Origin of the sequence: Streptomyces rimosus subsp. rimosus (assembly GCF_000720725.1) — a bacterium.
GTDB classification, from domain to species: Bacteria; Actinomycetota; Actinomycetes; order Streptomycetales; family Streptomycetaceae; genus Streptomyces; species Streptomyces rimosus_A.
In genome coordinates this window covers 54718-222810 of sequence record NZ_JOCQ01000001.1, presented here as the reverse complement: position 1 = coordinate 222810, position 168093 = coordinate 54718, and the positions used below count along the sequence as shown (strand labels likewise).

Here is a 168093-nt window from a genome sequence, read left to right as displayed (position 1 = left end):
CGCGCGGCAGGCCATCCCGCCCGTGCAGGAGTTCTCGGTGGGCGGGTGGCCGATCTACCGGCTCCGCCACTGGATGAAGGAGTGCCTCGAAGAGGAGGGTCACAGCGACACCGCCATCGAAACCCGCATGGGGCACGAGATCGCCGGGGTCAAGGGCCTGTACGGCAACCTGACCCTCAAGATGGAGCAGAACATCGTGGAAGCCCAGCAAGAACGGTGGGACCGCTTTTTACCGGGCAGCAGAGGGCCTCTGGGTGCCTGCGCGCCGTCACCGACGAGATCATGTACGAGATCCTGCAACTCTCCGGCCAGGAGTACGTGGACGAGTACGCGAACGAGGCCAAAGCACGGCAGCAGGCGCAGCGGGGGCTGGTACGGCGGTTCCGGTGAGCGTGCGGCTGGGTGGGACGTTCCGCGGCCGGCCTCATCAGCCCGCACCCGCCCCGATGACCGGCGAATGGCCGACGGACGGCCGGCAGATGACCGGCGATCAACACGGTCAGCGCAAGGAGCGGATCGCCGGGCTTGTGGCGACCAGGCCGGCGCACGTCAGGACGGCGCTGCCACAGACCAGGAACAGCGCCGTCGTGCCGTACGGGAGCAGGACCCCGGCGATCACGTAGGAGAACGGGTCGAACGCCACCGTGGCCAGAACGACGAGGCTGAGCACTCGGCCCTGCAGTCGCGTCGGCACGCGCTCCTGCAGTGTGGCCACGATGACCACGCCGAGGAACGCGGATCCGACGCCGATGAGTGAGACGACCGCCGTCGCGGCGGCGACATGGGTGACGGCGGCGAGTGCGGCCATGCCCGCGCCGATCGCCGCGACCCCGCCGACCACGGTCCAGCCGCGCCGGGCGGGCGGCCGCCACCCGGCCGTCAGTGAGCCGGCCAGTGAGCCGGCACCGAAGCCGGAGAGCACGATGCCCAGCGATCCCGCGCCACCGAGGCGCTGGTCGGCGAGCACCGCGCCGCCCACGAGGACGGGGCCCACGACCGCGATGTTGATCAGGGCGACAGCTGCCAGCATCGCTCGTACCAGCGGTTCACGCCAGGCGTATCCCAAGCCCGCGCCGAGGGCACGCACACTGTTGATCTGTTCACCGTCGGTGGCGTCCGGGCCGGTGCCGTCCCCGGCGCCTTCACCACGTCGTACCACGCGGATGAGCGTGCTGAGGGCGACGGCCGCCAACGCGGCCATCGCCACGATTCCAGCGAGCGTCGCTTCGAAGCCGACTGCGGCGATGGCTCCGGCGGCCACCGCCGGGCCGACCAGGTCGCCCCCCGACTCCGCGCCCTGCACCAGCCCGTTGACCCGGGTGAGCTTTCCGGTCGGTACGACGGCGGGCAGCAGCGCCAGGGCCGCCGGGAAGTAGGCGGCGTCGGCGGCGCCGAGCAGCCCGGCGAGCAGCGCGACCGTCGTCACCGATGGCGAGGTGAAAGCGACCAGGGCGCCGAGGGCGAGCAGGACGGCGACCCGGAGCCAGCAGGCGCCGGCCGTGACACGGGCGGGGCCGAGGCGGTCGACCAGTACTCCCGCGGGAAGCAGAAGCACCGCTCGCGGCAGCGCCACGGCCACGAGCACGAGCCCTGTGGCGATTCCGGGTTCCGACAGTTCGAGCACGAAGAGCGTGAGCCATATCAGGAACAGCGCGTCGACCACGGCCGCCAGCCCCTGGCCCACGACCAGTCGGCGCAGGTGCGGATCGCCGAGCGGTGCGCGTGGAAGCGGTCGGGCGGTCGGCTCCGTCGTCATGGCCGGCTCCCCTGGCCGTTGGGTGGGGTGGTTCCTCGCGAAAGGCTCGCCGGGTTCAATCCCAACTCCGTACCGGGTAGCGGGACTGGCGCGCGTTCGCGTCGATGTCGCGTCCCTGCTCGGATCGCCCGGTGGTCTTCGTATCGGGCGCACCCGGTTGCGCCGCACCGGACCTGGCCGCCTCGCTCACTGATCGACAACATGTACACATCCACTCGCAGATTCCGGTGGGACGCGCTCCTCGGCCGACGGCGGCGCACCGGCGCGGCCGCCGGGGTCCACGCTGCGCGTCACTACGCGATGTGCGTGCCCCCATCGACCGTCAGGGTGGAGCCGGTGACGTAGGACGCCGCGTCGGAGACGAGGAAGACCAACGCCGCAGCGAGTTCCTCGGGCTGCCCGATGCGGCCGGAGAGGACCCGCGGCATCATCGCGTCGAGGTAGCCCTCGGCGTAGCCGTCGGCCATCGGGGACGTGAAGAGGCCCGGTGCGAGGGCGTTCACGCGGATGCCCTTGCCGGGGGTCCACTGCTGGGCGAGATCGCGGGTGAGCCCGAGGAGCCCGGCCTTCGACGCCGAGTAGGCGGCCTGTGGCAGGCCGCCGGTGACCAGCGCGAGGATGCTCGATACGTTGACGATGGCGCTGCCGGGCAGCATCACGGCGCCCGCGGCCTGGGCCATCCAATAAGAGCCGTTGAGATTGATGTCGATGACCTCGCGGAATTGCTCCGGTGTCTCCTCCGTCGCGGGCTGTTCACTGCTGATCCCGGCGTTGTTGACGAGAATGTCCAGCCGCCCGAATGCGTGCATGGCCGCGTCGACCAGCGCGCGGCAGTCCTCCGGCCTGGCGACGTCGGTACGCACGGCGACGGCCCGGCGGCCGAGCCTCTCGACGGCTGTACGCGTGGCCTCCAGCATCTCGGTCCGCCGCGCCCCGAGCACGACATCGGCGCCGGCCTCGGCCAGCGCGGTGGCGAAGGCGATGCCCAGTCCGGAGGAAGCGCCGGTGACCACGGCGACACGCCCGTCGAGCCGGAAGCGGTCGAGGACGCTCATGGCTGCCTGACCCTAGGGGGAACCATTTTGTGCACGGCACATCTCCCGGAGTGAGTCTTGTTCGGTGCGGGCCATTCGGCAGCGGTGGCCACCTCGTACCTGTCCTCGGCTTGCGCGGTGGTCTCCACGGGTGGCACGTCAGATCCCGAGGCGCCGCCGGTAGGTGAGGAGGGTGCGCAGGAAGCCTTCCATCTGCTCCTCGGTGTGGCCCGCGTGCGGGAACAGGCGCAGGAGCGCCTGGTTGCGTGCGACGGCCGGGTAGGAGAAGACGGGTACGAGGTAGCCGTCCTCGACGAACCACTCCCGCATCTGCAGGGCGGCGGCGTCGTTCCCGATCGGCACCGAGAGCATGTACGACTCGGTGGGCAGCGTCGGCGAGCCGGCCTCGTGCATCTGCCGGCGAAGTCGGGCGGCGTGCGCCAGGTAGTCGTCGACGATCTCCGGTGTGCCGGCGAGGACCTCGATCGTGCGCTCGGCGGTGTACGCGGTGGGCGGCTGGATGGCGGCCGTGAACATCGAGGTGCCGGAGAGCAGTTCGAAGGCGTCGATGGCCGCCGCAGGACCGGCGATCGCGCCGCCTTCCAGACCGATGGCTTTCGACAGTGACACCATGACGAAGTCGGCCCGCTCCCGGATCGCGGCCGCCTCGCGGGCGTACGGACGGTTCTCGGGCCCGTACACCATGAAGCCGTTCGCATCGTCGATCATGCTGATGGCGCCGTGCCGGTCGCACGCGTCGAGGATCTCCACGATCGGCCCCATGGTGCCGTCGGCCGAATAGAGGCTCTCGGCGATCACCACGGTCTTGCCGGGCCGGACGCGGCCCAGGATGCGTGCCAGGTCGGCGACGTCGTTGTGCCGGAACGCGTGGACGTTGCGGCCGTAGCCCAGCCCTTCGACGCCCTTCCAGATGCTCCAGTGGACGTCACGGTCGACGACGAAAACGGTGTCGTGATTACGCACCTCGATCCCGGCGTCGAAATGCGCGGAACTGCTCATGGCGTGGACGAACCCGATATTGGCCAGCAGCCCCGTGGCGAAGCTGATGGCCCGCTCCTTGCCGGTGTGGCGGGCGATCGTCTCCTCAAGAATGCGGTGTGGGCGGCAGATCCCCTGGGTCATCCTGGATCCGCTGGTGCTCAGGCCGTGGGCGAGCGCCCCCTCGGCGAAATACCGCCGTACCGGGACGTGGCGTTCCAGATCGAGGAAGCTGATACTGGCGAAATTCACCAGCTCGCGCCCGTTGCGGATGATGGTCGGGCCGACGGGGCCGTCCACCACCGGCGGTCGGTACGCCGTCTCGTGCGTGTTCGCCTCGACGAAGGCGGCGAAGGCCCACGGGGCCAGGCGGTCCACGGATGGCGCGGGGGTGCGGGACGCGGTCATGGTGAGGTGTCTCCTCCACGCTGGGCGCGGGACGGTAAGGGTTCCAGGGCTGCGGCAAGGTGACCGAGCGAGGCCGTTCCGGCCAGCTCGTCCGACGCGATCCCGGTGAAGCCGGACCGGTGGAGCAGCGCCAGTAGACGGGGGACGGCGACCAGGGTGATTCCGTGGTCGGCGAGGCAGCGGTTCATGTCCACGGTGTCCGGGCGGTCGAAGGAGCCGGCCGGCGGACCGTTGGGGGCGACGGCGGCCACGGCGGCGGCCAGAGCGCGTTCGGCGTCCGTCGTGGGCGGGCGCGATGGGACCCGTAGGGTTTCCGTGCCGCCGGTGGCGGTGTGCGGCCGGTCGGGGTGACGGTCGGATCCGGGGTCGGCCGGGGTCAGGACGTAGCGGCCCGGGGCCAGGATGCCGGGCACTTCGCCGAGGTGGTTCAGGACGTGGCGGTGCAGGTCGCCGGGGGTGACGTCAGGGGCGGTGCGGGCGTGCGCGACGAGGTGCGGTCCGTCGCCTTCCCGCACCACGGCCCCCTCCCCCGCGGCGTCGCCTTCCCCTGCCGCGTCCCCGCTGGGCGCTACCCTCACGTCGAGCACTCCGGGATGGCCGCGTATCACGTCCTCGACCTTGGTCAAGCACACCCAGCCCTGCGGGGCGCGCCACCACCCGGAGGCGGCCGGTGTCAGCGAGCGTGCCGGAACCGGGCACTCCGCACCGTCGGCGAGCGCGCGCAGCAGACCGCACAATCGGGCGGGCAACGCCACGGCCTGTCCGGCGTCGAGCAGCTGGTCCCCAACGGTGACATCGAGGGTGACGAACCCCGCGTCGCGGCTGAAGTCGACGTAGAGCGTCTCGCAGGGTTCGTCAGGCGCGCTGTTGATCCAGGTGGCGGCCCCGTCCGGTGGAGTGTTCGGCACGGGGACCAGGTAGTCGCGTGGCCACGCGTAGCAGTTGTACTCGATGGCGGGTACGGTCACGATGCCGCGGCGACGGTCCATGCGGGCCTGGGCGGCGACCAGTTCAGCGGGGCGCCACTGGCCGTGCCGGTAGGCCGCGGCGGAGGCGGCGACGACCGAGGCCACCACCTCGCCGAACGCCGCGCCCGGGCGGAGATCGATCTGTACCGGAACCGTCAGGGCCCGCACGCCGATGCTGTGCCGCAGAGCGGCCCGGGCCCGGTTGGAGACCACCACCGATGCGAGGAACCGGTGTTCGCCGGTGCGGGTGGCGACGTCGTGGGCCAGCGCCGCGAGCACCATGGCCTCCGGGCTGGCCTGATATCGCCGGGCGAGACTTTCGAGGTCGTCGTACGCGCGCACCGAGCGGTGCTGGAGGCGGTGCCGCCCGTTGCCGTCGGCGGTGCCGCCGAACGGGGCCAGTACGCCGGTCGGGTTGCCCGCGAAACGCCTGAGCCACTCACGTTCCGCTGCGCGGGCGCGTTCCGGGTGCTGGGTGGCGACCGTGTCGAGCGGGTGCGTGAACGCCTCCGCCGGTGTGTCGTCTGTGTCGTCGCCGCGCAGTCGGTCGTGCAGCTGGTTGATCAGTACGGCCAGCCCCCATCCGTCGATCACGACGTGATGGACGGCCACCAGGACCGCACAAGGCTTCCCTGCCTCCAGCAGCACCCTGGCGAGCCAGGGCGGATTTCGTTCGGGATCGATCGGGCGGGCAGCCAGCGCCGCCGTGGCGGCCTCCAGGGTGTCGGCATCGACGGTGGGGACGTCGATGTGGTCGACCGGCAGCGGGGCCCAGTCCGCGCGGTGGACGTGTTGTACCGGGCGGAGCGGGTCGATGGTGGTGCGCAGCGCTTCGTGGCGGGCGGTGAGGGACGCGAGCGCCGCGTGGACATCGGCGACGGTCGCCGAGGGCGGGACGTGGCAATGGTCGGCGAGCGGCGTCGGGTTCACCCGCCGTGGCGAAGGAATGGTGCGCTCGAACCAGTGCCACTGCTGCACCCAGGACAGCGGCCCGCTGCGGGTGACGGTGGCGGGGCTCGGGCCCGGTTCCGGAAGGTGGTTCACGGCCGGGACCTCATACTGCCCGGACCACGAGAGCGGCATGGTGGCCGCCGAAGCCGAACGAGTTGTCGGGGGCAATTCGGATCCGCCCGTGGTGCTGCGTGCGGTGCGGCACGGAGTTGGTGTCCGGGTCGATCGGCTGGTCGCAGTTGATCGGCGGCCGGACGTCGACCGTGCGGATTCCTGCGTCTGTCACTGGGGAACCACCTCGGCGTCGCGGAGCGGCGGGGGGATGTCGTCGGGAGCGACCGGCACCATGAGCACGGCGGTGCCGCCCTGTGCGCAGAACCGTCGCGCGGCACGGATCTCCTCGGTCAGTGCGGCCTTGTCGCGCAGCACTCGGTGGTGGATGTCCGGCGCATCCACCGCGGGCGGTGGCGCGCCCGGGCGGGTGAAGGAGTGGCGTTCGGCGTCGAGGCCGAGGCGGGCGCGTTGGGCGTCCAGCCAGCCGTAGCCGCCGTTGCACAGCACCATGTACAGGACGCCGCCGTGGGCCGGAGCGGTGACGGCGATGTCCGCGCGGGCCGCGAGGAACGCTCCGTCCCCGATGAACGCGGTGACCTCGTGGTCCGGGGCGGCCCGCTTGACCCCGATGGCCGCGGCCGCTCCAAAGCCCAAGGGCGTCTGCTCCGACGGGACGACGGACCCGCCACCGACGTGGAAGGGGAAGCAGTAGGACCACATGTCCTGCAGGCCGTTCTCCTGGACCAGTACGCGGGGTTCGGCGGAGGTGGCATCGAGTGCGGCGAGCAGTTCGGCGATACGGATCCCCGGCAGCGTCGCCGCGCGGGCCAACTCCGCCTCCGCGTCGAGTGACATGGCCTTACGGGCGGCGGCGATCTCGTCCGCCCACACCCCTGTCGCCTCCGCGTGCCCGGCCTTGCCGTCTTCGTCCAGCGCCCGCGACCAGCCGAGTACGGCGTGCCGGGCGTCGCCGAGCACGCGGGGGCCCGGGAACTCGGCCGACAGCCCGCCCGGATCGATGTTGACCTGCACCACCGCGACCGGGGGCCACGGCGTTCCGCCTTCGACGGCGGTCTCCTCAAGGCGTCCGGCGAGCGAGATCACCAGGTCGCAGGACGACCACAGCTCACGGGCGGGGGCCGCGGCGTACAGGCCCGCCACACCGCAGAACAGCGGGTGGCGCTCGTCGACGGCGCCGCGGCCGGACGCGGTGGTGAAGAGCGCCGCGCCGAGGCGTTCGGTGAAGCGCTCGACCACTCCGTCGTCGTTGCGGTGCCGCATTCCGCCGCCCACCAGCACCACCGGACGCCGGCTCGCGCGGACCGCCGCCAGTGCCGGTCCCGGCGTTACGGGCCCGGCCTCGAAGGTCAGTGGTTCGGGCAGTGTTGGCTGTGGTCCGGTGACGCGGATCTCCGACGTGCGGACGTCATCGGGTACTTCCAGGTATACGGGTCCGGGCGGTGGCCCCACCGCTCGGGTCAGCGCCGTCACCGTGGCGGGGACGACCCGGTCGGGGTGGCCCACCCGGTGTGCCCACCGCACGAGGGGCGTTACCGCGGCGACCTGGTCGAGTTCCTGGAATCCGCCGCTGCCCCGGCGCCGTTCGGGCGCGCCGGCGGCGAGGACGAGGACCGGCGCACCGGACTCCCGCGCTTCGAGCAGCCCCGTGGCCGCGTGCGTGACAGCGGGGCCTTTGCCCAGTGCGCAGACGGCGGGCCTGCCTGACTGCAACGCGTAGCCGGTCGCCATGTACATCGCGTTGCGTTGGTCGCGGCACGGTACGAGGTCCAGGCCGGCGGCGTCGAGGGCGCGCAGCAACTCCAGGTCGTCGCCGGGCAGCCCGAAGCAGGTGTCCACCTTGTTCGCCACCAGCAGGTCGACGATCGCGGACCACGCGTCGGCGTACCGTTTGCCCACCTGGGTCATGTCCCACGCACCGCGACAGGGGCAGCCGTCGGGAGGTTCTGCGCCACGGCCTGCGACATGAGCAGGGGTTCGGCGTGCCGCTCGCCGCCGTAAGCGAGGTAGTTCGCCCGCATCCCGAACCCGCCGAACGGGCGGTTGCCGTCCTCGGCGTCCAGCAGCGTGTGATCGACACAGGTGAGGTGGCGCCGGGACAGGACTTCCACCGTCTCCGGATCGTTTCCGTAGACCATCGCTCCCAGCGCGCGTTCGCCGAAGTAGGAGCTTGCCAACCGTTCACGCAACCGCCGTGCGCTCGGATATGCCACGACGTTGAACACCGGGGCGAACATCTCGTCGAGGGGAATTTTGTCGTCGAAGTCCCACAGCAGCACGGTCGGCTCGATCCTGCGGGACGGCAGATCGATGCGCCCGCCGTGCCGGATGCGACTCACCTGGCGCACCAGGTAGTCCGAGCAATGCACCAGCGCCGATTCGTAGGAGATCGGGCCGTAGTCGGCGGCAGGGTCGCTGTTCTGTCCAAAACGCAGCGCGGCCAGTTCGGCGGTCAGCAGATCGAGGAATTCCTCGGTACGGCCCTGCGGCGCGAACACGACGTCGGGCCCGAAACAGTCCTGGCCCGAGTTGTAGAGCCGGATGGTCGTGAGGTCGTGCACGGCGCGTTTGAGGTCGGCGTCGGGTGCGATCACGAAGGGGTTGATGCCGCGGCCGAAGAAGAGGAAGAGCTGGTCTTCCGCCAGCCCTTCGCGGATGGTCTCGGCATTGGAGTAATTGCCGGTGAAGACGATGAGGTCCGCCTCGCGCGCCGGTCCCGTCACGAACTTGCGCTGGCTGAGTTCGAAAAGCTCGATGGGTAAGCCGTGCACCGGCGCCAGCAGCTCGTGGAGGCGTCGCAGCTGGCTTTTGATTTCGGAGGACGGCCGGAAGGTGATGCGGTCGGTGTAAAGGGAGGCCACGAGCAGGTACAGCGCGTAGGAGTAGAGCGGAATGTTGGAGGGCATGAACACCGCGGCCCGCGGCACGCAGCCGGGCCGGACCCGCCGGATCTCCTCCTCCGCTCCGTCGAGGGTGGCGAGGAACGAACGGATCTCCGCGCCGGCGGTGCGGTGGGGCGAGATCTCGGTGAGGATCCCCAGCACCGCGTCTTGATGGCCGGCCACGTACCGGCGCACCGCGCGCAGCGCATCGGCACGGTCGGCGAAGGGGATGCGGTAGTCGGCCGCACCGACGGCCGAGCCGGACGCGATCGCGTCGGTGGCCTTGTGGTGCGGCGCGGGCAGCGAGGTCATGGCGATCTTCTCCAGTACGGCCAGGTCGGGCTTTCCCGTACGCGTGAGAGGCAACGCGGGAAGCACGACGATGTGGTCGGGCTGCTCGTAGCGGGCGAGCACCGGGCGCAGCACCCGTTTCCAGTGCGCGGGCTCGTGACCGTCCGGGTCCACGATCACGAACACCAGACGACAGCCCAGACGCTCGTCGGGGACGGCGACGACCTCCGTCCGTGCGCCGGCCGACTCGGCCCGCTCGGCGAGGTGGTCGGGGTAGAGCGTGTGGCCGTCACGGTGCACGGCGTGCTTGCGCCCGACCGGGAAGACGCGGCCGGCGTCGTCGAGCCGGCCGACGTCGCCGGTACGGTGCACGGGACCCGCAACCGGAACGATCTCCCCGTCATCGCCCAGCCGGCCGGTCATCAGGCCCTCACTGCGTACGACGAGTTCACCGAGCCGGCCGTGGGGAAGCGGCCTGCCGTACTCGTCGTGGACCTCGACGACCACGCCGGGCAGCGGTGTGCCGCACCCGACCGGATCGGCGAGGGTCGCCAGCGCGATGTTCCCCACTTCGGTCGCCCCGTAGCCGTCGAGCAGAGGCCGGCCGGTGCGGGCGTGGAACCGGGCCGCCAGGCTGCGCCCCAGCGGCGCGCCGCCCACGCACCAGGCCCGTACGCTCTGCAGCGCGGTCGCGAGAGCGGGACGGCGGTCGAGCAGGTTGAGCAGGCTGTAGTAGGTGGACGGGGCCGCGTCGACGATGGAGAGGCCGTGGTCCACACCGACCGCAAGCGCCCGGTCCAGGCGCGAGGCCGGCCCGTAGACCACCAGCGTGCCTCCGCTCAGCCACCAGCAGAGGACCAGCGACAGACCGTATTGGTGGGAGTACGGCAGGACGGGCAGGAAGACGTCGTCGGGCCGGTATCCCATGCGTTCCGCGCTGAGCGCGAGGTTGTCCAGAATCGAGCGGCCGGAACGGACAATGCCTTTGGGGCTGCCTGTCGTTCCCGACGACCACGAGATCGCGGCGTCCTGGCGCCGCGCCCAGCTCGCGACATCGGGCACGGCCGTCGTGTCCGACGCGGGCCGTGGCATCGCGATAGCGCCCGTACCGTCGCTGATTTCGAGCGCCACGCGCGCCTGGGCACGGATCCGCGACCGCTGGGACGGGGTGGCTCGGTGGTCGGCCAGGACCACCGATGCGTCGAGGTGAATGAGCGCGAGCAGCTCGACGACCCATTCCGGGGAATTGGCCCCGCTCAGCATCACCCGCGAACCGGGTTCGATGCCGCGGCGTGCAAGAAGTTCGGTGGCGCCGCATACACGGTCCACTATTTCGGCTGTCTCCCAGTTGCGTCCCCCGGGCGAGATCAAGCGCCTTGAAACGGGCAACTCCTACTCCTCGAAGCTTATTCGCGGGCCTGCCCGGACGCGCTTCGGAAGGGCTGCGGCCTGCCACGATGCGGGACGAAGGGAGTCGCGAACTGGCCACCTCGGCGAAAAGGGGTGTGTTCGGCTTTTCGGACGTACACGTTCGTCAACCCATAAGCCCGCGATAACATTTGCTTCTGTTCAAGAAGAACCATCTTGAACTATCGCATACCTGTAAGCCGGTGTCGAGATGGGTCCGTTCACGGCCGATGAGGCAAATTGAGCCGAAACGCCGCGCGTTCAGGTGTGCTGGTGGTGTGTCAGTGTCTTGGTGGGAGACGTGCGGGCCTGGCCTCCGAATGCAGGGAAAGCCGTTCGGTCGCCGATGGTGTCCACGCTGGTGGAGGAGCGGGACCGGGCGGAGTTTGCGCGCCGGTGCAGGATGCCGGTCAGGCCTGTGGGCAACAGGCGGGCGAGGTGGCGGGCGGGTGGCCGGGACGTGTTGCTGTACGACGCGACGTGGAGAACGCGGAAGGGCCCCCTGCGGATGCTCTGGCCCTGACCGAGCGGATCAGGCGGTGCGACGCGTTCGCCATCTCCTCCCCCGCGCCCACGAGGGCTTCACCGAGGACGGCCGGCTCGCCCACCGCGCCGAGGACTGCCGCGGCGGTACCGGCGTGGCCAGGCGGAGCCGTGACGCGGAGCATCGGCCAGGCATACGCGTGGCCCAGGACGCGCAGCAGCGTGCTGATCATCGGGGTTCGTCTCCTTGCCGTACGGCTCGTGGGTCTTCAGGTCTTCAGGTCTTCACGAAGATGTGGGTACCGAGTCCGTGCGGGATCGTCGTCCGCTCGTCGCCGGTCACCCTCACTCCGCCCTCGGTGGCCACGGCCGTGACCCGGTGGCCGGGCCGTATCCCGGCGCGTTTCAGGCGCAGCAGGACCGAGGGGTCGTTCTGCGGCAGTTCGCCGATCCGGATGACCGTCACCACGCTCTCCATGGCGGTGGCCGCATCCGCCAGGGTGAGGAGGGAGGCAGGGGCGGTGCCGCTCTGCCCGGCAGTGGGGATGGGGCTGCCGTGCGGGCACGTCGCGGGGTGGCCGAGGAGTTCCGTCAGCCGGCTCTCCACCGCGTCGGACATCACGTGCTGCCATCGGGACGCCTCGACGTGGATGTCCTCCCATCGCAGGCCGATCACGTCCGCCAGCAGGCACTCGGCCAGGCGGTGCTTGCGCATGACCCGTACGGCCCGGCGGCGGCCCGGCTCCGTCATCACCAGACGCCGGTCGTCGGCCACCCGCACCAGGCCGTCGCGCTGCATGCGGGCCACGGTCTCCGAGACGGTCGGCCCGCTCTGCCGGACCCTCTCGGCGATCCGGGCCCGCAGCGGCACCACCCCCTCCTCCTCCAGCTCGAAGATGGTGCGCAGATACATCTCCGTCGGATCGACCAGGCCGTGTGTCCTCATTGCCGTTCCTCCCCCGGGGTCCGTGGTCAAGCCGGCAGCCGCAGCCCCCGACGGCCCACCGACGGTGCCGATCGGCAGATGGCCGCTCGGCACCGTCGATGAACGACAGGCCCTACGGCCTCATGCGGCCAGGGCGCGGCGCAGGACAGCGGCGATCGAGGCGAGTTGCCGCTGCGACACGTCGGCGGACTGGAGCGCCATCGAGCCGTGGAAGGTGCCGGGCCACTGGCGCAGTTCGACCGACACGCCCGCCTGGAGCAGGCGCAGCGCGTAGTCGATGCCCTCGTCGCGGTTCGGGTCGAACTCGGCGGTGGCGACGTAGGCCGGAGGGAGACCGGCCAGGTCGGTGGCGCGCGCCGGCGCGGCGTACGGGGTGGCGGGCCGGTCGCCCAGGTAGTGGCCCAACGCCGCGGCCCGTACGGCACGGTTGTTCCAGGGCGTATCGGTGAAGTTCCGCGCCGACCACGTCTGCTGCCGGTCGTCGAGGATGGCCTCGTTGAGCAGTTGGAAGCGGATCGGCGGCCCCTGCTCGTCACGCGAGCGCAGCGTCATCGCGGCGGCGAGGTTCGCGCCGGCGCTGTGGCCTCCGACCGCGATCCGGTCCGGGGCGACGCCGAGTTCCGCCGCGTGTTCGTGTGCCCAGGCCAGTACGGCGTAGGCATCGTCCAGGGCGGCCGGGAACCGGTTCTCGGGCGCCAGGCGGTAGTCGACGGTGATCACGACCGCGCCGGAGAGGCGGGCTATCGGGGCGGCCCAGTGGGCCTCGGTGTCGAGGTTGCCGACGACCCAGCCGCCGCCGTGCATCCAGATGACGGCGCCCTGGGCCTGCTCCGGGCGGTAGATCCGCACCGGCACGTCCGGTTCGGCGGGCACCGTGCGGTCCTGGACCTCCAGCGCCGAGGTGTCCGCTGCCGGCCTGGCGGTGGCCAGCTCGGTGTAGATCTTGCGGTAGGCGGCCGGGTCACCGGGATCGGCCTTGGGCAGCAACGGGATGAATGCTTCGAGTTCGGGATCCATGCCGGTCATCCTCACCGCCGCCGGACCCGGGATCATCCGCCACCCGTCGGGTATCCGGCTCCGTTCACGCGCCGCTCGGCGCTCACCCGCCGTCCGCGGAGGCCATATCCTCCTGGCATGGAGGCACTGGCCGTACGGCTGTCGGGGTTCGATTCGCAGGTCGAAGGCGCGATCCGCATCGTCATGTTCTACGACACGCTGATGCGCCGGCGGGTGGATCTCCCGGCCCTCGCCCGGGCCTCGGCGGGCCTGGCCGAATGCGTGGCCGGGATCCGGCTCCACGGCACGGGGCGGACGATCCGCATGGCGCCCGACGGCAGGCAGGCGTCCGCCCCGCCACCACCGGCGTCCAGCACGGTGCCGGTCATCCTCGACGGGGAGGAGATCGGCGCGGTGTGGCTGGAGCGCCCCGGCCCGCCCGGCGCGCTCGACGAGGCGCTTCTCGACCGGCTCGCCATCGTCGCCGCCGCGGTCGCCGAGCGGTACGGTCCGGCCCGCACCACCATGGCCGACCCCGCCCTCGTCGAACTGGTCATCAGCTCCGACAGCGACGAGGCGGCCCGGGCCCGCGCGCTGCGGCTCCTGGGGTTCGCCGCCGACCTGCCGGTCCATGTCGTCGCCGTACGCTCGCGGCTCCCGCTCGACCGGATCGGCGGCCTGATCTGCCCGGCCCGGCCCGTGAAGGCGGCTCTGCTCACCGACGTGGGCGTCCTCCTGGCCACCACCGTGGACCCGGCCCTGTTTCCGGCAGACGTACGCGCGGGCATCGGCGCCGCCGAAAGCCCCGACCGGTCCTGGCGGCAGGCCCGCACCGCCCTCCGCTTCACCACCCCGGGCCGGCCCGTCGTCCATTACCGCGACCTCGGGGCGTTGGCGCTGCTTGCGCACGTGCCGGAGGAGTTGGCGCGGGACAACACCGACGTGGCCGCGATCGCCCGGCTCGCCGCCGACCCGGAGGTCCTGGAGACTCTGGACGCCTACTGCGCCACCGGTGCCTTGCGCCGGGCCGCCGACCTGCTCCACCTGCATCACAGCAGCGTCGCCCGCCGACTCGAACAGATCGGCAAGGCCCTGGGCATCGAACTCACCGAGCCCGCCGGGCTGATGCGGGCACGGCTCGCCCTCGCCACGTGGCGGCTGCTCGACGGCTGAGCCGCCCCTCGGCTGACGGAGTCTCCCCGCGGTCATAAAATTGCGCACCACGCATATTTGCGTGACGCGCAACTTCGGCTACTGTCCTTCCATGGGACTGCGGGAACGGAAGAAGGCCGGGACGCGCGCCGCGCTCAGCTGGGCGGCGCTACGCCTGGCGGCCGAACGCGGCCTCGACAACGTCAAGGTCGAGGACATCGCCGAGGCCGCCGGCGTCTCGCCGCGCACGTTCAACAACTACTTCTCCAGCAAGGGCGAGGCGATCGCCACCCACCACCTGGACCGTTGCCTGCGCATCGCCGAGGCGCTGCGCGAGCGGCCGGCGGAGCCGCTGTGGGACGCGATCACCCATGCGGTGCTTCCGCAGTTCGAGCCCGGCACAGCAGTGGCCGATCAGCCCGCTCCCGACCCGGCGAAGTGGACAGCGGGCGTGCGCACGGTGCTCGACGAACCGGCTGTGCAAGGCGAGTTGCTGCGGGCCGGGGCCCGTGCCGAGGCGGAGATCGCCGCGGCCGTCGCCGACCGCACCGGTACGGATCCGGAACAGGATCTGTATCCGCACCTCGTCGCATCCGCGGTCATGGCCGCGATCAACACCGCCATGGCACACCACCTCCGCACCGATCCGCCGGTCCCGGCAAGCCGCCTGCTCACCGACGCTCTCGCTTGCATCGCGGCGGGCCTGCCCGCCCCCTGACATCCGACCACGGACAGAGAGCCCGGCGGGCCGCCGGGCCGATGCCCCCTGCGCGGAAGAGGAACCCGCCCATGATCGACGTCGTCATCGCAGGCGCCGGGCCCAACGGCTTGATGCTGGCCTGCGAACTCGCCCTGGCCGGCGCGCGCCCGCTCGTCGTGGAACGCCGCACCGAACCGACCACCGAGCAACGCGCGAACGGCCTGGTCGGCCAGGTCGTCCGGATGCTCGACCGGCGCGGACTGTACGAGCGCCTCACCACGCCGGGCGCCACGCCCGAACCGACGCCGCGCTTCGTATTCGGCGCGTTCCCGCTCGACCTGCACGATCTGCCGGACAACCCGCTGCACACGCTGATGGTGCCGCAGCGCCGGATCCAGCGCATGCTCGCCGAGCGCGCCGCCGAACTGGGCGTCGAGATCCGCCACGGGCACGAGGTCACCGGCCTGGCGCAGGACGGGAAGTCGGTGACGGTCGAGCTGCGCGGACGGGCGCCCGTCGAAGCGGCGTTCCTGGTCGGCGCCGACGGCGGGCACAGTACGGTACGCAAGCTCGCCGGGATCGGGTTCCCCGGCGTGACCGCGGACGACTCCGTATCGCGCGCCGGTCACGTGAGCGTGCCCGCGGACATGGTCGGTGCCGAGGGCAGCCTGACCGTACCCGGTTTCGGTGTCGTACCGCCGTTCCACCACCTGCGCACCGCACACGGACTGATCACCTGGGGGCCGTTCCCGGACGGCGCTCCGCTGATCACCACGGTGGAGTGGGGGCGGCCGGCCGAGGGCGAGGCCTCGCTCGACGATCTCCGGGCCAGCGCTTCCCGCGTACTCGGCGTGGACGTACCGCTCGGCCCGCCCGCCGGACCGGGGCCGCACCTGATGAGGCGGTTGTCCGGCGGCAACACCAGGATCGCCGCGCGGTACCGGGCGGGCCGCGTGTTCCTGCTCGGGGACGCCGCGCACGTGCACTCGGCGATCGGCGGCCCGGGGCTCAACATGGGCCTGCAGGACGCGGTGAATCTCGGCTGGAAGCTGGCCGCGGCACTGCGCGGCCACGCGCCGGAAGGGCTGCTGGACACCTACGAGCCGGAGCGGGCCCCGGTGGCGCGGCGGGTCGCCATGCACACCCAGGCCCAATCGCTGCTCACCCGCCCGGGCGGCGATGTGACGGCGTTGCGCGAGCTGTTCGGGGAACTGCTCGTCCAGCCCGCGACCCGGCAGCACCTCGCGGATCTGCTCTCCGGTGCGGACATCACCTACGACATGGGGCCGGCGACCGGCCCGCTCGTCGGCCGGTGGGCACCGGACCTGCCGGGCCTGCGCGCACTGACCCGCACCGGCCGCCCGCTCCTCCTGGACCCCACCGGCACCCTCGATACGGGCGCTTACGCGTCTCAGGTCGACACCGTGACCGTCCCGGAACTCGACACCGCGCTGCTCCTCCGGCCCGACTGCTATGTCGCCTGGCAAGGCACAACCGACGATGGCCTGTACGACGCGCTGGGGACCTGGTTCAAGGCGGCCTGAACAGCATGACCGCAAGAGGGCATACCTGGTCAGACTGGACCGGTCGCCGCACCATCAGGCACGCTGGCACCATGGAGACCTTGCACCTGGTGCCCGGCGATTCCGCGGCCGAATCCCTGCGGGCCGCTCTGGGAGCCGACACCTCCGACGATCCCGTCGGCCCGGTCCAGGCGTACCCCGATGACCTCGGCATGGGGCCGCTGCGGCCGGACGATCCGGCGACCCGCGCCCAGTGGTGGCAGACCGTACTTCCGCACCGCCGGCTGGAAGGCATCCCGTCGGACGGACTGACACTGACGCAGTCCCTGACGCCGACGGCGTTCTGGGAGCGGGCCGACGCCGCCGGTCATCTGGTGGTGTGGTTCAGCACCGCGGCCCAGCACGAACTCGCCTTCTTCCACGCGATCTGCGACCGTCTCCAGGACCGGCCCTTCGACATGGTCCAGGTGCCCGGCCCGGTCGGGGCCCGCCACCCGGAAGAGTTCGTACCCCTGCTGGCCGATGCGCGCCCGGTCGCGGACATCGAGCGGCGCGCCGCCCGCGCGGCATGGCAGCGGCTGAAGCAGGAGAACGCCACCTTTCGCGTCGCCACCCCCGCCGGCCTCGTCTCCGCGCCGGAGGACCACTACGACGCCGCCCTCCTCGACACCGCCGGACCCGGGGGAACCGCCCTCGCCGTCGTCGTCGGCACCGTCATGGCCACCATGAACGTCCCCGACTCGCCCCTGTACTGGCGGATCGCGGCACTTGTGAAATCCGGCGCGCTCATCGCCGACGGGCCCCTGGTCAGCAACGGTGAACACGCGATCCGCACGAAGATCAAACGGGCTTGACCGGGGCTCCGGCGCCTTCGTGGCGGCGCGGGCGGGCGTTGCCCCGTACGGCCGTCAGGCGCTCCTCGCACCGGGCGGCCGTACGGGACTCAGCCGGCCTCGCGTCCCGCGCTCATGTCCTCGGATTGAGCTTCAGGCCGAAGTGGTTGAAGATGTCCGTCGCCTCGGTCCAGTACATGTAGCTGCCGGCGTTGGTCTCGTACGGGCTCGCCAGTGCCGAGACGATGCCGCGCGCCTGGCGTGCGGAACCGTTCGCCGTGTAGACCATGGAGCCGCTGTCGCCGTGCGCCACCGTCCAGCGGTTGCCGGGCAGCCGGGTCCCCTCGACGCCCCGGACCTTCCAGCCGGTGTCCAGGGTGTAGGTGATGTCGTCGTTGACGACCTTGATGCCGCAGACGGTTTCCTGCTTCATGAAGAAGGACGCGGCGCCGTTCTGGCAGACGAAGTCGCCGTTGTGCGAGTAGGCGACGCCGGTGACGGGCTTGTAGCCGCTCGTCTCGCTCACATCGGCGTTGTTGTCGGCGCCGATGAGCTGCTCGGCGTCCCAGTTGGTGGATACGCCGTTGACCGTACCGACGTAATTGCCGAGCTGGCCGTTCAGCCCGTCGTAGAACTTGCCGAAGGTGGGGGTGGCGCCCGCTCCGGTGTATATCTTCGCGCCGTTCGCGAAACAGTGGGCGGCGGTCACCATGACCGGCTTGTTGTCGCTCTTGCGTACGGCCGGGAGTCCGGCCGAGCAGTACTGCGAACCGTCGGTGAGCACGTCACCGGCGATGAACGGCGTGCCGTCCTTCCACCGCACATCGGCCCAGGTCCGGGCGGCGGGAGAGATGCGCTGCCCCTGCTTGAAGGCCACCGGGACATCGTTCGCCGGAGCGAGGCTCCGCGCGTTGGGATTCCGTCGCGCCGCGGCCGCCGTCCTGGCCGCCACGTCCGGCTTGTCCACCGCTACTTCCAATGCCGAAGCGTCGGCCGCGACCGCCACCTTGTGGATTTTGTAGGGCAGGTCGCCGGCCTTTTCCTGGGCGAGCAGCCGGTCCCGGGCTTCGTGCATCGCCTGCCGGGTGTGACCGGCTTTCTCGATGGTGATTCTGCCGGTGTCGATCCTGCGGTCGAGGGCCGACGCGGCTTTGATGAACTTCGCGGCCCGGGACAGGTCGGTCAGATACACGTGGACGGTATTCCGGGGAGCGTCGATGCGTACCCCCGCATAGCTGGCCGCCTGGCTGCCCGAGCCCGCGCGGTCGGCCGCGTCGGCTATCGCGCGCAGGGGCGCGAGCAGTTGCGCCTGCTTTTCCGGGGCCATCGCGGCTATTTGGGCCTCGGTGTAGCGCGTGTGCGGCGACGCCGGGGCGGCGTGGGCGGCGGGCGCCATGGTGGCGAACAGCGCGATACCTGCCGTGCCCAGCGTCAAAGCGGTCTTCATGGGTCTCTTCACTGGCCCCCCAGCTCGATGACGTGACCGACTCACCTCATGTCCCGGCGCCGTGCTGCGTCACGGCGGGGACGGAAGCGGTCGCGTGGTGACAGCGGGAGCATATAGCAATAAAAGAACTCACGTTCGAGCATTTCCGGGGGTGCCGGGAACGGCCGAACAGCCGCCCCGGGAATGGGGCGGCTGTTCATGGTGAGGTGGTCAGCAGTTGTGTTGTTGTTCCGATGCCGTAGAAGCTGTGCAGCGTTGGGACGGTTAACCCGTAGAAGCCGTATCGGGTTTGTTGTGCGCGCGGTGGTGCGTAGTCCCGGCTCGCAGTCGGCAGTCGGCGCATCGGCGTACGCCGTCGCATCGGCCGCTACGGAGTGGGCGGCTTCGGCCCGTCCTGCTCGGTCACGGTGATGGCCGCGACGGGGCACAGCCAGGCTGCCTCCCGGGCGGCGGCCCGGTGCTCGTGGGGCGGCCGCGGGCTCAGGAGCCGTGTCCGGCCGTCCTCGGCGTCCTGCTCGAAGACCTCGGGAGCGGTCAGGACGCACATCCCGGCACCGTAACAACGCTCACGGTCGACGCTCAGTTCCATGAACTCAGCCCTCTCCACGGTCCTGGCCGTCCTCGTCCCAGGTGACGAGGAGCTGATGCACCCCGTAGATGTTGGAGTTGGCGCGCAGCGGTACCTCCTCCGCCGGTACGGCCAGGCGCAGCGACGGGAAGCGGGAAACGAGCGCGGGGAACGCCACGCGCATTTCGACGCGGGCCAGCTGCTGCCCCAGGCACTGGTGGGCGCCGTGGCCGAAGGCCAGGTGTCCGGTGGCCTTGCGGTGCACGTCGAGCGTGTCGGGGTCGGGGAACCGGGCCGGGTCGCGGTTGGCGGCGTGCGCGGAGAAGGTGACCGTTTCGCCTGCCTTGATCACCTGACCGTGCAGCTCGATGTCCTCCAGCGCGGACCGGATGCCCACGTCCGCGATGGTGAGGTAGCGCATCAGTTCCTCCACGGCCTGGTCGGCGAGGCCCGGGTCGGCGCGCAGTGCGGCGAGCTGGTCCGGGTTGGTGAGCAGGGCGAACGTGCCGAGCGCCAGCATGTTCGCGGTGGTGTCGAGGCCCGCGCCGAGCAGCAAGGTCCCGATGCCGGCCAGTTCTTCGTCCGTGAGGTCGCTGGTGGTGAGGTCGCTGAGCACGTCGTCGGTGGGGGCCGCGCGCTTGGTGAGCACCAGCTGGTGCAGGAATTCCTGAACCGCGGCGTATGCCGCCATGCGGTCGTCCTCGGCGACGTCCCGGTCCGTGATGCTGAGCACGTGGCGCTGGAAGGTGTCCCGGTCGGTATAGGGCACGCCCAGCAGCTCGCAGATCATCAGCGCCGGTATGGGCTGCGCGTACGCCTCCACGAGGTCCAGCGGCCCCCCTCGGCGCGCCATGGCGTCGAGATGGTCGGCGGCGACCTGCTCGACGCGTTCGGTGAGCAGGCGCATCCGGCGGACGGTGAACTTGCCGGCGAGCAGCCGCCGGTAGCGGGTGTGCTCGGGGGCGTCGAGCCCGGTGAGGTCGCCGATCGGCGCCGGCGGCACCTCGGTGGAGCCGCCCGGGATCGGGTAGTGCATCAGCTCGTACCGGGAGCTGAACCGCGGGTCGGCCAGGATCGCGCGGATCACGGAGTGGCCGGTGGCCAGCCAGCCGAGGTGCCCGTCGGGGTAGCGCATCCGGCGCAGCGGGCTCTCCTCGCGCAGCCGCGCCATCCCCTCGTACGGGTCGAAGGGGCGGCCGGCGGTGCGGGTCATGGGCAGTTCGGTGACGAGGGCGGGGTGCTGAGAGCCGGGCTCCGGCTGTTCTGGCTGCTCCGGCCGTACGGAAGCGGGCGGGACGGAGGCGGCCGAGGCGGACGTGGGCGGTACGGACGTGAACGGGCAGGAGTCCGTAGGCGGTTCGTTGTGCATGGTGTCCTCCGGTAACGAGTGGGGTGCGGTGAACAGTGCGGTGACCAGTGATGTGGCGTACGACGGCAGGTGGTGGACGGTGCCGGTCACCTGGTGACGTCGCGGGTGAAGGTTTTGCGGGCCCAGAGGTAGCCGATCACGGTGAGGCCGAGGCACCAGGCGAGGGCGATGAGACCGCTGTTGCCGATCTCCGTGCCCATCAGCAGCCCGCGCAGCGTCTCGATGACCGGCGTGAAGGGCTGGTACTCGGCGAACCAGCGCAGTCCGGCCGGCATGGACTCCGGCGGCACGATCGCGCTGCCGAGGAACGGCAGCAGCGTGAACGGCATGGGCAGGTTGCTGGCGGTCTCCGGCGTCTTGGCCATCAGGCCCATCGCCGCCGAGAGCCAGGACAGCGACAGGGTGAGCAGGGCCAGGAGCCCGGCGGCTGCGAGCCATTCGACGGGCGTGGCATTGGGCCGGAAGCCCATGAGCAGCGCCGTGCCGGTGATGAGCGCGATGCTGCCCATCGTCTGGATGACGGTTCCCAGGACATGTCCGGTCAGGAACGATCCGCGGGAGATCGCCATCGTGCGGAAGCGGTTGACGATGCCCTCGGTCTTGTCGACGCAGACGCTGATCGCGGTGGCCAGGGAGCCGGAGGTCGCGGTCATCAGGATGAGGCCGGGTGCGATGTAGTCGATGTACTCGCCGCTGCCGGTGGGCATGCCGCCGATGCCGTTGCCCAGGGCGCCGCCGAAGACGTAATTGAAGAGCAGCAGCATCACGAGGGGCATCGCGATGAGGGAGATCGTCATGCTGGGGTAGCGCTGTGCGTGCTTCAGACTGCGGCGCAGCATCGTCATGGAGTCGCTGACGGCATAGGAAAGCGTGGCCATCGGGCTTGGCCCTTCTGGGAGTCGACCGAACGGTCGTGGGTGTGGAGGTCGCCCTGGCGCCGGGACAGGGTGGTTCTCGCGGCGCGGGGCATACGTATGGCGCTTCGGCGCGAGACGTATCGTGTGGCGTTTCGACACGAGGCGTACCGTGTGGCGTTTCGGCGCGGGCCGTACGGCGGCGCCGGCGGCGCGGGTCGTACGGCGGCGCCGGCGGCGCGGGTCGTACGACGGTGTCCACGGCGCGATGCGGGTGCTGTTCCCGGCGCGTCACTTGCGCCGGTCGCGGGTGGGGCGCTCAAGGCGCCGCTCGGAGGTGTTCTTCAGGCCCGGTACGGGCGGTGCTCACACCGGTGGCCCGGGTGGTGCCCCGGTACCGGCCGAGCCGGTGTTCGTGTCGGCCGAGCCGGGACTCAGGCCGCGGCCGCGGTACGCACGTCGCTTCCGGCGCCACCGTGTCCGGTGAGGGTGAGGAAGACGTCGTCCAGGTCGGGCGTGTGCACGGTCAGCGTCTCCGCCGTGATCGACGCGTTGTCCAGGACGTCCAGGACGGCGCGCAGGGTGGGGATGCCGCCGTCGCCGGGCACGTGCAGGGTGAGCGCTTCACTGTCGCGCGTACCGGTTGTGAAGAGGGCGGCGGCCGCGTCGAGACGGGTCTCGTCGGCGAACCGGACGCGGATGTGGCTGCCCGGTACGAGGCGCTTCAGCTCCTCCGCGGTGCCCTCGGCGACCAGCTTCCCGTGGTCCAGGACGGCGATGCGGTCGGCGAGCTGGTCGGCCTCCTCCAGGTACTGCGTGGTCAGGAAGATCGTGACACCCTCGTCGGCGACCAGTGAGCGGATGATCTCCCACATGGTGCGGCGGCTGCGCGGGTCGAGGCCGGTGGTCGGTTCGTCGAGGAAGATGATGCGCGGCGCGCCGACCAGGGTCATCGCGAGGTCCAGCTTGCGGCGCATACCGCCGGAGAACGTGGCGACGGGCTTCCTGGCCGCCTCGGTCAGCTCGAAGCGGCGCAGCAGTTCGGCGGCGCGCCGGCGGCCCTCGCGGCGGTCGAGGTGCCGCAGGTCGGACATGAGCAGCAGGTTCTCGCGGGCGGTCAGCAGGTTGTCCACGGCCGCGAACTGGCCGGTGACGCCGATCGAGCCCCGTACGGCGTCGATGTCCCGCGCCAGGTCGTGGCCCGCGACGCGCGCCTCGCCGGAGTCCGCGGAGATCAGCGTGGAGAGGATTTCGACAGTGGTGGTCTTGCCCGCACCGTTCGGCCCGAGCAGCGCGAAGACGGAGCCTTCGGGAATCCGCAGGTCGATGCCGTCGAGCACCACCTTGTCGCCGTAGGACTTGGTGAGGCCGCGGGCCGAGATGGCCAGCGGCGTGTCTGCCAGGGGCGGCGCGGCCGTGGCCGTCGGGGCCGGTGCGAGACGCGCGCCGCTCGCGGGCGAGCCGGGGCGCGTGGTGTGCGCGGCAGTCGTACTGCGGGCGGCGGTCATGGGATCGTGCCTCTTCTCGTCGATAAGCGGTCGATGGGTGGTACGTGGGCAGGCAGCGGCGCCTGGTGGGCTCGGATGCGGGTCCGGGCCGGTGAGGGCGCACGGCCGGGGCCGGCGTACGGGTGAGGAGAGTGGCGCATGGCGGGTACAGGGTGCGGCGAACGGACCGGCCGCTGCGGGCAGTTCAGGACCGGCGGGTGGTAAGCGCCCGGCGAACGGTTCAGGATCGGCGGGCGGTACGCACCCGGCGAACGGTTCAGGATCGGCGGGCGGTTCAGGGTCGGCGGGCAGTACGGGCTCCGTGAGCCGTTCAGGCGCGGCGGATCACGATGTCGCCGAACCCGGTACGGGCCCGCACCTCCACGGTTTCGTCGTCGGCCCCGGGGCCCTCGGCCGGACCGAGTTCGCTGTGCACGCCTCCGAGGCTGTTCAGGTCGAGCCACGCGGCGGTGGATTCCCGGATGCCGATCTCCACGTCACCGGCGGCGGTCAGCACCGTGGTCCGGCCGCGGGCCACTTCTCCGATCCGGACACCGCCGTTGGCGGACTTGACGTCGACACCGGCGTGCGCCACGTCCACCGAGATCTGCCCGTTGGACGAGGTGACCCGCAGGTCGCCGACGGCCTCGCCGACGATGGTGTCGCCGTTGGCGTTCTTGACGGTACCGACGCCGGCGATCCTGCCGAGCTCGATCCGGCCCGCGGCGACGACCTCGGCATCGCCGTCCACCCGGTCCACGCGGATGTCGCCGTAGTCCGTGCGCAGGTCCACCGTCCCCGCCGCGTCGATCTGGATGTCACCGGCCGAGGTCTTGATCCGGCAGTCGCCGAGGACGCCCTCGCAGATGAAGTCCGCCATCGGCGAAGCGCCCCGGAGGTGCGATCCGGCCGGCAGCTCGACGCTCACGTCCAGCGACCCGCTCCTGCCGAACAGCGAACGCTTTCTGGGGCCTTTGACGAGCAGCTTGCCGCCCGCGCAGGTGACGCTGGTCTGCTGTGCGGCCCGTACGTCCGTCTCGTTGGCCGCGTTGGCCGGCCGTACCTCGACCACCGTGTCCATGCGCTTGCTCGCGGTGATCCGTACCGACGCGATGTCGAATTCGAGGGTGGCGGAAATCGGTTCCGGGGTGTCGAAGAATGGCATGGCTGTCCCGTCCTCATGGCTCTGGGGTGCGTTCCCGCTGGTGAGGCGGGTGGTGGCGGAAAGGGGCGATGAAGTGGCGGGGTGGTGCCCGGGACTAGCGGACCCAACCCGTGTAGCTCTGCTGTCCCGCGCGGCGCCGCTGACCGGACGGGCGGCCGCGTTCGCCGGGGTCCAGGGCCGCGGCGACGGCCCGTACGAGCCAGGCGTTGACGGACATCCCCTCCTGCCCCGCGGCCTCCTCGGCGCGCGCCTTGAGGTGGGCGGGCAGCCGGAGGTTGACCCGCGCCGTGCCACCCTCGCCGCCGTCCGAGGGGGCGCCCGGCGCGGACGCCCACGCGCCGCTCGGTGCGCTCTCGCGCTCCTCGGCCTGCTCGTACGACTGCGGGGCCGGCGGCGGTGTCACCACGAACTCGGGGTCGAGCCCGCGCAGCCGTACGTCGACCGATCCCGGCGCCAGGTCGCGGGTGACCTCCCCCATGGCGGCGGACAGCGCGTTCAGCAGGGTCAGACGGGTGGCCGACTCCAGCGGGGCGGTGAGCCGCTCCGCCAGAGCGCGGGCTTCGTCTCCTCCCGCGTCCGCTGCCACCGCGAGTTCGTGCCGGAGGTTGTCGACGTAGGGCGTGAGGTCCATGACGCCATCATGGCACACATTTGGCACCACGGCGAGCCATCGAGGGGCCGGACCGGCGCCACCCCGTCCGACCGGGGCGCACATCAGCCCGCCCACACCCCTCACCACCTGCGAAAACATCGCCGATTCAGGACGACACCCGAATGACGCCACTCGCGCGCCACACCCTGACATCACCTGGCGCCACAGTGGCGCCACCACGGCAGCACCCCCTCGCAGGAAGGACGCCGCCGGTTGCCCGCAGCCCGGGCAAGCACACTTGAGGCGCCCAGTAGCATGATCGCCTCGGAACCGGGAGGGGATGCTCTGGTGCGACCTGTGCTGTTGGTGGATGTGGACGGGCCGTTGAACCCGTACGCCGCGAAGCCGCACCGGCGGCCCGAGGGCTACGAGACGCACCGGCTGCTGACGCCCCGTTGGGAGGCTGCCGAGCGGCGCCGGCTCACCGCGGCGGGGCTGCCGGGCAGGCCGGTGAAGCCGCTGCGGGTGTGGCTCGATCCCGGCCACGGGCCGGCGCTGGCCGCACTCCCCTTCGATCTGGTCTGGGCGACGACGTGGCAGGAAGAAGCCAATGCCTTCATCGCGCCGGTCCTGGGGCTGCCCGCCCTGCCGTTCATACGGTGGCTCTCGCCACGGCCCGAACCCGAGCCCGGCAGCGGCGTGTTCTGGAAGACGCCGGAGATCGTGGCGTGGGCGAAGGGCCGTGCGTTCGCCTGGATCGACGACGAGATCACCGACGCGGACCGCGCCTGGGTGGCGGAGCACCACGCCGGCCCCGCCCTCCTGCACCGGGTCGATGCCCGGCGCGGCCTGACGCCCGACGATTTCGGCGTACTGGAGCGCTGGGCGGCGGGGGTACCGGGGTAGGTCGCGGGCGCGGGAGGCCGGGCGGAGCGGCAGCGGGCCCCGCGCCCCCTTCAGCCTCAGCTGATCACGGGGGCACGGGGCCCGGTGTGCCGTAGGTGCCGGCTATGCCGCGGTGCGGCTGCCGACTACGCCTTGCTCGGCTGCGGGGTGGCGTGCGGGGCGCACGTCACGTCCTTGGCGTCGGTCTTCCCGGTGAGGAAGTAGGTGTCGACCCGGTCGTTGATGCAGGGGTTGACCAGGCTGGTGACACCGTGCGAACCGGCGTCCTTCTCGACGATCAGGCGCGAGCCCTTGAGGCGCTTGTGCAGCTCGACGGCGCCCTCGAACGGGGTGGCCGCGTCACGGGTGCTCTGCACGATCAGCACGCTGGGCAGGCCCTTGCCGGTCTTGACGTCGACCGGGGTCAGCTGCTTCTCCGGCCAGGTGGCGCAGGGCAGGTTCATCCAGGCGTTGGCCCAGGTCATGAACGGGGCCTTCTGGTGAACGCGGGTGTTGTCCCGGTCCCACTTGCGCCAGCTGGTGGGCCACTTCGCGTCGTTGCACTCGACGGCCGTGTAGACCGCGTTGCTGTTCTCGGAGGCGATGTTGCCCGCGATGTCGCTCATGTCCGGGCCGGCGCCCTGGATCAGCGGCTTCTCGTCACCCTTCAGGTACGCGCTCCACGCCTGGGCGGTCGGGGCCCAGGAGGAGTCGTAGTAGGGCGCCTTCTGGAAGAAGTTGGTCAGCTCGGCCGGGCCGACGACGCCACCGATCGGGTTCTTCTTGGCGGTGGCGCGCAGCTGCTCCCACTTCGCCTGGACCTTGGCCTCGGTGTTGCCGATGTGGTAGACGGCGTCGTTCTTGGCGACCCACTTCTTCCAGTCGCCCCAGCGCGTCTCGAAGGCGAGGTCCTGGTCCAGGTTGGCCTGGTACCAGATGCTCTCGCGCGAGGGGTTGACGACGGAGTCGACCAGCATCCGGCGGACGTGGTCCGGGAAGAGGGTCGCGTACACGGCGCCGAGGTAGGTGCCGTAGGAGACGCCGAGGTAGTTGAGCTTCTTCTCGCCCAGGCCGGCGCGGATTACGTCCAGGTCACGGGCCGTGTTCGGCGTCGTCATGTGCCGCAGCAGGGCGCCGCTGCGCTCCTTGCAGCCGAGCGCGTACTCCTTGGCCAGCTTGCGCTGGGCGCGCTTGTCGGCCTCGCTGTCCGGCACCGGGTCGGCCTTGGGCGCCTTGGCGTACTCCTGCGGGTCGGCGCAGGAGATCGGGGCGGAGTGGCCGACACCGCGCGGGTCGAACCCGACGAAGTCGTACGCCTTGGCCATCTTGGCGTACAGGGGGTTCTTGCCGGTGACGCGGGTCGGGAACTTCATGCCCGAACCGCCGGGGCCACCGGGGTTGTAGATGAGGGAGCCCTGACGCTCCTTCTTGCCGCCGGTGTTGCCGACACGGTCCACGGCGATCTTGATGGTGGGGCCGTTGGGCTTGGCGTAGTCGACCGGGACGGTGACGTAGCCGCACTGGATCGGGTCCTTCAGACCCCAGTCGGCGGGGCAGGCCTGCCAGTCGATGCCCTTGTCGGCCGCGCGGGCGGCGGCGATCTGCACGCCGCGGTCCTCGGCCGACCCGCGGTGGTGCTGCTGGCCCGCGCTGGCGGGCGTGGCGGCGATGGCTCCGGCTATGAGCGTGCCGGTCACCAGGGTGCCGGCAGCGCCGAGCGCTGCTGTTCTTCTCACGTGGGGGTCCCCCTGCATAAAGCGCCGCGCGACGGCGGCGGTGATCACAGAGCTGCACGGGGGATCCTGTCTGCTCCCACCCCACTCTGAACAGGCCTCTCAGCCTTTTCTTTACCAAACCGCAGGATTCGTTCAGCGATCTGCGGTAGCGGCGGGCGCACCATGGCGTACGACTCGGCATTTGCCCTGAAGTGCGGCATGACACATGGAACGTCCGGGTCACGCGCCTTGGTCGGTTGATGTGGGTCGGGAAGGTTGCGCGGCTTGTCCCGGGTCCGCGGGAGAGGGGATGAGACGGTGCACGTCTGGTACGTGTCCTACGGCTCCAACATGCATGCCGCACGGCTGCGGCACTATCTGACGGGCGGGCGTCCGCCGGGCGGCATGCGGACCTGTCCGGGCTGCCGCGATCCCCGGCCGCCGGCCCGGTCCGTGCCGGTCGTGCTGCCGGGAGTCATGTACTTCGCGCTGGAGTCCCTGAACTGGACGGGCGGCGTCGCGTTCTACGACCCGGACGGGCCCGGCGAGGTGTGGGCCCGCGCCCATCTGCTGACGCGCGGACAGTTCTCCGACATCGCGGCCCAGGAGATGAACCGGGCCCCGGCGGGCGACCTGGACCTGTCCGAGGTGCTGGACCGGGGCCGGGCGCGGCTCGGGCCCGGCCGTTACGAGACGCTGGTGCACGCGGGCACGCTGGAAGGGCTGCCGCTGCTCACCTTCACCGCGCCGTGGCGCGTGGACGAGGTCCCGCGCACCCAGCCGACCGACGCCTATCTCGCGCACTTGTGGACGGGGCTGCGGGAGGCGGGCGGGTGGGACGACGAGGAGATCACGGACTATCTGGACCGGTGCCGGGCGGGGCTGCCGGTACGCCCCGGTACGGGCCGTCGGCGACGCCGTCACCGGGGTGCCGCACCCGGGCTCCGGGCCCTGGAGCCGGACGGCCGGGGCCGGGACACCAGCCCACGGAACTCCGCGCAACCCCGGGTTCACGGCCTGTAACACATTCCGCGGCGCACGTCAGCTGTCCTTACGGGTCCCGAACACACCCAGCCGCGCTAATCAGACATTCACTCGACGGCCGAAAATATGGTCGCGCGGTGAACATTTGGTGAGGGCGTAGCAGGTCACCCCATCACCGGGTGGACCGGAGAGAACGGACGGTTTACGACAAAACTTGCGAGCAGCGTCCGGAATGCGGAGGAAACTGTCCGGAAACTTTACGTTCGTTTTGACCTGTCCCCTCTTCATCACCAAATGTCAGCCATGTGACCACCTCACGAGCCTCCGGCCGCGGCGCCGGCGACGGGCTCCTCCGCCATCGCGACTTCCGGCTGCTGCTCGCCGGGGCCGCGGCCAGCCAGGCAGGTACCCAGGTCGCCCTGGTGGCCCTGCCCCTGGTGGCCGTCGTCGGGCTGCACGCCTCGGCCTTCGAAGTGGGCCTGCTGACCGCGGCCGAGACCGCCGCGTTCCTGCTGATCGGCCTGCCGGCGGGCGCCTGGGTGGACCGGGTCCGGCGGCTGCCGCTGCTGATCCGTACGGACGTGGTGCGCGCGGTGGCGATGGGCAGCGTGCCGCTCGCGGCGGTGTGCCACGTCCTGACGATGGCGCAGTTGTACGTGGTGGCCTTCGTCACCGGCGTCGCCACCGTGTTCTTCGACGTCGCCCACCAGAGCTACCTGCCGCGGGTACTGCCCGGCCGGCAGCTGGTGGCGGGCAACGGGGCGCTGGAGACGGCGCGTTCGGCCGCTCAGGTGGCCGGGCCCGGGCTCGGCGGCGGCATCGTCCAGCTGCTCGGCCCGCCGGTCGCCGTCCTTGCCAACGCGGCCGGATATCTCGCCTCGGCCCTGTTCCTGCGCGGCATCCGCGTCCGGGAACCGGAGCCGGAGGCGGCCGCGGGCGGGTCGCTGGGCGCCCAGGTCAAGGAAGGGCTGGCCTTCGTGCTGCGGCACCCCGTGCTGCGCATGATCGCGCTGACGACCGGGGTGGCGAACTTCTTCTCGGCGATGCTCGTCGCCGTACAGACCGTGTTCCTGACGCGGGAGCTGGGGCTGCCGCCCGGCGTGCTCGGCCTGATGCTGTCCGCGTCCGCCGTCGGCGGGCTGGCCGGGGCGCTGTGCGCCGGGCCGGTCGCGCGGCGGCTGGGGCAGGCCCGCATCATCTGGCTCGCCCCCGTGGCCACCGGGCCGTTCGCCCTGCTGTGGCCGCTGTCCGGCCATGGCGCGGCCGCCGGATGGTTCGCGCTGGGCTCCGGCGCTGTCTTCTTCGGTGCCGTGGTCTACAACGTCGCCCAGGTCAGCTTCCGCCAACTGCTGTGCCCCGATGCCCTGTTGGGGCGGGTGAACGCCACCCTGCGGTTCATGGTCTGGGGGACCATGCCGCTCGGCGCGCTGGCCGGCGGCGCCATCGCGGAGGCGGCCGGTTCGCGGGCCGCCGTGTGGGTGTGCGCGGCCGGGTTCCTGCTCGTACCCGCGCCCCTGCTGCTGTCTCCGCTACGCAAACTGCGGGACCTTCCTGCCGGAACGGCGCCCGCGGCGGCGGACGAAGCGGCTTCCGGGCCGGGCCCCGAGGCAGTTGATGCGCCCGGAGCCGCCGTCTGACCCCGGTTCACGGGCCGGAGAGCTGAGCTTCCGCCCGGCCCCGCCCACCCCGCTCCTCCGAGAAATCCCCGGTCACCGGCAGCGTCCGTGATCGCGGTCCGTGGCGCGCGCACGCACCACCGTGGCCGCGGTCCGCGAGCGCGCGCCCGTAAGTGATCCACCGTACTCAGCTCTGCTCGAACGTCTTCATCGGCGGCGCCCGTCCGCGGCGGCGCAAGGGAGGTCATCGTGGACCCCAGCACGACAGTCGGCATCGGTACCGGTACCGGCGCCAGCATCACGGAGCAGTACCTCGCCCGTTACGAGAAGGCCGCCGCCGGTGTGGACGACCCGGCCGGGCTGCTGCCCGTCACCGGGGCGCAGCGGCGGTTCCTGCTCGCCCGGCGGCTGGCGCCCGGCGGACGGCCCGACGTCGTCCCGCTCTTCTTCGCGTTCCCGCGCGGCACGGTCGACGTGGAGCGGCTGCGTGCCGCCGCAGGTCACCTGGCCGCCGTGCACCCGGCGCTCCGTATGCGCCCCGACGTGCTGCGCGGGGCGCCCGTACAGCGGCTCGGCTCCCCTGCGGCCCAGGTGGAGCGCGTCGTACCGCGCCCCGGCGAGAGCGCGACGGCCGCCCTGCGCCGCACACTGCTGGAGTGGACCGCCGAAGGCCCGCCGTTCCGGCTGTTCCTGGCCGACGCGCACAGCTCACTCGACCCGCAGGGCGGCGGCGTCCCCCTGTCCGGCGCCGCCGGAGCCGTCGAGATCCTCGCCCTCGCCCTGGACCACGCCGTGTGCGACGAGCAGTCGCTCGGCCGGATCTCCGCGGACCTCGCCGACGCGTATGAGCGGCGGCTCGGCCCCGGCGACGTACCGCCGCACCGCGCCGCCGAGGAAGCGGCCGGCTACCGCGAGGCCGTTCACCTGCAACTGGACGCCGAGAAGCGCGCGTCGCGGCCGGAATCGCTCGCGTACTGGGCGCGGCGGATCGCCCCGGCGTCGGCGACGGCGGGCGGCGCAGCGGCCACCGCCACCAGCACAACGCAGCGCCCCCGCCCCACCGGCGCCCTCCAGACCCGCCTGCCCATCCATGCCGACGACGGCCGGGCCACCGCCTTCCCCGTCATGCTCGGGGCGTGCGGCAGCGCCGCGCGCGCCCTGGCAGGGGCGAACGCGCCGGGGCATACGCCCTTGCTCGGCTACCCCTGGGGCGGCCGGCCCGCGGCGGCCCCCGATGTCCTCGGCTGCTTCCTCAACACCGTCGTCCACCCGGCCACCGCCCGCGGCCTCGACGACCTGACCACCACCTGGTGGGACGACCTCGACCACGCCGACACCCCGTTCGACGAGGTGGTCCGCGCGGCCCGGTCGGCCGCCGGGTCCTGGACGGGACGGCTGGACGGCCTGCTGACCTTCGAGGACCTGCACCGCCGGCCGCCGCTGCGGCTGGGCGGCGTAGCGGGCCGGGAGGTCCACATCGACGGGCGGCCGCTCCAGGCGCCGTTCGCGGTCTCCGTGTCGTACGGCACGGATCTGCTCGTACGGATGGCCTGGGACCGGGACGCCGTCCCGGACGACCGCGCGCACGACGCGTTCGCCCGGCTGACCGCCGAACTGGCCGGGGAACCGGCCGGTCACGCGCCCGTGGGCTGATCCCCGCCGCTCCGGCCGCCCGGCCGATCCCGGGCCCCTTACCGCAGTACCCCCGGTTCCCGCGTCCGACCGACAGCGGGCACCGGACCGAGCTCACCCCTCATCCACCACCCGAAGGATGGACCATGTTCGGATTGTCACCGTCACAGGACGTCGTCTGGCTGCACGAGCAGATGCTGCCGGGCAGCCGTGCCTACAACTTCACGGCCTCGATCGACCTCTGGGGCCGGCTCGACGCGGCCGCGCTGCGCGACGCGCTCGGCGACGCGCTCGGCCGGCACGCCGGTCTGCGCCTGGAACTCGTCGAGCAGCCGGGCGAGGTGCCGAAACAGCGGGTGCGCGAGCGATGTGAGCCACGCATGCGCACCGTGGACCTGTCCCGGGAGGCGGACCCGGAAGCCGCCTTCCAGGAGCTGCTGCGGGCCGAGGCCGAGACGCCGCTCGACACCACCGAGGCACCGCTGCTGCGCTGGTGCCTGGCCCGGCTGGGCGAGGGGCACCACCGCGTCGTGCACGTCGAGCACCATCTGATCCACGACGGGCACTCGTTCGCGATCCTGCTGCGCGATGTGTTCTCCGCGTACCGCTCCCGGGTGCTCGGCGAGCCAGTGCAGCTGTCCCCCGCCCGCTCGTACGAGGAGCACGCGCGGGCCGCGGCGGGCTCGGACCGGCAGGCGAGCCTCGCGCACTGGACGGCGGAGCTGGCCGACGCGACCTTCGACCTGCCGCTGCCGGGGCTGGCCCGGCCGGGTGCCCAGCGGCGGCACGCGGGCGGGCAGTTCCGGCAGGCGATCGGCGCCGACCTGGCCGAGCGGCTGCGGGAGAGCAGCCGTACGCAGGGGCACACGCCGTTCTCCACGCTGCTCAGCCTGTTCGCGGAGCTGCTGCGCCGGCACAGCGGCCGTACCGACATCGTTGTCGGCACCGCGGTGGGCAACCGTCCGGTGGGCTTCGAGGAGACCGTCGGCATGTTCGTCAACACCATTCCGCTGCGCCTGCGCCTGGACCCGGCGGCCGGTGCGGTCGACGCGGTGGACGAGGTCACCGACACGCTGATCCGGGCGTTGCCGCACCAGGAGGTGCCGGTGCAGGAGCTGACCCGGGCGCTCGGGCGGCACACCAGCGGCGCGGACAACCCGCTGTTCAGCGTGATGTTCAGCGCGCACGACGCGGCGCTGCCGGAGATCGAGGTGCCGGAGCTGGAGGTGGCGCTGTACGAGGGGTTCAACACCGGCACCACGCGCTTCGACCTGGACCTGGTGCTGATGCCGGACGACCGGCGCATGGTCGGCCCGCGGCAGGGCGCCGCCGGGATGACGCTGGTGTGGGACTACGACCGGGACCTGTTCGACGAGGACGTGGTCCGGCTGCTGGCGGAGCGTTTCCTCGGGGTGCTGCGCGCGTACCTGGAGACGCCGGACGCGCCGCTCGCCTCGCTGGGTGCCGCCCGGCAGGAGGCCGGTGACCAGGAGATCCGCGCGGACCTGCCCACCGACGAGGTACTGGACCCGACGGCCCGTCAGGACCCGGCCCGTCCGGCCCTCGTGGGCGGCACGAAGAGCCTCTCCTACGGTCAGCTCGACACCCTCGTGGACGACCTGGCGCGCAGGCTGCGCGCTGCCGGGGTGGCGCAGGGCCGCCCGGTCGCCGCCGTGCTCCCGCGCGGCACCGACTCCGTCGTCGCGCTGCTCGCCTGCCTGCGCACCGGCGCCGTCTACTGCCCGCTCTCCCCCAACGACCCGGCCGCACGCCTCAAGACGCTGCTGGAGCGGCTGGACCCCGCCCTGGTGCTGGCCACCCGCGAGAGCGCGCTGTCCCTCCCGGCGGAGGGCCTGCCGGTGGGGCTGCTGGACGGCCCCGCGTTCCCCGCGGCGGCCCCCGCCGGTCAGGAGACCGGCCCGGAGGCCTTCAAGGACGCCGCGTACGTGATCCACACCTCCGGCTCCACCGGTCTGCCCAAGCCGGTCGTGGTCAGCCGCGCGGCACTGGCGCAGCATGCCCGCGCGACGGCGGAGCGGTACGGCCTGACGGAGGCGGACCGGGTGCTGCTCTTCGCCCAGCCGTCCTTCGACGTGGCGCTGGAGGAGGTGCTGCCGTCGCTGCTGGCCGGTGCCTGCCTGGTGCTGCCGCAGCGCGAGGTGCCCACCCCGGACGAGCTGACCGCGGTGCTCGCGGCCCGGCGCGTCACCGTCGCCAACCTGCCGACCAGCTACTTTCTGGCCGTACGGGCGGAGCTGGGCGAGGCGCTGCGGGACGGCCGCTGGGCGCCGCGGCTGGTGGTGCTGGGCGGTGAGCGACTGCCGGTCGGCGCGCTGCGCGAGCTGTTCGACGCGGTGGACGCGGCTCCCGGCTCCCCGTCCGTGACCGTGGTCAACGCGTACGGCGTGACCGAGGCGGCGATCACCAGCACCGTCCACGAGGTGACCCGCGCGGACCTGCTGGACGGCGCCGAGGTGCCGCTCGGCACGGAGCTGCCGGGCACCCGGATGCACGTGCTCGACGCCGGGCTGCGGCCGCTGCCCGCGGGCGCGGTCGGTGAACTGGCCGTGGCGGGCGCCGGACTGGCCGACGGCTACCTCGGCAATCCGCAGGTCACCGCCGAGCGCTTCGTGACGCCCGACGCGCTGGGCGGCGAGCGGGTGTACCGCACGGGTGACCTCGGCTACCGCGACCGGTCCGGGCGGCTGTGCTTCCTCGGCCGCCGCGACAACCAGGTCAAGCTGCGCGGCTACCGCATCGAGCTGGAGGAGGTGGAGGCCGCGGCCTCGGCCGAGCTGGGCGGGCGGTCGTGTGCCGTGGTGCTCGACGCCGACGGTCCGGCCGGTCCGCGGTTGCTGGGATTCCTGGAGTCCCCCGGCGGTGCCGGCCTCGATGAACAGGCGCTGCACCAAGCCCTGTCCCGGCGGCTGCCCACCGCGCTCGTACCGGCGCGCTGGATACGGCTGGACGCCATGCCGACGCTGCCGGGCGGCAAGCCCGACCGCGCCGCCCTGAGCCGCCGGGTGGCGGAACTGCCGACCGAGGAGCCCGGGGAGACGGCCGGCGGCGCCGCGACCGAGCCCGCCGACCCGCAGGTGGCACTGCTCGCCGAGGGCTGGCGCGAGGTGCTGGGCCACGACGACTTCACCCCGGCGTCGCACTTCTTCCAGATCGGCGGGCACTCCCTGATGGCCGCGCAGCTCGCCGCCTGGCTGGAGCCCCGGCTCGGCGGCCGGCCGCCGCTGCGGCTGTTCTTCCAGAACCCGGTGCTGGCCGACCAGGCCCGTGCGGTGGCGGAGGTCGCGGCGTGAGCACCCGACCTTCGTCGGTCCTGGAGGCCGACCACCGTGAACTGGTGACCTCCTTCGAGTCGTTCATCCGCAAGGAGCTGGTGCCGCTGGCTGCGGACCTGCCGGAGGACGCCGACCTGCCCCCGGCCGAGCTGCGCGACTACGTACGCCGTCGCTCCGCGGCCCTCGGCTTCTACGCGGGCGACTATCCCGAGGAGCTGGGCGGCTCCGGCATGCCGTTCACGGCCGTGGTGCTGCTGCACCACGCGGCGGGCCGCAGCGGCTGCCCCCTCGCGCCGTACGCCCTGGCCGGTTCGGACGGTCCGAGCCCGCTGCTGCGGCACGGTACCGAGGAGCAGATCGAGCGGTATCTGAAGCCGCTGGTGCGCGGTGAGGCGGTGCGCTGCCTGGCGCTGACCGAGCCGCACGCCGGGTCGGACGCGTTCCAGCTGACCACCACCGCCGTGCGGGACGCGGCGACCGGCGAGTGGGTCCTCAAGGGCCGCAAGACCTTTGTGAGCAACGCCGACCGGGCGGACTTCACCCTGGTCGTCGCGTCGGCGGAGGGCGAGCCGACCGCCTTCGTGGTGGAGGCGGGCAACCCGGGGCTGCGGATCGGGCAGCGCTACGACGGCATGTCGGGCGAGCCGCTGTACGAACTCCTGCTGGAGGACGCCCGGGTGCCGGGCGACGCGGTGATCGGCGGTGCGGACGGCGTCGGTTCGGCGCTCGGCAACGGCATGGACAGCCTGTCCCGGGGGCGGCTGGTGGTGGCCGCGATGTGTGACGGCATCGCCGAGTACGCGCTGGAGCAGGGCATCGCGTACGCCCGTGAGCGGCGCGCCTTCGGTGAGCGCATCGGCGCGTACCAGCATGTGCAGGAGCACCTGGTGACCAGCCGCGCCGAGATCGAGGCGGCCAAGCTGCTGACGCTGGCGTGCGCGCGGCTGGTGGACAGCGGCACGGAGGCGCCGGAGAACGCCGCGCTGGCCAAGCTGACCTCGTCGGAAACGGCGGTACGCGTGGTGGACCGGTCCCTTCAGGTGCACGGCGCCACGGGGTGGGTGCGCGGGCATCCGCTGGAGTACCTGTACCGCTACGTCCGGTCGATGACGATCATCGAGGGCACCTCGGAGATCCAGAAGGTGATCGTCGCCCGGTCCATGGGTCTCGGCTGAGCCGACCGCCCTCCGGGGCCCGGGGCCGCGGCACGCCGCCCCGGCCCCGCCCCCATTCGATTGCGTGAACTTGCGAACCGCAGAGGAATCATGAGTACTTCAGCGCACGAGCGTCCCGGCAGCAGCCCGCAGGACGGCCGGCCCAGCATCGCGTACGGCACCGCCGCGGCCGAGGGGCCGGACCGCTCGGACATCCTGGCCCGGTACGAGCACTGGGTGCGCAGCACCCCCGACGCGCCCGCCGTCGAGGACGGTGAACTGTCGTGGAGCTACGCCGAGGTGGACGCCCTGGCGAGCGTCGTGGCCGACTCGCTGCGCGGCCGGGTCTCCTCCGGTGACCTGGTCGGCGTGTGCCTGGACCGCTCCGCCGCGCTGGTCGCGGTGGCGGTCGGGCTGGCCCGGCTGGGCGCCGTCTACCTGCCGCTGGGGCCGCGTCCCGGCGAGCGGCGGCTGGCCGCGGTGACCGAACGGCTGGGCGTGCCCTGCCTGGTCGGCGATCCGGCGCTGCTGCCCGCGGCGTACCGTACGGGCGACACGCTCTCCCTGCCGCTGCCCGCCGAGGGCGCCAACGCGGCCGGGAGCGTGGTGGCGGCGTTCCGCGCCACGCCCGCCGACGGCGCCGGGCAGGCCGCGCCGCCGGGCACCTTCTACGCCGTCCTGACCTCCGGTTCGACCGGCACCCCCAAGGCCGTGGCGGTGGGCGCCGCGTCGCTCGGCGCGCTGCTGGACTGGTACCACGCGTACACCGGCGCCGGGCCCGAGGACCGGCACAGTCTGCTGATCGGTGTCTCCTTCGACCCGCACATCAAGGAGCTGTGGGGGGCGCTCACCTCGGGCGGCGCGCTGAGTGTGCCGCCCGAGGAGGTGCGCTGGGACCCGGACGCGCTCACCGGCTGGTGGCGGCGCGCGAAGGTGTCCGTAGCCGTACTGCCCACGCCGCTCGCCGAGACCGTCCTCGAACGGCCCTGGCCCGAACTCCCCGACCTGCGGCACCTGCTGGTGGGCGGCGACAAGTTGCGGCGCCGACCCGCGCCGCAGGTCACGGCCCGGGTGCACAACGCGTACGGCCCCGCCGAGGCCACCGTCGTCACCACGACGCACCACGTCGAGGCCGACGACTGCGACACCGCGCCCCCGCCGATCGGCACGCCGGTCGACGGCGCGGTGGTCTGCGTCACCGACGAGGCGGGCCACGTGGTCCCGCGCGGTGAGGCCGGCGAGCTGCGCATCGGCGGCAGCGTGCTGTCGCTGGGCTATCTGGACGCCGGCTTGACGGCGGCCCGCTTCGTGCCCGCGCCGGACGGCGTGGACGGGACCGAGCGCGTCTACCGCACCGGCGACCGGGTACGGATGCGGCCCGACGGGGTGCTGGACTTCCTCGGGCGGCTGGACGACCAGGTCAAGGTGAGCGGTGTCCGTATCGAACTCGCCGAGGTGGAGGCCGCGTTCGAGCACCACCCGGGCGTACGGCGGGCCGCGGTCGCGGTCCGGTCGGCCGCGGGCGGCGTCAACCAGCTCGTCGCCTTCGTCCTGCCCGTGCCCGGACAGCCGGTGCCGACCGCGGACGAGCTGATACGCGAGGCGCGCGGCTGGCTGCCCGAGCAGGCGGTCCCGGCCGTCGTACGGTTCCTCGGCAGCTTCCCGCTGGACGCCAACGGAAAGGTCGACCGGGCTGCCCTCCTGGCGGCCGAGGAGGCGGAGACCGCCGAGGCCCCGGACGGTGCCGCGCCTCGGACACCCACCGAGGAACTGGTGCTCCGCCTGTGCCGCGACCTGCTCGGCAACCCGGCACTGGGCACGGACGACAACTTCGCGGCAGCGGGCGGCAATTCGCTGTCCACCGCCCGGCTGCTCACCGCCATCGAGGAGCACTGCGGCGTACGCCTGCGGGCGCCCCAGCTGCTGCGGCAGCCCGACCTGCGGGCGCTGGCGGCCCTGGTGGACACCCGGCGCGGCGCCGCCGACCTGGCGGGGGTGTGAGATGACCACCACTGAATCCGGTCTTACCGGCCTCGTATCCCATTACGCCCGCACCACCCCGGATGCCCTCGCCGTGACCGACGGCGAGACCTCGCTGACCTACGCCGGACTGACGGCAGCGGCCCGCGGCTTCGCGCGGGTGCTGCGAGATCGGGGCGTGCGCCCCGGCGACGCCGTCGGCGTCCTGCTGCCGCACTCGGTGCCCACCGTGGTCACCCAGCTCGCCGTCTGGTGGGCGGGCGGGCACTACGTACCGCTCGATCCCGACTATCCCCCGCCGCGTATCGCGACCATGCTGGACACGGCCGGTGCCGTCCTGACGGTCGGCGACAAGGACCTGGTGGAGGCGGCGGGCATCCCCGCGGACCGGGCGCTGCTGCCGCCTGCCGGGACGGAGCAGGCCGGGGACGACGCGCCGGCCGTGGACGCATACGATCCGGACGCCGTCGCGTACGTGATGTTCACCTCCGGCTCGACCGGGCAGCCCAAGGGCGTCGCCGTCACCCACCGGGGCATCGCGCGCCTGGCCCACCGGCCCGAGTACGTGACGGTCACACCGCGCGACCGGGTGCTGTTCCACTCCCCCGTCACCTTCGACGCCTCGGCCTTCGAGGTGTGGGGCGCGCTGGCGAACGGCGCGGCGGTGGCGGTCTCCACCGCCGACCGGCTCTCGCCGGCCGGCCTGGCCCGGGACGCGGAGCGCCTCGGCGCGACCGTCACCGTGCTGACCACGGCGCTCTTCCACCACCTGGCCGCCCGCCGGTCCCCTCTCTTCGGAGTGCTGCGCGGCGTACTGGTGGGCGGCGAAGCGCTGTCCGCGCAGCACGCGCGCTCCGTGCTGCGGGCGCACCCGTGGCTGGAGCTGGTCAACGGTTACGGGCCCACCGAGGCGACCACCTTCGCCACCGCGCACCGCGTCACGGACGCCGACTGCGACGGCCCGCCGCCCATCGGCCGGCCGGTCGCCAGGGCCACCGCGTACGTCATGGACGAGCACGGCGACCCGGTGGCGGCGGGCGTCCGCGGCGAGCTGTGGATCGGCGGGCCGCGGCTGGCGCTCGGTTACGTCGGGCAGCCGGACCGTACGGCGGAACGCTTCGTCGACCACCCGACGGCCGGGCGGCTCTACCACACCGGCGACGTGGTCTCGGAGCGCCCCGACGGCACGCTGGACTTCCACGGCCGGACCGACGACCAGATCAAGGTGCGCGGCTTCCGTATCGAGCCGGGCGAGATCGAGCACGCGCTGCGCGAGCACGCCGGGGTCGCCGACGCGGCCGTGGTCGTGCAGCGGCCGACGCCGGACGACGCGCGGCTGGTGGCCTTCGTCGCGCCGCGGGACGGCGCGGCGCCCGGGTCCGCCGCACTCCGCGCGCACCTGGAGGAGCGGCTGCCCGCGCACCTCGTACCCAACGGGTGGGGGTTCGTGGACGCGCTGCCGATGACGGGTGTGGGGAAGGTGGACCGGCGGGCGCTGGCCGCGCGGCCGGTGGACGGGGATGCCCCCGGGGGGCCCGAGGCCGGGGGCTCCCCGGCCTCTTCCGGCCCGCTCTCCCCTCTCCAGCAGGTCGTCGCCGACCTCTGGAGCCAGGCCCTCGGCCTTCCCGTGGACGATCCCGGAGCGGACTTCATCGCGCTCGGCGGGCACTCGCTGCTCGCGCTGTGCGTCGTGGAGGACCTGCGCGAGGACCTGGGGGTGGAGATGTCGCTCGCCGACTTCTTCGCCGCTCCCACGGTCGCCGCGCAGGCGGCCCACGTCGAACAGGCCTTGCTGAGCCTGCACGAGGGCCCCGGCACGTCCGACACCACCCCGCCCGCCATGGAGGACCCGCGATGACCACCGCTTCGGACACCGCACGCGAGGCGGCGCTGCTGCGGATCGCCCGGCAGCGGCAGGCCGCGAAGCGCGACGGCGCGGCGTGCGAGCCCGCCGCCGGCCCGGCCGCCGGCCCCGCCCCGCTGTCCGCCGCGCAGCGCCGGATGTGGCTGATGGACCGGCTCGGCGGCAGCGGCGCCGCGTATCACGTACCGTTCGCCACCCGGGTGCGCGGGGCGTTCGACCCGCAGGCTCTGGGCCGGGCGCTGACCGCTCTCGTACAGCGGCACGAGGTGCTGCGCACGCGGTACGGGCAGCGCGGCGACGAGCCGTACCAGGAGGTGACGGACGCGGCGCCGGTACCGGTCGAGGTGGTTCCGGCGGACGGTGACGTGGCGGGGCTGCTGCGCGAGGCCGCGGCGCGTCCCTTCGACCTGGCGGACGGCCCGGTGCTGCGCGCCCTCGTCGTACGGCATGCCGCCGAGGACCACACCGTACTACTGACGCTGCATCACATCGCCATCGACGGCGGGTCGTTGGCGGTCGCCGCGCACGAGCTGGGCACGCTGTACGGAGCTGCCGTCGGCGGCGACGAGGCACTGTCTGACGCGCTGCCCGGCCCGGCGCCCCAGTACGCGGACTTCGCCCGCCGCGAGCACGCGGCCACGGACGTGCTGGAGAGCGGGCTGGAGTACTGGCTCAGGCGCCTCGCGGGCGCCCGGCCGGTGCCGCTGCCCGCACCGGCGGCCGGTTCCGGCGCCGCGGCCCGGCGCGGAGAGGCGGCGCTGCTCGCCGAGCCGCTGTCGCCCGCCGTCCTCGAAGGACTGCGGGCGACGGGCCGGGAGCACCGGAGCACCCTGTTCACCGTCGTCCTGGCCGCCGCGTACGCCACCGTGCTGGCGGCGACGGGCTCGGCGGACCTGGTGCTCGGGTGCGCCAGCAGCCACCGCGACCGCGCGGACATGCGCGGCCTGGTCGGCCTGTGCGTCAACACCCTGCCCGTGCGGGTGGACGCGCAGGGCGCCGATGCCTTCGGCGAGCTGCTGGACCGGGTGCGGGACGCGCTGCTGGAGGCGCAGCAGCACCGCGATGTGCCGTTCGACCTGATCGTCGAGCGGCTCGGGGCGGCGGCCCGCGGGGCGGACGGCCACCCGCTGGTGGATGTCACGGCGGACGTACTGCGGGCGCCGGTCGCCCTGGATCTGCCCGGTTTGGTGAGCGAACCGGTCGAGGTCGATCTGGGCACGGCCAAGTTCGGTCTCGGCTTCTACGTGGAGGAGGACCGGAGCGACGGCGGGCCACCGCGCTGCCTGGTGCAGTACGACCGGGCGCGGCTGGACGAGCCGACGGCCCGGCAGCTGCTGCGCGGCTTCGCGGACCTGCTGGCGGCGGTGGCCGCGAACCCGGGCCACCCGCTGGCCCACCCGCAGCCCGGGGCCGGTACTCAAGCGGTCCACCCGGCCGAGCTGTTCCTCGGGGAACGGCCGGAGGTGGCGGAGTCCGTCCTGCTAAAGATCGACGGCGGACGGCCGCTCGCGTACGTCGTGCCGAGTGGTGTGGGCACGCTCGAACCGATGGGCCTGCGGGCCGCGCTGCGTTCGCGGCTGGCGCCGGAGCTGGTACCGGCCGCGGTGACGGTGCTGGACGCGCTGCCGCGTACGGCCGACGGCGCGGTGGACCACGGCCGGCTGCCGGGTGCGCCGGCGGCGGCCACGCCTTCGCGTGCCGGTGCCGAAGGCGGTGCCGACTCCGATACTGGCGCTGGTACCGGCGGAGCACGCGAGCAGGCCGTACTGGAGGCGTTCGCCGAACTGCTGGGCCGACGGCCCGCTCCGGACGCGGACTTCTTCCTGCTCGGCGGGCATTCGCTGCTGGCGGTGCAGCTGGCCGACCGGCTGCGCGAACGGCTGGGCCTGCCGCTGACCGGCCTCGACGTGATGGAGCACCGCAGCCCGCGGGCGATCGCCGCCCTGCTGGACGGACGGGACCGGGAACGCGCGGCGGCGCTGGACGCCGTCCGGACAGCGGCCCGGCCGACGGCTCCGGCGCACGGCGGCTCCCGGCCCGCGGCGGCCCGCACCGGAACGGTCCTGGTCACCGGTGCCACCGGCGGCGTGGGCTCGTTCGTGCTGCGGGAGCTGACGGCGCGCGGCATTCCCGTACGGGCCCTGGCGCGGCCCGAGTCGGCGCACCTCCTGGCGGCCGACGGAATCGAGGTGGCCGAAGGGGACCTGAGCGATCCGGACAGTCTGCGGGCGGCGGCGGCCGACGCGGACGCGGTGATCCATGCCGCCTGCACCTTCACCTCTCCCGAGGTGGACCTCGCGGCGATGCGGGCGGTGCTGGACGGCTGGCGGCGGGGCGCCTTCGTCTTCGTCAGCAGCGTGGACGCGTATGGGCAGCCGCCGGTCACCGACGTGACGGAGGAGACCCCGCCGGCGGGCCCGTTCACCGCGTACGGGCGGGCCAAGCTCGACTGCGAGCGGATGCTGCTGGAAGCTGCCGGGAGCGGCGGGCGGGGCGGGGCCACCGTCGCGCGGGTGCCGATCGTGTGGGGGCCGCACGCCCGGCTGCGCGACCAGCTGCGCTGGGGTTCGACCGGGCAGTTCTTCCAGGCGGCGCGCGGCGGTGAGCCGATCGAACTGCCCGCGCGGGAGCGCGGCTGGTACGGCGCGCCCTGGGTGCACGGTGCGGCGCTGGCCCGCGCGCTGGTCAGCTGCGTGGAACGGCCGTCCGGCGGTGTCGTGAACACGGTCGGCGGCCACGTCGACTGGCGGGACTTCGCCGCCGAGCTGATCCGGCTGCTCGGCAGCTCCAGCGAGATCCACGCCACGCACGCGGGCCCCGCGAGCGATCAGCACCAGGCGTCCGGACCGGACTTCCTCCTGCACCACCGCCGCCGCTACCGCCCCGCCCCCGCGCTCGCCGCCGAACTGGCGGGGCGTCCGGGCGAGGACTGGCGGTCGGTACTGGCGGCGATGCTGGAGGACTGACGGGCGAGGGTCGGCGGGCGATTCCGGATTTCCGTGAATTGCCCGCCACTGGACGGCACCGATTCCACCCGACAGCCGTCTTGCTGTACGCGGCGCCGCTCTTTCCCCCAGGAGCGGCGCCGTCTCGCGTTCGGGGGCGCCGCCCGACGCGGGACGGGGCACTCAGTGTCCGGGGCGGTCCCCTGCCCACACCGCGGGGGTCCGGCCCGACCACGGACTTGCCTGTTCAAGCTGTCCGGCGAGGCGGAAGAGCCGGCCTTCGAGCCCGTAACCGGCGGCGAACTGCATGCCCACCGGGAGCCCCGTCCCGGCGTCGGCCGTCACCGGTACGGACATGGCAGGGGTTCCCGCCACATTGAACGCCGCGGTGAACGGCGAGATGTCGAAGAGGCGGCGGAGCCAGCCCAGGCCGTCCAGGGCTTCGACGCCTTCGGCATGGGTGCCCAGGGGCACGGGCAGCTCCGGCAGGGTCGGGGTGAGCAGCACGTCGTAGGCGTCGAAGGAGCGTGCCAGGCTGCGGGCGACCCGGTTGCGCATCGCGAGGGCGGTGACGAACTGCGCGCCGCTGACCCGCTGCCCGTAGTGGTAGCCGGCGAGGATGGGCGGTTCGAGGGTCGAGGAGTCGATGGGCCGGCCGAAGGCGGCGGCCAGTTCGTCGATGGAGGCCGCGAGGTTCACCGTCCACTGGTGTGCGCTGGACAGCAGGAACTCCTCCCAGTCGACCCCGAGTTCGACCTCGGCCTCCTCCACCTGGTGGCCGAGGGATGCCAGCAGCCGCACGGTGCGGGAGAGCGCGTCGGCCACCGGTGCGGTGGTGCGGTGCCCGCCCCACGCCTGGGCGAGGACACCGATGCGCAGCGAGCCGGGGTGGCGGGTGACTTCCTCCGCGTAGGGCCGGGACGGCTCCGGGGCGACGTAGGGGTCGCCCGCTTCCGGGCCGCTGATCAGGTCGAGCAGCACCGCACTGTCGCGTACGGTGCGGCTGATGCTGCCCTGTACGGCCAGGCCGTTGAAGACCTCGTCGAAGGCGGGCCCTGCGGAGACCCGGCCGCGGGTGGGCTTGAGCCCGAAGAGGCCGTTGTAGGCGGCGGGTATGCGGATCGATCCGGCGGCGTCGGTGGCGTGGGCGATCGGTACGACCCCTGCGGCGACCGCCGCGCCCGCGCCCCCGCTGGATCCGCCCGCGCTGCGCGTGAGGTCCCACGGGTTGCGGGTCGCGCCGTACAGCACCGGTTCCGTCGTGTTGCTGTACGCCATCTCCGGTGTCGCGGTACGCCCGAACGTCACCAGGCCGGCGCGGCGGAAGCGCCGCATCAGAAAAGAGTCGGCGCTGGCGACATTGCCTGCCGCGAGGCGGCTGCCCAGCTCCGTGCGCCGCCCGGCCATGGTGACCCCGATGTCCTTGAGCAGGAAAGGCACCCCGGCCAGCGGGGCGCTGCCGGGGGCGGGCCGGTCGTCGGCCGGCCAGGTCTCCACGACGGCGTTGATCCGCGGATCGACCGCCTGCACGGCCTCACGTGCGGCTGCCTCCACTTCGGCCGGGGCCACCTCTCCCCCGGCCACCAGCTCCGCCAGCCCGACCGCGTCGAAGCCCACGTATTCGGAAACCTTCACTGTCACTCCCGGCAAGACGAACGATACCGATGAGTCTCTAACGATACCGATCGGTATCGCAAGGGACGGACTGGTACCGTAACAGCGGAAGAGAGGCCCCACAACGGACCACCCTCGGACCGGATACGGACGTCACGGAGCGGAAGTCATGGCATCGACCGTCAGCAGGCCGGGCAGGGTGGCGAAGCTGCCGCCCCGCGAGCGCATCCTCGACGCGGCGGAAGAGCTCTTCCAGAGCGAGGGCATCCAGCGGGTGGGCGTCCAGGCGATCGCCGAGCGGGCCGGGACCACCAAAATGGCGATCTACCGGCACTTCGAGACCAAGGACGCGCTGGTCGCCGAGTGGCTGCGGATCGTCGCCGCCGACTATCAGGCGGCCTTCGACCGGGCCGAGGCCGAACACCCCGACCGGCCGCGGGAGCAGATCCTGGCGCTGGCCCGCTTCATCGCCGAGGGGCTGCCGGCGATCTCGTACCGGGGCTGCCCGTTCATCAACTCCCTCGCCGAACTGCCCGACCGCTCCCACCCCGCGCGCCAGGTGATCGAGGAGCACAAGGCCCGCCAGACCCGCAGGCTGGTCGGCATGTGCGCCGGGGCCGGACTGCCCGACCCCGGACAGACCGCGGCCGAGATCACGTTCGTCCTCGAAGGCGCGCAGGTCAGCACACAGAACGGCAGTATCGATCAGGCCGGGGACCGGCTGATGCGCATCATCGAGGGGATCGTGGACCGGCACCGCCCCGCCCGGAACGCGTCCCGGGCGGCCGGCGACTGACCGCCCCTTACTCCGGGACGGCCCCCGCCTCCAGCAGGCGCCGCACCCGGAGCGCGTCCGGGGCGACGGCGGTGGTCAGCGCGGCGGGCCCGGCGAGCGGGGCGCGCACACCCTGGCCCTCGCCCGGCCCCGATCCCAGCACCCGGACTTGGGCGGGCTGGTCCTCGAACTCCGGGTCCACGATGAGCAGTTGGCCGACGGCGCGGTGGCCGCCGAGCACCGCGCCGGTGTCCCAGCCCGGGGCGCCCGGCCCGTACGCCGTGTCCTGGTCGAGCAGCGTGCGCCCGGCGCGGTGGACTGTGAGGCGGCTGCGCAGCCGCCCCGGCCGCTCGCCGCTGCGCCCCAGCACCTGCTCCTCGCGCAGGACCAGGCGCGCGGTGGGCGCGAGACGGACGGTCGTCGTCATCCGCAGATCGCTGCCCTCGGCGGAGATGAGCGGTTCGGGGAGCCATTCCAGCCGGGCGCCCTCGCCCACGGTCAGCTCCACGTCGTACGTGGCGTGCCCGGGGACACGCCCCGGCAGCGCGACGGTCGCCGCGGCCGCCGTGACGCGCAGGCCTGCGCCGTCCTCGGCGATCACCTCGATGCGCAGCCGGTCGCCGCCGAGCGGCGCGCTCATGGCACCGACGACGCATACCCCGGCCTGCGTTCCGTACGAGCGGACGCGGCGCAGCGCGATCGGGCCCTCGCCGTCCAGGACGGGCAGGCCGGTCATGCCGTTCGCGTCGGCCCGTGCGGTGATACGGGCCGTGGCGCGCAGACCGTGCGGCACCGGGCCGCCACCGGGCGTCGGCAGCGGTCCGGGGGCCGGAGGCCGGACCCGTTCGGGAGGCGCGAGGGTCATGCGGGGCCCGCGGTCCAGTCGGCGAGGCGCTCGCGTACCCAGTCCGAGACCGGCCGTACGCCGTGCTCGGCCTTGAGGGAGGTGAAGACGACGGGCAGGTCGCCGCGCTGCGCCTTGGCGTCGCGAGCCATGCCCTCCAGGTCGACGCCGACGTACGGAGCCAGATCGGTCTTGTTGATCACGAGGAGGTCGGCAGTGGTGACGCCGGGGCCGCCCTTGCGCGGGATGTCGTCGCCGCCCGCCACGTCGATGACGAAGATCTGGGCATCGACCAGGCCCTTGGAGAAGGTGGCGGTGAGGTTGTCGCCGCCGGATTCCACCAGGATCAGATCGAGCGGGCCGACCGCGTCCTCCAGATCCTCCACGGCTTCGAGGTTGGCGGAGATGTCGTCGCGGATGGCGGTGTGCGGGCACGCGCCGGTCTCCACCGCCGCGATGCGCTCGGGCGGCAGCACCGCCTCGCGCAGCAGGAACTCGGCGTCCTCGCGGGTGTAGATGTCGTTGGTCACCACCGCCAGGGACAGCTCGTCGCGCAGCGCCCGGCACAGGGCCGCGACGGTGGCGGTCTTGCCCGTGCCGACCGGCCCGCCCAGCCCGATGCGCAGCGCGCGGCGGGTGCCGTCGGCGCGCTTCGGGTCGGCGGCGCTGTAGGTGTGCCGGTGGGGGAAGCGTTCGTCGAGGTCGTGATCGAGATGCATGACTGCTCCGTGGTCGTGTCGGGGGCTGGGTGGGGGGAAACGGCGCCGTTCGGAATGCGAGTGCGGGCGGCGGGCGCGTGGGGCGGAAGGCGGACGCGGGCGGCGGACGCGCCGGGTGGCCGGGTACGGCCCGTAAGGCGGGGCGGGGGCCGGTGCTCACGACGCGAACAGCCGTACCGGCCAGGCCGCGTGCTGCTCGGCGGTGATGTCCAGCAGCGGCGCGGACGCCGCGGGCAGCGCGCCGGTCCCCTCCAGCGGGACGCGCCGCGCCGCTTCCACGGCCTGCCCGGCGACCTGGTCGAGCGGCGCGGCCAAGCGGGCCAGCACGGCAGTCGCGTCGAAGGGGTCCAGGCTGAGCAGCCGTACGGCGGCGGTGGCCGGGCCGCTGATGTTCTCGTACGCGGCCGCACAGGCGGCGTCCAGCGGCGCGAGCCCCGCCGACCTGGCCGCCAGGCCCAGGACGACGGGCTGGTGGACGCCGCGCGGCCGGGCCGCGGCCAGCGCGTCCAGCTCGGCCGAGGGCCAGGTGGCGCGGGCGGCGCGCATCATCTGCCGCCCGAGCCGGCGCGCCGTGAGCCGCAGTGCGGGCACCGGCGTACGGGCGTCGGCGGCCTCGTCCAGTGCCAGCGGATCGCACCCGGCCGCCGCGGCCGCGGCCAGGGCGGCCGCGACCAGGCCCGCGGTGTGCAGCCGCCCCCGGCAGAACTCCTCCAGACTCGCCGCGTCCCGGATTCGGCCCGCCTTCACGGCCGCCTCGGCGCCGCCGGAGTGGGCGTGCCCGCCCGCCGGGAACCGGCCGTCCGCCAGGACGAGCAGTGCCGCCCGGCTCATCGCCGCACCTCCTTCTTCGGCCTTGTGCACCTCTTCGGCCTCTCGCACATCGACCGTCCGCTCAGAAGAGGAAGTACCGCTGCGCCATGGGCAGTTCGGCGGCAGGTGCGGGCTCGACCACGTCGCCGTCGATGGTCACCGTGAAGGTGTCGGGATCGACGTGGACCCGCGGCAGCGCGTCGTTGTTGCGCATGTCCGCCTTGGTCACGCCGCGGGTGCTGCGGATGGCCCGGAAGGGCTTGGTGAGCCCGAGGCAGTCCGGCAGCCCGTCCTCGACGGCCTGCTGGGAGACGAAGTTGACCGAGTTGCGGCCCGGCGCCTGCCCGATGGCGCCGAACATCGGGCGGGGCAGCACGGGCTGCGGCGTGGGGATGGAGGCGTTGGCGTCGCCCATCTGCGCGTACGCGATCTGCCCGCCCTTGATGACGAGCTGCGGCTTGACGCCGAAGAACGCCGGGTCCCACAGCACCAGGTCGGCCAGCTTCCCTTCCTCCACCGAGCCGACCTCGTCGTCGATGCCCTGCGCGATGGCGGGGTTGATGGTGTATTTGGCGACGTAGCGACGGGCGCGCTCGTTGTCCGCGAGCAGGTCGCCGGGCAGCGCGCCGCGCCGCTTCTTCATCACGTGCGCGGTCTGCCACGTACGCAGCACCACCTCGCCGATGCGGCCCATGGCCTGGGCGTCCGAGGACATGATCGAGATGGCGCCGAGGTCGTGCAGGATGTCCTCGGCCGCGATGGTGGAGGGCCGGATGCGGGACTCGGCGAAGGCGAGATCTTCCGGCACGGCGGGGTTGAGATGGTGGCAGACCATCAGCATGTCGAGGTGTTCCTCGACGGTGTTGACGGTGTGCGGGCGCGTCGGGTTGGTCGAGGCGGGCAGCACATTCGGCTCGGACACCATGGCGATCATGTCGGGCGCGTGGCCGCCGCCGGCGCCCTCGACGTGGTATGCGTGGATGCCGCGGCCCGCGATGGCGGCCAGGGTGTCCTGGAGGAAGCCCGCCTCGTTCAGCGTGTCGGTGTGGATGGCCAGTTGCGCGCCGCTCTCCTCGCAGACGCGCAGGCACGCGTCGAGCACGGCGGGGGTGGCGCCCCAGTCCTCGTGGATCTTGAAGCCGAGAACGCCCGCGCGCAGCTGGTCGCGCATCGAGGCGGCGGACATGGTGTTGCCCTTGCCCAGCAGGCCCACGTTGACGGGCAGCCCGTCCATCGAGGCGAACATCCGGGACACGTGCCAGGCGCCGGGCGTGATGGTGGTGGCCTTGCTGCCCTCGGCCGGGCCCGTACCGCCGCCGACCAGGGTGGTCACGCCGGAGGCCAGCGCCTCGTCCACCTGCTGGGGGCAGATGAAGTGCACATGGGTGTCGATGGCGCCGGCGGTGAGGATCTTGCCGTTGCCCGCGATGATCTCGGTCTCCGGACCGATCACCAGGTCGGGGTGGACGCCGTCCATGGTGTCGGGATTGCCGGCCTTGCCGATCGCGGCGATCCGCCCGTCCCGGATACCGACGTCGGCCTTGACGACGCCCCAGTGGTCCAGAACGACCGCGCCGGTGATGACGGTGTCCGGCGCGCCCTCGGCACGGGTGGCGCGGGACTGGCCCATCGATTCGCGGATCACCTTGCCGCCGCCGAAGACCGCCTCGTCACCGGCGTGGCCCGGGCCGCCCGCCCGGTCCTCGGTGATCTCCACGAGGAGGTCGGTGTCGGCCAGCCGTACCCGGTCGCCCACCGTCGGGCCGTACAGATCGTTGTAGGCGGCGCGGGAGAGATCAGCCATCGAGGGAGCCTCCGGTCTCGCCGCGCAGGCCCGCGACGATCCGCTTGCCCGCCACGGGGACGAGTTCGACCTCGGTGGGGATGCCGGGCTCGAAGCGCACGGCGGAGCCGGCGGGGACGTTCAGGCGCTTGCCGTGCGCGGCCGCACGGTCGAAGTCGAGGCCGGGGTTGGCCTCGGCGAAGTGGTAGTGGGAGCCGACCTGGACGGGGCGGTCGGCGACGTTCAGGACGGTCAGGCGGGTGACGGGGAGCCCGGGGTTCAGGCGGACCGGTGTGTCGGCGTGCAGGATCTGGCCGGGGATCATGGTCGGCTCTCCCCCGGTCAGTTGATGGGTTCGTGGACGGTGACCAGCTTGGTGCCGTCCGGGAAGGTGGCTTCCACCTGCACGTCGTGGATCATCTCGGGCACGCCCTCCATGACGTCGTCACGGGTGAGGACCTTGCGCCCGGTCGACATCAGCTCGGCGACCGTACGGCCGTCCCGGGCCCCTTCGAGGATGTGCGAGGTCAGCAGCGCGACGGCCTCCGGGTGGTTGAGCCGCACCCCGCGCGCGCGGCGCTTTTCGGCCACGTCCGCCGCCACATGAATCATGAGGCGTTCCTGTTCATGCGGGGTCAGTTGCATACCTTCACCTCACAGTCTCCGCCCGGGCGCATAAGCCCAGGTCACGGGTGTCAATACACCCGCAAAGCAGATGTATCACACACTAATTAAAGGCGGAGCAAACTGCTCGCCAGCTCCGCTCCATCAATCACCCGGTGTCCGCAGGTTAGTTCGGCGCGATTTCGACGGCGTTAACTCGGCGGTGCGGGCGCGGAACTTCACCGGCCGGGCCGCGGCGCCGCATCCGGACGGCCCGTGGCGCCGCTTCCGCCCGATGTGTCTGCTGTGCGGACACCGGAGTCCGGTATCCGCTCTTGACGCGGTACGGATCACCCGTGATTCTCATGCGCACGTCAAGCGTGCAAGCGCTTCGGCGCCCCCACAGCGTCACCCCACGGCGCACCCCCCACATCAGCATCGGAGCCACCACCGTGAACAGCGCGCCCCCCACGCCCGCCACTCCCCACACCTCCCACCGGTCCCCTTCCTCCCGAATACGCCGCACCGCCCTGGCCGCCGGCGCCTGCACCGCCCTGGCCGCCGCCCTCCTGGGACCGGTCGCCGGGGCACAGGCCACCGCCTCCGCCGCACCCGCCGCGCCGGACATCCCCGTCGCCGGCGTCAAGGCCCATCTCGAAAAGCTGCAGGCCGTCGCGGACGCCCACGGCGGCAACCGCGCCCACGGCACGACGGGGTACCAGGCCTCCGTCGACTACATCAAGGAGAAGCTGGACGCGGCCGGTTTCACCACGACCGTCCAGGAGTTCACCCGCAACGGCAGGACGGGCCGCAACCTCATCGCCGACTGGCCCGGCGGCGGCGCGGACCGGACCGTGATGACCGGCGCCCACCTCGACTCGGTGACCGAAGGCCCCGGCATCAACGACAACGGATCCGCCGCCGCGGGCATCCTGGAGGTCGCGCTCGCCGTCTCCCGCACCCACCTGGAGCCCGCGAAGCACCTGCGGTTCGCCTGGTGGGGCGCCGAGGAGTACGGCATGGTCGGATCCCGGCACTACGTGGACCAGCTGTCCGCGGCGGACCGCGGGAAGATCGACGCGTACCTGAACTTCGACATGATCGGCTCGCCCAACCCGGGCTACTTCGTCTACGACGACGACGCGCGCCTGGAGAAGGTCTTCAAGGACCACTTCGCGGCGAAGAACATCGCCACCGAGGTCGAGACGGAGGGCGACGGGCGCTCGGACCACGCGCCGTTCAAGGACGCCGGCGTGCCGGTGGGCGGCCTGTTCTCCGGCGCGGACTACATCAAGACCGCCGAGCAGGCGAAGAAGTGGGGCGGCACGGCGGGCAAGGCGTTCGACGCCTGCTACCACGCGTCCTGCGACACCGTGAAGAACATCGACGACACGGCGCTGGGCAACCACACCGCCGCGATCGCCGACGCGGTGTGGAAGCTCGCTTCCTGACACCGCCCCATCCGGGCACGGCGCGTCCGGGCACGGCGCGTCCGGGCGGCGACGGCCGCCGGCGCGGGACCGGTCAGTGCTCCCCCGCGCCCGGACCGCCGTGCTCCGCGAACCCCCCGGGCACCCCGCGGTCGCCGGCCGCGCCCCGGTGCTCCGCCGCGATGCCGAAGCGGCGCCACTCGCCGGGCGCGGCCGGGAACGGCCGCACCGAGGAGACCGTGCTGATCACCTGCTCCTCCGCCGCGGCCTCCTCCGCCTCCCGGCACGCGTCCAGACGCTCCAGGTCGGCGGCGGACACCAGGCCGACCAGCGGCTTGCCGTGGCGCGTGACGACCACCCGCTCGCCGCCGTAGACGACGCGGTTGATCAGATCCGCCAGCTCCGCCCGAGCCTGTGTCACCGGAATTTCGTAAGCCATGCTCCTAGCTTAGGTCGCGTCCACGACATCCCGGCCAGGGCGGCGGCGGGCGGCCCGGCAGCGCTGCCGGGCCGCCCGCCGGGTGCGGTCAGGTGGTGGTCCGGTCGACGGTGTCGGTGGTGTCGGTGATGTCGCGGCTGCCGCACTTGGCCAGGCCGCGGCTGATCATGTAGCCGATGGTCAGCAGCGTGACATAGAGCCATGCCTGGCCGGCGGGGAAACGGTCTGTCTCGGCGGCGTTGGCGCCTACGACGGCGGAGGCGACCAGCACCGCGACGACCGCGGCGAGGTAGACGAAGAACTCGGTGCTCTTGAACGCGGGCTTGGTCTCCGCGCTCGTGGGCCGCTCGGTTCGGGCGGCCCGGGACCGGCCGGATTCCGGGTATCCGGCGGATGAAGCGGTAGCCATCGCGTCCCTCCTGGACTCGACTCGGCCCGATGGGCTTCGGGCCGCCCGGCGGGTACCCGGGCGGCCACAGCGGCAACGGGGGCAAGCGTAGGGCCGGATTCCGCAAGGGAGCCTTCGGCCAGGGGCCCGGGCGCCCGGTGTCGCCTCCGCGGGCCGGAGGGGTTCCCCGAGCGGCCGGCGGTGCACCAGAGGCAGTCCGGTGCGCCGCACGCCGGGCCGGTGACGGAGGGCACGGCAGACTTCGGCCGGAACATACCGCAGAGGAAACGCAGGGAGCTGCCCGGCTGCGCCGGTCCGTTCCTCAGCCGCCCGTCTGACGGATCACATGCCGGTCATGCCGCCCGCGCGCGACCAATAGTCGTCGACGCACCGCAGCGCGCGCTGCCGGTCGCCTGCCGCGCACGCTGCCAGCAGGCCGCTCCAGACATCCCCCGGCTCGTCGGCAGGCAGCGGGATTTCGAGATGCTGCGCCCGCTGCCATACGGAAGCGAGCTGGGTCACGGCGTCGTACAGGGGCCGGTTGCGGCAGGCGTGGACGAAGACGCTCCACAGCGCACGCTCGGCAGCGGCGGCTTCCACCGCGTTCCGGCGGGCGGCGGCGCGGGCGTACGCGTCAGCGGAGTTACGGAGACCGTCGAGGGCGTCCTCGGCGAGCGGCCATGGCGCGGTCAGCAGCGCGGTGCGGTACAGACCGTGCAGGACGGCCGCCGTGTGCCGGCGGGTGGTGGCGTCGTCCGTCGTCACCCGTACCGTCTCCGGCTCCGCGTACTCGACGAGCCGCTGCGCGGCGAGCTGGAGCAGCGCTTCCCGGAGCGGGGCGAGAGGAGCACCGAGCCGCGCGGCGAGCCGCGCCTCCTCGTACTCCTGGCCGGGCGCCAGAGTGCCGTTGACGAGTGCTTCGGCCAGCGCGCTGTGGATGCGCTCCCGCAGCGCGTGGCGGTCGTCGGTGGCGGCCTTCGGCGGCAGGGGCGTCAGGTGGGACAAGTCGGGCATCGGGCGTCCTCTGCGGGGTGTTACGGCGTACGGCGCCCATTGTGCACGCCATCACCCCGGGAGGGTCCCGGCCGGGCCCCTCGACCGGGCGTTGTCCGGCCAGGCGCCCCGGCCGCGGTGACAGGCCTTGCCACCTCACAGGCAGTCAGGTGCCGTGGTCTCAATCGCTGCTGACACCGCATGAGGCGTTTCGCTCTCAGCGAGCGTCCGGCACTCCACCCCCGAAAGCCATTGCCTTCCGTACCGGAAACGTGCTCCCATCAAGCCCTACGTACGTTCTGTACATTCTTTACAGATGAACAGCGAAGAGGAGTCCCCATGAACCGCCCCGAGGCCCGCTACGTCCTCCCGGAGTTCACCGAGCGCACCTCGTACGGGGCCCGGACCATGGACCCCTACTCCAAGCTGCTCAGCGAGCGGATCATCTTCCTCGGCACCCCGATCGACGACACCGCGGCCAACGACGTGATCGCGCAGCTCATGCACCTCGACCACGACGCGCCCGACCGGGACATCTCGCTCTACATCAACTCCCCCGGCGGCTCGTTCACCGCGATGACCGCGATCTACGACTCGATGCAGTTCGTGGGCTGCGACATCGAGACCATCTGCCTGGGCCAGGCGGCCTCCGCCGCCGCGGTGCTGCTGGCGGCCGGCACGCCGGGCAAGCGCCTCGCCCTGCCGGGCGCCCGGATCCTCATCCACCAGCCCTCGTTCGGCGAACCGGTCCAGGGCCAGGCCGACGACCTGCGGATCCAGGCCGATGAACTGCTGCGCACGCGCGCGCTGCTGGAGGAACTGCTGGCGAAGCACACCGGCCGGCCCGCCGAGCAGATCACCGAAGACCTCGAACGCGACAAGATCCTCGACGCCGCGGCCGCAGTCGAGTACGGGCTGATCGACGGACTCACCCGCAGCCGCAAGGCGCACTCCGCGGCGCCCGGCGCGAGGTGAGCCGGGATGCTGCCGCCCGAACTGCCGCCACTGCCCGCGCTGACCCGCGCCGAGGGTGAGTTCATCGACAGCTACTTGGCGGTCCTGGACCTGCTGGGCCGGATCAACCCGGCGCGCGGCACGGACACCTACGGCGGACTGCGGGCCGCACAGGCCCTGGTCGGCAAGTCCATCGCCCTGCGGGACGCATTGACGCTGATGCACGACCGGGGCGAACGCGAGGTGCACGCCGGGACGCTGGCGCAGGCCCTGCGCGTACTGGACGGCGAGCGCCGCGCGCGACTCGTCTCCGTACCCCCGGCGCGCAGCCGGCCCGCGCCGCCACCGTGAAGGCGACGCGCGAAGTTGACGTTCAGCCGCGCCCGCCGGGAGGGCGTCCGGACGGGGGTCGGACGCCCTCCCTCCTTCCCCCTGCCGCCCTTTGATGCCCATCCGCCTCAACAGGCACTTGCCGGACGGGAGCGACAGAGCCGGACAGGAGGTGCCGGAGCACCCCAAGAGCACAGGAACACGCCGACACGGAGCCCGATCGGGCTCGCCCGGACGGCGTAGTCACGGAGTCGGCCCCTGCGCCACACGGCTTGCGCGGTACGCGTACGTGTCGCCCGGAACGCCCGGTTCCGGGCCTGGTACGCGGGTCCTCACCCCTCCCGGCGCCCCGGCGAAACACCCACTGTCCACCCGAACGGCGCAGGCGTGACCAACCTCACATATCATCGTTTCTGCTCGGAATCCGGGCGCCGGTTGCGCAACGATCGCTCCGACGACAAGCCCCCGCCACAGCGGTGGGGCGGTCCGGACGGACGCCCAATCCTGCCGCCGCACCGGACGTCTGGTCGATGCGCCTGGATCGGCAGGAGCGGAGGACCCGAGCACGACGGGACCGGCGGCCACCGCGGCCGCACGGGCCCTTGGGGTGAAGTCGCCACCGCGACCGGGCATCTTCGCCTGCCCGAACCCGACAGGTACTCCTTCGTCGGCGGCTGACGAAGGGTTGCGCATGAGCGCGCGTACCACCGTTTCCCCCCTGCTGGTGCGAGCCGGGCTGGTCTCGGCCGTCGCACTCGCCACGGTCGGCGGAACATTGGTCGTACCTGGAGCCTCCGCGGACGCGGAAGCCGCGTCCACCTCGGCGGCGGCGCTGCGGATAGCCGCCTCCAAGAAGGGCTCGCCGTACAAGTACGGGGCCAGCGGACCGTACCGTTTCGACTGCTCAGGGCTGACGCTGTACTCGTTCAAACGGGCCGGCAAGCGGCTGCCACGCACCGCGGCGGCCCAGTACAACCGCACCCGGCACCTGTCCGCGTCCTCGCGCCGCCTCGGCGATCTGGTCTTCTTCCACTCGCGCCGGGGGATTTACCACGTGGGCATCTACGCGGGCAACGGCAAGATCTGGCACGCGCCCAAGCCGGGCACCGTGGTGCGCCTGGAACGCATCTGGTCGCGCAGCGTCTCGTACGGCCGGGTCCGCTGACGCGGCCGTCCCGAGTTGTCCTGTAGCCGGCCTGCAACTGTCCTGAAAGAGCGTGCGTACGGGACCGGGTGCGCCCCGGGGCCCCGTGCCCGGGTACGCACTCCGGCACCCGTACGCACGCGAGGGCGCCCGTACGTACATGAACGCGCCAGGAATGTTCAACGCGCCGGTGGATACCCGGCCACAATGGTCCCCTTCACCGACGACGACCGGAACGCGACGCCCGAACCGCACCAGCCGTCCGGGTCCGCCCGCTACACCGTGTGCGCGGACCGCAACGAGACGCCCCTGGAGCGCTACGACCGCAACTTCGGCGAACTGCTCCAGGAACTGCGCGTCCTGCAGACCGGTGTGCAGATCCTGTTCGCGTTCCTGCTGACGCTGGCCTTCACCCCGCGCTTCGTGTCCCTGGACACCACGCAACGCGGCTTCTACGTCGGTACGTTGCTGCTGGCCGTGCTGGCGACGCTGCTGCTCACGGCGCCGGCCGCGGTGCACCGGGTGCTGTTCCGGCGGCGCGCGAAGCGGCTGATCGTGGAGGTCTCGGCGCGACTGACGGCGGCCGGCATGGCGGTGCTCGCGCTGGCGCTGGCCGGTGCCGTCCTGCTCGTCGTCGATGTCGTCCTGGGGCGCGGCGCGGGTGTGACGGCGGGCTCCGTGACGCTGGTGACATGCGGCGGCCTGTGGGCGCTGCTGCCCCGCGTACTGGGGCACCGGAACGGGCACATCAAGCCCGCGGTCCGCGACTCGTCCTCCTGAGAGCCCTCCGCCCGGCCCGGCGAACCCCCGCGGTACCCCGGGAGGCCGGCGGACACCGCGCGGTGGAAATCTTTTGTGACCTGGTCGTCCTTGCTTTGGCGGCGGCGAACCGATGGAGTCTCCTTAGCACGTGAGGAGACCCATGCACACGCACCTGCCCCAGCCCCCGCACACCAGGACCGACTCGTGAACCTGCGCGGACTTCTGCGCCGCCGCTCCCCCGCCGCCCCCTGCCCGGCCTGCGGCAGCACGGACGTGCTGTGGGAGGACGAGGGGGTCTACGGCGCCGGCGAGCTCCTGTGGTGGTGCGCGTCCTGCCTGCATCAGTGGCATCCGGGCGATCTTGTGGGCGGAGTGTCCGCGGGCGGAGAGCCGGCAGGCGGAGAGCCGATGGGCGGAACCCCGGCGAACGGCGGTCGCGTGGCGGGCGGTCCCGCGCATGGCGGTTTCGCGCCGCCCCCGGCCCCATCCGTCCCTCCCGTAATCACCGCCCCTCCCGCAACCACGGCTTCGGCCGTCCCCCAAGCCACCCCGCCCCCAGCCATCCCTGGACCGGTCACCGCCCCCGGACCGGCCACCGTCGCCGAGCGCGTCATGTACGCCGCCGGGCTCACGCCGCTCGTCCCCTGCCCCGGCGCCTACGAGCCGTGGCCGTGCCGCTGTTCCCGCTGCGGCCGGGAGAGCAGTCCCACCTACCGGCAGGTGCGGGACGACGGCGTGGGCTGCGCATGCGGCGGAGGGCGCCGCCGCCGGCCGCGCTTCCTCACCAAGCCGTGAGATGCCGCGCCTTCGCTAGGGAAGAAACGATTTCCATGGCAGCGTGATGCACACCGTCTTGCCCCCGGTTTCCGTCGGCTCGACCGTCAGCTGCCCTCCGGACTCCGCCGTGAGGAAGCGGACGATCACCATCCCCCGCCCGTTGTCCTGCTGGACGGCCGCCGGCAGCCGCTTCGGCCAGCGCGGATGGTCGTCGGTGACACCGATCCGCAGCCGCTCGTCGCGGTCGAGCCGGACGTCGACGGTGAAGGCCGGGGACCGGCCGAAGGTGTGCTGCACGGCGTTGGTGGCCAGCTCCGAGACGATCAGACGCACGGTGTCGGCCGTCTCCGTCCGGTCCGGCAGGCCCCATTCGGCGAGCACGCCCGTGACGTACCTGCGAGCCTCGGCGACCGAAGCCGGTGTGCTGGGCAGAGTGAGTGAGGATTCCTGGTGGTCTGCCATCGCGACCCGTCCCTTTCCCACCGAGGCTCGACACCGGCCCGCCGGAGGAAGCCGCCGTCGCTTTCCGGTCTTTTCGGCACCCTCGTCTCCGGCCTCGGACCGCTGCTGTGCGCCAGACTGCCACTCATGCTGCGACTGTGACGGGTCATCCACCAAGATGTGCATATATCTGTCGCCCGAAGCAGTGAACTCTGCTACGCGAGACCGTATTTGCGCGGCACACTGTCGGATCGGAATCGGCCACCGGGGCCGGGTGCGCGCGCACGGGGATGGCCTCACGGACAGCAACGGAGGAATCGGCATGGGGCACGGGCCCGTGGTGCGCCGCCGCAAGCTGGGCGCCGAATTACGGCGTCAGCGGACGCTCGCCGGACTCACCAGCGACGAGGCGGCCCGCCGGGTCGGGTGGCACCAGTCCAAGGTCAGCCGCATCGAGACCGGTCGCAGCGGGGCGAAACCGGGCGATGTCGAACTGCTGCTGGACGCGTACGGCGTCCGGGACGCGGAGTTGCGCGCCCTGCTGGCGGCGCTGTGCGGGGGCGGCGCGCAGGACGGCAGCGGTCGGCAGGGCTGGTGGCACACGCACCGCGACCTGCTGCCGCCGGAGTACCGGGACTTCATCAGCCTGGAGTTCGGGGCGTCGCGGGCGCGCACGCTGGAGACGACGGTGGTGCCGGGGCTGCTCCAGACGCCGGACTACGCGCGGACGGTGACCCGCGCGACGCTGTCCGGCCTGCCCGCGCGGCAGGTCGACGAGCTGGTGGAGGTGCGCATGGCCCGCCAGGAGGTGCTGCGGGGCGAGCGGCCGCTGGAGCTGTGGGCGGTGCTGGACGAGGCGGTGCTGCGGCGGGAGATCGGCTCGCCCCGGGTGATGGCGGCCCAGCTCCGCCACATTCTGGACGTGGGGCAAAGGCCGCATGTGCGACTGCAGGTGCTGCCCTTCGCGTCCGGTGTGCACATCGGCATCACCGGCCCTTTCGTTATCTTCTCCTTTCCGCTCACTTCTGACTTGGATGTGGTTGTTCTCGACCACTTGACGAGTAGCCTCTACTTGGAGCGTAAAGAGGACCTCAGGGCGTACAGCGATGCGTTCGACACGCTGCGGGGGCGCGCCCTCTCCTGCGAGAAGTCAGCGGAATTCATCGCCCGGGCCGCCGATACCTCATGGGCCGGCACCGGCGTCTGAGGAGGCACCATGTCAGTCCCGTCCGGGCACGCCCGGCCCCGCACCGTTCCGCCCGGCGTCCGGTGGCGGCGCAGCAGCCGCAGCACCGGGATGAACAACTGCGTGGAGACGGCCCGTATCGGCCCCGGGCTGCTCGCGGTGCGCGACTCGAAGAACACCGCGGGCCCGGCCCTGCTGTTCACCTCCGCCGCCTGGACGACCTTCGTCGGCGGGCTGGCCAACCACGGCTTCGCCTTCGCCGAGGCGGGGTGAGCCGGTCCGCCGTACGAAAACCTCTCAGGCCCCGGGCGCGGTCCGCAGGATCGTGCGGACCGCTTCCCGTGTCTGCCGCGGGGTCAGGTCCGCGCGGGCGGTCAGCCGGAGCCGGGAGATGCCGTCGGGTACGGACGGCGGGCGGAAGCAGCCGACCAGGAGGCCCGCGTCGCGGCAGTCCGCGGCCCACCGGACGGCCTGTTCCGGCGAGGGCGCCCGTACGGACACCACGGCGGCGTCCGGGCGGGCGGCCGTCAGCCCGGCGGCGGTGAGCCGCTCGTGGAGTTCGTCCGCCACCTCGCGCGCCCGGCTCGCGCGCTCCGGCTCGCGGCGCAGCAGCCGCAGCGCCGTGCGGGCCCCGCCGGCCGCCGCGGGGGCGAGTCCGGTGTCGAAGATGAAGGTCCGCGCGGTGTTGACCAGGTGCTCGATGACCCGGGCCGGTCCGAGGACCACGCCCCCCTGGCTGCCGAGGGACTTCGACAGCGTCGCGGTGGCGACCACGTCCGCGTCCCCGGCCAGCCCGGCCGCGTACAGCGCGCCGCGCCCCCCGTCGCCGAGCACGCCCAGCCCGTGCGCGTCGTCGACGAGCAGGGCCGCGCCTTGTGCCCGGCAGACTTCGGCGAGGGACCGCAGCGGCGCGGCGTCGCCGTCCACCGAGAAAACGGCGTCGGTGACGGCGAGCGCCGGGCCGTCATGCCCGTCCAGTGACTTGCGTACCGCGTCGGGGTCGGCGTGCGGAGCCACGACGGTCCGGGCCCTGGCGAGCCGGCAGCCGTCGATGAGCGAGGCGTGGTTGCCCGCGTCCGAGACGATCAGGCTGCCGTGGCCGCCGAGGGCGGTGACGGCGGCGAGGTTGGCCGCGTAGCCGGAGGACAGCACGAGGGCGGCCTCGAAGCCGCAGAAATCGGCGAGTTCGGCCTCCAGGCGGGCGTGCAGCTCGGTGCTGCCGGACACCAGACGGGAGCCGGTGGCGCCCGCGCCCCAGCGGTGCGCGGCCTGCGCGGCGCCGCGGGTGACCTCGGGGTGCCGGGCCAGTCCGAGGTAGTCGTTGCTCGCCAGGTCCAGCAGCGGCGACTCGACCGGCCGCGGCCGGAGGGTACGGACGAGGCCCGCCCGGCGGCGCTGTTCGCGGGCCGTGTCGATCCAGCCGAAGGCGGCGGTCCGCGCGCCGGTGCCGCGGCGGGCCGCGACCGGCTCCACCGGCACGTCGTGAGGCGGTGGCGGCCCGCCGCGGGGCGCCGGCGGAACGGGATCGTCCTGGTGCATCGGTTTCCTTCGCGTTTGTGGGCTGTCGATAGACGTTAGCGGTCGTTACGCGGTCTTACGGTGTGGCCATGCACACACCCCGAAAGAGCGCCGTTGTTGGGTTCCTCCATGGTCGCGGGCAGTGGCCGTACGTCAGGATCAGCGCCATGGATCTGCTGACAACGCTGGTGGACAAGGGGCTGCGGCGCGAATCGCCGACCCGCGAAGAGGCGCTCGCCGTACTGGCGACGTCCGACGACGACCTGCTCGACGTGGTGGCCGCGGCCGGAAAGGTGCGCCGCCGGTGGTTCGGGCGGCGGGTGAAGCTGAACTACCTGGTCAACCTGAAGTCCGGGCTGTGCCCGGAGGACTGCTCGTACTGCTCCCAGCGGCTCGGGTCCAAGGCGGAGATCCTCAAGTACACCTGGCTGAAGCCGGAGGAGGCGTCCGAGGCCGCCGCGGCCGGGGTGGCCGGCGGCGCCAAGCGGGTGTGCATCGTGGCCAGCGGCCGGGGGCCGACGGACCGGGACGTGGACCGGGTGTCGCAGACCATCGCCGCCATCAAGGAGCAGAACGAGGGCGTCGAGGTGTGCGCGTGCCTGGGCCTGCTCTCGGAGGGGCAGGCGGCCCGGCTGCGGGCCGCGGGCGCGGACGCCTACAACCACAACCTCAACACCTCCGAGGCCACCTACGGGGACATCACCACCACCCACACCTACGCCGACCGGGTCGACACGGTGCACCAGGCGCAGGCGGCGGGCCTGTCCGCCTGCTCCGGCCTGATCGCGGGCATGGGCGAGAGCGACGCGGACCTGGTGGACGTGGTGTTCGCACTGCGCGAGCTGGACCCGGACTCGGTCCCGGTGAACTTCCTGATCCCGTTCGAGGGCACCCCTCTGGCCAAGGAGTGGAACCTCACGCCCCAGCGCGCGCTGCGCATCCTGGCGATGGTCCGCTTCGTCTGCCCCGACGTCGAGGTACGGCTCGCCGGCGGTCGCGAGGTGCACCTGCGCTCCCTGCAGCCGCTCGCCCTGCACCTGGCCAACTCCATCTTCCTGGGTGACTACCTGACCAGCGAGGGCCAGGCCGGCAAGGACGACCTGGCGATGATCGCCGACGCGGGCTTCGAGGTGGAGGGCACGGATACCACCACGCTGCCGGAGCACCGTGCGGACGCGCTCGCGGGCGGGGGCTGCGGCGGGCACGGGGGCGGTGGCTGTGGGCCGTGCGGGGACGGCGACGGCGCGGCGGAAGCGGTCGCAGGGGACGGCGCACGGGCTGACGCCGACGCGTCGGCCGCCGGTGAGGCCCGTACGGACCTGGTCGCCGTCCGCCGCCGGGGCGCGGGTACGGAGCTGCCGCCGAATGCCTGAGCCCGCCCAGCTGTCCGGCCCGCTGTCCGCCCCCGAACTGCGGGCGCTCGACCGGCAGCACGTCTGGCATCCGTACGGCCCGATGCCCGGCCGGACCGATCCGCTGGTCGTCGCGTCGGCATCCGGCGTACGACTGCGGTTGGCCGAACCCGTCGAGGGCCGGACCGAATTGGTGGACGGAATGTCCTCCTGGTGGTCGGCGGTGCACGGATACAACCACCCTGTGCTCAATGAGGCCGCCCGCGGCCAGCTGGACCGGATGAGCCATGTGATGTTCGGCGGGCTCACCCATGAGCCCGCCGTGCGGCTCGCCGCCCGGCTGGTGGAGATCACTCCGGACGGCCTGGAGCACGTCTTCCTCGCCGACTCCGGATCGGTGTCGGTCGAGGTCGCCGTGAAGATGTGCCTCCAGTACTGGCGCTCGGTCGGCCGGCCCCGCAAGCAGCGGCTGATGACCTGGCGCGGCGGCTACCACGGCGACACCTGGCAGCCGATGTCGGTGTGCGACCCGGAGGGCGGCATGCACGGGCTGTGGCAGGGCGCCCTGCCCCGGCAGCTGTTCGCGGACGCGCCACCGCCGGGCTTCGACGCCCCGCCGGACCCGGCCTACGAGGCGCAGCTGCGCGACCTGATCGCCCGGCACGCCGACGAGCTGGCGGCGGTCATCGTGGAGCCGGTGGTCCAGGGCGCGGGCGGTATGTCCTTCCACTCCCCCGGCTATCTGCGGGTGCTGCGCGAGGCCTGCGACGAACACGGCGTGCTGCTCGTTCTGGACGAGATCGCCACCGGCTTCGGCCGTACGGGTTCACTGTTCGCCGCCGGGCACGCGGGCGTCACGCCCGACGTGATGTGTGTGGGCAAGGCGCTGACCGGCGGATACCTCACCATGGCCGCGACGTTGTGCACCGCCGAGGTGGCGGACGGGATCTCCCGGGGCGAGGTGCCGGTGCTCGCGCACGGCCCGACCTTCATGGGCAACCCGCTGGCCGCCGCGGTCGCCAACGCCTCGGTGGACCTGCTGCTGTCCCAGGACTGGGCCCGTGAGGTCAAGCGGATCGAGGCCGGCCTGCGGGACGGGCTCGCCGGTGCCGCGGCCCTCGAAGGCGTACGGGATGTACGGGTGCTGGGCGCGATCGGCATCGTCCAGCTCGGCCACGAGGTGGACATGGCGTCCGCGACCCGGGCCGCGGCCCGGGAGGGCGTGTGGCTGCGCCCGTTCCGCGACCTGGTGTACACGATGCCGCCGTACATCACCGGGGACGAGGACATCGCACGGATCTGCGCGGCGGTGTGCGCGGTGGCCCGGGAGAGCTGAGAGGGCCGGGCGCGGGAATGCACGCGCGAGGACCGGCATTCCGGGCGCCCGGCACGGCGACAGCCGACCTCGACGAGACGACAGGAGAAAGAACACTCATGCCGGTGCTGTTCGTTACCGGAACCTGCACGGAGATCGGGAAGACCGTGACCACGGCGGCGCTCGCCGCCACGGCCCTCGGTCAGGGCCGTTCCGTGGCCGTGCTCAAACCCGCCCAGACGGGTGTCGCCGCGCACGAGCCCGGCGACACCGCGGACGTCGTACGGCTCGCGGGCCCGCGCGTCACCACGGCGGAACTGGCCCGCTACCCCGAACCGTTGGCCCCCGCGACCGCGGCCCGCCGCGCCGGGCTGCCGCCGGTGCGCCCCGAGGAGATCGCCGAGGCCGCGGCCAAACTGGCGGCCTCGCACGACCTCGTCCTGGTCGAGGGCGCGGGCGGCCTGCTCGTGCGGTTCGACGACGAGGGCTCGACCCTCGCCGACGCGGCGCGCCTGGCCGGGGCCCCTGTGCTGGTGGTGGCGCAGGCCGGTCTGGGGGCGCTCAACGCGGTGGCGCTGACCGCGCTCGCCCTGCGGTCGTACGGCATCGACTCGCCGGGAATCGTGGTCGGCAGCTGGCCCGCGCGGCCGGGTCTCGCCGCCCGCTGCAATCTCGACGACTTCCCCGAGGCGGCCGGCGCGCCGCTCCTGGGCCGTATCCCGGAGGGAGCGGGAAGCCTGGCGCCCGAGGAGTTCCGTACGCGGGCACCGGTCTGGCTGGCGCCCGCGCTCGGCGGCACCGCGTAACCCGCCGCACGGCGCTTCCCGGTCCCCGGCACCGCATCGCGCTCCCACGGTGGTACCGCGGCACGGCAAGGGCGGACACTCGAACCGGCGAACGTCGTCCGGTGAAGGGACCCAGCCATGCCAGACCGCAGGACAGTCGAGCGGGCCATCGTGCACCACCCGGTCTTCGCCCACTGGTACGCGTGTTTCGCGGACCACCGCGCCGGACTCGCGGGCGTGCGGCGCGAGATGCTGGCCGGGCTCTCGGGCCGGGTGATCGAGATCGGCGCCGGTACGGGCCCGAACTTCGCCCACTATCCCCGTACCGTGGCGGAAGTGGTCGCGGTCGAGCCCGAACGCACGTTACGGCGCCGGGCCCTGACCGAGGCGGCACGCGCCGGTATTCCGGTGGACGTCGTACCGGCCACCGCGGAAGCGCTGCCGGTCAAGAGCGAGGCGTTCGACGCCGCGGTGGTGTCGCTGGTGCTGTGCTCGGTGCGTGACATTCAGCGCTCGCTGTCGGAACTGCGGCGGGTGCTGCGGCCGGGCGGCGAACTCCGCTTCCTGGAACACGGGCGTTCCCGGCGGCACGGGCCCGCCACGGTGCAGCGGGCCCTGGACCGTACGGTGTGGCCGCTGCTCATGGGCAACTGCCACCTGGCGCGCGACCCGCTGGGCGAGATTCGGGCGGCGGGCTTCGAGATCGGACCGTACCGGCGCGGCCGTCTGCTGCGGCACGGACCCGGTCCCGCACTGCCGTGGACGGTGGTGGGGGTGGCTCGGCGGGCGGAGGAGTAGGCGGTGGGGCGGGCGCGGAGCGCCCGCCCCGAAGCGCGGTCTCAATACTGCAACCAGAAGCCTCAGCGCAACTACCGTTCGCCGTAAGCCTTGGTACGCCTTTCGGCCACCTGGGACCAACCCACAGGCTGACGCGCCGGGCCGGTACCGGCACCTACCGTCATTCACATGATCAGAGTTCCCCGGAGAGCCGGAGCCCTGGCTCTGGCCGTCGCACTCGGCCTCCCCCTGCCGCTCGCCGCCACGGCCGGTACGGCCTGGGCCGCACCGTCGGCCACCGTACCTGCCGCTGCGCCCGCCGCGGACACCAACGCCGCCACGCCGTTACAGCTCCCCGCGCCCACCGGGCCGTATGCGGTCGGCCGCACCACACTGCCGCTCACCGACCACAGCCGCCCCGACCCCTGGGTGCCGACGGCGAAGGCCCGGGAGTTGATGGTCGACATGTACTACCCGGCCCGCCGCGGTACGGGCGCGCCCGCGCGGTATGCCACCACCGAGGAGACCCGCTTGCTGCTCAAGCAGGCGGGCCTGGAGGGCAAGGTCGAGCCCGAAAGGCTGAGCGACACGGCCGTCCACAGCCGCACGGGCGCCCGCCCGGCGGCCGGGAAGTACCCGCTGCTCGTCCTCTCCCCCGGTTTCGGCGCCTCCCGCTACTCCCTCACCGGCCTCGCGGAAGACCTCGCCAGTCGCGGTTACGTCGTCGCCACCGTCGATCACGCCTACGAGAGCATCGGGACGACGTTCCCCGGCGGCCGGACGCTGACCTGCGCGGCCTGCGAGAAGGTGGCCGGCATGGAGGGCGGCACCCGGTACGCGACGCAAGGCCGGGCCAAGGACGTCGCGTTCATCCTTGACCGGCTCACCGGCCGGCACCCCTCCTGGCGGTACGCGCACATGATCGACGGCAAGCGCATCGGCATGGCAGGCCACTCGCTCGGCGGTGCGAGCGCCGCTTCCGCCATGGCGGGCGATCACCGTATACGGGCGGGCCTCAACCTGGACGGCGCGTTCGGGGACCCCGTACCGGCCGACGGCCTCGGCTCCCGCCCCTTCCTCATGCTGGGCGCCGACGACGGGATCCACCGCCCCGGCGGCAGGGACAAGACCTGGGACCTGACGTGGAGCCGTCTGGACGGGTGGAAGCGCTGGCTGACGGTCGCGGGCGCCGACCACTACAGCTTCAGCGACGCGCCCGTCCTCGGCGACCAGCTCGGCTTCCCGATCACCGGAGCGGACCCCACGGCCCCGCGGCCCGCCCTGTCCGGCAAGCGCTCGGCCGCCATCACCCGGTCCTACGTGGCCGCCTTCTTCGACCTGCACCTGCGCCACATACCGCAGCCGCTGCTCGACGGACCGAGCAGGACCTACCCGGAGGTGAAGTTCAACGATCCGGTGCCCACCCGTACCGCCCGAGCCGATCACACTGCCCGTACGGCTCTCAGCGCCGGGTGAAGCGGGTGATGGTGACGTCGTTGGCGAAGGAGGTGCGCTCGGCCACCGCGAAGTCCGTGGGCGTGAACCCACCGTCGAACACCGGGACCCCGGCCCCCGCGACCACGGGATAGCTCTTGATGATCAGTTCGTCGATCTCCGGCAACAGTTCCCCGGCGAGCCGCCCGCCCCCGCACAGCCAGATGTCCCGGCCCTCCTCCCGCTTGAGGCCGCGGACCAGCGCGAGCGGGTCCGCGCGGACCACGGTCACGGCCGGATCGACGTCCTGCGGGAGGGTGCTCGACACCACGTACTGGCGCAGGTGCGCGTACGGGCTGGTCAGGCCCGCGTCCAGCGCGGGGCGGTAGGTGCCGAGGCCCATCACCACCGTGTCGAAGCGGACGTTGGGCGCGTCGGCCAGGCCGTGGGCGGCGCGCATGGCGGTGGGGACGGTCTCGGGGTGGCGGGCGTTGACCCACGCGGAGTAGGCGGCGGCCTGCTCCGCGTCGCCCACGGGGTAGAAGTCGAATTCACCGCCGGGGCCCGCGATGCGGCCGTCGAGGGTGACGGCGACGTAGTAGACGAGCTTGCGCATAAGAATAACTCCACCCGTAGTACTCTGCTTACAGTGGTTTGAACTTAGTACTACGAATGGAGTGGTGTCAATGGCGCGCAGGAACGACGAGCGGAGGGCCGCCCTGGTCGACGCCGCGATCGAGGTGCTGGCCAAGGAGGGCGCGCGGGGGCTGACGTTCCGGGCGGTGGACACCGAAGCCGCCGTCCCCGCCGGCACGGCCTCCAACTACTTCGCCAACCGCGACGACCTGCTCACCCAGGCGGGCGCCCGGGTCTACGAACGGCTGCAGCCCGACGAGGCCACCATCGCCCGGCAGCGGGCGAGCACGCCGGACCGGGAGACGTACGCGCAGCTGATGCGGGAGCTGATCGGCCGGATCAGTTCCTTCCGCACCGGCTACCTGGCGCTGCTCGAACTGCGCCTCGAAGCCACCCGGCGCCCCGGCCTGCGTGCCGTGCTGACCGAGCGCGTCCGTGCCGACGTGGACGCGAACGTGGCCTACCACGAGGAATCCGGCCTGCCCGGCGACGCGACGGCTGTCCGGCTGCTGTACCTGGCGTTCAACTGGCTCATCGTCGAACAGCTCACGCTGCCGGGGGTCTTCTCGGAGGCCGAACGCGACCGGCTCGTCGAGGCCGCGGTGGAGCGCATCGTGACACCGTGAGGCGGGGCGAAGGGGCACTCCCGTACCCCTCGCCCCGGCCTCCCGCCCCGGCGCACACGCGGATCATCAGGGTTGCGCTCCTCCGGCGGAACGAGAGCCGGGGCCGGGGAGGTGGCCCGTAGAGGGATTCCGGGGCGATGGATGCTGCCCTACTGTCGGGGGCCACGCGGGAGTTGCCGCCCCGTGCCGGCACGGGGCCGACGTCGGGAGGCTGACGTGTCCACATCGGTCGCGGATACGGCGAAGGGCGCAGCGGGCGGCCACGAGACGGCCGCGCGGGCGGTGTCACTGGTCAAGACGTACGGGATGGGCGAGGCCCGGGTCGTGGCGCTGGACGGCGTCGACGTGTCGATCGGGCGGGGGCGGTTCACGGCGGTGATGGGGCCCTCCGGCTCGGGGAAGTCCACGCTGATGCACTGCCTGGCGGGCCTGGACACGGTGTCCGCGGGCCGGGTGTGGCTGGGCGAGCGGGAGATCACGGGCCTGAACGACCGGCAGCTGACCCGACTGCGCCGGGACCACGTCGGCTTCATGTTCCAGTCGTTCAACCTGCTGCCGACGCTGACCGCCGAGGAGAACATCACGCTGCCCATGGACATCGCGGGCCGCAAACCGGACCGGGAGTGGCTGCGCGAGGTCATCAGCACACTGCGGCTGGGCGACCGGTTGCGGCACCGGCCCTCCCAGCTCTCCGGCGGACAGCAGCAACGGGTGGCGTGCGCGCGGGCGTTGGCCGCCCGCCCCGACCTGATCTTCGCGGACGAGCCGACCGGCAACCTGGACTCGCGCTCCGGCCTGGAGGTGCTCCAGTTCCTGCGGGAGGCGGTGGACGGGCTCGGGCAGACGGTCGTGATGGTCACCCACGACCCGAACGCCGCGGCCCACGCCGACCGCGCGCTCTACCTGGCGGACGGCCGGATCGTGGACGAGATGGCGCGGCCCACGGCGGAATCCGTACTGGAACGGATGCAGATCTTTGCCACGGGCCCGAAGGCCGCCCAGCCCCTTCCTGCAACCGGTGCCGGCCCCAGCCCCAACGCCGACTCCAACCCCGCCCCCGACCCCGACCCCGACTCCGACTCCGACTCCGAACCACCCACCGCTCCCCGCCCCGCGACCGATCCGCCCACCGGCCCCGCCTCCTCCCCCGATGCACCGCGGAACGGCTGACCCGCCGTGTTACGCGCCACGCTCCGGAGCTTCTTCGCGCACAAAGGACGGCTGCTGCTCTCCGCCCTCGCCGTGGTGCTCTCGGTGGCGTTCGTGGTGGGCAGCCTGATCTTTTCCGACACGACGGGCGCCACCTTCGACCGGCTCTTCGCCTCGACCGCCTCGGACGTACGGATCGCGCCGCGGCAGGACTTCGACGCGCCGGGCGGCATCGGTTCGGCGGAGACCCCGACCGTACCGGCGGCCCTGCGGGCCCGGGTGGCCGGCGTGGAGGGGGTGGCGGGCGCGCACCTCGACGTCTCGCTGAACCGGACCACCGTCACCGACGCCCGCAACCAGCCGGTGGGGCCGACGCAGAACGCCTCGTCCATCGTCGCCGCCTGGTATCCGAGCGAGCACAGTCCGGTGCAGGTGACCAGCGGCCGGCCGCCGCGCGGTGCCGGCGAGGCGATGCTCGACCGCGACTCCGCCGACCGGAAGGGCATCCGGATCGGCGACACCCTGCACGTGATCGCCCCGCCGGGCACGTTCTCCGTACGCGTCGTCGGCATCGCCACCTTCACCACCACCAACCCGGGCGCCTCGCTGGTCTTCCTGGAGACCAGGGCCGCGCAGCGCGGCCTGCTGGGCAGTACGGCCAAGGCGACCGGAATCTCCGTGGACGCCGCGCCCGGCGTCCCGGACAGCGTGCTCAAGAGCCGGATCGGCGCCGCGCTGGGCTCCGGCGCCGCCGCGTACGACATCCGCACGCGCGACGAGCAGAAGAAGAGCCAGGCCGAGGAGCTGGGCGACTTCCTCAGCATCCTGAAGTACATGATGGTGGGCTTCGCGGGCGTCGCCGTCCTCGTCGGCGTCTTCCTCATCGTCAACACCTTCTCGATGCTGATCGCGCAGCGCACCCGGGAACTGGGCCTGCTGCGGGCGCTCGGCGCGGACCGCCGCCAGGTGCGCCGCTCGGTGCTGCTGGAGGCGCTGCTGCTGGGCGTCTTCGGTGCCACGGTGGGGCTCGCGGCGGGTGTCGGGCTCGCGGTGCTGCTGGTCGTCGCGCTGGGCTGGTTCGGGCTCCGGCTGAACACGGCGGACCTGGTGCTGAACTGGCCGACCGTGGTCGTCGCGTACATCGTCGGGGTGGGCGTGACCTTCGTCGCCGCCCTGCTCCCCGCGCTGCGGGCGGGCCGGGTCTCCCCGATGGCCGCCCTCGCCGACGCGGAAGTCCCGGGCGCCGGGCGGCCGTTGCGCGACCGCGCGATCGCGGGGTCCCTGGTGGGCGCCGCGGGCGCGGCCGCCCTCGTGGGCTGCGCGCTGAGCACCCGGACGGCGCTCGCCGGGACACTGCTGGCGCTCGGCGTGCTGCTGACGCTGGTGGCCGTGGTGGTCGCGGGGCCGCTGCTGGTGCGCCCGGTGATCCGGCTGCTCGGACGCGGACTGGAGCCCGCGTTCGGCGCGGTCGGCCGGATGGGCCGCCGCAACGCGCTGCGCAATCCCCGCCGTACGGGTGCGACGGCGGCGGCCCTGATGGTCGGGCTGGCGCTGGTGGCCGGGCTGTCGGTGGCCGGGGCGTCGGCCGCCGCGTCGGTCGACCGGCAGATCGACCGGACGCTGGGCGCGGACTTCGTCGTACAGAACACGTCGTTCGCGCCGTTCTCCGGGGAGGTCACCGACCGGGTGCGGGCGACACCGGGCGTGGGCACGGTCGTACGCCAGCGGATCGTCCCGCTGCGGCTGCACCTGCCCGACGGCCGGACGGTGACGACCGTGGCGGGCGCCTTCGACCGGGACTTCGACGCGGTGGGCAAGGTGACCTACGCGGCAGGCGGCACGGCGGCGGCACTGGCGCCCGGCCGGGTCGGTGTACAGGAGAAATTCGCGCGGGAGCACGGTCTGCGGGTGGGCAGCACGCTGGACGCGGTGCTGCCGTCGGGGCGGCCCGCCCGGTTCACCGTCGGCGCGCTCACCGCGGACTCCGGTTCCGGACCCGCGGCCCAAGGGGGCGTCTTCATGGGGATGGCCACTCTGGCGAAGTACGTGCCGCGCGGCCAGGACTCCGCGGTGTACGTGAACGCCGCGGACGGCGTCGATCCGCAGCGGCTGCGGGCGGACCTGGAGCGGACGCTCAAGCCGTTCCCGCAGGTCCAGGTCAACGACCGGGCCGACTACAAGCAGCTGGTCAGCGGACAGATCCAAGGGCTGCTGAATCTGCTGTACGGGCTGCTGGGGCTGGCCATCGTGATCGCGGTGCTGGGGGTGGTCAACACCCTGGCCCTGTCCGTCGTGGAGCGTACCCGTGAGATCGGGCTGCTGCGCGCCGTCGGCCTGTCCAGGAAGCAGCTGCGCCGGATGATCCGGCTGGAGTCGGTGGTGATCGCCGTGTTCGGCGCGCTGCTCGGCCTCGGGCTCGGCCTGGTCTGGGGAGCCGCCACGCAACGGGTGCTGGCGCTGGAGGGGCTGACGGCGTTCGCGATTCCGTGGTCCACGGTGGCCGCGGTGGTGATCGGATCCGTACTGGTCGGGCTGCTGGCGGCACTGCTGCCGGCGCTGCGGGCGTCCCGGCTCAACGTGCTGGCCGCCATCGCGCACGAGTGACCGTACGTACATGGGTGGCTGTACGTACATGGGTGACTGTACCTACATGGGTGGCCGCACGTTCATGAGGGACCGTACGCACATGAGGGACCGTACGTAGACTCACCGACTGTCCGGACCACGCGTCGACCGTGCACCCGCCCCGAGCCGGGTGCACGTATCCAAGGGGGCCTCATGGCACGTCCGTTCCGCTTCGGCGTCAACATGCTCACCATCGAGTCGGGGGCCGAGTGGCGGCAGAAGTGCCGCCGCGCCGAGGACCTGGGATACGACGTGGTGCTCGTACCGGACCACCTCGGGATGCCCGCGCCGTTCCCCGCCCTGATCGCCGCCGCCGAGGTGACCGAGCGCCCGCGCCTGGGCACCTTCGTCCTCAACGCGGGCTTCTGGAACCCGGCGCTGCTCGCCCGCGAGGTGGCCACCACCGACCTCCTCACCGACGGCCGGCTCGAACTCGGCCTGGGCACCGGTTACGTACGCGCCGAACACGACACGGCGGGCCTGCCCTGGGGATCGCCCCGCGAGCGGGTGGACCACCTGGTGCGTACGATCGAGGAGCTGGACCGCCTCCTGGGCGACCCGGAGCACGCGCCCAAGCCGGTCCAGCAGCCCCGCCCGCCACTGCTGATCGGCGGCAACGGCCCGCGCATGCTGCGGCTCGCCGCCCGGCACGCGGACATCGTGGCCTTCGCCGGCGGCCGGGCGGCCCCCGGCAAGCCGGACGGCACCCTCGAACTCCTGACGCCGGACGCGCTCGACGACACACTCGCCGTCTACCGCAAGGCCGCCGCGGACCGTACCCGGCCGGCCGAGCTGAACATCCTGGTCCAGCAGGTCAGGGGCACCGACGACCGGCGCGCCGTGGCGCGCGAGATCGCCGGGCACAACATCGGCGTGGACGAGGAACAGGCCCTGCACGTCCCGACGTTCCTGTTCGGCACGACCACGCAGATGGCCGAACAGCTCCGCGAACACCGCGAGCGCTACGGCTTCTCGTACATCACCGTGCTGGGCCCCTCGATGGAGGCGTTCGCGCCGGTGATCGAGGAGCTGAAGGGGAGCTAGGACCTGTCGTCGAATTCCCGTCGTGCGCCCGCAGAGCGGGCCGCGCGGCGCCTGGCCCGTCCGCGCGACGCATCGGCCTCCTATCCGTTACGGCTCCCGGCGGGGGGCCGGAGTGCGTCAACGACCAGGTCGAGGAGCTGACCGACTCTCTGGGGCGCGTCGCCCGCGGTCGTGGCGAGGAAGACGCCGAGGAGCATCAGCGTGACGTCCTCCGGCTCGATGTCCGCGCGCAGCGAGCCGGACCGCGCACCGCTGTCGAGGATTTCCGCGATGGCCGCCGTGATCCGTTCCCGCGTCGCGGGTGTGGCGATGCTGCCGGACGCCCAGCCTGCGCGGAGCGTGGCGGACATGCCGCGCTTGACCTCGAAGAACGCCGCGTACCGGTCCATCCATGCGCGGAGCGCGGCTTCGGGCGGCAGGTCGGCGAGCAGCGCGGGGGCGCTGGAGACGACCTCGTCCAGTTCCGCGGCGTACAGGGCTTCCACGAGCGCTTCGCGGGTCGGGAAGTGGCGGTAGAGCGTGCCGATGCCGACACCGGCCTCGCGGGCGATCGCGTCGAGGGGAACGGTTTCGGGTGTCGAGGCGAAGGCGGTACGGGCGACGGCGAGGATCCTGTCGCGGTTCCGCCGCGCGTCGGCGCGTACCGGGCGGCCGGATGCCGCGCCGCGGCCCGTGGCCGAGGATTCGGGCGCTGACAAAGCGGAGAACCTCCGGTTACTGCTAGGTTGGCTAAACGGAGCCACTCCGTTTAATCCATCGTCTCACGAGAACGGGACCGTCATGGCTGCTATCACCCGATCTCTGCGGCACACGGCCTGCGGCGCGCGCCGTGCCGGAGGGCCCGGACGGCTCGCGGGCCGCACCGTCTCCCGCATCGGCTTCGGCGCGATGCAGCTCGAACGCCTGCGGGACGACCGCGCGGCAGCCGTGGCGCTCCTGCGCCGCGGCGTCGAGCTGGGCATCGACCACATCGACACCGCCCAGTTCTACGGCCACGGCTTCGTCAACGACGTGATCCGCGAGGCCATTCGCCCCGAGGACGACGTCATGGTGGTCAGCAAGGTCGGCGCCGACCCCGACCCCGACGGCCCTCTTCCCCTGCGCCCCGCGCAGCGCCCTGAACAGCTTCGGGCCGGCGTCGAGGACAATCTGGCCGCTCTCGGGCTCGAACAGATCCCGCTCGTCAATCTGCGCCGCCTGGACACCGGCCCCGGGCTGCGCGCCGAAGGCGACCAGGTCGTCGGCCTCGATGACCAGCTCGCCACGCTGACCGCCCTGCGCGACGAAGGCAAGATCGGTGCGCTCGGTCTCAGCGGTGTCACCTCCGACGGACTGCGCCGAGCCCTGCCCGCGGGCATCGCCTGCGTACAGAACGCGTACAGCCTGCTCACCCGCGACGACGAGGACCTGCTCCGGCTGTGCCTGGCGGAGGACATCGCCTGGGTGCCGTTCTTCCCGCTCGGCAGCGCCTTCGCCGGTCTGCCGAAGGTGACCGACGAGCCCGCCGTGATCGCCGCCGCCCGCGACCTGGCGGCCACCCCCGCACAGATCGGCCTGGCCTGGCTGCTCCATCACGCCCCGAACCTGCTGCTGATCCCCGGCACGGCCGACCCCGGCCATCTGGAGGCGAATGTCGACGCGGGAGCGATCACCCTCGACGAGGCGAGCCTCGCCGCGCTCGACGCCGTCCCGCCGCGGTCCGGGGACATCGCGTTCGACTGAGGCAGGCGCTTGGGACCGGGAGAGCCTGCCGCCGGCGCGCCCCGGCCGACGCGGTGCCACGTCTCGGACTCCGAAAGCCCGTGGCGGCCCGCTGCCGTTCCGTGCTTGGCTCGCGGGCATGATCGACGTAGAGATACGCACGGCCGTACCGGACGACGCCGAGGACGTACTCGCCTTCTGGCGCGAGGCGGCGGAGGGCACCTCCATCACGGACGACGTGGACGGCGTGACCCGCCTCGTCCGACGCGATCCGCAGGCGCTCCTCCTCGCGGAGTCCGGCGGCCTCCTGGTGGGCTCGGTGATCGCCGGCTACGACGGCTGGCGGTGCTCGCTGTACCGGCTCGCGGTGCTCCCCTCGTACCGCCGCCGAGGGGTCGCGACGGCGCTGCTCGACGCGGCCGAGCGGCGCTTCCTGGCCGTGGACGGCCGGCGCGGCGACGCCATGGTGCTGGAGTCGAACGAACGGGCCCACCGGGCGTGGTCGGCGGCCGGGTACCGGCGCGAGGACCACTGGCGGCGGTGGGTGAAGCCGCTGACCCAGGCCTGAGCCGCCCCGCCCCCGCCCGGTCCGCTCGTCCGCCACCCGCTTTGCCCATCCTTTACTATGGATAGTTCCCACGTCTCCCAGCGAAAGGAGTGAGCGTCCAGCCATGGGCGAGCCTCCCAGTTGTCATCCCGCCTCCACCCGGAGCGCGAACCTCCCGGTCCTGTTCGAACATGGGACGGAGGTGACCCGATGACCGAGCTGCTCCTCCTGGCCGTGGCCCTGCTCCTGACCCTGGCCTGCGGTGTCTTCGTCGCGGCCGAGTTCTCGCTGACCACCGTCGAACGCAGCGACCTGGAACGCGCCGTGGAGCGCGGCGAGCGCGGCGCGGACAGTGCCCTCAAGGCCGTCCGCAGCCTGACCTTCCAGCTCTCCGGCGCCCAGCTCGGCATCACCGTGACCGGCCTGGTCATCGGCATGCTCGCCAAGCCGTCGATCTCCGCGCTGCTGGCCGGCCCGCTGGACGCCCTCGGCCTGCCGGGCTCCGCGGCGGACTCGGTGGCCCTGGTCCTCGGTACGGCGGTCTCCACCGTCGTCCTGATGGTCGTCGGCGAGCTGGTCCCCAAGAACTGGGCCATCTCCAGCCCGCTGCCCATCGCCCGGCGGGTCGCCACCGCGCAGCGCGGCTTCAGCGCCGCCTTCAAGCCGCTCATCGGGCACCTGAACAACACCGCGAACCGGATGATCCGCCGGATGGGCATGGAGCCCGCCGAGGAGCTGGCCTCCGCCCGCGGCCCGCAGGAGCTGGTCGCGCTGGCCCGGCACTCCGCCAAGGAAGGCGCCCTGGAACCGGACACCGCCGAGCTGTTCGTACGGACCCTCGCGCTCGCCGACCTGACCGCGGAGAACGTGATGACGCCGCGGGTGCAGGTCACCGCCCTGGACGTGCAGGCCACCGCCGAGGACGTGGCCACCGCGACGCGCGCCACCGGCCTGTCCCGCTTCCCCGTCTACCGCGGCAGCCTGGACGCCGTGGTGGGCGTCGCGCACATCAAGGACGTACTGGCCGTGCCCGCCGACCGGCGCCCCCGCCACCCCGTCTCCGAGCTGCTGCGCGAGCCGCTGCTCGTACCGGAGACGCTGACCGTGGACCGGCTGCTGGACCGGCTGTCCGGCAAGCAGACGATGGCGGTGGTCATCGACGAGTACGGCGGTACGGCGGGGGTCGTCACCCTGGAGGACATCGTCGAGGAGGTCGTCGGCGAGGTACGCGACGAGCACGACCCGATGGAGACGCCGGACCTGGCCCCGGCGGGCGAGGACGCGGACGGCCGGTCCCGCTACGAGGCGGACGGCGCCGTGCGCACCGACCAGCTGGAGCAGATCGGCCTGAAGCTGCCGGAAGGCCCGTACGAGACGCTGGCCGGCCTGATCGCCACCGAACTGGGCCGCATCCCGGCCGCCGGGGACGGCATCGAGGCCGCGGGGTGGCGGATGGACGTCCTGGACGCCTCCGGGCACCGCGCGGCGCGGGTGCTGCTGCACGCGCCGCTGCCGCAGAGCGCCGACGAGGCCGGGGAGGTCGCCCGATGACCGCGCTCCAGCTGTTCATCGGCCTGCTCACGCTGGTCGTCAACGCGTTCTTCGTGGGCGCCGAGTTCGCGATGATCTCGGTGCGCCGCAGTCAGATCGAGCCGCACGCGGAGGACGGCGACCGCCGTGCGGACCGGGTCCTGTGGGGGCTCCAGCACGTCTCCGCCGTGCTGGCGGCCGCACAGCTGGGCATCACCCTGTGCACCCTGGTGCTCGGCGCGGTCGCCGAACCCGCCATCGCCCACCTCCTGGAGCCGGTCTTCGACACGGTCGGCGTGCCGGACGTCCTGGTGCACCCGGTCTCCTTCGTCCTCGCGCTGGCCGTGGCGACGTACCTGCACATGCTCTTCGGCGAGATGGTGCCGAAGAACGTGGCGCTGGCCGAACCGGTGCGTACGGCCCTGCTGCTGGGGCCGCCGCTGGTCGCGCTGACCCGCGCGCTGCGCCCGGTGATCTTCGCGATCAACGCGTTCGCCAACGCGCTGCTGCGGCTGCTGCGGGTGGAGGCCAAGGACGAGGTGGCCGCGACCTTCTCCGACGACCAGCTCGCGAAGATGGTCGAGGACTCGCAGGCCGCCGGGCTGCTGGACGACCGGGCGAAGGAACGCCTGCGGGACGCCCTGGAGCTGGGGCGCCGTCCGGTCGCCGATGTGGTGGTGCCGGTGACGAAGGTGGTCACGGCCCGGCTCGGCATCACCCCCGAAGGCGTCGAGGAGCTGGCCGCGACCTCCGGCTTCTCCCGCTTCCCGGTCGTCGACAGCACCCAGCGCATCCTCGGATACCTGCACGTCAAGGACGCGCTCGACGCCTCACCGCGCGATCTGCCGTTCCCGTTGTCGACGCTGCGGCCGATCGCGCGCGTACGGGCCGAGACGCCGCTGGACGACGTCCTGACGGCGATGCGGGCCTCCCGTACGCACCTGGCGGCGGTGATCGGCGAGGACGGCCGGCTGGCGGGCCTGGTCACGATGGAGGACGTGCTGCGGGAGCTGGTGCTCCAGCAGCAGCCCCGGAAGGCCGGGCCGGTCGGGGGCACGTCCAGGCGGTAGGCGCGGGGCCCCGGGACGCATGCGGGCCCGGGGCTCCGGTTTCCGGCGGGTGGTGCGCCCGGGGCCCGGCTTTCGGCGAGTGGCGCGCCCGGGCCCCCGTTTCCGCCCCGGTAGGATGCCTCCCGCCATGGAGATCAATGCCACGTACACCAGTTTCGTCGCGGTGGGCGACAGCTTCACCGAGGGCATGTCCGACGCCCTGCCGGACGGCTCGTACCGGGGCTGGGCGGACCTGCTGGCCGCGCGCCTCGCGGCCCGCGCCCCCGGCTTCCGCTACGCCAACCTCGCGGTGCGCGGCAAGCTGATCGGGCAGATCGTCGCCGAGCAGACCGGACCCGCGGCCGCGATGGGCGCGGACCTGGTCACGCTGGTGGGCGGGCTGAACGACGTACTGCGGCCCAAGTGCGACGTGGACCGGGTCTGCGCTCTCCTGGAGGAGGCCGCGGGGCGGCTGGCCAAGGACTGCGGACAGCTCGTGCTGATGCGCAGCCCGGGGCGGCAGGGCCCGGTCCTGGAACGCTTCCGCCCGCGCATGGAACAGCTCTTCGCGCACATCGACATGCTGGCCGAGCGGCACGGCGCCATCGTGGTGGACCTCTTCTCCTCCCGCGCGCTGGCCGACCCGCGGATGTGGGCGGAGGACCGCCTCCACCTGAACAGCGCCGGTCACAAGCGGGTGGCCGAGGCCGTCTGGCAGGCCCTCGGCTTCCCGGCCGAGTCCGACTGGGACGCGCCGCTCCCCGCGTTCGTACGCCCACGGTGGGCGGCACGGCGCACCGCGGACGTACGCTTCGCGCGCCAGCACCTGATGCCGTGGATCGGCCGGCGCCTGACCGGCCGCTCCAGCGGGGACGGCCGCCCGCCGAAGCGCCCCGACCTGCTTCCGTACGAGGACTGAACTCGGCCCGGCCGCCCGCCGGATCACCGGACGAGTTCGTGGGCGGCCTGCCCATCGCGGGCGGCCGCTGTCCCCGATAATGGATCCGTCCGGGCACGGAGCCGACGACGGGAGTACGCACGTGGTGAGGGAGGCCGGCACACGGTGACCGCGCGGCGCTGTTCTCTGGTACGGCCGGTGATCGCGGCCCTCGTCCTGGCCGCGGCAGGCTCGGCCTGTACTCCGGTCGGTTCCGGCCGGGCACCGGATACGCCGACGCCGTCTGCCGCCACCGCCGCGCCGTCGGCCCAGGCGTACGACCCCGCCCATTTCGCACCACAGGTGGTCGCACACGCCCGCCAGGCCGGTGTGAACGCCCGTCTGCTGATGGCGATTCTGTACAACGAGTCGTACAAGCCGCACGACCCGGCGTGGGAGCGGGCCTGGCAGCGGACCAAGCCGGATGCCGCCTTCGGCATCGCCAACATGCACAAGGCCGCCTTCGACCAGACCAAGCGCGGGCGCGACTTCGCCGGCCGCGACTGGCACGAACTGCCCGACGACCGCGACCTCGCCGTCAAGGCCGCGGCGTGGTACCTGCACGACCTGGGCGGACAGCTGCCCGCCCAGCGCAGCGGATCGCTGTCCCGGGACGAGTTGCTGGCCCTGGGCTACAACACCGGGGCGGGAAACATGCGTGCCTTTGCAAAAGGCACAGCACCCGGCCCCCAGGCCCAGTCCTATCTGGACCGTCTGCACAACAATTGGGCGAGAGCCCAGCAAGCTCTCCAGCACACCTGATGCCGCATTCCCTCGACCATGCCACCAGTAATCAGGCCGGGGGCCGGGGCGTTTCCCGTGGGATCGCCTATGACGTCGGACCACCAGGCGCACTGATGCGCGCCAGCGGGTCGTGGTGGACGGCCGAAGCCGCCCGGACGCCATGCCGTCGGCGGCCGCCACGCGTACGGCGTAGAGCGAAGCGCGCCTATCCGGCGCTGCGGTCGGCGCCGTCCCCGTCCGGACCGGCCGCATCCCGTCCCAGGCCCCGGCGGATCGCGATCTCCACGGGTGAGTACGCGCCGTCGGCCCGCTCCAGTTCGTACGGCGCGGCCGGCATCAGCGGCGGCTGAGCCATGAAGCGCGGCCGCGTCCCGTGGTGCGGCTGCGCAGCGTGCACCAGGAACGGATGGCACAGGAATACGTCGCCCGGCGACCCGGTGGCCAGGGCGAGGGCCCGGTGATCGGACGCCGCCACCAATTCGGGCGCGAGGGCCAGCCCGCTGGCCCCGTCCTCGCCGTACCTCTCCAGGACCTTCGGCACGTCGAGGTGCGAGCCGACCCGGATCCGGGTCGGGGCGTCCTGCTCTCCGACCTCGCTGAAAAGGAACAGCATCAGCAGCGCCCGGTCCCGGGAGCGCAGATTGGTGAAGTACCAGCTCTCGCCCTCCGGCAGGTAGCTCCCCTCGATGTGCCAGCCCGCGTCGTCCGGCTCCTGCCCGTGCGGGAAGCGCAGCGGGAACGTGCCCAGCGAGTAGCGCGGCTCCCAGCGCCCCGCGCCGACGAGCAGGTCGTACGCGTGGTGCAGGGCCGGGGAGTTGGGCGCGGCGGCGAACGGCCCTTGCGCCATCCCGGGCACCCAGTGCACGGGCTGCGTCCACGTCGACGGATCATCCGGGTCGCAGCCCGTCTCCCGCCACAGCAGCCGCGCGCAGTCCGCGGCCACGCGCGGCGCGACGGCGCCCTCCAGCTTCACGAAGCCGTCGCGGAGGAAGCGGGATATCAAAGTCGTGTCATCCATGCCCTCATCGTGCGGCGACATCGGCCCCGGCCACCCGACATTTCCCGCACCGCCTTTGTCGGGCGTTGCACCGGCCCCTTCCTGCCGGGGAGGGTGCCGACGGTTTTGCCGGAGATCCCTGAGTCGGGAATTCGAAAACCTGGCGTGCCCTGACCGTCGCCCGCACACCGGGCCGGGGCGGCGGTCTGCGACGTGCAGGGGGATGCAGTTAGCGACGTGCAGGTGAATGCGGTTTGCGTTTGCGGTCCTCGGCGAGTGCTGCCTGACTTCCGCCGGACAGCGGGGGCCTCTGGAATGCCCCCTTTCCCGCTTCTCTCCCAGTTGATCAGGAGACAGGGTGGTTTGCGCAGGTCGGAGGGCTGGCCATAGGGGCTGCGCCGTGACCAGTAGACTCTCGTCACGTGACTGCCAAGCCCCGCATTCCGAATGTCCTGGCCGGCCGCTACGCCTCCGCGGAGCTCGCCGTCCTGTGGTCCCCCGAGTACAAGGTCAAGCTGGAGCGCAAGCTGTGGCTCGCGGTGCTCCGTGCGCAGAAGGACCTCGGGGTGGAGGTGCCGGAGCAGGCGCTCGCCGACTACGAGCGGGTGCTGGAGACCGTCGACCTGGCGTCGATCGCCGAGCGGGAGAAGGTCACCCGGCACGACGTGAAGGCCCGCATCGAGGAGTTCAACGCGCTCGCCGGGCACGAGCAGGTCCACAAGGGCATGACCTCGCGCGACCTGACCGAGAACGTCGAGCAGCTGCAGGTCCGGCTGTCGCTGGAGCTGATGCGGGACCGTACCGTCGCCGTCCTGGCGCGGCTGGGCCGGCTCGCCGGTGAGCACGCCGAGCTGGTCATGGCGGGGCGTTCGCACAATGTCGCGGCCCAGGCCACCACGCTGGGCAAGCGCTTCGCGACCGCCGCGGACGAGCTGCTGGTGGCGTACGGCCGGCTGACGGACCTGCTGTCCCGCTACCCGCTGCGCGGCATCAAGGGCCCGGTCGGCACCGCGCAGGACATGCTGGACCTGCTGGGCGGCGACGCCGCGAAGCTGGCCGAGCTGGAGCAGCGGATCGCCGGGCACCTCGGCTTCGGCCAGGCGTTCACCTCCGTCGGCCAGGTCTATCCGCGCTCGCTGGACTACGACGTGGTCACCGCCCTGGTGCAGCTGGCCGCGGCGCCGTCCTCGCTCGCCAAGACGATCCGGCTGATGGCCGGGCACGAGCTGGTCACCGAGGGCTTCAAGCCCGGCCAGGTGGGCTCGTCCGCGATGCCGCACAAGATGAACACCCGCTCCTGCGAGCGCGTCAACGGCCTGATGGTCATCCTGCGCGGCTACGCCTCGATGACCGGCGAGCTGTCCGGCGACCAGTGGAACGAGGGCGACGTGTCCTGCTCGGTGGTGCGCCGGGTCGCGCTGCCGGACGCCTTCTTCGCCCTGGACGGCCTGCTGGAGACGTTCCTGACCGTGCTGGACGAGTTCGGCGCGTTCCCCGCCGTCGTCGCGCGGGAGCTGGACCGCTATCTGCCCTTCCTCGCCACGACCAAGGTGCTCATGGGCGCCGTACGGGCCGGGGTGGGCCGCGAGGTGGCGCACGAGGCGATCAAGGAGAACGCGGTCGCCGCGGCGCTCGCCATGCGCGAGCAGGGCGTCGAGCGCAACGAACTGCTGGACAAGCTGGCGGCGGACGAGCGCATCCCGCTGGACCGGGCGCAGTTGGACGCGCTGATGGCCGACAAGCTGTCCTTCACCGGCGCCGCCGCCGACCAGGTGGCCACCGTCGTGTCCCGTATCGAGGAGATCGCGAAGCAGCACCCCGAAGCCGCGGCCTACGCGCCGGGCTCCATCCTGTGAGGCCCCGCTAAGATGGGATTCACTCCCGAGGAACTGCAGGCCGCGCGCGGCCGCCTCGTCCCCGACGTGGCGGCGCCCGGCCTGCGGGTGCTTTTCTGCGGCATCAACCCGGGGCTGATGTCGGCCGCCGCCGGCCACCACTTCGCCCGGCCCGGCAACCGCTTCTGGCCCACGCTGCACGCGGCCGGGTTCACCCCGCGCGTGCTCAGGCCCGCGGAGCAGGAGGAGCTGCTGGCGTACGGCCTCGGCATCACGAACGTCGTGGAGCGGGCCAGTGCCCGGGCCGACGAGCTGACCGCGGAGGAGTTCCGCGAGGGCGGGCGGCACCTGGTCGAGAAGGTGACGCGGCTGCGGCCGCGGTGGCTCGCCGTGGCCGGGGTGACGGCCTATCGGGTGGCTTTCGACGACAAGCGGGCACAGGTCGGCCCGCAGGAGCGGACGATCGGTGACACCCGGATCTGGGTGCTGCCCAACCCGAGCGGTCTCAACGCGCACTATCCGCCGGCCGCGCTGGCGGAGGCGTACGCACGGCTGCGAGCTGCGGCTTTCGACGAGGAAGCCGAGGAAGGTGACGTCCGGGACGTGTGAGTCCCGCGTTACGGGTAAGGCGTGCGTTGTGTGTAGGGCGCACGGGGTGGCGGGGCTGTGCGAGGCGTTTGGGCCATACGGCGGTGTTGCGCCGTACGGGTACGGCCAGTGAGCCGATAAGACATCAAACGCGGCGTTCGCCCCATTCGTGTCGTTCCTATGCTGGTTATGCCGATTTCGACCTTTGCGTTGATACTCGGAGTTACCGATGTGCCGCTCAGCCCCTAGCGACAGGACGAGATGACTACCGGTCAGCCTCAGCCGCCGCGTGTCCGGCGGAACAAGCGGTCGGACGGAGGAAGAAGCTCCGAAACCGACCGGCTGCTGCGCACCCTGCTGCGCCGCCGCAAACACCAGCTCAGTGTCGAGGAAGTCACCGTCACCGACAGACCGCAGGTGCGCCGCGCGGTCACGGCGGCCGCCCTCGGCAACATGATGGAGTGGTTCGACTTCGGGGTCTACGCCTATCTGGCGGCCACGATGGGCAAGGTCTTCTTCCCGTCCAGCTCCCCCGGCGCCCAGCTCGTCTCCACCTTCGCCACCTTCGCCGCGGCCTTCCTCGTGCGGCCGCTCGGCGGTCTGGTCTTCGGGCCGCTGGGCGACCGCATCGGACGGCAGCGGGTGCTCGCCGCCACGATGATCATGATGGCGATCAGCACCTTCGCGGTCGGCTTCCTGCCCGGCTACGACTCCATCGGCTTCGCCGCCCCCCTGCTGCTGCTCGTCTGCCGGCTGGTGCAGGGCTTCTCGACCGGTGGCGAGTACGCCGGCGCGACGACCTACATCGCCGAATACGCGCCGGACAAGCGCCGCGGCTTCCTCGGCAGCTGGCTCGACTTCGGCACCTTCGTCGGCTACTCCCTCGGCTCGGGCCTGGTCACCGTGCTCACCGCCGTACTGGGCACGGACGGCCTGGAGAGCTGGGGCTGGCGCATCCCCTTCATGGTGGCCGGGCCGCTCGGCCTGATCGGCCTCTATATGCGCATGAAGCTGGAGGAGACCCCGGCGTTCAAGCAGGAGGCGGAGGCGGCGCGGCAGCAGGCCGAGGCCGCCGGTCCGGACGACACGCCCATCGAGGAGGCGCGGCAGTCGGGCAAGGGCCGTTTGAAGGAGATCTTCACGCGGCACTGGGAAGCCGTGCTGATCTGCATGGGGCTGGTGCTGCTGTACAACGTCACCAACTACATGGTGACGTCCTATCTGCCCACCTTCATGACCGAGACGCTGGGCGAGGACCCCACGACCGCGCAGCTGCTGGTGCTGGGCACCATGGTCGTCGTCGCGCTGACGATCACGACCGTGGGCCGTACGTCCGACCGGTGGGGCCGTCGGCCGGTGTTCATGGCGTCCAGCGTCGCGCTGGTGGCGCTCTCCTATCCGGCGTTCCTGCTGATCCGGCAGGGCGGGATCCTCTTCCCGGCGTTCGGCTGCCTCGTGCTGGGCCTGCTGCTGGTCTGCTTCGCGGGCACCTCCGCCTCCACGCTGCCGGCGCTCTTCCCCACCCATCTGCGCTACGGGGCGCTGTCGATCGCGTTCAACATCTCCGTGTCGCTCTTCGGCGGCACGACTCCGCTGGTCGCCTCCGCGCTGGTGGAGTCCACCGGCAGCCACATGATTCCGGCGTACTACCTGATGGTGGCGGGTGTCATCGGCTTCATCGCGGCCTTCTTCCTGCACGAGACGGCGGGCAAGCCGCTGCGCGGGTCCGGGCCGATGGTCGAGACCCCGGAGCAGGCCCGCGAACTGGTGGCCCACAGCCGTACCGAGGCCGGGCGCCAGGCCCGGGACATCTGGATCCGGCTGCGCCACCCGTGGGCACACCACCGCGACAAGCAGAACGACGGGGACAAGTAGGGCGGGGGCCGGCAGACCGAGCAGGAACGACGGGACGGCCGCGCCCGTACGGTACGCGCGCGGCCCCCGCGCCCGACGGCCCCCGCACGGGTGGCGGCGGCAGTGCGGCCGGACCGCGGCGGGCGGGCGGCACCGGCGCCGCCACCCGTTGCGCGTACCCGGCGCGGCACACCCGGCCGTACCCGGCGCGACATGCCCGCCCGCACTCAGCGCACCGTGTCCGCCCGGCCCACCGCCGCCAGCAGCCGGAAGGCCGGCATCTCGGGCTCGCCCTCCCCCAGCCCGACCGCGATCCACCGGCCGTCGGCACGCCAGGCGTGCACCCGCGGCACCTGGCCGCACAGCACGTCGAGCGGCGGCCGTACGGGCATGCCCATCGCCACCCGCTCCAGGTGGTCCGCCAGGTCCAGCACCTCGGGCTCGCCCCAGCGTAAGCAGAGAGCCGATATGAGTCCCTCCAGCTCGGCGCGGTACTCCTGCGCCGTCTCCTCGACATCCGCGGGGTCGGCGTCCCAGAGCTGCTCGTCGGCGCGCAGCTGGGCGACGTGGAAACCGGGCCCGCTCTCGACCATGGCGGAGCCGACCGGCTCGGTGGGGAACGCGCGGCCGCGGAGGAGGTCGATGGCGGTGAGGTGCTGTGCTGTGGTCGCTTTCGTCATGCCGTCAGTAAACCGCCAGGGTCTGACAATTGGCTCCGCGTCAGGCCTCCGCCAGGCGCTCCCGAGGCGGACGATCACCGGGTACGGGACCGGCCCACGGCCCCCCACGCCACCTCCCGGCCCTCCCCCTTCCGCCGCCCGGGACTCGCCGCACACCGGCTGACCGGCTACGATCCGCCACACACGCAATGCGAGGGAGACGGACGTTGGGGCGGCTAACCGGCGGGGACCCCTCCCTGCTGCGACGGATCAACTCCGCGGTGGTGCTGCACGCGCTGCGCGCCGCCGACTCCCCGACGCTCACCCACCTCGTGGAGGTGACCGGTCTGTCCCGGCCCACCGTCGAGGGTGTCGTCGAGGGCCTGATCGAGACCGGCCTGGTGGTCGAGGCGCCCGCCGAGGAGGGCGCCGCCCGCCGCCAGGGCCGCCCGGCCCGCCGTTTCCGCTTCCGTACGGAGGCCGGTCACCTGCTGGGCATCGAGATCGGCCCGCACCGGGTGGCCGCGCTGCTGTCCGACCTCGGCGGGCGGGTCCTCGGCTCCGCGCAGCGCGCGGTCGAGGAGACCGCGCCCGCGGACGAACGGCTGGAGAAGGTGCGGGCCGCGGTGGCCGAGCTGCTGCGGCGGGCGGGCGTGGCCCGCAGTTCGCTGCGCGCGGTCGGGGTGGGCAGCCCCGGCATCGTGGAGGCGGACGGCACCGTACGGCTGGGTACGGCCCTGCCGGGCTGGACCGGGCTGCCGCTCGGCGACCGGCTGCGCCGCTCGTTCCGGTGCCCCGTCCTGGTGGAGAACGACGCGAACACCGCCGCCGTTGCCGAACACTGGAAGGGCGCGGCCGCCGGCTGCGACGACACCGTGTTCGTCCTCGCGGGCCTCAGCCCCGGGGCCGGGGCCCTGATCGGAGGGCGGTTGCACCGCGGTTTCGGCGGTGCCGCCGGGGAGATCGGCGCGCTGCACCTGCTGGGGCGCGAGGCCACTCCGGAGAAGCTGCTGTCCACGACCGGGCAGCCGCTGCACCCGCTGGATGAGGCGCAGGTGGCGCGGGTGTTCGCCCTCGCGCGCGACGGTGACGCGCGGGCCCGGGACGCGATGGACCGCTTCATCCGGCGGCTGGTCCACGATGTCGCGGCACTGGTGCTGGCCCTCGACCCGGAGCTGGTGGTGGTCGGCGGCTGGGCCGCCGGTCTGGACGACGTACTGGAGCCCCTGCGCGCCGAACTCGCCCGCTACTGCCTGCGCCCGCCCCAGGTGGCCCTGTCCGTACTCGGCGAGGCGGCGGTGGCCACGGGAGCCCTGCGGCTGGCACTGGATCATGTCGAGGGCGAACTGTTCGCGGTGGAGGGGACGGTCACGGCCCGGCGTTGAGGCGTACCCGCGACGTCCCTCCGCCGACATCCTCCTCTCCCACGGCGCGACGCGGGGGCGTTGTCACACCCCCCGGCTAATGTGCTGAGCAGTGGCCCCGGAGCCGAGCCGAGGAGGGCGCGGGGGCCCGGTGGTCAAGCGCGCCGCGAGCCATGGAGGCAGGGTTGAGCGAGGGACAAGACTCCACCACGTACCCGTCGTCCGCGGGGTACGCGCAGGTCAACGGGCTGGAGCTGTACTACGAGATCCACGGCACGGGACAGCCGCTGGTCCTGCTGCACGGCGGGCTGCTCACCATCGACCTGACCTTCGGCGGCATACTGCCCGCGCTCGCCGCCACGCGGCAGGTCGTCGCGGTCGAGCTGCAAGGGCACGGACACACCGGCGACATCGACCGCGAGCCGGCGCTCTCCTGTCTGGCCGACGATGTGGTGAGGCTGCTGGACCACCTCGGGATCGACCGGGCGGACGTCTTCGGCTTCAGCCTCGGCGGCCTGACCGCCCTCCAGCTGGCGGTCACCCGTCCCACACGGGTGAACCGCCTGGTGCTCGCCTCCACGCACTACCGCCGCGACGGCTACCACCCCGAGATCCTCGACCCGCACGCCCGGCCCGGCTCCCCGCGGATGCCCACCGAGAGCGACTTCCAGGAGATGTACGAGGCGTACGTCCAGGTCGCGCCCGACCCGGGCCGCTTCGAGGCGTTCGCCGAGAAGCTGCAACCGACGGTGCACGGCTTCGAGGGCTGGCCCGCCGAAACCCTGGCCGCCATGGAGGCGCCGGTGCTCCTGCTGGTCGGGGACACCGACTTCGTCCGCCTGGAACACGCCGTCGAGATGCACGGCCTGATCCCCGGCTCACAGCTCGGCGTACTGCCGGGCACGACGCACCGCAACCTGCCACGACGCGCCGACCTCGTCGTACCGATGGTGAAGGCGTTCCTCACACCGACGACGCCGGAACCGCCCGCCTCGTCAGCGGGCTGAACCACGCACGCCGGCGGCAGGAGCAGGAAGCGACGCCCCTCCTCAGCCGCGCGACGTGTCGATGACGCAGAACCGATTGCCCTCGGTGTCGGCAAGCACCACGAAATCGGGGTCATCCGGATAGAGATCCCAGTCGACCCGCCGGGCGCCCAAGGCAACCAGCCGCTCGACCTCGGCAGCCTGGCCGGCCGCGTCTTCGGCGTACAGGTCCAGGTGGACACGCGGGTGCTCCTGGACCGGCGTCCCGCTCAGCCCGATGGCGATCTGTACGCCGGACCCGTCCGCCGGCACCAGCACCACCCAGTCGTCCTCGATGTCCTCGCGCGGCACGTACCTCAGCGCGTCCATCCAGAAGGCAGCGGCCCGCCGCACATCCGAAGCGCCCAGTACCACCGATCCGATTTTCAGCATGCGCCGATTCTCGCGCGACGGCGGGGCGGTTTCCGCCATGCGGACACGTGGGGCCTGCTGAAGCCGGTGAACGGCGCCTCGTGCCGGTCCGCCCGCCGCTCCGTCAGGGCGAGCCCGGCGAGTCGGGCCATCAGGTCGAGTTCCGAAGGCCGTACGTAGCGGTGCGGTGACCGAAAGGCGGACGCTCGGCCCGCGAAGCCCGGAGCCGGGCCGCCGCCTTCCGTGCGGCGTTGCAGGAAGTCGACCGGGAGGCCCAGCACTTCGCGTGACAGAGGCCGGCCGAGGTGACGGCCTCAGGACATCGGTCCGCCCACAAGAGGGCCGGCTCGACGCCGGCACCGCCGAGCCCGTGCGGGAGAGCGCTGTCAGGACCCGACCGGCAGCAGCGGGCGCATGAAGGTGCGCTCGTAGCGCAGGACGCAGCCGCTCTCGTCCCTGATGCGGTCCGCCTCGATGAACTCGGGATCCCGGCCGAACAGCGTGCGGTACTCCTCGTACGCGGCGAGGCTGGGGAAGCTGAACAGGGCGAGCGCCTCGTCACTGGCGCCCTCGGCCGGCAGGAAGTACCCGTGGTGCGTGCCACCGTGCCGGTCGACCAGCTCCATCCAGCGGCGTCCGAAGCGCTCGAACGACTCGGTCTTCGTCGGATCGATCACATACCGGACCACACAAGTAATCATCCGCACGAGGGTAGTGGCGTGACCCGGCCACCGCTGACCCGACACACGATCCGCGGTGGCCGCTGCCCTCGGGCTGCATCCCGGCCGGCCGCGTCACCCACCTCCCCGGGCAGCACGCCTACCCGGCCAGAACCGCGACCCCCGCCCCCGTCTCGTTGTCGCCGAAGGTGAGCCGGCAGGTGTCGGCGCGGTACGTGGACAGGGCCACGGCGGCGGTGCGGCTGTTGGCGAAGTAGCGGGTGGTGACGACGAGGACGGGGGCGCCGGGCAGGCGGTCCAGTTCCCTGGCGTCGTCGGCGCGGGCCGAGCCCAGTTCCACGGCGCGGTCCTGGCCTTCCAGGTCGAGCTGCTGGAGCGCGCGGAGCACGGCGCGGGCGCGGGCCGGTGCGTCCGGGCCCGCGACGGCGGCGTCCGGCACCGTACGGACGGGTACGTACAGCTGCTCGGCGGCGACCGGCTGGCCGTGGGTGACGCGGCTGCGGTGCACGATGTGCACCCGCTCGCCGGGCGTCAGCTCCAGCAGTCGCGCCACGGCCGCCGGCACCTCGGGCGACTCGACGGCGTCGACGGGCTGCCAGTCGTCACCGGGGGCGCCCGGCCAGGTGTGGCGCGCCGGGTCGACGGCCACGCCCACGCGCGGGGGCGCGACGGTGGTGCCGACACCGCGGCGGCGCTGCAGGCGGCCTTCCAGTTCGAGCTGTTCCAGGGCCTGCCGCAGCGTGGCGCGGGCGACGCCGAACCGCGCCGCCAGTTCCCGCTCGTTGGGCAGGATCTCGCCGACCGCGAACTCCGAGTCGAGCGCCTCGCTGAGCACGGTCTTGAGGTGCCAGTACTTCGGCTCCGGAGCCGTTTCGAGCTGCGTGGTCCCCACCCTGTCCTCCGCCGTGGCCGTCTTCCCGACGGGGCTGGTCCCCGTCGGCCGCGGGCCTGTCCCTGGCCGCGCACGCGCTCTTCGGATATGAGCGCTTCTTTATTAAAGGTTGTTGCAGTATCCCTGTGACGATATGGCCGCCCCCACCCTTGGTCAAGACCAATGCGCCGATCCGTCGTCGGCCGCCGGCCGGCGGGCAGAGGCGGAGCGGAGGTACAGGACGCGCGGCGTGCGGTGGCCGGACAGGGCAGGGCAGTAACGGGGCAGTGGCAGGGCAGATACGGGAAGAGCCGCGGACGGCGTCGGGCGACGCCTGACCGCGGCTCTTGCCGTACCTCCTCAGCTACTCATCCCGCAGCGCCCAGCGCCCCCAGCTTGTCCGGATTGCGAATGATGTAAACGGTCTGGATCCGGCCGTCCACGACGTCGATCTGGAAGACCGAGTCCGGCTTGCCCGCGGAGAGCACGAGCAGCGCGACGCCGCCGTTGAGCTCCACGAAGACGAACTCCGCCGCCGGGATACCGCCCCGGGCCACGCCGAGCAGGAAGCGGCCGACCTTGTCGGCGGTCTCGATGACCCGCAGCGGCGCCTTGGCCTTGCCGCCGCTGTCGCCGACCAGCCGTACGTCCTCGGCCAGCAGGTGCAGCAGCCCGTCCAGGTCGTCGCCCGCGGCCGCCGCGAGGAAACGCTCGGTCAGGTCGCGCTGCCGGTCCGGGTCGACCTCGAAGCGCGGCCGGCGCTCCTCGACGTGGCGCCGGGCGCGGCCCGCGAGTTGGCGCACCGCCGCCTCGCCGCGCTCCAGTACCGTGGCGATCTCCGCGTACGGGTAGCCGAACGCCTCGCGCAGTACGAACACCGCGCGCTCCAGGGGCGAGAGCGACTCCAGGACCACCAGGACGGCGAGGGTGACGGACTCGGCGAGGACCGCGCGGTCGGCGGAGTCGGGGGCGGCCGTCACGAGGTCGGTGGCCAGCGGCTCGGGCAGCCAGGGGCCCACGTACGCCTCGCGGCGCGCCTGGACCTGCCGCAGGCGGTCGATCGCCAGCCGGGTCGTCACGCGCACCAGGTAGGCGCGCGGTTCGCGGACCTGTTCGCGGTCGGTGGACGACCAGCGCAGCCACGCCTCCTGGACCACGTCCTCGGCGTCGGCCACCCGGCCGAGCATGCGGTAGGCCACGCCCATCAGGACCGGGCGGTGTTCCTGGAAGACATCGGTTGCGGGGTCGGTCTGCACCCCTTCATCCCAGCGGGCCGACCGGTCGTTGTCCAGCGGAAACGATCGGAAAGAGACGCGTACGGACGTGGTGTGCGGCACAGGGCGCGCGGCAGGCGGAGCCGTACCGGCGCCGGATCGCCGGAGCCCCGCCCCGGCTCCCGGGCGCAGCCCCGCCCCGGCCCTCGAAGGAAACCGCTACCGCGCAGGCCGAACGGCGGTACGCCTTCGGGGTGCTGCGCGGCATGCGGGCCGGCGCGAAGGTGCTGCCACGGCCGGCGGTCGGGCTGCCGGCCCGTTCGGCGGCCGGACGGGCCTCGCTGACGAGCGCCATATAGGCGCACCCGGGCCGCCGTTCGGCGTCGGCGGTGATGGCCGAGACCGGGGCGTTGCGCAACGCGACCGGTTTCGCACCGACTCTGGCGGCGGGGCGCACCGTACTGTTCACCGATGACGTACCGGATGTACCGGTGACCATCGCCTGGGGCAGTCGCGACCGGCTGCTGCTGCGGCGGCAAAGCATACGGGCCAAGTACGCGATACCGGGCGCCCGGCTCGTACGGCTGCCGGGCTGTGGCCATGTGCCGATGAACGACGATCCGGCGCTGGTCGCCCGGGTGATCCTCGACACGGCGCGCTGAGGACGGGGCGGCCGGAGAACGCTCCGGGTCCCGGCCGGTCCGGGCCCGCCCCCTGGAGTTCACCACCCGTTCGGCCGCGCGGCACCGGGCCCCGGTACGAACGGAAGGTCACCAAGATCGGTCGTTTCACGGGAGGTTTCACATGGCGCAGGGACCCGGCAGAGCCGTCGACCGGCGGTCACTGCTGCACGGGGCGGCGGCCGGTACCGCGGCGCTCGCCCTGCCCGCCCTCGCCGGCGCCACGGAAGCCAGGGCCGCGTCCCGTGCGGCGGGCGCGCCCGCGCTGCTGCGGGCCGGGCGGCCGGGTGCCCCGTGGGGTGTGCAGGCCGGGGACGTGACGGCCTCGTCCGGGCTGGTGTGGGTGCGGTCCGACCGGCCGGCGCGGATGATCGTGCAGACCGCGGCGACCGAGTCGTTCCGGGGCGCCCGTACCTGGCACGGCCCGCTGCTCGGCCCCGGTACGGACTTCACCGGCACCACCGCGCTGCACGGTCTGCCGTCCGGTGAGCAGATCCACTACCGGGTGCTGCTCGCCGACCCGCACGACCACCGGCGTACGGGCCGGCCGGTGACCGGGACCTTCCGTACCGCCTCGGACCGGCGCCGGGACGGTGTGCGCTTCACCTGGTCGGGCGATCTGGCGGGGCAGGGCTGGGGCATCAACCCGGACCGCGGCGGCTACCGGATCTACGAGGAGATGCGCCGTCGGGACCCGGATTTCTTCCTGTGCAGCGGTGACAACATCTACGCCGACAGTCCGATCGAGGCCAGTGTGCGACTGCCCGACGGCCGGATCTGGCGGAATGTGACCACCGAGGAGAAGTCGAAGGTCGCCGAGACGCTGGCGGAGTACCGCGGCGCCTTCCGCTACAACCTGCTGGACGCCAATCTGCGCCGCTTCAACGCGCAGGTGCCCACCGTCATCCAGTGGGACGACCACGAGGTGCGCAACAACTGGTACCCGGGCCAGATCCTCGACGACGACCGGTACACGGAGAAGGACGTGGACGTGCTCGCGGCGCGTTCGCTGCGGGCGTTCCGGGAGTACTTCCCCATCCGTACGCTCCACTCGGACCGGGGCGGGCGCGTCTACCGGGTGCTGCGCCACGGGCCGCTGCTGGACGTGTTCGTGCTCGACATGCGGACGTACCGGAACGCCAACTCCCCCAACCGGCAGCCCGACGACCGGCAGGGCATCCTCGGCGCCGAGCAGCTGGCGTGGCTGAAGCGGTCGCTGGCGCGGTCCCGTGCGGTGTGGAAGGTGATCGCCGCCGACCTGCCGCTGGGGCTGGTGGTCGCGGACGGCAGGACGAACTTCGAGGCGGTGGCGCAGGGCGATCCGGGCGCGCCGCTGGGCCGGGAGCTGCAGATCGCGGAGCTGCTGCGGTTCATCAAGCACCGGCGCGTCACCGGCACGGTGTGGCTGACGACCGACGTGCACTACACCTCGGCGCAGCACTACGATCCCTCGCGCGCCGCGTTCAAGGACTTCGCGCCGTTCTGGGAGTTCGTGTCGGGGCCGCTGAACGCGGGCGGCTTCCCGGCCGTGCCGCTGGACGGTACGTTCGGGCCCGCGCAGCCCTTCGTCAAGGCGCCGCGGCGGGCGAACGTCTCCCCCGCCGAGAACCCGCAGTTCTTCGGCGAGGTGGACATCGACGGCGACAGCGGCGAGCTGACCGTACGGCTGCGGCAGGACGACGGGCAGGTGCTGTTCCGCAAGGTGCTGCAGCCCGGGCGGGTGGGGCAGCCCGGCAGCTAGGAGAGCCGAAAGGTACCGTCCCGGCGTGGGATGGACACAACGGTCGCTTTGTGCCTCGATTGCCTCCTTTACCCATCGGTCACAGAGCGTTCGCGATCAGGCAACACCGGTCGGTGAGGCTGGCCGTATGACTGACGCGACATCTGCCAAGAGTTCCCGCCGCCATCACTGGCGGCGGGAGCTGGTCGAGCTGGCGGCCCTGTTCACCGCCGTGGCGGTGGCGGACGCCGTCGCCAACACCATCGCGCACGGCCCGTCCGGCACGGTGCTGCTCTGCTGCTCGGCGGTCGCACTGATCGCCACGGCCGCGTTCCACGCGTGGTGGGCACGACGCCACGAGAACGCGCCGCCGCCGACCGATACCGGCGCCGCGGCGCCGGTGTCCCCCGCCGCCTCCCCCGAGGAGCGGCAGGAGACGGCGCTGTGGCGGATGCGCACGACCGTACGGGACGAGCCGGGCACCCTGGCCGCGCTGAGCACGGCGCTGGCCGGGCACCGGGTGGACATCCTGAGCCTGCAGACCCACCCGCTGTCGGACGGGACGGTGGACGAGTTCCTGCTGCGCGCCCCCGCCGCGCTGCTCCCCGCGGACCTGACCAGGACGGTCGCCGCCGCGGGCGGCGCGCACACCTGGCTGGAGCGGGCGGACGCGCACGACCTGGTGGACGCCCCCACCCGGATGCTGGGGATGGCCACCCGTACCGCCCTGGACTCCGCCGAACTGCCGCTCGCGCTACGCCAGTTGCTGGGCCGCTGCACCATCCATTCGGTGCCCGCGCGGACCTGGAACGGACAGCGGAACACCGAGCCGGTGCCGGAGGAGGGCATCCTCGAAGAGCACACCATGACGTTCCGTGATCCGTCCGGGGGCTCCGTCACCATCGAACGCCCGCACCTTCCCTTCACGCCCACCGAGTTCGCGCGGGTACGGGCGCTCGTCGAGCTGGACGCCCGGCTCGGTCAGCGGGTGCCGCCGCGCCGCGACGTGCTGACGCTGCCCGAGGGCAACCCCATCACGGTGCGCCGCGCGGACCCCTCCGACCTGGCGGCGGCCCGCGCCCTGCACGGCCGCTGCTCGGCCCGGACGCTGGCGATGCGCTACCAGGGCCCGGTCGCCGACGCCGAGCGTTATCTGGACCACCTGCTCAGCCCGCGCTTCGGCCGTACGCTCGCGGTCGAGACCGCGTCCGGGCGGCTGGTGGCGCTCGGCCATCTGCTGTGGGACGGCGAGGAGACCGAGGTGGCGCTGCTGGTGGAGGACGCGTGGCAGCGGCGCGGCATCGGCGCGGAACTGCTGCGCCGGCTGGTCGGGATGGCCGCGGACGCGGGCTGCACGAGCGTGTACGCGATCACTCAGGCGTCCAACACCGGGATGGTGGCCACCATGCGCGGCCTGGGCCTGCCGCTGGACTACCAGATCGAGGAGGGCACGCTGGTGATCACCGCCCGGCCGGCCGGGGTGCCCGTACGGCCGCAGAAGGCCCGGACCGCGCCGGACGCGGGTCCGCGGACGACGTGACGGTGTGACCACACGCTGACGCGGGAGTGGGGCCGGCCGGTACGCGAGCGCTCGTACCAGCCGGCCCCGGGCGGTACGGAGACCGGTGCGGATCGGTGCCGTACCTCAGTGGCCTGCGGTGGCCTCAGCCACCTTCACCTGTCGTGGCTCTCAGACCTGCTCCCACAGGGAGGGCGTGTTCGCCGGTTCCCAGCCGGGCTGGGCCTGGTGGCCCTGCAGGCAGCGGTAGGTGATCCCGTCGTACGTCACCTGGGCGCCCGCCTCGTAGACGGTGCCGGCGGCCCAGGTGGTCTCGCCCGGCTCGCTGGGGCCGGGCTCCTCGGAGCCGCCGGTGTTGGTCTTCAGGGTGAGGCCGTAGCCCTGGAGCAGCGGGTTGATGGGCTGGTAGAAGGTCGTGCCGCCGGAGCTGCAGTTGCCGGAGCCGCCGGAGGTGACGCCCTGGGCCTGGCTGCCGGAGATGAAGGAGCCGCCGGAGTCGCCCGGCTCGGCGCAGACCGAGGTCCGGGTCACACCGCTGACGGTGCCCTGCGGGTAGGTGACGCTGGTGTTGTGCTGCTGGATCGTGCCGCAGTGCCAGCCGGTGGTGGAGCCGGAGCGGCAGATCGAGGCGCCGACCGCCGCCTGGGTGGAGCCGGCGACCCGGACGTTCTGGCCGCCCTGGCCCTTCACGTACGGCGTGGAGGTCCAGTTGCCGTTGGCGGCGACCCAGGCGGTGTCCCGGCCCGGGAAGGTGGAGGCCTGGAAGCTGCCTTGGGCCACCTGGTTGTACCCGGTGGTGGAGGTGCCCGCGCGTCCGCAGTGGCCCGCGGTGGCGAAGCCCTGCTGGCTGCCGCGGGTGATCGCGAAGCCGACGGAGCAGCGGCCGCCGCCCATGTAGTAGGCGTCGCCGCCGCGGATGTCGTACAGCGGGCGCGGGCGCTCGGCGGTGGCGCTCACGCCGACGAGGGAGCGGTCGGCGCCGCTGGCGGCGACGAACGTCCGGGCAGCCGCGGGATCGGCGGCCCGCAGCTGCACCGTGTTCGTCCGGACGTCCACGGCCCACGAGGATGCCTCGGGAGCGGCACGGTGCTGTGCCGCGCGGTCCAACTTCGCTTTGGTGGATTCGAGTTGGGCGAGCGAGTGGGACGTGTGGACGGCGCGGGCACCGGCCGCCCGGACGGCTGCGAGGCGCGCGGTGTCGGTGGTGGCCACGGTCAGCGTGCCGGACTCGGTGCCGCTGACCCAGGCGCCGGCGAAGGACGTGCCCAGCGCGTTCCTCAGGTGTCCGGCCACGGCACCGGCTTCCGCCTCGTTGGCGAGCCGCCGCTCGGCCTGTGCCCGGTTCAGGCCGAGGTCACGCTGCATCGCCTGGTACACGGCGTCGGAGGTGGCACCGACGGACAGGGTCTCGGCGGCCGACCGGTGGGGGGTCTGCGCGGTCGTCGAGTCCGCCCGTATCCGGGCTGCCGCGGAGCCGGGCAGCGCGGTCAGGACAAGGGCGCCGACGGCGGTGATGACGGCACACGTACCCGCTCGGGCGTGTCTGTGGCGCATGGGGGAGGTCTCCTCGGTCTCGGGGGGGTGGAGGTGCGGAAACCGTAGGAGCCGGGCGGCGGCCCGTAGAAGATGTCAGTTGTCCTTCTGCGGAATGTTATGGATACCGCGGGGGAGTCCCGGGTAGCCGATGTCTTCCGATGGCCCCGGATCGGCCTTCGGGTAGCCGGTGTCTTCCGGTGGCCCCGGGTCGGCCTCCGGGTGGCCGATCGCCTGCGGACGGCCCGAATCCGGATGATCCGGATGAGCGGCGGCCCGTGGGCGGGCGGAATCCGGCAGCGGGCCGCCGCCGGTTCCCGGCGGCCCCGGATCGGCCGCCGTGCGGTGGTCGGCCAGCCATCGCGTATAGCTCTCGCTGCGCGCGGCGGCGTCGGCGTGGGCGGCACGGGCCTGGGCGACGACCTCGGGGGCGGAGTTCGCCGCGGGGGTCGCCGGGTGCCAGCCGACCAGGTGGCGCCAGGTCAGCGGCGTACCGGCGAGCGGTCTGGTCACCATCCCCGGAGTGGGCGGCAGGGTCGCCCGGCACAGCCCCGCGGCGCGGCTGACCTGCACGAGGTGGATGCAGGACGCGGTGTCCGTCTCGTACACGCGGGCCGGGGTGAAGCCGGCGCGGGCGCAGGCAAGGGTGAAGCAGTCCGCGAAACAGCCGTCGCCCGGCACGTCCGCCCAGGCCTCGGTGGCCAGTTCCGCCAGGCCGATCTCGCGCCGGCCGGCCAGCGGATGGCTGTCGGCGAGCATGACGAAGACCGGGTCCACCGCGATCTCCCGCCAGCTGAGCCGTTCCGGCTCGGGCGCCGGGGCCTCGCCGCAGGCGCCGATCAGGGCGAAGTCCAGGCGTCCGGCGGCGACCGCGGCGGCGATCTCACGCTCGGACCAGGTGGTGAAGGTGGTCACCGGCACGCCCGGGTGCGCGGTCGCGAGCCGGTCCACCAGGCCGCCCAGCAGCGGGCCGTGGGTGCCGCCGAGCCGGAAGCCGGTCATTCTGCTGCCCGCGCTGCCGAACCGTACGGCCTCCTGCTGGAGCTCGCTGATCGCGGGCAGCACCACGCGCGCCCGCTCCAGCACGAACTCGCCGAGCGCCGTGGGCCGTACCCCGTAGCGCCCGCGCTCGAAGAGCTTGCCGCCGAGGGTGCGCTCGATCCGTTTCAGCTGGGCGCTCAGGGCGGGTTGCGCCAGGCCCAGCTGTGCGGCGGCCTTCGTGAGGCTCCCCGCGTCGGCTATCGTCCGGATCGTCTTCAAATGCCGCAATTCCAGGTCCATTCTGTGAGCTTGGAGCGTCCGCTCCGGCGGGAGCAATAGTCCGGTCCGGACCGATGAAGCCCGCCTTCCGCTCCGGGCGGGCGCGGTACGTGCGGCGCGTGCGGCACGTTCCCCTGTTCGCCCTGCGCGGACGCGGCGCTGCGCGGGCGGACGCACGGCGCGCTGATGATGACGTGGCGGGGGCTTCCGTACGAGGATGGGGCGCATGTCCCACACCACTGCTTCCGACAGCGCCCCCCTCCCCCGCCAGGTCGCCGACGCCTATGTCGACGCGCTGGTGGAGCTGGACCCCATCATGGGCACCTTCCTCGGCGTCCCGGAGAGTTCGAGCCGGCTGCCCGACTTCTCACCCACCGGGCAGGAGGCGGTGGCGCAGCTCGCCCGTACGACGCTGGACCAGCTCGCCGAGGCCGAGCGGCGGCCGGGCGCGGACAGCGAGGGCGAGCGCCGCTGCGCCCGGCTGCTGCGCGAGCGGCTGACCGCCGAGCTGGCGGTCCACGAGGCGGGTGAGGGGCTGCGCACGGTCAGCAACCTCCACTCGCCGCTGCACTCGGTGCGCGAGATCCTGACGATCACGCCGGTCGAGACGGACGACGACTGGGCGGCGCTCGCCCGGCGGCTGCGCGCCGTGCCCGCCGCGCTGGAGGGCTATCGCGCCTCGCTGGAGGCGGGCCTGAAGCGGGACCTGCCCGCCGGGCCGCGCCAGGTCGCCACCGTCATCGGCCAGTTGGACACCTGGATCGGCACGGGCCGCAGCTGGTTCGCCGAGCTGACCGAGCCGGGCCCGGACGCGCTGCGCGCGGAGCTGAACTCCGCCGCGGCGCTGGCGACCGGCGCCCTCGTGGAGCTGCGCGACTGGTTCCGCGGCCGGTACGCACCGGCGATCGAGGGCGCGCCCGACGTGGTCGGCCGTGAGCGCTACGCCCGTCTCGCCCGCTACTTCAACGGCGCCGACCTGGATCTGGACGAGGCGTACGCCTACGGCTGGTCGGAGTTCCACCGGCTGCACGCCGAGATGGTCCAGGAGGCGGAGAAGGTGCTGCCCGGGGCGAAGACCCCGTGGGAGGCGATGGCCTGGCTGGACGAGAACGGCGAGGCCGTGGAGGGCGTCGAGGAGACCCGCCAGTGGCTCCAGGCGCTGATGGACCAGGCGATCGACGCGCTGGACGGCACCCACTTCGACCTGGCGGAGCGGGTCAAGCACGTGGAGTCGCGGATCGCCCCGCCCGGCGGCGCCGCCGCGCCGTACTACACCCAGCCCTCGCAGGACTTCTCCCGCCCGGGCCGCACCTGGCTGCCGACCATGGGCCAGACCCGCTTCCCGGCGTACGACCTGGTCTCGACCTGGTACCACGAGGGCGTGCCGGGCCACCACCTCCAGCTGGCGCAGTGGACGCACGTGGCCGAGGACCTCTCGCGCTACCAGACCGGGGTGGGCATGGTCAGCGCCAACGCCGAGGGCTGGGCACTGTACGCGGAGCGGCTGATGGACGAGCTGGGCTTCCTGACCAACCCCGAGCGCCGGCTCGGCTACCTGGACGCGCAGATGATGCGCGCGGTCCGCGTCATCATCGACATCGGCATGCACCTGGAGCTGACCATTCCGGATGACTCGCCCTTCCACCCCGGCGAGCGGTGGACGCCCGAGCTGGCGCAGGAGTTCTTCGCGCGGTATTCCAGCCGCTCCGCGGACTTCGTCGAGAGCGAGATCATCCGCTATCAGGGCATGCCGGGCCAGGCCATCGGCTACAAGCTCGGCGAGCGCACCTGGCTCCAGGGCCGGGAGGCGGCCCGGCAGCGGCACGGCGCGGACTTCGACCTCAAGGCGTGGCACATGGCCGCCCTGTCGCAGGGCTCGCTGGGTCTGGACGACCTGCTGGCCGAGCTGTCGCGCATCTGAGGCCGGTGGACTGCGTGTTCCTCTTCCCCGGCGATCCGCTGCGCCCCGGCCGCACCGATCCGGAGTTCGTCCGTGAGGCCGGTGCGGTACGGGCGATCGGCGCGCGCAGCGCGGTGATCGACCTTGAGGCGCTGGCCGCCGGGGACGCGGCGCGGGCGGTGGCGCGGGTGCCGAGCGGGGCCGGGGCGGCGTGGTACCGCGGCTGGATGCTCACGGCCGAGCGCTACGCCAGCCTCGCCGCGGCCCTCGCCGAGCGCGGCTGCCTGCTGCTGACCACCCCGGAGGGCTACCGCTCCGCACACGAACTCCCGGGCTGGTACGCGGTGTTCGCCGACCTCACGCCGTACAGCCGCTGGCTGCCGTGTGCACCGGACCGGCCGCCCGGCGAGGCGGAGCTGGCCCGGCTGGCCGCGCCGCTGGGCGGCGGGCCCGCCGTGGTCAAGGACTGGGTGAAGTCCCGCAAGCACGAGTGGGACGAGGCGGCGTACGTCCCGGACGCGTCCGACACCGCGCGCCTGGCCTCGGTGGTCGGCCGGTTCGTGGCCTTGCAGGAGGAATTCCTGACCGGCGGCGTGGTGCTGCGCGCTTTCGAGCAGTACGCGGCTGCGGGCGAGGCGCGCGTGTGGTGGGTGGACGGCGAGCCGGTGCTCGTCGGAGCCCACCCGGACACCCCGGGGCGGTGCCCGGTGCCGGACCTGTCGGCGGTCGCGCCCGTCGTACGGGCGGCGCTGCGCAAGCTGGGCTGCCGGTTCGTCACCACGGACCTGGCGCTGCGCGCGGACGGCGTGTGGCGGGTGGTCGAGGTGGGCGACGGGCAGGTCAGCGGGCTTCCCGCGGGCGCGGACACCGGCACGCTGGTCGAGGCGCTGGCCACGGCCGGTGCGGGCTTCCCGCTGGCGCTGGCGGCGGGCCGGGTGGTGCTGCGGCCCGTGCTGCCGACCGCGGCGGCGCGGCTGGCGGACGGCGGCGGCCTCGACGACCGTCCCGGCGGGCCGGTGTGGGCGGGCGGACGGCCGCCGGAGGCCACCGCCGCCTCCGCCGCCGCCGTCGCGCAGTCCGTCGAGGTCGGGCCGTACCACCCCGGCTGGGGCCTGTTCACGATCACCCGGGCCGACGACGGTACGGCCGTGGGCTCCATCTGCTTCCACGGCCCGCCGGACGACGAGGGCGAGGTGGAGATCGGCTACACGCTCTGCCCCGCGGCGCGCGGCGCGGGCTGGGCCACGGAGGCGACGCGCCTGCTGGCCGACTGGGCGTCCGGCCGGCCCGAGGTCCGTACGGTACGGGCGGTGACCGAGCCGGCGAACATCCCGTCGCAGCGGGTGCTGGAGCGGGCCGGGTTCGTCCCGTCCGGCGACCGGGGCGGGCTGCGGGCGTACGTCTTCGCGGAGGTGTGACGCTGCCCCACGGCCCGGCCCCCGGATCACTTCTCGGCGATATGGATTTCGTACCGCCAGAATGCCCGGTGCCGCCAGAATTCGACGGCGGACATGGAATTCACGGCCTGCCGCCGCAGCCCCGCCGCCCGGAACGCGGCGTACGGCACTCGCGCGATGGCCGCGAAACACCGGAGCATCGGCCACATGCTGCGGGAAATGTCCTCGACGCGCAGGACGGAGAATCCGGGTTCCGTGGTGAGGCGTTCCAGCGTGCCGTAGACGAAACGCTGGAACGACGGCATCGCGGCCCAGTCGTTCAGCTGCCGGAAGGTCTCGGCCGCGGGCCCCGGCATCCGGGTCGGCACTTCCCTGGCGTACTCGAACATGACGAGCCGGCCGCCCGGTTTCAGTACGCGGTGGAACTCCCGCAGCGCGGCCTCGGCCTCCGCGGCGTGCACCAGGGTCTCCATCGTGTAGACGGCGTCGAAGCTCTCGTCGGGGAAATCCAGTACCGCGTAACTCCCGTGCGAGAAGGTGAGCAGCGGGTCGAGGCCGCGGCGGCGGGCCCGGCGCCGGGCCTCCGCCACGTGGGCGGCGACCAGGTCCACGCCGTGGATGCGCAGGCCGAAGCGGCCCGCCAGGCGGGCGGCCACGTCCCCCACACCGCACCCGGCGTCCAGCACCCGCGCGCCCGGCGGCTGCGCGAGCCGCTCCCCCATGACGTCCTCCATGCGGCGCAGCGCCTTCGGCCAGTTCCACGCGGAGTCGTGCTCGCGGTAGAAACCGAAATGCTTGGTGCCGTGCAGGAAGAGGCGATATCCGAGGCGTGATCCCGGCTGCCGGTAATAGCGGACGACTTCGCGTTCGTTGTTCACATCCGGCACCATGCCAGCGGGGGCGGCACCCGCACACCGCTTCGGCGCCGGAAACCCCCTTCCGGGTTGCATCCGCTTTTCGCCCGGCGCGCCCCCGCACGGTGTCAGCAGCCGCAGTCCCCCTCGCCGACGGGCGCGGTCAGCGGGTCGGGCGCGTGCTGTTCGCGCCCCTGCGCGGTCCGCACCGCGTGTCCCTCGCGTATCCAGTACTCGATCCCGCCGAGCATCTCCTTGACCCGATATCCCCGCTCGGCGAGCGCCCCCGCGGCGCGCGTCGCGCCGTCGCAGCCGGGGCCCCAGCAGTGCACGACGACGGGGACGGCCGGGTCCAGAAGCTTGGCGGCGTGCTGCGGGATGTCCGCCGTGGGCAGGTGCAGGGCTTCGGCGATGTGCCCCTGGTCCCAGGATTCGGTGCTGCGGACGTCGACGAGGACGAAGCCGGGGTCCCCGCTGCCGGTGAGGGCGGCGTGCACGTCGGCGGCGTCGGTGTGGAAGGCGAGCCGGGCCGCGAAGTAGGCGGCGGCCTCGGCGGGAGCGGCGGGCGGTGTCCGGAGGACGGGGGAGACGGCGGACGGGGAGTCGGGGGAAACAATCTGTGTGGTCATGCCGATGAATCTACGGTCACGGCGCGGTGCCGAGAAGCAATGATCACCGGCAGAAGTCTTGATCCGCCGGGGATTCCACTGCTAAACACCTCTCATGACCGACTATTCCCCTGACGCCACCGACTGGCGCATTCTCGACGTCCTGCAGCGCAACGGCCGCGCGGGGTACGCCGAGCTGGCCCGCGCCGTGAACATGTCCGCGAGCGCGGTCACCGAGCGCGTCCGGCGCATGGAGGAGGCCGGGGTGATATCCGGGTACGCGGCGGTGGTCGAGCCGGAGGCCATCGGGCTGGGGGTGCTGGCGTTCGTCCGGCTGCGCTACCCGAACGGCAACTACAAACCGTTCCACGACCTGCTGGACACCACGCCCGAGATCCTGGAGGCGCACCACGTCACGGGCGACGACTGCTTCGTCCTGAAGGTCGCCGCCCGCTCGATGAAACACCTGGAAGAGGTGTCGGGCCGGGTGGGAGCGCTGGGGTCGGTGACGACCAGCGTGGTGTACTCCTCGCCGCTCCCCCGGCGTCCGATCAGCCACTGAGGGGCGCCGGGGCTCCCCCGTATCACTCCGGTATGCGGTGGCGTACGGACGATCCGGCCCGGTCCTTGACGACCTCCAGCTGCGCCGGGATGCGCTGCCGCAGGTCCGCGACGTGGCTGACGATGCCGACGCTGCGGTCCCGTTCGCGCAGCGAGTCCAGGACGTCCAGCACCTCGTCCAGCGTCTGTTCGTCCAGGCTGCCGAACCCCTCGTCGATGAAGAGGGTGTCCAGGCGGGTGCCGCCCGCCTCGTCGGTGACGACGTCGGCGAGCCCGAGCGCCAGCGCCAGCGACGCGAAGAACGTCTCGCCGCCGGAGAGGCTGGCGGTGTCCCGCTCGTGGCCGGTCCAGGCGTCGATGACGTGCAGTCCCAGGCCGGAGCGGCGGGCGCCGCCGGCCCGCTCGTCGGAGTGCACGAGCGTGTAGCGGCCGGAGGACATCCGGTGCAGGCGCGCGCTGGCGGCCGCGGCGACCTGTTCGAGCCGGGCGGCGAGGACGTACGACTCCAGGCGCATCCGCCGTTCGTTCTCCGCCGACGTACCGGCGGCGAGCGCGGCGAGGCGGGCGACCCGCTCGTACTCGACGCGCAGCGGGGCCAGCCGGCAGGCGTCGGCGTGGGCCTGCGCGGCCAGCCGGTCCAGTTCGGCGCAGCGTTCCTCGGCGGCGGCGCAGGCGGCACCGGTGGCACGCAGCCTGCGCCCTGCCGCGTCCAGCTCGGCGCGGGCCCGCTCCGGCTCGGCGGGCGGGAGACCGGCCGCCGCGATCGCTTCCGGGTCGGCCAACTCGGCCTCCACGGCGGCCGATTCGGCCTGGTAGCGGTCCAGGCGCTGTTGCAGGGCGCGCCAGTCGTCGTCGTTCAGCAGCGCGTCGGACGCGGCCTGCGGGGTGTCGAATCCGGCGCGGTAGGCGGCATCGGACAGGTGGGCGTCGGCTTCCTTGAGGCGTTCGGCGCAGGCTTCGGCGGTACGGGCCGCGGCCGCGGCGTCGGCCAGCAGCGCGACCTGCCGCTCCAGGCGCCGGGCCCGATCCGCGACGGTGGCGCAGTCGCCGCGCGCCTCGGCCAACCCGGTTTCGATGGAGGCGAGTTCGCGGTCCAGCGCTTCGCGGTGGGAGGTGCGTGCGGCGGCGCGGCGCTCGGCCTCCTGCTGTTCGGCGCGGCGGCGCTCGTACTCCCGCTCGGCGCGGGACAGCGCTTCCCGTGCGGCGTGCAGCCCGGCGCCCGCGGCTCGTTCGCGCGCGTAGGAGTCGCGCAACTCCTCGGCTGCACGCGCGAGTTCGGCGACGGCCGCGTCTCCGGCGGTCGCGGTCGCGGCGGCCAGTTCCTCCTTCAGGGACTGGCGGGCGCGCTCCGCGTCCTGGCGTACGGACTCGGCCTGCCGGTAGGCGTCCAGCGCGGCTTCCTCGGCCGTACGGTCCACGTGGTCGGCCCCGGTACGCGCCGGGGCGGGGTGCTCGGTGGCCCCGCACACCGCGCACGCGGCGCCGTCCTCCAGCCCGGCGGCGAGTTCGGCGGCGATGCCGCGCAGCCGGCGGTCCTTGAGGTCGAGCCAGTGTTCATGGGCCGCCGCCGAACGCTCGCGGGTCCGCAGCGCCTCCTCGTCGGCGGCCCGTACCTCGTCCGCGAGCCGGTCGCGCCGCCGCGCGGCGTCCAGGCGCTGCCGGGCCGGGTCGAGCTGCACGTGGAGCTGTTCGGCGCGGGCGGCGGCTTCCTGTGCGGCTTCGATGCGCCGCAGGTGTTCCTGGTGTGCCGGTTCCCAGTCCGCGAGCCAGGCGGCGGCGTCGAGCAGCGTCTGCTCGTCGGCGCGCGCCTCCCGTTCGATTCCGGCGCGCTCCCGGTGGATCTCGGCGGCGCGGTCCTCGGCCCGGCGGGCCGCCGTCAGCGAACCGAGGTCCTGCCGCAGCTCGCGTTCCAGCGCGGCGAGCCGTTCGCCGTCCGCGCCTGCGAGGTCCGGCGGCAGCTGGGACCGGCCGCGCCGCTCGGCGGCCTGTGCCGTCCCGTGCTCGCGCCAGGCCGCGTCCCGCAGAGCCAGTGCCGGGGCGACCTCGGAGGCCGCGCGGGCGCGCGCCAGCCGGTCCCGGGCGCGGTCCCGTTCGCCGGTCTGCGCCGCCAGTTCGCCGGCGCGCCGCTGCGCTTCGGCGTACCGGCGCTGGAGACGGTCGCGCTCCCGCTCCTCGTCGGCCAGTGCGCGGGCCGCGGCTTCCGCGGTCTCGGCGGAGCGTACGGCGAGGCGGGCGATCGTGTACCGCTCCCGCGCGGTGGAGCGCGCCACGGCCGCCCGTACCAGTACGGCGTCGGCGAAGCCCGGGTCCCCGGGGCCCGGCACGTCCGCCGCCCGGCCGTCGGTCCCTGCGTCGGCTTCCCGTCCGTACTGTCCTGGTACGAGCGTGGTCGCGGTGGCCGTCGTCCCGCCACGCGCCGCGCCCGTACGCTGCGCAGTACGTCCCGTACCGCTTCGGCGGCCGGACCCGGCAGCCGTGTCCTCGGGGGCGCGCCCCGGCGCCGGAACACCGAAGCCGGCCGGCTCCCCCGCGGCCTGGTCCATACGGTGGGCGAGCGCCAGCAGCCGGTCGTCACCGGCGGCGACCCGGTCGGCGGCGGCCTTGCGGCGGGTGGCGAGCTGTTCTTCGAGCGCGGCGAACCGGCGGGTGTCGAAGAGCCGCCCGAGCAGGCGGGCACGGGCCTCGGCGTCGGCCCGCAGGAAGCGCGCGAAGTCCCCCTGCGGCAGCAGGACGACCTGGCAGAACTGCTCCTTGCTCATGCCGAGGAGCTGGCCGATCTCCTCGCCGATCTCCTGGTGGGACCGGCTCAGCGCCTTCCAGTGCCCGCGCCCGTCCGCCGCGGCGCCGTCCGCGCCGGCGGCATCGGTCACGTACTCGCGCAGCCGGCTCTGCGCCTTCTCGCGGGTCGTGCCGGTCCCGCGCTTCTTCGGGCGGGGCTGCTCCGGCAGCCGGGTGATCTCCAACCGGCGCCCGCCCACGGTCAGTTCGAGGACCACCTCGGTGGGCGTCAGCGGGTCGGCGAGGTCGCTGCGCAGCGCCTGGCCGCTCTGCCGGGTGCCCGGCACGGACCCGTACAGCGCGAAGCAGACGGCGTCCAGGATCGAGGTCTTGCCCGCGCCGGTCGGCCCGTGGAGCAGGAAGAGACCGGCCCGTGTGAGCCGGTCGAAGTCGATGGTCCGGGTCCGGCCGAACGGGCCGAAGGCCGTGACCGACAGCCGGTGCAGCCTCACCGCGCCACCTCCCGCAGCACATCGTCCACGCGCACCTCGTCCAGGGCCGAGCGCAGTACGGCCCGCTCGTCGTCGTCCACGGCGCGGCCGGCCCGTACGTGTTCCACGAAGTCCTCGGCGATCTCCTGGTCGCTGCGCCCGCGCAGCCGCTGCGCGTACGAGGCCAAGGAGGCGGCGGGGCCGTCCTCCGGCTCGAAGGCGAGGCTGAGGATGTGCGGGAACCGCCCGGCGAGGCGGGCCATCGGCTCGTGCGGGCGGGCGGCGTCGGTCAGCGTCGCCTCCACCCACGCCTCCTCGTGCCCGGCGAGCGCCGGGTCCTCCAGCAGGTCGGCGAGCTTGCCGCGGATACGGGCCAGCGGCCGGGGCACCGGGCAGTCCAGGCGCTCGGCCCGTACCGTGCCCGCGGCGTCCAGATCGACGCGCCACATGGACTTGCGGTGGTGCTCCTCGGAGAAGGAGTAGGCGAGCGGCGAGCCGGAGTAGCGGACCCGGTCGGTGATCGTCTGGCAGCCGTGCAGGTGCCCGAGGGCCGCGTAGTCGACGCCGTCGAAGACCGATGCGGGTACGGATTCCACGCCGCCGACCGTGATGTCGCGCTCGCTGTCGCTGGGGGCGCCGCCGGTGACGAAGGCGTGCGCGAGGACCACCGACCGGGTGCCCGCCGGGCGTCCGGCGAGGTCGTCGCGCACCCGGTCCATGGCCGCGCCCAGCACCTGCGCGTGGTCGGCCCGCCGGGCACCGAACTCCTCCTTGACCAGGGCCGGTTCCAGGTACGGCAGGCCGTACAGGGCGACCTCGCCGTGCTCGTCGCGCAGCACGACCGGCGTGCCGCAGGCCGCCGGGTCGGTCCGCAGGTGGATGCCGGACTGCCGCATCAGCCCGGAGCCGACGCCGAGCCGGCGGGCCGAGTCGTGGTTGCCGGAGATCATCACGGTGGGCACGCCCAGACCGGCGAGGCGGTGCAGCGCGTCGTCGAAGAGTTCCACGGCGGCGAGCGGCGGTACGGCGCGGTCGTAGATGTCGCCCGCGACGAGCACCGCATCGACGTTCTCCGTACGGACCGTCTCGACCAGGTGGTCGAGGAAGGCGCGCTGGGCGCCGAGCAGGTTCACGCGGTGGAACGAGCGCCCGAGGTGCCAGTCGGAGGTGTGCAGAAATCTCAAGAGACCGCCTCGACCCGCACCGCTACCGCTCCTCCGCTCCCGTGGTCCGCACCCGGCCCGTACGCCGTCGCCGCCCCGCCCTGCCGGTCACCGACCACGCCGGCGCCGCCGGACACCGCGTTTCCCACCCGTCTCAGTCTGCCACCCGCACCACGAGCCGGACGACCACACCCCGCGACAGCACCCACGGCCCGCCTGTGATGCGACTCACTCCCAGGGCGCCGGGCGAGCGGCCGGGCACACAAACGCCGAGGGCACCGGCTCGTCGCCCGGTGCCCTCGGCGGACTCCCGCGTCAGCCCCTCGATCTCTCAGGACTGCGATGCACGCTATGTGCCCCCGCTACCCCTGCTGTCCTTGTTGTGCAGCTTTGGCTGCCTTGTCCGTGATATCCACGGTGTCCTTCGCGGGCGGCGCGGTGACGTTCACGTCCGTACCGAAGTCGCTGAATTTCAGCGTGGTGCTCACGGTGGTCCGCGCGGCGCTGTTGCCCTGCCGGCCGGTCCTGGGCTTGACCTCGACCTTCTCCTGCCGGAGCCGGCCCTGCCCGTCCAGCCAGATGTCGAGCGGCAGCCGGTCGCCGAGCTGGGCCCGGAGCTGCTTCGCCTGCTGCGCGTTGTCCTTGGCCAGCTCCGCCACGTCGACGGACACCTTGTAGTGGGTGGTGGCCGTGCCGTCGACGGTCTCGGTCCCGACCTTCTTGACGTCCTTGTCGCTGATGCCCTTCATGTAGGTGAAGGAGGACGTCGGGTCCTCGTACTGCGAGCTGCCGCCGGTCTGCTGGAGCAGCTTCTTCACGTCCACCTTCAGCCACGACTTGCCCTGCGGCAGCTGCTTGCGCTGCGCGGCGGGCGGCTGCTGGTAGAGGATGCCCTCCACCATCCGCTGGTGGACCTGCTGGTTGCCGGTGAGCAGCACCAGCTCACTGCTGCCCTTGGCCAGGTCCACCACACCCGACCCGCGGACCTCGGCGTTCGTCCCGCCGCTCTGGGCCTTGGTGAGGAGCGTCATCTTGGCGGTCCTGGCGCTCGTGGTCTTCTGGTGCGCGGCCCGTACCGCCTGCGGTCCGTCCGCCGCCCCGCCCGGTGCGGCCGGGGACCCCTGCTGGTCCGATGGCTTGCCCGATGCCTTGCCGTCCGTACCGCCGCAGCCGGCGACGGCGGCCAGGGACAGCGTCCCGGCTGCCGCCATCGCTAAGAGACGCGGACGTGTGCTCGCTGTTCTCACTGTGACCTCCTGGTCGGAAAACCCGTGCGGGCCGACGGTCCCCCGCGCGTCATGGGGTTGCGAGTGCCCCGCGGTACGCGGATGAATCACGGGCCCGGGTGCGCGAGTGCAAGCGGTGCCGTGTGCGGCGGCCGGGGCGCGCTGGGCGCAACCGCGAGGCCCGGCCCCCTTTCACCCGTAATTCAGCCGGCGCTTCGGGTGGCCTGAACACCGTCGAACAAGCCTTCCGCAATTGACGGCGCCACATGCCGCGGGCAGCCTTGCGAGCACCGAAACAGCGACGGGATGGGGACGCGAGTGACCGCCAACGGTAATGGCAAGAACGCCGACGAACCGTACGTCATCACCGGCCGGGGGAAGGACGCCGCCCCCGCCAACGCCTTCTCCTTGTTTGCCGATGTCAACTACAACGTGGGAGGGCCCCGCACCAAAATCCTCGTCGTCCCGGTCAACGGCACGGCGAACAATTTCAGCGACTACGGTTTCGACCAGAGCGACGACGGTGTGAGCAGCGTCGTCAACAACACCGGCCGGGACAACATCCTCTTCACGCGGACGAACCAGGGCGGCTCGCAGTTACCCGTGTCCGCCAACTCCTCGATCACCGACCTGACGCGGATTCCGCTGTCCGGCAGCTCCACCGGCACCTGGAACGACCAGGCCCAGTCCGCGCTCGCCTTCAACAAGCCGGTGCCGCTGCCGGTGTTCACCGCTCCCCGGCCCAGCGCCCAGACCGAGGACCGCCGGCAGGCCGTCCAGGGCAACGCGGCGCCCGACGTCCAGCAGGTGCTGCTGTACGAAGGGCCGAAGCTGCTGGGCACCTGCCCGGTCAAGGACAGCGCGTGGGAGTACGCCCCGGACGCCGACTGGCCGCTCGGCCAGCACGACCTCTCCGCCGTCGCCGTGCGCGACGACGTGCAGTCCGGCAAGGCGCCGCTGCGCTTCTACGTCGTGCTGCCGACGCCCGTGGTGGACATCAGGTCGCCGCAGGAGGGCGCCGAGGTGGACAGCGGTGCCACCGTCGACGGCGTCGCGTTCAACGCCGACACGGTGACGCTCACCGAGGGCGGCAGCCGGCTCGGCAGCGTCAAAGTGACCACCAATCTGTGGAGTTTCGCCCATGACGGCGGCTGGCCGCTCGGGAAGCACAGTGTGACGGCGACCGCCGTCAGCGGCAGCCAGGAATCGGAGCCGGACACCGTCGCTTTCACGGCGGCCGACAAGAACCTGAAGGTCGAGTACAAGTTCAACTCTTCCTGGCAGGACTGGCAGACCCAGAAGTACATCTACTCCTACGACGTCACCATGTACGCCGGGGAAACCGATGTGAAGCACTGGAACCTCGGATTCGGCCAGCTCCCGGACGGTTCGGTGCTGGCCCCGGAATTCGAGGCGAGTTTCTGGGGGCTCATCATCGGTGACGGCTCGGACGGAAATGTGCTCCTCGGTTCGCCTCCCGAGGGCGTGCACATCGTCCCGGCCAAGGGCAACCTGACCATCCGCGTACTGGTGCTGATTCCGACGCAGGACGCCGCGTACCAGAAACTGTACGGCCTTTTCGCGAAGTCACTGGCGGAATAGCCACCTGCGTCGCGCATACGGGATCGCGGGGTCCGGGCCGGATGGTCCGGACCCCGCGATGCGCTGTCACATGACCGCCGATCCGCTAATCCGCGGTCTTTGCGGCTCCTTCGCCGTCCGCCGCGTCGCGTATCCCGGCGCCGTCCGGTGCGGCGGTCGCGTACTGGGCCGCCTGGATCTCGTAGAGGGAGCGGTAATGGCCGCCGGAGAGCGCCATGAGCTCGGCGTGGCTGCCCTGTTCGATGAGGCGGCCGGCGTCGAGGACGTAGATGAGGTCGGCGCTCGCGGTGGCGGCGAGCCGGTGGGTGATCAGCAGGACGGTGGTGCCGCGGCCGGTGAGGGCGCGCAGGGCCCGGAACGTCTCGATCTCGGCCCGGGGGTCGAGCGCGGACGTCGGCTCGTCCACGACCAGCAGCGGCGCGTCGCGGTAGCGGGCGCGGGCGCCGCCGAGGCGCTGCCACTGCCCGCCGGAGAGCTGGGTGCCGCGCTCGAAGCCCTTGACGACCAGGCTGTCCCAGCCGTGCGGCAGCGCGGTGATCATGTCCGTGGCGTCCGCGCCGTCCGCGGCCCGCTCGACGCGCCACTGGTCGAGCCGCTGGTCGCTGCGGCCGATGTGGACATTGGCGCGGGCCGTCATGGGCCAGTGCGGGAAGTCCTGGGCCAGCAGCGCCACCTGGTCGAAGACGGCCGCGCGGTCGGCGTCGCGGGTGTCGGTGCCGTTCCACAGCAGCCGCCCGTCGCCGGGCAGGTAGAGGCCGGCGACGAGTTTGGCCAGCGTGGACTTGCCCGAGCCGTTGGCGCCGACCAGCGCCACGACCGTGCCGCGCGGGATGGTCAGGTCCACCTTGTCCAGGGCGGGTGAGGCGGCGCCGGGGTAGGTGAAGGAGACCTTCTCCAGGCGGACCTCCTCCAGCGGGCCGGACAGCGCGTCCCCGCCGCCGGGGATGGCGTGCCGCTCGGCGAGCGTGCAGGCGTCCTCCCAGTCCTTGAGGTACATCGCCTCCTCGTAGAGCCGGTTGAACTGCATGACCAGCGCCAGCAGGCCGGCGCTGGAGGTCCGTACGGCGATCACGGCGGTGCCCGCCACGGCCAGCGGCATGCCGCCGCCGGTCAGCAGCAGCCACAGCACGCCGTAGGCGCCCAGTGCCGCCAGGCCCGAGCCCGCCGAGGCGACGGTCTGCGTGGCGGCCTCGGCGCGGGCGAGCCGCTGCTGCTCGCGCTCCATCGTGCGCGACATGTCCGCGTACGCGTCGACCAGCAGCCGCCCGGCGCCGTGCACCCGGATCTCGGCGGCGCACGCCTGGTCGGTGAGCTTCTGGGTGATGACGGAGATGGCGCGGCGGTGTTCGATCCAGGTGTGCCGGGAGTCGTACTGGCGGCGGGCCGAGAGCACGGCGCTCCACCCCTTGGGCGCGGCCACCAGGAACAGCATCAGGACGAGCAGCGGGTGCAGCAGGAGCAGCACCCCGGCGGCGGCGAGCAGGCCGATCAGCGCGTTGAGGACGAGGATGGAGGAGCCGAGCATCATCCGGATCGAGTCGGTGCCGAACCGGCCCGCGTCCAAGGCCCGGTGAACCTGCTGGTCCTCCAGGGCGGCGAGTTCGACGCGGATCACGCCCTGGTAGAAGCGGGCCGTGCAGACCCGCTCGACCTTCGGCTCCAGCTGCCCGGACGCCGCGGTGGACACCGCCGAGAGCAGCGACGAGAGCACCGCGACGGCGGCCACGGCCGCCAGGGCGGGCAGCGCCTGGCGCAGCCGCGCGGGCGTGGGCCCGGCCGCGAACAGGGCGACGAGCACCTGGTTGGTGGCCACCAGCGTGAAGGCGCGCAGCACGCCCTGGCCCACCTCGGCACCGAGCAGCGCCAGCAGCGCGGTGCGGTCCTCGCGCCAGGCGGCTCTGGCCACGGTGCGCATCATGGCGGGGAACTGCCGGGCCATCGCCCACAGGCCCATCCGCAGCAGCGGCATCTCGTGCCGCGTGAACGACAGGTCGTAGCGCAGGGCGCCGCCGAACAGCACCCGTTCGCTCTCGGACACCGGCAGCCCGGCGCGGGGCCCGGCGCGGCGGCTCTTCATCGTCCCTCCGGCCGTGCGGCGGGTGCGGTGCGGGTACGGGCGGCCCGGGCGGTACGCGTGGCCGGGCGGGCCCGCGCGGGGGCCGGCCCGGTCGTCGCCGTCGCGGCGTCCTTCATGGCTGCTCCTCCGGCTTCGGTCGTCGTGCCTGCTGCTTGCCCCGTCCGGCCCGCCCCGGCACGCCCGCCGCCCGTCCCGGCGGCCTCCCCCGGCCGGCTCCGCCTCACCGGCCACCGTCACCGCCACCGGACCACGCCGGGTAATACGATTTCCAGCCACGACCGATCATCACCGAAGTCTTACGGGGGTTTCTTTCACGTGTTCGGAATTGTCCGGCCCTGCACCCACCGCCTGTCCCAGGGACTCAAGGCGGAGTGGATGGCCCATTTGTGCGGGCTGTGTCTCGCCCTGCGCGCCGACCACGGGCAGTTCGCCCGGGTGGTCACCAATTACGACGGGCTGATCGTGTCCGTCCTGACCGACGCCCAGACCGGCCGGGTGGCCGACCGGCGCCGGACCGCCGGGCCCTGCCCGCTGCGCGGCATGCGGACCGCCTCGGTGGCCAAGGGCGAGGGCGCGCGGCTGGCCGCCTCGGTCTCGCTCGTGCTCGCCTCGGCGAAGATCCGCGACCATGTCGCCGACCGGAACGGGCTGCTGCGCCGCCGCCCGGTGGCCGCCGCCGCGCGCAAGGTCGCCGCCGGCTGGGACCGGGCCGGGGCGCGCACCGGCGCCACCCTCGGCTTCGACACGTCCGTCCTCGTCGACGCGGTCGACCGGCAGGTGGGCATCGAGGAACTGGCGGGCCCCGGCACGGCGTTGACGGTCATCACCGAGCCGACCGAGACGGCGACCGCGGCGGCCTTCGCGCACACCGCCGTGCTCGCCGGCCGGCCCGGCAACGCCACACCGCTGGCCGAGGCGGGCCGGCTCTTCGGGCGGCTGGCCCATCTGCTGGACGCGGTGGAGGACCGTGCGGCGGACGCCGCCGAAGGCGCCTGGAACCCGATCACCGCCACCGGCGCCTCCCTCGCGCAGGCCCGCCGGCTGTGCGACGACGCGCTGCACGGCATCCGCCTCGCGCTGCGCGACGTGGAGTTCGCGGACTCCAAGCTGGTGCACGTCCTGCTGGTGCACGAGCTGCGGCGGTCGGTGGACCGGGCCTTCGGTACGGCGGCCTGCGCGCATCAGGGGCACGGGGCGGGGCCGTACGAGGACCGGCAGGGCGGCCCGTACGGCAACGGGTACGGGCCGGGTCAGCCCGCACCCGGTTACGGGCAGGCACCGGCCGGCGCTCCGTACGCTCACGGCCCGCAGCACTTGAACGGCCCGCAGAACCCGTACGCGACGGGCGGGCCGGTGCCGCCCGGTGGCTCGGGTGCGGGATACGGCGGCGGGCCGGGCGGGCCCGGGGGTTCCGGTGGGTCCGGGGGCTCGGGCGGCGGTTTCGGCGGCTGGGAGGGCGGGGCCGGAGGCGGTGGGGCCGGAGGCGGCGGTATGCCGAACCTCACTCCCCAGCCGCCGAAGAAGCCCCGCGGCTTCCTGGCCGGGTGTGTGGTCGCCATCGGTCTGTGCTGCACGTGCCAGGTCTGCTGCGCGTCGGAGTACGAAGGCGCGTGGTCACGCAAGAAGCGCGAGGGCTGGTGCCAGGACTGCTGCGACAGCTGCGACTGCTGCCCCGACTCCTGCTGCTGTGACGGCTGTTGCTGTGACGGGTGCTGCGACTGCTGAACCCGTACGTACCACCGCCTCCCCTCCTCCTCGCCCCGCCCCCGTTGCGTCGATACACCCCCGTAGCGACGCAACGGGGGCGGGCGTACGTACCGACGCAACCGGACGAGGACCGGCCACCCATGAGGACGGACCGGCCAGATATCCGGACATCCGGCCGGAAGATCCTCGACACCCGCGCCCCCTTGGTCCTTTCCTTGCGCCAACGGCTCGTCCATCCCGTACTGGAGGCAGCTTCCGTGACGCGCACAAGGCAACTCCGCCGCGACGGCCGGACGCCGTCCGGCTCCCCCGCCCCGGACGATCACGACTTCCTGCGCAAGCTGGGCTACACCCCGGTGCTGAAACGGCGGATGGGCCCCTTCGCGAACTTCGCCAGCTCCTTCTCCGTGATCTCTGTCCTGTCCGGCTGCCTGACGCTGTACGGGTTCGGGCTGGCCACGGGCGGGCCCGCGGTCATGATGTGGGGCTGGATCGGCGTCGGCGTCATGGTCATGTTCGTCGGCGCCGGGCTGGCCGAGGTCACCAGCGCCTACCCGACCTCCGGCGCCCTGTACTTCATGGCCGACCGGCTCGGCGGCAAGCGCTGGGGCTGGTACACCGGCTGGCTGAACCTCCTCGGCCTGCTCGGCGCGATCGCCGGCATCGACTACGGATGCGCCCTGTTCGCGGGCGCGTTCGCCGGCCTCCAGTGGGGCTTCGAGCCCACGCCCGGCTCCCTCATGGTCATCTACGTCTGCGTCCTCGCCCTGCACGCGACCCTCAACCTCTTCGGGGTACGCCTGGTCGGCATCCTCAACTCGATCTCCGTGTGGTGGCACCTGGCCGGAGTCGCCCTGATCGTGGGAGCGCTGTGGCTGGTCCCCTCCCACCACCGTTCGGTCTCCTTCGTGTTCACCACGTTCGTCGACGAAACCGGCTGGCACAGCCCGCTGTACGTGGCGCTGATCGGCCTGCTGCTGGCCCAGTACACCTTCAGCGGGTACGACGCGTCGGCGCACCTGAGCGAGGAGACCACCGGGGCCCAGGTGAACGCGGCACGCGGCATCGTCCGCGCCATCCGCTGGTCCTGGGTCGCCGGTTTCGTCCTGCTGGCCGGGCTGACCTTCGCCATCCAGGACTACGCGGGCGTACGCGACACCCCGACCGGGGTGCCGCCCGCGCAGATCTTCCTCGACGCGCTGGGCGTCAGCGGGGCGAAGGCGCTGCTGCTGGTGGTGATCGTCGCGCAGCTGTTCTGCGGCAACGCGGAGGTGGCGGCCACCTCGCGGATGGTGTTCGCGTTCTCGCGCGACGGCGCGCTGCCCGGCTCCGCCCGGTGGCGGCACGTGTCCCCGCGTACCGGCACCCCGACCCGCGCCGTCCTCCTGTCCGTCGCCGTCGCCTTCCTCCTCGCCCTTCCCTCCCTCTATTCCCCGGCGGCGTACGCGGCCGTGACCTCCATCAACGTCATCGGCATCACCCCGGCCTACGCGATCCCCATCTACCTGCGCCTGCGCCACCGCCGCAGCTTCCGCCCCGGCCCGTGGAACCTGGGCCGCTGGGGCGTCCCGGTCGGCTGGGTGGCCGTCGTCTGGGTGGCCTTCGTGACCGTCCTCTTCTGCCTCCCGCAGTCCGCCCCCGTCTCCCTCGCCACCTTCAACTACGCCCCCGTGGCCCTGCTCCTCGTCCTGGCCCTGGCCACCGCCTGGTGGGCCGTCTCGGGCCGCCGTACGTACGAACTCCCGCCCACCGCCCCCGGACACCCGGCCCCGCAGCAAGTCGCCAACCGGCCCAATCCCTGACCGTCCGGCCCGCCGCCACCTCTGGTACGGGCCCTCGCACCCGGGTAGTCAGGGGGACATGGCCAACACACAGGAGACGAGTCGGATGCCCCTGCCCATGCCGCCGCTGCGGACCGTGCCGCTGGACGGGAGGGGCCCGGAGGACGTGGTGGTGGACGCGGTCGGACGGGTACTGACCGGGGTGGAGGACGGGAGGGTGCTGCGGCTGGGCCCCTTCCCGAAGGGACCGCAGCACGCGGCGGGCGCGGTGGCCGGTGCGCCGCGGGCCGAGGTCGTCGCCCGTACGGGCGGCCGGCCGCTCGGGCTGGAACCGCTGCCCGACGGCGGTGTCCTGGTCTGCGACGCGCGCCGGGGCCTGCTGCGCGTCGATCCGTCCGACGGCACGGTACGGACGCTCGCCGACACCGTCGACGGCGCTCCGCTGCGCTTCTGCAGCAACGTCACGGCAGCAGCCGACGGCACGGTCTACTTCAGCGTCTCCAGCCGCCGCTACCCGCTGGAGGACTGGCTGGGCGACATCCTGGAGCATTCCGGCACGGGACAGCTGGTCCGGCTGCGTCCCGGCGGCAGGCCCGAAGTCCTCCTGGACAGGCTCCAGTTCGCCAACGGCGTCGCGCTGGCGCCGGACGAGTCCTTCGTGACGGTGGCGGAGACCGGCTCCCGCCGGCTGACCAGACTCTGGCTCGCCGGGCCGCGGGCGGGACAGCGCGACGTACTCGCCGGCGACCTCCCCGGCTACCCCGACAACATGTCGCGCGGATCCGGCGGCCTGTTCTGGGTGGCGCTGGCCGGACCGCGCTCCACGAGCCTGGAACGCCTGCACCGCGGGAAACCGGCCCTGCGCCAGGCCGTGGGAAGCGTGGCCCGGCACGTCCGCCCGCGGCCGGGCCCCCTCACCGGCGTCCTGGCGATCGACGTCAGCGGCCGTATCGTCCACGACCTGCGCCGCCGCAGTCCCGACTACCGCATGGTCACCAGCGTCCACGAGCACGACGGCCACCTGGTCCTCGGCAGCCTCCACGAACGCGCCCTGGCCGTGTGCGCATTCCCGTCCGCATCACGCGGTTGAATCCCGCGCCCCAGGGAACCCGGGACACCCAGGCTCCACGTGCGGTCTCGGACAACAGAGCGCCACACCGGCCGACCACACGAGCCCGCCGCCCCTGCGGCGCCGGGCCGGCCGGTGTGCCGCCTCACCGTGCGGACACGGCCCGATGCGCGCCGCCACGGAGCCTGCGGAATCCGACAACAATCTCCTGGCGACTCGGCGAGGGAAAGCAGACATGGAGTGGTGGGAACAAGCGGCGTGCCTGGACGAGGACCCGGAACTCTTCTTCCCCGTAGGAGTAACAGGCCCCGCCGCCCAACAACAAGCGGACGCCAAGGCGGTATGCCGACAATGCCCGGTCGCCGCCGAGTGCCTGGAATGGGCACTGGAGACGGGCCAGAACTACGGCATCTGGGGAGGCACGGACGAGGAGGAGCGCCGCAAACTGCGCACCCGCCGCCAGCGGAAGCGCTGGGCGGCTTGAAGGGCGGCGGGGGCGTGGGGGCGCTCAGGGGAACCGGGCGAAGACCGCGTTGATGCAGGTGGAGGGCTGCATGGCGACGCGGGGGCGTTCGGGGGTGGCGAGATTCCGGCGCAAGCCTGCCGGGCGCCCCGTCAGCCGCCTGTCCTCCTCACTCCGGTACGTCGGCCCGGAACCAGCGGGTGCGCGAGGCCAGGACACCGAGCCCCAGCGCGACCAGGTGCCCGGCATCGGCCAGTTCCTGGTTGACCGTCCAGGCGACGGCCAGGACCACGGCGAGCGCCGGCAGACCGTAGCGCCGGGCGTGCTTGCCGCCCAGTGCCAGCAGGCACGCGACGGTGGCCACCAGGCCGTAGCTGATGCCGACGTCCTGCATGCGGGCCAGCGCGCCCGGTATGTGCGCGAGCCGCATCAGCCACACGACGCCCTGAGTGAGCAAGGTCGCCGCCACGTGCCCGAAGAGGAAGACGCCCAGGCCGCGCGCACTGCCCCAGCGCCACTCGGCGCGCCCGAGCGCCGCGGCCACCGCACCGATACCGAGCAGCACGGGCACCCCGTCGACCACCAGACCGCTGGTCAACAGGGTCCACCACTTGCCGACCTCCAGGTGGTGCACATTGCTGCTGCTGTGCCGGATGAAGCGTTTCTGCTCGTGCAGCGGCTGGGCGGCCAGCCAGACGGCGGTGGCGGCGAGCAGTACGACGTACAGCGTCGTCGCCGGCAGCCTCCGGACCAGGGCCCATGGCTGATTCCTCAAGCCGGCGGTCGGCATCGTCACGCACTGCTCCTCACGAGGCGGCCGATCCAGGGTTTACCGGCGTCGGCAGGTGACATTAGAGGATATGCGTGAAAGCGCCTCTTAGCTGCAATCGGCCCTGACAATGCCACCCGGCCCGGGTGACGAACGCCACGAAACCGTACCGGCGCCTCTCACCATCTAGCCGGTCAGACATCATTCGCCTCTCATCCGGGCCGAGGAGAAACACGAGTTCCAATCGCCGTAACCGAACCATTACACCGATGGCTTTCCAGTGACCGAGGTTTTCCCGCGGCCCCGATGACCGACCGCCCGAAAGAAAGCACCGCATGGAGCTCACCAGCAAAAAAGTGCTGCTCCTGGCCGTCCTGTTCGCGGCAGCACTCTTCGTCCTCACCGTCTGGTCGTGGCCACGCCTGTCCAAGCGCGACCGGCGCTCGGTCCTCGGCCGCGTCGGCCTCCTGCTGGCAACCCAGCTGTCGGTCTTCGCCGTGATCGGCCTCCTCGTGAACCAGTCGATCGGCGCCTACGCATCGTGGGCGGACCTGTTCGGCGAAAACCAAAGACCCGGCACGGTGACCCATTACGAGACCGGCCCGAACGGCACCGAATTGAAGGCGCACGGCAGCAAGCACGACGGTGAGCTCAGGCGGTGAGCGGCAACGAGCCGGTCCGGTTGCGTGTCATTCGCTCACCACCGTGATGGTCACCTCGACAGGAACCGACAGCGAGTTGGCGATGTAACACTCGCGGTGGGCCTGTTCCGCCAGCTCCTGGACCTTGGCCTGGTCGGTCCCGGCAGCGACCTTGACGGTGACCGCCAGGTCGATCGTTCCGAGGCGGACGGGCTCGGCCGTCAGGTCGAGATGGCTCGTCGCTTCGTCGTCGTACGACCGTACGTCGAGGCCGGCGCGGGCGGCGGCGCCGAGGAACGACAGCATCTGGCAGGACGAGGCGGCCATGACGAGGAGCTGCTCGGGGTTGAGCCGCTCAGGGGTGCCCCGGAACGCCGGGTCCGCGCTCAACGCCACCTCCGCGGCCGCGGGTGGTGCGGTGGCGACGTGGTCGCGGGAGTAGGAGCGGATGCCCGCGGCGGTGGAACCGTCCCAGCGCAGGTGGGTGGCGTAGGTGTGTGAAGTCATGGCTGGACGGTAGGCCCGGGTTGTTTCGGCCGCCGCCGAAACGTCGTGGGCGCAGGCAGCGGGGCGTACCGGACGCGTCAGGCGACGTACCTCACCGTACGGAAGAGGGACGGTGGGACGGGGCGCATCACCCCGCCTCACCGTCCCGCGCCGACGGCCGCCGTACCGCTGCCCGGCTTAACGGCTGCCCGACTTAACGGCTTCACGGCTTCACGGCTTCGTCAACGAACCTGCACCTTCACCACGTCCGAATTCCGCATCCGCGTCGGATGCTTGTCCTGCGGGCCGCTCAGCCCGTACAGCACGGCACGGAATTCCAGAGTGCCGCGATGCGTACCCTTTGCCTGGGCCACGACCCGCGCCTCCGTTCCCCGACCGACCGTGGCGCCGCAAGCCACCTGGTGCCAGGCCCGGCCGCCGCTGCGGTCTTCCAGACATACCCGCTTGTAGTTGGTCGCGTCGTCCTCCCCCTGCGCGGTGACCGTGAAGGCTTTGCCGACCGCCGCCGTGCCCGGCGCCGTGACGTCCACGTTGCCCTTGGCGTGTGCGGGCACGGCGGCCAGCGCCACGGTGGCCAGCCCCAGCGCGCCGGTCACGGCCACGCGGCGCCGGCTCAGCGCCTGCGTCCCGGTCTTCGTCGTTCCGGTCTTCATCGTCCTGGTCATGGACTTCCCCTTCCGTGGAGCTCCCCCATGTCGCATCCACCGAACATGTCGTCAATCACTCATGGTGTGACGGCCGAGCAGGAAGTGACGCTCGAAGGCGTCCCCGCCCCTCGCCAACCATCCAGATGAACGGATCACTTCGCGGGTTGCGTCCGTCGGGCGCTGTTACGGATCCACGACGGTCCGCGGGGGCCCCGGGGCGCGCGGGTGAAGCACGTGGCCACGGGGGATGTTTGGGTGGGTGTGGCATGGCCCGATCCGAATGGCGGAGTGGTGAGGAATGAGCCGATGCGTGATGGTGGCGTGACACGACCGTAGTGGGCTGGCAATGTGACGGAGCGAGCTCGCACAGCCGCCGGCCGGCAGGCGTGAACCAGACCCATCGACCGCGAGAGGGTGTGGAACGTGGCAGAGCAGACCGCTTCACCGGGATCCTTCTACCGGCGTATCGACGCCGTGGTGAGGGCCAAGGGCAACGACCCCATCACGTGGGTCCTCAAGGACAACTCCTACGCGCGCTACGACATGAAGGAGGACCACGGCTTCGACGGCTACCCGAAGCTCATCGAGGGCAACTGGCCCGGCCTGGTGGACACCTTCGGGCGCCGTATCGACGCCGCGCTCAACCGCCGGGACCAGCCGCAGATCGTGTACCTCTTCAAGGACAGCCAGTACGTCCGCTACGACCTGGACTCCGACAAGGTGGAGCCGGGCTACCCGCTCAGCATCGCGGAGGCGTGGAAGGGGCTGCCGCCGGACTTCCAGCTCGGCATCGACGCGGCCGTCAACCACCAGAGCGACCCGAACGTCAGCTGGTTCTTCAAGGACGACCTGTACATCCGCTACGACGTTCCCAACGACAAGCTCCTCGGCGGGCCGACGCCCATCCTGCGCGGCTGGCGCGGGCTGCCGGAGAACTTCCAGCGGGGTATCGACGCGGCCGTCAACTCGGTGCTCGACACGGACAAGGTGTACCTGTTCAAGGACGACCAGTACGTCCGGTACGACCTGGTCAGCGACCGGACCGACAGCGGCTACCCGCTGCCGATCGAGGGGAACTGGAACTTCTTCAGGTGATCCGCGCGGCATGACGCCCAGGGCGGTACGACGCCCCGTCCGACCGGACTCGGGCGGGGCGTCACTGCGGCGGCGGGCACCTGGCCGGGCCGGCCGGCTACAACACCCTGACCGCTCGCACGGCGAGTCGCTGCCCCTCGTCGTCCAAGCAGGCGCCCGTGCGCAGGTCGAAGCGCTGCTTGTACATGGGTGAGGTCACCACCGGGGCGCCGTCGACCGCGCCGTAGATACCGCGCGAGATGATGCCCGCGTGCGAGACGGGGTCGGTGTCGGAGACGGCGAAGAGTTCGCCGTCCGGGGAGCGGAAGAGGGCGACGGGGTCCGGTTCGTCGCCGACGCGGACCGGGATGCCGCGTCCGGGTTCGAGTTCGTCGAGGAGGCAGACCGACCGCCAGTCGCCCTCGTGCGTACGGACCTGGACATGGCCGGGGGCGGCCGGGCCGGTGGGGGCGGGGAAGGAGCTGGTGAAGCGGCGGAGTTTGGCCGGGTCTTCGAGAACGGCCTGCCATTCGTCGCGGTAGGCGTCCACGTGGCGCTGCATCTGGGTTTCGAGTTCCCCGGCCAGTCCGAGGGAGTCGTGCAGGACCACGTCCCGGATGTGGTCGATTCCGCCGTCGATGCGCTCCAGCCAGGTCGCGGTGCGTTCCAGGCGTTCCGCGGTGCGGATGTAGAACATGAGGAAGCGGTCGATGGTGCGGATCAGTTCCGCGTCGCCCAGGTCCTGGGCGAGCAGGTCCGCGTGGCGGGGTTTGGTGCCGCCGTTGCCGCCCACGTAGAGATTCCAGCCCTTGGCCGTGGCGATGACGCCGACGTCCTTGCTCTGGGCCTCGGCGCATTCGCGGATGCAGCCCGAAGCGGCCAGCTTGAGTTTGTGCGGGGACCGCAGTCCGCGGTAGCGCAGTTCCAGTTCCACGGCCATGCCGACGGAATCGCGCTGCCCGAAGCGGCACCAGCGGGAACCGGCGCAGGATTTCGCGGTGCGCAGGGATTTGCCGTACGCGTGGCCCGATTCGAGGCCGGCGTCGACCAGCCGGCGCCAGATGTCCGGCAGCTGGTCGACGGTGGCACCGAACAGGTCGATGCGCTGGCCGCCGGTGAGTTTGGTGTAGAGGCCGAATTCGCGGGCGACCTCGCCGAGCACGATGAGGTGGTCCGGGCTGATCTCACCGGCGGGCAGGCGGGGCACCACGGAGTAGGTGCCGTCCTTCTGGAGGTTGGCGAGGAAGAGGTCGTTGGTGTCCTGGAGGGCGGCCTGTTCACCGTCGAGGATGTGGTGCAGGCCGAGTTCGGGGCCCAGGGTGGCGAGGAGCGAGGCGACGGTCGGGCGGCAGACCGCGCAGCCGTGCGGCGGCTTGCCGTCCGGGCCGGGTACGCCGTACTCCCCCGCCAGGCGGGTGAAGCTGTCGATGCCGGTCACCCGGACGATCTCGTACAGCTCGCGGCGGGTCTGTGTGAAGTCCGGGCACAGTCCGCCCGGCCCCGTCTCGATCCCCTCGGCCGCCAGTTGCGCTTCCATGATCGACGTTACGGCGCCGACGCAGCCTCCGCACTGGGTGCCGGCGCCGGTGCACTTCTTCACGGCGGCCAGGTCGTGCGCGCCGCCGCGGACCGCGTCGCGCAGGGCCTTCTTCGTGACGCCGTTGCACGAGCAGATCACCGCGTCGTCGGGCAGCACCGCGGTGGTGTCCACCGGGCCCGACTCGTCGGCGGGCAGCAGGAAGGAGGCGGCCGGGCCGGGCAGCTGGGCTCCCACGAGGGGCCGCAGGGTGCCGTACGCGTCGGCGTCGCCGACCAGGATGCCGCCCATCAGCTTGCCGTCCGGGCCGAGCACCAGCTTCTTGTAGACGCCGGAGCCGGAGTCGGCCCACAGGACCGAGCCGCCGGCGTCCGGGGCGAAGGGGTCGCCGAAGGAGGCGACGTCCGCGCCCAGCAGTTTGAGCTTGGTGGAGGTGTCGGCGCCGGTGAAGCGGTTCTCCGCGCCGGTGAGGGTGTCCGCCAGGACTTCCGCCATCCGGTAGCCGGGGGCGACGAGGCCGTAGACGTTGCCGTCGGCGGCGCGGGCGCACTCGCCGAGCGCGTAGATCTCGGGTACGGAGGTGCGGCACTGCGCGTCGATCACGATGCCGCCGCGGTCCGCGACGTCGAGGCCGGCGGTCCTGGCGAGTTCGTCGCGGGGCCGTACGCCCACGGAGAAGACGATGAGGTCGGCCTGGACGCTGCCGCCGTCCGACAGCGACAGGCCGCGCACGCGGCCGTCGGCGCCGGTCCACACCTCGGTGATCGCCGCATCGGTGTGCACCTGGACGCCCATCGCCTCGATGGTGTGGGCCAGGACATCGGATCCGCCCCGGTCCACCTGGCCGGGCATCAGCCGTGGCGCGGCCTCCACCACGCTCGTCTCCAGGCCGAGCGAGCGCAGGGCCCCGACCGCCTCCAGGCCCAGCAGTCCGCCGCCGACGACGGCCGCGGTACGGGCGCCGCGCGCCGCTTCCCGGATGGCCCGGACGTCCTCGACGGTGCGGTAGACGAAGCAGCCGGGCGCGTCCCGGCCGGGGACCGGTGGGACGAAGGCGTACGAGCCGGTGGCCAGCACCAGCGCGTCGTAGTGCCAGGCCGCGCCCCGGCGTGTGGTCACCGTGCGGGTGGCGGTGTCGATGGCGGTGGCGGGGTCGCCGAGGCGCAGGGTGATGTCGTGGCGTTCGAGGAAGTCGGGGTCGGCGAGGTTCAGTTCCTCCGGGGTGGTGCCGGTGAAGAGGGAGGACAGGTGTACGCGGTCGTAGGCGCGCCGCTCCTCCTCGGCGAGGATCACGACGCGCCAGCGCAGGCCGTCACCCGTGCCGTCACCCGTGGACGGGAGCTCCCGGCCGTCCGGCCCCCCGGCCTCGTCCCGGCCGTCGGCCCCGCCCGGCCCGTCCGCTCTGTCCGGCCCGGCGAGCGCGCCCCGTACGGCCAGTTCCTCCAGCAGCCGCTGGCCGACCATGCCGTGGCCGACGAGTACAAGGGTGGGCCGGTCGGTGGATGACACCATGAGAGCACTCCTGCCAACTGCTGGGCGCCGGGACGCGTTTTCCGAATTCCCCCGACTGCCGCCCGAAGCCCGCGCCTTCCCGGGCCGCAGCGATTTCAGGCTATGCCCGCTCCGCGCCCGTACCCCGCGCCGAACGGCCTTTTGATCAGGGCCGGTCGTCCCGGTGGGGCCGGGACCGGCGGCGTCTTATCGCGGCGGGAATGCGCCCTTATCGTGACGGCATGGCCTCCCTTTCTCCTGTACTGATTGCCGCCGCGCACGGCAGTCGCGAGGCCCGGGCGCAAACGGAAACGCAGCGGTTGCTGGCACGGGTGCGCGCGCTACGTCCCACGCTGCGGGTGGAAGCCGCGTTCTTCGACATTCACCGGCCCACGGTCGACGAGGCCGTGGCGGCTCTGCACGGGGCGCCGGCGATCGTGGTGCCCTTGCTGCTGGGTACGGGCTTTCATTTCACCGTGGACCTGCCCGCATTGCTGGGCCCCGCCCGCGCCGCGCATACACTGGCACCGCACCCGCTGCTGACCGAAGCGCTCGTGCACCGTCTCCGGGAGGCCGAATCGCACACCGGCTTGCCGGCCGACGCCGTGATTCTGGCCGCCGCGGGCTCGCGCCGGCCCGGTGGCAATGACAGCTGTTACGCCGCTGCCCGGCACCTGAGCACGGTCCTGCGCGCGCAGCGGAGGGCCCCCGTTCCGGTACGGCCGACTCTGCTGTGCGCCGGGCCCGAAGAGGCCCGCTCCCTGGCCCGTACGGCACAGGCCCTGCGCGCGGAGGGCCGCACCCGTATCGCGGTTCTCCCGTACCTCATGGCCCCCGGCCGTTTTTCCGACCGTCTCGCCGCGGAGGCCGACCGCGCGGGCTGTCTGTGCACCGCCCGCCCGCTCGGTGCCCAAGCCTCCATGGCACGCCTCGTCCTCGCCCGCTTCGACGCATGCGCCCGGCTCGCCCCGGCGGGGAATCGTGCGGGTGCCGGAGTGATCCGATGGGGCGTACCAGGCGTGTCGGACAAAGCTGAGTGTCGTTGACCCGGCAAAGGCCGATCCGGTCGGTCAGCCGTTCCAGAATTGAGGATGAACGATGCGTGTCTTCCGTCCAGTCGTCGTAGCTCTCGCGGGGCTCACCTTCGCCACGACCCTTTCCACGGGCGAAGCGTTCGCCGCCAAGGGGTCATTCATCTGGCTGGGGCCGAAAGGCCAGTCGTATCTCGTCGAGAACCCGCCGAACGGCCGGTGCCTGACGATGGGACAGCACGCGCAAGCTCCCCGCAACGCGACGAAGACGCCGGCCGTCCTTTTCCCTCGCAAGAAGTGCAAGGGGCGGTCCATTCCGCTCGCTCCGGGTAAGCAGGCGCCGCGCAGCACGTCCTTTTCCAGCGTGCGGTTCGGCTGACGGAGCGCCCCCTCAGACCGCCGTGAGACCTGCGCCCGCGAAGATCTCCCGTGCCGTCGCCAGCTCCGAAGCGGTGGGCGTCGGTGTGTCCCGCAGCGTGAAGTCCATGCCGAGGCGGTCCCATTTGGAGGCGCCGAGTTTGTGGAAGGGCAGCACGTCCACACGGGTCACGTTGCCGAGCGAGGCGGCGAACGTCGCCACCCCCTCGATGTTGGCCGGATCGTCGGTCAGCCCCGGGACGAGGACGAAGCGCACCCACACCTCCGTGTCCAGCCGGGCCAGCCGCCGCGCGAAGTCCAGGGTGGGGCGCAGCCGTTGACCGGTGAGTCGCTTGTAGAGGCCGGGGTGCCAGGACTTGATGTCCAGCAGGACGAGGTCGGTGTCCCGCAGCAGCGCATCGGTGGCGCGGGCGCCGAGGTAGCCGGAGGTGTCCAGGGCGGTGTGCAGGCCCAGTTCGTGCTTGAAGCGGTGGAGGAGTTCGCCCGCGAAGACCGGCTGGAGGAGCGGTTCGCCGCCGCTGAGGGTGGCGCCGCCGCCCGCGGCCCGGATGAACGCCTCGTATTTCGCCGCCTCGGCCACCATGGCGTCGGCCAGGACCCGCTTGCCGTCGCGCATCTTCCAGGTGTCGGGGTTGTGGCAGTACAGGCAGGCCAGGGGGCAGCCGGCCAGGAAGGTCACGAAGCGGGTGCCGGGCCCGTCGACGCCGGTGGACAGGTCCCAGGAGTGCACCGAGCCGGCCACCGGGCGGTGCTGGACCGCGGCGGCCGGGGTGGCGGCCTCCTGGGCGGTCACGCCGGGGAGGGGCGGGGTGCGTACGGGGATCTCGGTCCCGAGTGGAACTGCCATGTCAGGCTCTCCTGGGGTGGTGTCGCCCGGGTGCGGGCGAGGAGGAGGACACGGCGCCGGTACCGGGGTGAGGGCCCGGCACCGGCGCCGTGAGCCGGGGTGGGGGCGTCACAGGGCCCCGTGGAAGGTGCGGTTGATGACGTCGAGCTGCTGCTCACGTGTCAGCCGTACGAAGTTCACCGCGTACCCGGACACCCGGATCGTCAGCTGCGGGTGCTTCTCGGGGTGCTGCATGGCGTCCTCCAGGGTCGCCCGGTCCAGGACGTTGACGTTCATGTGGAAGCCGCCGCCCGCCACATAGCCGTCCAGCACGCCCGTCAGGTTCTCGATCCGCTCGCGTCCGGTGCGGCCGAGCGCGTCCGGCGTGATGGTGTTGGTCAGCGAGATGCCGTCCTCGGCGTCGTCGTACGGCAGCTTGGCGACCGACAGCGCGGCGGCGATGTAGCCGTGCTCGTCGCGGCCGTTCATCGGGTTGGCGCCGGGCGCGAAGGGCGCGCCCGCCGGGCGGCCGTCCGGGGTGGCGCCGGTCTTGCGGCCGTAGACGACGTTGGAGGTGATGGTCAGCACGGACTGGGTGTGCACGGCGCCCCGGTAGGTGGGGTGCTTGCGCACCTTCTGCATGAACGCGTGGACGATGTCCTCGGCGAACCGGTCCGCCCGGTCGTCGTTGTTGCCGTACGCCGGGTAGGTGCCCTCGGTCTCGTAGCCCGTGACCAGCCCGGTCTCGTCCCGGATGGCCCGCACCCGGGCGTACTTGAGCGCCGACAGCGAGTCCGCGGCGACCGACAGTCCGGCGATTCCGCAGGCCATGGTGCGCAGCACGGTGCGGTCGTGCAGGGCCATCTCGATGCGTTCGTAGGCGTACTTGTCGTGCATGTAGTGGATGACGTCGAGGGCGTGCACATAGGTCTCGGCCAGCCATTCCAGCATCGCGTCGTAGCGCTCGGCGACGGTGGCGTAGTCCAGGTATTCGCCCTCGACCGGCTCGAAGCCCGCCACGACGGTCTTGCCCGTCAGCTCGTCCCGGCCGCCGTTGATGGCGTACAGCAGGGCCTTGGCGACGTTGACGCGGGCGCCGAAGAACTGCATCTGCTTGCCGACCGCCATGGCCGACACGCAGCAGGCGATGGCCGTGTCGTCGCCGTACTTCGGCCGCATCAGGTCGTCGGACTCGAACTGGAGGGCCGAGGTGTCGATGGCGACCCGGGAGGCGAATTCCTTGAAGCCGCGCGGCAGGCCCGGCGACCAGAAGACGGTCAGGTTGGGTTCGGGGGCGGGGCCCAGGTTGTAGAGCGTCTGGAGGGCGCGGAAGGTGGTACGGGAGACGAGCGGGCGGCCGTCCTCGCCGATCCCGGCCAGCGACCAGGTGACCCAGGTCGGGTCGCCCGAATACAGCTCGTTGTATTCGGGGGTGCGCAGGAACCGTACGATGCGCAGCTTGATGACGAAGTCGTCGATCAGCTCCTGCGCCTGTTGTTCGTCGAGGATGCCGCTCTCGATGTCGCGCCGCAGGTAGATGTCGAGGAAGGCGTCGATGCGGCCGATCGACATGGCTGCGCCGTTCTGCTCCTTCACGGCGGCCAGATAGCCGAAGTAGAGCCACTGCACGGCCTCGCGGCCGGTGGCGGCGGGGCGGGAGATGTCGTGGCCGTACGTGGCGGCCATGGCCTTCAGTTCGCACAGGGCCTTGATCTGCTCGGCGGTCTCCTCGCGCTCGCGGATCACGTCCTCGGTCGGCCACTGCGCGTCGGCCCCGGCCTTGGCGGCCTGCTTGTCCTCGATGAGCCGGTCGACGCCGTAGAGCGCGACGCGGCGGTAGTCGCCGATGATGCGGCCGCGGCCGTAGGCGTCGGGCAGGCCGGTGATGATGCCGGCGGAGCGGCAGGCGCGGATCTCGGGGGTGTACGCGTCGAAGACGCCGTCGTTGTGGGTCTTGCGCAGCCGGGTGTAGATCTCCCTGACCGCCGGGTCGGGCTCGTACCCGTACGCGGCGAGGGCGCTCTCGACCATCCGCCAGCCGCCGTTGGGCATGATGGCGCGCTTGAGCGGGGCGTCGGTCTGGAGGCCGACGATCAGGTCTCGCTCCTCGTCGATGTAGCCGGGCGCGAACGCGTCGATGCGGGACGGGGTGTGGGTGTCCACGTCGTAAATGCCCCGGTTCCGCTCGTCGGGGAACATGCCGAGCAGCTTCCGCCACACCGCGGTGGTGCGTTCGGTGGGGCCCGTCAGGAAGGAGGAGTCGCCCTCGTAGGGGACGTGGTTGTGCTGGACGAAGTCGCGGACATCGATGGCGTCGCGCCACAGACCGCCGCCGAACCCCTCCCAGGCCGTGCCGTCGGTCGTCTTTTCCCAAGGTGTGGCGGTCATGGTGCGTACCTTCCGATTCGCTGTGCTTGCGCCCGCCTCCATTGCACTCCCACGCACCGTCTCCCCTGGTCGGCGATGGTCCCGACCCGGGGGCCGAAGGGCCCTCGGCGGGCGGCGTGCCGCGTGTCGGAAGGCCGTTGGTCCCCGGGCGCGGGACCTTGGGACCGTCCCCGCGGTGGCCGTGGAGCCCGGAGAGTGGGGGCCGGACGTACTTCCGTTCCCGCCTCAGGAGGCCACCATGCCCGGCACCGTCACCGTCGGACTGGACGGAACCGACCACAGCCTTGCCGCCGCCGACTGGGCCGCCGCCGAGGCCGGCCGCCGTGGAGCGCGCTTGCGGCTGGTTCACGCGTGGGTCTGGCGCCCCTTGGACGTACCGGTCGCGGCGGACGAGGAAGTGCAGCGCCGCTGGGCCACGGAAGTGCTGGACAAGGCCGCGGCCCGGGTGGCCGAGGACTTCCCCGGGCTGCCGGTCACCACCGAGATCCTGGCGGACGAGCCGGTCGCGGCCCTGGTCGCCGCGTCCGCGGCGGGGGACCTGCTGGTGCTGGGTTCGCGTGGGCACAGCACGCTGGTCGGCTATCTGCTCGGCTCCGTGGGGTTGCAGGTGCTGCGGCAGGCGGCCGGGCCCGTCGTCCTCGTCCGCGGTCGGCGCCCCGACGAGGCGGCGCGGCCGCGTGGCGAGGTGGTGGTGGGCGTGCAGGACGTACGGGAGAGCGGTCCGGTGCTGGAGTTCGCCTTCGAGGCGGCCGTGGCCCAAGGGGCGGGCCTGCGAGCGGTACGGGCCTGGAACGTGCCGCCGGTCGTCGTGTGGGGCGGCGAGACCATGCGGGCGGCCGACGACGCCGGCGGCCTGGAGCCGCTGGAGCGCAAGCGGCTGGCCGACGCCGTACGGCCGTGGCGGGAGCGCTTCCCGCAGGTGGAGGTGGTCGAGCACGTCGAACTGGGCGGCGCGGGGCAGGTCCTTCTGGCCGCCGGAGCGCAAGCCCGGCTGCTGGTCGTGGGACGCCGCAGCCCGGGCCGGCACGACCTCAGGAAGATCGGCGCGGTCGCGCACGCGGCGCTGCACCACGCACCGTGCCCGGTGGCGGTGGTGCCCCACCCCTGAACCGCGGACAGCGAAGGGCCCTCCGCGAATGGCCCGCAGCCGGGTCCGTTCGGCCCTGTTGCCGCGATCCCGCTTCGGGGAGGCTGGCGGGCAGGCAACGAGTGCCCGGACGAACGCCGCCGGAGCAGAGGGTGTGCAGGATGAACGACGAAGACGCTCAGCAGGTCGAGAAACTCCGTGAACCGGTGGCTCCCCGGAGCATGCAACAGCTGCCCCGGGGCGAATCGCTGCGGCTGCTGGGCAGCGTCCCGCTCGGCCGGCTCGTGTTCACCCAGAACGCCCTGCCGGCCATCCGGCCCGTCAACCACCTGCTGGACGGGGAGGACATCGTCGTCCGGCTCAACGACGGGGCGACCCTCACCTCGATCGCGCCGCCCGCGGGCGAGGCGGGCCTGGTCGTCGCGTACGAGGCCGATGCCATCGATCCGCGTACGCACCTGGGCTGGAGCGTCATCGTCACCGGGTACGCGCGGCTGGTGGCCGACCCGGCGCAGGTGGCCCGCTACGGGGACCTGCTGCGGCCGTGGGTGGCGCAGACCATGAACGGCGTGCTGCGCATCCAGCCGGACCTGGTCACCGGCTTCCGGCTGGTGGCGCAGCCCGCGGTCGCGGTGTGCGCGGCGGGCGGCGAGGGGCGCTGAGCGCCCGGTTCCACGGCACGGTGCTGAACGGAGCGCCGTAAGCCAGTTTCTGACGCCCGGCCTGACGCAACATGTCAGGCCGGGCCGTCCGTCATCCGGCCGCGGGCAGCGGGGCGTGCCACACGACCTGGCTTCCGCCGCCGTCCGGTGTACGGATCTCCATCGCCCCGCCCACGTTCTGCGCGCGTTCGGCCAGGTTGCCCAGCCCGCTGCGCCGGCCGCCCTCCGGAATGCCCCGGCCGTTGTCCGTGACGGTCAGGACGACCTCGTCGCCGGTGGCCTGGAGCGCCACCTCGACCCGGGTCGCGTGGGCGTGCCGGGCCGCGTTGCTCAGCAGTTCGGTGAGGGCCGCCACGACGTGGTCGGCGACCTGGACCGGTACGTCCGTGTCCAGCAGGCCCTCCATGCTCAGCCGGGGCGGGAAGCCCAGCGCCGTGCCGGCCTCCCCCACGGCGCGCGCCACCCGGGCCCGCAGGCTCGGTCCGGTGTCCTCCTCCCGGATCCGCAGACCGAAGATCGTCGAACGGATGATCTTGATGGTCTCGTCCAGGTCGCCCACCGCCCGGGTGACCCGCTCCGCCGCGCCGGCGTGCTCGACCAGCCGGGCGGCGCTCTGCAGCGTCATACCGGTGGCGAACAGCCGCTGGATGGCCAGGTCGTGCAGGTCGCGGGCGATCCGGTCGCGGTCCTCCAGCAGGGCCAGCTGTTCGGCGTCGCGCCGGCGCTCGGCCAGCTCCAGGGCGAGGGCCGCCTGCCCGGCGAACCCGTGCAGCGGTTCCAGCTCCTCGTCGGTGAACACCGGCTCGCCCTCGGCACGCGCCAGCAGGAGGACGCCGCGGGCGCTGCCGCCCTCGCTGCCCAACGGCACGGCCACCGCGGGCCCCAGGCCGTCGAAGCGGCGGGGCCCGGCGGTGTACCGGTCGTCGCACGCCAGGCCGGACGTGGTGACCGGCCCGCCCGACAGGAGGGCGGCGCCGGACAGCGTGCCGTCGGCGGGTACGACCAGTCCGCGGCGCTTGTCGCTGTTCCCGCCGATCGCCAGCTCCACGACGAGGTCGCCGGTGTCGTGCATGGGTACGCACACGTCCGCGAGTTCCGCCCGGGTGATCTCCTGCGCCCGGCGGGCGATCAGCTCCAGGACCTCCAGGCGGGGGATGCCGGACAGCAGGCTGTTGGTGATCTCCGCGCCCGCCTTCAGCCAGCGCTGCTGGCGCTGCGATCCCTCGTAGAGCCGGGCGTTGTCGATCGCCACACCGGCGGCGACCGACAGCGTGGAGATGACCGACTCGTCCTCCGCGTCGAAGTCGTGGCCGCCGCGCTTGTCGGTCAGGTAGAGGTTGCCGAAGACCTCGTCGCGCACCCGGATCGGCACGCCCAAGAACGTGCGCATCGGCGGGTGGTGGGCGGGGAAGCCGTACGACGACGGATGGGCGCTGAGGTCGGTGAGCCGCAACGGCTCGGGGTTGCGGATCAGTTCGCCCAGGATGCCGTGTCCGGCGGGCAGCGGCCCGATCGCGGCGACCTGCTCGGGTGTCAGGCCGACGGTCAGGAACTGCGACAGCCGCCTGCCGTCCGGGCCGATCACCCCCAGCGCCGCGTACTGCGCGTCGACCAGCAGCGCGGCGGCCTCGACGATGCGCCGGAGCACCTGGGGCAGGTCGAGTTCCCGCCCCACCGAGACCACCGCCTCCAGGAGGCTGTGCACCCGGTCCCGGGTGCCGCGCGCCGCGTCGATGCGTGCCTGCAGTTCCTCCAGCAACTCGTCCAGTCGCATCTGAGGCAGCCGCGACAACGACTCCTGCGTGCCCACCGGTCCTCCTTCTTCGGTCCGCCCGCCGTACCCGGTCAGCGTAACCCTGTCCGCACAGCGGGACCCGACCGCCGCCCACCTGCGCTCACCCGCTTCCGCCCAGGTCATGCGTGGGGCGCGGCGGGCCTGGTGGCCCTCGGACGAAGGCGGATAGGCCCCTGCTCCCCGGCCCCGTCCTCGGCCAGACTCGATCGGCGGGGAACGGGACCGGCACACGGGCCGGAACCGTGAGGCACCGACCGAGGGGAGGTATCGCCGTGCAGGACCACACCGTTGCCGAGGTGATGACGTGGGAGGTCGTACAGGCCCGCCCGGACACCCCGGCGCAGGAGCTGGCCCGGCTGCTCGACGTCCACCGGATCAGCGGCCTGCCGGTGGTGGACGGCGACGACAAGGTCATGGGGGTGGTCTCCCGTACGGACCTCCCCGCGCCCCCGGGCGGCCGGCCGGAGAGCCCTGCCGTCCCGCGCCCGCCGGTCGGTCCCGGTGCCGTCCGCGGCACGACCGCGGGCGAGGTGATGACCACTCCGGCGGTCACCGTGCACCCGGAGCACCGCGTCGTGGACGCCGCCCGCATCATGCAGCGCCGGCATGTCGACCGGCTGCCCGTCGTGGACGAGGAGGACCGCCTCATCGGCATCACCACCCGCCGCGACCTGCTGCGGGTCTTCCTGCGGACGGACCGGCAGATCCGCGCGGAGGTGGCCGACGAGGTGCTGGGCCGCACCCTGGGCGTACCGCCGGACGACGTGCTGGTCTCGGTACGGGACGGCGTCGTGACCCTGCGGGGAACGCTCGCGCACGAGGACGACATCCCGGTCGCGATCGGCCTGACCTGGCGGGTGGACGGAGTCGTGGGCGTGGTCAACCGCCTCGTCCCGCGGGCGGGCGGCGACGGTCCCCCGGACACCGGGGCGTTATGGCGGACGCGGAGCTGACCGGTCACGCCCCGGCCCCGCCCCGGTCCGGGCCCGGGGGCCGGAGGCGGGCCGCGGAAACCCTTGCCGGACCGGGCACCGGAGCCCCCGTCAGTGCCGCGGGCCGCCGTCGCGCGGCGGCGCGGCGGGGCCCGTACGGGGTTCCGGCGCGGCCCCGAGCGACTGGGCGGCGATGACCGCGGCCTGGACGCGGCGCTCCACGCCGAGCTTGGCCAGCAGGCGGGAGATGTTGTTCTTGACCGTCTTCTCCGCGAGGTAGAGCCGCTTGCCGATCTCCCGGTTGGTCAGGCCCTCGCCCACCAGCGCCAGGATCTCGCGTTCCCGCTCGCTCAGCCCGGACAGGCCGTCCGCCCGCGGTTCGGCCCGCTCGGTCTCGCCGCGCAACCGGGCCATGACGCGGGCGGTGGCGCCGGCGTCCAGCAGCGACTGGCCCGAGGCCACCGTCCGTACGGCGTTGACCAGGTCGGTCCCGGTGATCTGCTTGAGCACGTAACCGGCGGCGCCCGCCATGATCGCGTCCAGCAGCGCCTCCTCGTCGTCGAACGAGGTCAGCATCAGGCACACCAGGTCCGGCATCCGGGAGCGCAGCTCACGGCAGACGCTCACGCCGTCGCCGTCCGGCAGCCGGACGTCCAGGATCGCCACCTGCGGCCGCAGGGCGGGCACCCGCACCAGCGCCTGTTCGGCGGTGTTCGCCTCCCCCACCACGGTCAGGTCCGGTTCGGCGTCCAGCAGGTCGTGCACGCCGCGGCGCACCACCTCGTGGTCGTCGAGCAGGAAGACGCTGACCGGTGCCTTCGTCCGGGCGTCGGCCGGGTTTTCCGTCATCACGCAGCTCCGATGTTCCCTGGTGCGGCCCGCCTCCACAGGCGGCGCCCTGTGCAGCCTGCCGCACACCGGGACCGAAGGGCCAGGGCCGGACGGCCCTTCTTGCCGGTCATCCGGGCCATATCCGCGCGGCCGGGTGTCAGCGGACGCGTTCCCGGCCCGGCAGGCGGGCGTCGAGCGCTGCCGTGACCGTTTCGGCCGCGCGCCCGGCGCCCTCGACGCAATGGGTGATGCCGACACCGTCGTAGGCGGCCCCGCAGACCGCCAGCGTGCCGAGCCGCCCGAGGTGCTCCCGCACCTGGGTCATCCGCCCGACATGGCCGACGGTGTACTGGGGCAGGCCGGTGCCCCAGCGGGTGACGGCACTGTCGTACGGTACGGCCGCCACGCCGGTCGCCTCGGCCAGCTCGGCGCGCGAACGGGCCACCAGTTCCGCGTCGTCGAGACACAGGGCGGTGTCCTCGCCGTACCGGCCGACGGACGTGCGCACCACGACCTTGTCGGGCGCGGACCGGCCCGGCCATGCCCACTTGCTGCTCAGGAAGGTGGCCGCCTTGATGAGGCGCCCGTCCACCGGCGGGACCAGGAAGCCGCTGCCCGGCAACTCCCCCGGCAGGTCGGCACGGGTGAAGACCATCGTGATCAGGGCCATGTCCGCGTACTCGACGGCGCGCAGCGCGGCGGCCGCGGCCGGTACCTCGTCGGCCAGCAGCCGGGCGGCGGCGGGCGCGGGTACGGCGAGCACCACCGCGTCGGCGTCGATCCGGTGCTCGCCGGCGGCGTCCCGTACCGTCAGCCGCCATCCGTGCCCGGTGCTGCGCAGCGTGCGGGCCGCGGTGGCGGTGCGGATGTCCACGCCCGCGGCCCGGCACGCCCGGGCGACGGCCAGGGGCAGCCGGCCCAGTCCGCCCCGTACGCTCCGGAACGGGGGCACGGCCGCCGCCGGCTTCGGCGCTTCGGGCGCCGGTCCCCGCATGCGGCGGATGCCTTCGAGCAGGGACCGTTCTTCCCGGACGATGGGAAGCAGGTGCGGCAGGGCGGCGCGCAGGGAGATGCGGTCGGCGTGCCCGGCGTACACGCCGCCGAGGAGGGGTTCGACGAGCCGGTCGACGACTTCGCGCCCCAACCGGGCGGCCACGTACCGGCCGACGGCGATGTCGTCGCCCACGTCCGTACGCGGGAGTGCCAGGTCCTGGCGGGCGCGGGCGAGGCCGTCGGCGGACAGCACCCCGCAAGCGGCCAGGGAGTCGAGGTCGGCGGGGATGCCCATGATGTGGCCGCGGGGCAGGGGGTGGAGCGCGCCGCGGGTCCACAGCGAAGCCTCCGCCGTGACCGGCGGCTCCAGTTCGTCCCCCAGCCCCACCTCCCGGGCCAGTTCCACGGCGGACGGCTGCTTGGCGAACACCGCCTCGGCCCCCAGGTCCACGGGTACGCCGCCGACCTCGCCGCACAGGAGCTTGCCGCCGAGCCGTCCGGCGGATTCCAGCAGTGTCACCCGCGCCCCGGAACCGCTGCCGCCCGCCGCGCCACTGAGGCGGGCGGCAGCGGTCAGTCCGGCGATGCCGCCGCCCACCACCACGATGTGCGGCCGTGTCTCCCCCGGCGCCGGGGCGGAGGGTGCGGGCAGGGAGGAGGAAGGGAGGTGCGGGGTGGTGGATGCGTTCATCGGGCTGCGCTGCCTTTCTGAGGGCGCCTCAGGGGCGCCCGTATCCGAACCTGCTGAAGTTCACCGGGCCGGTTGCCCCATCACGGTGAGGTGCCCTCGGAGGCGACGGCCCGCCGGACCCGGGTGACGGTGAAGGCCAGGGCGACGGCCGAGACCAGGGCCAGCAGGAGCAGGCCGAGGGCGTAGCTTCCCGAGGCGCTGAAGATCACGCCCATGACCAGGGGCGGGATGAAGCCGCCCAGCCCGCCCGCGGCACCGACGACACCGGTGACCGAGCCGACCTTGTTCGCCGGGGCCAGCAGGGCCACCAGCGCGAAGGTGGCGCCGCTGCCCGCGCCGAGCGCGGCGGCCATGGCCAGGAAGGCGAGGGTGCCCACCGGAGCGAGCGGCGGGGTCGCGGCTTGTACGGCGGCGCCCGCGACGACGACCGCCAGGGATCCGGCGAGCACGCGGACCGGGCCCATCCGGTCCGACAGCCAGCCGCCGACCGGGCGCATGGCCACCGCCAGCAGGACGAAGCCGGCCATCCGGTTGGCGGCGTCGGCCTGCCCGAGTCCGTAACCGGTCTTCAGGTAGGTCGGCAGGTAGACCGAGAAGGCGACGTAGCCGCCGAACGCCACGGCGTACAGGGCGGATGCCTGCCAGGTGACGGACAGGCGGGCGGTGTCGGCGAGGCGGCGGGCCAGGGGCCCGGCCGGTACGGTACGGCCGGGCGCGTCCCGCAGCAGGACGGCGGCCAGCACGGCGTAGACGGCTAGCGCGGCGGCGGTGATCAGGAACGGGTTGGCCATACCGTGCGCGTCGACGAGCTTGACGGTGGTCAGCGCGCTGATGGCGGTGCCGCCCATGCCCACGCCGAAGACACCGATCGCCAGCCCGCGCCGCTCCGGCGGGAACCAGCGGTTGACGAACGGCACGCCGACGGCGAAGGCGGTGCCGCCGATGCCCAGGAAGAACCCGCCGATCAGCAGGGCGGTCAGTGAGGAGTGCCCGGCCAGCCCCAGGTAGAGCACGGGCACGATGGTCGCGGCGGACACCAGGGGGAACATCACGCGGCCGCCGAACCGGTCGGTCAGCGCGCCCACCGGGATCCGTCCCAGTGAGCCCACCACGACCGGCACCGCCACCAGCAGGGACTGCTCGAACGAGCTGAGTGCCAGGGTCTCCTTGAAGCGCGGGCCCAGCGGGCTGAGCAGCGCCCACGCCCAGAAGTTGACGGCGAAGCCCAGTGTGGCCAGCGTGAGCATCATCCACGGGCGGCCGGCCGGAATGGCGGGGCCTGCCTCTCTCGGTGACGGGGCGCCGGTGGTGTCCTCAAGCAGGCGCATCGGGTGCCTCTCGGTCGAGTCGTTCTGGTCGTTCTGGTAATCGCCTGGTGCCGGGCCCTGTGGGGCAGCGCCAGGCCGGGGAGTGGCCGGCTTCATCAAGACGCCTCGGTCCCGGCCGGCCCGCGCCGAGCGGGGACGGCCGGGGACCGGTCGTACGCCGGAGCGGCCGTCTTGCGGCGGTAGACCAGATACGGGCGGCGCAGGTAGCCGATGGGCGCGCTCCACACGTGGACGAGGCGGGTGAAGGGCCAGGCCGCGAAGAGCAGGCACGCGCTCAGGGCGTGCAGTTGGAACAGGAGGGGCGCGCCCGAGATGGCCCCGGGCTGCGGTTGCAGCAGGAACAGGCCGCGGAACCACACCGAGACGGTGGAGCGGTAGTCGTACCCGCCTCCGGCGACGTTGTGGACGACGGTGGCGGCGATGCCCAGCAGTACGGTGGCGGCCAGCAGCGGGAAGAGCAGCTTGTCGCTGGAGCTGGTGCGGGTGCGGATGCGCGGGGCGATCAGGCGCCGGGCGCAGAGCATGCCCAGCCCCACCACCATGGCCGCACCGGCCACGGAGCCGAGGCCCACCGCCACGGTGTGGTAGGTGTGCTCGCCGATGCCCGCCTTCGCGGTCAGGGACGCCGGAACGGCCAGGCCCACGACGTGTCCGGCGATCACGGCGAACGCGCCGAGGTGGAACAGCGGACTGCCCCAGCGCAGCCACCGGTGTTCCAGCAGCTGGCTGGTGCGGCTGGTCCAGCCGAACTGGTCCTTGCGGTAGCGCCAGAAGTGCCCGACGGCGAAGACGGCCAGGCAGGCGTAGGGGACGGCGACCCACAGCAGCAGGTCGGTGCCGTCCACGGAGGTCAGAGGGCTGCTGGCGGCGCTCATCGGCGGGTCTCCGAGTCCATGGGGCCGGTCAGAGGGGGCATCAGGGTCGGCGGTGCGGGCGCCGGCGGTACGAAGGTGCCGGGCGGGGCGAAGCCGGTGCCGCTGTACGGGTCGAGGCCGACGTCCTCGGCGGGCGGCCCTTCGGCGGCCAGCTTCGCCACCGCCTCCAGGTCGGCGTCGGTGGCCGCCGGCAGCAGGGACAGCAGTGCCGCCAGCAGGTCCGCGTAAGGGGACCGCACGTCCGACAGGGCGTGGTGGATGAGGTCCAGTCCGCGCCGGTGGCGGCGCAGCGGTGCTTCTCCGGCGCGCGGCCCGGCCAGGGCGGCGAATTCCAGGACGACGGGCAGGTGGTCGGGGAGTTCGCCGCTGTCGGCGCTCCACCCGGCGGCCCGGTAGGTCTGGGCGAGGGCGAGCAGGGCCATGCCCCGTCGGCGGGTGTCGCCGTGCAGGTAGTAGGTGAGGTAGAGGCTGCTCTTGCGGCGAAGGTCGAAGACCTCCACGTAGTGGCTTTCCAGGTCCTCGGACGGCTGAACCATGAACCAGGAGGCAAAGGCGGCGAGATGTCCGGCGGCGGTCGAGGGCGGCAGAACATCGACCGCAGCACTCAACTCGGCCCGCTTTTCGACCAGTTCAGCATCCGGGTACTGCAACAGCAGCGACAGCAGCCGTAGCAGGAGCCCGCGCTGGGCGGCTTCTTCGGGGCCGGGGCGGGCGCGGCGCCCGGCCGCCGGGCGGAGGCGGGTACGCAGGGAGCTCATACAGCGCCTCCCGCGCCCGGGGCCGTGGTCCGTCGCCGCAGGGTGGGAAGCCCGAGCATGACCTTGCGGCCGGTGGCGGACGGGTTGCCGCCCGCGCTCTCCACGGGGCAGCGGTCCTCCATCGCGCTGAGCGCGGCGGCGTCTTCCTTGTGGGCGGCGGGGACGACGTACCGGTCGGCGTACTTGGCGACGGCCAGCAGCCGGTGCAGATCTTCGGCCTGTGCGGGCGTGAGCCCCACGGCCTTCAGCGCGCTCTCGTCTCCCTGTTCCCCGAGCGTGCGCTGCCGCATGTGGCTGCGCAGCGCGGTCAGCTTCATCAGGACCCCGGCGACGACGTCGGTGTCTCCGGCGGCGAAGAGGTTGGCGAGGTAGTCCAGCGGGATGCGCAGGCGGGTGACGGCGGCGAAGACGTGGTCGGGGTCCTCGGCGTCGCCGCCCGCCTCGCCGACGGCGTCCAGGACCGGGGACAGTGGCGGCACGTACCAGACCATGGGCAGGGTGCGGTATTCCGGGTGCAGCGGCAGGGCCACCTTGTACTCGCTGATCAGGGCGTGTACGGGAGAGCGGCGGGCGGCGTCGATCCAGTCCTCGGGGATGCCGGACCGCCGGGCCGCGGAGCGGACTTCGGGGTCGGCCGGGTCGAGGAAGACGTTCCGCTGGGCGTCGAGCAGGTCCTTCTCGTCCGCTGTGGCGGCGGCCTCGCCGACCCGGTCGGCGTCGTAGAGGAGCAGGCCGAGGTAGCGCAGGCGGCCGACGCAGGTCTCGGAGCAGACGGTGGGCTGCCCGGCTTCGATGCGCGGGAAGCAGAAGGTGCACTTCTCGGCCTTGCCGGTGGCGTGGTTGACGTAGACCTTCTTGTACGGGCAGGCCGTGACGCACATCCGCCAGCCGCGGCAGCGGTCCTGGTCGACCAGCACGATGCCGTCCTCGGCCCGCTTGTACATCGCGCCGGACGGGCAGGCGGACACACAGGCCGGGTTGAGGCAGTGCTCGCACAGCCGCGGCAGGTGGAACATGAAGGTCTGCTCGAAGGCGAACTTCACCTTCTCGGCCAGGCCCCCGCTCAGGTTCGGGTCGCCGGCCGCCGTCTCGCCCGCGCCGCCCAGGCCGTCCTCCCAGTTGGCGCCCCAGGTGATCGAGGTCGGCTTGCCGGTGAGCACCGAGCGGGGCCGGGCCACCGGCACGTCCTGGCCGGCCGGGGCGCTGACGAGGTTGTCGTAGTCGTAGGTGACCGGTTCGTAGTAGTCCTCGATGGCCGGCAGGTCGGGGTTGGAGAACAGGGAGCCCAGGCGCTTCAGGCGGCCGCCGGAGCGGAGCACCAGGCGCCCGCGCCGGTCCAGCATCCAGCCGCCCTTCCACTGCCGCTGGTCCTCGTAGCGGCGCGGGTAGCCGACGCCGGGCTTGGTCTCGACGTTGTTGAACCAGGCGTATTCGACGCCGGTGCGGTTGGTCCAGGTCTGTTTGCAGGTGACCGAGCAGGTGTGGCAGCCGATGCACTTGTCGAGGTTCATCACCATCGCCACTTGGGCCATGACGCGCATGTCAGTACTCCACATCCTGGGAGCGGCGGCGAATCACGGTGACCTCGTCGCGCTGGTTGCCGGTGGGGCCGTAGTAGTTGAAGGCGTAGGTGAACTGGGCGTAGCCGCCGGCCAGGTGTGAGGGCTTGATGAGCAGCCGGGTCAGGGAGTTGTGCATGCCGCCGCGCTTGCCGCTGAGCTCGGTCTTGGGCACGTTCACCGTGCGGTCCTTGGCGTGGTACATGTACACGGTGCCCTCGGGCATCCGGTGGGTGACCACCGCGCGGGCGACGACGACGCCGTTGCGGTTGTACGCCTCGATCCACTCGTTGTCCCTGACGCCGATCTTCTCGGCGTCGGCGGTGCTCATCCAGATCACCGGGCCGCCCCGGGAGAGGGCGAGCATGTAGGCGTTGTCCTGGTACTCGGAGTGGATGGACCACTTGGAGTGCGGGGTGAGGTAGCGGACCGTCACCTCGGCGCGGCCTTCCTCGCCCAGGTGCTCGTCGCCGTAGTGCCGGGCGGTGTTCAACGGGGGACGGTACACGGGCAGTTGCTCGCCGAGTTCGGTCATCCAGTCGTGGTCGACGAAGAAGTGCTGGCGGCCGGTGAGGGTGTGCCAGGGCTTGCGGTGCTCGACGTTGATGACGAACGGGGAGTAGCGGCGGCCGCCGGTCTCGCTGCCGGACCACTCGTACGAGGTGATCACCGACCGGGGCTGCACACGGGTGTCGGCGAAGGTGATCCGCTCCGCCTCCCGCTCGGCGGCCAGATGCGCCAGGCCGGTGCCGGTCCGCTTCTCCAGCGCCTTGAAACCCTCGGTGGCCAGGCGCCCGTTGGTGGTGCCGGACAGCGCGAGGATCGCCTCGCACATGTCCGAGGCGGTGGCCAGCGACGGCCGTCCGTCCGCCGCACGCCCGCGCCGGACGCCGTTGCTGCGCCGCAGCTGCTCCAGCTCCTGGTCCGGGTGGACGGTGACGCCCTTCGTGGTGGTGCCGAGCGTGTCGAGGAGGGGGCCGACGGCGCGCATCTTGTCCGCCACCGCCGCGTAGTCCCGCTCGACGGTCACCAGCTTGGGCATGGTGCGGCCGGGGACCGGCGCGCACTCGCCGGCCTTCCAGTCGGCGACGACGCCGCCGGGCTGGGCGAGTTCGTCGGGGGTGTCGTGCTGGAGGGGCACGGCCAGCACGTCGGTGCGGGTGCCCAGGTGATCCGCGGCCAGTTCGCTGAAGCGGTCGGCGATGGTCAGGAAGGTGTCGTAGTCGGTCCGGGCCTGCCAGGGCGGTGCGATGGCCGGGGTGAAGGCGTGCACGAAGGGGTGCATGTCCGTGCTGGACAGGTCGTCCTTCTCGTACCAGGTGGCGGCCGGCAGCACGACATCGGCGAACAGGCCGGTGGAGGTCATCCGGAAATCCATGCTGACCAGGAGGTCGAGCTTGCCCTCCGGCGCCTCCGCGTGCCAGACGACGTCCCGTGGCCGCTTCTCCGGCGGTGTCTCCTCGGAGCGGACCGCCGCGTCCGTCCCCAGGAGATGGCGCAGGAAGTACTCGTTGCCCTTGCCCGAGGAGCCCAGCAGGTTGGCCCGCCATACGGTCAGGACGCGCGGGAAGTTGGCGGGGTCGTCCGGGTCCTCGGCGGCGAAGCGCAGCGCGCCGGAGGTCAGCTCGTCGACGATGTGCTCGGACACGGGACGGCCGGCGGCTGCCGCCTCGTCGGCCAGGTCCAGCGGGTTGCGGTTGAAGCCGGGGTGGCCGGGGGTCCAGCCCATCCGGACGGCCTGGGCCAGGCAGTCGGCGGTGGCGCGGCCCGTGAAGCGGCCCTCCCCCAGCGGGGAGGCCAGCTCGTCCGGGCCGAAGGCCTCGTAACGCCACTGGTCGGTGGCCAGGTACCAGTACGAGGTGCCCGCCATGTGGCGGGTGGGCCGCTGCCAGTCGAAGGCGAACGCGAGGTGCTGGAGGCCGGTGACGGGGCGGACCTTCTCCTGGCCGACGTAGTGGGCCCAGCCGCCGCCGTTGACGCCCTGGCAGCCGGTCATGGTGGTCAGGGCCAGGAAGGCGCGGTAGATGGTGTCGGAGTGGAACCAGTGGTTGGTGCCCGCGCCCATGGCGATCATCGAGCGGCCCTCGGTGCGCTCGGCGTTGCGGGCGAACTCCCGCGCGATACGGGCCGCCTGCGCGGCGGGGACCGAGGTGACCGTCTCCTGCCAGGCCGGGGTGTACGGCTGGGAGGCGTCCTCGTAGGAGGCCGGCCAGGTGCCGGGCAGCCCGGCGCGCCGCACACCGTACTGGGCCAGCATCAGGTCGAAGACGGTGGTCACCTGCCGACCGCCGACCGTGCGGACCGGGACGCCGCGCACCATGACCGCGCCGCCCTCGGTGGGGCCTTCGTCGAAGCGCGGCAGCGCCACGGTGGCCGTGGCCCCGCCCCGCTCCAGCAGACTCAATTCCGGTTCGGCGTCGCCCAGTTCGAGGTTCCAGCGGCCCTTGCCCTGCTCGCCCCAGCGGAAGCCGAGCGACCCGTTGGGGACCACCGGTTCGCCGCTGCGGCGGTCGACGAGGACGGTCTTGAAGCGCGCATGCTCGTCGGTGTCGCCGAGGTCGGCGGCGGTCAGGAAGCGATCCGGCACCAGATCGCCGTCCCGCTCGCGCAGCGTGACCAGGAACGGGGCGTCGGTGAATCGGCGCAGGTAGTTCTCGAAGTAGGGCGTGGAGCGGTCGACCAGGAATTCGCGCAGGATGACGTGGCCCATCGCCATCGCCAGGGCCCCGTCCGTCCCCGGGTGCGGGGCCAGCCACTCGTCGGCGTGCTTGACGTTGTCGGCGTAGTCGGGGCTGACGGCGACGACCTTGGTGCCGTTGTAGCGGGTCTCGGTCAGGAAGTGGGCGTCCGGGGTGCGGGTGACCGGGATGTTGGACCCCCACATGACCAGGTATCCGGCGTTCCACCAGTCGGCGGCCTCCGGCACGTCCGTCTGGTCGCCGAAGACCTGCGGCGAGGCGACGGGCAGGTCCGCGTACCAGTCGTAGAAGGACAACAGGGTGCCGCCGAGCAGCGACAGGAAGCGGGCGCCCGCCGCGAAGGACGCCATCGACATGGCGGGGATGGGCGAGAACCCGGCCACCCGGTCCGGGCCGTACGTCTTGACGGTGTGCACATGGGCGGCGGCGACCAGTTCGGCCACCTCGTCCCAGTCGGCGCGCACCAGCCCGCCCTTGCCCCGGGCCTTCTTGTAGGCGCGGGCCTTGGCCGGGTCGCCGGTGATCTCCGCCCAGGCGGCCACCGGGTCGCCGAGCCGGCGGCGCGCCTCCCGCCACATCTTCAGCAGCGTGCCGCGGACGTACGGGTAGCGGACCCGGCTGGGCGAGTAGGTGTACCAGGAGAACGACGCGCCGCGCGGGCAGCCCCGCGGCTCGTACTCGGGGCAGTCGGCGCCGATCGACGGGTAGTCGGTGGCCTGGTGTTCCCAGGTGATGATCCCGTCCTTGACGTAGACCATCCAGGAGCAGGACCCGGTGCAGTTGACCCCGTGCGTGGAGCGGACGACCTTGTCGTGCGACCAGCGGTCGCGGTAGAAGCCCTCCCACCGCGGGTCCCCCGTGCCGAACACGGCGCGCCCGTCCTCGCTGACCTCGCGCCGGTTGAGCAGCCGCCGGCCGGCCAGCGGCCAGCCGCGTTCCTCAGCGGCCGCCGGACCGCCGATTGTTTCGTTCTCCATAAAACGAACGCTAAGTCGCTCCCCCGCGGGTGACGGTGGGCGAAGCGTCCCGCGGCGCAGGGCCACAGGACCTCGAATGTTTTCGGCCACCCGGGACCAACGACCCTGCGCGGGGGCCGCACGCCCCGGGCGGCGGGCGCCTCCCCGGCCGCATGCTGGGGGTGATCGAATCGGAGGTACCCGCCCATGTACGACCCCGCCCGCCCCGTTCCGTCCCGTCCGCTCCCCCGGTGAGCGGCGCCCGCGCGGTCCGCCGGCAGCACCAGGCTGTGGCGGACAAGCCGTTCATCGTCATCTGGGAGTCGACCCGCGCCTGTCCCCTGGCCTGTGTGCACTGCCGGGCGACCGCGGTGCCCGACCGGGATCCCGGCGAGCTGGACACCCGGGCCGCCAAGGGCCTGATCGACCAGATCGCCGCCTTCGGGCGGCCCGCACCGCTGTTCGTCATCACCGGCGGCGACCCTTTCCAGCGCCCGGATCTGCTGGAACTGATCGTTTACGGCACGCGTGCGGGGGTACGGGTCGCCGTTTCGCCCTCGGGCACCCCCACCCTGACGGCGGCCAACCTCCGGGCGGTGCACGAGGCGGGGGCGGTGGGCCTGTCCCTGAGCCTGGACGGCTCCACCGCCGCGCTGCACGACGGCTTCCGCGGCGTCCCCGGCGTCTACGGGTGGACCCTGGACGCCTGGGACACCGCCCGCGGCCTGGGCATGAAGGTGCAGATCAACACCACGGTCGGCCGGCACAACCTGCACGACCTGCCGGAGGTCGCGGCCCTGGTCCGCGAGCACGGGGTCATGCTGTGGAGCGCGTTCTTCCTCGTGCCCACCGGACGCGGGCGCGAGCTGGCCCCGCTGGGCCCCACGGAGACCGAGGACGTCCTCAACTTCGTTTACGACGTGGGGCTTTCGATACCTGCCAAGACCACCGAGGCCCACCACTTCCGCCGTGTCGCACTGCAGCGCGCGGTACTGGACGCGAGGGGAGCGGACCACGTGGAGGTGATGCGGCTCGGGCCGCTGTACCGCCGGCTCCGCCGGCGCGGCGAAGAGCTCGGCCTCTACACCGGCGGGCGCCGGACCCGCCGCCCGCCCCTGGACGTCAACGCGGGCCGCGGCTTCGTCTTCGTGTCCCACACCGGCACCGTGCACCCCAGCGGCTTCCTCCCCCTCGCGGCGGGAAACGTGCGCACCCGCCCGCTGCCGGCGATCTACCGCGAGTCGCACCTGTTCACCGGCCTGCGCGACGCCGACCGGCTGGGCGGCCGGTGCGGCCGGTGCGAATTCCGCCGGATCTGCGGAGGGTCGCGCTCCCGGGCCCATGCCGTCACCGGCGATCCGTACGCGGAGGAGCCGTGGTGCGACTATGAACCCGGGACGTTCCCCTATCAGCGGGACATGACGGAGTTGCTGGGCGGGGGCGCGGCGGGTCTCGGAGAATCCGCCCGGCCGTGAAATGCCGCCCGGCCGGGTCCGGTGCGCCGATATTCCGAACAGCGGACGATGCGTTCATCGGCAGGCACCAGGGTGACTCGTCCGGGGTCATCGGGTCATCCGTACCGGTGAACGGCCTTCCTCGCCCCCTTCCCCCCGGCCCGGTCGTGCCGCATGGTCGAGAAGCGAGCCGGAACCCGCCTCCGGCGGATCGCGCAAAGGAGGCCGCCTGTGAATTCCCCGGCACCTTCCCGTCCTTCACCCATCGACCGGGCCTTCCTCGCGTTCGGGAAAAGCTCCCCGCACGCCCGCCTGGAGGTGGGGAGCATCGCGTATCTGACGGATGGGGCGCCGACGCTGGACAACGTGCGGAACTCGGTCGGCAGGGCGCTGCGGATACTGCCGGTGCTCTCGCACGAGCTGTGCGCGGCGGGCACGGCCGTCGCCTGGCTGCCGGCTGCCGATTTCCGGCTGGACCGGCATGTCGTGGAGACGGTCGTCCCGGGTGAGGGGCTTTCGTGCGTGCTGGACGCGGCCCAGCTGGTGTGGGCCGAGCGCCTTCCCCCGGGCATCGGCTGGGAACTGCGGCTGGTGCGGCCCTCCTCGGGGACCGGCTGGGCCTTGTCGTACCGCGTGCACCACAGCCGGCAGGACGGTCTGGCGATCCGACAGACGCTGCAGACCCTCCTCGCTCCGGCGGGTCCCGGGCCGGCCCCGCGGCCCGCCTTCCACGCGGGCAGCGGCTCGCCGATGGGCCGGGCACTGCGGGCGGTCGGCACGTCCGCGGCGTTGTACGCCGACTACCGGCGCTTCCCGCCGACCGGACTGGGCGCGCCGTGGGAGCTCTCGGGCCGGCGTCAGGTGTCGACGGCCACCACGTCGCTCCCCCGATTGCGTACGGTCGCCCGTACTGCCGGCGGAACGGTCAACGATGTCCACCTCGCCGCCCTGGCCGGAGCGGTGCGCGCCTGGCTCCTGGAGACCGGCCGGACCCCCGCGCCGCTGGCGGTCGCCGTCCCGTTCAGTGTCCGGCACCCCGAGGAGCCGTCGACGTGGGGCAATCGGCTCTTCTTGAAGCGGGTGTGGCTGCCGTGCCAGGAGAGTGACCCGCGGCGTCGGCTGACGCGTACGGTGGCGGCTGCCGCCCGGCTCAAATCGACACGCGTACGGCAGACCGCGCAGGACCTGCTGGACAGTTCCCCTGACCGGCTCGTCAGGTTCGCCTTCCGCCGGATGCTGGACCCTCGGTACGCTCCCGTGATCTCGTCGTACATGCCGTGCGGGGTGGCCGAGGACGTGATTCCGCCGGCCCTGGCCGACCTGCTGCCGCTGACCCTGCTGCCGCCCGGCCACCCGTTCAACGTCTGCCTGACGACCTACCGTTCGACCGCCCAGATCGCCATGCTCAGCGACACGGCGGTGCCGGGCGCGGACCGGATCCCGGCGCTGTGGCGGCAGGCGGCGGAGGAGCTGTGCGAGGTGATGCCGCCGCCCCCGGCCTCCTGAGAGCTACCGCCGGCTCACAGTTCACGCCGGAAGGTGACCCGGTCCAGCGAGGGGCCGTCGTAGTCCGTGATCGGGTCGGACGGGGTGAAGCCGAGCGCGCTGTGGAAGGCGATGGAGCGGGCGTTCTGCGGCGAGGTGATGGCCTTGACGACGGTCCGGCCGTTCGCCCGGGCCATGTCGAAGAACCGCTCGTACAGGAAGCGGCCCAGGCCGGTGCGCCGCCAGGCGGGGTTGACCCCGGTGAAGTGGATGTACGCCTCCTCCGGGTGGGACGGGGAGAGGAACCCGACGACGAAGCCCGCCAGTTCGCCGTCGCGCTCGGCGATCAGGCTGGTGTCGTGGAAGTGGTTCACGAACACCCGGGTCAGGTCGCGGGAGGCGGGGCGGCCCCACCAGTCGTCGACCACCGAGACGACGGTGTCGAAGTCCTCCGGCACCGCCGCACGCGTCGTGAAGGGCGCCAGGGTGCGGACCTCCGGGGCGCCGAGCTTCTTGCGGAAGGCCACCCGGTCCTGCCCCGGCCCGTCGTAGTCGCCCTGCACCGGCACGCCGTCCACCTCCCGGTCGCCCGCGTCCAGCTCGAAGCCCATGGCCCGGTGGAAGGCGATGGATCCGGTGTTCTGCGGCGAGGTGATGGCGCGTACCTCGGTACGGCCGGCCGCCGCGGCGCGCTCGAAGAAGGCGGTGTAGAGCCGGCGGGCCACACCCTGCTTGCGCAGTTCCGGGTCCACGCCGACGAAGTGGATGTACGCCTCGTGGGGCCGGTCGGCGGAGTGGAAGCCCACCAGGAACGCCCGTACCCCCGTCCCGTCCTCCAGCACCAGACTGGTGTCCGCGAAGTGCTGGAGGAACAGCCGGGGCAGCAGCATGGAGAGCTGCCGCGCCTGTTCGGGGGTGCGCGAGTCGCCCCACCAGCGCTGTACGCACTCCACGAGCGTGGTGTGGTCGGTCGTACGGGCCCGGCGTACGTCGTGCATGTCCTGCCTTTCGGTCGGTGATGTCGGTTTCTGCTGTTGGTCTACGGGACGGCGCTACTTCTGCGGCGGGGTGCCGCTGCCCTGGTCCCGGCCGCCGTCCGGGATCACCGGGAGCGTCACCTTCGACGGGTGCGCCGCGTCGTGCAGCACAGTCTGCCGAGCGGTGCGCCGCTCGGTGGACTCGCCCAGCCAGTTGCCGGTGTTCGGGTTCGGATCGTACTGGGGGTAGTCGCTGGAGGAGATGTCGAGCCGGATGCGGTGGCCCTTCTTGAACAGGTTGCTGGTCGGCCACACCTTGATCTTGTACGCGTACACCTTGCCGGGCACGATCGGTGTGGGATCGCTCAGCGACTCCCGGTAACTGGCGCGGACGATGCCGCTGTTGAGGTTCACCGCGGTGCCGTCGGGGTGGACGTCGACCAGCTTGGCGGTCCAGTCGGTGTCCGGCGCCGAGGACCTGGCGTACAGCGTGACCGTGATGGGGCCGGTGACCTCGGTGTCCTCGGTCAGCGGGGCGCCGGTGTAGACGGCGATGTCGGGGCGCTGCTCGATCTGCTGCTGGTCGTAGGGACCCTGGGTGCTGATGGCCGCCGTGCAGCAGGAGTGGCCGCCGACGCTGGGCACCGGGTTGCGCGGGTCGTAGGTGTAGTGGTCGGCCGGCGTGCCCTTGGCGGGCGGGGCGGTGGACAGTGTGCCGTCCTGGGTGTTGCCGGCCGCGTGGCCGGTGCTGGAGAGGTAGTAGTCGGTCCAGCGGGTCTGCGGGAGCGGCCAGGAGGGCGCGGTGCGCCACTTGTTCGCGCCCATGACGAAGTAGTCCACGCCGTTCTCGCGGACGCCGTTGTCCTTGCCCTTGAGGTGGTGGTCCCACCAGGCGAGCATCATCTCGTTGACGGGGCTGTTGCCGGCCGGGCCGATCTGTTTCAGCAGCGGGGCCGGGTTGCTGGTCGGGCGGCCCCAGCCGGTGTGGTCCCAGGGGCCGACGACCAGCCGCTGGTTCGCGCGGGCCGCGGAGGAGCCGCCGCGCCGGACCATGCCCTGGTAGTTGCGGACCGAGCCGTCCAGGAAGGCGTCGTACCATCCGGCGTAGTTGAGGACCGGGATGTCGACCTTCCCGTAGTTCTCCTTCGGGGCCCACCTGCGCCAGTAGTCGTCGTACGTACGGTGCCGGATCCAGTCGAAGAAGTACGGGGCGACCTTCGGGTCACCGGGATGCAGGGGCTCGAAGCGGTTGTACGGGGCGCTGCCGAGCCACTTCTGAACGTCTTGGTAATCCCGGTTGACCTGGTGGTACGTGTCCCAGTCGCCGCGGTTCGCGGCGGCGGACGGGACGATTTTGCGCATGGCCCACGGGATGACGAAGTTCAGCCGGAAGGCGCCGCCCTCGTAGGTCCAGCCGTCGTAGTAGTCGTCGGATGTCTTGTCGGGCACGATCGTCTTCAGGTGCGGCGGGCGCTCCTGGGCGGCCAGCCACTGGGTGGCGCCCACGTAGGAGGAGCCGTACATCCCCACCTTGCCGTTGGAGCCGGACAGCCGGGCCGCCCATTCCACGCTGTCGTAGCCGTCCTTGCCCTCGTTGGCGAACTCGTAGAAGTCGCCGTCCGAGGCGTACTGGCCGCGCACGTCCTGCACCACGACGAGGTAGCAGTGCGAAGCGAACCACTCCGGGGACTGGTAGCTGGAGGGCTGGACCTCGGCCGCCTGCTTGCCGTACTGGGTGCGCATCAGGATGACCGGCACCTTCTCCTTGGTGCGCGGCCGGTACACGTCCGCCCGTAACACGGTGCCGTCCCGCATGCGTGCCCCGACATCGGTGGTCTTGCCGACGGTGCAGGGGCCCTTGCCGGTGCTGGGCGGCCAGGCGCCGTCCTCGGAGTCCTGCGCCGGTCCGGGTGCGGCCTGGAACGCGAGCGCGCAGGCGCCGGTGAGGGCCAGAGCAGTCCAACCGGTCTTCCGTGCCCGCCGGTTCACCGCCCCGCCTCCCCGCCGTTCCCCGCGTGCAGCGTGTCCGGACCGATGTCCGCGATCGTGGTACACCCGGACAGCCCCATGGTCAGGTCGAAGTCCGCGAGCAGGCCGCGTACGACGTGTTCCACACCCGCGGCGCCACCGAGGGCCAGCCCGTACACGTACGGACGCCCCAGCAGCACCGCCCGCGCGCCCAGGGCCAGCGCCTTGAAGACGTCGGCGCCGCTGCGGATCCCGGAGTCGAACAGCACCTCCGTCTCGGTGCCGACCTCCGCCACCACGTCGACCAGCGCGTCCAGCGCGGCCACCGCCCCGTCCACCTGCCGGCCCCCGTGGTTGGACACCACGATGCCGTCCATCCCGGCCTGCACCGCCCGGCGCGCGTCCTCGGGGTGCACGATGCCCTTCAGGACGATCGGCCCGTCCCAGTGCTCGCGCAGGAAGCCCAGTTCGTCCCAGGTGTGCGCCTTGCCGCTGAAGATCGGCAGCCACTGCATGGCCGCGCCCTGCGGGTCCTCATCGACCGGGCGCTCCAGCCGGGAGCGGAAGACCGGGTCGGATAGCGGGATCGCCACCCCGCCGCCGCGCAGGAACGGCAGATAGGCCTGGTCGAGGTCGTGCGGCCGCCAGGCGAGCTGCCAGGTGTCCAGCGTGACGACCAGGGTCGTGTAGCCGGATGTGCGGGCCCGCTTGAGGATGCTGGCGGTCACCTCGTCGTCGTGCGGCCAGTAGAGCTGGAACCAGCGCTGCCCGTCGCCGCCGGCCTCCGCGACCTCCTCGATGGTGTGCGAGGCGGCGGTGCTCAGCACCATCGGGACACCGGTCGCCGCGGCGGCGCGGGCGGTGGCGAGTTCGCCCTCCGGGTGGACGATGGACTGCACCCCGATCGGCGCGAGGACGACGGGGGCGGGAAGTTCGCTGCCCAGTACGGTGGTGCGCTGGTCGCGGGCGGTGGCGTCGCGCAGCATGCGCGGGACGATGCGGTGCCGGTCGAAGGCGGCGCGGTTGGCGCGTGCGGTGGCGCCGGTGCCCGCCGCGCCGGCGATGTACCAGTACGGCTTGGGGCCGAGGCGGTCGCGGGCCTGGTCCTCCAGAGCGCTGAGGTCGGTGGTGAAGGGCGGGATCGCGTCCTGGAGCCCTCGCACGTAGATCTGGTACTGGTAGTCCGCGTAGCCGCGTTCGGGCGCTGTCATGTGCTGGTGTGCTCCTTCTTCCGTTCTTCCGGTTCCACTGCCGGCCCCGGGGGCGCGCTGCGGCCCAGCCCCAGCAGCATCAGGGCCAGTTGCGCGCCGGCCGGGCCCAGCGCCTCCTGGTAGCCGCGCAGTACGGCGTTCTCCCAGGCCAGGTCCGTACGGGGGTGTCCCACGGCGCGGCGCGCGTCCTGGAGGCGGCGGTCCTCGGCGGTGCGCAGGCGGATGAGCCGGGCGATGTCCCGGTCCAGTTCGTGGATGCGGGACCGGTGGCGGGCCGGTCCTTCCATGCCGTCCACGCCGCCGTTCACCGCGTCGGTCCGCTCGCTCGCGGCCGGTCCGGCTGCCGCAGGAGGAGGCGGTACGCGGTGGCCACCCGTGCCACGAACGCGGTGGACACCTGGTCCGGCCGGTGCCCGAAGACCACCCGGGCGCCGCCCGCGCCGTCCGGCCACACTTCCACCTCCAGCTCGTGCACCGCCCGCGGGTCCGGTTCCCGTACCGGCTCGGTCACGCAGCCCTCCAGGCCCAGGCGCTGCGGCGGCCCCTCCTGGAGCGCGAACATCGTCTGGAAGAGCGGATGCCGGGTCCGGTCCCGTGCCGGGTCGGCGGCCAGCCGTACCACCTCCTCGAACGGCACGTCCTGCGCGGCCAGACCGGCGTGGATGCCCTCCAGGAGGCGGGGCAGCGCGTTCGCCGTACCGTCTCCGGCCGGGCGCATCCGGAAGCAGACCACGTCGATCAGGCAGCCGATCGCGTCGGCGGTGTCCGGGTGGTAGCGCTTGGCGACGGGCGCGCCCACCGCCACATCGCGCTGCCCGCTCACGGCTGCCAGGGCTTCGGCGTAGGCCGCCAGCAGCACCGCGAAGCGGGTGCTGCCGTGGTGCCGGGCCCGCTCTTCCAGAGCCGCGTACTCGGTGGTGGAGAGGGTGAAGGTGGGGGCCGCGCTTTCAGAAGGCGTCTCGGGAGGCGTCTCGGGAGGCGTCTCGTGAGCCGGCAAGGCCAGCGGCGGTACGCCGGTCAGCTCACTACGCCAGTACGCGCGTTGTTCCTCGCCGGTGTGCTCGTTCACCTGAGCACGGTGGCCCGCCAGGACGGCCGCCAGCGGGGCAGGGCGCGCGGCCCGGGACTCCTCGCCGCGCAGCCGGGCCGCGTAGGCCGCCGACAGATCCTCGGCCAGCGGACGTGCGGAGCCGCCGTCGAAGGCGATGTGGTGTACGACGATCCCCAGCAGCCAGCCCGTCTCCGTCGGCGTCATGACGCACCGCCAGTTGGCTCCGGCACCGATGTCCAGCGGCCGGTGCAGCTCGGTGTGGACGGCCCTGAGCGCGGCCGTCTCGTCCCCGGCCGGGTCGAGGAGCCGTACGTCCACCGGTGCGGCCGGGCCGTCCAGGAGCGCCACCGGTTGGCGGTCGAAGACGTAGCGGGCGTGCAGCGACTGGTGCCGCCGGTGTACGTCGTCCGCCGCGGCCCGGAACGCCTCCGGGGCGAAGGCGCCCGTCACCCGCCACAGCAGCACGCAGTGCGCCGACGTGTCGGACGGGTCGAGCTGCTGCTCGAACAGGAAGCCGCTCTGGACGGGGAGCAGCGTCAGCGGGCCTGTGTGCGCGGGCCGCGCGGGCTCCCCCGTTTCCGCCTGCCGCTTCTCGATCCACCGCGCCAGGTCCCGTACGGTCGGGCCCGCGATCAGTACGGAGGCCGGTACGGGGACGCCGGTACGTCCGCCGATGCGGACGCACAGCCGGGCTCCGTCCAGCGAGGTACCGCCCAGTTCGAAGAACGAGGCGTCGGGGGGCACGTCGTCCGGGTCCCTGCGCAGGATCTGCGCGAAGGCCGCGGTCACTTGGCCCGCCACCGATCCGTCTTCCGCATCACGGACCCGGCACGCGTCGGCCCGGGGCCGGGCCGTCTGCGTCTGCGCCGTGATCAGGTCCAGCAGCGCGGCGGTGTCCAGCTTTCCGTTGTCGGTCAGCGGGAAGCGCGCCACGGCGGCCAGTTCCCGCGGCACCAGGTACTCCGGCAGCCGCTCGGACAGCGCGCGGCGTACCGTTTCCGCGCTCACCGGCTCCCGGCCGTCCCGCACCGTGTACGCGGCGGCCAGCCCCTCGCACCGCCCGTCCGCCATCAGCGGGACGACGGCACACCGGAGCACCCCGGGCACCTGGGCCGCCGCGGCTTCCACCTCGCCCGGTTCGATGCGGTGGCCGAGCACCTTGACCTGGCGGTCGCGGCGGCCCGCGTAGTGCAGGGTGCCGTCGGCGGAGCGGAAGCCCAGGTCGCCGGTGCGGTAGACACGGCGTACGGCACCGTCCAGCGGGATGTCGACGAAACTGCGCGCGGTCTGCTCCGGGTCCGCGAGGTACCCGCGGGCCAGCCCGGCGCCCGCGACGCAGATCTCGCCGGTGGTATCCGGCGGGACCGGCCGTGCTTCCTCGTCCAGGACGAGGACTTCGGTCCGTCCGACCGGGCGGCCGACCGGGATCTGCGTGGGGGCCGGGCCGTCGGTGATGTCGGCGGCCGTGATCCGGTGGGTGGTGGCGAAGACCGTGGTCTCCACGGGGCCGTAGCCGTTCACCAGGGTGATGCGGGGGTGCGCCCGTACGAAGCGGCGGACGTGGGCGGGCGAGAGCCGTTCGCCGCCCACCATGAGCTGCCGCAGCCCGTGGAAGCAGCTCAGGTCCTCCTCCACGAGCAGGTTGAAGAGCGAGGCGGTGAGCCACAGCGTGTTCACGCCCGCCCGGCGTACGAGGTCGCGCAGCCCGTCCGCCGTCAGGTAGGGCTCGTCCACCAGCACGGAGGTGCCCCCGTTGAGCAGCGCTCCCCATAGTTCCAGGGAGGCCGCGTCCCAGGGCAGCGGGGCGGCCTGCGGCCAGACCGTGTCCGGGCCGAGGTCGGCGAAGCGGGCCGGGGGCTCCGTCGGGGTGAACAGCCGTACCGTGCCCGCGTGCGGGGAGAGCACGCCCTTGGGGCGGCCGGTGCTGCCGGAGGTGAAGAAGACGCAGCAGGTGTCCGTTTCCCGTACGGTCACCGGGGGCGGGGCGCTGCCGGTGGCGGCGGCCTGCTCCAGGTCTGTTCCGGGCGCCCAGACAGGGACCGACGCGGTCCCGGGCCTGCCGCCGGAGTCGGCAGCGATCAGCGGGGCGTCCGCCCGCCGGATCAGGTCCGCGATCCGGGGTGCGGGCCAGCGGGGGCCCAGGGCCGCGTAGGCGGCGCCCAGCTTGAGGATCGCCAGGACGGTCGCCACATAGCGCGGGGAGCGCGGCATCAGCACCGGCACGATGTTCCCGGCGCGTACGCCTGCCGCGGCGAGTTCGGCGGCGTAGGCGTCCGAGGCACGGTCCAGCGTCCGGTAGCTGACGGTGTGCTCGCCGTGGAGCAGGGCGGTGGCTTCCGGGCGCTCCGCCGCCCGCCGCCGGAAGACCTCGTGTACGGCTGTCATCGCCCACCCCCGGTGCCCAGCCGCTGCGGCTCGCCCTCGTGCTTGTTTCCGTCTTTGTTTTCGTCCTCGTACGGATCACTGAGGTTCTGTACGTCCGGCTCCTCGGACGCAGCCGTCCGCGCGCCGTCCGCCGGGCCGCCCAGCCGCTCGAGCCGCGGCGCCAAGGCCACGCACGCCACACAGCCCGCGCCCAGGACCACGGCCAGCAGCCAGGGCCGGCCGCCGGTGAGCAGCCAGCCGCCCAGCAGCGGGCCCAGCACCAAGCCGCCCGACATGGCCGCGGAATAGGCCCCGTTGTACCGGCCGCGCACCGGGTCACTGGCCAGCGTGTTGACGAGGGTGGGCAGCGCCACGGCCAGCAGCGCCTCCCCCACGGCGAACACCGCCAGCGCGCCGATCACCAGCGCGGCCTGCGCCGCCGTACCGCCGCTGACGGTGGCCAGCAGGAGCAGCAGCCAGCTCGCCGCCCAGCTCCCGGCGGTCCCGGCGAGCAGGACGGCGGGCCGGGAGCGGGAGATGCGGGTGACCGCCGCGAACTGGATCAGCACGATGCAGCAGGTGTTGGCGACGAAGCCCCACGCCATGATCCGCGCGTCCATGCCGCGCACCGCGACCAGCCCGGGGATGCTGGACTCCAGCTGCCCGTATCCCACGACCATCAGCGCGACGGTGAAGGCGAGCACCTTGAGCAGTGCGCGGTCCCGGAGGACGACGGCGTAGCCGCGGGGTCCGGCGGCGGGTTCCGGCGCGGCCGGGTCCGGCCCGGGTGCCCGCCGCCCCACCGCGAGGACGAGGACCGCGCCGGCCGCCAGGAACGACAGGCCGTCGCAGACGTACAGCAGTTGGAAGCGGCCCGGATCGGCCGTCGAGGCGAAGATCCCGCCGAGCAGGCCGCCGAGCCCCACCCCCGCGTTGAGCCCGACGAACTGCAGCCCGAAGGCGGTGGACCGGGCCTCCCCCGTCACGCTCCGGGCGATGGCGGTGTTCCATACGGAGAGCATCGCGCCGTACGCCAGTCCGTAGGCCGACCCGGCGAGTACCGCGCCGCCCGCCCCGGTGACCAGGGCGAAGGAGGCCGTGCCGAGGGCCGCGAGGGTCATCGCGGCGGCGGCCGTGGCGCGCAGCGAGCGGCCGTCGGCCAGCCGTCCGGCCAGCGGTCCGCCCAGCAGCGAGGCCACCGCGATCACCGAGATGACGGCGGTGGCGGAGCCGACCGGCAGCCCGCGCACCCGGGTCAGGTACAGGACCAGGAACGGCTGGACCAGTCCGGTGCCCACCGAACTGACCAGGTTGGCGCCCATCACCGCCCGGGTGCGGGGCGGGAGTTGCCGCAGGGCGGCCACAGACTGGATCTTCACGGCCGGGCGGTCTCCTCGTGCCCGGCCGCGTCCGCCGTCACCGCGGCGGCGACGGCGCGCAGCGAGGCGTCCGCCAGCAGCGCGCTCAGCGCCACCGGGGCCCCGAACTCCTCGCGCAGCCGCTGCACCAGGGACATGGCCTGGAGGGACGTGCCGCCCAGGGCGAAGAAGTCGTCCTGCGGGCCGATGGGCGTCCCGGTGTCCAGGTCCAGGATCTCCCGCCAGATTCCGGCGGTCCTCTCCTCTGCCGTCGGCATGTGTTCATTCCTCCACGGGACGTAGTAGAACGGCGGCGGCGTGCGCCGCGCTGGTGCCCAGCAGTACGACGGGGGACGGTTCGGCGCCCCCGGCCGTACGGTCGGCGAGATTGATCAGTGGGTCGCTGCCCAGACAGTGCGCGATACGCGGCACGTTGTCCAGGTACATCTGGCGGTCGGCGATTCCGGCCTCGCCCAGGAACGTCCGCAGCGCGTCCCGGGCGAGGTTGCTGGGCAGCACGGCGCCGGTCCCCAGATCCCGTGCCGTCAGCCCCGTGACTTTCCACAGGTCGGCGAACACCGTTTGGTACATGGCCAGTTGGGCCCCCAAGAGGCGGCTCGGCGGCCCGGGCTCGAACTGGGCGATCCCGCGGGCCCCGCCCAGCAACTCCCACCCGTACCGCCGCCCGGAGACCACGGCCGCCGCGGCCCCGTCCCCGGCGACCGCGGTGCCGCCCAGCACCACCCGCCCGCCCGGCAGCACCGTACGCACCAGGTCCCCGGACACCACCAGCACCGTCCCGGACGCGCCCGACCGCACCAGGGACGCCGCGATGTCGAAAGCGGCGATGGCGGTGGAGCAGTCGGCCAGGCCCAGCATCACCGGGTACGCGCGGCGCAGGCCGAGATCGTCCAGCAGGCCCGTGAGGGCGGGCCGGTCCGGGCCGTCGGCGGGCAGCGACTCGGTCGCGAGCAGGATTGTGTCCACCGTGGCCGGGTCAGTTCCGGAGGCGTCCAGGGCGCCCCGCACGGCCGGGCCGAGGAGGCCGAGGATGCCGCCCTCGGCCTCGCGGTACTCGGCGAAGCCGGTGCCCGCGTCCGGTGGTCCGGCCGCGTACTCGGGGAGTTCGGCGACCTTGCGGCGGATCGGGCCCAACTCCGCGGCGCAGCCGTTCACATAGGCCGCGCTCACCCGGGCCCCTCCCCCGCCGGCAGCGGGCGCGCGCCCAGCAGCACGGCCGCCAGGTGGGAGATGCCCGCGCCGAGCAGCACGAGGAGGTCGTCCGGGCCGCCCGCGTCCTCCCCGGCGGCCTTCGCCTCCGCGAGCCGGTCCGCGAGGTTGATCAGCGGGTCGCTGCCCAGGCAGTGGCCGATCCGGCCGACGTTGCCCAGGGCGAGCCGGTCGCCGCCATAACCGACATCGGACAGGTAGATCTCCAGCACGTTGCGTGCGAAGTTGCTGGGCAGGACGGCCCGGACGTCCTCGGGCCGGACCGGGTGGCGCTCCGCGAGCCGGGCGAACAGTTCGCGGTGCGCGGCGATCCGGGCCGCCAGCTGCTGCCGCGCGGGCTCTGCGGAAAGGGTCTCCGGGGCGGCGTGGTGGGCCATGCCCAGCACCGGCAGCCCGGCCGCGGTGGCCGATACGAGGGCGGTGGCCGCGGCGTCACTGGCGATGGCCGCGCCGCCCGCGACGATGCGTTCGCCGCCGGTGGCGTGGTCGGCCAGGTCGCCGGTGACGACCAGGACGTGGCGGGCGCTGCCGTCCCGGACCAGGGAGGCGGCGGTGCCGACGGCGGCCATGGCGGTGGCGCAGTCCATCAGGCCGAGCGTGCTGGCGGTGGCGCGGGTCAGCCCGATTTCCTGGAGCAGTTCGGCCACGTCCCGGTGGGCGGAGCGGTCGCGCGGCAGCGAGTCGGTGGCCAGCAGCACGAGATCGACCTCGTCGCCCGGTACGCCGGCTTCGCCCAGGGTGCGCTGGGCGGCGGCGGCCATCAGCTCCACCACCTGGCCGTCCGACCAGTGGTAGGTGTCGAACCCGGCGGCCGGGGCGGTCAGCCGGGCCGCGGCCTCGGGGTCCGCCAGCAGTTCCGGCAGCTCGGTGACGGGTTCGGCGTACTCGCCCAGCTCGTAGGCCGGGGCACACAGCCGTGCGGTGGTCACTCGTGGCCTCCCGCTCCGGCCGCCGCCTCGGCCAGGGCCGTGAACCGCTCGGCGAGACGGCGCACGGTGGCCTCGTCGTACAGCTCGCGGTCGTACTCGAACCAGCCCTGGGTGCCTTGCGGGCCGGGGTAGACGGCCAGCGTCAGGTCGTAGCGGGCGGTGCCCTTGTCGAGGTCGGCGGTGTCCGCGCGGGCGCCTTGGATCTCCCGGCCGCCCTCGCCGAGGTTGTCGAAGACGAAGACGGCGTCGAGGAGGGGGTGGTCGCCCGGGACCCGGGCGGGCCGTACCTCCGCCGCGACCAGTTCGCCCGGGTAGGCGGCGTGCCGGAGTCCGGCCCGGGTCGCCGTACGGACGGCACGGACTCGGGTGGCGTGCGTGCCGTCGGCCGAGTCCCGCAGCCGTACGGGCAGCACATTGAGCAGATAGCCGACCACTTCGGCGGTGCCCGGCCGGTCCCGGCCCGCGGTGAACGTGCCGAGCAGGACGTCCTGACGGCCGCCGAACTCGGCCAGCGCGGCCCAGGCCACGGCCAGCCATCCGGCGTACGCGGTGGCCGCCTCGCGCTGTGCCGTCGCGGCGATCCCCTCGGTGACGGCACGGGACACCGTGAAGTCCACGCGGCCGCCCTTGCGCGAGGTGCCGTCGGCGGGGCGCGGCCGGTCGGTGGGCAGCGGCGGCGGGGCGTCGGCCACCTCACCGGCCCAGTAGGCGGCCGCTTCCTGGCCGGCCGGGCTGCCGAGCCACTGCCGCAGCTCGCGGGCGTGGTCGCTGAAGGCGGGCGCGGCGGCCGGATCGGTCCCGGCGGGGCGGGCCAGTTCGTCCAGCAGCAGCTCGAAGGACCATGCGTCGAAGACGAGGTTGTGCACCACGACCAGCAGCCATGCCTCGTCGGGCGTGGGCCCTTCGGCGAGGGTGACCCGCAGCAGCGGCCCGGCTGCCAGGTCGAACGGCTCGGCGGCCAGTTCCCGGGCGAGCCGGTGTGCGTCGTCGGCATCGGCGCAGCGGGTACGGGACAGCCTGGGCGGCAGTTCGTCGTGCACCACCGGGCGGAGGCCCGGGCCGCCCTCCTCGAAGGTGGTCCGCAGCGCCTCGTGCCGGGCCGCGAAACCGCGTACGCGCTCGGCGAGCGTGTCGAGGTCCACCGGACCGCCGGTGAGGTGCACGGCCTGGCAGACCACGTCCACCGGGTGGCCGGGCAGCCGCTGCTGGGTCAGCCAGAGGCGGCGCTGCCCCGGCGTCAACCTGCGCCGTTCGGCGAGTACTTGGGGAATGCGGCGGCGCAGGCGCGCACGCTGGCCGGGGGTGAGGCCGGTGAGCCGGGCGACGAGGTCGGCCCGGGAGGGGGCGGCGGTCATGCGTAGCGCCTCCGGAGTTCGTTGAGGTGGCTCAGGCTCTGCACGACGAGGTCCTCGTCGACCCCGAAGTCGATCAGGCAGGCGATCTCGTTGACACCCATGCCCTGGAAGCGGTCGACCACCGCCGCGCAGGAGTCCGGGGTGCCGAGCAGCGCGCCCTTCTCGAAGTACTTGTCGAAGGCGAACTTGATCAGCTCGTCCTGGTCGCCGGCCGAGATGTCGCGGACCCCGGCACCTGGCGCCAGGTTCTTCTTCTGCGAGTCGATGACGGTGAAGAAGGAGCGCAGATAGTCGCTGAACGGGGGCCGGACGGTTTCCCGGACCTCGTCCAGGTCGGTGCCGATGAAGGTGTGCAGCATCAGCGTGACCGTGGTGCTGTCCGGATCGTGCCCGTACTCCTCCAGGGTCTTGTAGTAGACCGCGAGCTTCTCCTCCAGCTCCTCGTTGGTCATGTCGATCAGCGCGGTCAGCACGTTGCAGCCGAGCCGTCCGGCCGTCTCGAACGTCTCCACACTCTTGGTGCAGGTCAGCCAGATGGGCAGTTCGGGCTGGACGGGCTGCGGGTGCAGCTCGACCTCCACGTGGTTGCCGAGGCCGTCCTGGACGTAGACCGGCGCGCCCTCCCACAGTTCGCGGATGGTGCCCACCGCGTCGAAGGTGCGCTGCCTGCGGTCGGACCAGCCCTCCGGCCGGATGGCGAAGTCCAGCGGGCTGAAGCCGGTGGCCAGGGCGATACCGGCGCGGCCCCGGGAGAGGTTGTCGACGACCGCCCACTCCTCGGCGACCCGGATCGGGCTGTGCAGCGGGAGGATGACGCTGCCGGCCCGGATCTGGAGGCGCTGGGTGTGCATGGCCAGGCCCGCGCCGAGGACGGAGGGGTTGGGGTAGAGGCCGCCGAAGCGGTGGAAGTGCCGCTCCGGGGTCCAGATGGCGGTGAAGCCGTTCTCGTCCGCGTAGCGGGCCGCGTCGAGCACGAAGCGGTATTTGTTCTTCTCGTCCCCGGAGAAGAAGATCAGGCTGAAGTCCACGGTCAGCGCTCCTGTTCCTGCCGGTCTCGGTCGTTCTGGCCGCCCTGCCGCACCTCGGCCAGCAGGTGTTCGATGTCCTCCGGGTCGAGGGCGGCCAGCTGCGCGGCCAGCGCCTCGATGTCGTCCTCGGCGGGCGCCTGTGCCGGCTCCTCAGCGGCTTCCGTACGGGCGTCCAGCCGCTGCTGTACGAGCGCGGCCAGCGCCGCGGGCGTCGGCTCGCCGAGCACGTCCGCCAGCGGCACCTCCACCGAGAACTGGTCCCGCAGGTCCGACAGCAGCCGCACGATCAGCAGCGAGTCACCGCCGAACTCGAAGATGTCCCCGTCCAGCGGCATGTCCTCGGCCCCGAGCGCGCCGCGCACCAGCCGGGCCACCTGCCCCGTGAGGTCGTCCGCCGTCTCCGGTCCGCCGGCGCCGTCCACGGCCGCGGCGGTGCCCGCCGTCGGACGCGCGATCCGCTCGTCGCGCACCCACTGGTCCAGTCGGTGCGCGATGTCCCAGGTGGACACGGCGACATGGGAGACATCGCGCAGCGTCAGCAGGCGGCGAATGGCCTCCAGGCCCTCGTCGGGCTGGATCGCCTTGTCGTCCATGCTGCGGCCGATCGCGGAGATCGCCCGTTTCTCGTCCTGGTGGTGCTGCCACACGTCCCAGGCCGCGCTGATCCACACCGTACGGTCCAGGCCGCGGTTGGCCCGCTCGGCGGCGGCGTCCATGAAATGGTTGGCGGCGCCGTAGCCGAGCAGCCGCAGACCGCCGAGCACACCGGCCAGCGAGGAGAGCAGCAGCACGAAGTCCACGTCGTGGCCGGACAGCACCTTTTCCAGGGCGATCTGGCCGTGGGCCTTGGGCGCGAAGTGCCACTGGCACTGCTCGGCGCTGGCCGCGGTGATCGCCCGGTCCCACTGCTCGCTGGGCAGCCCGGCGGCGTGTACGACACCGTGCAACTCACCGAAATGTGACGCCACTTGCTCCACCGCGGCCCGCAGCGCGTCCTCGTCGGCCACGTCGGCGTGCACGAGGAAGGGCTCGCCGCCGCCGTCCTCCAGGGCCCGCAGCCGCTTGATGCGCAGCGAGGTCCCGTCGTCCTCGTCGTGCGCGTCCAGCCAGGCGTCCCACTCCGCACGGTCGGGCAGCGGATCGCGGGTGAGCAGCGCCAGGCGGGCGCCAGGGCACTCGCGGCGCAGCCACCGGGCGATCGTGGCACCGATCTCGCCGAGGCCGCCGGTGATGAGGTAGACGCCGTCCTCGCGCAGCCGGGAGACGGCCTTGGCGGTCCAGTCGGCGCGTACCGGCTCCAGGTCGGTGATCCAGCGGGTGGCGCCGCGCAGCGTGGTGGCCACCTCGGGGCGGCGCTGCCCGGCCAGTTCGGCGGCCAGCGTGCGCAACGAGCGCTCGTCCACGGCGGCCGGCAGGTCGAAGTGGCGGGCGCCGATGTTGCCGTGCTCCTGGCCGATGACCCGGGCGGCGACGGCGAGCGGGACCAGTTCGGCCGCCGGTTCCGGCTCGGCCGGGCTGACGGCGTAGGCGCCCGCGCTGATCAGGTCGAGCTGGAGCGGCTTGCTGACGCCGTGTTCGCTGAGCGCCTTGACCAGGGCGATCAGGCTGTAGAGGCCGTGCCGCTGGGCGGTCTCGAAGCGGTCCTTGCCGCGTTCGGCGGGCAGCGGGGCGGTGGACCAGGCGTGCAGGACGCGGTCCGGCAGCCGCTCCTCGGCCAGCAGGTCGGCGACGAGGCGGGCGTGGTCCTCCTCGGAGTCCGGCCGCAGGGTCCAGGTGTCGCCGTCCCGCCCGTACGCCGTACCGGCCCGTACGGTCAGCACCTCGCCCGCGCAGGCGTGCGCGGCGATCCGGGCGGCGGTGCCCTGCGCGTCGGCGAAGAGCAGCACGGGGTCGGCGGCCGGCTCGGCGGGCGCGTCGAGGGTGCCCACGGCCTGGCGCCAGACCGGAGCGGAGAACCACGCGTCGAGGGGGAGTTTGCGTACGCCGTCGCCGGAGCCGCCGCCCGCGCCGGTGAGCGTCCCGGTGCCGGGCTCGACCCAGTAGCGGGTGCCCTCGAAGGGGTACGTCGGCAGCGGCACCCGACGGCGCCCGCGGGCCGCGTAGTGGCCCTGCCAGTCCACCGGCAGACCGGCCGCCCACAGCCGGCCGAGCGCGGCGGTCACCGCGGTCAGGTCGGCGCCGGCGTCCCGGCCGCGGGCGGCGGAGGTGACGACCGGTACGCCGGTCTCCCGGTCCGGGTGGCGCCGGGTGAAGGTGGCCAGCGTCTGGCCGGGACCCACCTCCAGGAAGACGGGGGGCTCGCCGTCCAGCACGGTGGCCACGTCGTCCGCGAACCGTACGGTCTCGCGCAGGTGCCGCCCCCAGTACGCGGGGTCGGTGGCCTCCTCGTCGGTGATCCAGGTGCCGGTCCGGTTGGACAGGAACGGGATCTCGGGGCGGTGCAGCGGGACGCCGCGCAGCAGCTCGGTGAGCGGTCCGACGGCCGGGTCCATCATGGCCGAGTGGAAGGCGTGCGAGGTGACGACCTTCCGGTGGGCGACGCCGTCGGCGGTGAGCCGGGTGGTGAGCGCGCGGACCGCGTCCTTGGGGCCGGCCACGGTGCACACCGCGGGTTCGTTGACCGCGGCGAGCGCGACCTCGCCGCCTTCTTCGAGGTAGGGGGCCAGTTCGGCGGGCGGCAGCATGACCGCCGCCATCACGCCGCCGGGCAGTTCGTCCACCAGCCGGCCGCGCTCGGCGATCACCCGCAGGGCGTCGGGGAGCCGGAAGACCCCGGCGAGGGTGGCGGCCACGTACTCGCCGACGCTGTGCCCGATGAGCGCTGCCGGGCGCACGCCCCAGGCCATCCACTGCCGGGCCAGCGCGTATTCCACCACGAACAGCGCGGGCTGGGTCAGCCGCGTGCGGTTGAGGTCGTGCGGGGTGCCGGTGTACTCCCGCAGCCGCGGGTAAAGGGCGTCCCGCAGGTCCAGGCCCAGGTGCGGTTCCAGCAGCCGGGCGCACTCGTCCAGCGCCTCGCGGAACACCGGCAGGTGCTGGTACCAGCCCTGGCCCATGCCGGGGTGCTGGGCGCCCTGGCCCGGGAAGAGGAGCACGACGGGGCGGTCGGCGGGCTGCCCGGAGTCCTGGTGAGTGAAGCGAGGATCGCCGCTGCGGAGCGCGCGTACGGCCGTCTCGCGGTCCGGGACGGTGAGCACGGCGCGGTAGTTGAAGGTACGGCGGGCCGTGGCAAGCGTGTAGGCCGCGTCCTCCAGGGCCGTGTCACCGAGTGCGTCGGGCACCTCGGGCGCCGTGCCCTCCAGATGGTCCGCCAGTTCCCGGCGTGCGGTCTCCAGCGCGGCCGGGGACTTGGCCGAGACCGGCAACAGGACGACGGGGTCGGCGGGCCGCTCCGCCGGGGCGGGCGCCGGGGCTTCCTCCAGGACGACGTGTGCGGTGGTGCCGCCCATGCCGGTGGAGGTGACCGCGCAGCGCAGCGGTTCGCCGTCCGCCCCCGGCTCCCACGGCTCGACCTGCGTCCCGATGCGGAAGCGGGTGCCCGCGACCTCGCACTGCGGGTTCCATTCGGTGAAGTGCGGGGTGGGCACCAGGGTGCGGTGCCGCAGCATCAGCACGCACTTGATGAGCGAGGTGACGCCGGCCGCGGTGCTCAGATGGCCGAGGTTGGCCTTCACCGACCCGATGGTCAGCGGCGGCGCGCCGTCCACCTGATAGGACTGTGCGGCGGCGGCGAGTTCGATGGGGTCGCCCATCTTCGTACCCGTGCCGTGGGCCTCCAGGTAGCCGACGGTGGCGGGGTCCACGTCCGCGACGGCCAGCGCCTCGGCCAGTACGGCGGCCTGGCCGGTGACGCCCGGTGCGGTGTAGCCGACCCGGTCGGCGCCGTCGTTGCCGACAGCGGAGCCGCGCAGCACCGCCCACACGGTGTCGCCCTCGGCGAGCGCGTCCGACAGGCGCTTGAGGACCACCACGCCGACGCCGTTGCCGAAGACCGTGCCGTCCGCGTCCGCGTCGAAGGGCCGCACCGTGCCGGTCGCCGAGGCGATCCCGTCGGTCTCGTGGCGGTAGCCCGCCTCCTGCGGGAAGCGCAGTGCGACGCCGCCGGCCAGCGCCACGTCGCACTCCTGAGCCAGCAGGCTCTGCGCCGCCTGGTGCACCGCGACGAGCGAGGTGGAGCAGGCGGTCTGCACGGAGATGCTGGGGCCGGTGAGGTTGAGGTGGTAGGAGACGCGGGTGGCCAGGTAGTTGGGGTCGTTGCCCATCAGGGTGGCCAGGTCCTGGCGCATCCTGGGCAGCGACCCGGCGAAGCCCTGCTCCCCGGTCAGCACGTTGTTCAGCAGGTACGTGCTGGTCAGCGCGCCCGCGAAGACGCCGATGCGGCCCGCGTACTGCTCGGAGTCGTGGCCGCTGTGCTCCAGCGCCTTCCAGGAGGACTGAAGGAACAGCCGCAGCTGCGGGTCCATCCGCTCGGCCTCGCGGGCGCTGAGGTAGAAGAAGGAGGCGTCGAAGAGGTCCGCGTCCTCGACGGTCGCGGCCCGGCGTACGTAGCGGGAGTCGGCCAGTGTCTTGGGCTCGACGCCGGCGGCGGCGAGTTCTTCCTCGTCCACGTCGCGGATCTGGTCGGTGCCCGCCAGCAGGTTGCGCCAGAACGCGTGGTGGTCGCGGGCGCCCGGCAGCCGGCAGTCCAGGCCGACGACGGCGATCCGGCCGTCGAGGTCGGCGCCGTCCGCCGCGGCGGCGTCGGCGTAAGGACGGTCAGTCACTGGTTCCTCCTGCTGGTTGCTGGGGGTGCGGCGGCGGGCTGGCGGGGCGGGTACGGACCGCGGCCCGGCGGGCACCGCCCCGGGCCGCGGCGCGCCTGCGGGCGCCCCGGGCGGTGCCCGCCGCGGAGTCCTCCCGGCCGCTGCCGATGAGCCGCACCAGGCTCCGGATGGTCGGCGCCCGGTACAGGTCCGTCATCCGCAGTCCGGGCGCGACGGTGCGGGTGAGCCGTTCATGGACGGCGGCCACCCGCAGGGACGTCCCGCCCAGGTCGAAGAAGTTGTCGTCCGGGGAGACCGCGGCGGTGCCGAGCACGTCGCGCCACGCCTCGGCCACGGCCCGCTCCAGCGGCCCGGCGCCGCGCGCACCGGCGGCCGGCCCGGTCTCCCGGGCCGCGAGCGGATCGGGCAGCGCGGCCCGGTCGATCTTGTGGTTGGGGGTCAGCGGCAGCGCGTCGAGCAGGACGTACGCGGTGGGCACCGCGTGGTCGGGCAGCACCCCGCGCAACGCGGCGCGCAGGACGGCCGGTTCGGTACGCGCCCCGTCGGCCGCCACCAGGTACGCCGCCAGCTGCCGTTCGCCGAGCCGGTCGGTGAACGGCATCACCACCGCCTCGCGCACCCCGGGCAGGTCCTTCAGCGCGCTCTCCACCTCTCCGGTCTCCACCCGGATCCCGGAGATCTTCACCTGGAAGTCGCGGCGGCCGATCAGCAGCAGGGTGCCGTCCGCCAGCCACCGGGCGAGGTCGCCGGTACGGTACGTCCGCCCGTCCGCGACCGCGCCGGGCGCCAGGTAGTCGCTCTGTACGACGATCTCGCCCTCGCCCGGCCCCTCGACCGGCCGCCCGTCGCCACCCTGGAGCCATACCTGCGTGGCGGTCACCGGGAAGCCCAGGGGGAAGACGCCGGTCGGCGGCCGGTAGTCCCGGTCGGCGACGCGCAGCAGCGCGCAGGAGCACTCGGTCGAGCCGTACGCGCCGGCCACCCGGCAGTGCGCCGCGAAGGCCCGCCGGGCGGCGTCGAGGTCGGCCAGGTGCAGGGTGTCACCGCCGAGGGCGAGCATCCGCATGGCGGGCAGGGCGGTGCCCCGCGACTCCATGGCCCGTACGAGGGCGCGGAACACCGGCAGCGTGGAGTGGTAGACCGTGATCTCCTCGGCGGCCATCCACTCCAGCAGGCCGCTGATGCCGAGCGACTTCAGGTCGACGGGGTACAGGGCCGCGCCGTTGAGCAGGGCGGCGAAGGTGTCCTGCACCGCCGAGTCCCAGCTGTAGGCGGACTGGAGGGTGAGCCGGTCCAGCGGGCCGATGGCCAGACCGTCGGTCCACACCCGCGCGTGGTGCAGCACGTTGCGGTGCAGCTGCGCGACCGGCTTCGGCTGCCCGGTGGAGCCGGAGGTGTAGAGGACGTACGCCTCGCCGTCGGGATGCGCCCGTACGGCGTCCGACTCGTCTCCCGCCACAAGGTCTTGGTACGCCAACACCGGCTGGCCGTTCGCCAGTTGCTTCGCGAGCGGCAGAAGCTTCTCGGTGGCGACCAGGGCCCGTACGCCCGCGTCCCGGGCCATGAAGGCGAGGCGCGGCTCGGGGTAGGCGGCGTCCAGCGGTACGTAGGACAGTCCGGCCTGCAACACGCCGAGCAGCGCCGCGATCATCTCGGCGCCGTGCGAGAAGAGCAGCCCGACCCGGTCGCCGGGCCGCAGTCCGGCCGCGGTCAGCGAGCCGGCGACGCGGGCCGCACGCCCGGCGGTCTCCCGGTAGGTCCAGCGCACCTCGGGGGTGACCACGGCCTCGCGCCCGGGGTGGGCGGCGGCCTGTTCCAGGAAGCGGTGCACCAGGGTTCCGGCCTGCTCGGCGGGCGGGAACGGACGGTGTCCGGTGGGCACTTCGGCAGAAGGTGCCGTCGTGGTCATGGCGCGGCGCTCCCTTCCGGCACCGCGGCCGGGCCGTGGGCGAAGAGGACGGCGGGGTGCGCGGGCCGCTCGCGCAGCCGCGCGTAGGCTTCGGCGGCCCGCTCCAGCGGGAGGCGCGGCAGCCCCATCAGGGCCGGACGGATCGCGCCGGAGGCGATCAGGTCGAGCGCCCGTTGCAGGTTCTCGGTGACCGTGCCCTCGCCGGCCGGCGCCACGACGTCGGTCAGGCCGCGGGCGTACGAGGCGTCCCGGTATCCGGCGCCGCAGCGGGCCGCGTACCGGATGTCCAGGTTGCCCAGTTCGACGCTGAAGTCGATGTGCGCCGCGAACCTGCCCACGCCGACCAGCCGGGGGCGCCCCGGGGCCCGGCCCGCCCAGCGGGCGGCCGCCGCGACGGTGGCTCCGGCGTCCCCGGTTCCGCACAGGAAGACGCACCGGCCGCCGTGCCCCGGGACCGCGCTCTCCTCCGCGAAGAAGCGCTCCCCGTCGGCAGCGGCCAGCCCGAGTGCGGGCGCGGTGCGCAGCCGCTCCGGGCGCAGGTCCAGCAGGGTGGTGCGGGCGCCCCGGGCCGCCGTGATCTGGGCGACCAGCTGGCCGACCATGCCCGCGCCCACCACGGCCACCTCGTCCGCGGGCTCCAGTACGGCCCGGTCCACCGCGTGCACCGCGGTCGCCGCCAGCCCCGCCACCACCGCGTCCACCAGGTCCAGGCCGTCCGGAACCCGGCGGCACAGCCGGTACGGCACGGTGACCGCACCACTGTGCACGGCCTCGCCCCAGCCCATGGCGATCACCCGGTCGCCGGGCGCGAACCCGGGGGCCTGCGGGCCGACCGCGTCCACCACACCGGCCGAGCAGTACCCGAGGACGAAGCGCTCGCCGGTGCGGGCCGAGCGGTCCAGGTAGTGCAGTTCGGTGCCCGGGCTCACCAGGCTCCAGGCGGCCCGCAGCCGTATCTCGCCGCGTTCCGGAGGCTGCCGCAGCACCTCCTCGACGACCGGCTCGGGACTCCCGTGCGCGACCAGCTGCCGTACGGGTAACGGAAGCGCCCCGGCCGGTACGGACTCGCCACCGAGCGGCACCGCGCCCGTCCCGATCACCTCATCGGCCCTTCGCCGCATGGCCGTCCTCCCGCTCGGGTGCCGCGATCCACCGCTCGTCCGGCACGATCTCCAGTTCCTCGCGGTGTCCCGGTATCGGCCCCAGCGGCACCGGCCGGCCGGAGCGCTCGTACGTGGCGCGCCGGTTGCGCTTGCGCTCCAGGCCGAGGTTGAGGCCCGCCAGGTCCACCGGTTCGTGGGTGAGCAGCCCGTGCTCCCGCCCGGCGGCCACCGCTTCGGCACCGGTCGCGGTACGGATGAACACCCGGCCGTGCTTGGGCTGCCCCTCGCCGCTGACGCTCGCGGCGAAGATGTTCGGGTCGCCGTCGCTGACGCTCACGTCGGCCAGCCCCGACATCCAGTCCCCGCAGGACAGGCAGCGGTGCGTCTTGTTGCCCGCGAAGTCCCGGACCGCCTGCCAGAACTCCACCTGGTGGTCCACGCCGTCCCGCGTACGGATGCCGATGTTGCCCGGGTACTCGCCCTCGCGGTAGCGCAGCCGCACCACCGACTCCACCGGAACATGGGCGCGTTCCCGTATTACCGCGGCGGTGCCCTCGGGGCGCGTACTGGAGGAACAGGCGGGCTCGACCAGGAGCACGACCTTGTCGCGTGCCCACCGCCCGATCTCGGTGTCCATGGCCTGGAGCTTGCGCATCGCCTGGATGTGGCAGGCCACTCCGGACATGGCGACCCGGGCGTCCGGCTCCTCGGTCATCAGCCGGCGTAACGCGCCCAGGTAGGGGGCGAGCTGGTACGTGGACTGAGCGGTCTCCACCAGCTCGCCGGGGTCGCGTACCAGCGCGGGCGCCGCCCGCCAGGGCTGCTCGGCGTCCCGCCCCATGGAGAGCACCGCCGTGACGCCCAGCACCCGCATCGCCGTCTGGAGCAGCGCGGTGAGGCTGCCGCCGCTGGCGGACGCCTCGTACACCACGGGGTCCAGCGCATGCCCGGCG

At 72.9% G+C, this 168093-nt stretch carries 133 protein-coding genes and 4 pseudogenes (1 of these 137 only partly in view); 62 read left to right on the top strand and 75 right to left on the bottom strand.

What is annotated here, in order from left to right:
- Positions 1-228: 228 nt before the first annotated feature.
- Positions 229-390, top strand: a pseudogene (locus tag IH45_RS1000000146080) (1-acyl-sn-glycerol-3-phosphate acyltransferase); the annotation flags it as partial.
- A 109-nt stretch (positions 391-499) separates the two neighbouring features.
- On the opposite strand, the gene IH45_RS0100960 reads toward IH45_RS1000000146080, so the two are convergent.
- The 10 genes from IH45_RS0100960 to IH45_RS0100915 form a co-directional block, all read right to left on the bottom strand.
- Complete coding sequence (locus tag IH45_RS0100960) at positions 500-1756, bottom strand: MFS transporter (protein WP_030659819.1); 1257 nt, start codon at positions 1754-1756, stop codon at positions 500-502.
- Positions 1757-2049: 293 nt separating this feature from the next.
- Positions 2050-2811, bottom strand: coding sequence for an SDR family NAD(P)-dependent oxidoreductase (locus IH45_RS0100955; RefSeq protein ID WP_030659817.1), 762 nt, complete (start codon positions 2809-2811; stop codon positions 2050-2052).
- A gap of 138 nt (positions 2812-2949) precedes the next feature.
- Positions 2950-4197, bottom strand: a complete 1248-nt coding sequence (locus tag IH45_RS0100950; RefSeq protein ID WP_030659814.1) for an aminotransferase class I/II-fold pyridoxal phosphate-dependent enzyme — start codon at positions 4195-4197, stop codon at positions 2950-2952.
- A complete protein-coding gene (locus tag IH45_RS0100945) occupies positions 4194-6209 on the bottom strand; it encodes a condensation domain-containing protein (RefSeq protein ID WP_030659812.1) in 2016 nt (671 codons plus the stop codon). Before IH45_RS0100945 ends, IH45_RS0100950 begins: the two co-directional genes overlap by 4 nt.
- A gap of 10 nt (positions 6210-6219) precedes the next feature.
- A complete protein-coding gene (locus IH45_RS0100940; RefSeq protein ID WP_030659810.1) occupies positions 6220-6402 on the bottom strand; it encodes a hypothetical protein in 183 nt (60 codons plus the stop codon).
- Positions 6399-8096 (bottom strand): thiamine pyrophosphate-binding protein, encoded by a 1698-nt coding sequence (locus IH45_RS0100935; RefSeq protein WP_030659808.1) that lies wholly within the window; start codon positions 8094-8096, stop codon positions 6399-6401. Before IH45_RS0100935 ends, IH45_RS0100940 begins: the two co-directional genes overlap by 4 nt.
- Positions 8093-10732, bottom strand: coding sequence for an aldehyde dehydrogenase family protein (locus IH45_RS0100930; protein WP_030659806.1), 2640 nt, complete (start codon positions 10730-10732; stop codon positions 8093-8095). The genes IH45_RS0100935 and IH45_RS0100930 overlap by 4 nt, the downstream gene beginning before the upstream one ends.
- Before the next feature lie 446 nt (positions 10733-11178).
- The gene (locus IH45_RS1000000148460; protein WP_158812830.1) at positions 11179-11484 is read right to left on the bottom strand and encodes a hypothetical protein; all 306 of its coding nucleotides are present in this window, start codon (positions 11482-11484) and stop codon (positions 11179-11181) included.
- A gap of 44 nt (positions 11485-11528) precedes the next feature.
- Complete coding sequence (locus IH45_RS0100920) at positions 11529-12197, bottom strand: metal-dependent transcriptional regulator (RefSeq protein ID WP_030659804.1); 669 nt, start codon at positions 12195-12197, stop codon at positions 11529-11531.
- Between the two features lie 120 nt (positions 12198-12317).
- On the bottom strand, positions 12318-13214 hold the full coding sequence (locus tag IH45_RS0100915) for an alpha/beta hydrolase (RefSeq protein WP_030659802.1): 897 nt from the start codon (positions 13212-13214) through the stop codon (positions 12318-12320).
- A gap of 117 nt (positions 13215-13331) precedes the next feature.
- Between IH45_RS0100915 and IH45_RS0100910 the strand changes: the two genes are divergently transcribed.
- The 4 genes from IH45_RS0100910 (at position 13332) to IH45_RS0100895 (ending at position 17422) form a co-directional block, all read left to right on the top strand.
- Positions 13332-14366 carry a PucR family transcriptional regulator gene (locus tag IH45_RS0100910; RefSeq protein WP_030659800.1) on the top strand — a complete coding sequence of 345 codons (1035 nt, stop codon included), beginning with the start codon at positions 13332-13334 and terminating at the stop codon, positions 14364-14366.
- 91 nt (positions 14367-14457) lie between these two features.
- A complete protein-coding gene (locus IH45_RS0100905) occupies positions 14458-15063 on the top strand; it encodes a TetR/AcrR family transcriptional regulator (RefSeq protein ID WP_030659798.1) in 606 nt (201 codons plus the stop codon).
- Between the two features lie 71 nt (positions 15064-15134).
- A complete protein-coding gene (locus IH45_RS0100900; protein ID WP_030659795.1) occupies positions 15135-16589 on the top strand; it encodes an FAD-dependent monooxygenase in 1455 nt (484 codons plus the stop codon).
- 71 nt (positions 16590-16660) lie between these two features.
- Positions 16661-17422, top strand: coding sequence for a DUF3658 domain-containing protein (locus IH45_RS0100895; RefSeq protein ID WP_050514413.1), 762 nt, complete (start codon positions 16661-16663; stop codon positions 17420-17422).
- Positions 17423-17534: 112 nt separating this feature from the next.
- On the opposite strand, the gene IH45_RS0100890 is transcribed toward IH45_RS0100895, so the two are convergent.
- The 7 genes from IH45_RS0100890 to IH45_RS0100860 all read right to left on the bottom strand — a co-directional run bounded on the left by IH45_RS0100890 (position 17535) and on the right by IH45_RS0100860 (position 24922).
- Positions 17535-18848, bottom strand: coding sequence for a chymotrypsin family serine protease (locus IH45_RS0100890; protein WP_078897079.1), 1314 nt, complete (start codon positions 18846-18848; stop codon positions 17535-17537).
- A gap of 367 nt (positions 18849-19215) precedes the next feature.
- Positions 19216-19437, bottom strand: a complete 222-nt coding sequence (locus tag IH45_RS0100885; protein WP_030659789.1) for a ferredoxin — start codon at positions 19435-19437, stop codon at positions 19216-19218.
- Positions 19438-19441: 4 nt separating this feature from the next.
- Positions 19442-20629: a cytochrome P450 gene (locus IH45_RS0100880; protein ID WP_032916591.1), complete on the bottom strand. Its 1188-nt coding sequence runs from the start codon at positions 20627-20629 to the stop codon at positions 19442-19444.
- Positions 20630-20871: 242 nt separating this feature from the next.
- Positions 20872-21663: an ABC transporter permease gene (locus IH45_RS0100875; protein WP_030659783.1), complete on the bottom strand. Its 792-nt coding sequence runs from the start codon at positions 21661-21663 to the stop codon at positions 20872-20874.
- Between the two features lie 410 nt (positions 21664-22073).
- A complete protein-coding gene (locus tag IH45_RS0100870) occupies positions 22074-23147 on the bottom strand; it encodes an ATP-binding cassette domain-containing protein (protein ID WP_078897077.1) in 1074 nt (357 codons plus the stop codon).
- Between the two features lie 310 nt (positions 23148-23457).
- The gene (locus tag IH45_RS0100865) at positions 23458-24291 is read right to left on the bottom strand and encodes a DUF4097 family beta strand repeat-containing protein (RefSeq protein ID WP_030659779.1); all 834 of its coding nucleotides are present in this window, start codon (positions 24289-24291) and stop codon (positions 23458-23460) included.
- A 94-nt stretch (positions 24292-24385) separates the two neighbouring features.
- On the bottom strand, positions 24386-24922 hold the full coding sequence (locus tag IH45_RS0100860) for a histidine kinase (protein ID WP_030659777.1): 537 nt from the start codon (positions 24920-24922) through the stop codon (positions 24386-24388).
- Between the two features lie 276 nt (positions 24923-25198).
- On the opposite strand from IH45_RS0100860, the gene IH45_RS0100855 reads away from it, so the two are divergent.
- Positions 25199-25789: an HAD domain-containing protein gene (locus IH45_RS0100855; protein ID WP_030659775.1), complete on the top strand. Its 591-nt coding sequence runs from the start codon at positions 25199-25201 to the stop codon at positions 25787-25789.
- 125 nt (positions 25790-25914) lie between these two features.
- On the opposite strand, the gene IH45_RS0100850 is transcribed toward IH45_RS0100855, so the two are convergent.
- A complete protein-coding gene (locus tag IH45_RS0100850) occupies positions 25915-27504 on the bottom strand; it encodes an alpha/beta hydrolase (protein ID WP_030659773.1) in 1590 nt (529 codons plus the stop codon).
- 297 nt (positions 27505-27801) lie between these two features.
- Between IH45_RS0100850 and IH45_RS0100845 the strand changes: the two genes are divergently transcribed.
- From IH45_RS0100845 to IH45_RS0100810, 8 genes are all read left to right on the top strand, one after another.
- Positions 27802-28506: a hypothetical protein gene (locus IH45_RS0100845; RefSeq protein ID WP_030659772.1), complete on the top strand. Its 705-nt coding sequence runs from the start codon at positions 27802-27804 to the stop codon at positions 28504-28506.
- Positions 28507-28772: 266 nt separating this feature from the next.
- A complete protein-coding gene (locus IH45_RS0100840; protein ID WP_030659770.1) occupies positions 28773-30104 on the top strand; it encodes an MFS transporter in 1332 nt (443 codons plus the stop codon).
- 228 nt (positions 30105-30332) lie between these two features.
- Positions 30333-31736 carry a condensation domain-containing protein gene (locus IH45_RS0100835; RefSeq protein ID WP_050514412.1) on the top strand — a complete coding sequence of 468 codons (1404 nt, stop codon included), beginning with the start codon at positions 30333-30335 and terminating at the stop codon, positions 31734-31736.
- 125 nt (positions 31737-31861) lie between these two features.
- Positions 31862-35026, top strand: coding sequence for a non-ribosomal peptide synthetase (locus IH45_RS0100830; RefSeq protein WP_030659765.1), 3165 nt, complete (start codon positions 31862-31864; stop codon positions 35024-35026).
- The gene (locus tag IH45_RS0100825) at positions 35023-36183 is read left to right on the top strand and encodes an acyl-CoA dehydrogenase family protein (protein WP_030659763.1); all 1161 of its coding nucleotides are present in this window, start codon (positions 35023-35025) and stop codon (positions 36181-36183) included. Before IH45_RS0100830 ends, IH45_RS0100825 begins: the two co-directional genes overlap by 4 nt.
- 90 nt (positions 36184-36273) lie before the next feature.
- Complete coding sequence (locus IH45_RS0100820; RefSeq protein ID WP_032916577.1) at positions 36274-38163, top strand: non-ribosomal peptide synthetase; 1890 nt, start codon at positions 36274-36276, stop codon at positions 38161-38163.
- 1 nt (position 38164) lies between these two features.
- The gene (locus tag IH45_RS0100815; protein ID WP_030659759.1) at positions 38165-40000 is read left to right on the top strand and encodes a non-ribosomal peptide synthetase; all 1836 of its coding nucleotides are present in this window, start codon (positions 38165-38167) and stop codon (positions 39998-40000) included.
- Entirely contained in the window at positions 39997-42972 is a 2976-nt protein-coding gene (locus IH45_RS0100810) for a condensation domain-containing protein (RefSeq protein ID WP_030659756.1), read from the top strand. The genes IH45_RS0100815 and IH45_RS0100810 overlap by 4 nt, the downstream gene beginning before the upstream one ends.
- Positions 42973-43134: 162 nt before the next feature.
- Here IH45_RS0100810 and IH45_RS0100805 read toward each other — a convergent pair whose 3' ends face one another.
- Entirely contained in the window at positions 43135-44586 is a 1452-nt protein-coding gene (locus IH45_RS0100805) for an amidase (RefSeq protein WP_030659755.1), read from the bottom strand.
- Between the two features lie 148 nt (positions 44587-44734).
- Here IH45_RS0100805 and IH45_RS0100800 point away from each other — a divergent pair, with 148 nt between their 5' ends.
- Positions 44735-45361 carry a TetR/AcrR family transcriptional regulator gene (locus IH45_RS0100800; RefSeq protein WP_032916576.1) on the top strand — a complete coding sequence of 209 codons (627 nt, stop codon included), beginning with the start codon at positions 44735-44737 and terminating at the stop codon, positions 45359-45361.
- A 7-nt stretch (positions 45362-45368) separates the two neighbouring features.
- On the opposite strand, the gene IH45_RS0100795 is transcribed toward IH45_RS0100800, so the two are convergent.
- The 6 genes from IH45_RS0100795 to IH45_RS0100770 form a co-directional block, all read right to left on the bottom strand.
- Positions 45369-46205 carry an urease accessory protein UreD gene (locus tag IH45_RS0100795; protein WP_032916575.1) on the bottom strand — a complete coding sequence of 279 codons (837 nt, stop codon included), beginning with the start codon at positions 46203-46205 and terminating at the stop codon, positions 45369-45371.
- A complete protein-coding gene (gene ureG / locus IH45_RS0100790) occupies positions 46202-46903 on the bottom strand; it encodes an urease accessory protein UreG (RefSeq protein ID WP_030659751.1) in 702 nt (233 codons plus the stop codon). Before ureG ends, IH45_RS0100795 begins: the two co-directional genes overlap by 4 nt.
- A gap of 156 nt (positions 46904-47059) precedes the next feature.
- Positions 47060-47734, bottom strand: coding sequence for an urease accessory protein UreF (locus IH45_RS0100785; protein WP_030659749.1), 675 nt, complete (start codon positions 47732-47734; stop codon positions 47060-47062).
- A 61-nt stretch (positions 47735-47795) separates the two neighbouring features.
- A complete protein-coding gene (locus IH45_RS0100780; RefSeq protein ID WP_030659744.1) occupies positions 47796-49517 on the bottom strand; it encodes an urease subunit alpha in 1722 nt (573 codons plus the stop codon).
- Positions 49510-49821 carry an urease subunit beta gene (locus IH45_RS0100775; protein WP_030659742.1) on the bottom strand — a complete coding sequence of 104 codons (312 nt, stop codon included), beginning with the start codon at positions 49819-49821 and terminating at the stop codon, positions 49510-49512. Before IH45_RS0100775 ends, IH45_RS0100780 begins: the two co-directional genes overlap by 8 nt.
- Before the next feature lie 17 nt (positions 49822-49838).
- The gene (locus IH45_RS0100770) at positions 49839-50141 is read right to left on the bottom strand and encodes an urease subunit gamma (RefSeq protein WP_030659740.1); all 303 of its coding nucleotides are present in this window, start codon (positions 50139-50141) and stop codon (positions 49839-49841) included.
- Positions 50142-50551: 410 nt separating this feature from the next.
- Between IH45_RS0100770 and IH45_RS0100765 the strand changes: the two genes are divergently transcribed.
- On the top strand, positions 50552-51550 hold the full coding sequence (locus tag IH45_RS0100765) for a M28 family metallopeptidase (protein WP_394298648.1): 999 nt from the start codon (positions 50552-50554) through the stop codon (positions 51548-51550).
- A 73-nt stretch (positions 51551-51623) separates the two neighbouring features.
- Here the strand turns inward: IH45_RS0100765 and IH45_RS0100760 are convergent, their stop codons facing one another.
- From IH45_RS0100760 to IH45_RS1000000144920, 3 genes are all read right to left on the bottom strand, one after another.
- Entirely contained in the window at positions 51624-51968 is a 345-nt protein-coding gene (locus tag IH45_RS0100760) for a type II toxin-antitoxin system Phd/YefM family antitoxin (protein WP_030659735.1), read from the bottom strand.
- Positions 51969-52056: 88 nt separating this feature from the next.
- The gene (locus IH45_RS0100755; RefSeq protein ID WP_030659734.1) at positions 52057-52377 is read right to left on the bottom strand and encodes a hypothetical protein; all 321 of its coding nucleotides are present in this window, start codon (positions 52375-52377) and stop codon (positions 52057-52059) included.
- 321 nt (positions 52378-52698) lie between these two features.
- Positions 52699-53370 (bottom strand): GntR family transcriptional regulator, encoded by a 672-nt coding sequence (locus IH45_RS1000000144920; RefSeq protein ID WP_030659733.1) that lies wholly within the window; start codon positions 53368-53370, stop codon positions 52699-52701.
- Between the two features lie 318 nt (positions 53371-53688).
- On the opposite strand from IH45_RS1000000144920, the gene IH45_RS0100745 reads away from it, so the two are divergent.
- The 4 genes from IH45_RS0100745 (at position 53689) to IH45_RS0100730 (ending at position 56557) form a co-directional block, all read left to right on the top strand.
- Positions 53689-54324 carry an ATP-dependent Clp protease proteolytic subunit gene (locus IH45_RS0100745; RefSeq protein WP_030659732.1) on the top strand — a complete coding sequence of 212 codons (636 nt, stop codon included), beginning with the start codon at positions 53689-53691 and terminating at the stop codon, positions 54322-54324.
- A 6-nt stretch (positions 54325-54330) separates the two neighbouring features.
- Entirely contained in the window at positions 54331-54654 is a 324-nt protein-coding gene (locus tag IH45_RS0100740) for a hypothetical protein (protein WP_030659730.1), read from the top strand.
- A 670-nt stretch (positions 54655-55324) separates the two neighbouring features.
- Positions 55325-55798, top strand: coding sequence for a C40 family peptidase (locus IH45_RS0100735; protein ID WP_030659729.1), 474 nt, complete (start codon positions 55325-55327; stop codon positions 55796-55798).
- Positions 55799-55984: 186 nt separating this feature from the next.
- The gene (locus IH45_RS0100730; RefSeq protein WP_030659727.1) at positions 55985-56557 is read left to right on the top strand and encodes a DUF6328 family protein; all 573 of its coding nucleotides are present in this window, start codon (positions 55985-55987) and stop codon (positions 56555-56557) included.
- A gap of 792 nt (positions 56558-57349) precedes the next feature.
- Here the strand turns inward: IH45_RS0100730 and IH45_RS0100725 are convergent.
- A complete protein-coding gene (locus IH45_RS0100725) occupies positions 57350-57778 on the bottom strand; it encodes an ATP-binding protein (RefSeq protein WP_030659725.1) in 429 nt (142 codons plus the stop codon).
- A gap of 301 nt (positions 57779-58079) precedes the next feature.
- On the opposite strand from IH45_RS0100725, the gene IH45_RS0100720 reads away from it, so the two are divergent.
- Positions 58080-58964 carry a helix-turn-helix domain-containing protein gene (locus IH45_RS0100720; protein WP_030659723.1) on the top strand — a complete coding sequence of 295 codons (885 nt, stop codon included), beginning with the start codon at positions 58080-58082 and terminating at the stop codon, positions 58962-58964.
- Between the two features lie 9 nt (positions 58965-58973).
- Positions 58974-59216 (top strand): DUF397 domain-containing protein, encoded by a 243-nt coding sequence (locus tag IH45_RS0100715; protein ID WP_030659721.1) that lies wholly within the window; start codon positions 58974-58976, stop codon positions 59214-59216.
- 24 nt (positions 59217-59240) lie between these two features.
- Here IH45_RS0100715 and IH45_RS0100710 read toward each other — a convergent pair whose 3' ends face one another.
- Positions 59241-60482 carry an 8-amino-7-oxononanoate synthase gene (locus IH45_RS0100710; protein WP_234440377.1) on the bottom strand — a complete coding sequence of 414 codons (1242 nt, stop codon included), beginning with the start codon at positions 60480-60482 and terminating at the stop codon, positions 59241-59243.
- A gap of 146 nt (positions 60483-60628) precedes the next feature.
- Between IH45_RS0100710 and bioB the strand changes: the two genes are divergently transcribed.
- From bioB to IH45_RS0100685, 5 genes are all read left to right on the top strand, one after another.
- Entirely contained in the window at positions 60629-61834 is a 1206-nt protein-coding gene (bioB, locus tag IH45_RS0100705; protein ID WP_030659717.1) for a biotin synthase BioB, read from the top strand.
- Positions 61827-63149: an adenosylmethionine--8-amino-7-oxononanoate transaminase gene (locus IH45_RS0100700; RefSeq protein WP_030659715.1), complete on the top strand. Its 1323-nt coding sequence runs from the start codon at positions 61827-61829 to the stop codon at positions 63147-63149. Before bioB ends, IH45_RS0100700 begins: the two co-directional genes overlap by 8 nt.
- A 98-nt stretch (positions 63150-63247) precedes the next feature.
- A complete protein-coding gene (gene bioD, locus IH45_RS0100695) occupies positions 63248-63934 on the top strand; it encodes a dethiobiotin synthase (RefSeq protein ID WP_030659712.1) in 687 nt (228 codons plus the stop codon).
- 117 nt (positions 63935-64051) lie between these two features.
- Positions 64052-64711 (top strand): class I SAM-dependent methyltransferase, encoded by a 660-nt coding sequence (locus tag IH45_RS0100690; protein ID WP_030659710.1) that lies wholly within the window; start codon positions 64052-64054, stop codon positions 64709-64711.
- 168 nt (positions 64712-64879) lie between these two features.
- Positions 64880-66166 (top strand): alpha/beta hydrolase family protein, encoded by a 1287-nt coding sequence (locus tag IH45_RS0100685; protein WP_050514411.1) that lies wholly within the window; start codon positions 64880-64882, stop codon positions 66164-66166.
- On the opposite strand, the gene IH45_RS0100680 is transcribed toward IH45_RS0100685, so the two are convergent.
- The gene (locus IH45_RS0100680) at positions 66153-66740 is read right to left on the bottom strand and encodes a dihydrofolate reductase family protein (RefSeq protein WP_030659705.1); all 588 of its coding nucleotides are present in this window, start codon (positions 66738-66740) and stop codon (positions 66153-66155) included. The two genes, IH45_RS0100685 and IH45_RS0100680, sit on opposite strands and share 14 nt — an antisense overlap.
- Positions 66741-66810: 70 nt before the next feature.
- Between IH45_RS0100680 and IH45_RS0100675 the strand changes: the two genes are divergently transcribed.
- The 4 genes from IH45_RS0100675 (at position 66811) to IH45_RS0100660 (ending at position 72204) form a co-directional block, all read left to right on the top strand.
- Entirely contained in the window at positions 66811-67386 is a 576-nt protein-coding gene (locus IH45_RS0100675; RefSeq protein ID WP_030659703.1) for a TetR/AcrR family transcriptional regulator, read from the top strand.
- Between the two features lie 216 nt (positions 67387-67602).
- Positions 67603-68556, top strand: a complete 954-nt coding sequence (locus IH45_RS0100670) for an ABC transporter ATP-binding protein (protein ID WP_030659701.1) — start codon at positions 67603-67605, stop codon at positions 68554-68556.
- A 6-nt stretch (positions 68557-68562) separates the two neighbouring features.
- The gene (locus IH45_RS0100665; RefSeq protein ID WP_030659699.1) at positions 68563-71139 is read left to right on the top strand and encodes an ABC transporter permease; all 2577 of its coding nucleotides are present in this window, start codon (positions 68563-68565) and stop codon (positions 71137-71139) included.
- 174 nt (positions 71140-71313) lie between these two features.
- Positions 71314-72204, top strand: coding sequence for an LLM class F420-dependent oxidoreductase (locus tag IH45_RS0100660; RefSeq protein ID WP_030659698.1), 891 nt, complete (start codon positions 71314-71316; stop codon positions 72202-72204).
- A gap of 80 nt (positions 72205-72284) precedes the next feature.
- Here IH45_RS0100660 and IH45_RS0100655 read toward each other — a convergent pair whose 3' ends face one another.
- Positions 72285-72902 carry a TetR/AcrR family transcriptional regulator gene (locus tag IH45_RS0100655; protein ID WP_030659696.1) on the bottom strand — a complete coding sequence of 206 codons (618 nt, stop codon included), beginning with the start codon at positions 72900-72902 and terminating at the stop codon, positions 72285-72287.
- A gap of 82 nt (positions 72903-72984) precedes the next feature.
- Here IH45_RS0100655 and IH45_RS0100650 point away from each other — a divergent pair, with 82 nt between their 5' ends.
- The 6 genes from IH45_RS0100650 (at position 72985) to IH45_RS0100625 (ending at position 78730) form a co-directional block, all read left to right on the top strand.
- Complete coding sequence (locus IH45_RS0100650) at positions 72985-73926, top strand: aldo/keto reductase (RefSeq protein WP_030659694.1); 942 nt, start codon at positions 72985-72987, stop codon at positions 73924-73926.
- A gap of 118 nt (positions 73927-74044) precedes the next feature.
- Positions 74045-74473 (top strand): GNAT family N-acetyltransferase, encoded by a 429-nt coding sequence (locus IH45_RS0100645; RefSeq protein WP_030659692.1) that lies wholly within the window; start codon positions 74045-74047, stop codon positions 74471-74473.
- Positions 74474-74662: 189 nt separating this feature from the next.
- Entirely contained in the window at positions 74663-76003 is a 1341-nt protein-coding gene (locus tag IH45_RS0100640) for a hemolysin family protein (protein WP_030659691.1), read from the top strand.
- Positions 76000-77052 (top strand): hemolysin family protein, encoded by a 1053-nt coding sequence (locus IH45_RS0100635; protein WP_050514410.1) that lies wholly within the window; start codon positions 76000-76002, stop codon positions 77050-77052. Before IH45_RS0100640 ends, IH45_RS0100635 begins: the two co-directional genes overlap by 4 nt.
- A 127-nt stretch (positions 77053-77179) precedes the next feature.
- Positions 77180-77950 carry an SGNH/GDSL hydrolase family protein gene (locus IH45_RS0100630; protein ID WP_030659687.1) on the top strand — a complete coding sequence of 257 codons (771 nt, stop codon included), beginning with the start codon at positions 77180-77182 and terminating at the stop codon, positions 77948-77950.
- Between the two features lie 144 nt (positions 77951-78094).
- Positions 78095-78730 carry a transglycosylase SLT domain-containing protein gene (locus IH45_RS0100625; RefSeq protein ID WP_032916572.1) on the top strand — a complete coding sequence of 212 codons (636 nt, stop codon included), beginning with the start codon at positions 78095-78097 and terminating at the stop codon, positions 78728-78730.
- Positions 78731-78917: 187 nt separating this feature from the next.
- On the opposite strand, the gene IH45_RS0100620 is transcribed toward IH45_RS0100625, so the two are convergent.
- Complete coding sequence (locus IH45_RS0100620) at positions 78918-79730, bottom strand: phytanoyl-CoA dioxygenase family protein (RefSeq protein WP_030659683.1); 813 nt, start codon at positions 79728-79730, stop codon at positions 78918-78920.
- 401 nt (positions 79731-80131) lie between these two features.
- Between IH45_RS0100620 and purB the strand changes: the two genes are divergently transcribed.
- From purB to proP, 3 genes are all read left to right on the top strand, one after another.
- Complete coding sequence (gene purB, locus IH45_RS0100615) at positions 80132-81565, top strand: adenylosuccinate lyase (protein ID WP_030659681.1); 1434 nt, start codon at positions 80132-80134, stop codon at positions 81563-81565.
- Between the two features lie 12 nt (positions 81566-81577).
- A complete protein-coding gene (gene mug, locus IH45_RS0100610; RefSeq protein ID WP_030659679.1) occupies positions 81578-82153 on the top strand; it encodes a G/U mismatch-specific DNA glycosylase in 576 nt (191 codons plus the stop codon).
- Between the two features lie 240 nt (positions 82154-82393).
- Complete coding sequence (gene proP, locus IH45_RS0100605) at positions 82394-84007, top strand: glycine betaine/L-proline transporter ProP (RefSeq protein WP_030659677.1); 1614 nt, start codon at positions 82394-82396, stop codon at positions 84005-84007.
- Between the two features lie 206 nt (positions 84008-84213).
- Here proP and IH45_RS0100600 read toward each other — a convergent pair whose 3' ends face one another.
- Positions 84214-84666, bottom strand: a complete 453-nt coding sequence (locus IH45_RS0100600; protein ID WP_030659675.1) for a hypothetical protein — start codon at positions 84664-84666, stop codon at positions 84214-84216.
- A gap of 206 nt (positions 84667-84872) precedes the next feature.
- On the opposite strand from IH45_RS0100600, the gene IH45_RS0100595 reads away from it, so the two are divergent.
- Together IH45_RS0100595 and IH45_RS0100590 are read left to right on the top strand one after the other, a co-directional pair.
- Positions 84873-86030: an ROK family transcriptional regulator gene (locus IH45_RS0100595; RefSeq protein ID WP_030659673.1), complete on the top strand. Its 1158-nt coding sequence runs from the start codon at positions 84873-84875 to the stop codon at positions 86028-86030.
- A 164-nt stretch (positions 86031-86194) separates the two neighbouring features.
- Positions 86195-87016: an alpha/beta fold hydrolase gene (locus IH45_RS0100590; protein WP_234440376.1), complete on the top strand. Its 822-nt coding sequence runs from the start codon at positions 86195-86197 to the stop codon at positions 87014-87016.
- Positions 87017-87058: 42 nt separating this feature from the next.
- Here IH45_RS0100590 and IH45_RS0100585 read toward each other — a convergent pair whose 3' ends face one another.
- The 4 genes from IH45_RS0100585 to IH45_RS0100570 form a co-directional block, all read right to left on the bottom strand.
- The gene (locus IH45_RS0100585; RefSeq protein ID WP_030659669.1) at positions 87059-87427 is read right to left on the bottom strand and encodes a VOC family protein; all 369 of its coding nucleotides are present in this window, start codon (positions 87425-87427) and stop codon (positions 87059-87061) included.
- Between the two features lie 365 nt (positions 87428-87792).
- On the bottom strand, positions 87793-88107 hold the full coding sequence (locus IH45_RS0100580; RefSeq protein WP_030659667.1) for an NIPSNAP family protein: 315 nt from the start codon (positions 88105-88107) through the stop codon (positions 87793-87795).
- Positions 88108-88225: 118 nt separating this feature from the next.
- Positions 88226-88978: a GntR family transcriptional regulator gene (locus IH45_RS0100575; protein ID WP_030659665.1), complete on the bottom strand. Its 753-nt coding sequence runs from the start codon at positions 88976-88978 to the stop codon at positions 88226-88228.
- Between the two features lie 347 nt (positions 88979-89325).
- Entirely contained in the window at positions 89326-90213 is an 888-nt protein-coding gene (locus IH45_RS0100570; protein ID WP_030659664.1) for an RNA polymerase sigma-70 factor, read from the bottom strand.
- A 185-nt stretch (positions 90214-90398) separates the two neighbouring features.
- On the opposite strand from IH45_RS0100570, the pseudogene IH45_RS01000000142935 reads away from it, so the two are divergent.
- The 3 genes and pseudogenes from IH45_RS01000000142935 to IH45_RS0100555 form a co-directional block, all read left to right on the top strand.
- A pseudogene (locus IH45_RS01000000142935) lies at positions 90399-90833 on the top strand (alpha/beta fold hydrolase); the annotation flags it as partial.
- 142 nt (positions 90834-90975) lie between these two features.
- A complete protein-coding gene (locus tag IH45_RS0100560) occupies positions 90976-92592 on the top strand; it encodes an alkaline phosphatase D family protein (protein WP_030659660.1) in 1617 nt (538 codons plus the stop codon).
- A 127-nt stretch (positions 92593-92719) separates the two neighbouring features.
- Positions 92720-94111, top strand: a complete 1392-nt coding sequence (locus IH45_RS0100555) for a GNAT family N-acetyltransferase (RefSeq protein WP_030659658.1) — start codon at positions 92720-92722, stop codon at positions 94109-94111.
- A 150-nt stretch (positions 94112-94261) separates the two neighbouring features.
- Here the strand turns inward: IH45_RS0100555 and IH45_RS0100550 are convergent, their stop codons facing one another.
- Together IH45_RS0100550 and IH45_RS0100545 are read right to left on the bottom strand one after the other, a co-directional pair.
- Entirely contained in the window at positions 94262-95644 is a 1383-nt protein-coding gene (locus IH45_RS0100550) for a carbohydrate-binding protein (protein WP_030659657.1), read from the bottom strand.
- 330 nt (positions 95645-95974) lie between these two features.
- Positions 95975-96904 (bottom strand): annotated as a pseudogene (locus tag IH45_RS0100545) (LysR family transcriptional regulator); the annotation flags it as partial.
- A gap of 205 nt (positions 96905-97109) precedes the next feature.
- Between IH45_RS0100545 and IH45_RS0100540 the strand changes: the two are divergent.
- Both IH45_RS0100540 and IH45_RS1000000150745 read left to right on the top strand, forming a co-directional pair.
- Positions 97110-98804, top strand: coding sequence for a DUF885 domain-containing protein (locus IH45_RS0100540; protein ID WP_030659652.1), 1695 nt, complete (start codon positions 97110-97112; stop codon positions 98802-98804).
- A 14-nt stretch (positions 98805-98818) separates the two neighbouring features.
- On the top strand, positions 98819-100201 hold the full coding sequence (locus IH45_RS1000000150745; RefSeq protein ID WP_063762933.1) for a GNAT family N-acetyltransferase: 1383 nt from the start codon (positions 98819-98821) through the stop codon (positions 100199-100201).
- Positions 100202-100227: 26 nt separating this feature from the next.
- Here IH45_RS1000000150745 and IH45_RS0100530 read toward each other — a convergent pair whose 3' ends face one another.
- Both IH45_RS0100530 and IH45_RS0100525 read right to left on the bottom strand, forming a co-directional pair.
- Positions 100228-101058 (bottom strand): class I SAM-dependent methyltransferase, encoded by an 831-nt coding sequence (locus IH45_RS0100530; RefSeq protein ID WP_199810597.1) that lies wholly within the window; start codon positions 101056-101058, stop codon positions 100228-100230.
- 104 nt (positions 101059-101162) lie between these two features.
- Positions 101163-101663 (bottom strand): rhodanese-like domain-containing protein, encoded by a 501-nt coding sequence (locus IH45_RS0100525; RefSeq protein WP_030659646.1) that lies wholly within the window; start codon positions 101661-101663, stop codon positions 101163-101165.
- A 94-nt stretch (positions 101664-101757) separates the two neighbouring features.
- Here IH45_RS0100525 and IH45_RS0100520 point away from each other — a divergent pair, with 94 nt between their 5' ends.
- Complete coding sequence (locus IH45_RS0100520; protein ID WP_030659645.1) at positions 101758-102204, top strand: Lrp/AsnC family transcriptional regulator; 447 nt, start codon at positions 101758-101760, stop codon at positions 102202-102204.
- Between the two features lie 22 nt (positions 102205-102226).
- Here IH45_RS0100520 and IH45_RS0100515 read toward each other — a convergent pair whose 3' ends face one another.
- From IH45_RS0100515 to IH45_RS0100505, 3 genes are all read right to left on the bottom strand, one after another.
- Complete coding sequence (locus tag IH45_RS0100515; RefSeq protein ID WP_030659642.1) at positions 102227-105433, bottom strand: AAA family ATPase; 3207 nt, start codon at positions 105431-105433, stop codon at positions 102227-102229.
- Positions 105430-106596 carry an exonuclease SbcCD subunit D gene (locus IH45_RS0100510; protein ID WP_030659638.1) on the bottom strand — a complete coding sequence of 389 codons (1167 nt, stop codon included), beginning with the start codon at positions 106594-106596 and terminating at the stop codon, positions 105430-105432. The genes IH45_RS0100515 and IH45_RS0100510 overlap by 4 nt, the downstream gene beginning before the upstream one ends.
- Positions 106597-106937: 341 nt before the next feature.
- Positions 106938-107786: an SCO4651 family lipoprotein gene (locus tag IH45_RS0100505; RefSeq protein ID WP_050514408.1), complete on the bottom strand. Its 849-nt coding sequence runs from the start codon at positions 107784-107786 to the stop codon at positions 106938-106940.
- A 333-nt stretch (positions 107787-108119) separates the two neighbouring features.
- Here IH45_RS0100505 and IH45_RS1000000144915 point away from each other — a divergent pair, with 333 nt between their 5' ends.
- Positions 108120-109403: a hypothetical protein gene (locus tag IH45_RS1000000144915; protein ID WP_050514407.1), complete on the top strand. Its 1284-nt coding sequence runs from the start codon at positions 108120-108122 to the stop codon at positions 109401-109403.
- Between the two features lie 85 nt (positions 109404-109488).
- Here IH45_RS1000000144915 and IH45_RS0100490 read toward each other — a convergent pair whose 3' ends face one another.
- The gene (locus IH45_RS0100490; protein ID WP_030659636.1) at positions 109489-111480 is read right to left on the bottom strand and encodes an ABC transporter ATP-binding protein; all 1992 of its coding nucleotides are present in this window, start codon (positions 111478-111480) and stop codon (positions 109489-109491) included.
- Positions 111481-111795: 315 nt separating this feature from the next.
- Between IH45_RS0100490 and IH45_RS0100480 the strand changes: the two genes are divergently transcribed.
- The 4 genes from IH45_RS0100480 to IH45_RS0100465 all read left to right on the top strand — a co-directional run bounded on the left by IH45_RS0100480 (position 111796) and on the right by IH45_RS0100465 (position 116521).
- Positions 111796-113205 (top strand): DUF5685 family protein, encoded by a 1410-nt coding sequence (locus tag IH45_RS0100480; protein ID WP_030659635.1) that lies wholly within the window; start codon positions 111796-111798, stop codon positions 113203-113205.
- A gap of 314 nt (positions 113206-113519) precedes the next feature.
- Positions 113520-114989: an amino acid permease gene (locus tag IH45_RS0100475; RefSeq protein WP_107058552.1), complete on the top strand. Its 1470-nt coding sequence runs from the start codon at positions 113520-113522 to the stop codon at positions 114987-114989.
- Positions 114990-115074: 85 nt separating this feature from the next.
- Positions 115075-116058, top strand: a complete 984-nt coding sequence (locus IH45_RS0100470) for an SMP-30/gluconolactonase/LRE family protein (protein ID WP_030659630.1) — start codon at positions 115075-115077, stop codon at positions 116056-116058.
- Between the two features lie 214 nt (positions 116059-116272).
- On the top strand, positions 116273-116521 hold the full coding sequence (locus tag IH45_RS0100465; RefSeq protein WP_030659628.1) for a WhiB family transcriptional regulator: 249 nt from the start codon (positions 116273-116275) through the stop codon (positions 116519-116521).
- Between the two features lie 148 nt (positions 116522-116669).
- Here the strand turns inward: IH45_RS0100465 and IH45_RS0100455 are convergent, their stop codons facing one another.
- Complete coding sequence (locus IH45_RS0100455) at positions 116670-117290, bottom strand: rhomboid-like protein (RefSeq protein WP_030659626.1); 621 nt, start codon at positions 117288-117290, stop codon at positions 116670-116672.
- A 314-nt stretch (positions 117291-117604) separates the two neighbouring features.
- Between IH45_RS0100455 and IH45_RS0100450 the strand changes: the two are divergent.
- Positions 117605-117907, top strand: a pseudogene (locus tag IH45_RS0100450) (esterase); the annotation flags it as partial.
- Positions 117908-117958: 51 nt separating this feature from the next.
- Here IH45_RS0100450 and IH45_RS0100445 read toward each other — a convergent pair.
- Positions 117959-118417, bottom strand: coding sequence for an OsmC family protein (locus IH45_RS0100445; RefSeq protein WP_030659621.1), 459 nt, complete (start codon positions 118415-118417; stop codon positions 117959-117961).
- 221 nt (positions 118418-118638) lie between these two features.
- Positions 118639-119082 carry a hypothetical protein gene (locus IH45_RS0100440; RefSeq protein WP_030659619.1) on the bottom strand — a complete coding sequence of 148 codons (444 nt, stop codon included), beginning with the start codon at positions 119080-119082 and terminating at the stop codon, positions 118639-118641.
- A 405-nt stretch (positions 119083-119487) separates the two neighbouring features.
- Here IH45_RS0100440 and IH45_RS0100435 point away from each other — a divergent pair, with 405 nt between their 5' ends.
- Positions 119488-120159: a hemopexin repeat-containing protein gene (locus tag IH45_RS0100435; RefSeq protein ID WP_030659616.1), complete on the top strand. Its 672-nt coding sequence runs from the start codon at positions 119488-119490 to the stop codon at positions 120157-120159.
- 97 nt (positions 120160-120256) lie between these two features.
- Here the strand turns inward: IH45_RS0100435 and nirB are convergent, their stop codons facing one another.
- Positions 120257-123187, bottom strand: a complete 2931-nt coding sequence (gene nirB, locus IH45_RS1000000144910; RefSeq protein ID WP_030659615.1) for a nitrite reductase large subunit NirB — start codon at positions 123185-123187, stop codon at positions 120257-120259.
- A gap of 221 nt (positions 123188-123408) precedes the next feature.
- Here nirB and IH45_RS0100425 point away from each other — a divergent pair, with 221 nt between their 5' ends.
- Together IH45_RS0100425 and IH45_RS0100420 are read left to right on the top strand one after the other, a co-directional pair.
- Positions 123409-124212 (top strand): sirohydrochlorin chelatase, encoded by an 804-nt coding sequence (locus tag IH45_RS0100425; RefSeq protein ID WP_158812828.1) that lies wholly within the window; start codon positions 123409-123411, stop codon positions 124210-124212.
- A gap of 52 nt (positions 124213-124264) precedes the next feature.
- A complete protein-coding gene (locus tag IH45_RS0100420) occupies positions 124265-124576 on the top strand; it encodes a hypothetical protein (RefSeq protein ID WP_030659610.1) in 312 nt (103 codons plus the stop codon).
- 12 nt (positions 124577-124588) lie between these two features.
- Here the strand turns inward: IH45_RS0100420 and pflA are convergent, their stop codons facing one another.
- Complete coding sequence (gene pflA / locus IH45_RS0100415) at positions 124589-125422, bottom strand: pyruvate formate-lyase-activating protein (RefSeq protein ID WP_030659608.1); 834 nt, start codon at positions 125420-125422, stop codon at positions 124589-124591.
- A 108-nt stretch (positions 125423-125530) separates the two neighbouring features.
- Complete coding sequence (gene pflB / locus IH45_RS0100410; protein WP_030659607.1) at positions 125531-127789, bottom strand: formate C-acetyltransferase; 2259 nt, start codon at positions 127787-127789, stop codon at positions 125531-125533.
- 238 nt (positions 127790-128027) lie between these two features.
- Between pflB and IH45_RS0100405 the strand changes: the two genes are divergently transcribed.
- Both IH45_RS0100405 and IH45_RS0100400 read left to right on the top strand, forming a co-directional pair.
- A complete protein-coding gene (locus IH45_RS0100405; RefSeq protein WP_030659604.1) occupies positions 128028-128897 on the top strand; it encodes a universal stress protein in 870 nt (289 codons plus the stop codon).
- A 140-nt stretch (positions 128898-129037) separates the two neighbouring features.
- Positions 129038-129538, top strand: a complete 501-nt coding sequence (locus IH45_RS0100400) for a pyridoxamine 5'-phosphate oxidase family protein (RefSeq protein ID WP_030659602.1) — start codon at positions 129038-129040, stop codon at positions 129536-129538.
- Between the two features lie 91 nt (positions 129539-129629).
- Here the strand turns inward: IH45_RS0100400 and IH45_RS0100395 are convergent, their stop codons facing one another.
- A complete protein-coding gene (locus IH45_RS0100395; RefSeq protein WP_158812832.1) occupies positions 129630-131312 on the bottom strand; it encodes a sensor histidine kinase in 1683 nt (560 codons plus the stop codon).
- Positions 131313-131605: 293 nt separating this feature from the next.
- Here IH45_RS0100395 and IH45_RS0100390 point away from each other — a divergent pair, with 293 nt between their 5' ends.
- Positions 131606-132286, top strand: coding sequence for a CBS domain-containing protein (locus tag IH45_RS0100390; RefSeq protein ID WP_032916571.1), 681 nt, complete (start codon positions 131606-131608; stop codon positions 132284-132286).
- A 90-nt stretch (positions 132287-132376) separates the two neighbouring features.
- Here the strand turns inward: IH45_RS0100390 and IH45_RS0100385 are convergent, their stop codons facing one another.
- The 7 genes from IH45_RS0100385 to IH45_RS0100355 form a co-directional block, all read right to left on the bottom strand.
- The gene (locus IH45_RS0100385) at positions 132377-133114 is read right to left on the bottom strand and encodes a response regulator (RefSeq protein ID WP_032916570.1); all 738 of its coding nucleotides are present in this window, start codon (positions 133112-133114) and stop codon (positions 132377-132379) included.
- Positions 133115-133253: 139 nt separating this feature from the next.
- The gene (gene hemG, locus IH45_RS0100380; protein WP_030659592.1) at positions 133254-134780 is read right to left on the bottom strand and encodes a protoporphyrinogen oxidase; all 1527 of its coding nucleotides are present in this window, start codon (positions 134778-134780) and stop codon (positions 133254-133256) included.
- 80 nt (positions 134781-134860) lie between these two features.
- Positions 134861-136027: an MFS transporter gene (locus tag IH45_RS0100375; RefSeq protein ID WP_234440380.1), complete on the bottom strand. Its 1167-nt coding sequence runs from the start codon at positions 136025-136027 to the stop codon at positions 134861-134863.
- A gap of 176 nt (positions 136028-136203) precedes the next feature.
- Complete coding sequence (narI, locus tag IH45_RS0100370; RefSeq protein WP_030659587.1) at positions 136204-136983, bottom strand: respiratory nitrate reductase subunit gamma; 780 nt, start codon at positions 136981-136983, stop codon at positions 136204-136206.
- Positions 136980-137741 carry a nitrate reductase molybdenum cofactor assembly chaperone gene (gene narJ / locus IH45_RS0100365; RefSeq protein WP_030659586.1) on the bottom strand — a complete coding sequence of 254 codons (762 nt, stop codon included), beginning with the start codon at positions 137739-137741 and terminating at the stop codon, positions 136980-136982. Before narJ ends, narI begins: the two co-directional genes overlap by 4 nt.
- Positions 137738-139282: a nitrate reductase subunit beta gene (narH, locus tag IH45_RS0100360; protein WP_030659584.1), complete on the bottom strand. Its 1545-nt coding sequence runs from the start codon at positions 139280-139282 to the stop codon at positions 137738-137740. The genes narJ and narH overlap by 4 nt, the downstream gene beginning before the upstream one ends.
- A gap of 1 nt (position 139283) precedes the next feature.
- The gene (locus IH45_RS0100355) at positions 139284-142976 is read right to left on the bottom strand and encodes a nitrate reductase subunit alpha (protein WP_030659581.1); all 3693 of its coding nucleotides are present in this window, start codon (positions 142974-142976) and stop codon (positions 139284-139286) included.
- Between the two features lie 230 nt (positions 142977-143206).
- Between IH45_RS0100355 and IH45_RS0100350 the strand changes: the two genes are divergently transcribed.
- On the top strand, positions 143207-144430 hold the full coding sequence (locus tag IH45_RS0100350; RefSeq protein WP_234440375.1) for a TIGR04053 family radical SAM/SPASM domain-containing protein: 1224 nt from the start codon (positions 143207-143209) through the stop codon (positions 144428-144430).
- A gap of 210 nt (positions 144431-144640) precedes the next feature.
- Positions 144641-145915, top strand: a complete 1275-nt coding sequence (locus IH45_RS0100345; RefSeq protein WP_030659577.1) for a WS/DGAT/MGAT family O-acyltransferase — start codon at positions 144641-144643, stop codon at positions 145913-145915.
- A gap of 14 nt (positions 145916-145929) precedes the next feature.
- Here IH45_RS0100345 and IH45_RS0100340 read toward each other — a convergent pair whose 3' ends face one another.
- The 15 genes in view from IH45_RS0100340 to IH45_RS0100270 are tightly spaced (at most 54 nt apart) and all read right to left on the bottom strand, a layout consistent with a single transcriptional unit that may run on beyond the window.
- Positions 145930-146892, bottom strand: coding sequence for a GNAT family N-acetyltransferase (locus IH45_RS0100340; RefSeq protein WP_030659574.1), 963 nt, complete (start codon positions 146890-146892; stop codon positions 145930-145932).
- 54 nt (positions 146893-146946) lie between these two features.
- On the bottom strand, positions 146947-148860 hold the full coding sequence (locus tag IH45_RS0100335; protein WP_030659572.1) for a CocE/NonD family hydrolase: 1914 nt from the start codon (positions 148858-148860) through the stop codon (positions 146947-146949).
- Entirely contained in the window at positions 148857-150050 is a 1194-nt protein-coding gene (locus IH45_RS0100330; protein ID WP_030659571.1) for a lactate 2-monooxygenase, read from the bottom strand. Before IH45_RS0100330 ends, IH45_RS0100335 begins: the two co-directional genes overlap by 4 nt.
- Positions 150047-150358: a chorismate mutase family protein gene (locus IH45_RS0100325; RefSeq protein WP_030659569.1), complete on the bottom strand. Its 312-nt coding sequence runs from the start codon at positions 150356-150358 to the stop codon at positions 150047-150049. The genes IH45_RS0100330 and IH45_RS0100325 overlap by 4 nt, the downstream gene beginning before the upstream one ends.
- Positions 150355-153486: a non-ribosomal peptide synthetase gene (locus tag IH45_RS0100320; protein WP_050514404.1), complete on the bottom strand. Its 3132-nt coding sequence runs from the start codon at positions 153484-153486 to the stop codon at positions 150355-150357. The genes IH45_RS0100325 and IH45_RS0100320 overlap by 4 nt, the downstream gene beginning before the upstream one ends.
- On the bottom strand, positions 153483-154844 hold the full coding sequence (locus IH45_RS0100315) for an MFS transporter (protein ID WP_030659566.1): 1362 nt from the start codon (positions 154842-154844) through the stop codon (positions 153483-153485). Before IH45_RS0100315 ends, IH45_RS0100320 begins: the two co-directional genes overlap by 4 nt.
- Positions 154841-155101 carry an acyl carrier protein gene (locus IH45_RS0100310; protein WP_030659564.1) on the bottom strand — a complete coding sequence of 87 codons (261 nt, stop codon included), beginning with the start codon at positions 155099-155101 and terminating at the stop codon, positions 154841-154843. The genes IH45_RS0100315 and IH45_RS0100310 overlap by 4 nt, the downstream gene beginning before the upstream one ends.
- A gap of 4 nt (positions 155102-155105) precedes the next feature.
- The gene (locus tag IH45_RS0100305) at positions 155106-156014 is read right to left on the bottom strand and encodes a beta-ketoacyl-[acyl-carrier-protein] synthase family protein (RefSeq protein ID WP_050514403.1); all 909 of its coding nucleotides are present in this window, start codon (positions 156012-156014) and stop codon (positions 155106-155108) included.
- A complete protein-coding gene (locus IH45_RS0100300) occupies positions 156011-156982 on the bottom strand; it encodes an acyl carrier protein (protein ID WP_078897073.1) in 972 nt (323 codons plus the stop codon). The genes IH45_RS0100305 and IH45_RS0100300 overlap by 4 nt, the downstream gene beginning before the upstream one ends.
- Positions 156979-158337: a condensation domain-containing protein gene (locus IH45_RS0100295; protein ID WP_030659558.1), complete on the bottom strand. Its 1359-nt coding sequence runs from the start codon at positions 158335-158337 to the stop codon at positions 156979-156981. The genes IH45_RS0100300 and IH45_RS0100295 overlap by 4 nt, the downstream gene beginning before the upstream one ends.
- Positions 158334-159365 (bottom strand): MupA/Atu3671 family FMN-dependent luciferase-like monooxygenase, encoded by a 1032-nt coding sequence (locus tag IH45_RS0100290; protein ID WP_030659556.1) that lies wholly within the window; start codon positions 159363-159365, stop codon positions 158334-158336. Before IH45_RS0100290 ends, IH45_RS0100295 begins: the two co-directional genes overlap by 4 nt.
- Before the next feature lie 2 nt (positions 159366-159367).
- On the bottom strand, positions 159368-164128 hold the full coding sequence (locus IH45_RS1000000147630; RefSeq protein ID WP_050514402.1) for a type I polyketide synthase: 4761 nt from the start codon (positions 164126-164128) through the stop codon (positions 159368-159370).
- Positions 164121-166037 carry a non-ribosomal peptide synthetase gene (locus tag IH45_RS1000000147625; RefSeq protein WP_050514401.1) on the bottom strand — a complete coding sequence of 639 codons (1917 nt, stop codon included), beginning with the start codon at positions 166035-166037 and terminating at the stop codon, positions 164121-164123. Before IH45_RS1000000147625 ends, IH45_RS1000000147630 begins: the two co-directional genes overlap by 8 nt.
- Entirely contained in the window at positions 166034-167158 is a 1125-nt protein-coding gene (locus tag IH45_RS0100275) for a 3-hydroxyacyl-CoA dehydrogenase NAD-binding domain-containing protein (RefSeq protein WP_107058548.1), read from the bottom strand. Before IH45_RS0100275 ends, IH45_RS1000000147625 begins: the two co-directional genes overlap by 4 nt.
- Positions 167139-168093: the 3' portion of a Coenzyme F420 hydrogenase/dehydrogenase, beta subunit C-terminal domain gene (locus tag IH45_RS0100270; RefSeq protein WP_030659546.1), read on the bottom strand. Its footprint extends 278 nt past the window's final position; 955 of the gene's 1233 nt are visible here — the last part of the coding sequence; the start codon falls outside the window, past its right edge; its stop codon occupies positions 167139-167141. Before IH45_RS0100270 ends, IH45_RS0100275 begins: the two co-directional genes overlap by 20 nt.

Bases quoted from the DNA above. Each gene is read 5' to 3' on its own strand.
- IH45_RS0100550 (WP_030659657.1), bottom strand. From the start codon at position 95,644: ATGCGCCACAGACACGCCCGAGCGGGTACGTGTGCCGTCATCACCGCC.
- IH45_RS0100800 (WP_032916576.1), top strand. From the start codon at position 44,735: ATGGCATCGACCGTCAGCAGGCCGGGCAGGGTGGCGAAGCTGCCGCCC.
- IH45_RS0100560 (WP_030659660.1), top strand. From the start codon at position 90,976: ATGGCGCAGGGACCCGGCAGAGCCGTCGACCGGCGGTCACTGCTGCAC.
- IH45_RS0100320 (WP_050514404.1), bottom strand. From the start codon at position 153,486: ATGACAGCCGTACACGAGGTCTTCCGGCGGCGGGCGGCGGAGCGCCCG.
- IH45_RS0100295 (WP_030659558.1), bottom strand. From the start codon at position 158,337: ATGACCGCCGCCCCCTCCCGGGCCGACCTCGTCGCCCGGCTCACCGGC.
- bioD (WP_030659712.1), top strand. From the start codon at position 63,248: ATGCCGGTGCTGTTCGTTACCGGAACCTGCACGGAGATCGGGAAGACC.
- IH45_RS0100395 (WP_158812832.1), bottom strand. From the start codon at position 131,312: ATGCGACTGGACGAGTTGCTGGAGGAACTGCAGGCACGCATCGACGCG.
- IH45_RS0100275 (WP_107058548.1), bottom strand. From the start codon at position 167,158: ATGCGGCGAAGGGCCGATGAGGTGATCGGGACGGGCGCGGTGCCGCTC.
- IH45_RS0100920 (WP_030659804.1), bottom strand. From the start codon at position 12,197: ATGAGGACACACGGCCTGGTCGATCCGACGGAGATGTATCTGCGCACC.
- proP (WP_030659677.1), top strand. From the start codon at position 82,394: ATGACTACCGGTCAGCCTCAGCCGCCGCGTGTCCGGCGGAACAAGCGG.
- IH45_RS0100775 (WP_030659742.1), bottom strand. From the start codon at position 49,821: ATGATCCCCGGCCAGATCCTGCACGCCGACACACCGGTCCGCCTGAAC.
- IH45_RS0100555 (WP_030659658.1), top strand. From the start codon at position 92,720: ATGACTGACGCGACATCTGCCAAGAGTTCCCGCCGCCATCACTGGCGG.
- IH45_RS0100680 (WP_030659705.1), bottom strand. From the start codon at position 66,740: ATGCGCAAGCTCGTCTACTACGTCGCCGTCACCCTCGACGGCCGCATC.
- IH45_RS0100635 (WP_050514410.1), top strand. From the start codon at position 76,000: ATGACCGCGCTCCAGCTGTTCATCGGCCTGCTCACGCTGGTCGTCAAC.
- IH45_RS0100760 (WP_030659735.1), bottom strand. From the start codon at position 51,968: ATGGCTTACGAAATTCCGGTGACACAGGCTCGGGCGGAGCTGGCGGAT.
- IH45_RS0100870 (WP_078897077.1), bottom strand. From the start codon at position 23,147: ATGACCGCCGCCCGCAGTACGACTGCCGCGCACACCACGCGCCCCGGC.
- IH45_RS0100900 (WP_030659795.1), top strand. From the start codon at position 15,135: ATGATCGACGTCGTCATCGCAGGCGCCGGGCCCAACGGCTTGATGCTG.
- IH45_RS0100465 (WP_030659628.1), top strand. From the start codon at position 116,273: ATGGAGTGGTGGGAACAAGCGGCGTGCCTGGACGAGGACCCGGAACTC.
- IH45_RS0100715 (WP_030659721.1), top strand. From the start codon at position 58,974: ATGTCAGTCCCGTCCGGGCACGCCCGGCCCCGCACCGTTCCGCCCGGC.
- IH45_RS0100780 (WP_030659744.1), bottom strand. From the start codon at position 49,517: ATGGCTGATCTCTCCCGCGCCGCCTACAACGATCTGTACGGCCCGACG.
- IH45_RS0100445 (WP_030659621.1), bottom strand. From the start codon at position 118,417: ATGACTTCACACACCTACGCCACCCACCTGCGCTGGGACGGTTCCACC.
- IH45_RS0100640 (WP_030659691.1), top strand. From the start codon at position 74,663: ATGACCGAGCTGCTCCTCCTGGCCGTGGCCCTGCTCCTGACCCTGGCC.
- IH45_RS0100425 (WP_158812828.1), top strand. From the start codon at position 123,409: ATGGCCTCCCTTTCTCCTGTACTGATTGCCGCCGCGCACGGCAGTCGC.
- IH45_RS0100385 (WP_032916570.1), bottom strand. From the start codon at position 133,114: ATGACGGAAAACCCGGCCGACGCCCGGACGAAGGCACCGGTCAGCGTC.
- IH45_RS0100730 (WP_030659727.1), top strand. From the start codon at position 55,985: ATGGTCCCCTTCACCGACGACGACCGGAACGCGACGCCCGAACCGCAC.
- IH45_RS0100815 (WP_030659759.1), top strand. From the start codon at position 38,165: ATGACCACCACTGAATCCGGTCTTACCGGCCTCGTATCCCATTACGCC.
- IH45_RS0100880 (WP_032916591.1), bottom strand. From the start codon at position 20,629: ATGACCCGCACCGCCGGCCGCCCCTTCGACCCGTACGAGGGGATGGCG.
- IH45_RS0100660 (WP_030659698.1), top strand. From the start codon at position 71,314: ATGGCACGTCCGTTCCGCTTCGGCGTCAACATGCTCACCATCGAGTCG.
- bioB (WP_030659717.1), top strand. From the start codon at position 60,629: ATGGATCTGCTGACAACGCTGGTGGACAAGGGGCTGCGGCGCGAATCG.
- IH45_RS0100405 (WP_030659604.1), top strand. From the start codon at position 128,028: ATGCCCGGCACCGTCACCGTCGGACTGGACGGAACCGACCACAGCCTT.
- IH45_RS0100540 (WP_030659652.1), top strand. From the start codon at position 97,110: ATGTCCCACACCACTGCTTCCGACAGCGCCCCCCTCCCCCGCCAGGTC.
- IH45_RS0100700 (WP_030659715.1), top strand. From the start codon at position 61,827: ATGCCTGAGCCCGCCCAGCTGTCCGGCCCGCTGTCCGCCCCCGAACTG.
- IH45_RS0100820 (WP_032916577.1), top strand. From the start codon at position 36,274: ATGAGTACTTCAGCGCACGAGCGTCCCGGCAGCAGCCCGCAGGACGGC.
- IH45_RS0100600 (WP_030659675.1), bottom strand. From the start codon at position 84,666: ATGACGAAAGCGACCACAGCACAGCACCTCACCGCCATCGACCTCCTC.
- IH45_RS0100910 (WP_030659800.1), top strand. From the start codon at position 13,332: ATGGAGGCACTGGCCGTACGGCTGTCGGGGTTCGATTCGCAGGTCGAA.
- narJ (WP_030659586.1), bottom strand. From the start codon at position 137,741: ATGAGCTCCCTGCGTACCCGCCTCCGCCCGGCGGCCGGGCGCCGCGCC.
- IH45_RS0100310 (WP_030659564.1), bottom strand. From the start codon at position 155,101: ATGCCGACGGCAGAGGAGAGGACCGCCGGAATCTGGCGGGAGATCCTG.
- IH45_RS0100470 (WP_030659630.1), top strand. From the start codon at position 115,075: ATGCCCCTGCCCATGCCGCCGCTGCGGACCGTGCCGCTGGACGGGAGG.
- IH45_RS0100895 (WP_050514413.1), top strand. From the start codon at position 16,661: ATGGAGACCTTGCACCTGGTGCCCGGCGATTCCGCGGCCGAATCCCTG.
- IH45_RS0100330 (WP_030659571.1), bottom strand. From the start codon at position 150,050: ATGACAGCGCCCGAACGCGGCTACGCGGACTACCAGTACCAGATCTAC.
- IH45_RS1000000144920 (WP_030659733.1), bottom strand. From the start codon at position 53,370: ATGCCCGACTTGTCCCACCTGACGCCCCTGCCGCCGAAGGCCGCCACC.
- IH45_RS0100935 (WP_030659808.1), bottom strand. From the start codon at position 8,096: ATGACCCAGGTGGGCAAACGGTACGCCGACGCGTGGTCCGCGATCGTC.
- IH45_RS0100725 (WP_030659725.1), bottom strand. From the start codon at position 57,778: ATGGCAGACCACCAGGAATCCTCACTCACTCTGCCCAGCACACCGGCT.
- IH45_RS0100455 (WP_030659626.1), bottom strand. From the start codon at position 117,290: ATGCCGACCGCCGGCTTGAGGAATCAGCCATGGGCCCTGGTCCGGAGG.
- IH45_RS0100685 (WP_050514411.1), top strand. From the start codon at position 64,880: ATGATCAGAGTTCCCCGGAGAGCCGGAGCCCTGGCTCTGGCCGTCGCA.
- IH45_RS0100950 (WP_030659814.1), bottom strand. From the start codon at position 4,197: ATGACCGCGTCCCGCACCCCCGCGCCATCCGTGGACCGCCTGGCCCCG.
- nirB (WP_030659615.1), bottom strand. From the start codon at position 123,187: ATGGTGTCATCCACCGACCGGCCCACCCTTGTACTCGTCGGCCACGGC.
- IH45_RS0100860 (WP_030659777.1), bottom strand. From the start codon at position 24,922: ATGGACCTCACGCCCTACGTCGACAACCTCCGGCACGAACTCGCGGTG.
- mug (WP_030659679.1), top strand. From the start codon at position 81,578: ATGGGATTCACTCCCGAGGAACTGCAGGCCGCGCGCGGCCGCCTCGTC.
- IH45_RS0100720 (WP_030659723.1), top strand. From the start codon at position 58,080: ATGGGGCACGGGCCCGTGGTGCGCCGCCGCAAGCTGGGCGCCGAATTA.
- ureG (WP_030659751.1), bottom strand. From the start codon at position 46,903: ATGCATCTCGATCACGACCTCGACGAACGCTTCCCCCACCGGCACACC.
- IH45_RS0100420 (WP_030659610.1), top strand. From the start codon at position 124,265: ATGCGTGTCTTCCGTCCAGTCGTCGTAGCTCTCGCGGGGCTCACCTTC.
- IH45_RS0100855 (WP_030659775.1), top strand. From the start codon at position 25,199: ATGATCGCCTCGGAACCGGGAGGGGATGCTCTGGTGCGACCTGTGCTG.
- IH45_RS0100915 (WP_030659802.1), bottom strand. From the start codon at position 13,214: ATGGATCCCGAACTCGAAGCATTCATCCCGTTGCTGCCCAAGGCCGAT.
- IH45_RS0100505 (WP_050514408.1), bottom strand. From the start codon at position 107,786: ATGGCGGCAGCCGGGACGCTGTCCCTGGCCGCCGTCGCCGGCTGCGGC.
- IH45_RS0100890 (WP_078897079.1), bottom strand. From the start codon at position 18,848: ATGAAGACCGCTTTGACGCTGGGCACGGCAGGTATCGCGCTGTTCGCC.
- narI (WP_030659587.1), bottom strand. From the start codon at position 136,983: ATGAGCGCCGCCAGCAGCCCTCTGACCTCCGTGGACGGCACCGACCTG.
- IH45_RS0100770 (WP_030659740.1), bottom strand. From the start codon at position 50,141: ATGCAACTGACCCCGCATGAACAGGAACGCCTCATGATTCATGTGGCG.
- IH45_RS0100875 (WP_030659783.1), bottom strand. From the start codon at position 21,663: ATGGCCACGCTTTCCTATGCCGTCAGCGACTCCATGACGATGCTGCGC.
- IH45_RS1000000148460 (WP_158812830.1), bottom strand. From the start codon at position 11,484: ATGATCAGCACGCTGCTGCGCGTCCTGGGCCACGCGTATGCCTGGCCG.
- IH45_RS0100490 (WP_030659636.1), bottom strand. From the start codon at position 111,480: ATGAAGAGCCGCCGCGCCGGGCCCCGCGCCGGGCTGCCGGTGTCCGAG.
- IH45_RS0100795 (WP_032916575.1), bottom strand. From the start codon at position 46,205: ATGACCCTCGCGCCTCCCGAACGGGTCCGGCCTCCGGCCCCCGGACCG.
- IH45_RS0100735 (WP_030659729.1), top strand. From the start codon at position 55,325: ATGAGCGCGCGTACCACCGTTTCCCCCCTGCTGGTGCGAGCCGGGCTG.
- IH45_RS0100755 (WP_030659734.1), bottom strand. From the start codon at position 52,377: ATGGCTACCGCTTCATCCGCCGGATACCCGGAATCCGGCCGGTCCCGG.
- IH45_RS0100630 (WP_030659687.1), top strand. From the start codon at position 77,180: ATGGAGATCAATGCCACGTACACCAGTTTCGTCGCGGTGGGCGACAGC.
- IH45_RS0100740 (WP_030659730.1), top strand. From the start codon at position 54,331: ATGCTGCCGCCCGAACTGCCGCCACTGCCCGCGCTGACCCGCGCCGAG.
- hemG (WP_030659592.1), bottom strand. From the start codon at position 134,780: ATGAACGCATCCACCACCCCGCACCTCCCTTCCTCCTCCCTGCCCGCA.
- IH45_RS1000000147625 (WP_050514401.1), bottom strand. From the start codon at position 166,037: ATGACCACGACGGCACCTTCTGCCGAAGTGCCCACCGGACACCGTCCG.
- IH45_RS0100440 (WP_030659619.1), bottom strand. From the start codon at position 119,082: ATGACCAGGACGATGAAGACCGGAACGACGAAGACCGGGACGCAGGCG.
- IH45_RS0100785 (WP_030659749.1), bottom strand. From the start codon at position 47,734: ATGAGCCGGGCGGCACTGCTCGTCCTGGCGGACGGCCGGTTCCCGGCG.
- IH45_RS0100955 (WP_030659817.1), bottom strand. From the start codon at position 2,811: ATGAGCGTCCTCGACCGCTTCCGGCTCGACGGGCGTGTCGCCGTGGTC.
- IH45_RS0100650 (WP_030659694.1), top strand. From the start codon at position 72,985: ATGGCTGCTATCACCCGATCTCTGCGGCACACGGCCTGCGGCGCGCGC.
- IH45_RS0100830 (WP_030659765.1), top strand. From the start codon at position 31,862: ATGTTCGGATTGTCACCGTCACAGGACGTCGTCTGGCTGCACGAGCAG.
- IH45_RS0100525 (WP_030659646.1), bottom strand. From the start codon at position 101,663: ATGACCACACAGATTGTTTCCCCCGACTCCCCGTCCGCCGTCTCCCCC.
- IH45_RS0100340 (WP_030659574.1), bottom strand. From the start codon at position 146,892: ATGCACGACGTACGCCGGGCCCGTACGACCGACCACACCACGCTCGTG.
- pflB (WP_030659607.1), bottom strand. From the start codon at position 127,789: ATGACCGCCACACCTTGGGAAAAGACGACCGACGGCACGGCCTGGGAG.
- IH45_RS0100580 (WP_030659667.1), bottom strand. From the start codon at position 88,107: ATGATTACTTGTGTGGTCCGGTATGTGATCGATCCGACGAAGACCGAG.
- IH45_RS0100585 (WP_030659669.1), bottom strand. From the start codon at position 87,427: ATGCTGAAAATCGGATCGGTGGTACTGGGCGCTTCGGATGTGCGGCGG.
- IH45_RS0100810 (WP_030659756.1), top strand. From the start codon at position 39,997: ATGACCACCGCTTCGGACACCGCACGCGAGGCGGCGCTGCTGCGGATC.
- IH45_RS0100520 (WP_030659645.1), top strand. From the start codon at position 101,758: ATGACCGACTATTCCCCTGACGCCACCGACTGGCGCATTCTCGACGTC.
- IH45_RS0100690 (WP_030659710.1), top strand. From the start codon at position 64,052: ATGCCAGACCGCAGGACAGTCGAGCGGGCCATCGTGCACCACCCGGTC.
- IH45_RS0100885 (WP_030659789.1), bottom strand. From the start codon at position 19,437: ATGGAACTGAGCGTCGACCGTGAGCGTTGTTACGGTGCCGGGATGTGC.
- IH45_RS0100675 (WP_030659703.1), top strand. From the start codon at position 66,811: ATGGCGCGCAGGAACGACGAGCGGAGGGCCGCCCTGGTCGACGCCGCG.
- IH45_RS0100355 (WP_030659581.1), bottom strand. From the start codon at position 142,976: ATGGAGAACGAAACAATCGGCGGTCCGGCGGCCGCTGAGGAACGCGGC.
- IH45_RS0100745 (WP_030659732.1), top strand. From the start codon at position 53,689: ATGAACCGCCCCGAGGCCCGCTACGTCCTCCCGGAGTTCACCGAGCGC.
- pflA (WP_030659608.1), bottom strand. From the start codon at position 125,422: ATGGCAGTTCCACTCGGGACCGAGATCCCCGTACGCACCCCGCCCCTC.
- IH45_RS0100905 (WP_030659798.1), top strand. From the start codon at position 14,458: ATGGGACTGCGGGAACGGAAGAAGGCCGGGACGCGCGCCGCGCTCAGC.
- IH45_RS0100960 (WP_030659819.1), bottom strand. From the start codon at position 1,756: ATGACGACGGAGCCGACCGCCCGACCGCTTCCACGCGCACCGCTCGGC.
- IH45_RS0100400 (WP_030659602.1), top strand. From the start codon at position 129,038: ATGAACGACGAAGACGCTCAGCAGGTCGAGAAACTCCGTGAACCGGTG.
- IH45_RS0100375 (WP_234440380.1), bottom strand. From the start codon at position 136,027: ATGCTCACGCTGGCCACACTGGGCTTCGCCGTCAACTTCTGGGCGTGG.
- IH45_RS0100865 (WP_030659779.1), bottom strand. From the start codon at position 24,291: ATGCCATTCTTCGACACCCCGGAACCGATTTCCGCCACCCTCGAATTC.
- IH45_RS0100645 (WP_030659692.1), top strand. From the start codon at position 74,045: ATGATCGACGTAGAGATACGCACGGCCGTACCGGACGACGCCGAGGAC.
- narH (WP_030659584.1), bottom strand. From the start codon at position 139,282: ATGCGCGTCATGGCCCAAGTGGCGATGGTGATGAACCTCGACAAGTGC.
- IH45_RS0100710 (WP_234440377.1), bottom strand. From the start codon at position 60,482: ATGCACCAGGACGATCCCGTTCCGCCGGCGCCCCGCGGCGGGCCGCCA.
- IH45_RS0100620 (WP_030659683.1), bottom strand. From the start codon at position 79,730: ATGGATGACACGACTTTGATATCCCGCTTCCTCCGCGACGGCTTCGTG.